Annotated in this window: 208 protein-coding genes, 2 tRNA genes, 6 pseudogenes and 1 riboswitch (2 of these 217 cut by a window edge); of the genes and pseudogenes, 85 read left to right on the top strand and 131 right to left on the bottom strand. The window is 62.3% G+C overall.

Annotated features, from left to right (window positions below; translation table 11 throughout):
• Positions 1-303: the 5' end (the start) of a peptidoglycan-binding protein gene (locus FGD77_RS10430; RefSeq protein ID WP_255009271.1), read on the bottom strand. 1,008 nt of this gene lie to the left of the window's left edge; the window shows 303 of its 1,311 coding nt (coding positions 1-303); the start codon lies at positions 301-303; its stop codon lies off the left edge, out of view.
• Between the two features lie 104 nt (positions 304-407).
• Between FGD77_RS10430 and lipB the strand changes: the two genes are divergently transcribed.
• Positions 408-1,100, top strand: coding sequence for a lipoyl(octanoyl) transferase LipB (lipB, locus tag FGD77_RS10425; protein ID WP_255009268.1), 693 nt, complete (start codon positions 408-410; stop codon positions 1,098-1,100).
• A 152-nt stretch (positions 1,101-1,252) separates the two neighbouring features.
• Here the strand turns inward: lipB and FGD77_RS10420 are convergent, their stop codons facing one another.
• Positions 1,253-1,654, bottom strand: a complete 402-nt coding sequence (locus tag FGD77_RS10420) for a hypothetical protein (protein WP_255009266.1) — start codon at positions 1,652-1,654, stop codon at positions 1,253-1,255.
• Between the two features lie 384 nt (positions 1,655-2,038).
• On the opposite strand from FGD77_RS10420, the gene ctaD reads away from it, so the two are divergent.
• On the top strand, positions 2,039-3,712 hold the full coding sequence (ctaD, locus tag FGD77_RS10415; RefSeq protein WP_255009264.1) for a cytochrome c oxidase subunit I: 1,674 nt from the start codon (positions 2,039-2,041) through the stop codon (positions 3,710-3,712).
• Positions 3,713-3,813: 101 nt separating this feature from the next.
• Here the strand turns inward: ctaD and FGD77_RS10410 are convergent, their stop codons facing one another.
• From FGD77_RS10410 to FGD77_RS10385, 6 genes are all read right to left on the bottom strand, one after another.
• Complete coding sequence (locus tag FGD77_RS10410) at positions 3,814-4,860, bottom strand: hypothetical protein (RefSeq protein WP_255009262.1); 1,047 nt, start codon at positions 4,858-4,860, stop codon at positions 3,814-3,816.
• Positions 4,861-5,118: a phage integrase N-terminal SAM-like domain-containing protein gene (locus FGD77_RS10405; RefSeq protein ID WP_255009260.1), complete on the bottom strand. Its 258-nt coding sequence runs from the start codon at positions 5,116-5,118 to the stop codon at positions 4,861-4,863.
• A gap of 378 nt (positions 5,119-5,496) precedes the next feature.
• Entirely contained in the window at positions 5,497-6,642 is a 1,146-nt protein-coding gene (locus FGD77_RS10400) for a Hint domain-containing protein (protein WP_255009258.1), read from the bottom strand.
• A gap of 345 nt (positions 6,643-6,987) precedes the next feature.
• The gene (locus FGD77_RS10395; RefSeq protein ID WP_255009256.1) at positions 6,988-7,359 is read right to left on the bottom strand and encodes a cupin domain-containing protein; all 372 of its coding nucleotides are present in this window, start codon (positions 7,357-7,359) and stop codon (positions 6,988-6,990) included.
• Positions 7,356-8,222, bottom strand: coding sequence for a DUF1989 domain-containing protein (locus tag FGD77_RS10390; protein WP_255009254.1), 867 nt, complete (start codon positions 8,220-8,222; stop codon positions 7,356-7,358). Before FGD77_RS10390 ends, FGD77_RS10395 begins: the two co-directional genes overlap by 4 nt.
• Positions 8,223-8,258: 36 nt before the next feature.
• Positions 8,259-8,465, bottom strand: coding sequence for a hypothetical protein (locus FGD77_RS10385; protein ID WP_255014176.1), 207 nt, complete (start codon positions 8,463-8,465; stop codon positions 8,259-8,261).
• 239 nt (positions 8,466-8,704) lie between these two features.
• Here FGD77_RS10385 and FGD77_RS10380 point away from each other — a divergent pair, with 239 nt between their 5' ends.
• From FGD77_RS10380 to FGD77_RS10355, 6 genes are all read left to right on the top strand, one after another.
• Positions 8,705-9,751 (top strand): rod shape-determining protein, encoded by a 1,047-nt coding sequence (locus FGD77_RS10380; protein ID WP_303626369.1) that lies wholly within the window; start codon positions 8,705-8,707, stop codon positions 9,749-9,751.
• Between the two features lie 104 nt (positions 9,752-9,855).
• On the top strand, positions 9,856-10,788 hold the full coding sequence (gene mreC / locus FGD77_RS10375) for a rod shape-determining protein MreC (RefSeq protein ID WP_255009251.1): 933 nt from the start codon (positions 9,856-9,858) through the stop codon (positions 10,786-10,788).
• On the top strand, positions 10,781-11,326 hold the full coding sequence (locus FGD77_RS10370; RefSeq protein ID WP_255009249.1) for a rod shape-determining protein MreD: 546 nt from the start codon (positions 10,781-10,783) through the stop codon (positions 11,324-11,326). The genes mreC and FGD77_RS10370 overlap by 8 nt, the downstream gene beginning before the upstream one ends.
• Positions 11,323-13,263: a penicillin-binding protein 2 gene (mrdA, locus tag FGD77_RS10365; RefSeq protein ID WP_255009247.1), complete on the top strand. Its 1,941-nt coding sequence runs from the start codon at positions 11,323-11,325 to the stop codon at positions 13,261-13,263. Before FGD77_RS10370 ends, mrdA begins: the two co-directional genes overlap by 4 nt.
• Entirely contained in the window at positions 13,260-14,399 is a 1,140-nt protein-coding gene (gene rodA / locus FGD77_RS10360; RefSeq protein ID WP_255009245.1) for a rod shape-determining protein RodA, read from the top strand. The genes mrdA and rodA overlap by 4 nt, the downstream gene beginning before the upstream one ends.
• A gap of 3 nt (positions 14,400-14,402) precedes the next feature.
• Positions 14,403-15,338 (top strand): glyoxylate/hydroxypyruvate reductase A, encoded by a 936-nt coding sequence (locus FGD77_RS10355; RefSeq protein WP_255009242.1) that lies wholly within the window; start codon positions 14,403-14,405, stop codon positions 15,336-15,338.
• A gap of 30 nt (positions 15,339-15,368) precedes the next feature.
• Here the strand turns inward: FGD77_RS10355 and FGD77_RS10350 are convergent, their stop codons facing one another.
• The gene (locus tag FGD77_RS10350; RefSeq protein WP_255009240.1) at positions 15,369-16,154 is read right to left on the bottom strand and encodes an SseB family protein; all 786 of its coding nucleotides are present in this window, start codon (positions 16,152-16,154) and stop codon (positions 15,369-15,371) included.
• Positions 16,147-16,737 carry a uracil-DNA glycosylase family protein gene (locus tag FGD77_RS10345; protein ID WP_255009239.1) on the bottom strand — a complete coding sequence of 197 codons (591 nt, stop codon included), beginning with the start codon at positions 16,735-16,737 and terminating at the stop codon, positions 16,147-16,149. The genes FGD77_RS10350 and FGD77_RS10345 overlap by 8 nt, the downstream gene beginning before the upstream one ends.
• A gap of 244 nt (positions 16,738-16,981) precedes the next feature.
• Between FGD77_RS10345 and FGD77_RS10340 the strand changes: the two genes are divergently transcribed.
• From FGD77_RS10340 to FGD77_RS10325, 4 genes are all read left to right on the top strand, one after another.
• A complete protein-coding gene (locus tag FGD77_RS10340; RefSeq protein WP_255009228.1) occupies positions 16,982-17,641 on the top strand; it encodes an ABC transporter ATP-binding protein in 660 nt (219 codons plus the stop codon).
• Positions 17,619-19,271, top strand: coding sequence for a capsule biosynthesis protein (locus tag FGD77_RS10335; RefSeq protein WP_255009225.1), 1,653 nt, complete (start codon positions 17,619-17,621; stop codon positions 19,269-19,271). Before FGD77_RS10340 ends, FGD77_RS10335 begins: the two co-directional genes overlap by 23 nt.
• A 111-nt stretch (positions 19,272-19,382) precedes the next feature.
• A complete protein-coding gene (locus FGD77_RS10330) occupies positions 19,383-20,879 on the top strand; it encodes a phosphomannomutase/phosphoglucomutase (RefSeq protein WP_255009222.1) in 1,497 nt (498 codons plus the stop codon).
• A gap of 96 nt (positions 20,880-20,975) precedes the next feature.
• Complete coding sequence (locus tag FGD77_RS10325; RefSeq protein WP_255009219.1) at positions 20,976-22,502, top strand: ATP-dependent RecD-like DNA helicase; 1,527 nt, start codon at positions 20,976-20,978, stop codon at positions 22,500-22,502.
• An 86-nt stretch (positions 22,503-22,588) separates the two neighbouring features.
• Here FGD77_RS10325 and FGD77_RS10320 read toward each other — a convergent pair whose 3' ends face one another.
• The 6 genes from FGD77_RS10320 to FGD77_RS10295 all read right to left on the bottom strand — a co-directional run bounded on the left by FGD77_RS10320 (position 22,589) and on the right by FGD77_RS10295 (position 27,481).
• Complete coding sequence (locus tag FGD77_RS10320; RefSeq protein WP_255009217.1) at positions 22,589-23,350, bottom strand: TIGR02186 family protein; 762 nt, start codon at positions 23,348-23,350, stop codon at positions 22,589-22,591.
• Positions 23,347-24,264 carry a sulfite exporter TauE/SafE family protein gene (locus FGD77_RS10315; RefSeq protein ID WP_255009215.1) on the bottom strand — a complete coding sequence of 306 codons (918 nt, stop codon included), beginning with the start codon at positions 24,262-24,264 and terminating at the stop codon, positions 23,347-23,349. Before FGD77_RS10315 ends, FGD77_RS10320 begins: the two co-directional genes overlap by 4 nt.
• 202 nt (positions 24,265-24,466) lie before the next feature.
• Positions 24,467-24,889 (bottom strand): GNAT family N-acetyltransferase, encoded by a 423-nt coding sequence (locus FGD77_RS10310; protein ID WP_255009212.1) that lies wholly within the window; start codon positions 24,887-24,889, stop codon positions 24,467-24,469.
• Positions 24,876-25,469 carry a tRNA (adenosine(37)-N6)-threonylcarbamoyltransferase complex dimerization subunit type 1 TsaB gene (gene tsaB, locus FGD77_RS10305; protein ID WP_255009210.1) on the bottom strand — a complete coding sequence of 198 codons (594 nt, stop codon included), beginning with the start codon at positions 25,467-25,469 and terminating at the stop codon, positions 24,876-24,878. Before tsaB ends, FGD77_RS10310 begins: the two co-directional genes overlap by 14 nt.
• Complete coding sequence (locus FGD77_RS10300; RefSeq protein ID WP_255009201.1) at positions 25,459-26,022, bottom strand: NifU family protein; 564 nt, start codon at positions 26,020-26,022, stop codon at positions 25,459-25,461. The genes tsaB and FGD77_RS10300 overlap by 11 nt, the downstream gene beginning before the upstream one ends.
• Positions 26,023-26,122: 100 nt before the next feature.
• Positions 26,123-27,481, bottom strand: a complete 1,359-nt coding sequence (locus FGD77_RS10295; RefSeq protein WP_255009198.1) for a formimidoylglutamate deiminase — start codon at positions 27,479-27,481, stop codon at positions 26,123-26,125.
• An 87-nt stretch (positions 27,482-27,568) separates the two neighbouring features.
• Between FGD77_RS10295 and hutI the strand changes: the two genes are divergently transcribed.
• From hutI to hutU, 4 genes are read left to right on the top strand one after another with little or no spacing between them, the layout of a single operon-like run.
• Positions 27,569-28,780, top strand: coding sequence for an imidazolonepropionase (hutI, locus tag FGD77_RS10290; protein WP_255009196.1), 1,212 nt, complete (start codon positions 27,569-27,571; stop codon positions 28,778-28,780).
• Positions 28,777-30,315 carry a histidine ammonia-lyase gene (gene hutH / locus FGD77_RS10285; RefSeq protein WP_255009194.1) on the top strand — a complete coding sequence of 513 codons (1,539 nt, stop codon included), beginning with the start codon at positions 28,777-28,779 and terminating at the stop codon, positions 30,313-30,315. Before hutI ends, hutH begins: the two co-directional genes overlap by 4 nt.
• Positions 30,312-31,124: an N-formylglutamate deformylase gene (hutG, locus tag FGD77_RS10280; RefSeq protein WP_255009192.1), complete on the top strand. Its 813-nt coding sequence runs from the start codon at positions 30,312-30,314 to the stop codon at positions 31,122-31,124. The genes hutH and hutG overlap by 4 nt, the downstream gene beginning before the upstream one ends.
• Complete coding sequence (hutU, locus tag FGD77_RS10275) at positions 31,121-32,788, top strand: urocanate hydratase (RefSeq protein ID WP_255009190.1); 1,668 nt, start codon at positions 31,121-31,123, stop codon at positions 32,786-32,788. Before hutG ends, hutU begins: the two co-directional genes overlap by 4 nt.
• Positions 32,789-32,936: 148 nt before the next feature.
• On the opposite strand, the gene FGD77_RS10270 is transcribed toward hutU, so the two are convergent.
• The 8 genes from FGD77_RS10270 to FGD77_RS10235 all read right to left on the bottom strand — a co-directional run bounded on the left by FGD77_RS10270 (position 32,937) and on the right by FGD77_RS10235 (position 39,724).
• Entirely contained in the window at positions 32,937-33,392 is a 456-nt protein-coding gene (locus FGD77_RS10270; protein WP_255009188.1) for a universal stress protein, read from the bottom strand.
• Between the two features lie 70 nt (positions 33,393-33,462).
• The gene (locus FGD77_RS10265) at positions 33,463-35,475 is read right to left on the bottom strand and encodes a M3 family metallopeptidase (RefSeq protein WP_255009187.1); all 2,013 of its coding nucleotides are present in this window, start codon (positions 35,473-35,475) and stop codon (positions 33,463-33,465) included.
• Positions 35,472-36,518: a molybdopterin-synthase adenylyltransferase MoeB gene (locus tag FGD77_RS10260; RefSeq protein ID WP_255009186.1), complete on the bottom strand. Its 1,047-nt coding sequence runs from the start codon at positions 36,516-36,518 to the stop codon at positions 35,472-35,474. The genes FGD77_RS10265 and FGD77_RS10260 overlap by 4 nt, the downstream gene beginning before the upstream one ends.
• Entirely contained in the window at positions 36,518-36,973 is a 456-nt protein-coding gene (dut, locus tag FGD77_RS10255) for a dUTP diphosphatase (RefSeq protein ID WP_255009185.1), read from the bottom strand. The genes FGD77_RS10260 and dut overlap by 1 nt, the downstream gene beginning before the upstream one ends.
• 91 nt (positions 36,974-37,064) lie before the next feature.
• The gene (locus FGD77_RS10250) at positions 37,065-38,099 is read right to left on the bottom strand and encodes a MaoC family dehydratase (RefSeq protein WP_255009184.1); all 1,035 of its coding nucleotides are present in this window, start codon (positions 38,097-38,099) and stop codon (positions 37,065-37,067) included.
• Positions 38,100-38,101: 2 nt separating this feature from the next.
• The gene (locus FGD77_RS10245) at positions 38,102-38,305 is read right to left on the bottom strand and encodes a DUF1737 domain-containing protein (RefSeq protein ID WP_255009183.1); all 204 of its coding nucleotides are present in this window, start codon (positions 38,303-38,305) and stop codon (positions 38,102-38,104) included.
• 7 nt (positions 38,306-38,312) lie between these two features.
• On the bottom strand, positions 38,313-38,858 hold the full coding sequence (locus tag FGD77_RS10240; protein WP_255014174.1) for an NnrU family protein: 546 nt from the start codon (positions 38,856-38,858) through the stop codon (positions 38,313-38,315).
• Between the two features lie 5 nt (positions 38,859-38,863).
• Positions 38,864-39,724: a CoA ester lyase gene (locus tag FGD77_RS10235; protein ID WP_255009182.1), complete on the bottom strand. Its 861-nt coding sequence runs from the start codon at positions 39,722-39,724 to the stop codon at positions 38,864-38,866.
• Between the two features lie 207 nt (positions 39,725-39,931).
• Here FGD77_RS10235 and mdh point away from each other — a divergent pair, with 207 nt between their 5' ends.
• A complete protein-coding gene (mdh, locus tag FGD77_RS10230; protein ID WP_255009180.1) occupies positions 39,932-40,894 on the top strand; it encodes a malate dehydrogenase in 963 nt (320 codons plus the stop codon).
• A gap of 94 nt (positions 40,895-40,988) precedes the next feature.
• Here the strand turns inward: mdh and FGD77_RS10225 are convergent, their stop codons facing one another.
• Positions 40,989-42,020 carry a glycosyltransferase family 2 protein gene (locus FGD77_RS10225; protein ID WP_255009178.1) on the bottom strand — a complete coding sequence of 344 codons (1,032 nt, stop codon included), beginning with the start codon at positions 42,018-42,020 and terminating at the stop codon, positions 40,989-40,991.
• 221 nt (positions 42,021-42,241) lie between these two features.
• On the opposite strand from FGD77_RS10225, the gene sucC reads away from it, so the two are divergent.
• From sucC to lpdA, 7 genes are all read left to right on the top strand, one after another.
• A complete protein-coding gene (gene sucC / locus FGD77_RS10220) occupies positions 42,242-43,435 on the top strand; it encodes an ADP-forming succinate--CoA ligase subunit beta (RefSeq protein ID WP_255009176.1) in 1,194 nt (397 codons plus the stop codon).
• 76 nt (positions 43,436-43,511) lie between these two features.
• A complete protein-coding gene (gene sucD / locus FGD77_RS10215) occupies positions 43,512-44,393 on the top strand; it encodes a succinate--CoA ligase subunit alpha (RefSeq protein WP_255009173.1) in 882 nt (293 codons plus the stop codon).
• A gap of 126 nt (positions 44,394-44,519) precedes the next feature.
• On the top strand, positions 44,520-47,480 hold the full coding sequence (locus FGD77_RS10210; RefSeq protein WP_255009171.1) for a 2-oxoglutarate dehydrogenase E1 component: 2,961 nt from the start codon (positions 44,520-44,522) through the stop codon (positions 47,478-47,480).
• Between the two features lie 3 nt (positions 47,481-47,483).
• Positions 47,484-49,025 (top strand): 2-oxoglutarate dehydrogenase complex dihydrolipoyllysine-residue succinyltransferase, encoded by a 1,542-nt coding sequence (odhB, locus tag FGD77_RS10205; RefSeq protein ID WP_255009168.1) that lies wholly within the window; start codon positions 47,484-47,486, stop codon positions 49,023-49,025.
• Between the two features lie 4 nt (positions 49,026-49,029).
• Entirely contained in the window at positions 49,030-49,635 is a 606-nt protein-coding gene (locus tag FGD77_RS10200) for a hypothetical protein (protein ID WP_255009166.1), read from the top strand.
• The gene (locus FGD77_RS10195; protein WP_255009164.1) at positions 49,632-50,042 is read left to right on the top strand and encodes an MAPEG family protein; all 411 of its coding nucleotides are present in this window, start codon (positions 49,632-49,634) and stop codon (positions 50,040-50,042) included. The genes FGD77_RS10200 and FGD77_RS10195 overlap by 4 nt, the downstream gene beginning before the upstream one ends.
• 120 nt (positions 50,043-50,162) lie before the next feature.
• A complete protein-coding gene (gene lpdA, locus FGD77_RS10190; RefSeq protein ID WP_255009162.1) occupies positions 50,163-51,551 on the top strand; it encodes a dihydrolipoyl dehydrogenase in 1,389 nt (462 codons plus the stop codon).
• Positions 51,552-51,679: 128 nt separating this feature from the next.
• Here lpdA and FGD77_RS10185 read toward each other — a convergent pair whose 3' ends face one another.
• Genes FGD77_RS10185 through FGD77_RS10175 form a run of 3 tightly spaced genes read right to left on the bottom strand, consistent with a single transcriptional unit; the run spans position 51,680 to position 53,984 of the window.
• Entirely contained in the window at positions 51,680-52,408 is a 729-nt protein-coding gene (locus FGD77_RS10185) for a 1-acyl-sn-glycerol-3-phosphate acyltransferase (protein WP_255009160.1), read from the bottom strand.
• A complete protein-coding gene (locus FGD77_RS10180) occupies positions 52,405-53,310 on the bottom strand; it encodes an FtsX-like permease family protein (RefSeq protein WP_255009158.1) in 906 nt (301 codons plus the stop codon). Before FGD77_RS10180 ends, FGD77_RS10185 begins: the two co-directional genes overlap by 4 nt.
• On the bottom strand, positions 53,307-53,984 hold the full coding sequence (locus tag FGD77_RS10175) for an ATP-binding cassette domain-containing protein (RefSeq protein ID WP_255009154.1): 678 nt from the start codon (positions 53,982-53,984) through the stop codon (positions 53,307-53,309). Before FGD77_RS10175 ends, FGD77_RS10180 begins: the two co-directional genes overlap by 4 nt.
• A gap of 160 nt (positions 53,985-54,144) precedes the next feature.
• Here FGD77_RS10175 and FGD77_RS10170 point away from each other — a divergent pair, with 160 nt between their 5' ends.
• Positions 54,145-54,993 carry a zinc-ribbon domain-containing protein gene (locus FGD77_RS10170; RefSeq protein WP_255009152.1) on the top strand — a complete coding sequence of 283 codons (849 nt, stop codon included), beginning with the start codon at positions 54,145-54,147 and terminating at the stop codon, positions 54,991-54,993.
• A gap of 25 nt (positions 54,994-55,018) precedes the next feature.
• Here FGD77_RS10170 and FGD77_RS10165 read toward each other — a convergent pair whose 3' ends face one another.
• From FGD77_RS10165 to argH, 4 genes are all read right to left on the bottom strand, one after another.
• The gene (locus FGD77_RS10165; protein WP_255009150.1) at positions 55,019-57,604 is read right to left on the bottom strand and encodes a TIGR02302 family protein; all 2,586 of its coding nucleotides are present in this window, start codon (positions 57,602-57,604) and stop codon (positions 55,019-55,021) included.
• Positions 57,605-57,635: 31 nt separating this feature from the next.
• Entirely contained in the window at positions 57,636-58,901 is a 1,266-nt protein-coding gene (gene lysA / locus FGD77_RS10160) for a diaminopimelate decarboxylase (RefSeq protein WP_255009148.1), read from the bottom strand.
• A 176-nt stretch (positions 58,902-59,077) separates the two neighbouring features.
• On the bottom strand, positions 59,078-59,257 hold the full coding sequence (locus tag FGD77_RS10155) for a hypothetical protein (RefSeq protein WP_255009146.1): 180 nt from the start codon (positions 59,255-59,257) through the stop codon (positions 59,078-59,080).
• Positions 59,254-60,645, bottom strand: coding sequence for an argininosuccinate lyase (gene argH / locus FGD77_RS10150; protein WP_255009145.1), 1,392 nt, complete (start codon positions 60,643-60,645; stop codon positions 59,254-59,256). Before argH ends, FGD77_RS10155 begins: the two co-directional genes overlap by 4 nt.
• Before the next feature lie 22 nt (positions 60,646-60,667).
• Here argH and FGD77_RS10145 point away from each other — a divergent pair, with 22 nt between their 5' ends.
• Together FGD77_RS10145 and FGD77_RS10140 are read left to right on the top strand one after the other, a co-directional pair.
• Positions 60,668-61,279, top strand: a complete 612-nt coding sequence (locus tag FGD77_RS10145) for a TlpA disulfide reductase family protein (protein ID WP_255009144.1) — start codon at positions 60,668-60,670, stop codon at positions 61,277-61,279.
• Between the two features lie 83 nt (positions 61,280-61,362).
• Positions 61,363-62,526, top strand: coding sequence for an alpha-hydroxy acid oxidase (locus tag FGD77_RS10140; protein ID WP_255009143.1), 1,164 nt, complete (start codon positions 61,363-61,365; stop codon positions 62,524-62,526).
• 325 nt (positions 62,527-62,851) lie between these two features.
• Here the strand turns inward: FGD77_RS10140 and FGD77_RS10135 are convergent.
• Together FGD77_RS10135 and FGD77_RS10130 are read right to left on the bottom strand one after the other, a co-directional pair.
• Positions 62,852-62,935, bottom strand: a tRNA-Leu gene (locus FGD77_RS10135).
• A 555-nt stretch (positions 62,936-63,490) separates the two neighbouring features.
• Positions 63,491-64,285 (bottom strand): annotated as a pseudogene (locus FGD77_RS10130) (NAD(P)H-hydrate dehydratase); the annotation flags it as partial.
• A gap of 627 nt (positions 64,286-64,912) precedes the next feature.
• Here FGD77_RS10130 and FGD77_RS10125 point away from each other — a divergent pair.
• The 10 genes from FGD77_RS10125 to FGD77_RS10080 all read left to right on the top strand — a co-directional run bounded on the left by FGD77_RS10125 (position 64,913) and on the right by FGD77_RS10080 (position 77,178).
• A complete protein-coding gene (locus FGD77_RS10125) occupies positions 64,913-67,219 on the top strand; it encodes a cache domain-containing protein (protein ID WP_255009141.1) in 2,307 nt (768 codons plus the stop codon).
• Positions 67,220-67,432: 213 nt separating this feature from the next.
• Positions 67,433-68,062, top strand: coding sequence for a response regulator transcription factor (locus FGD77_RS10120; protein WP_255009139.1), 630 nt, complete (start codon positions 67,433-67,435; stop codon positions 68,060-68,062).
• Between the two features lie 652 nt (positions 68,063-68,714).
• Entirely contained in the window at positions 68,715-69,053 is a 339-nt protein-coding gene (locus tag FGD77_RS10115) for a P-II family nitrogen regulator (RefSeq protein ID WP_108692430.1), read from the top strand.
• 29 nt (positions 69,054-69,082) lie between these two features.
• Positions 69,083-70,489: a type I glutamate--ammonia ligase gene (gene glnA / locus FGD77_RS10110; RefSeq protein WP_255009138.1), complete on the top strand. Its 1,407-nt coding sequence runs from the start codon at positions 69,083-69,085 to the stop codon at positions 70,487-70,489.
• 171 nt (positions 70,490-70,660) lie between these two features.
• A complete protein-coding gene (gene dddP / locus FGD77_RS10105) occupies positions 70,661-72,001 on the top strand; it encodes a dimethylsulfonioproprionate lyase DddP (RefSeq protein ID WP_255009137.1) in 1,341 nt (446 codons plus the stop codon).
• A gap of 96 nt (positions 72,002-72,097) precedes the next feature.
• On the top strand, positions 72,098-73,309 hold the full coding sequence (locus FGD77_RS10100; protein ID WP_255009136.1) for a bifunctional alpha/beta hydrolase/OsmC family protein: 1,212 nt from the start codon (positions 72,098-72,100) through the stop codon (positions 73,307-73,309).
• A 71-nt stretch (positions 73,310-73,380) separates the two neighbouring features.
• Entirely contained in the window at positions 73,381-74,685 is a 1,305-nt protein-coding gene (gene purB, locus FGD77_RS10095; RefSeq protein ID WP_255009135.1) for an adenylosuccinate lyase, read from the top strand.
• A gap of 77 nt (positions 74,686-74,762) precedes the next feature.
• On the top strand, positions 74,763-74,921 hold the full coding sequence (locus FGD77_RS10090; protein ID WP_255009133.1) for an adenylosuccinate lyase: 159 nt from the start codon (positions 74,763-74,765) through the stop codon (positions 74,919-74,921).
• Positions 74,922-75,013: 92 nt separating this feature from the next.
• Entirely contained in the window at positions 75,014-76,093 is a 1,080-nt protein-coding gene (locus tag FGD77_RS10085; RefSeq protein ID WP_255009131.1) for a flagellar motor switch protein FliG, read from the top strand.
• A gap of 122 nt (positions 76,094-76,215) precedes the next feature.
• Positions 76,216-77,178: a lysophospholipid acyltransferase family protein gene (locus tag FGD77_RS10080; protein WP_255009128.1), complete on the top strand. Its 963-nt coding sequence runs from the start codon at positions 76,216-76,218 to the stop codon at positions 77,176-77,178.
• Here FGD77_RS10080 and FGD77_RS10075 read toward each other — a convergent pair.
• Positions 77,170-77,880, bottom strand: coding sequence for a thioredoxin family protein (locus FGD77_RS10075; protein WP_255009125.1), 711 nt, complete (start codon positions 77,878-77,880; stop codon positions 77,170-77,172). The two genes, FGD77_RS10080 and FGD77_RS10075, sit on opposite strands and share 9 nt — an antisense overlap.
• Before the next feature lie 319 nt (positions 77,881-78,199).
• Between FGD77_RS10075 and acnA the strand changes: the two genes are divergently transcribed.
• Positions 78,200-80,980, top strand: a complete 2,781-nt coding sequence (gene acnA, locus FGD77_RS10070; protein ID WP_255009123.1) for an aconitate hydratase AcnA — start codon at positions 78,200-78,202, stop codon at positions 80,978-80,980.
• Between the two features lie 66 nt (positions 80,981-81,046).
• Here acnA and FGD77_RS10065 read toward each other — a convergent pair whose 3' ends face one another.
• The 11 genes from FGD77_RS10065 to FGD77_RS10015 form a co-directional block, all read right to left on the bottom strand.
• On the bottom strand, positions 81,047-81,586 hold the full coding sequence (locus FGD77_RS10065; RefSeq protein WP_255009121.1) for a DsbE family thiol:disulfide interchange protein: 540 nt from the start codon (positions 81,584-81,586) through the stop codon (positions 81,047-81,049).
• Positions 81,579-81,734: a heme exporter protein CcmD gene (gene ccmD, locus FGD77_RS10060; RefSeq protein ID WP_369682717.1), complete on the bottom strand. Its 156-nt coding sequence runs from the start codon at positions 81,732-81,734 to the stop codon at positions 81,579-81,581. The genes FGD77_RS10065 and ccmD overlap by 8 nt, the downstream gene beginning before the upstream one ends.
• Positions 81,734-82,465 (bottom strand): heme ABC transporter permease, encoded by a 732-nt coding sequence (locus FGD77_RS10055; RefSeq protein ID WP_255009115.1) that lies wholly within the window; start codon positions 82,463-82,465, stop codon positions 81,734-81,736. Before FGD77_RS10055 ends, ccmD begins: the two co-directional genes overlap by 1 nt.
• A 21-nt stretch (positions 82,466-82,486) precedes the next feature.
• Positions 82,487-83,143, bottom strand: a complete 657-nt coding sequence (gene ccmB / locus FGD77_RS10050; protein WP_255009113.1) for a heme exporter protein CcmB — start codon at positions 83,141-83,143, stop codon at positions 82,487-82,489.
• The gene (ccmA, locus tag FGD77_RS10045; RefSeq protein ID WP_255009112.1) at positions 83,140-83,757 is read right to left on the bottom strand and encodes a heme ABC exporter ATP-binding protein CcmA; all 618 of its coding nucleotides are present in this window, start codon (positions 83,755-83,757) and stop codon (positions 83,140-83,142) included. Before ccmA ends, ccmB begins: the two co-directional genes overlap by 4 nt.
• Positions 83,758-83,805: 48 nt before the next feature.
• Positions 83,806-84,159 carry an Mth938-like domain-containing protein gene (locus tag FGD77_RS10040; protein ID WP_255009111.1) on the bottom strand — a complete coding sequence of 118 codons (354 nt, stop codon included), beginning with the start codon at positions 84,157-84,159 and terminating at the stop codon, positions 83,806-83,808.
• Positions 84,160-84,182: 23 nt separating this feature from the next.
• Positions 84,183-84,935: a sulfite exporter TauE/SafE family protein gene (locus FGD77_RS10035; RefSeq protein WP_255009110.1), complete on the bottom strand. Its 753-nt coding sequence runs from the start codon at positions 84,933-84,935 to the stop codon at positions 84,183-84,185.
• The gene (gene secD, locus FGD77_RS10030) at positions 84,928-87,561 is read right to left on the bottom strand and encodes a protein translocase subunit SecD (protein ID WP_255009108.1); all 2,634 of its coding nucleotides are present in this window, start codon (positions 87,559-87,561) and stop codon (positions 84,928-84,930) included. The genes FGD77_RS10035 and secD overlap by 8 nt, the downstream gene beginning before the upstream one ends.
• A 51-nt stretch (positions 87,562-87,612) precedes the next feature.
• Positions 87,613-87,915: a preprotein translocase subunit YajC gene (gene yajC, locus FGD77_RS10025; protein ID WP_255009105.1), complete on the bottom strand. Its 303-nt coding sequence runs from the start codon at positions 87,913-87,915 to the stop codon at positions 87,613-87,615.
• 234 nt (positions 87,916-88,149) lie between these two features.
• Complete coding sequence (locus tag FGD77_RS10020) at positions 88,150-88,956, bottom strand: carbon-nitrogen hydrolase family protein (RefSeq protein ID WP_255009102.1); 807 nt, start codon at positions 88,954-88,956, stop codon at positions 88,150-88,152.
• A gap of 11 nt (positions 88,957-88,967) precedes the next feature.
• A complete protein-coding gene (locus FGD77_RS10015) occupies positions 88,968-90,008 on the bottom strand; it encodes an alcohol dehydrogenase catalytic domain-containing protein (RefSeq protein WP_255009099.1) in 1,041 nt (346 codons plus the stop codon).
• Between the two features lie 167 nt (positions 90,009-90,175).
• On the opposite strand from FGD77_RS10015, the gene speB reads away from it, so the two are divergent.
• The 18 genes and pseudogenes from speB (at position 90,176) to FGD77_RS09925 (ending at position 104,553) form a co-directional block, all read left to right on the top strand.
• Positions 90,176-91,129, top strand: coding sequence for an agmatinase (speB, locus tag FGD77_RS10010; RefSeq protein ID WP_255009097.1), 954 nt, complete (start codon positions 90,176-90,178; stop codon positions 91,127-91,129).
• A 26-nt stretch (positions 91,130-91,155) separates the two neighbouring features.
• Complete coding sequence (locus tag FGD77_RS10005) at positions 91,156-92,235, top strand: PotD/PotF family extracellular solute-binding protein (protein ID WP_255009095.1); 1,080 nt, start codon at positions 91,156-91,158, stop codon at positions 92,233-92,235.
• Positions 92,236-92,291: 56 nt separating this feature from the next.
• Positions 92,292-93,350 carry an ABC transporter ATP-binding protein gene (locus FGD77_RS10000; protein ID WP_255009091.1) on the top strand — a complete coding sequence of 353 codons (1,059 nt, stop codon included), beginning with the start codon at positions 92,292-92,294 and terminating at the stop codon, positions 93,348-93,350.
• A gap of 10 nt (positions 93,351-93,360) precedes the next feature.
• On the top strand, positions 93,361-94,203 hold the full coding sequence (locus FGD77_RS09995) for an ABC transporter permease (protein ID WP_255009088.1): 843 nt from the start codon (positions 93,361-93,363) through the stop codon (positions 94,201-94,203).
• Complete coding sequence (locus FGD77_RS09990) at positions 94,200-94,988, top strand: ABC transporter permease (protein WP_255009086.1); 789 nt, start codon at positions 94,200-94,202, stop codon at positions 94,986-94,988. Before FGD77_RS09995 ends, FGD77_RS09990 begins: the two co-directional genes overlap by 4 nt.
• An 82-nt stretch (positions 94,989-95,070) precedes the next feature.
• A complete protein-coding gene (locus FGD77_RS09985) occupies positions 95,071-95,814 on the top strand; it encodes an amino acid ABC transporter ATP-binding protein (protein ID WP_255009083.1) in 744 nt (247 codons plus the stop codon).
• Positions 95,811-96,602: an amino acid ABC transporter permease gene (locus tag FGD77_RS09980; RefSeq protein ID WP_255009081.1), complete on the top strand. Its 792-nt coding sequence runs from the start codon at positions 95,811-95,813 to the stop codon at positions 96,600-96,602. The genes FGD77_RS09985 and FGD77_RS09980 overlap by 4 nt, the downstream gene beginning before the upstream one ends.
• Positions 96,603-96,626: 24 nt before the next feature.
• Positions 96,627-97,463: a transporter substrate-binding domain-containing protein gene (locus FGD77_RS09975; protein ID WP_255009079.1), complete on the top strand. Its 837-nt coding sequence runs from the start codon at positions 96,627-96,629 to the stop codon at positions 97,461-97,463.
• 2 nt (positions 97,464-97,465) lie between these two features.
• The gene (locus tag FGD77_RS09970; protein WP_255009074.1) at positions 97,466-98,347 is read left to right on the top strand and encodes an amino acid ABC transporter permease; all 882 of its coding nucleotides are present in this window, start codon (positions 97,466-97,468) and stop codon (positions 98,345-98,347) included.
• A gap of 209 nt (positions 98,348-98,556) precedes the next feature.
• A tRNA-Thr gene (locus FGD77_RS09965) sits at positions 98,557-98,632 on the top strand.
• Positions 98,633-98,820: 188 nt separating this feature from the next.
• Entirely contained in the window at positions 98,821-99,162 is a 342-nt protein-coding gene (locus FGD77_RS09960) for a transposase (RefSeq protein ID WP_255009073.1), read from the top strand.
• An 11-nt stretch (positions 99,163-99,173) separates the two neighbouring features.
• A complete protein-coding gene (tnpB, locus tag FGD77_RS09955; RefSeq protein WP_255014173.1) occupies positions 99,174-99,479 on the top strand; it encodes an IS66 family insertion sequence element accessory protein TnpB in 306 nt (101 codons plus the stop codon).
• A gap of 215 nt (positions 99,480-99,694) precedes the next feature.
• A pseudogene (locus FGD77_RS09950) lies at positions 99,695-99,823 on the top strand (transposase domain-containing protein); the annotation flags it as partial.
• A 510-nt stretch (positions 99,824-100,333) separates the two neighbouring features.
• A complete protein-coding gene (locus FGD77_RS09945; RefSeq protein ID WP_255009072.1) occupies positions 100,334-100,534 on the top strand; it encodes an Lrp/AsnC family transcriptional regulator in 201 nt (66 codons plus the stop codon).
• A 225-nt stretch (positions 100,535-100,759) separates the two neighbouring features.
• Positions 100,760-101,609, top strand: a pseudogene (locus FGD77_RS09940) (glycine cleavage T C-terminal barrel domain-containing protein); the annotation flags it as partial.
• A gap of 29 nt (positions 101,610-101,638) precedes the next feature.
• Positions 101,639-102,088, top strand: coding sequence for an OsmC family protein (locus tag FGD77_RS09935; protein WP_255014172.1), 450 nt, complete (start codon positions 101,639-101,641; stop codon positions 102,086-102,088).
• A gap of 22 nt (positions 102,089-102,110) precedes the next feature.
• Positions 102,111-102,911 (top strand): enoyl-CoA hydratase, encoded by an 801-nt coding sequence (locus FGD77_RS09930; protein ID WP_255009070.1) that lies wholly within the window; start codon positions 102,111-102,113, stop codon positions 102,909-102,911.
• Positions 102,912-102,915: 4 nt separating this feature from the next.
• Entirely contained in the window at positions 102,916-104,553 is a 1,638-nt protein-coding gene (locus tag FGD77_RS09925) for an acyl-CoA synthetase (RefSeq protein WP_255009068.1), read from the top strand.
• Positions 104,554-104,682: 129 nt separating this feature from the next.
• Here FGD77_RS09925 and FGD77_RS09920 read toward each other — a convergent pair whose 3' ends face one another.
• Genes FGD77_RS09920 through FGD77_RS09900 form a run of 5 tightly spaced genes read right to left on the bottom strand, consistent with a single transcriptional unit; the run spans position 104,683 to position 108,172 of the window.
• Positions 104,683-105,645 (bottom strand): HesA/MoeB/ThiF family protein, encoded by a 963-nt coding sequence (locus tag FGD77_RS09920; protein WP_255009066.1) that lies wholly within the window; start codon positions 105,643-105,645, stop codon positions 104,683-104,685.
• Positions 105,642-106,244 (bottom strand): thiamine phosphate synthase, encoded by a 603-nt coding sequence (locus tag FGD77_RS09915; protein ID WP_255009065.1) that lies wholly within the window; start codon positions 106,242-106,244, stop codon positions 105,642-105,644. Before FGD77_RS09915 ends, FGD77_RS09920 begins: the two co-directional genes overlap by 4 nt.
• On the bottom strand, positions 106,241-107,002 hold the full coding sequence (locus FGD77_RS09910) for a thiazole synthase (RefSeq protein ID WP_255009064.1): 762 nt from the start codon (positions 107,000-107,002) through the stop codon (positions 106,241-106,243). Before FGD77_RS09910 ends, FGD77_RS09915 begins: the two co-directional genes overlap by 4 nt.
• Before the next feature lie 2 nt (positions 107,003-107,004).
• Entirely contained in the window at positions 107,005-107,202 is a 198-nt protein-coding gene (gene thiS / locus FGD77_RS09905) for a sulfur carrier protein ThiS (RefSeq protein WP_255009063.1), read from the bottom strand.
• Complete coding sequence (locus FGD77_RS09900) at positions 107,192-108,172, bottom strand: FAD-dependent oxidoreductase (protein ID WP_255009062.1); 981 nt, start codon at positions 108,170-108,172, stop codon at positions 107,192-107,194. Before FGD77_RS09900 ends, thiS begins: the two co-directional genes overlap by 11 nt.
• 165 nt (positions 108,173-108,337) lie before the next feature.
• Positions 108,338-108,436, bottom strand: a riboswitch (TPP riboswitch).
• Positions 108,437-108,773: 337 nt separating this feature from the next.
• Here FGD77_RS09900 and FGD77_RS09895 point away from each other — a divergent pair.
• The gene (locus FGD77_RS09895) at positions 108,774-109,382 is read left to right on the top strand and encodes a GntR family transcriptional regulator (protein WP_255009061.1); all 609 of its coding nucleotides are present in this window, start codon (positions 108,774-108,776) and stop codon (positions 109,380-109,382) included.
• 102 nt (positions 109,383-109,484) lie between these two features.
• On the opposite strand, the gene FGD77_RS09890 is transcribed toward FGD77_RS09895, so the two are convergent.
• The 10 genes and pseudogenes from FGD77_RS09890 to FGD77_RS09845 all read right to left on the bottom strand — a co-directional run bounded on the left by FGD77_RS09890 (position 109,485) and on the right by FGD77_RS09845 (position 120,210).
• Positions 109,485-110,255 (bottom strand): methyltransferase domain-containing protein, encoded by a 771-nt coding sequence (locus FGD77_RS09890; protein ID WP_255009060.1) that lies wholly within the window; start codon positions 110,253-110,255, stop codon positions 109,485-109,487.
• The gene (locus FGD77_RS09885) at positions 110,252-110,872 is read right to left on the bottom strand and encodes a pimeloyl-ACP methyl esterase BioG family protein (RefSeq protein WP_255009058.1); all 621 of its coding nucleotides are present in this window, start codon (positions 110,870-110,872) and stop codon (positions 110,252-110,254) included. The genes FGD77_RS09890 and FGD77_RS09885 overlap by 4 nt, the downstream gene beginning before the upstream one ends.
• On the bottom strand, positions 110,869-112,155 hold the full coding sequence (gene bioA, locus FGD77_RS09880; protein WP_255009056.1) for an adenosylmethionine--8-amino-7-oxononanoate transaminase: 1,287 nt from the start codon (positions 112,153-112,155) through the stop codon (positions 110,869-110,871). Before bioA ends, FGD77_RS09885 begins: the two co-directional genes overlap by 4 nt.
• Positions 112,152-112,772 (bottom strand): dethiobiotin synthase, encoded by a 621-nt coding sequence (gene bioD / locus FGD77_RS09875; protein ID WP_255009054.1) that lies wholly within the window; start codon positions 112,770-112,772, stop codon positions 112,152-112,154. The genes bioA and bioD overlap by 4 nt, the downstream gene beginning before the upstream one ends.
• Positions 112,769-113,899 carry an 8-amino-7-oxononanoate synthase gene (locus tag FGD77_RS09870; RefSeq protein ID WP_255009052.1) on the bottom strand — a complete coding sequence of 377 codons (1,131 nt, stop codon included), beginning with the start codon at positions 113,897-113,899 and terminating at the stop codon, positions 112,769-112,771. Before FGD77_RS09870 ends, bioD begins: the two co-directional genes overlap by 4 nt.
• Positions 113,896-114,876 (bottom strand): biotin synthase BioB, encoded by a 981-nt coding sequence (bioB, locus tag FGD77_RS09865; protein WP_255009050.1) that lies wholly within the window; start codon positions 114,874-114,876, stop codon positions 113,896-113,898. The genes FGD77_RS09870 and bioB overlap by 4 nt, the downstream gene beginning before the upstream one ends.
• A 245-nt stretch (positions 114,877-115,121) precedes the next feature.
• The gene (gene nadC / locus FGD77_RS09860; protein ID WP_255014171.1) at positions 115,122-115,985 is read right to left on the bottom strand and encodes a carboxylating nicotinate-nucleotide diphosphorylase; all 864 of its coding nucleotides are present in this window, start codon (positions 115,983-115,985) and stop codon (positions 115,122-115,124) included.
• A complete protein-coding gene (locus FGD77_RS09855; RefSeq protein WP_255009048.1) occupies positions 115,985-117,550 on the bottom strand; it encodes an L-aspartate oxidase in 1,566 nt (521 codons plus the stop codon). Before FGD77_RS09855 ends, nadC begins: the two co-directional genes overlap by 1 nt.
• A 13-nt stretch (positions 117,551-117,563) precedes the next feature.
• Complete coding sequence (nadA, locus tag FGD77_RS09850) at positions 117,564-118,613, bottom strand: quinolinate synthase NadA (protein WP_255009046.1); 1,050 nt, start codon at positions 118,611-118,613, stop codon at positions 117,564-117,566.
• Positions 118,614-118,982: 369 nt separating this feature from the next.
• Positions 118,983-120,210: pseudogene (locus FGD77_RS09845) on the bottom strand (IS256 family transposase).
• Positions 120,211-120,601: 391 nt separating this feature from the next.
• Here FGD77_RS09845 and FGD77_RS09840 point away from each other — a divergent pair.
• From FGD77_RS09840 to FGD77_RS09830, 3 genes are all read left to right on the top strand, one after another.
• The gene (locus FGD77_RS09840) at positions 120,602-121,780 is read left to right on the top strand and encodes a BCCT family transporter (protein ID WP_255009043.1); all 1,179 of its coding nucleotides are present in this window, start codon (positions 120,602-120,604) and stop codon (positions 121,778-121,780) included.
• 155 nt (positions 121,781-121,935) lie between these two features.
• Entirely contained in the window at positions 121,936-123,408 is a 1,473-nt protein-coding gene (betB, locus tag FGD77_RS09835; protein ID WP_255009042.1) for a betaine-aldehyde dehydrogenase, read from the top strand.
• A 147-nt stretch (positions 123,409-123,555) separates the two neighbouring features.
• The gene (locus tag FGD77_RS09830) at positions 123,556-124,611 is read left to right on the top strand and encodes an HAD family hydrolase (RefSeq protein WP_255009040.1); all 1,056 of its coding nucleotides are present in this window, start codon (positions 123,556-123,558) and stop codon (positions 124,609-124,611) included.
• A 607-nt stretch (positions 124,612-125,218) separates the two neighbouring features.
• Here the strand turns inward: FGD77_RS09830 and FGD77_RS09825 are convergent.
• Genes FGD77_RS09825 through FGD77_RS09810 form a run of 4 tightly spaced genes read right to left on the bottom strand, consistent with a single transcriptional unit; the run spans position 125,219 to position 129,025 of the window.
• A complete protein-coding gene (locus FGD77_RS09825; protein ID WP_255009039.1) occupies positions 125,219-126,247 on the bottom strand; it encodes an iron chelate uptake ABC transporter family permease subunit in 1,029 nt (342 codons plus the stop codon).
• Positions 126,244-127,242, bottom strand: a complete 999-nt coding sequence (locus FGD77_RS09820) for an iron ABC transporter permease (RefSeq protein WP_255009038.1) — start codon at positions 127,240-127,242, stop codon at positions 126,244-126,246. Before FGD77_RS09820 ends, FGD77_RS09825 begins: the two co-directional genes overlap by 4 nt.
• Complete coding sequence (gene fepB / locus FGD77_RS09815; RefSeq protein ID WP_255009037.1) at positions 127,239-128,168, bottom strand: Fe2+-enterobactin ABC transporter substrate-binding protein; 930 nt, start codon at positions 128,166-128,168, stop codon at positions 127,239-127,241. The genes FGD77_RS09820 and fepB overlap by 4 nt, the downstream gene beginning before the upstream one ends.
• On the bottom strand, positions 128,165-129,025 hold the full coding sequence (locus FGD77_RS09810) for a siderophore-interacting protein (RefSeq protein ID WP_255009036.1): 861 nt from the start codon (positions 129,023-129,025) through the stop codon (positions 128,165-128,167). Before FGD77_RS09810 ends, fepB begins: the two co-directional genes overlap by 4 nt.
• Before the next feature lie 165 nt (positions 129,026-129,190).
• On the opposite strand from FGD77_RS09810, the gene FGD77_RS09805 reads away from it, so the two are divergent.
• Positions 129,191-130,021 (top strand): ABC transporter ATP-binding protein, encoded by an 831-nt coding sequence (locus FGD77_RS09805; RefSeq protein WP_255009035.1) that lies wholly within the window; start codon positions 129,191-129,193, stop codon positions 130,019-130,021.
• A 221-nt stretch (positions 130,022-130,242) separates the two neighbouring features.
• Entirely contained in the window at positions 130,243-132,318 is a 2,076-nt protein-coding gene (locus tag FGD77_RS09800; protein ID WP_255009034.1) for a TonB-dependent receptor, read from the top strand.
• 638 nt (positions 132,319-132,956) lie between these two features.
• Here the strand turns inward: FGD77_RS09800 and FGD77_RS09795 are convergent.
• The 8 genes and pseudogenes from FGD77_RS09795 to FGD77_RS09760 form a co-directional block, all read right to left on the bottom strand.
• Positions 132,957-134,753 carry an ABC transporter ATP-binding protein gene (locus FGD77_RS09795; RefSeq protein WP_255009033.1) on the bottom strand — a complete coding sequence of 599 codons (1,797 nt, stop codon included), beginning with the start codon at positions 134,751-134,753 and terminating at the stop codon, positions 132,957-132,959.
• Positions 134,750-136,486, bottom strand: a complete 1,737-nt coding sequence (locus FGD77_RS09790) for an ABC transporter ATP-binding protein (protein ID WP_255009031.1) — start codon at positions 136,484-136,486, stop codon at positions 134,750-134,752. The genes FGD77_RS09795 and FGD77_RS09790 overlap by 4 nt, the downstream gene beginning before the upstream one ends.
• Positions 136,487-137,164: 678 nt before the next feature.
• Positions 137,165-137,584, bottom strand: a complete 420-nt coding sequence (locus FGD77_RS09785; protein WP_255009029.1) for a universal stress protein — start codon at positions 137,582-137,584, stop codon at positions 137,165-137,167.
• Between the two features lie 366 nt (positions 137,585-137,950).
• Positions 137,951-139,477: a BCCT family transporter gene (locus FGD77_RS09780; protein ID WP_255009026.1), complete on the bottom strand. Its 1,527-nt coding sequence runs from the start codon at positions 139,475-139,477 to the stop codon at positions 137,951-137,953.
• 106 nt (positions 139,478-139,583) lie between these two features.
• Entirely contained in the window at positions 139,584-140,741 is a 1,158-nt protein-coding gene (locus FGD77_RS09775) for an extracellular solute-binding protein (RefSeq protein ID WP_255009024.1), read from the bottom strand.
• Between the two features lie 934 nt (positions 140,742-141,675).
• Positions 141,676-142,303 (bottom strand): annotated as a pseudogene (locus FGD77_RS09770) (IS30 family transposase).
• A 634-nt stretch (positions 142,304-142,937) separates the two neighbouring features.
• Positions 142,938-143,531: an SMC-Scp complex subunit ScpB gene (locus FGD77_RS09765; protein WP_255009022.1), complete on the bottom strand. Its 594-nt coding sequence runs from the start codon at positions 143,529-143,531 to the stop codon at positions 142,938-142,940.
• Entirely contained in the window at positions 143,531-144,481 is a 951-nt protein-coding gene (locus FGD77_RS09760; protein WP_255009011.1) for a DUF1403 family protein, read from the bottom strand. The genes FGD77_RS09765 and FGD77_RS09760 overlap by 1 nt, the downstream gene beginning before the upstream one ends.
• 140 nt (positions 144,482-144,621) lie before the next feature.
• On the opposite strand from FGD77_RS09760, the gene FGD77_RS09755 reads away from it, so the two are divergent.
• The gene (locus FGD77_RS09755) at positions 144,622-144,957 is read left to right on the top strand and encodes a hypothetical protein (RefSeq protein ID WP_255009009.1); all 336 of its coding nucleotides are present in this window, start codon (positions 144,622-144,624) and stop codon (positions 144,955-144,957) included.
• 651 nt (positions 144,958-145,608) lie between these two features.
• Here FGD77_RS09755 and FGD77_RS09750 read toward each other — a convergent pair.
• From FGD77_RS09750 to FGD77_RS09740, 3 genes are read right to left on the bottom strand one after another with little or no spacing between them, the layout of a single operon-like run.
• A complete protein-coding gene (locus FGD77_RS09750) occupies positions 145,609-147,093 on the bottom strand; it encodes a heme biosynthesis protein HemY (protein WP_255009007.1) in 1,485 nt (494 codons plus the stop codon).
• Between the two features lie 21 nt (positions 147,094-147,114).
• Entirely contained in the window at positions 147,115-148,719 is a 1,605-nt protein-coding gene (locus FGD77_RS09745; protein WP_255009005.1) for a hypothetical protein, read from the bottom strand.
• Between the two features lie 47 nt (positions 148,720-148,766).
• The gene (locus FGD77_RS09740; protein ID WP_255009004.1) at positions 148,767-149,498 is read right to left on the bottom strand and encodes a uroporphyrinogen-III synthase; all 732 of its coding nucleotides are present in this window, start codon (positions 149,496-149,498) and stop codon (positions 148,767-148,769) included.
• A gap of 87 nt (positions 149,499-149,585) precedes the next feature.
• Here FGD77_RS09740 and tsaD point away from each other — a divergent pair, with 87 nt between their 5' ends.
• The 4 genes from tsaD to FGD77_RS09720 all read left to right on the top strand — a co-directional run bounded on the left by tsaD (position 149,586) and on the right by FGD77_RS09720 (position 152,162).
• Positions 149,586-150,674: a tRNA (adenosine(37)-N6)-threonylcarbamoyltransferase complex transferase subunit TsaD gene (gene tsaD / locus FGD77_RS09735; protein WP_255009001.1), complete on the top strand. Its 1,089-nt coding sequence runs from the start codon at positions 149,586-149,588 to the stop codon at positions 150,672-150,674.
• 81 nt (positions 150,675-150,755) lie between these two features.
• Positions 150,756-151,025 (top strand): YciI family protein, encoded by a 270-nt coding sequence (locus tag FGD77_RS09730; RefSeq protein ID WP_255008998.1) that lies wholly within the window; start codon positions 150,756-150,758, stop codon positions 151,023-151,025.
• 5 nt (positions 151,026-151,030) lie between these two features.
• A complete protein-coding gene (locus FGD77_RS09725) occupies positions 151,031-151,453 on the top strand; it encodes an EVE domain-containing protein (RefSeq protein WP_255008996.1) in 423 nt (140 codons plus the stop codon).
• A gap of 181 nt (positions 151,454-151,634) precedes the next feature.
• Positions 151,635-152,162 carry a hypothetical protein gene (locus FGD77_RS09720; protein WP_255008994.1) on the top strand — a complete coding sequence of 176 codons (528 nt, stop codon included), beginning with the start codon at positions 151,635-151,637 and terminating at the stop codon, positions 152,160-152,162.
• 333 nt (positions 152,163-152,495) lie between these two features.
• Here FGD77_RS09720 and FGD77_RS09715 read toward each other — a convergent pair whose 3' ends face one another.
• A complete protein-coding gene (locus FGD77_RS09715) occupies positions 152,496-152,984 on the bottom strand; it encodes a lytic transglycosylase domain-containing protein (RefSeq protein ID WP_255008992.1) in 489 nt (162 codons plus the stop codon).
• Between the two features lie 279 nt (positions 152,985-153,263).
• The gene (locus tag FGD77_RS09710; protein ID WP_255008990.1) at positions 153,264-153,917 is read right to left on the bottom strand and encodes a peroxiredoxin; all 654 of its coding nucleotides are present in this window, start codon (positions 153,915-153,917) and stop codon (positions 153,264-153,266) included.
• 211 nt (positions 153,918-154,128) lie between these two features.
• Between FGD77_RS09710 and FGD77_RS09705 the strand changes: the two genes are divergently transcribed.
• Together FGD77_RS09705 and FGD77_RS09700 are read left to right on the top strand one after the other, a co-directional pair.
• Complete coding sequence (locus FGD77_RS09705) at positions 154,129-155,571, top strand: aldehyde dehydrogenase family protein (RefSeq protein WP_255008987.1); 1,443 nt, start codon at positions 154,129-154,131, stop codon at positions 155,569-155,571.
• A 185-nt stretch (positions 155,572-155,756) separates the two neighbouring features.
• On the top strand, positions 155,757-156,803 hold the full coding sequence (locus FGD77_RS09700) for a serine/threonine protein kinase (RefSeq protein ID WP_255008985.1): 1,047 nt from the start codon (positions 155,757-155,759) through the stop codon (positions 156,801-156,803).
• On the opposite strand, the gene FGD77_RS09695 is transcribed toward FGD77_RS09700, so the two are convergent.
• The 6 genes from FGD77_RS09695 to FGD77_RS09670 all read right to left on the bottom strand — a co-directional run bounded on the left by FGD77_RS09695 (position 156,800) and on the right by FGD77_RS09670 (position 164,147).
• Entirely contained in the window at positions 156,800-157,441 is a 642-nt protein-coding gene (locus FGD77_RS09695) for a pseudouridine synthase (RefSeq protein WP_255008982.1), read from the bottom strand. The genes FGD77_RS09700 and FGD77_RS09695 overlap by 4 nt on opposite strands.
• Before the next feature lie 102 nt (positions 157,442-157,543).
• Positions 157,544-159,994 carry an FAD-dependent oxidoreductase gene (locus FGD77_RS09690; protein ID WP_255014170.1) on the bottom strand — a complete coding sequence of 817 codons (2,451 nt, stop codon included), beginning with the start codon at positions 159,992-159,994 and terminating at the stop codon, positions 157,544-157,546.
• 121 nt (positions 159,995-160,115) lie between these two features.
• Entirely contained in the window at positions 160,116-160,571 is a 456-nt protein-coding gene (locus FGD77_RS09685; RefSeq protein ID WP_255008971.1) for a pyridoxamine 5'-phosphate oxidase family protein, read from the bottom strand.
• The gene (locus FGD77_RS09680; protein ID WP_255008968.1) at positions 160,571-163,012 is read right to left on the bottom strand and encodes an FAD-dependent oxidoreductase; all 2,442 of its coding nucleotides are present in this window, start codon (positions 163,010-163,012) and stop codon (positions 160,571-160,573) included. Before FGD77_RS09680 ends, FGD77_RS09685 begins: the two co-directional genes overlap by 1 nt.
• Positions 163,013-163,034: 22 nt before the next feature.
• On the bottom strand, positions 163,035-163,607 hold the full coding sequence (locus FGD77_RS09675; protein WP_255008967.1) for a cupin domain-containing protein: 573 nt from the start codon (positions 163,605-163,607) through the stop codon (positions 163,035-163,037).
• 87 nt (positions 163,608-163,694) lie between these two features.
• Complete coding sequence (locus tag FGD77_RS09670; RefSeq protein ID WP_255008965.1) at positions 163,695-164,147, bottom strand: GAF domain-containing protein; 453 nt, start codon at positions 164,145-164,147, stop codon at positions 163,695-163,697.
• 154 nt (positions 164,148-164,301) lie between these two features.
• On the opposite strand from FGD77_RS09670, the gene FGD77_RS09665 reads away from it, so the two are divergent.
• From FGD77_RS09665 to FGD77_RS09655, 3 genes are all read left to right on the top strand, one after another.
• Positions 164,302-164,640 (top strand): STAS domain-containing protein, encoded by a 339-nt coding sequence (locus FGD77_RS09665; RefSeq protein WP_255008963.1) that lies wholly within the window; start codon positions 164,302-164,304, stop codon positions 164,638-164,640.
• Entirely contained in the window at positions 164,637-165,137 is a 501-nt protein-coding gene (locus FGD77_RS09660) for an ATP-binding protein (RefSeq protein WP_255008961.1), read from the top strand. The genes FGD77_RS09665 and FGD77_RS09660 overlap by 4 nt, the downstream gene beginning before the upstream one ends.
• A gap of 422 nt (positions 165,138-165,559) precedes the next feature.
• A complete protein-coding gene (locus FGD77_RS09655; RefSeq protein WP_255008958.1) occupies positions 165,560-167,137 on the top strand; it encodes a gamma-glutamyltransferase family protein in 1,578 nt (525 codons plus the stop codon).
• A gap of 153 nt (positions 167,138-167,290) precedes the next feature.
• Here FGD77_RS09655 and hspQ read toward each other — a convergent pair whose 3' ends face one another.
• On the bottom strand, positions 167,291-167,617 hold the full coding sequence (gene hspQ, locus FGD77_RS09650; RefSeq protein ID WP_255008956.1) for a heat shock protein HspQ: 327 nt from the start codon (positions 167,615-167,617) through the stop codon (positions 167,291-167,293).
• A gap of 284 nt (positions 167,618-167,901) precedes the next feature.
• Here hspQ and FGD77_RS09645 point away from each other — a divergent pair, with 284 nt between their 5' ends.
• Positions 167,902-168,492 (top strand): lytic transglycosylase, encoded by a 591-nt coding sequence (locus FGD77_RS09645; RefSeq protein WP_255008954.1) that lies wholly within the window; start codon positions 167,902-167,904, stop codon positions 168,490-168,492.
• Positions 168,493-168,527: 35 nt separating this feature from the next.
• On the opposite strand, the gene FGD77_RS09640 is transcribed toward FGD77_RS09645, so the two are convergent.
• The 3 genes from FGD77_RS09640 to FGD77_RS09630 all read right to left on the bottom strand — a co-directional run bounded on the left by FGD77_RS09640 (position 168,528) and on the right by FGD77_RS09630 (position 174,089).
• Complete coding sequence (locus FGD77_RS09640) at positions 168,528-169,139, bottom strand: outer membrane lipoprotein carrier protein LolA (RefSeq protein WP_255008952.1); 612 nt, start codon at positions 169,137-169,139, stop codon at positions 168,528-168,530.
• Between the two features lie 276 nt (positions 169,140-169,415).
• Entirely contained in the window at positions 169,416-172,370 is a 2,955-nt protein-coding gene (locus FGD77_RS09635; protein WP_255008950.1) for a DNA translocase FtsK, read from the bottom strand.
• 390 nt (positions 172,371-172,760) lie between these two features.
• A complete protein-coding gene (locus tag FGD77_RS09630; protein ID WP_255014169.1) occupies positions 172,761-174,089 on the bottom strand; it encodes an amidase in 1,329 nt (442 codons plus the stop codon).
• Positions 174,090-174,144: 55 nt separating this feature from the next.
• Here FGD77_RS09630 and FGD77_RS09625 point away from each other — a divergent pair, with 55 nt between their 5' ends.
• Complete coding sequence (locus FGD77_RS09625) at positions 174,145-175,398, top strand: UbiH/UbiF/VisC/COQ6 family ubiquinone biosynthesis hydroxylase (protein ID WP_255008942.1); 1,254 nt, start codon at positions 174,145-174,147, stop codon at positions 175,396-175,398.
• A 6-nt stretch (positions 175,399-175,404) separates the two neighbouring features.
• Here the strand turns inward: FGD77_RS09625 and FGD77_RS09620 are convergent, their stop codons facing one another.
• The 17 genes from FGD77_RS09620 to FGD77_RS09540 all read right to left on the bottom strand — a co-directional run bounded on the left by FGD77_RS09620 (position 175,405) and on the right by FGD77_RS09540 (position 194,240).
• Complete coding sequence (locus tag FGD77_RS09620; protein WP_255008939.1) at positions 175,405-175,851, bottom strand: molybdenum cofactor biosynthesis protein MoaE; 447 nt, start codon at positions 175,849-175,851, stop codon at positions 175,405-175,407.
• A gap of 4 nt (positions 175,852-175,855) precedes the next feature.
• Positions 175,856-176,101, bottom strand: coding sequence for a molybdopterin converting factor subunit 1 (moaD, locus tag FGD77_RS09615; RefSeq protein WP_255008937.1), 246 nt, complete (start codon positions 176,099-176,101; stop codon positions 175,856-175,858).
• The gene (gene pgsA, locus FGD77_RS09610; RefSeq protein WP_255008935.1) at positions 176,101-176,685 is read right to left on the bottom strand and encodes a CDP-diacylglycerol--glycerol-3-phosphate 3-phosphatidyltransferase; all 585 of its coding nucleotides are present in this window, start codon (positions 176,683-176,685) and stop codon (positions 176,101-176,103) included. Before pgsA ends, moaD begins: the two co-directional genes overlap by 1 nt.
• A gap of 107 nt (positions 176,686-176,792) precedes the next feature.
• On the bottom strand, positions 176,793-178,664 hold the full coding sequence (uvrC, locus tag FGD77_RS09605; protein WP_255008932.1) for an excinuclease ABC subunit UvrC: 1,872 nt from the start codon (positions 178,662-178,664) through the stop codon (positions 176,793-176,795).
• 302 nt (positions 178,665-178,966) lie between these two features.
• A complete protein-coding gene (locus FGD77_RS09600; RefSeq protein WP_255008930.1) occupies positions 178,967-179,746 on the bottom strand; it encodes an SDR family oxidoreductase in 780 nt (259 codons plus the stop codon).
• Positions 179,747-179,767: 21 nt separating this feature from the next.
• Positions 179,768-180,715, bottom strand: coding sequence for a calcium/sodium antiporter (locus FGD77_RS09595; RefSeq protein WP_255008928.1), 948 nt, complete (start codon positions 180,713-180,715; stop codon positions 179,768-179,770).
• Between the two features lie 171 nt (positions 180,716-180,886).
• Complete coding sequence (locus tag FGD77_RS09590; protein ID WP_255008927.1) at positions 180,887-181,699, bottom strand: S49 family peptidase; 813 nt, start codon at positions 181,697-181,699, stop codon at positions 180,887-180,889.
• Between the two features lie 97 nt (positions 181,700-181,796).
• The gene (locus tag FGD77_RS09585; RefSeq protein WP_255008926.1) at positions 181,797-182,558 is read right to left on the bottom strand and encodes an ABC transporter permease; all 762 of its coding nucleotides are present in this window, start codon (positions 182,556-182,558) and stop codon (positions 181,797-181,799) included.
• The gene (locus tag FGD77_RS09580) at positions 182,555-183,484 is read right to left on the bottom strand and encodes an ABC transporter ATP-binding protein (RefSeq protein WP_255008925.1); all 930 of its coding nucleotides are present in this window, start codon (positions 183,482-183,484) and stop codon (positions 182,555-182,557) included. Before FGD77_RS09580 ends, FGD77_RS09585 begins: the two co-directional genes overlap by 4 nt.
• Before the next feature lie 245 nt (positions 183,485-183,729).
• Positions 183,730-184,233, bottom strand: a complete 504-nt coding sequence (locus tag FGD77_RS09575; protein WP_255008924.1) for a CoxG family protein — start codon at positions 184,231-184,233, stop codon at positions 183,730-183,732.
• A 167-nt stretch (positions 184,234-184,400) separates the two neighbouring features.
• Positions 184,401-188,606 (bottom strand): translocation/assembly module TamB domain-containing protein, encoded by a 4,206-nt coding sequence (locus tag FGD77_RS22440; RefSeq protein ID WP_255008922.1) that lies wholly within the window; start codon positions 188,604-188,606, stop codon positions 184,401-184,403.
• Between the two features lie 11 nt (positions 188,607-188,617).
• On the bottom strand, positions 188,618-190,435 hold the full coding sequence (locus tag FGD77_RS09565; protein ID WP_255008910.1) for a BamA/TamA family outer membrane protein: 1,818 nt from the start codon (positions 190,433-190,435) through the stop codon (positions 188,618-188,620).
• A 175-nt stretch (positions 190,436-190,610) separates the two neighbouring features.
• Entirely contained in the window at positions 190,611-190,802 is a 192-nt protein-coding gene (locus FGD77_RS09560; protein ID WP_255008908.1) for a Trm112 family protein, read from the bottom strand.
• Positions 190,799-191,443, bottom strand: a complete 645-nt coding sequence (locus FGD77_RS09555; RefSeq protein WP_255008906.1) for an LON peptidase substrate-binding domain-containing protein — start codon at positions 191,441-191,443, stop codon at positions 190,799-190,801. Before FGD77_RS09555 ends, FGD77_RS09560 begins: the two co-directional genes overlap by 4 nt.
• A gap of 49 nt (positions 191,444-191,492) precedes the next feature.
• Positions 191,493-192,410 (bottom strand): co-chaperone YbbN, encoded by a 918-nt coding sequence (locus tag FGD77_RS09550; RefSeq protein WP_255008905.1) that lies wholly within the window; start codon positions 192,408-192,410, stop codon positions 191,493-191,495.
• Positions 192,411-192,563: 153 nt separating this feature from the next.
• Positions 192,564-193,352 carry an exodeoxyribonuclease III gene (locus tag FGD77_RS09545; protein ID WP_255008904.1) on the bottom strand — a complete coding sequence of 263 codons (789 nt, stop codon included), beginning with the start codon at positions 193,350-193,352 and terminating at the stop codon, positions 192,564-192,566.
• 201 nt (positions 193,353-193,553) lie between these two features.
• A complete protein-coding gene (locus FGD77_RS09540) occupies positions 193,554-194,240 on the bottom strand; it encodes a response regulator transcription factor (protein ID WP_255008903.1) in 687 nt (228 codons plus the stop codon).
• A gap of 176 nt (positions 194,241-194,416) precedes the next feature.
• Here FGD77_RS09540 and ribA point away from each other — a divergent pair, with 176 nt between their 5' ends.
• Positions 194,417-195,520 (top strand): GTP cyclohydrolase II, encoded by a 1,104-nt coding sequence (ribA, locus tag FGD77_RS09535; protein ID WP_255008902.1) that lies wholly within the window; start codon positions 194,417-194,419, stop codon positions 195,518-195,520.
• A 95-nt stretch (positions 195,521-195,615) separates the two neighbouring features.
• Here ribA and FGD77_RS09530 read toward each other — a convergent pair whose 3' ends face one another.
• From FGD77_RS09530 to FGD77_RS09520, 3 genes are all read right to left on the bottom strand, one after another.
• On the bottom strand, positions 195,616-196,350 hold the full coding sequence (locus tag FGD77_RS09530) for a glutamine amidotransferase (protein ID WP_255008901.1): 735 nt from the start codon (positions 196,348-196,350) through the stop codon (positions 195,616-195,618).
• A complete protein-coding gene (gene polA, locus FGD77_RS09525; protein ID WP_255008900.1) occupies positions 196,347-199,142 on the bottom strand; it encodes a DNA polymerase I in 2,796 nt (931 codons plus the stop codon). Before polA ends, FGD77_RS09530 begins: the two co-directional genes overlap by 4 nt.
• A gap of 84 nt (positions 199,143-199,226) precedes the next feature.
• Complete coding sequence (locus tag FGD77_RS09520; RefSeq protein WP_255008899.1) at positions 199,227-199,406, bottom strand: zinc-finger domain-containing protein; 180 nt, start codon at positions 199,404-199,406, stop codon at positions 199,227-199,229.
• Positions 199,407-199,481: 75 nt separating this feature from the next.
• Here FGD77_RS09520 and FGD77_RS09515 point away from each other — a divergent pair, with 75 nt between their 5' ends.
• On the top strand, positions 199,482-200,411 hold the full coding sequence (locus tag FGD77_RS09515; protein ID WP_255008898.1) for an ABC transporter ATP-binding protein: 930 nt from the start codon (positions 199,482-199,484) through the stop codon (positions 200,409-200,411).
• Positions 200,412-201,251: 840 nt separating this feature from the next.
• Here the strand turns inward: FGD77_RS09515 and FGD77_RS09510 are convergent.
• From FGD77_RS09510 to ubiA, 8 genes are all read right to left on the bottom strand, one after another.
• Positions 201,252-202,346: a flagellar basal body P-ring protein FlgI gene (locus FGD77_RS09510; protein WP_255014168.1), complete on the bottom strand. Its 1,095-nt coding sequence runs from the start codon at positions 202,344-202,346 to the stop codon at positions 201,252-201,254.
• 17 nt (positions 202,347-202,363) lie between these two features.
• A complete protein-coding gene (locus FGD77_RS09505; protein ID WP_255008896.1) occupies positions 202,364-203,371 on the bottom strand; it encodes a flagellin in 1,008 nt (335 codons plus the stop codon).
• A 3-nt stretch (positions 203,372-203,374) separates the two neighbouring features.
• A complete protein-coding gene (gene flgK, locus FGD77_RS09500; RefSeq protein ID WP_255008894.1) occupies positions 203,375-204,820 on the bottom strand; it encodes a flagellar hook-associated protein FlgK in 1,446 nt (481 codons plus the stop codon).
• Positions 204,821-204,883: 63 nt separating this feature from the next.
• Positions 204,884-206,188, bottom strand: a complete 1,305-nt coding sequence (locus FGD77_RS09495; protein WP_255008892.1) for a flagellar hook protein FlgE — start codon at positions 206,186-206,188, stop codon at positions 204,884-204,886.
• Positions 206,189-206,325: 137 nt separating this feature from the next.
• On the bottom strand, positions 206,326-207,165 hold the full coding sequence (locus FGD77_RS09490) for a flagellar motor protein MotB (RefSeq protein WP_255008890.1): 840 nt from the start codon (positions 207,163-207,165) through the stop codon (positions 206,326-206,328).
• Between the two features lie 177 nt (positions 207,166-207,342).
• Positions 207,343-207,663, bottom strand: coding sequence for a hypothetical protein (locus tag FGD77_RS09485; RefSeq protein ID WP_255008887.1), 321 nt, complete (start codon positions 207,661-207,663; stop codon positions 207,343-207,345).
• Complete coding sequence (locus FGD77_RS09480) at positions 207,650-209,569, bottom strand: OmpA family protein (protein ID WP_255008885.1); 1,920 nt, start codon at positions 209,567-209,569, stop codon at positions 207,650-207,652. Before FGD77_RS09480 ends, FGD77_RS09485 begins: the two co-directional genes overlap by 14 nt.
• A 62-nt stretch (positions 209,570-209,631) precedes the next feature.
• Positions 209,632-210,594 carry a 4-hydroxybenzoate octaprenyltransferase gene (gene ubiA, locus FGD77_RS09475; protein ID WP_255008884.1) on the bottom strand — a complete coding sequence of 321 codons (963 nt, stop codon included), beginning with the start codon at positions 210,592-210,594 and terminating at the stop codon, positions 209,632-209,634.
• 12 nt (positions 210,595-210,606) lie between these two features.
• Here ubiA and FGD77_RS09470 point away from each other — a divergent pair, with 12 nt between their 5' ends.
• The 3 genes from FGD77_RS09470 to FGD77_RS09460 all read left to right on the top strand — a co-directional run bounded on the left by FGD77_RS09470 (position 210,607) and on the right by FGD77_RS09460 (position 213,313).
• Positions 210,607-211,347 carry a 16S rRNA (uracil(1498)-N(3))-methyltransferase gene (locus tag FGD77_RS09470; protein WP_255008881.1) on the top strand — a complete coding sequence of 247 codons (741 nt, stop codon included), beginning with the start codon at positions 210,607-210,609 and terminating at the stop codon, positions 211,345-211,347.
• Positions 211,344-211,871: a hypothetical protein gene (locus tag FGD77_RS09465; RefSeq protein ID WP_255008879.1), complete on the top strand. Its 528-nt coding sequence runs from the start codon at positions 211,344-211,346 to the stop codon at positions 211,869-211,871. Before FGD77_RS09470 ends, FGD77_RS09465 begins: the two co-directional genes overlap by 4 nt.
• A gap of 71 nt (positions 211,872-211,942) precedes the next feature.
• Positions 211,943-213,313 carry a glutamate--cysteine ligase gene (locus tag FGD77_RS09460; RefSeq protein WP_255008877.1) on the top strand — a complete coding sequence of 457 codons (1,371 nt, stop codon included), beginning with the start codon at positions 211,943-211,945 and terminating at the stop codon, positions 213,311-213,313.
• A 183-nt stretch (positions 213,314-213,496) separates the two neighbouring features.
• On the opposite strand, the gene FGD77_RS09455 is transcribed toward FGD77_RS09460, so the two are convergent.
• The 8 genes from FGD77_RS09455 to FGD77_RS09420 form a co-directional block, all read right to left on the bottom strand.
• Positions 213,497-214,432, bottom strand: a complete 936-nt coding sequence (locus FGD77_RS09455; protein ID WP_255008875.1) for a flavin reductase family protein — start codon at positions 214,430-214,432, stop codon at positions 213,497-213,499.
• 92 nt (positions 214,433-214,524) lie between these two features.
• Positions 214,525-216,168, bottom strand: coding sequence for a serine hydrolase (locus tag FGD77_RS09450; protein WP_255008873.1), 1,644 nt, complete (start codon positions 216,166-216,168; stop codon positions 214,525-214,527).
• Positions 216,169-216,659: 491 nt separating this feature from the next.
• The gene (locus FGD77_RS09445) at positions 216,660-216,908 is read right to left on the bottom strand and encodes an NnrT protein (protein ID WP_255008871.1); all 249 of its coding nucleotides are present in this window, start codon (positions 216,906-216,908) and stop codon (positions 216,660-216,662) included.
• Positions 216,905-217,081, bottom strand: a complete 177-nt coding sequence (locus tag FGD77_RS09440) for a hypothetical protein (RefSeq protein WP_255008869.1) — start codon at positions 217,079-217,081, stop codon at positions 216,905-216,907. The genes FGD77_RS09445 and FGD77_RS09440 overlap by 4 nt, the downstream gene beginning before the upstream one ends.
• A 1-nt stretch (position 217,082) precedes the next feature.
• Complete coding sequence (locus FGD77_RS09435; protein WP_255008868.1) at positions 217,083-218,981, bottom strand: VWA domain-containing protein; 1,899 nt, start codon at positions 218,979-218,981, stop codon at positions 217,083-217,085.
• Positions 218,982-218,987: 6 nt separating this feature from the next.
• On the bottom strand, positions 218,988-219,788 hold the full coding sequence (locus FGD77_RS09430; RefSeq protein WP_303626364.1) for a CbbQ/NirQ/NorQ/GpvN family protein: 801 nt from the start codon (positions 219,786-219,788) through the stop codon (positions 218,988-218,990).
• Between the two features lie 2 nt (positions 219,789-219,790).
• Positions 219,791-221,161 carry a cbb3-type cytochrome c oxidase subunit I gene (locus FGD77_RS09425; RefSeq protein WP_255008867.1) on the bottom strand — a complete coding sequence of 457 codons (1,371 nt, stop codon included), beginning with the start codon at positions 221,159-221,161 and terminating at the stop codon, positions 219,791-219,793.
• Between the two features lie 85 nt (positions 221,162-221,246).
• A complete protein-coding gene (locus FGD77_RS09420; protein ID WP_255008863.1) occupies positions 221,247-221,699 on the bottom strand; it encodes a cytochrome c in 453 nt (150 codons plus the stop codon).
• A gap of 155 nt (positions 221,700-221,854) precedes the next feature.
• On the opposite strand from FGD77_RS09420, the gene FGD77_RS09415 reads away from it, so the two are divergent.
• Positions 221,855-222,088: a DUF1858 domain-containing protein gene (locus tag FGD77_RS09415; protein WP_369682716.1), complete on the top strand. Its 234-nt coding sequence runs from the start codon at positions 221,855-221,857 to the stop codon at positions 222,086-222,088.
• Here FGD77_RS09415 and FGD77_RS09410 read toward each other — a convergent pair.
• Positions 222,057-222,758 (bottom strand): Crp/Fnr family transcriptional regulator, encoded by a 702-nt coding sequence (locus FGD77_RS09410; protein ID WP_255008862.1) that lies wholly within the window; start codon positions 222,756-222,758, stop codon positions 222,057-222,059. The two genes, FGD77_RS09415 and FGD77_RS09410, sit on opposite strands and share 32 nt — an antisense overlap.
• Positions 222,759-222,939: 181 nt before the next feature.
• On the opposite strand from FGD77_RS09410, the gene FGD77_RS09405 reads away from it, so the two are divergent.
• The 3 genes from FGD77_RS09405 (at position 222,940) to FGD77_RS09395 (ending at position 225,455) form a co-directional block, all read left to right on the top strand.
• Positions 222,940-223,374: a pseudoazurin gene (locus FGD77_RS09405; RefSeq protein ID WP_255008861.1), complete on the top strand. Its 435-nt coding sequence runs from the start codon at positions 222,940-222,942 to the stop codon at positions 223,372-223,374.
• Between the two features lie 72 nt (positions 223,375-223,446).
• Positions 223,447-224,664, top strand: coding sequence for a copper-containing nitrite reductase (gene nirK / locus FGD77_RS09400; protein WP_255008860.1), 1,218 nt, complete (start codon positions 223,447-223,449; stop codon positions 224,662-224,664).
• Between the two features lie 32 nt (positions 224,665-224,696).
• On the top strand, positions 224,697-225,455 hold the full coding sequence (locus FGD77_RS09395) for an SUMF1/EgtB/PvdO family nonheme iron enzyme (protein ID WP_255008859.1): 759 nt from the start codon (positions 224,697-224,699) through the stop codon (positions 225,453-225,455).
• 1 nt (position 225,456) lies between these two features.
• On the opposite strand, the gene FGD77_RS09390 is transcribed toward FGD77_RS09395, so the two are convergent.
• From FGD77_RS09390 to FGD77_RS09375, 4 genes are read right to left on the bottom strand one after another with little or no spacing between them, the layout of a single operon-like run.
• Complete coding sequence (locus tag FGD77_RS09390) at positions 225,457-226,131, bottom strand: NnrU family protein (RefSeq protein ID WP_369682715.1); 675 nt, start codon at positions 226,129-226,131, stop codon at positions 225,457-225,459.
• Positions 226,128-227,327, bottom strand: coding sequence for an NnrS family protein (locus tag FGD77_RS09385; RefSeq protein ID WP_255008858.1), 1,200 nt, complete (start codon positions 227,325-227,327; stop codon positions 226,128-226,130). Before FGD77_RS09385 ends, FGD77_RS09390 begins: the two co-directional genes overlap by 4 nt.
• A 48-nt stretch (positions 227,328-227,375) precedes the next feature.
• Positions 227,376-227,831, bottom strand: coding sequence for a group III truncated hemoglobin (locus FGD77_RS09380; RefSeq protein ID WP_255008857.1), 456 nt, complete (start codon positions 227,829-227,831; stop codon positions 227,376-227,378).
• Positions 227,828-227,983 carry a hypothetical protein gene (locus FGD77_RS09375; protein ID WP_255008855.1) on the bottom strand — a complete coding sequence of 52 codons (156 nt, stop codon included), beginning with the start codon at positions 227,981-227,983 and terminating at the stop codon, positions 227,828-227,830. Before FGD77_RS09375 ends, FGD77_RS09380 begins: the two co-directional genes overlap by 4 nt.
• Positions 227,984-228,061: 78 nt before the next feature.
• On the opposite strand from FGD77_RS09375, the gene FGD77_RS09370 reads away from it, so the two are divergent.
• A complete protein-coding gene (locus FGD77_RS09370) occupies positions 228,062-228,490 on the top strand; it encodes an Rrf2 family transcriptional regulator (RefSeq protein WP_255008853.1) in 429 nt (142 codons plus the stop codon).
• Between the two features lie 29 nt (positions 228,491-228,519).
• Here the strand turns inward: FGD77_RS09370 and FGD77_RS09365 are convergent, their stop codons facing one another.
• Together FGD77_RS09365 and FGD77_RS09360 are read right to left on the bottom strand one after the other, a co-directional pair.
• Complete coding sequence (locus tag FGD77_RS09365; RefSeq protein WP_255008851.1) at positions 228,520-228,639, bottom strand: putative transporter small subunit; 120 nt, start codon at positions 228,637-228,639, stop codon at positions 228,520-228,522.
• 31 nt (positions 228,640-228,670) lie between these two features.
• On the bottom strand, positions 228,671-230,344 hold the full coding sequence (locus FGD77_RS09360; protein ID WP_255008849.1) for a sodium:solute symporter family protein: 1,674 nt from the start codon (positions 230,342-230,344) through the stop codon (positions 228,671-228,673).
• Positions 230,345-230,581: 237 nt separating this feature from the next.
• On the opposite strand from FGD77_RS09360, the pseudogene FGD77_RS09355 reads away from it, so the two are divergent.
• Positions 230,582-230,686 (top strand): annotated as a pseudogene (locus tag FGD77_RS09355) (transposase); its annotated part runs 115 nt beyond the window's last position; the annotation flags it as partial.

Genomic DNA, 230,686 nt, shown 5'->3' with positions numbered 1-230,686 from the left:
CGCACTGCGCGTATTGCGCCCGCGTACCCCATCCGGCGTACCAGCGGGAAAGCCGAAATAGTTGAGCGAGGTCTGCTCCTCGCGCACCTGCTGGCGTTCAACCGAATTGACCGGGGCGCGATAGGTCTTGCGCGGGGCAGCCCGCGTTGTCGTCGTGCGTCTGCGCTCACGCGACTTGGCACTTTCGTTCACGATAATCCCGCTCACCGCACCACCGACGAGCCCCCCCACCAAACCATCGGCGAAATCCGCTACCGCGCGCGTACCCGGCATTACGACCATGCTGGCCGCTACGGCGCTCATGACAAATCGCTTTGTAAACATCCTTCATCTCCCCTAATCAGGTGCAGCCACCTTTTTATCCATTATAGCACAATTCTCTCCTCACCTTTGCACAGAGTCGAGCCTTGCCCCTCACACTACCCTTCGAAATTGATGAAAACGGCGTTGAATGGCACTGCTCAGAGGGGCTATCGCCCTATTTATCCGCTATTGCGGCGATGGAAGAGCGGGTGGACCGAATCGCCTCGGGCGACGCCTCCGAGGCGATCTGGCTGCTGGAGCATCCGCCGCTGTATACCGCCGGCACCTCGGCGCGGCCCGAGGATCTGACCGATCCGCACCGCTTTCCGGTGCATGAGGCGCGGCGCGGGGGGCAGTATACCTATCACGGTCCGGGACAGCGTGTCGTTTATGTCATGCTGGATGTAGGGCGGCGCGGGCGTGATGTGCGCGCCTTCGTGCAGCAGCTCGAGGCGTGGGTGATCGCGGTGCTGGGCGACTTCAACGTGACCGGCGAACTGCGCGACGGCCGCGTGGGTGTTTGGGTTCAGCGTCACGACAAGCCGTTGACGCCAGCGGGCCTGCCGCCCGAGGAAAAGATCGCAGCCATCGGGATTCGACTGCGCAAATGGATCAGCTTTCACGGCATCTCGATCAACGTCGAGCCGGATCTGGAGCATTTCAGCGGCATCGTGCCCTGCGGTCTTGCCGAACATGGCGTGACCAGTCTGGTCGATCTGGGCCTGCCCGTCATGATGACGGATGTGGACGTCGCGCTGCGCCGTCGCTTTGACGAAGTATTCCAGAGCGCCGGATAATGCCGCGCCATCCCGAATAGACCCCGTCGCTAAAAACTGGCCCGCGATCCCGTGCCGGGATCGCGGGCCTTAACGCTTTGACCGTTTAGCCACCACTCAGAAGGGACGGGAACGGTGGATATCGGCCGTGGCAGCGCTAGAGTGGGACTGGATCATTCGGTCCTTGCAGCATCGTCGCCGGGATGACGCGCGTCTTTAACCAGCAACTCGTCGCCGTTGCTGCAGTGCTCCATCACCGCCGCGACCATCTCGTCGCCGCGCGCCATGTCCTGCTGACCTTCCTGGCCCGAGTCACTGTTGGCCTCAACCGTGTCGCTGGTGCTCATCTCGACGTCGACCCCTTCTTCGGTGCCGTCTGCGCCTCTGGCTTCGTCATGGGCCTGATCAAGGCCGCCATCGGGCCCTTGCATCATTGCGGCCTCCATCTGACCGTCAGCGTCGAGCGCATTGAAATCGCCGCATGTCATATCGTCCTGCGCAAAGGCCGCAGTCGACATAACGGTGCTCACACCCAGAATCGCGGTGGCGGCGGTCAGTTTGCGAAAATTAATCATGTATTCCTCCAACTAAAAGACACCCTCCTGCGTAGCGCAAGTTTATAGCGTCGTTCGGGGCATCAACACGACGCTACGACGATTGGTTCCCGGCAGTCTATTTTTTTCTCACCTCTTGCCCCCAGCCGACCCTCATGTGCAGTACCATAGCCTTGTCCGGTCTGAACGCATCGCCTCCCGGTCGGCGCGGCGCTCCATCTGTTTCGTGCAGCGCGCGCGTGCCTGTTTGTGCAGAGCGCAAGGGGGATGTGACAAATTATTTTGGCCAGACCGCACTCTGACATTGCCCGAAGGTGGTTGGCAGACTAAAACGCAGGATTAGACATCCCGTGTGCGCGCAGACCTGCGACAGGCGCATGGACCCATACCAGCAGGAGGCGCCCAATGGCAGATGCAGCCATTCATGGCCACGACCACCACGACGAACGAGGGTTCTTTACCCGGTGGTTCATGTCCACGAACCACAAGGATATCGGTATCCTTTATCTGATCGTGTCGGCATTTGTCGGCCTGATCTCGGTCCTTTTCACCGTCTACATGCGGTTGGAGCTTATGGAGCCGGGCGTTCAGTACATGTGCCTCGAAGGCGCACGTTTCATCGCCGACAGCACCGCCGCCTGCACGCCAAACGGGCATCTGTGGAACGTGATGATCACGTATCACGGTGTCCTTATGATGTTCTTCGTGGTGATTCCCGCGCTTTTTGGCGGGTTTGGCAACTACATCATGCCGCTTCAGATTGGCGCGCCGGACATGGCGTTCCCGCGGATGAACAACCTGTCGTTCTGGCTGTATGTGGCCGGTACATCGCTGGGTGTCGCATCGCTGCTGTCGCCGGGTGGGAACGGGCAGACCGGATCGGGAATCGGATGGGTGCTCTATCCGCCGCTGTCGACCAGCGAGATGGGCATTTCCACTGACCTCGCGATCTTTGCCGTTCACGTGTCGGGCGCCAGTTCGATCCTGGGGGCGATCAACATGATCACGACTTTCCTGAACATGCGCGCGCCGGGCATGACCCTGTTCAAGGTTCCGCTGTTCGCGTGGTCTATCTTTGTCACCGCATGGATGATCCTGCTGGCGCTGCCGGTTCTGGCGGGCGCTATCACGATGCTGCTGACCGACCGGAACTTTGGCACGACGTTCTTCGATCCGGCGGGCGGGGGCGATCCGATCCTCTACCAGCACATCCTGTGGTTCTTTGGCCACCCCGAGGTGTACATCATCATCCTGCCCGGCTTCGGCATCATCAGCCACGTCATCGCCACGTTCAGCCGCAAGCCGATCTTCGGCTACCTGCCGATGGTCTGGGCGTTGATCGCCATTGGCGCGCTGGGCTTTGTCGTCTGGGCGCACCACATGTACACCGTGGGTATGTCGTTGACGCAGCAGAGCTACTTCATGCTGGCGACAATGGTGATCGCCGTGCCCACGGGGGTGAAGGTGTTCAGCTGGATCGCGACGATGTGGGGCGGCTCGATCGAGTTCAAGACGCCGATGCTCTGGGCGTTCGGGTTCCTGTTCCTGTTCACCGTGGGCGGTGTGACCGGCGTGGTGCTGGCACAGGCCGGCATCGACCGTGCCTATCACGACACCTACTACGTCGTGGCGCATTTCCACTACGTGATGAGCCTTGGCGCCGTCTTTGCCATCTTTGCGGGGATCTACTTCTACTTCCCCAAGATGACCGGCAAGATGTATCCCGAATGGGCGGGCAAGCTGCACTTCTACGCGATGTTCATCGGGGCCAACCTGACATTCTTCCCGCAGCACTTCCTGGGCCGTCAGGGCATGCCGCGCCGCTATATCGACTACCCCGAGGCGTTCGCGCCGTGGAACTGGTGGTCGTCCATGGGTGCGTTCCTGTCCTTCGCCAGCTTCGTGTTCTTCTTCGGCATCATGGCCTGGTCGCTGCTGCGCGGCCGCCCCAGCCCACAGGCGAACCCGTGGAACGAATATGCGGACACGCTGGAATGGACCCTGCCCAGCCCCCCGCCCGAACACACGTTCGAGCAGCTTCCCAAGCGCGAAGACTGGGACAAGGGCCACGCGCACTAAGGCGCCGGATGATGTGAAATAGAGGAACGGCCCCGGAGTGATCCGGAGCCATTCCGAGTTGTAGGACACGGGCGACAGGAAACTGTCGCCCGTTTTCCGTTTCAGCCCGTCATCGACCCTGAAGTTTTACCCACATCGGCGTGCCGTGGAACAGCCAGGGTTGGTAGAGAAATCCTGGCGAGGTCGGGCAGGTGAGGACGGTCGTCCCATCGGCGGTCTCGCTTCTTCTGGTTGGCTCCGGCCGAGGCTTCCGCCTCCTTGGCACTGTTCGCTTCCTGCCCCGAGCGCTTCGGTTGCGACGGCTGATGGACACCCATCCGCATCGCCGGCGTAGTCCGGACGACTTTGTTGGCGCGCCTCTTCGGCACAAGGATCGTCTTGTCTGTCCCCGGAACCACGAGGCGTCTCAGCTGCTCGCCATTCTCTGCCAGATCCGCAGCATCCTCCGCAGCAGCTGTCGTTGGGCCTTCCGGAGTTGATGCTTCTGCCTCCAGAGGCGTTCTTCTGTAGGGCCTCCAGTCGAAGACGTTGTAATGCACGCGCCATATGTTCATCAGGGCGATCAGGACACGCGGATTGTAGGCGGCGCCGTTGATGTATGTGGCACCCACACGAGAGCTGCGGCCACCCGCACGCTGGATGATACTGACGCGCTCGCGGGTGGCGTTCATGAAGGTGGAAGTTGGCTGACTCGTTGCGTGGATGATCCTGCGGCTGATGGCAGCGCGGAGATCTGGGTCGTCGATGCCGAATCGTCGATAGGCGGCACGATAGCGCGGCGACAGGATCGGGAAGCCCACGGTCTTGTCGATCTCGTTGGCAGTCTGGATGGAGCTATTGACCCACAAGCGCGGGAATGCGGCCGAGGCAAGGTTCGGCCCCACCAACGAGCTTTTCGAGTGGTCGTTCGGGTCGGTGCGGTAGGCAGGACTCAGGTTCGCGGAAGTCCAGTTCTGTAGTTCTTCCCAAGGCGCCAGGTGGGGATGCATCTTGCGCCAATCCGCGAGGCTCTCGGAAAACTCCGCCTGCTTCTCCCGGATACGGTCGATCGGTGCATCCTTCTTGAACCCGATGACTGCCCGTTCGAACCTGTCCGCGAGGATCTCCTCGCGGAAGATGATCTCCTTTTTGCTCAGCACCAGTGGCACCTATACGGGCTCTTTCAGGCTGAAGATCCCGGCTACAAGATCGTGCCGTCGTAACGTCACACGGAACAGGAATTTGACCCCGGTCATGGTCTGATTGCGCGTGCAGGTACTGGTGCCGGTCTCAACAAGATGCCGTTGAAAATCCCGCACATCATCCGGTGTCGCGGTCTCCGGTGACCGACCCAACCAAGCCGCAAACCGCTTGCAGACGCGCAGGTGGCTGGTCTGTGATGCGGGCCCAAGCGTGCGCGCTGTCATGTCCGCGATCATGCGAGCGCGGGGGGCATCGGTGTCGATTGTTGAATGTTGATCGGAATGTCCTCTGTCAATCGAGGCAAAAACACCTCGATCAACAGCACACACCCAACATCTCAAAACGCGAAACAAATCCCAGCTCAGCGCAACGCAACAAACAGACGCCCTATCGCGGAGCGAGTTAGTGCAAGAGCCCAAGTTACCGAAATTCTGCAACGCCACGAAAGACTGCTATCTCGAAAGAGCCAAAAACCTTCAACACCTGCTTGGGTTTTGAACGGGCTTATTGGCGGCGTTAAGCGAGGTCCTTTGCGCCCGTCAAAAACAAGCGCAATAGTCCAAGCTTACGCCTAGCCGGTTAACTTTGAAGCGGGGGCTGCCTTACTGCACGCCCTGCAACAGAGATTTACGATTGCTTTGGTGCCGCTGGGCCAGCTTTGTCATCAGCTTGCCTCTCTGCGGGATGTACCGCGCCGGGATAGGCTCGTAATCCTGGGCAAGCACATGTGGGAACAGCGTGGTGATTTCCTCATATGCCTCAAGGCTGAGCGATTTAAGGGCCTCGGACCCGGTGAACAGGCTCTCGGATGGCGCGCCATTGGCAATAATGATCTCGTGACGGTCAAACAGGATGTGAAAATATTCCACCTCGGTTGCGTCTTCAACGATATCGACCCCATCAAGCGCCAGCAGTTTTTTGGCCGGGACCAGCACTTCACTACGGTCAAACATGCGCGTGGCGATGGCGGAGCGTATCAACATCCGGTGTTGCGGAGAGACTGTGAGGTCTTGCGTTGGCGCGTTGGGCCCCATTGCGCCCGCTTTGATCCGGATAGGTAGTAGCTTAGGGTGCATTTTCAGATCAATTGCATCGATCTTGCGTGACCCTATCCAGCGAATTTCCTGATACCCGTTATCCATCGTCATCACACGATCCCCAGCGGAGAGGTCCTCAACCGCAACATAGCCTTCGCGTGTCGCGATCTGGGTTCCGCGCGTGAAGCAGACAAACGCGCCCCCATCAATCGAACGATTGGGGGTAAGCCCAAAATAGTTCCCTGAATCAAAGCTATCCAGACGAATGGACTGAATATTAAGATTATCAAAAGCGGTGCCAACATTCGTAATAACGGCCCCGTTTTCAAGTTGGGCAAAGGGGATTCTCGTCGTAAAAGTACTCCCATCTCCAAGAGTGACAGTTACATTCCAGGTGAATGCAGAGTCGATATTTGAAGTCGTGCTCCCGCTTCCAGGATTGTAGGTAAAGCTGTCTGCACCAAGCGGGTTTGTGGGTCTGTTTACAAAATCGTTTTCTTCGAGGCGGTCAGTTCGACCCTCCCTAACGGTATCGTTTTGAGTGATGTTCAACAGTTGCATATTTGAGTTGTCAAACACAGTCCCTGGCGTGAAACCGGGTACGGTTTGATTTTCATTGAAGCCATTATTCGGGTTCGAGGAAGAGCTTTCGACCGGGTCGAAATCTGCAAAAACCCCGAGATAAAACTGGTTCACATTATATGTTGGCATAGCGCAAAAATCCTAATTTTTATTAAAAGTACTGACGATTCATCCTCGCCGCAAGCCTCGAGAAACCGACAGTCGCCAGGGCCTTTCTGCACCTCAGGAAATGCAGAGTTGCTGACAAGAAAGGCACTCACGCCGTGTCCAAAGCTATAATTCCTGCTCTAGGACAGCTTCCTAAAACCACCGTTTGTTGAACGGCAGGTCTTCTGAAGACAGTCGTGAGCGCAAATGCAGCAAACGGCAACTAGGTCCCGCATGGCTGGCATCTGGCATCGCGGATGATAATCACCATGGCTGCGTATTTGGTGGTCCGCCTTAGCTCAGTCGATTCGCTTGGGCGAAATGCCCCTAATACCCAGCTGCCTTCCACCCCAAAAACACTTTCGTCACTTCTTCGGACACATCCCACGTCACGCGGCTGCCGTCGCGCACGAACAGGCTGTCGCCCACCGCCAGATCGCGCACCTCACCGGTCGCATGGTCGGTCAGGCGGCAACGGCCCGCGAGGATTGTCATCAGTTCGTCCCCCTGCTCGGTGCACTCGAACGCGCCGGGCGTGCAGCGCCAGATGCCGAACCGGGTGGGATGGCCCGGCCCACCGGCATCAAGGCGGCCATAGGTGCGCGGCGTACCGCGCCGGATCACGTAATCGCTGGCCGGACCCACCAGCGGCCATTCCTCCAGCGGGCCGACATCGGCACCGGGGGCATAGCCGATCATCCTGCGCGCCCCGCGACCGGGCCGCGCCCGTGGGTGCGGTCATAGCCATTCAGCGCCGGGCTGCCCCAACCCTTCAGCGCGCCGGGGGTGGGGGCGAACACCTCGACCAGAAGGGGATAACACGCGGCTACGTCGCTGGAATGCTGGGTCGAACAATCGCCACCGGGACAGGCTGACAGCGCGCCGATCAGGTCGATTTCGGCGAAAAACTCCAGATAATCACCGGGGCGAACGGGGCTGGCCTTCATGAAATACTGGCCGGTGGCGCGGGTAAAGCCGGTACACATGAACACGTTCAGCACGTCATGCACATGACGTTCGGCCTCGTGCAGCGGCAGTCCCGTCTCATCGGCCAGCGCGCGGATCAGGTTGGAATGGCAGCAGTGATGATACTGCCCACCCGCCAGCAGATTGCCGGTATAGGGATCGCAGCGCGTACCGATCACGTCATGCACCGATCCGCCAAAGCTGTCGAAGCCATACCAGCGCAGCGTATCGTCGGTAATCGTCGCCATCGGGCGCAGGCTGGGCAGGCTGGACCACATCCGCTCGCCCCGCGTGATATGCGTGCCATGCAGCGCGCGCGTCTTGCCGGAATAGAACCGCTCGGTCAGGTCGGCGGCGTTCCACAGGTTCAGATCACCCACCTGTGGCCCATCCACAGACGTGATGCGAAAGAACTGGCCCGCCTCCACCCGAAAAGAGGCGGCATCGCGCGGCGCAACCTGCACCTCGGTCACCTTGACCGCACCGGCCCGCGCCGAATCGTATAACGCCAGATCGGGCTGTGGCAGCGTGTCGTTGGGATAGCAGATAACCGGTGGTACGGCCCTGCGGGCGGCGGCATCCTGGGGTTCGATCATCTGGGCCTCGCGTGCAGAAAATACGGTTCCGCGCCACTAAAGCGCTTTGTCATCTGCCTTGCAATCCTTTGGCGGCTTGCCATCGGTGGTGTGGGTCAGCGCACCACAGGCCATACAGCGATAGGCCCGCCCGTTGCCCGCATCCAGCGTGCGATCTTCGCGCCAGCGGCAGTTGCGCGTCTTGCGATCCGAGAAGATCAGCACAAGGACGAAGGCCACAATCAGCCCGACCACGATCACCATCACGTGTCCCCCTCATTATCCGCCGGACAAGCGCTCCGGTTAGCTCTACAACACATCACGCCTGCGCCTGTTCCTCTGCCCTATTCCCCCTGCAAATTACCGGGCCAAACCGGCGATTTGATGCTTATATCGCCAAAACAGCCCCTTTAACCGCATCGGGGGCGTCTCTATAAGGGCGTCAACCAGCCGACCAGAGTCGTCGGCACCCTTTTGCACCCAAAGACAGGACGCCGCCCTAAATGTCCATATTGAGCAGAATTCCGGGGATGTTTACCTCGGACATGGCCATCGACCTTGGAACAGCGAATACGCTGGTCTACGTCAAGGGCCGCGGCATCATCCTGTCAGAGCCGTCGGTCGTGGCCTACCACGTCAAGGACGGCGTGCGAAAGGTGCTGGCCGTGGGCGAAGATGCCAAGCTGATGCTGGGCCGCACCCCCGGCAGCATCGAGGCGATCCGCCCGATGCGCGAAGGCGTCATCGCCGATTTCGACACCGCCGAGGCGATGATCAAGCATTTCATCCGCAAGGTTCACAAGCGCACCACATTTTCCAAGCCCAAGATCATCGTCTGCGTCCCCCATGGCGCGACGCCGGTTGAAAAACGCGCCATTCGCCAGTCGGTTCTGTCGGCAGGCGCGCGGCGCGCGGGTCTGATCGCGGAACCGATCGCGGCCGCAATCGGCGCGGGCATGCCGATCACCGATCCCACCGGCAACATGGTGGTCGATATCGGCGGCGGCACGACCGAGGTCGCCGTGCTGTCGCTCGGCGATATCGTCTATGCCCGGTCCGTGCGCGTCGGGGGCGACCGGATGGACCAGGCAATCATCAACTACCTGCGCCGCCAGCAGAACCTGTTGATCGGCGAGGCCACCGCCGAGCGGATCAAGACCAGCATCGGCACCGCCCGCATGCCCGATGACGGGCGCGGTGAAACCATGAAGATCCGCGGCCGCGACCTGCTGAACGGCGTGCCCAAGGAAACCGAGATCAGCCAGGCACAGATCGCCGAGGCGCTGTCCGAGCCAGTCCAGCAGATCTGCGAGGCCGTGATGGCCGCACTCGAGGCGACGCCGCCGGACCTTGCTGCCGATATTGTCGACCGGGGCGTCATGCTGACCGGTGGCGGCGCGCTTTTGGGTGATCTGGACCTTGCGCTGCGCGAGCAGACCGGCCTAGCCGTCAGCATTGCGGACCAGTGCCTGAATTGCGTGGCCCTTGGCACCGGCAAGGCGCTGGAATTCGAAAAACAGCTGCGCCATGCCATAGATTACGACAGCTGACAGCCGCCTACCGTCAAGCGACGGCTGCGCGATTGTGGCATGCGCCGCGCGCTGCGCCGCGTTATGCTGGCGGCGTCTTTAACCCTTTGCAAGGGAATCCCCACTTGGCGAAGGATCGCAAACAGAACGACGACTATGCCGCCCCGCTCAAGCGGCTGCTACTGGGTGTGCTGATCGTCTGCCTTCTGGGCCTTTTCCTGCTGTGGCGCATCGACAGCCCGCGGGTCGAACGATTCCGCGCCGCCGTGATCGACAAGGTGGTGCCAAATCTCGACTGGGCGATGGCGCCGGTGACGGGCACCGTCAACCTGCTGCATGACTTCCAGAGCTATCATCGCATTTACCAGCAAAACCAAGAGCTTCGCCGAGAACTACAGCGCATGCAATCGTGGAAGGAGGCCGCCCTGCAACTGGAGCAGGAGAATGCGCGCCTGCTGGATCTGAACAATGTGCGGCTGGACCCGCGCCTGACCTATGTCACCGGCGTCGTCAGCGCCGATAGCGGATCGCCCTTTCGTCAGTCAGTTCTGTTGAACGTGGGCATGCGCGACGGCATCGTCGATGGTTGGGCGGCGATGGACGGGCTGGGTCTGGTGGGGCGGATTTCCGGCGTCGGGGAAAATTCGGCGCGCGTGATCCTGCTGACCGACACCTCCAGCCGCATCCCCGTCACCGTACAGCCTTCGGGCCAGCGCGCGTTGATTCTAGGCGATAACACCGTCGCGCCGCCGATCGATTTTCTGGAAGATGCCGGCAAGGTGCGCCCCGGCGACCGCGTCATCACCTCGGGCGATGGCGGGGTGTTTCCAGCCGGGCTGCTGGTCGGCAGGGTTGCGGCAGACCCCGGCGGGCGCCTGCGCCTGCGCCTTGCTGCCGATTACGAGCGGCTGGAATTTCTGCGCGTGCTGCGCGATCATGCCACCCCGCGCATCGACACTCCCGGCGACCTGATCGCCCCGCCCGGCGGGCCGCACAGCCTGCTGCCGCCGATGGAAACGCCGCAACCGGCCCAAACGGGCGGGGCCGCCGATGGCTGATCGCTCGCGCCTGAGACTGTGGACGATGCGCGCCCTCTTTGCCACGCTGTGTCTGGCTGTGATCTTCTGGCGCATCCTGCCGCTCAGCACCGTGCCGCGCGGCTGGGCGGGGCCTGACCTGATTGCCGCGCTCAGCTTTACCTGGGTGCTGCGGCGGCCGGACTACGCGCCCGCGCTGCTGATTGGCGTGATCGCGCTGCTGGCGGATCTGATGTTTCAGCGCCCGCCGGGCCTGTGGGCTGCGCTGGTCGTGCTGGGCTGCGAGGCGCTGAAATCACGTGGGCCGGGCCTGCGTGACCGCGCGTTCGGGGCAGAATGGCTGGCTGTTGCGATGGTCATCGGGGGGATCATGCTGGGCTATCGGCTGACCCTCGCCATTTTGATGGTGCCACAGGCGCCGCTTGGCCTCAGCCTGATGCAAATGGCGATGACAGTCCTATGTTATCCCTTGGTGGTCATGGCGTCCGCGCTGATCATCGGCGTGCGCAAGGCAAAGCCCGGCGAATCTGTCGCCGACAGCAGGAGGTTCGGCACATGAAACGCCAGACGCGCGACAGCGTGCTCAGCCAGAAACGCATCACCCGGCGCGGTCTGATCCTGGGCGCCGGGCAGGCCGGGTTTCTGGGCCTGCTGGCGTGGCGGATGCGGCACCTTCAGGTCGATCAGGCCGATCAGTTCCGCCTGCTGGCCGAGGAAAACCGGATCAAGATCCGGCTGATCCCGCCTGCACGCGGGCAGATATTCGACCGAAACGGGCTGGTCGTGGCCGAAAACGTGCCCAGCTACCGCATCATACTGGAGCGCGAAGAAGCCGGCGACGTCGAGGATACCATCGCGCGCCTCGGCCAGTTGATCGCGCTGGACCCCGAGGAACTGGAACGCGCCCGCGAGGAAATGCGCCGGTCGCGCATCCACCCCGTCACCATCGCCGACCGCATCAGCTGGGAGGAACTGAGCCGCGTCGCCGTCAACGCCCCCGCCCTGCCCGGCGTGCGCCCCGAGGTCGGCCTGTCGCGCCGCTATCCGATGGATCAGGAATACGCCCATGTTCTGGGCTATGTCGGCCCGGTCAGCGACTATGATCTGGAAAAGATCGACGCGCCCGACCAGTTGCTGCTGATCCCGCGGTTCCAGATCGGCAAGATCGGGCTGGAGGCCCGGCGCGAGGACATGCTGCGCGGCAAGGCCGGCACCAAGCGGATCGAACAGAACGCGGCCGGCCGTGTCATGCGCGAGCTGGACCGGCGCGAAGGCGAGGCCGGCAAGGACATCCAGATCACCACCGACAGCAACCTGCAATCCTACATCCATGCGCGGCTGGAGGGCGAAAGCGCCGCCGCCGTCGTGATGGATTGCGAGTCGGGCGATATTCTGGCCACCGTGTCGACCCCCGGTTTTGACAGCAACCTGTTCGTGCGCGGCATTTCCGTGGCGAATTACAAGGCGCTGCTGGACAACAAATATCGCCCCCTGCCGAACAAGGCCGTGCAGGGTGTCTATCCGCCCGGCTCGACCTTCAAGATGGTGACGGCCCTCGCCGCACTGGAGGACGGCAAGGCGACGGCGGACGACACCGTCTATTGCCCCGGCCATCTGGAGGTCGCGGGGCGCCGGTTTCACTGCTGGAAACGTGCGGGCCACGGCAATGTCGATCTCAACCGCGCCCTGCGCGAAAGCTGTGACGTCTATTTTTACGAAATGGCCGTGCGCACAGGCATCGAACGGATCAGCGCAATGGCGCGCCGTCTGGGGCTGGGCATCGAGCACGATCTGCCCATGACAGGCGTGGCCGAGGGGCTGATCCCGACCAAGGGCTGGAAACGCGCGGCGCGCGGTGCCGAATGGGTGATCGGCGACAGCGTGAACTCGTCCATCGGACAGGGTTTCGTTCTGACCTCGCCGCTGCAACTGGCGGTGATGACTGCGCGCCTCGCCACCGGACGCGCTGTGATTCCGCGCCTGATCAAATCCATTGACGGCGTCGAGGCGCCCACCGGCCACGGCGAGGATCTGGGCCTGAACCAGAATAACCTGCGCAACATCCGGCGCGCCATGTATAGCGTGTCAAACAACAAACGCGGCACCGCCTATCGCAGCCGCATCGTCGCCGAGGGCATGGAGATGGCGGGCAAGACCGGCACCAGCCAGGTCCGCAACATCACCGCGGCCGAGCGCGCCCAGGGCGTGCGCCGCAACGAGGATCTGCCATGGGAGCGGCGCGACCACGCATTGTTCGTCGACTACGCGCCTGCGGTTAACCCAAAGGTCGCCGTCGCGGTAGTGGTTGAACATGGCGGTGGCGGATCGTCCGTGGCGGCGCCGATTGCGCGGGACGTGACGCTACAGGCGCTCTACAAGGGCGACCCGCCGCTTGAGGCGTATCCAACGGCTGATCGTGGCCGCATCCGCACCCAGCAGGAACGCCTGCGCGACGCCCGCCCCCACCACGGGCAACCCCCGAGCGACCGCGCATGAGCTATCTGGAATACTCGGTCAAAAGCGTGCCGACAGGCCTGCGCAAGATCCTCTATATCAACTGGCCACTGGCGGTACTGCTGACGGCCGTGGCCTGCGTGGGGTTTCTCATGCTCTATTCGGTGGCGGGCGGATCGGCCCAGCCGTGGATGGACCCGCAGATGAAACGCTTTGGCGTCGGCTTTGCGTTGATGCTGGCGGTGGCGATGGTGCCGATCTGGTTCTGGCGCAACATCGCGGGGCTGGCCTATGTTATATCGTTGGCCCTGCTGGTCGCGGTCGAGCTGTTCGGCACCGTCGGCATGGGCGCGCAGCGCTGGATCGACCTGGGGTTCATGCGCCTGCAACCGTCCGAACTGATGAAAATCACCCTCGTGATGGCGCTGGCCGCCTATTACGACTGGCTGCCGATGCAGAAAACGTCGCGCCCGCTATGGGTGCTGATCCCTGTCATCATGATCATGGTGCCGGTCTATCTGGTGCTGATACAACCGGACCTTGGCACGTCGATCCTGCTGATCACCGCAGGGGGCGGAATCATGTTTCTGGCCGGGGTCCACTGGGCCTATTTCGCTGCCGTCATTGCCGCCGGGATCGGTCTGGTCACAGCCGTGTTCCAAAGCCGCGGCACCGATTGGCAATTGCTGGCCAATTACCAGTTTCGCCGGATCGATACCTTTCTGGACCCCAGCCAGGACCCGCTTGGCGCGGGCTATCACATCACCCAGTCCAAGATCGCGCTGGGATCGGGCGGCTGGACGGGGCGCGGGTTCATGCAAGGCACGCAATCGCGGCTGAACTTCCTGCCGGAAAAGCATACCGACTTCATCTTTACCACGCTGGCCGAGGAATTCGGCTTTGTCGGGGCGATTTCGCTGCTGGGACTGTACGCGCTGATCATCGTGTTCTGCATCAGCACCGCGATGACCAATCGCGACCGGTTTTCATCCCTGCTGACGCTGGGCATCGCGGCGACGTTCTTCCTGTTCTTCGCGGTGAACATGTCGATGGTGATGGGCCTTGCGCCTGTCGTGGGGGTGCCGCTGCCTCTGGTCAGTTACGGCGGCTCTGCCATGTTGATCCTCATGCTGGGTTTCGGCATGGTTCAAAGCGCACATGTCCACAAGCCGAGGTAATCCATGACCATCAACATCCTGTTCGCAGCCAAGGCGAACCGCTGGCCCCAGTATGAGGCGCCTTTGACCAAGGCGCTGAACGCGGCCGGAGTGAGCGGTTTCAACCTGTCCACCGACATCGCGCCGCAGGATGTGGATTACATCGTGCTGGCACCCAACGGCCCGGTGCAGGATTTCGCGCCCTACACCCGCTGCAAAGCCGTGCTGAACCTCTGGGCCGGGGTCGAGGATGTGGTCAGCAACCCGACCCTGACGCAGCCTCTGGCGCGCATGGTGGACCACGGCCTGACGCAGGGCATGGTGGAATGGGTCACGGCGCATGTGCTGCGCCATCACTTGGGCATCGATGCGCATATCAATGGTCAGGACGGTGTCTGGCGTGTGGACACCCCGCCGTTGGCCGAGGACCGGCCCGTCACGATTCTGGGCCTCGGTGCGCTGGGGACGGCCTGCGCCCGGGCGCTTGTATCGCTTGGCTTTGATGTGACGGGCTGGAGCCGCTCGCCCAAGGATGTGCCAGGCGTGCGCTGTCTGAACGGCGACGCGGGGCTGCGCGCGGCGCTGGAGTCCGCGCAGATTTTGGTGCTGCTACTGCCCAAGACACCCGAAACCGAAGATCTGGTGAACGCCCAGCGGCTGGCGCAATTGCCCAAGGGCGCCTTTATCGTCAACCCCGGACGCGGGCCGCTGATCGACGATTCCGCCCTGCTGGAGGCGCTTGATTCCGGGCATATCGCGCACGCAACGCTGGACGTGTTCCGGGTAGAGCCGCTGCCGCCCGACCATCCCTATTGGGCGCATCCCTCCGTGACGGTGACCCCGCATGCCGCATCCGACACGCGCGAGGGGACGGCGGCGCAGGTCATCGCCGAAAACATCCGCCGCAGCCAAGCGGGCGAGCCGCTGCTGCATCTGGTGGATCGCGATCTGGGGTACTGAGCGAGCGTTGCATTTCGACCGGTTTGCGTCCTACCGCAGCTTCGGCGGCTTTTCGGGGTCCGACCCGGGTGCCGCCCTCGGCTCTGGCGCCTCGCCCTGTGGCAGATCGAACCGCAGGCCGACACGCTCGATCCGCTCGGCCAACACGCTGCCCGGCGCGGCAAAGCCGACATCAAGCGTGCCTGCCTCGACCCCTGAAAAGGTCAGCGCCTCGGACACCGCGCGTGTCAATGCCGCCTCGGCCCGCGGCACAGCGCCGATGAACACCAGCAGATGCCCCGCCTCGCCGCCTAAATAGCGCGTCCCGGCCAGGCAGGCATGACTGGCCAGCCCCCCGGCGCGCGCCAGCTTGGCATCCAGCGCGGTCAGGACCGGTTGCGGCACATTGCCCGGCGGCGTCAGCGCGTCGGGGCGCGCGCCACCCTCGGCGGCGCCGCCCTGCCCCAGCGTCTCGTGCAGCCAGCCCAGCGCCTCGGGCGGCAGCAGGATCGACGAGGGCGCAACGCCCAGATTGAGGCCCAGCCCGGCCCCCGCGCCTGCCAGCATCCCTGCCAGAATACGGCCCGGCACCGCGGCATAGGGCGCGGCGGCGCCGGTGAACTCAGCCAGCCGATCCTCGGTATCGAAGGCCAGCGCATGGGGCACGCCGTCGACGTCATATGTCTGCGGGGTGATGTCGTCGCCCGCGGCCTCGGCTGTCAGCAGCAGGAACAGCTGGGTATCGGCCAGCGCGTGGTAAAACCCCAGACGCGCGGCGCCATCCTCGGCCCAGGCCTCCATCACGGCATGCGTGCGGTCCAGTTCGGTCTCAGCCATCCTGCATCACCTCTGCTACACGGGCACGAAGCGCGGGCAGAACCTGCGCCTCGAACCACGGATTTTTCCTGATCCAACCGGTATTGCGCCAGGACGGATGCGGCAAGGCAAAAACCTCGGGCGCGTAATCGCGCCAGTTCGCAACCGTCCGGGTCATGCTGCCGCGCACGCCCAAATGATAGCGATGCGCATGGGCGCCCACCAGCACGCGCAGGCGGATGGGCGCGAGGTCGGCCATCACCGCATTATGCCACGTCTCGCGGCAAATGGCGGGCGGGGGCAGGTCACTGCCCTTGGCATCATAGCCCGGGAAACAGAACGCCATCGGCACGATCGCCACACGGGACCGGTCATAGAACGCAAGCGTGTCCAGCCCCAGCCAGTCGCGGAGCCGCGCGCCCGACGCATCGTCGAATGGCACGCCCGAGTCATGCACCCGTGCGCCCGGCGCCTGCCCCGCAATCAGCAGGCGCGCCCCCGGCGCGAACCACGCCACCGGGCGCGGCCTGTGCGTGGTGGCCGTCGCGGCAAAACGACCGGCGCACAGGCGGCATTGGCTGATACGGGTGGCAAGATCGGACATACAGGGCAGATAGGGCCGCCAGCGTCAAAATGCCAACTTTGGAACGCGACAATGGCGTCTGGCGCGTCACTGCTTCAAGATGCGGTGAAAAACAGCTACAACATGCACGAATAATTTACAGCTTCGGCGTAATTTTGCGTTGTGCCCCTGTCTATAGTGGCGCCTAGTCCGCATAATGCGGGTCACATCGCCACCCCAAAGGGCCCCGTAACCAATGGGCCGCAGCGCAGTTTTCGGAGAGCGCATGCTCGAGTTCGACAACGTCAGCAAGTCCTTCTGGACGGGCACCCAGCGCAAGGTAATCCTGGAAAAGGTCTCTTTTCGGGTCGAAGTCGGTCGCTCCATCGGTATTCTGGCGCCGAACGGGACGGGCAAGACGACGGTGATCAACATGATGGCTGGGCTGGAAAAACCCGACGAGGGCGAAATCCGGCGCAGTTGTCGCATCAGCTTCCCCTTGGGGTTCATGGGCGGTGTCATCACCAAGGTGTCCGCGATGGAAAACAGCCGCTATATTGCGCGGCTCTACGGCCTCGATCCCGACTATGTCGAGGCGTTCTGCCGCTGGATGTGCAATCTGGGCGAATATTTCGACCAGCCGCTGGGCACCTACAGCGCCGGAATGAAGTCACGCTTTACCTTCGCGTTGATGCTGGCGCTGGATTTTGACATCTACCTGATCGATGAGGGCATGCCCAGTTCGACCGATGTTGAATTCAACCGCAAGGCCGGCGAAATACTGCGCGAGCGGCTGGAGACGACGACCGTCATTATTGTGTCCCATTCGCCCGCTACGCTTGAGAAATTCGCCACCTCCGCCGCAGTGCTGATGGGTGGCCAGCTTTATATGTTCGACACCTTGGAAGAGGCAAAACAGCTTTATGACTACGAAACCCAAGGCTAGAAAATTCCGCATCCGCCGCGCCGCCGACGCCGATGAGCACGCGAATGTCCGGCAGGGTGCGGCGCCCTCGGGTGATGTGCGCCCGACTGATGGGCCGCACACACCCGAGCCACAGCAACAGGGCGATGCCCCGCGCAGCGACGCGGCCAGCAGCACGCGCGAACCGGGCACGTCGCAAAACATCGACGATATCCGCAATGAAGGCCTGACAGGTCGGCAGCTACGCATCGCGCGGCGCGTGGCACACAAGCACGGTCTGGCGCCGACCTCGGATTTCGACGCCGTGCGTCTTTTGCGCGCCAAGGGAATCGACCCGTTCCATCGCGCCTCGATCCTGGATCTCGTGACGACCGACAAAACCGAGACCGACATTGGCGCTCTGGTCCCGGCAAAGGAGCAGGGCACAGACACCCCGCGCGTGCAACTGCCCCAGACGATATCGCCGCAAACCACCCTGCCCTCATCCCAGCTGAGCCCGGCGGACCGGCGCAGCGAAGAAATCATGCGGATTCAGCGCGATATCGGGAAACGCCGTCGCCGCAAGCTTCTGCTGCTGCTGACGCGGCTGGCCGCCTTTGTTTTCCTGCCGACACTGCTGGCAGGTTATTATTACTACGCCGTCGCGACACCGATGTATGCGACCAAATCCGAATTTCTGATCCTGTCCGCCGATGGTGGCGGCGGCGGTGGTATGGGCGGTTTCAAGTTGCCCAGCCAGTTTGCCACGGGTCAGGACGCGGTCGCGACCCAATCCTATCTGCTGTCCAAGGACGCGATGCTGCGGCTGGACCGCGACGTCGGTTTTCGTGATCATTTCAGCCAGCCATGGATCGACCCGATCCAGCGCCTGAAACCCGATGCCAGCAACGAAAAAGCCTACAAAGTGTACAAAAAGTACATGAAGATCGGCTACGATCCCACCGAGGGCGTCCTGCGCATGGAGATATCGAGCGCCGATCCCGAGGTCAGCGCCGAATTCTCACGCAAGCTGATCACCTATGCCGAGGAACGCGTCGACGACCTGTCCAGGCGCAAGCGCGAGGATGCCGTCGAATCCTCGACCACCAGTCTGGCTGAGGCCAAGGAAGAACGGCGCGAGGCGCAGCGCAAGCTGGTCACGATGCAGGAGGGCACCGTGCTGGACCCCGAAGGCGAGATTGCAAATATCCGCTCGCTCATCGGCAATGTCGAATTGCAGCTTCAGGAAAAACAGCTGGCGCTGAACACACAGATGAACAACGCGCGCCCCAACAACGCCAAGGTCGAGGCGCTGACCAGCGAAATCCTGGTCCTCCAGCGCGAACAGATCAAGCAACGCGCGCGCCTGACCGACGCCGCCGAGGGCAGCGCATCGCTGGCGTCGCAGACCGCCGACATCCAGATGGCGCAGGCCGATCTGCTGACAGCAGACATGGTACTCCAAGCCGCGCTGGAGGCGCAGCGGATGACCGCGAGCGAGGCCAACAAGCAGGTCCGATACCTGACGGTCAGCGTCAATCCCGTCGCGTCGCAGGATGCATCCTATCCCCGCGCGTTCGAGAATACGATTTTAGCATTCCTCGTCTTCGCCGGCATTTACCTGATGATATCGCTGACCGCGTCGATCCTGCGCGAACAGGTCTCTTCTTGAATTGAGTTTCCGCGCATAATCTGGCATCGCCAGTGGTGCAGTTCAATTTCACCCTCGGGCAGGCCATCTGCCCGGGACCGCCGTAGTTATTTCATGAAGTGAGATCCGCCCGTGACCAAACCCGCGCCGACCGTTACACCGAACACTTGGGAATTCCTGCGTGATGCGATGATCGCGCCCACGGGGTTTCGTGAATATGACGCGCGGTGGAAATACCCCGAGGAAATCAACCTGCCCGGCATGACGGCACTGGGCCTCGGACTTGGTACGCAGATGATTGCGCGCGGGATCGATCCGGTGATCGCGGTCGGCAACGACTATCGCGACTATTCGCTGACGATCAAGAACGCGCTGATGCTGGGCCTGATGCAGGCCGGGATCAAGGTGCTGGATATCGGCCCGGCCCTTAGCCCCATGGCCTATTTCGCACAGTTTCATCTGGATGCGCCTGCTGTGGCGATGGTCACCGCCTCGCATAACCCGAACGGCTGGACCGGCGTCAAGATGGGATTCGAGCGGCCCCTGACCCACGGCCCCGACGAGATGGGCGAGCTAAAGGAAATCGTGCTGGAGGGTCGTGGCCAGCCCCGCCCCGGCGGCAGCTACGAATTCATCGAGGGCGTGCGCGAGGCGTACCTGGACGATCTGGTCGGCGATTTCAAAATGACGCGTCCGCTCAAGGTGGTCTGCGCCACCGGCAACGGCACCGCGTCCGCCTTCGCGCCCGACCTGTTCGCGCGCATGGGGGTCGAGGTGGTCCCCTCCCATAACGAGCTGGACTATACTTTCCCGCACTACAACCCGAACCCCGAAGCAATGGAAATGCTGCACGACATGGCCGATAGCGTACGCGCGTCCGGCGCCGATTTCGCGCTGGGCTTTGACGGTGACGGCGACCGCTGCGGCGTGGTCGACAACGAGGGCGAGGAGATTTTCGCCGACAAGATGGGCGTCATCATGGCCCGCGATTTCGCGCGTCTCTATCCCGGCAGCACCTTTGTCGCTGACGTGAAATCCACCGGACTATTCGCCTCCGACCCCGAATTGCAGGCCCACGGCGCCAAGGCCGACTACTGGAAAACCGGCCACAGCCACATGAAGCGCCGCGTCAAGGAAATCGGCGCATTGGCGGGGTTCGAGAAATCCGGCCACTACTTCCTGGCCGAACCCATCGGGCGCGGCTATGATTGCGGCCTGCGCGTGGCCGTCGAGATCTGCAAGCTGATGGACCGCAACTCGGACAAATCCATGGCCGACCTGCGCCGTGCCCTTCCGGTCACCTATGCGACCCCCACCATGTCACCCTACTGCGCCGATCTTGAGAAATACGATGTCCTGGAGCGTCTGGTTGCCAAGCTGGTCGCACATCACGAGGCCGGAAAACCGCTGGCAGGCCGCAAGATCGCGCAGGTCGTTACCGTCAACGGTGCGCGCGTGATCCTTGACAACGGAAGCTGGGGGCTGGTGCGCGCCTCCTCCAACACGCCCAATCTGGTGGTTGTCTGCGAGAGCAGCGAGAGCGATGCTGAAATGCGTGCGATCTTCGCGGATATCGACGCGGTCATCCGCACCGAACCATCGGTCGGCGATTACGATCAGACGATCTGAATGCAGGCGGGCCGGGCGGGCAGATACGCCGGGCGCGCTACCCTTCGAACGCGTCTTTCGCTGGCACCCCTCGCCCCCCGCCTATAGTGTCCGGCCATGACAGAAACCGCCCTCACATACTCCCCCGATCAGGCCGAAGCGCATGACCGCATCACTGCGGCGCTCCGCGCCGTCGGCGTCGATCTGGACAATGGCATCACCACCCCCCCGCGCGAGGGCGGCACCAGCGTCATGGCCGTGATCGGCAAGGCCGGATCGGGCAAAACGTTGCTGCTGGCCGCGCTCTACCGCGCGCTGGAGGAGGCGGGCGTCGACATCGTGTCGGGCGACTACGAGGGCAAGAAGCGCAAGGACGGCCGCACGCTTGCCATTCTCGCCCCCACGAACAAGGCCGCCTCGGTCCTGCGCATGCACGGCGTTCCGGCAACCACGATCCACCGTATCCTTTATACCCCGGTCTATGACCCCCAGTATGAGAAGATCGCCGAATGGCTGGCGGGCAATGGCGAGCGCCCTGAGATAGAAGAACTGTCGGAAACCGCGCTCGACCGCGCCTTCGCGTTCTATCAGACGAACAAATCCATCCCCGGCGCGCTGGCCGCCGCGGGCCTGAAGGGCAGCGATTTCATTACCGGATGGAAGCGCCGGGACGAGCCGCTGGATATCGGATTTGTCGACGAGGCCAGCATGCTGGACACCCGCCAGATGGACGACCTCAAGGAGATTTTCCCGACCCTCCTGCTGTTCGGCGACCCTGCGCAGCTGGCCCCCGTCAACAGCACCGGCGGCATGGTGTTCGAGACCCTGCCAGAGCCGTCAAAACTGATCCTGCACCGCATCCACCGCCAGGACGCTGACAACCCTATCCTCGATCTGGCGCACGCGCTGGCCGATCCGGCCCTCGAATTCCACGATTTCGAAAAAATGATAGAAGACGCTGCAAAACGCGACGACCGTGTGCAATGGGCGCAGCGCGTGCAGGTCGATCTGATGGCCCGCAGCCCTGTTCTGGTTTGGCGCAACGCGACGCGCATCCGCCTGATCAACGCCTTTCGCTCCGTCCACGGCGCCCCCGAAGATGCCCTGCTGGAAGGCGAGCCGCTGATCTGCGACGGGATCGAGCTGCCGCTAAAACATCGTAAAAAGCGCCTCGACCTCGAGGCACGCGGCCTCATCAAGGGCGCGCAGGTCGTCTATCTGGGACCGGGCCGCAAACCCGGCTTTTCGCGCCTGCACGTCATGGGCGCCGAAGATCCACAAATCAGCGCCGCCAGCATCGTGAAGATCGAAAAACCGGGCGAGGAAGAGCCGTTCATCCCCTTCGCCGCAAACATGGGCGCCACCTTCCTGCACGGCGCAGCCGTCACCATCCACAAGGCGCAAGGCAGCCAATGGAACGACGTGCAAGTCTTCGCCCCCGACCTATACGCCGCCGCCCGGATGGGGCGGAGCGAAGCAGGCCAGCCGCTGTGGAAACGCCTCGCTTACGTCGCAATCACCCGCGCCGAAGAGCGCCTGCACTGGGTTGTGCGCAACCGGTTGTCAAAACCCGAACACAGCCTGCGCGTGGATGACCTGCGTACCAAACCCGTCCCCCTGACGCTGGAAACAAGCGAGGGATAGCCCCTCCACTTCCCTTTCTTCTTGCCGAAAATATCCCCGCCGGAGGCTCCGCCCGTTCCACATGCGCTACAGCGCCAGGCGTCGCACTACCCGCGCCGCAACAGCCGGAACGCTTCGGACGCGCCCCAACCGGCGGCAATCGCGATAGCCAGTGACATCAACCCATAGACCACCGCATCTTCGCGCGACAGCTCGAACAACCACCGCTCCATGCCAACCTTTCGCACATCGATGATGGTCTCGTATTGCGAGACTACATTACTATTTCGGGTCAGGAAAATACGCGTGACATAGGCGCCCTCGGTCAGGTTCGACGGCAGGTCGACTGACGTGCGGAACAGCGTTTGCTCGGACAGCTCGACCGCACCCTCGCGGATCTGATAGGCACCGCTGCGGGTGCGGATACGGATCACCGCATCGGTAAAATCCTGCGCGTTCTGCACCGTACTGGGCGCTCCGACAGACCGGATCGCACGCGGGATCGAGATTTTATGGCGTAGATCCTCGACCTGGCTCAGCACTTGCGCCCACGGTCCGCTGGTTGCCACCGCATAGAAGCTTGGGGCGCTGTCGACCTCGACCGCATCCACGTTGACCCAGATGCCAAATCGGCGCTCCTTGCGGCGCACGTCCAGCGGCTGGCTGGGACCGGCAATGGTGACCACGACCCCCAATTCATCCGCCGGGATCGCCACCTCGCGCTTGATCGCCCCGAACAGCAGGATCTGCGATCCGCTGAATGTGGTGTCGATGGACACGCTGTTCTGGCTCAGACCCAGCACCACCTCCTCGGCCCGCGTCGGCAGCGCGGCGAGCAGCAACAGCGCGATGGCCAACCGCGTTTTCATGGCGTGCCTGCCGCGCTGATCGAATATACCTCACGCGGCTCGATCAGCAGATCCAGGCCCAGTTTGAAGCAAACCGCCAGCACCAGAATAGCCAACAGGATGCGCAGCTGCTCGGCTTTCATGCGGCTGCCGATCCGCGTGCCGAACTGCGCCCCGACGACGCCGCCCACCAGCAACAGGACGGCCAGAACCACATCGACGATCTGGCTGCTGACCGCGTGCAGCATGGTGGTGAACGCCGCGACAAAGATGATCTGAAACAGCGACGTTCCGATCACCACCTTGGTCGGCATGCCCAGCAGATAGATCATCGCCGGCACCATGATGAACCCGCCGCCGACCCCCATGATCGCCGCCAGAACGCCTACGGCAACCCCGACCAGAAGTGGCGGGATGACGCTGATATAAAGACCCGAGGTGCGAAACCGCATCTTCAGCGGCAGCTTCTGGATCCAGGTGTGTTTCTTGCGCTTTGTCGCCACCTTGCCGCCCCGCGCACGGCGGATGGCGCGCAGGCTTTCAAAGAACATCAGCGCACCGATGATCCCCAGAAATACCACGTAGAACAGCGTGACCAGCAGATCGACCTGGCCCAATGCCTTGAGATAATTGAACAGCATGACGCCCAGCGCGGCGCCGAACAGGCCACCGATCAACAGGACGGTGCCCATCCTCAAATCCACCGCGCGGCGTCGGAAATGCGACAGCACCGCCGAAAAGGACGACGCGACAATCTGGTTCGCGCCCGTCGCCACGGCAACAGCCGGGGGGATGCCGATAAAGAACAGCAGCGGCGTCATCAGGAACCCGCCGCCAACGCCGAACATACCCGAAAGCACCCCGACCAGCCCGCCCAGGCCCAGCAACAGGAAGGCGTTGACCGACACTTCGGCGATGGGAAGATAAATCTGCATCACCTTTGGTAGCCCCCAATCCGGCGCCTTGGCAAGCGCCCCAAGGTGGCAAAGGCCCGGTCTGCAGCACTTTTGCACGGGATACGCGCCGCGTTAACCCAATGTGGGCAGTTTCCACGCGGCAAGGCCCGGCAGAAATGGCGCGATCCCCCTTTGAGGTCACATCCAGCGTCAGGCGCGCGCACCGGTCGGGCATTGCGGATCAGCCGTGCAGCGCCTTCTCCATCAGAAGGGCGTCGACGCGGGCGCCATCGATGCGCGCATAATACCCGGCGCGCTGCCCCGTCGGGACATAGCCCGCGCGGGCATAAAGCGCGCGCGCGGCGGTGTTATCCGCCGCCACTTCCAGAAAATGCCGTGCCGCACCGCGCGCGGCCACGTCCCCCTCAACCGCAGCCAGTAACGCGGCAGCCACACCTTGCCTGCGATGGTTCGGATCGGTCGCCAGCGTCAGCAGTTCTGCCTCATCCGCGATCACCCGCGACAGCGCAAAACCGTGCGGCCCCGCGCAAAGGCATGTCAAAGGAGAGGCCAGAAGATCCGCGAACTCATCCGCGCGCCACCCCCGACCCTGCCCGGCAAAGGCGCGGCCGTGCAGGCGCGCCAGATCCTCAGCCGCGCTCATCAAGCATCACCGGAGGCGCATCGCGCGCCGGTGCCGCATCCGCCGCGCGCAGATAAAGCGGCGCAGGTGCGGGGCCGGGCGGTGCGACGGCAGCCAGCCGTGCAATGCGGCAGGCCATTTCACCCGAAGCGGGTAAATAGCGCAGCGGCGCGCCCATGGCCTCGGCCTCGGCCATCGGCATCAGCGCCTGCGCGCCACCCGGCGCCTGCACATAGACATGGTCGCGCGGGGCTGGAATGGCTGCGACATGGGCCGCTTCCTCGTCCAGCGATATCGTTTGAAAGCCGGTGATGCCGATCGCCGGTATCTCCAGCGCCAAGGCCAATCCGCGCGCCGCGGACACGCCGATGCGGATGCCGGTGAAATTCCCCGGCCCGACGCCGACGCCGATCCGTGCCAGATCGCCCCAGACAATCCCGGCCTCGGCCAGCACCTCCTCCAGCAGTGGCATCAGGCGTTCTGCCTGACCGCGCGTCATCTCTTCGCCGCGCATCGCCACCACGCGGGTGCCGCACAGCAAAGCGGCCGCGCAATGCGCGGCCGATGTATCAAAGCCAAGGATATAAGCGTCAGACACCAACCGGGCGCACCTCGGTCACTTCGGGGATATAGTGGCGCAGCAGATTCTCGATTCCCATCTTCAGCGTGATGGTCGAGGACGGGCAACCGGCGCAGGCACCCTGCATGTGCAGATAGACGATGCCGCGATCAAACCCGTGAAAGGTGATGTCGCCGCCATCCTGCGCCACGGCGGGGCGCACGCGAGTGTCCAGCAATTCCTTGATCTGGTTGACGATCTCGCCGTCTTCACCGGTGTGCTCGGAATGGCCCGACGGTGCAGTTCCGCCGTCTTTCATGACCGGCAGCCCCGACTGGAAATGTTCCATGATCGCCCCCAGCAGTGCGGGTTTGATATGGTCCCATTCGGTTCCGTCGGCTTTGGTGACGGTTACGAAGTCGCTGCCAAAGAACACGCCCGTGACGCCATCAACCGCAAAGATGCGCGTAGCCAGCGGCGACGCGCCCGCATTCTCGGCCGACGGAAAATCGGCGGTACCTGCGGGCAGGACAGTCTGGCCCGGCAGGAATTTCAGTGTCGCCGGGTTCGGCGTGGATTCGGTCTGAATGAACATGGGACACCCCTGTATTGACTGATACAGCATATGCGCCCCGCCGAGGCCGGAGTCAAGGTTTGGAACCATTCTAAACTGCGCCCGTGCCATTTTGTGCGACTCAGAGCGCCGCCATCAAGCTTTGCATTGCAGACCGGTAGCCATCTACGATCTGGTCGCGCCGGATATGGCGGCCACCCTTGACCGAATGACGGCCCGCTGACCAGACATCGGTCACGACTCTATCCTTGGCGGCAAACGCCAGCCCATCCAGCAGTTGATGGGTTTGCAGGGCGCACAGGGCCGGGTCCGTGCTGTCGATCGCGACCAGATCGGCCAGCTGGCCCACGGCGATAGTGCCCGCCTTGCGCCCCAAGGCCTGCGCACCGCCGCATGCGGCACCCGTATACAATGCCTCGCCCACCGATCCCTCGCCGACGACCATCACGTTGCGGGCAAAGTCCCGCAGGCGTTGGGAATATTCCAGCGTGCGCAGTTCTTCCGTCAGCGAGATCAGCACGTTGGAGTCCGAGCCGATACCGAATGCGCCGCCCGCTTCCAGATAGGACGGGCCGTTGAATGGGCCATCGCCCAGGTTGGCCTCGGTGATCGGGCACAGCCCCGCAACCGCCCCGGATTTGGCCATGTCGCGCGTCTCGCCCAGTGTCATGTGTGTTGCATGAATCAGGCACCAATCGGGGGTGACGTTCACATTTTCCAGCAGCCATTCGACAGGACGCGCGCCCAGCCAGGCCGAGATGTCGGCGACTTCCTTGGGCTGTTCGGCGATGTGAATATGGGTCGGGCCGCTGGCATGGGCGCCCAGCACCGCCGACAGATCGCCCGGCGACGTCGCTCGCAAAGAGTGCGGCGCGATGCCGACGCGGCAATCCGCTGGCAGCTCGCCAACAGCCATCTCGGCGCGGACAACCAGATCGTTGAAACGGTCCACCGAATTGCCGAACCGCGCCTGCCCGGGCTGAAGCGCAACCTGCCCTGCGCCGCCATATGTATAGAGAACCGGCAGATGCGTCAGGCCGATGCCCGTGGTTGCGGCAGCGGCGGCGATCCGTGACGACAACTCGCCCAGATCATCGTAGGGCGCCCCGTCCGGCTGGTGGTGGATATAGTGAAACTCGCCCACGCTGGCATAGCCCCCCTCTTGCATTTCAAGGAAGACGAAAGCAGCAATGGCCTCGATATGCCCGGGCGTCAGATGCGCGGTAAAGCGGTACATTAGATCCCGCCACGTCCAGAAGCTGTCTTTGCCCGCCATGCGATACTCGGTCATCCCAGCCATCGCGCGCTGAAAGCTGTGGCTGTGCAGATTGGCGAGCGCAGGCAGCAACGTATCGACGAGCGTATCGCCGGGCTGCGGCATCCGGCCTGATTCGACGGCGGTGATTGCCCCCGAACTGACGGTCAGACGAACGTTCTGCGCCCATCCGGTCGATAACATGGCTTGCTTTGCGAAAATCATTTGACGGCCTTTCGTATCTTTATGTATAGACATATAGATCATTTATGCGCGCTATAAAAGTGAAACCTAAGCTATCGGGGGCCAGATATGACAGCCAGCAGCAAGCTTTACGTTGATTTGACCGTCGCGACGATGACCGCATCCCAGACCGCCTATGGCCTGGTCGAGAATGCCGCGATCGTCACGACGGAGGATCAGATCGCATGGGTCGGGCCGCTGGCCGATCTGCCCGCCGGACACGCGAGTCTGACGCGCGAGGGCCTGGGCGGGCGGCTGGTCACGCCGGGCCTGATCGATTGCCACACTCATGTCGTGCATGGCGGCGATCGCGCCGTCGAATTCGAAATGCGCCTGAACGGGGCAAGCTACGAAGAGGTCGCGCGCGCAGGCGGTGGCATCGTGTCGACCGTGACCGCGACCCGCGAGGCCAGCGTCGATGACTTGATCGCCAGCGCGCTGCCCCGCGTCGATGCGCTGCTGGCCGAGGGCGTCACGGTTCTGGAGGTCAAATCGGGCTATGGCCTCGACCGCGAAACCGAACTGCGCATGCTGCGCGCCGCCCGTGCGCTGGATCAGCATCGCCCCGTGCGGGTCGTGACCAGCTTCCTTGGCGCGCATGCCGTGCCGGTCGAATATCTGGGCAGCCCGGACGCCTATATTGACGACATGTGCATTCCCACGCTTCGCGCCGCCCATGCCGAAGGGCTGGTCGATGCCGTAGACGGTTTCTGCGAGGGGATCGCATTTCTGCCGGATCAGATTGCCCGTGTTTTTGACGTGGCCAGGGAACTGGGCCTGCCGCTGAAACTGCATGCCGAGCAGCTGTCGAACCTTGGCGGCGCCAAGCTGGCCGCGTCCTACGGGGCAATGTCGGCGGATCATATCGAATATCTGGACGAGGATGGCGTCATCGCGATGGCACAGGCCGGAACCGTGGCGGTTGTCCTGCCCGGCGCCTTCTACACATTGCGCGAAACGCAGGCGCCGCCGATCGCCGCGCTGCGCAAACATGGCGTGCCGATGGCACTGGCCAGCGATTGCAACCCCGGCTCCTCGCCCATGACATCGCTTTTGCTGACGATGAACATGGCCTGCACGCTGTTCCGCATGACGCCCGAGGAGGCGCTGACCGGCGTCACGCGTCACGCCGCGGCCGCCCTCGGTCTGACCGATTGCGGCCAGATCGCAACCGGGATGCGCGCCGATCTGGCGGTGTGGGATATCAAACACCCTGCCGAGCTGGCCTATCGCATCGGCTTCAACCCCCTTCACACCCGCATTTTCGGAGGCAACTCGTGACCACACTCACCCTGACGCCTGGCGCTGTCACACTGGATCATCTTGCCACGGTCTACTGGGACGAGGCCTCCGTGCGTCTTGACCCGGCCTGCCGCCCCGATATCGAGCGCGCGCATGCCTGTATCGCGCGGGCCGTGGCCGGAACCGATGCCGTCTACGGTGTGAACACGGGTTTCGGCAAGCTGGCCAGCGTTCAGATCGCGTCCGAGGATACCGCAACCCTGCAGCGCAACCTGATCCTGTCGCATTGCTGCGGCGTCGGGCCTGCGATTCCGCGCCGCCATGCGCGGCTGCTGATGGCGCTCAAACTGCTGAGTCTGGGGCGCGGTGCATCCGGCGTGCGCCTCGAGGTGGTCGACCTGATCGAAGCAATGCTGGACAAGGGCGTGACGCCCGTCATCCCGGCGCAAGGGTCGGTCGGTGCGTCCGGCGATCTGGCGCCGCTGGCGCATATGGCCGCTGCGATGATGGGCCATGGCGAGGCTGAATTTGGCGGCAAGGTGATGCCGGGCGCCGACGCGCTGGCCGCCGCCGGGCTGACCCCGGTGGAACTGGGCCCGAAAGAAGGGCTGGCGCTGATCAACGGCACGCAGTTTTCCACCGCGTTTGCGCTGGCGGGCCTGTTCGGCGCGTGGCGCGGTGCGCATTCCGCGCTGGTCACATCGGCGCTGTCCACGGATGCAATCATGGGCTCGACCGCGCCGCTTCAGCCGGAAATTCACGAATTGCGCGGCCACGCGGGCCAGATCGAGGCGGGCGAGACCATGCGCGCGCTGCTGGACGGCTCGGAAATCCGCGAAAGCCACGTTGACGGCGATGCCCGCGTGCAGGACCCCTATTGCATCCGCTGCCAGCCGCAGGTGACGGGCGCGGCGATGGACGTGCTGCGCATGGCCGCCCGCACGCTGGAGATCGAGGCCAACGCCGCCACCGACAACCCGCTGGTTCTGGTCGGCGCCGATCTGATTGTCTCGGGCGGGAATTTCCATGCCGAGCCGGTCGGCTTTGCCGCCGATATGATCGCGCTGGCCGTGGCGGAAATCGGGGCAATCGCGCAGCGCCGGATCGCGCTGATCGTCGATCCGGTGCTCAGCTTCAACCTGCCGCCGTTCCTGACGCCGAAGCCCGGCCTTAATTCAGGCTACATGATCGCCGAGGTGACGACCGCCGCCCTGATGAGCGAGAACAAGCATCTGGCGAACCCCTGCGTCACCGACAGCACGCCCACATCCGCCAATCAGGAGGATCACGTCAGCATGGCCGCCCACGGCGCCCGGCGCCTTGGGCAAATGCTGGAAAACCTCAACCGTATTCTGGGGGTTGAGCTGCTCTGCGCCGCGCAGGGCATTGATTTCCGCGCGCCGCTGGCAACAAGCGAGCCGCTGCAGCGCGTCGTGGCGCGCGTGCGCGAGAGTGTAGAAACATTGGGAGACGATCGTTACATGGCACCTGATCTTGAACTGGCCGCAACTTTGATTGAAAGCGGCGCAATTGCAGATGTTGCAGGCATTTCCATGCCGGAGCTGCGCACATGACCCCGGTAGAGCTGCACCGCGGAGACAGCCCCATCGTCCTGGGCCTGCCCCATACCGGCACCTATGTGCCTGAAAATGTCCTGGCCGATCTGAACGATCGCGGGCGCGGTCTGGACGATACCGATTGGTATCTTCACAAACTGTATGGAGACCTTCTGCCCGGGGTGACGACGGTGCGTGCGACGTTCCACAGGTATGTCATTGACGCCAATCGCGACCCATCGGGCGCATCGCTCTATCCGGGGCAGAACACCACTGGTCTGGTCCCGCTGACGGACTTTGAAGGTCGCGACATCTGGGACAAAGTGCCAGACGCCGATGAAATTGAAGCGCGCCGTGTCGCCTATCACGCACCATATCACGCCACGATGCGCGCAGAAATGGATCGCGTGCGCGCACTGCACGGAATTGCAATCCACTATGATTGCCATTCGATCCGGTCGCAGATTCCGTTCCTGTTCGAAGGCACGTTGCCCGATTTCAACATCGGGACGGATTACGGCGTAACCTGCGATCCCTCTATCGAGGCCGCGGTGACTCAGATTTGCGAAAACGCGGATAACTACAGCACTGTAGTCAACGGACGCTTCAGAGGTGGCTGGACCACGCGTCACTACAGCCAGCCTGAGCAAGGATTCCATACAATTCAAATGGAGCTGGCTCAGTCAACCTATCTCACAGTCGAAGCGGCGCCGTGGCCCTACGATACCGACAAGGCCGACCGCCTGCGCGTCCATCTGCGTGATATTCTGACCAAACTGGCCGATCTGGCCCTCACTTCAACTCCGGCCCTTGGAGGCAAACCATGAGCGATCCCCGCAAGAACACCCGCGACATCTATCCCGCGACCGGCAGTGACATCTCCGCCAAAAGCTGGATGACCGAAGCGCCGATGCGGATGCTGATGAACAACCTGCATCCCGATGTTGCCGAAAACCCGCATGAACTGGTCGTCTATGGCGGAATCGGCCGCGCGGCACGGACATGGAAGGACTTCGACACCATCGTCGCCAGCCTCAAGGATCTGGAAGAAGACCAGACGCTGCTGGTGCAATCGGGCAAGCCCGTCGGCGTGTTTCAGACCCACAAGGACGCGCCGCGCGTGCTGATCGCCAACAGCAATCTGGTGCCGCATTGGGCGACATGGGACCATTTCAACGAGCTGGATAAGAAGGGCCTGGCGATGTACGGCCAGATGACCGCCGGGTCGTGGATCTACATCGGTTCTCAGGGCATCGTGCAGGGCACCTACGAGACGTTTCAAGAGGCCGGGCGCCAGCATTACGATGGCGACCTGACTGGCAAATGGGTACTGACCGGCGGTCTTGGCGGCATGGGCGGCGCGCAGCCTTTGGCAGCCGTGATGGCCGGGGCCTGCTGCCTTGCCGTGGAATGCAACCCTGACAGCATCGATTTCCGCCTGCGCACGAAATATGTCGACGAGCGCGCCGATACGCTGGACGAGGCGCTGGAGATGATCGACCGCTGGACCAAAGCGGGCGAGGCGAAATCGGTCGGCCTTCTGGGCAACGCCGCCGATGTGTTCCCCGAACTGGTCAGACGCGGCGTGCGCCCCGATATCGTCACCGACCAGACCTCGGCCCACGATCCGGTCAACGGCTATCTGCCGCAGGGCTGGACCATGGGCGAATGGAGGGAAAAACGCGAAAGCGATCCCAAGGCAGTGGAAAAGGCCGCGCGCGCATCGATGAAGGTGCAGGTCAAGGCGATGGTGGATTTCCATGCCGCTGGCATCCCGACCGTCGATTACGGCAACAACATCCGGCAGATGGCGCTGGAAGAGGGGCTGGAAAACGCCTTCGATTTCCCCGGCTTCGTGCCTGCCTATATCCGCCCGCTGTTCTGCCGCGGTATCGGCCCGTTCCGCTGGGCCGCGCTGTCGGGCGATCCCGAAGACATCTACAAGACCGACGCCAAGGTCAAAGAGATCCTGTCCGAGGACACGCATCTGCACAACTGGCTGGACATGGCGCGCGAGCGGATTTCGTTCCAGGGCCTGCCCGCCCGCATCTGCTGGGTCGGTCTGGGCGTGCGTGACAAGCTGGGCTTGGCCTTCAACGAAATGGTGCGCAATGGCGAACTGAGCGCGCCCATCGTCATTGGCCGCGACCATCTGGATTCAGGCTCTGTCGCGTCGCCGAACCGCGAAACCGAGGCGATGATGGACGGCTCGGACGCGGTGTCGGACTGGCCGCTGCTGAACGCGCTGCTGAACACCGCGTCGGGCGCGACATGGGTATCGCTGCACCACGGCGGCGGCGTCGGCATGGGCTTTAGCCAGCATTCCGGCATGGTGATCTGCTGTGACGGCAGCGAGGACGCAGACCGCCGCATCGCCCGTGTTTTGTGGAATGACCCCGCCACGGGCGTCATGCGCCACGCCGATGCCGGATACGACATCGCCAAGGAGTGCGCCCGTGAAAACGGGCTGAACCTGCCGGGCATTCTGTAAGTTTTGCATCGCCCCGGCCCATGCCCAACGGCGACGCGCGAAGGCCGAAAACGACCGCCGCTGATCCTGCTAGGCCAGCGGCGGTTTTCAATCCTGGGGAACGGCAGAGACCGATCCGATCACGCCCCCGAACGCGGTCTGACTCGCGTCAGGTAATCATCTCCAGCCGCTCCTTGCTCAGATCGCCGGGCACGATGGTGATGGGGATGGGCAGGCTGCCCGCCGTGCGGCTGAGCTGGCTGACCAGCGGGCCCGGCCCAGCCCGGTCTACCGCTGCGCCCAGCACCAGCACGCCCACATCCGGATCTTCGGCGATCTGGGCGATGATCTCGGCGACAGGTTCGCCCTCGCGGATGACCAGCTCGGGGTCCACGCCCTGTTTATCGCGCATCCACTTGGCAAAAACCTCGAAATGCGCCTCGATCCGCTCGCGCTGTTCTTCGCGCATGATGTCGCCGACACCGATCCAGTGGTTGAAATCTTCGGGCGGTATGATCGACAGAATCGCCACCCCGCCTTGGGTATGGGCGGCGCGCATGGCGGCAAAGCGCATGGCATTCAGGCATTCGCGGCTGTCGTCCAAAACCACCATGAATTTACGCATCACACCCTCCCCTGGGACCAGACGACAATGCCACCGCCCGCCCCCCCGTGCAAGTTCGCGTTGCCGGGCATCATGCGTCCAGCCCCCGCCCCTTCAGCAGCGCCTCGACGCCCGGCAATTTCCCGCGGAACGCCAGATACAGCGCCTCGGCATCAGCCGATCCGCCGCGCGACAGGATATGCTCCTCCAGCGCGCGGGCGCGCTCTGGATCGAATGCACCGCCCGCCTCCTCAAACGACGCGAAGGCGTCGGCATCCATCACCTCGGACCACATGTAGCTGTAATAGCCCGAGCTGTACCCGTCGCCGGCGAACACATGCGCAAATTGCGGCACCGCATGGCGCATCGTGATCGCCGCTGGCATGTCGATTTCCGCCAGCACGTCGGCCTGCCGTAGCATTGGGTCGGCAGGCGGCGGGCCATCGTGAAAGCTGAGATCGACCAACGCGGACGCCACATATTCCACCGTCTGGAACCCCATATCGAAGGTCGCGGCATCCAGCACCTTTTGCAGAAAATTCTGCGGCATCGCCTCGCCCGTGTCGGCGTGGGTGGCAAATTCGCCCAGCACCTCGGGGACCTCCAGCCAATGCTCGAACAACTGGCTGGGCAGTTCCACGAAATCGCGCGCGACCGATGTGCCACTGACGCTTTCGTAGGTTACGTCCGACAGCATCTGGTGCAATGCATGGCCAAATTCGTGGAACAGCGTGCGCGCGTCGTCATAGCTCAGCAGCGCGGGATCGCCCTTGGCAAAGTTGCACACATTGATGACAACCGGCCCCTGTTTCTCGGGGAATTTCGCCTGCCCGCGCATCGCACTGCACCACGCGCCCGACCGTTTGGGGGCGCGCGCGAAATAATCGCCGATGAAGACGGCGATATGCGCGCCGTCGCGCGTCACCTCCCAAGCCCTGCAATCGGGATGGTAGAGCGGGATTTGCACCGGCTTGAACTCCAGCCCGAACAAGCGGTTCGCGCAGGCGAACGCCGCCTCGATCATGCGGTCCAGCTGCAGGTAGGGCTTCAGCTCGGACTCATCCAGATCATGCTCGGCCTGCCTGCGTTTCTCCGCATAATACCGCCAATCCCACGGCGCCAGATCGGCATTGACGCCATCGGCGCGCATCATTTCGGTCAGGACCTTCGCGTCGCGATCCGCCTGTGCCTTGGCCGGCGTCCAGACCTGCATCAAAAGGTTGCGCACGGCGTCCGGCGTCTTGGCCATCTCCGTTTCCAGCTTGAAGTCAGCAAAGCTGTCATAACCCAGCAGCTTTGCGCGCTCGTCGCGCAGCGCCAGCGTTTCAGCCGCAATTCCGCGGTTATCCGTCTCGCCGCCATTGGCCCCCCGGGCGGTCCACGCGTCAAACGCCCGCTTGCGCAGATCGCGGCGCGGCGAGAATTGCAGGAACGGCACGATCAGCGACCGCGACAAGGTGATGATTGGCCTCTGCAAACCCTGCTCGCTGCCCGCCGCGCGCGCATTGCGGATCAGGAAATCGGGCAATCCCTCCAGATCCGCCTCGGCCAGTTCCATATACCAGTCGGCCTCGTCAGCCAGCAGGTTCTGGGTAAACGCCGTGCCCAGTTCAGCCAGCCGCGCCATAATCGCCTGCATCCGCGCCTCGGCCGCGCCGCTCAACGCGGCGCCGTGACGCATGAAACTGCGATGGGTCAGCATCAGCACGCGCGCCTGCTCCTCGCTCAGACCCAGCGCCTCGCGCTGCTCCCAAAGCACCCCGATGCGGGCGAAAAGCGGCTTTTGTGCATACAGCCACGACGAATACGCCGCCAGCTTGGGCGCAAAGTCACGTTGCAGCGCTTGGCGCACCGGATTACTATCGGCCCCGGCAACGGTGAAAAAGACGCTCAGCACCTTGTCCAGCGCCTTGCCCGATGCCTCCAGCGCCTCGATTGTGTTGGCAAATGTCGGTGCCTCGGGCGTTTTCGCAATCGCCAAAATCTCGGCGCGGGCCAGCGTCAGGGCTGTCTCCAGCGCGGGGGCGAAATCGGCGTCATCGATGCGGTCGAACGGGGCGACGGCAAAGGGGGTATCCCATGCGCCCAGAAGCGGATTGGTCATGTGACCTCCTTGGTGCCGCAGACCGAACAATCGTCGCGGCGTTTGATATCTATGCGGCGCGCATCCGAATAGAGTGCGTCATAGATCAGCAGCGTCCCGCGCAGCGTCGCGCCCGCGCCGGTAATCAGCTTGATCGCTTCGCCCGCCATCATCGCGCCGATGACGCCCGGCAGCGGCCCCATCACGCCCGCCTCTGCGCAGGACGGCGCCAACCCCTCGGCCGGAATGTCGGGGAAAATGCAGGCATAGCAGGGCGCACCACTGGCGGGATCGAACACGCTCAACTGCCCCTCCCATTGGGTCAGCGCGCCCGAAATCAGCGGCTTTCCGGTGGCGACGGCAGTGCGGTTCACCAGATGGCGGGTGGCAAAATTATCGGTGCCATCTAGGATTATGTCATATTCGGCAAACAGATCGGCAGCGATGTCTTCTGTCAGGCGGCGCGCGTAGGGGCGCATGTCGACATGCGGGTTCAGCGCGCGCACGGCGGCGGCGGCGGAATGAACCTTGGGCGTGCCGATATCCGCGTCGCGGTGGATCACCTGCCGTTGAAGGTTCGACAGGTCGACGACGTCGTCGTCGATCACGCCGATGGTGCCGACACCCGCCGCGCCCAGATAGCTCATCACCGGCGATCCCAGACCGCCCGCGCCAATCACCAGAACGCGGGCATTTTTCAGCGCCTTCTGCCCCGGCCCGCCAACCTCGCGCAGAATGATATGCCGCGCATAGCGTTCCAGTTCGGCATCCGAAAAGGCGCCGCTGCGCGCGACCGGCGCCTCGCCTGCCCCGGCCCGCGCACGCACCCGGCGCAACCCGGCACGATAGAGCAGCACCAACGCCGCAAACCCGCCCAGCAGCAGCCAAGGCGCCGCACTACCGCCAGTCGCAACCCGCAAGGGCGAGGCTACAGGCTGCACCAGATGCAACAGCACGACGCCGACCCACAAGCATCCGATCATCCCCCAGCGCATCCGCCCGGCCGTACCCAATAGCGCCCCCAAACCCCAAAGCGCGCCAGCAAGGATGAAAACCAGCAGCATCAGCCGACCCCGGTCGAACCAAAGCCGCCCGTGCCGCGCGCGGTGTCCGCCAGCGCCTCGGCCAGCGCGAATTCCGCCACGACAACCGGCGCCACGACCATCTGCGCAATCCGCGCGCCATGCGCAACCTCGAACGGCGCGGCGCCCTGATTGATCAAAATCACGCCCAGCGGCCCTCGATAGTCGCTGTCGATCGTGCCCGGTGCATTCGCCAACGTCACACCATGTCTCAGCGCCAGCCCCGACCGTGGCCTGATCTGCACCTCATACCCCTCGGGAATCGCCAGCCGCAGCCCCGTCGGGACCAGCGCCCGCGCGCCCGGCGCCAGAACCACACCCGCGCCACCGGGAAAATTCGCGCGCAGATCCGCCCCGGCCGCGCCGCTGCTGGCATAGACGGGCAGGCCCAGATTGCGGTCCGCGCCATCGTCCCAGCACAGCGTTACCGTCACCATACGCCTGCCCTTTCAATGTTCCCAAAATACTCAAAATCCCCGGCCCGCCACACGCGACAGGGATCAAAGCATAGCGCCCCCGCGCCCGATGTCACATCGGCACCAGCGCCCAATAGTCGAGGTCTAGCAGAACATCCGGCAGATACCGGCCATCCTCCCCCTTCAACGCGCCTGCCGTGCCGCCCTTGGTCGCCACCAGCCGCAGGCGCAGCGCACCGACGCCCGGCGCGGCGGTCTCGGCGCGGTCCAGAACCTCGCTCCAGGCGCGCACCGTGTCGCCGGAATGACACGGGTTGGCATGCGCGCCGCCATTGAGCCCGGCAATGATCTGCGCATTCGCCAGCCCGTTGAAGCTGAGCGCGCGCGCCATCGAGATGACATGCCCGCCATAGATCAGCCGCCCGCCATCGCGCGCCGTCGAATCGAAATGCACCTTGGCGGTGTTCTGCCACAGGCGGGTGGCCAGCATATGCTCGGCCTCTTCAATCGTGACGCCATCGACATGGTCGATCACCTCGCCCACGGCATAGTCGCCCCAGCGATGCGGCTCGCCGGCCAGCGTGAAATCATAGTTCGTGAAATCCAGTCCGTCCGGAATGACCAGTTGATCGGCCGCCAGCGCGGGCGCCAGATCGGGGATCACCGTTTCGGGCGCGGGCGCGTCCGTGTCGCGCTTTTTGACCATCACCCAGCGCACATAATCCAGCACCACCTCGCTGTGCTGGTTGAATCCCTTCGTGCGCACCCAGACGACGCCGGATTTGCCGTTCGAATTCTGCTTCAGCCCGATCACCTCGGACACCGAACGCAGCGTATCGCCCGCATGGACCGGGCGCAGCCAGCGCCCCTCGGCATAGCCCAGATTGGCCAGCGCGTTCAGCGAGATGTCCGGCACCGTCTTGCCGAACACGACATGGAAGGCTGCCAGATCGTCCAGCGGCGCGCCATCCAGCCCGCAGGACCGCGCGAATTCATCCGACGAATACAGCGCATGGCGCGCCGGATACAGCGCATGATACAGCGCCCGCTCGCCGCCCGATACGGTGCGCGGCACGGCATGTTCGATCACTTGCCCGACCGAGTAATCCTCAAAGAAGCGGCCCGGATTTGTCTTGGTCTTCGTCATGTCTACTGCTCGCCCAGTTTCGTGTCAGGGGTGTAGACGCCAGGCGCGTCCTTGGTCACGGCCTGGCCGCAGCGCATCACGCCGTTGGCCGCATCAAAGCCTTGAGTCGGGCTGCCATACAGCTCCCAGCCCTTGTTCAGCGCGTCCGTCACCTTGTGGCAGAAGGCCGATGTGTCGTCGGCGCTGAGAAAGCGATACAGTTTCATGACATCCTCATCCAAATACGGGGTAGCCCAGCGCGTTGTGCACAAATGCGATCACGGCATAGAGCACCACACTGGCCACAACTGCAATCACCTCCTTGCGCCGCGGCGCGGCAGGCGGCTTGGTCCAGTCGGGTTCGGCGCGGTTGATCACGATCATCTCGGCAACCGCCCAGGCCAGCAGCCCGCCAAAGAGGATGAAGGACGCGACATCGCCGTTCACCAGCAGATGTGCCAGCGCCCAGACCTTGACGCCCGCCAGCATTGGGTGACGCATCTTGCGCGCCAGCGCGGTTTTCATACCCGCAGCGGCGAACAGGTAGATCGACAGCAGCATGAGCAGATTGTTGATGCCCACCGTCGCCGGCTGACGGCCCCAGAAGTAGGCGCCATCGGACATGCGATAGCCGATGACCATCAGGACCACTCCGGCCAGCAGAACCAGCGTGATCGGCCCGCGCGCCTTGGCACCCATCCCCGCGCGCGCATCCGGCGCCGCGCGTTTAAAGAAATGCCCGGCGCACCACAGCGCGAGGCCCAGTATCAGAATGGCAATGCCCATCATGCGTCCTCCATTTCGGCCAGCACCTGTGCCTTGGCCAGTATCCTGCGCGCGGCGACCACGTGCAGGTTTTCCACGATCGTGCCGTCGACCACGGCCACCCCTTCGCCCGAGGCCTGACTGGACTCATGCGCCGCGATCTGGCGGCGGGCAAGGTCAATCTCGGACGCGGTCGGCGCAAAGGCCCGGTTCGCCCCCTCGATCTGCGCAGGGTGGATCAGCGTCTTGCCGTCAAAACCCAGATCGCGGCCCTGCTCGCATTCCGCCATCAGACCGTCGCCGTCGCGGAACCGGTTGTAAACTCCGTCGATGGCGACAACGCGCGCCGCGCGGGCAGCCATGACGATGGTTTGCAGCGCCATCATCAGCGGCAGGCGGTCGGTGCGGGTACGGGTGCCCAGATCCTTGGTCAGATCATTGGTGCCGGTCACCATCCCGGTCACGCGCCCATGCGCCGCGATATCGCGGGCATTGAACACGCTGACCGGCGTTTCCATCATCACCCAGATCGGCATGGTATCGGGCAGCAGATCGGCCAGATTGTCGACGTCGGACCGGGTGTTCACCTTGGGCAGCAGGATCGCATCTGCGCCCGCATCCTTCAGCGCACGCACGTCCTCCAGCCCCCATTCGGTCATCAAGGCGTTGATGCGCACGATCTTGGCCCGGCGCCCGTATCCACCATCCTTGAGCGCCTGCACCAGCGTGCCACGCGCGGCGGTCTTGGCATCGGGCGCGACCGCGTCCTCCAGATCAAAGATGATCGCATCGCAGGGCAGATCACGCGCCTTTTGCAACGCGCGCTCTTTCGAGGCCGGGATATAAAGGACGGACCTGTAAGGGCGGGTGGCAGAGTCCATGGATCTCTCCTGCTCGGGCTGCAATATTACTGCGCAGGGATGCCATTTTCCAGCGCATTGGTTCAAGGCTTTTCTCGCCGCAGCGCAGAATGACCAGGCGCTTGCAGGCCGCACCCGACCACCTGCGCAACGCAGAACCCTTGCGCGCGGGGCCAAATAGGACTACCTCAACGGCGGAAATTCTTTGCCAATCGGAGGTAACAACCCATGGCCAGACCCAAGATCGCACTGATCGGCGCCGGACAGATCGGCGGCACGCTTGCCCATCTCGCCGCCATCAAGGAACTGGGCGATATCACCCTGTTCGACATCTCCGAAGGCACCCCCGAGGGCAAGGCGCTGGATATCGCCGAATCCGGCCCTGCCGAGGGTTTTGATGCCACGCTGAAGGGCACGCAGTCCTACGCCGATATCGCGGGTGCGGATGTGTGCATCGTCACCGCCGGCGTTCCGCGCAAACCGGGGATGAGCCGCGACGACCTGCTGGGCATCAACCTCAAGGTCATGAAATCGGTTGGCGAGGGCATTGCCAAGCATGCGCCGAACGCGTTCGTCATCTGCATCACCAACCCGCTGGATGCGATGGTCTGGGCGTTGCGCGAATTTTCCGGCCTGCCGCATGAAAAGGTCTGTGGCATGGCGGGCGTTCTGGATTCGGCACGCTTCCGCCACTTCCTCAGCCTGGAATTCGGCGTATCGATGCGCGACGTGTCGGCCTTTGTGCTGGGCGGTCATGGCGACACGATGGTGCCGCTGGTGCGCTACTCTACCGTCGCAGGCATCCCCCTGCCCGACCTGATCGACATGGGCTGGACCACGCAGGACAAACTGGACGCGATCGTCCAGCGCACCCGCGACGGCGGCGCCGAGATCGTCGGCCTGCTGAAAACAGGCAGCGCATTCTACGCGCCCGCAACCAGCGCCATCGAGATGGCCGAAGCGTACTTGAAGGACCAGAAACGCGTCCTGCCCTGCGCCGCGCATGTCGACGGTGCCTATGGCCTGAACGGTTTCTACGTCGGCGTGCCGACCGTGATCGGTGCGGGCGGCATCGAGAAGGTCATCGAGATCAAGATGAACAAGGACGAACAGGCGATGTTCGATAAATCGGTCAGCGCCGTCAAAGGTCTGGTCGAGGCGTGCAAGGGCATCGACGGGTCGCTGGCCTAAGCCTCTGCGGTTCAGAAATAACCGAAGGCCCCGGCATTGCGACCGGGGCCTTTTTCTTGCGAAACGCAGCCGTACCAATCGGGCAAAGCGGTGCTTACGGCAGACCCTTGGTGCGTTCCGGCAATCTGCGGCGTAGCTCTGCATTGAACGCCTCAACGCTGAAATCAGGCAGGTTTCCCAACACGTCCCCCAACACGGGCGTCGGATTGAACGGTGTCTCGTACAGCAATCCGAATGCGCGCAGGCGGGCCTGCTGCTGGGGTCCGATCTCCTTCAACTCCGCATGTAGCGCCTCATAGCCACCGGGCGTGGCGGCGACGCTTGCGGCCCGATCAATCTGCGCCTGCCGGTGCGCCGCGACGTTGAAATCGGCCGGATCGTATTCGGTATAGCGCCGCAGCTTGGTCAGCCATTGCAGGCGTGTCAGCCCGTCAAAATGCAACAGCCGCGCGGCGGTGCTGCGAAACCGTTCCGCCCGCGTGCGCCCCTTGCCGCGAAACGCCCAGTGGATGCCAAGCCGATAATCCCCGTCCCGCGGCACCGCGCATTTGCCTGCCGAATGGCCCAGCACTCCGAAATCCAGAAAGTCGACATGGTCGCCATAAATCACCCTGTCGGTGTCGATTCCGTCACCGCGCCGTATCAGCGACCGGGTACAGGTCCGAAAGACGCCCTCCCATATCGACGTCTGTGGGCCGGGCAGGTACATGCGCTCGGCCACCGGGAAATACAGTTCGCACTCCAGCTCGCGGACAGCGGCCATTTCAGCGCCCAAGGGACGGTCCTGCACCAGAAATTCATCGGCATCCAGATGCACCAGCCAATCCACACCGCAGCGCTTCAACGCATGATTGGCGTTCAGCGCCTGACGCCGCCGATGGGTGGGCGGGCGCCGCCCGGCCGGGGCAGCGCGGCGCCAGTGCGCGTCATCGCAGCGCACCGCGCAAACACCGGGGATGGCCTCCAGCAGCGGCAGAACAGGGTCGTCCGGGTCATCCAGATACACATGCACCTCCGCCGCGCCAGTGCCGATATGCCAGCCAACATTCGCCAGCAGCAATTGCGCCGGTTCGTGCGCTGTCAGCACAATGCCCCAGCTGGCCGGTGGCAGATTATCGTTGGACATGACGGCTCCTGCGTCTGTTGGACGGGGTTCGGGCACAGTAGCCACCCCTCGATTCCCTGCAACGACAAAGGCGGGTGATTTTGTGATCACACGATTGAAGCCTGTGATCACAAAGCTCTGAATTTTGCCCCTTATCCGGCAAGAATGGCAAAAAACCGTTTAATCCCCGCAAAGCGTTATATGTATATCAGAACCGACCACAGAAAAACGGGACAGCTTCCATGAACATCCACGAGTATCAGGCCAAGGCGCTGCTGCGCTCCTACGGGGCGCCCGTGTCGGACGGCCGCGTCGTTCTGCGCGCAGAAGAGGCCAAGACAGCCGCCAGCGAAATGGACGGCCCCCTCTGGGTGGTCAAGGCGCAGATCCACGCCGGCGGGCGCGGCAAGGGCACCTTCAAGGAATCCGGCGCAGGCGAGGCCGGCGGCGTGCGTCTGGCCAAATCCGTCGAAGAGGCCGCGAATGAGGCCAAGCGCATGCTGGGCCGCACGCTGGTCACCAAACAGACCGGCCCGGCGGGCAAGCAAGTGAACCGCATCTATATCGAGGACGGCGCAGGCATCCAGACCGAGATGTATCTGGCCCTTCTGGTGGATCGCCAGACCAGCCGCGTCAGCTTTGTCGCGTCGACCGAGGGCGGCATGGATATCGAAGAGGTCGCGGAAAACACGCCCGAAAAAATCCTCAGTCTGTCTGTCGATCCGGCGACCGGCTATCAGGCGTTTCACGGGCGCCGCATCGCCTTCAACCTCGGGCTGGAGGGCGCGCAGGTCAAGCAATGCGTCGCGCTGATGGGCACGCTTTATAAGATGTTCATCGAGAACGACATGGAGATGCTGGAAATCAACCCGCTGATCGTGACCGACAAGGGCGATCTGCGCTGCCTCGATGCCAAGATGAGCTTTGACGGCAACGCCATGTATCGCCACCGCGACATTGCCGAGCTGCGCGACACGACCGAGGAGAACGCCAAGGAACTGGAAGCGTCCAAATACGATCTGAACTACATCGCGCTGGACGGCGAAATCGGCTGCATGGTCAACGGTGCGGGCCTTGCCATGGCGACGATGGACATCATCAAGCTGTACGGCGCCGAGCCCGCCAACTTCCTTGACGTGGGCGGCGGGGCAACCAAGGAAAAAGTGACCGAGGCGTTCAAGATCATCACTTCCGATCCGCAGGTCAAAGGCATTCTGGTCAACATCTTCGGCGGGATCATGCGCTGCGATGTGATTGCCGATGGGGTTGTGGCGGCTGTGAAAGAGGTCGGCCTGAAAGTGCCGCTGGTCGTGCGCCTGGAGGGCACGAATGTCGAGCAGGGCAAGGAGATCATCAACAATTCCGGGCTGGATGTAATTGCTGCGGACGATCTGAAGGATGGCGCGCAGAAGATCGTGAAGGCCGTCAAAGGTTGAATTCAGGGCGGGCTGCGGTCCGCATGCCCAAATGATACATGGCAGGCCCAAGCCTGCCCCGAAGAAGGAGCCACCAATGGCAATCCTCGTAGACGAAAACACCCGCGTCATCTGCCAAGGCCTCACCGGCTCGCAGGGAACGTTCCACACCGAACAGGCCATCGCCTACGGCACGAAAATGGTCGGCGGCGTGACCCCCGGCAAGGGCGGGCAGACGCATCTGGACCTGCCGGTCTACAACTCGGTGCATGAGGCGCGGCACGAGACGCAGGCGAATGCGTCGGTGATCTATGTCCCGCCCCCCTTTGCCGCCGATTCAATCCTCGAGGCGATCGACGCCGAGATGGAGCTGATCGTGTGCATCACCGAGGGTATCCCGGTGCTGGACATGATGCGCGTGCAGCGCGCGCTGCAAGGGTCGAAATCCACGCTGATCGGGCCGAACTGTCCCGGCGTCATCACCCCGGATGCCTGCAAGATCGGCATCATGCCCGGCCACATTCACCAGCGCGGATCCTGCGGTGTCGTCAGCCGCTCGGGCACATTGACCTACGAGGCGGTCAAGCAGACGTCGGACGTCGGCCTTGGCCAGTCCACCTGCGTCGGCATCGGCGGCGACCCGATCAAGGGGACCGAACATATCGACGTGCTGGAATGGTTCCTGGCCGATGACGAAACGCAGTCGATCATCATGATCGGCGAAATCGGCGGCAGCGCCGAGGAAGAGGCCGCTCAGTTCCTCGCCGACGAGAAGAAGGCGGGCCGCTGGAAGCCGACCGCAGGCTTCATCGCCGGGCGCACCGCCCCTCCGGGCCGCCGCATGGGCCACGCGGGCGCCATCGTCGCCGGTGGCAAGGGCGGCGCGGATGACAAGATCGAGGCGATGCGCAGCGCCGGCATCGTCGTCGCCGAAAGCCCGGCAGGTCTGGGCGAGGCCGTGCTTGAGGCGATTGGGTAAAACATTGCGGCCCCCCGCGCATATCCCCTGGGCGGGCGACAGCCCGTCCCTACCGGGCCAAGGCCGACAGCCGCCGACCTTGGCCCGCGTTTCAGTATCTTGCCCCACTTCGCCTGAGGTAATCCAATGACCGACCAATCCACGAATGACCAGTTCCACGCCTCCAGCTTCATGCAGGGGCACAATGCGGAATATCTGGAACAGCTGTATGCGCGCTATGCGAACGATCCGAACGCAGTCGACGAGGCGTGGCAGACGTTTTTTGACCAGATGGGCGACGATGGCGCCGACGTCACAGCCGAGGCCGCAGGCCCGTCATGGGCGCGCGCCGATTGGCCGCCCATGCCGCAGGACGATCTGACCGCCGCGCTGACGGGCCAATACCCGACCGAGCCGGAGGCAGCGGAAGTCGGCAAGAAGCTGACCGAAAAGGCGCGTGAAAAGGGGATCGAGGTCAAAGACGAGGCGATCCAGCGCGCTGTGCTGGATTCGGTCCGCGCGCTGATGCTGATCCGCGCCTATCGAATCCGCGGCCATCTGATCGCCGATCTCGACCCGCTGGGCCTGCGCGAGCAGCCCTTCCGCCCCGAGCTGGACCCGAAAAGCTACGGCTTTACCAGCGATGACATGAAGCGCCCGATCTTCATCGACAATGTGCTGGGCCTGCAAATCGCCACCATCCGCGAGATTCTGGCCATCGTCATGCGCACCTATTGCGGCACGTTTGCACTGCAATACATGCATATCTCGGACCCAGAGCAGGCCGGCTGGCTGAAGGAACGGATCGAGGGGTATGACAAGGAAATCACCTTCACCCGCGAAGGCCGCAAGGCGATCCTGAACAAGATGGTCGAGGCCGAAGGCTTTGAGAAATACCTGCACGTCAAATACATGGGCACCAAACGCTTTGGCCTAGATGGTGGCGAATCGCTGATCCCGGCGATGGAGCAGATCATCAAGCGGGGCGGCTCTCTGGGTGTTGAGGAAATCGTCATCGGCATGCCCCACCGGGGCCGCCTGTCGGTGCTGGCCAACGTGATGGGCAAGCCCTATCGCGCCATCTTCAACGAATTTCAGGGCGGCAGTTTCAAGCCCGAGGACGTGGACGGCTCGGGCGACGTGAAATATCACCTCGGCGCCAGTTCCGACCGCGAATTTGACGGCAACGAGGTCCATCTGTCGCTGACCGCGAACCCCAGCCATCTGGAGGCGGTGAACCCCGTCGTTCTGGGCAAGGTCCGCGCCAAGCAGGACCAGTCCAACGACGCCGACCGCACCAAGGTGTTGCCGATCCTGCTGCACGGCGATGCGGCCTTTGCCGGTCAGGGTGTGGTTGCCGAATGCTTTGGCCTGTCGGGTCTGAAAGGGCACAAGACGGGCGGCACGATGCACATCGTGGTGAACAACCAGATCGGTTTTACCACCGCGCCGCATTTCAGCCGCTCCAGCCCCTACCCCACCGACATCGCGCTGATGGTCGAGGCGCCGATCTTCCACGTCAACGGCGACGATCCCGAGGCCGTGGTGCACGCCGCCCGCGTGGCGACGGAGTACCGCCAGAAATTCCACAAGGATGTGGTGCTGGACATCATCTGCTATCGCCGCTTCGGTCATAACGAGGGCGACGAGCCCATGTTCACCAACCCGGTGATGTACAAGAAGATCAAGCAGCAAAAAACCACCCTGACCCTATACACCGAACGTCTGGTCAAGGACGGGCTTATCCCCGAGGGCGAGATCGAGGATATGAAGCAGGCCTTTCAGTCCTACCTTGCCGATGAATTCGAGGCCGGAACCAACTACAAGCCAAACAAAGCCGATTGGCTGGACGGCAAATGGGCGCATTTGGACCGCAAGCTGGAGGATTACCAGCGCGGCCAGACCGCCATCAGGGAAGAAACGTTCCAACAGATCGGCACGGCGCTATGTCGCGCGCCGGACGGCTTTCCGATCCACAAGACGGTGCAGCGTATTCTGGACGCCAAGGCGAAGATGTTCGAAACCGGCACCGGCTTTGACTGGGCCACGGGCGAGGCGCTGGCCTTCGGCTCGCTTCTGACCGAGGGCTTCCCGGTGCGCCTGTCTGGTCAGGACAGCGCGCGCGGCACGTTCAGCCAGCGACACTCCGCCCTCATCAATCAAGACGACGAGGAACGGTATTACCCCCTCAACAACATCCGCGAAGGGCAGGCCCGCTACGAGGTCATCGATTCGATGCTGTCCGAATATGCGGTGCTGGGGTTCGAATATGGCTATACGCTGTCCGAACCCAACGCGCTGACCCTGTGGGAGGCGCAGTTCGGCGATTTCGCCAACGGCGCGCAGATCATGTTCGATCAGTTCATCTCCTCGGGCGAAAGCAAGTGGCTGCGCATGTCCGGCCTTGTCTGCCTTCTGCCGCATGGCTACGAGGGGCAAGGGCCGGAACACTCATCCGCACGGCTGGAGCGGTTCCTGACCATGTGCGGGCAGGACAACTGGATCATCGCCAACTGCACGACCCCGGCGAACTATTTCCACATTCTGCGCCGCCAGCTGCACCGGACCTACCGCAAACCGCTGATCCTGATGACGCCGAAATCGCTCCTGCGCCACAAGCTGGCCGTGTCCAAGGCCGAGGATTTCACCATTGGATCCAGCTTTCACAGGGTGCTATGGGATGACGCGCAATACGGGAGTTCCGATACTGAACTGGTCGCGGATGATCAGATCAAGCGCGTGGTCATGTGCTCGGGCAAGGTCTACTTTGATCTGCTGGAGGAACGCGACAAGCGTGGCATCAATGACGTCTATCTCATGCGGTACGAGCAATTCTATCCCTTCCCTGCGCAATCGTCGGTCAAGGAACTGGAGCGATTCAAGCAGGCCGAGATGGTCTGGTGCCAGGAAGAGCCGAAAAACCAGGGCGCCTGGTCGTTCATCGAACCGAACATCGAATGGGTCCTGACCCGCATCAACGCCCGACAAAAGCGCCCCGAATACGCGGGCCGCGCCGCTGCGGCATCACCCGCCACCGGTCTTGCCAGCCAGCACAAAGCACAACAAAAAGCGCTGATTGACGACGCGCTGACGATCAAAGGAAACTAAGCCATGAGCACCGAAGTACGCGTTCCCACGCTGGGCGAATCCGTCAGCGAAGCCACCGTCGCCACATGGTTCAAAAAACCCGGCGACAAGGTCGAAGCCGACGAAATGCTGTGCGAGCTCGAGACGGACAAGGTCACCGTCGAGGTTCCCAGCCCCGCCGCCGGCACGATGGGCGACATCGTCGCCGCCGAGGGCGAGACGGTGGGCGTTGACGCCCTTCTGGCCACGATTCAGGAAGGTTCGGGCGAGAAACCCGCCGCCAAACCGTCCGAAAAGCCCGCTGAGAAACCTGCCGAGAAATCTTCGGACAAGGACCCTGCCTCTATCGACGTGATGGTCCCCACCTTGGGCGAATCCGTCAGCGAGGCCACCGTCAGCACATGGTTCAAGAAACCCGGCGACAGCGTCTCCCAGGATGAGATGCTCTGCGAGTTGGAGACCGACAAGGTCTCGGTCGAGGTGCCCGCCCCCGCCGGCGGCATACTGTCCGAAATCCTCGCAAACGAGGGCGACACCGTGCAGGCCGGCGGCAAGCTGGCGGTGCTAAGCGGATCTGCCGATGGGTCGGTCGAGCCGTCCGCGCTCCCATCAGGTGAAAGCGAGGGCAAAGACGCAGGCGAAACCGCGTCCAAGCCGGGCAAGGATGTCGAGGCGGCCCCCTCCGCCAAGAAGGCCATGGCCGAGGCGGGCCTCTCTCCCGATCAGGTGACGGGCACTGGCAAGGATGGCCGCATCATGAAGGAAGACGTGGCCAAAGCCGCCCAAGGCGGCAGTGCCAAACCCGCCCAAAGCAGCGCCCCTGCCCCAGCGCCGACCCCGCGCGCCGCCTCCTCTGCCGATGACGCCGACCGCGAGGAACGGGTCAAGATGACCCGCCTGCGCCAGACCATCGCCCGCCGCCTCAAGGACAGCCAGAACACCGCCGCCATGCTGACCACCTATAACGAGGTCGACATGACCGAGGTGATGGCCCTGCGCAGCGAATACAAAGAGGCGTTTCAAAAGAAACACGGCGTGAAACTGGGCTTCATGTCCTTCTTCACCAAGGCCTGCGTGCATGCCCTGAACGAGGTGCCCGAGGTCAACGCCGAGATCGACGGCACCGACATCGTCTACAAGAAATTCGTGCATATGGGCATCGCCGCGGGCACCCCGACGGGCCTCGTCGTGCCGGTGATCCGCGACGTGGACGCGATGAGCTTTGCGCAGATCGAAAAGGCCATCGCCGAAAAGGGCGCCAAGGCGCGCGACGGCAAGCTGACAATGGACGAAATGCAGGGCGGCACCTTCACCATCTCCAACGGCGGCGTCTACGGCTCGCTGCTGTCCTCACCCATCCTGAACCCGCCACAATCGGGCATCCTCGGCATGCACAAGATCCAGGACCGCCCCATGGCGATCAAGGGCGAGGTCAAGATCCGCCCGATGATGTATCTTGCGCTTAGCTACGACCACCGGATCGTGGACGGGAAAGGGGCGGTGACGTTCCTCGTGCGGGTGAAAGAGGCGCTGGAGGATCCGCGACGGTTGTTGATGGACTTGTGAAGAAATGTTCCTCCTTGAGGCATCAAGAAGCTGGTCCAGAGATTTCAACCGTTTTTTGATTGGAGCCTTGGCCCTATACTTTCTTGGATTTATGGGTGCGCTTCCGTTTTTGAATTTTGATCGGGTGAGTGTCGAGATCGATCAAGTGACCGCACCTTTCGCAATGGGTCTGATAGCTTTTTTCTTAGGCAGCTCCTTGCTGGGTACCTTAATCGTTCCATTCGGGCAAATCTTCTTTGACTCTGAAATCGTGGGTGAAGTCAAAAACCTTGAGCGAGCAAAACATGTAGGTTCGTCGCAGAATTCACTCTTGATCGAAGTGTATCGAGACACTCAGGCGCAGGCTGAGCTGGCGAAGGGTATTCGAGGACTAGTTTTCTTCTGTTTCTCAGTTTCAGCATTACACCTCATCTACAGTTTTTCGTCTTCGTTCGGAGCTACTAAAATCAGCACTGAACCTTCTATAAAATTTTCAAATCTTTCGACTCAAATCCTTGGCGCGGCGGTGGGCCTTCTTATTGGGGAGTGGATAAAGCGCTCTGTGCAAATTTCGTTGAAGCGCATCGACGAAATGTTCGAATTAGACGCAGAGGATGCCAAAAAACCATGACCCCCGAACTCATCGCCCTCACCCTCGCCGCCCTCCTCCAAGTGGTCCAATTCGCCCTCATGGCGATCCCCGCCAATCTCGAACTCGGCCCGGCCAAGACGATGTCAGCCCGCGACCCGGACCAGATCGGCGGCCCGATAGAATCCCAACTCAGCCATGGCACCGCCCGCCTTGCCCGCGCCCTGAGCAACCACTTTGAGGGCCTGATCCTCTTCACCATCGCCTGCACCGTCGTCACGATCTCGGGCCAATCCACCGCGCTCACCGCCGCATGTGCATACATCTACCTCGCCGCGCGCATCGCCTATGTCCCGGCCTATTATTTCGGCCTCACACCATGGCGTTCCCTCATCTGGGCCGTCGGTTTCGGCGCCACCACGCTCATGCTGCTGGCGGCCCTCTTCTGACCTTTCAATGTTCCAAAAATACTCACATCGGGACACATGCAAATACCACTCCGGTTGACGCTCCGGGCATTTCCCTGTCTGCTTGGCCCCAACCGCACCTGACCCAAAGGAAACACACCAATGGCCAGTTATGATGTCATCATTATCGGCTCCGGCCCCGGCGGGTATGTCGCCGCCATCCGCTGCGCGCAGCTGGGCCTGAAAACCGCCTGCGTCGAAGGGCGCGAGACGCTGGGCGGCACCTGCCTGAATGTCGGCTGCATCCCGTCCAAGGCGCTGTTGCATGCCTCGCATATGCTGCACGAGGCCGAGCATAACTTTGCCGCGATGGGCCTCAAGGGCAAGTCGCCTTCGGTCGACTGGAAACAGATGCAGGCCTACAAGCAGGACACGATCGACACCAACACCAAGGGGATCGAATTCCTGTTCAAGAAAAACAAGATAGACTGGATCAAGGGTTGGGCCTCCATCCCCGAAGCAGGCAAGGTACAGGTCGGCGACGACACGCATGAAGCGAAAAACATCATCATCGCATCGGGGTCCGTTCCGTCCGACCTCAAGGGCGTCGAGGTGGACGAGGAAACCGTCGTGTCCTCGACCGGCGCGCTGACATTGGGCAAAATCCCCAAGAGAATGGTCGTGATCGGCGCAGGCGTCATCGGGCTGGAAATGGGCAGCGTCTATGCCCGGCTCGGCGCTGAAGTGACGGTTGTCGAATATCTTGACGCAATCACACCGGGCATGGACGCCGAGGTGCAAAAGACCTTCCAGCGAATCCTGAAAAAGCAGGGCCTGAAATTCGTGATGGGCGCCGCCGTGCAGTCCTGCGAAGTCAAGAATGGCAAGGCGACGGTGAAATACATCCTGCGCAAAAAGGAAACCGAGGCCGAGATCGAGGCCGAGATCGTCCTTCTCGCAACCGGCCGCAGCCCCTATACCGATGGGCTGGGGCTAACCGATCTGGGTGTCGAGATCTCTGATCGCGGCCAGATCAAGACGGACGACCACTGGCAAACCAACGTCAAGGGCATCTACGCCATCGGCGACGCCATCGACGGCCCCATGCTGGCCCACAAGGCCGAGGACGAGGGCATGGCCTGCGCCGAGGTTCTGGCGGGCAAGCATGGGCATGTCAATTACGGCGTTATCCCCGGCGTGATCTATACCCACCCCGAAGTGGCGAGCGTCGGCGCGACCGAGGACGCCCTGAAAGAGGCCGGGCGGAACTACAAGGTGGGCAAGTTCAGCTTCATGGGCAATGGCCGCGCCAAGGCGAATTTCGCCGCCGATGGTTTTGTGAAAATCCTCGCCGACAAGGAAACCGACCGTATTCTGGGCTGCCATATCATTGGCCCCTCAGCGGGTGATCTGATTCACGAGGTCTGCGTCGCGATGGAATTCGGCGCGTCTGCGCAGGATCTGGCGCTGACCTGCCACGCGCATCCGACCTACTCCGAGGCCGTGCGCGAGGCGGCGCTTGCCTGCGGCGACGGGGCCATTCACGCCTGAGGACGCACAATATCCCTGCCGGGCGGCGCGCTGCCCGGCAGGCGGCTACCAATTCGGATGTTGTTTGCGGATCGCCAGCTCGGCGTCATATTTTACCGCATCAATCGCGAGCCCCCCGACATATCCCGTCATTGCGGAAACCCGGCCTCCTGCATCAGCGCATCTGACGCGCGCTCGACATCGCGCTCCATCCGGGCCATGAACTCGGCCCGTCTCAGGCCGGACTCGATGACGGGCAGGAATTCGACCACCGCCAGACCGGGTTTGCGCAGAATACTGTGGCGCGGCCAGAAAACACCGACATTAGTTGCCACCGGCACGCAATCCTGCCCCAGCGCCGCATAGATCGCCCCGGTGCCTATCTTGTACGGCGCCTCTACGCCCGGCGCCACGCGGGTGCCTTGCGGATAGATGATCAGCTGGCCGGGATGCTGCGCACCGCGCGCGACATCGCCCACCATCTTTTTGATCGCTGCGCCCCTCTTGCCCCGATCGACGGGGATACAGCCCATGCGCAGGGCGTATTGGCCCAGAACGGGCGTCCACAGCAGCTCGCGCTTCATGATGAACTTGCCCGCCGGAACAGCGCCAAAGATCAGGATGATGTCGAGAAACGATTGATGCTTGGCCGCGATCATCACCGCGCCCACAGGCGGCGTGCCGCGGATTTCAGTACGCAGCCCCACCATCCAGGCCGCGCTCCACCGGACCCATGCGCAGAACACCTTGCTTGCGGCGCGCGCAGCCTTGGCGCTGAACAGTGCAAAGGGCAGGAACACGATGCCCATCACCGCCATCGCCAGATACATCTGCACGATGAACAACAGCGACCGGACCCATTGAACTGCCATCTTCATGGCATGTTCCCCAAGGTGCGCTGCGCCGCCGCGCGCGTGGCGAAATAGGCGACGCCGCCTGACAGCAGCGGGATCATCAGCGGCAGGATCCAGTGCCAGCCGTGAAAGCCCAGCCCGGTCAAAAAGCCGCCCCCCACCTCGGTGCTTGGCAGCAGCAGAACGGCGAGGCAGCCCAGCACCATGCCCACCGCCGCGCCGCTCAGACCGCGCAGGGTGAACCGCCGCACAAAGGCCTGCGCGATATAGTCATCGCGCGCACCGACAAGGCGCAGCACGCCGATAACCTGCGCATTGGCCGCCAGCGACGCATTGGCTGCCAGCGTGATCATGGCCGCCACCGTGCCGGCAATCAGCAGCAGCGACAGCCAGCCCAGCAGGCGCAGGCGCGAGGCTGCGCGCACCAGTGGTTCGCGCCAGCGGGTGTGATCATCCAGCACCGCGCCGGGCACCTCGGCAGCGAGGCGCAGGCGCAGCCCGGCAGAATCGTAGCCATCGCCGCTCTCGATAATCTCGATCAGTTGGGGGATCGGCAGGCTGTCAATCGGCAGGTCGGGGCCGAACCACGGCTCCAGCAATGCGCGCTGCTCATCGCCGTCCAGCGCGCGGGCGGTGGTGATGCCGGGCGTCGTTTGCAGCACCTTCAGCGCCGCCTCGGTCTGCGCGACCATCTGCCCCTCGGGCGCCGATATCCGCAAGGTCGAGCTGCGCGCCAGCGCGTCTCCCCAGCGATCGGCCAGCCGTCCGGTCGCCAGCGATAACGCCAGTGCAAAGACCGCCAGAAACGCCATCGCGCCGGCCGCGAACAGGGTAAGCCATGCGGTGAATCCCGTCGGCGGCACCACACGATCAGCGCCGGGATTCCCGGCCAGAAAGCTGCGCAACGGGTCCAGATCCAGCTTCACAGATCTACCCCCGCCAATTGTAGCCGCCGGTTGGAAATACGCAGCACGCGGGCCTGAACCTGAGTTTTGGCCGCGCGGATCAGGGCCAGATCGTGGGTGGCGATCACGACCGTCTTGCCCATGCGGTTCAGTTCGAACAAGAGGCGCATCAGGCGCTGTGACATTTCCCAATCGACATTGCCGGTAGGTTCATCCGCCAGGATCACATCGGGCGACATGATGATCGCGCGCGCAAGTGCGGCGCGCTGCCGCTCGCCGCCCGACAGCTCGGGTGGGCGGGCATTCGCGCGCTGCGTCAGGCCGACCCATCCGATCAGCTCGCGCAGGTTCGCATCCTCGACCAGCATGTCACGGTCCGACACCAACAGCGGCAGGGCGATGTTTTCGGCCACGGTAAGATGGTTCAGAAACTGGCAATCCTGATGTACGACCCCGACCCGCCGCCGCACCAGCGCGATGTCATCGCGGGTCAGCGCGCGCATATCGGCATCGAACACCCGCACATGTCCGGCGGTGGGCACCAGCGCACCGTATAGCAGCTTCAGCAACGTTGTCTTGCCCGCGCCAGACGGCCCGGTCAGGAAATGAAACGACCCCGGCGACAGCTGCAGCGAAATATCGCTGAGCAACTCGCCGCCCCCGTAGGAATAGGCCACATTTTCCAGATCGATCACCAGACGCCCCTTATGCCCGTTTGATCCCTAAATGCCCCACTGTCTGGTGCGTTGCAATCGCGGGGCGCAAATCCTTTGCTCTTTTCCGCCATCCCTTTAAGCCCTAGGGTGATCGCAATCAGGACGAACCCCGCCCAAGGGGATAGGAACAGGTGCGACTATGAGGCTGACTTGCCCGAATTGCGGGGCGCAATACGAAGTGCCCGGCGATGTGATCCCGCAGACGGGGCGCGACGTTCAATGCTCCAATTGCAGCAATACGTGGTTTCAGGCCCATGGCGATGAGCCCGCGCCGGGGGATGATGTCGGTACCGCGCAAAAAGCAGCGCAGCCAGCGTCAGACGCGCCGCCATCCGGTGCACCTGTCGACACGCCCGAACAGACATCCGGCCCGACAGACCCGACCGCGCGGCCCGGCAGGCGCGAGATTGATCCCGCCGTCGCCAGCGTTCTGCGCGAAGAGGCCCAGCGCGAAAAACGCGCCCGCGCCGCCGCGCAGGGCGGGCTGGAAACGCAGCCCGACCTGGGGCTGGAAGAGACCAGCGACGAGGATCGCCGCAGCGAGGTGCGCGCGCGCGTGGCCAGTCTGCGCGGCGAGGACAGCAGTCTACCCAAAACCCGCGACCCCGCGCCGCAGGACATTGACCCGACATCGCGCCGCAGCCTTTTCCCCGATATAGAAGAGATCAACTCGTCCCTTGCGCCCGGCGGCGATAGGGCAGAGGCGGATCATCGCGCCTACGCTTTGCCAGCGCCGGACGGGCGTACCAGGTTCCGGCGCGGGTTTCTGGCGGCCGTGCTGATCGCAGTCGCCGCGCTGCTGATCTATGTCTTTGCGCCGCAACTGGCGGATATGCTGCCTGCGCTACGCGGTGTACTGGGCGATTATGTCAATTGGATCGACGGGCTGCGCCAATGGCTGGACGGACAGATTGCGGCGCTGATGCTGTGGCTGGACGGCATGGCATCCACCGCCCCTGCGCCGACCGGCGACAGCGCGCCTGACTGAGGCGCGCAAGGCGGCGCAGGTCGCGTCAGAACAGGTCCAGTAGGCGCCGCAGATAATCACGCTCGACCTGCGGGCGGGCGCCCTCGCCCGAACGGCGGCGCAATTCGTCCAGCAACTCGCGCGCGCGGCGATAGACATCCTCGCCCTGTAGCAGATCGCCCTCGGTTCCGGCGCGGTCGCCCTGCCCGGCAAGGCGCCCCAGCGGATCGGACTGCTGAGCGCCAGTGGCGCCGCCTGCCTGCCCCTGCCCGCCCTGCCGGGTGCTGTTTTCCTCGGCCATCGCCCTGCCCAGATCGCGCATACCGTCGCGCAGCGCATCCATCGCCTCGGCCTGTCGGTCGATCGCGCCCGCCATGTCGCCGCTGCGCAGCGCATCTTCGGCACCGTCCATCGCGTCGCCAGCGCGGTCCAGCGCCTCGCGCGCGCTATCTGCTGCCGCGCCGCTGCCCGGTAGGGTGCCGCGCTGGCGCTCCAATTCCTGACGCAGGGCCTGCTGGCGGTCGGCCAACCCCTCTGGCTGGCCATCTTCGCCGGGTTGAGCGCCTTCACCGCTGCCGCTCGGGTCTTCGTCGCTCTGTCCCTCACGGCTCTGGCCGCGCCCTTGACCGCCACTGCGGCCCTCATTGCCCTGACTTTCGCCAGCGCCGGAGCCGGGGTTGAACTGCTCCTGCAAGTCACGAAACGCCTGATCCGACAGCCCCTGCTGCTGGCGCAGCGTGTCGGCCAGCCCCTCCATCGCCTGACCGCCGGGGCTACCCTCGCCGTCGCCGCCCTGCCCTTCGGTGACGCGCAGGTTTTCCATCATCTCCTGAAACTGGCGCAACGCCTCTTCGGCCTCGGCCATCCGGCCCTGGCGCATCAGATCCTCGATGCGATCCATCATGTCCTGCAAATCCTGCTGGCTCAGCGTGGCGCTGTTCTGATCGCCCGGATCGGGCTGATCGGCGCCGTCCTCCCGCTGGGCCTGCTGGGTTTTCTGGCGCAGGTAATCATCGGTGGCATCGCGTAATTCCTGCATCAGGCGCGCGACTTCATCTTCGCTGGCGCCGTTGCGCATCGCCTCGCTCAGCCGTTCCTGCGCCTCGCGCATCCGTTCCAGCGCATCGGCGATATCGCCATCCTCCAGCGCTACGGCCAGATCCCACAGCGCCTGCGCAAGCGTGTCCCGCGTATCGCCGGGGATGGTGTCATTTTCGGTCGCCGCCTCCAGCCGCCGCAGAATCGTGCGCAGCTTCAGGTAATCGGCCATGTCGCGAAACAGCCCCTCGCCCGGCTGATAAGTAATCGCGCGCAAGACCTGCGCGACGCGCGGCGCATTTGCGGCGGTCCACAGCAGATCGCGCCGCTGCTCGATCACCGCAGCAGCCATCGGATCAAAGAACCGGCGCGCCGGCAGATCCATCGCCAAGGGCGCACTGGTGCCAGTCTGATCCGCCGCATCGCGCACGTCGAGCGTCACAGTCACCGGCATATGCGCCCATGGATGCTGCGTCAGGTTGTCGACCAGCGTTTCGGTAAAATCGGCGCGGTTCCCGGTGATCGGCATCGGCAGGTCCAACACGATGGGATCGCGCGGTTCGGGTTCGGGCGTCAGCCCATAACGGCGGTCGACGTCCTCCAGCACAAGGCGGAACGTCGCGGTCCCCCCCGTCACGCCATAATCGTCCTGCGCCGAGAAAGGCTGACTCATCTGGCCGTCAAAGGTGGTCTTGGCCCCGTCCGCAGTCAGCGTGGCAGTGGGCGGCGCATCTGGAATGGCACGGATATCCCACTTGCGCCCGCCGGGGCCATCGATGGCCAGCGTGCCATCCTGCATCACGTCAAAGCCCTGCTCGGCGTCCGTCGCGGCGCCAATCCCCTCGGTACGGGCCGATACGGTCTCGGCCAGCGCCAGTGCGCCGACCTCGCCGTAAAACCGCAGGGTGACGTGGCTGCCGACCGGGACGTCCAGCCGCGCGCCCTGCTGATCGGCCAGATAGAGGCTGGGCAGCCCGGTATAGGCCGGTGGTTCGATCCAGCCCTCCCATGTGGGGCCGCCTACCAGCGACGCACTACCGCCCTGCGCCAGCTGCGTCGCCGACGTCACCCGCCAGACCGATCCGAACAAGAGCGCCACGACCAACCCCAATAGCGCGATGTAGCGCAGCCCGAACGGATCCAGCCGCGCGATGCGCAGATCGGGGCGAGGTGCACGGGCCGCGCGGGCGGCCTGTTCCATCCGCGTTCGGTGCGCATCCCACAGCGCCTCGGACGCGGCATCACCGCGCCCTATGGCCTGCGCATCACCCAGCGCCTGCAAGGGGCGGCCCGGCAGCGCCGCATCCAACCGCGCCAGCGCCTCGCCCCGACGCGGCCAGCGAAATCGCGCCAACCCGACGACCAGCAGCGCAGCAGCGCCCAGCGCGGCGGCGATCAAAATGCCCGCCGCCAATTCGAACATGACACTATCGTGCAGCCCCAACATCAGCGCCGCCGCCAGCGCCGCCAGCAACGTCCACAACGGCCAGAACGCGCGCACCAGCCGTTCGGCCAGCAACCCCGCCCATGTCAGGGTCAGCGGCAGCCTCAGCCGCGCCTTCAGCGGGCTTGTCTGATTGGGACGCTGGGCCATGAACCTCTCCGGAAACCGGCCCTGCCGCGCGCTAGAGCCATTCTGGAATGGTATCGCGATTTATCATTTCGTCAAAGGTCGGTCGCGCCCGGATCACGGCGAAGTCCTGCCCATTGACCAGCACCTCGGGGATCAGCGGGCGGGTGTTGTATTCGCTCGCCATCACGGCGCCATACGCGCCTGCGCTGCGGAACGCGACCAGATCGCCGGCCTTGAGGCTGGGCATCATGCGCTGGCGCGCAAATGTGTCGCCGCTTTCGCAGACCGGGCCGACGATGTCATAGGGGCGCTGCTCGGCGCCCGGCTCGGGCTCCACCACCGGGACGATATCATGCCAGGCGTCATACATGGCGGGTCGGATCAGATCGTTCATCGCGCCGTCCAGAATCAGAAAATCGCGCCCCTCGCCCGATTTGACATAGATGATCTCGCTCACCATCAGGCCGGCATTGCCCACGATCAGGCGCCCCGGTTCGATCTCGATCTCGCACTCCAGATGGCCCAGCGTGTCCTTGATCATCGCGCCATACTGGCTGGGCAGCGGCGGCGCCTCGTTCCCGCGCGTGTAGGGAATGCCAAGGCCACCACCCAGATCCAGCCGCCTTATGTCATGGCCATCGGCGCGCAGGATTTCGGTCAGCTCGGCGACCTTCTGATAGGCCAGGCGAAACGGCTCCAGATCGGTCAGCTGGCTGCCGATATGGACGTCGATCCCGATCACCTCCAGCCCGGGCAGGCGCGCGGCATGGGCGTAGACCGCGCGCGCGCGGGCAATCGGGATGCCGAACTTGTTCTCGGATTTGCCGGTGGCGATCTTGGCATGGGTCTTGGCGTCCACGTCGGGGTTCACCCGCACGGTGATCGGCGCGCGCAGGCCCAGACCGACGGCCACATCGCTCAGCGCCTGCATCTCGGGCTCGCTCTCGACGTTGAACTGGCGAATGCCGCCCTCCAGCGCCAGACGCATTTCATCGCGGGTCTTGCCGACGCCGGAAAAAACAATCCGCTCACCCGGCACGCCTGCGGCCTTGGCGCGCATATACTCGCCGCCCGACACCACATCCATTCCGGCGCCCAGCCGCGCAAGCGTCTTGAGAATGGCGATGTTGCTGGCCGCTTTCATCGCGTAGCAAACCAGATGATCCATCCCGGCGAGCGCCTCGTTGAACAGGCTGTAGTGCCGCTCCAGCGTGGCGGTGGAATAAACGTAGAACGGCGTGCCCACGGCTGCCGCAATCTCGGCGACCGGCACGTCCTCGGCGTGCAGTACGCCATCCTTGTACAGAAAATGATCCACGCGATACGTCCTTACCCGAACTTATGTTTTTTCTTGGGAAAAATACCCAAATCTGCCCTCACCCCTTGCGCAGACGCTGACCGGGGCGAAACGACGGGCAGGAATGGCAATCAGGCGCAGGAAATATGCCACCCTCTGGAGGATCCCCCAGACGGCCAATGCCGAACAGACATATCTCACAGCGTGGCGCCCGTGTGCACGCTTACGGTGCCACCGATCCACTCATCCGGCTCCGGCTTGGGCGAGGCGTTTCTGGCCGGGGCCAATACGCTGTCCTTCGCGGGTTGGACCGGCGCGCCATCAACACCGCAGGCCGTCAGCGCGATCAGCGCCGCCAAAGCAACCAAATACCTCATGCTAGAACCTCCTGCCAGCGCGTCACCTGCGCGCGCACCTGTTGCGGCGCCGTGCCGCCATAGCTGACCCGGCTGGCGACCGAATTATGCACGCCCAGCACGCCAAACACATCCTCGGTAATGGCGCCGTGGACGCCCTGCATGTCCCCCAGCGTCAGATCGGGCAGATCGCAGCCCTTCTTCTCGGCCAATGCCACCAGCGAGCCGGTCACATGATGCGCCTCGCGAAAGGGCATGCCCAGCACGCGCACCAGCCAATCGGCAAGGTCGGTCGCGGTGGAAAACCCGGTGGCGGCCGCAGCCTCCAGAACGTCACGATTGGCGCTCATGTCGCGCACCATGCCCTCCATCGCGGCCAGCGCCAGCATCAGGTTGTCAGCGGCGTCGAACACCTGCTCCTTGTCTTCCTGCATATCCTTGGAATAGGCCAGCGGCAGGCCCTTCATCACCAGCGTCAGCGCGACATTGGCGCCGAAGATCCGCCCGATCTTGGCGCGGATCAGCTCGGCTGCGTCAGGGTTCTTCTTCTGCGGCATGATCGATGATCCGGTCGAGAACCTGTCGCTGAGCGCGACAAACCGAAACTGCGCCGAGGACCAGATCACCAGCTCTTCTGCCATGCGCGACAGGTGCATCGCGCAAATGCTGGCCGCGCCCAGAAACTCCAGCGCGAAATCGCGATCGCTGACCGCGTCCAGCGAATTCGCAGCGGGCCGGTCAAAGCCCAGCGCCCGCGCCGTCATATCACGGTCGATGGGAAAGGACGTGCCGGCCAGCGCTGCCGCACCCAAGGGGCATTCGTTCATCCGCGCGCGGGCATCACGTACGCGAGAAAGGTCACGCGCGAACATTTCGACATATGCCATCATGTGATGCCCCCACGTCACCGGCTGCGCCACTTGCAGATGGGTAAATCCCGGCATGACCCAATCGGCGCCCGCCCCGGCCTGTGCGACCAAAGCGCGCATCAGCGCCAGCAGCGCGCCCTCGGTCGCGTCCAGCTGATCGCGCACCCACAGCTTGAAATCGGTCGCGACCTGATCGTTGCGCGACCGGCCCGTGTGCAAACGTCCGGCAGGTTCGCCGATAACCTCTTTCAGGCGCGCCTCCACATTCATGTGGATGTCTTCGAGCGCTGCGGAAAATGCGAATGTGCCGCCCTCGATTTCTGCCAGAACGCCGTCCAGCCCTTCCTTCATCGCATCTGCATCACTATCTGTAACGATGCCCGTGGCTGCCAGCATGGCGGCATGGGCCTTCGATCCGGCGATGTCCTGGGCCGCCATCCGCTTGTCGAACCCGATCGAGGCGTTTATCGCCTCCATGATCGCATCGGGCCCGGCGGCGAAACGGCCGCCCCACATCTGGTTCGAAGTCTTGTCTGCCATGCCTTGCCCCTCTGGAGGAAAAATGCGCCTGTCACGTTCCGCTCTGCTTTATCCCGCCCTCGGCCTCGGTGCAATCGCGGTGGGTTTGGCCATCGCCTTTGGCGGCTCGGAGGTCGCACGCGCCGACGCGCCTGCACGCGACTACTCCGCGCTGGCCGCCGAACTGGACGGCGACATGAAGAAGCTGACCTTTCACAGCGCCCCCAAGGCGGTGTCGACCTCGACCTTCACCACCCAGGATGGCGGCACGGCCACGCTGGCCGATTTCGAGGGCAAATATGTGCTGCTGAATTTCTGGGCGACATGGTGCGCGCCCTGCCGCAAGGAAATGCCGATGCTGTCCGAATTGCAGACCGAATTCGGCGGGGATGACTTCGAGGTGCTGACACTTGCCACAGGCCGCAACCCGGTGCCCGCCATCGAGGGTTTCTTTGACGAGATCGGCGTAACCAACCTGCCCACCCACCGCGATCCGGGGCAAAAAGTCGCGCGCGACATGGGCGTTCTGGGCCTGCCGATCACCGTCATCATCGACCCCGAGGGGCGCGAGGTGGCCCGGATGCAGGGCGATGCCCATTGGAGCAGCGACAGCGCCAAGGCGATGATCGCGGGCCTGATCCAGCCGGCCGAGTAGCGCGCAGTGTTTCGGCACGGCCCATTGCAGGCCGGGCACCCCAACGGCTAAAACCGCCGTGTAGCTGCACAGCGGAGGCCCTCATGCCCGTCATCACAAACATTCAGGATCTGCACCGCATCTATCGGCGCCGCGTGCCGCGCATGTTCTACGACTACGCCGAATCGGGCAGCTGGACCGAACAGACCTTTCGCGCCAACAGCAGCGATTTCAACGACATCCTGCTGCGCCAGCGCGTCGCCGTCAACATGGCCGACCGCTCGACCGCCAGCCAGATGATCGGGCAGGACGTGGCGATGCCCGTGGCATTGGCGCCCGTCGGCCTGACTGGCATGCAATGCGCCGATGGCGAGATCAAGGCCGCCCGCGCCGCCGAAAAATTCGGCGTGCCATATACGCTGTCAACCATGTCCATCTGCTCGATCGAGGATGTGGCCGAGCATACGGAAAAGCCATTTTGGCTACAGGTCTATACGCTGAAGGACGATGATTTCATGCAACGCCTGTTCGACCGTGCGAAGGCGGCGAAATGCTCGGCTGCGGTCATCACGGTCGATCTGCAAATGCTGGGCCAGCGGCACAAGGACATCAAGAACGGCCTGTCGGCCCCGCCCAAGCTGACCGTGCGCAGCATCGCCAACATGGCGACCAAGGTGCAATGGGGCCTTGGAATGCTGGGCACGAAACGGCGGTTTTTTGGCAATATCGTCGGCCACGCGCATGGCGTGAGCAGCCCCAGCGATCTGACCTCATGGACGAACGAGGCGTTCGATGCCTCGCTGGACTGGGACCGCATCCGGCAGTTTCGCCGCATGTGGGACGGCCCGCTGATCATCAAGGGCATCATCGATCCGCGCGACGCACTGGAGGCGCTGAATGTCGGCGCCGATGCCATCGTGGTCTCCAACCACGGCGGGCGGCAGCTGGACGGCGCGCTCAGCTCGATCCGCGCACTACCGGCCATCATGGACGCGGTCGGCGGCAAGATCGAGGTGCATCTGGACAGCGGCATCCGCTCGGGTCAGGACGTGCTGAAGGCGCTGGCGATGGGGGCGACCGGCACCTATATCGGGCGCGCCTATATCTACGGGCTGGGCGCCATGGGCGAGGCTGGCGTGACCCGCGCGCTCGACGTCATCCACAAGGAGCTGGACGTATCGATGGCCTTCTGCGGGCATCGCGACATTCGGGGCGTGGACCGTGATATCCTGATGATCCCCAAGGATTTTTCGGACCGCTGGCAATAGGCCGATCGCACGGCGGCGTGTAACGCAACCGCGCCGCCCCCTGCCTTATTCAACGGTGAAGCGGGTATCTACTGTCGCGTGTCCAGTACACGCAGCGCGCCGTATCACTTTGCGTCCCGGTCTCTGTCGAAAGTGGACGCAATGCACGACAGTTTCCGGTCAGTCGCGCCTATGTGACCTGCTGGAAAATTGATTTCAGGGGTGCATCAAAGCGCGCGCAACAGCGGCGCGAACGAAACAAGGACGAAACAGAAAAGAGCAAAACTTCTATCTCCGCTCAGGATCGAACTGATAAGAATCCCAAAAATAATAAATAAAATCAAAATGGTGCGGGTGAAGGGACTCGAACCCCCACGCCAAAGGCGCCAGAACCTAAATCTGGTGCGTCTACCAGTTCCGCCACACCCGCACTGCTCCGCGCAGCCATCAGCCTAGCGGTGCCAGCCCCTCCTACCGCAGCACAAGTGCCGATGCGAGAGGGAAAATGGTCGCCCAGGCGTCCGCCCCGCAAAAAAGGGGCGCCAAACGGAGTGTTGAGGGTGTTGCGCCAAATTACGAGCAGATAAAAGCACGCACATGCGAAACCCGACGCGCGACATCGCTTGCGATCAAACCCTGATGGCCCTTCGCAGCCCGCTGAAATGCTATCCGCCAGCGTCATTCGGACGCTTGACGGTGAAATGTCGGGCGTGCACCTTTGGCCGGGGGATTGCATCATCTCAGGAGGCTTCGGCATTGCGTTACCCTGGTCGATGCATCGCCATCGGTTGCGCTACCGCCCAGGATTCAGCATATCCTCATTCGGCAGATTCCAATGCCGACGCAGGCCATGACGCCGCATGAATTAAGTTTCGAGTCTCGCAAGGTCATCATGCTGGGGCGGCAAAGTTGGCCACGGCAACGGCGCATCGCGCACAGGCCCTGGCCGCCTGAGCGCTCCCTCCACCAATGCCTTTCGCAGCGATCAGACCCCCAAGCCGACCATGATGGCCGGCAGCGCTTCGGGCAGATCTTCGGCGATCAGGCCGGGGCCGATATGTCGCGCGCATGCTGCGTGCAGGCAGACAGCCAACTGCGCGGCGTCCATCGGCGTAAGGCCGCGCGCCATCAGCCCTGCTATGAACCCGGCCAGCACGTCCCCGGCCCCGGCCGTCGCCAACCACGGCGTCGCAGCGTCGCCGCGCGCCGCATGTATGGCGCAGCTGCCGTCCGGCCCGGCAATCACCGTATCCGCGCCCTTGAGCAGCACGGTACACCCCGCCCGCCGGGCCGCCGCGCGGACAGCATCAGCGCGGCGGCCGCCCTCTGCCGGACCCCAGCGGCGCACCAGATCGGGAAAGAGCCGGGCGAATTCGCCCTCGTGCGGCGTCAACACGCAAGCCGGGTGCAGGAATTTGAAAAGGGCCGCATCCCTGCCCAGCGCCGTCAGGGCATCTGCATCCAGCACGGTGGGACGCGCGCCGCCCAGCGCGGATGCCGCCAGCGCCGCTGCGCTGTCCACTCCCATGCCCGGCCCGAGGCACAGCGCCCCGATACGTGCGTCCTGCAACGCGGCCTCCAGCGCCTCCGCATCCGCGATCCGCGTCAGCATGATGGCGGTGATGTGCATCGCCACCTCCATCTGTGCAGCAGGTGGCACGCCCAGCGTGACCAGCCCGGCGCCGATCCTCAGCGCCCCGCGCGCCGCGAGCCGCGCCGCGCCGGTCTGCCCGGCGCCACCTGACAACACCAACAGGTGACCGTGGTCATATTTGTGGCCATCGGGCATTTTGCGCAGCGCGGTGATGCCATCTGATGTCATCGTGATCTGGCGTGGCTCTGAGAGCATCTGTGCCTCCGGCGGGAACCTTGAGTGGAAAGTAGATCTTAGCACATTGATTTTCAATGTTTTTTAGATCTCCCTCGATGTGTCACACACGAATGCCGGGATTTGTGGCGCGTTCACCGTATTTGAAGGCTTGCCGTCGCAATTATGATGAAGGCTTTGAAGCTCCGGTCAGTCTTGCATGACCACATTGCTACCTCCTGCTTTCGGTTCGCCGAAGTAGTCTTCGATCAAGTGCCGCCATTTGTAGGCTTCTTGTCGAACTCGGTTGGGGACCTCCGGTTGGATTTTGGTCGCGCACCATCAGGTCATTGCGCAGCCAATGCCGACGGCTTCCTCCTTCCCAGGTTTGCGGAGATTAGGTGCGTCGCGCGCCAAGGTCTGCAATTCGAACAAAATGGCCATTCGCTGTTGGCATTGCCCGTTAGGTAGAATTGCCTATATCACCCGAAGACGCTGTTAAATACCATGAGTTGACGCCACAAATGGGTCCGTGACCAATAACACGGCCGCCATCGCGTGGGTGATCTTGCAATCAGCCTTTGGGGATGGAATGACGATATGAAAACGTCCTTGGGTCTTGTGCTGGCGCTTTGCCTCGCGGGCCTTCAGTTCCTCGCAATTATCGTCGTTGTATCGTCGTCCTATCTATCGTCAGAACGCGTCTTGCTTGACCATGCGCGCAGCTTGCTGAGGGACGTGGGCATCAACACAATTGTGCATTCCCAAGGTTTTCTCGATCCTGCGCAAGGAGCTGCAGAACTGGCGGCGCGTCTTGCTGAAAATAGAATTGTTGCCAGCGAGAACAGGCAGCTTCTTGAGAAGCTTCTTTTTCAGCAGCTACAGATAGCACCGCAATTGGCCGGGCTTTATTTTGGCGACCGGGAGGGAAACTTTGTATACGTAATGCGCAGCGAGGAAATTGCGCCATTTCGCTCCAAGATCGTCACGCGCAATGCGGACGGTCACAGAACGGAGTTTGTCTGGAGGGCGGACGACTTCACGATTGTGGATAGTCGCACGGATCCCAACGATACTTTCGACCCGAGAGAACGCCCTTGGTATCAGGAAGCCAAGCAGCAAAACGGTATGATTTGGACGGACCCTTACATATTCTTTAGCTCTCAAATGCCTGGAATAACGATCGCCGCGCCAGTCGTGGGGACCAGTGGTCAGGTGCAGGGCGTGATCGGCGTCGACATCGAGATCAGTGCTATTTCCGACTTTCTATCCACCCTAAAGATCGGCGAAAATGGCACGGCGCTGATCGTGAACAAAAATGGCGACGTCATTGCTCACCCTAAACCAGAATTACTGAAAGCGGCAAATCCAGACGGCACCTTTCGGTTACCCGGCATCGATGAAGTCGATGACGCTATTGCCCGCGAGGCATTCGGGAATCCTTCCAAGATGGAGTTTGTGCCCGTCGACACCGAAACTTACGCTGAGTTCACCTACGAAGGTGCTGATTTTGTCTCGACCATCATGCCGATCATGAGCGCTGAACTACCGTGGACAATTGCTGTATACGCGCCAAAGATGGACTTCATCGGTACTATTATTGAAAATAGGACGCGCGATATTTGGATTGCAGTTCTCGTCGCCATATTGACCGGAGTTGTGGGGCTGATGCTCGCGAACTACATCACCAAGCCAGTTCGGGCATTTGCTGTACGCGCAGCGCTGATTTCACAAGGTGAGATTGCCCCATCCGCACCAAGCCCCAAAACCTACAAAGAGCTTGAACGCGCCAACGAGACACTTGTAAGCGAGATTCTGCAACGAAAGAAATCGGAGCGGGAATACGGACAAACATTTAATCTATCGTCTCGCGGGATGGTGCAGATCTCGCCGGATACAGGCCAGTTCACGCGCGCAAATGCAAAGTTTTCTGATATCGTAGGCTATTCAATCAATGAGATTTTGCAAATGACGGAAGCCGACCTGTCACATCCCGGTGATCCGATGGTTTTCCCGAACTTCACCAGTGACAATCTGGAGAATGGCGGTTCAAGTATTGAAAAGCGCTGCATCCGAAAGGACGGCGAAACGATCTGGATTAAAGTGAACGCAATCATGATCCGCGACAATGACGGTAAGCCGCTTCACGCGGTGGCGACGATTGATGACGTCACGCAAAGCAAAATTACCGAGGCTCAGATCAACAAGCTTAATAGGGATCTCTCGCATCTTGCGCGTGGCGAGCTGTTGGGCCGGATGGCTGCTGGCCTTGCCCACGAGTTGAATCAACCTCTTACAGCGATTACTCAGAATGCCGATGCTGCCATTCTCACGGCAACCAGTGGATCAGAGCACAAAGGCGAACTGGTGCGGATCCTGAATGATCTGGATCAACAGGCCCACCGTGCTGCAGACATCGTCAAGGCTCTGCGTGGTTTTGCGCGAAAAGGCGAAGAATGGAAAGCCCCGTTCGATCTGACCGAGCTGATTGGGCAGACCCTGCTGCTGGTTTTGCCAGAAGCAACAGAGCATGATGTTCGAATTTCGGTCGCGGCCGATGATCTGCCACAGGTCTATGGCATCCGGGTCCAGGTCGCCCAGGTCATTGTCAACCTGCTTCGCAACGCGATTGAGGCCATCATAAGCAGCGGAGTCAACAAGAAGACCATCAACGTGAGCGCGTCTGTCGAAGGCGATTTCGTGAAGGTCTGCATCGAAGATAGCGGACCTGGAGTTGACCCACAGCTTGGACTTTTTGCACAGTTTGAAACCACCAAAAACACCGGCATGGGTCTGGGGCTATCGATATGCCGCTCAATCATCGAAGCTGGCGGCGGACGGATTTGGTATGAAGCGAGTGACGATCTCGGCGCTCGTTTCCAGTTTACGATCCCGACGACAGCATGATGGCGCACGGCACATTTCATAGTATCAAGGCAAGCGTCGACTGTGTGGCCGTGCGCGGGCAACCGCTAGGCAATTTTCCCAACCCGGGGGCTCCTTGCCCCCACCTCCAGCACATCACAATTGTTTCTTTCCTACAAAACCCGCGTAAGAGAGTCGGTGCAAATACCACCTGTCGCGATGCGTTGAGCTCTCAAGATAAAGGGAACTGTTTTGATGCCCGAAACTGAACCGACGGTCTATATCATTGATGATGACGGCGATATTCGCTCGTCCCTATCGCGCGCCTTGACCAAGCGTGGGTTTGACGTGCTGGCATTTGCGTCTGCCAAGGATTTTCTGGACGCGCATGATTCCAGTATTTCGGGGTGTATCATCCTGGACTATGGGATGCCGGAAATGACCGGGCTAGAACTTCAGAAAAAACTTATCGCCGATGGTTTTACCATACCAATGATCTTTATCACAGGCCATGGCGGCGTGCCGGAGTCAGTTCAAGCCATGAAAGCCGGAGCCATAGATTTCCTTGAGAAACCTTTTCGAACTGAAATACTTGTTAAACATATCAGATTGGCGCTGGAAACTGCCGCAGCAACGAGCGAAAGCCGTGAGAAAGCGCGGCAGGCGCGGATCAAGTTGGAAACCCTCACGTCTCGCGAAACAGAAATCGTGGCAATGATCGTTTCCAATCCGTCCAATACCACCAGCAAGGAGATCGCCCGCGCCCTAGATATAAGTCCGCGAACGGTGGATCATCACCGCGCCCGCATTTTGGAAAAAATGCAAATAAAATCCATTGTTGAACTCGTGGATCTCGCCGTCGTTTCCAAAACCTTTACAAGTTAGCGTCCACCTTCTGAGATAGGCAAATCTACCTAGGCAATGCTACGAGTATATTTTACCGATGGGATCAGGTAGATTGTCCAAATCGTCTTATCGCCCCAATACGCGATGTATTTTGGACGATGAGTAAAGGTGTATTTTAGCTGACGAGTAAGGCTGTTTGCGATTGCCATTTCACAATGAAGGGCCGAAGGTTTGGTTCGGCGAAGATACGTTTAGAAAAAAGTAATCTAATGCTTGTTGGTGTGTCGCTTGCGCAGAGCGGCACGCCAGCAAGTGACTCTGCGAATACAGCAAATTTCCGGTTCTGTCCTTTTGCCTCTGGCGGATTCCGCCCACTGGCAAAAAAGGGCTGCAACGTCAGGGCGTACGCGCTTCGCGTGATGCGGCAAAATTTGCAGTGGCGGGGATAGTTGGGGCAAGAAGAAAAGCTATCATGCCTTTTATCGCCCCGGCGTCCTGCGGATTTGCGAGGACCGCGCAGCGGTGGCTCGGGGCGCTGCTCTGCTCATTTGGCAGGCTTGGCGCTTAAATTTTAGGCACCGCAGATTTATTTTCATATCCTGCCCCCGGCCCCGCGTCCTGCCGGATTGAGCAATGCGAACAATCGTGGTTTGACACGGCTCAAGATCACGCGCGCCAAGGAGCCATGGGTATGAAAAAGATCGAAGCGATCATCAAACCGTTCAAGCTGGACGAGGTAAAGGAGGCCCTTCAAGACGCCGGGATCCAAGGCCTGAGCGTCATCGAGGTCAAGGGATTCGGCCGCCAGAAAGGCCATACCGAACTGTATCGCGGCGCCGAATATGTCGTCGATTTCCTGCCCAAGGTAAAAATCGAGGTGGTGCTGGATGACGATCAGGTCGACGGCGCCATCGAGGCCATCATTGACGCCGCCAAGACCGACAAGATCGGCGACGGCAAGATTTTCGTCAGCCCGGTCGAACAGGCCATCCGCATCCGCACCGGTGAGTCCGGCTCGGACGCGCTGTAACAGACACCAATCCAAGGGAAATTCACACCATGAGCGCATCTGACCTGCTGAGCACCATCAAGGATGAGGGCGTCGAATATGTCGACATCCGCTTTACCGATCCGCGCGGCACCTTGCAGCACGTGACCATCGCGGTCGACCTGGTCGACGAGGATTTCATCGAGGAAGGCTTCATGTTCGACGGTTCTTCCATCGCCGGCTGGAAGTCGATCGAAGCCTCGGACATGAAGCTGATGATGGACACCGATACCGCCTATATCGATCCGTTCTATGCCGAAAAAACGCTGTGCGTGCATTGCTCGGTGGTCGAGCCGGACACGGGCGAACCCTACGACCGCGACCCGCGCGGCACCGCCGAAAAGGCCGAGGCCTATCTGAAATCGTCGGGCATTGGCGACGTGGCCTATATGGGGCCGGAGGCCGAGTTCTTCTTGTTCGACGACGTGCGGTTCTCCAACACCATCAACAAGGTGTCCTACCAGGTCGACGCGCAGGACGGCTCGTGGAATTCGGATACCGAATACGAGATGGGCAACATGGGCCACCGCCCCGGCCTGAAGGGCGGGTATTTCCCGGTGAACCCAACCGACGACGCACATGACATCCGCAGCGAAATGCTGTCGACGATGAAGCGCCTCGGCATGAAGGTGGACAAGCATCACCACGAAGTCGGCAGCTGCCAGCATGAGCTGGGCCTGATCTTTGGCACGCTGACGACGCAGGCCGACGAGATCATGAAATACAAATATGTGATCCACAACGTCGCGCAGGCCTATGGCAAGTCGGCAACATTCATGCCCAAGCCCATCTTCGGCGACAACGGCAGTGGCATGCATGTCAACATGTCAATCTGGAAGGACGGCAAGCCGTTGTTCGCAGGCGACAAATACGCCGACCTCAGCCAGGAGGCGCTGTGGTTCATCGGCGGCATCCTGAAGCATGCCAAATCGCTGAACGGCTTCACCAACCCCACGACCAACAGTTACAAGCGGCTGGTCCCCGGTTTCGAGGCGCCCGTTCTGCTGGCCTATTCGGCGCGCAACCGGTCGGGCTGCGTGCGTATTCCGTGGACCGAATCGCCCAAGGCGAAGCGGGTCGAGGCGCGTTTTCCCGATCCGGCGGCAAACCCCTATCTGTGCTTCTCGGCGCTGCTGATGGCCGGCCTTGACGGGATCAAGAACAAGATCGATCCCGGCGAAGCCATGGACAAGAACCTGTATGATCTGCCCGCCGAAGAGCTGAAGGGCATCCCCACAGTCTGCGGCAGCCTGCGCGAAGCCATCGAAGCACTGCAGGCCGATCACGACTATCTTCTGGCCGGTGACGTCTTCACCAAAAGCCAGATCGAGGGCTACGTCGCGTTGAAACTGGCCGAGGCGCTGAAATACGACCAGACGCCGCATCCGGTGGAATTCCAGATGTACTACAGCTGCTGATTGCAGCGACCAGGAGCGAATTGAGAGCGGGCGGAAACGTCCGCTCTTTTTCGTGGGCTGGGCACTCACTCTGCTCTTCATGTGCAAAACCGTCATGCATGTCGCAAACGGAAACGACAGAATTTAGCTGCTCCGCCACGCTGCCCCCAACCACAGCGCCGGAGCAGCCCAATGAACACGCATTACCGCGACACCCGCAAGATCGATCCCACCCGCGGCGCCACGCTGGGCGACAACACCCCGAACGATGCGGACAGGGTCGAAATCGGGCCGACGCGGCTGGCTTACGGCGAGTGGGCCGCGGCGGGGCTGGATCTGCCTGATTTACAGGAAATGCGGCGGTATCGGTGGGAGCGGCTGACGCGATTCATCAATGATCGCGGGTATGCGGGGCTGCTGGTGTTCGACCCGCTGAACATCCGATACGCCACCGACAGCACCAACATGCAGTTGTGGAACACGCATAACCCGTTCCGCGCCGTGCTGCTGTGTGCCGATGGCTACATGGTGATCTGGGACTATAAAAATTCCCCATTCCTCAGCGAGTTCAATCCGCTCGTGCGCGAGCAGCGCAGCGGCGCGGACCTGTTTTATTTCGACCGGGGCGACAAGGTGGACGTGGCCGCCGATGTTTTCTCGAACGAGGTGCGCCTTCTCTTGGCTGAACATGCCCCCGGCAACAACCGGCTGGCCGTGGACAAGATCATGCTGCACGGCTTGCGCGCGCTGGAGGCGCAAGGGCTGGACATCCTGCCCGGCGAGGAACTGACCGAGAAGTGCCGCGCCGTCAAAGGCCCGGACGAAATCCGTGCCATGCGCTGCGCGTCCCATGCCTGCGAGGTTGCAGTAAAGGCGATGGAGGACGCCGCCCGCGTCGGCGTGCCCGGCGGCGACATGTCCGAAGATGACATCTGGGCCGTCCTGCACGCCGAAAACATCCGCCGCGGCGGCGAGTGGATCGAAACCCGCCTGCTGACCTCCGGGCCGCGCACGAACCCGTGGTTTCAGGAATGTGGCGGGCGGCTGGTACAGAATAACGAGATTGTGGCGTTCGATACCGATCTGATCGGCAGCTACGGCATCTGCGTCGATATCAGCCGCACATGGTGGATCGGCGACGCGAAACCACGCCCCGACATGATCTATGCCATGCAGCACGGCATCGAGCATATTCAGCGCAATATGGAGCTGCTGCGCCCCGGCATCACCGTGCCGGAAATCACCGAACGCGCGCACCGGCTGGATGCCCAGTATCAACGTGGCAAATATGGCTGCCTCATGCACGGCGTTGGCCTGTGCGATGAATGGCCGCTGGTCGCCTATCACGATCAGGCCGTACCGGGGGCGTTCGACTATCCGCTGGAGCCCGGCATGACGCTGTGCGTCGAGGCGCTGATCAGCCCCGAGGGGGGCGATTTTTCGATCAAGCTGGAGGATCAGGTGCTGATCACCGAAGGCGGGTATGAGAACCTGACGACCTATCCGTTCGATCCGGCGCTGACGGGGGCATAGTGCTGACGTCACCTTGCCGTGACAAGTGATGCCGAAGGGGTGCAACCTGCGCACGACGTGCCTATTCTCGGGTTTCAGCACGAGAGGACCGCGCCCATGCCAACCGAACGCCTGACATTCACCGGACACGGCGGCACCGATCTGGCCGCACGGCTGGATCTGCCCGAAGGGCCGCATCTGGCCACCGCCCTCTTTGCCCATTGCTTTACCTGCTCCAAGGATATCCCGGCCGCCCGTCGCATCGCCGCGCGGTTGGCGGGGGCGGGTATCGCCGTGCTGCGTTTTGATTTCACCGGGCTGGGCCATTCCGAGGGCGAGTTCGAGAACACCACATTCACCAGCAATGTCGAGGATCTGGAACTGGCCGCAAAGGCGCTGGAGGCGCGCGGCATGGCGCCCAGCCTGCTGATCGGGCATTCCTTGGGCGGTGCGGCAGTGCTGCGCGTGGCGCGACGGCTGCCATCGGTGCGCGCGGTTGCCACCATTGGCGCGCCCTTCGATCCGGGCCATGTGACGCATAACTTTGCTGGCGCGCTGGACGAGATCGCCGCGGATGGGTCCGCCGAGGTCAATCTGGGCGGGCGCGCCGTGCGCATCGGCCGCGCCTTTGTCGAGGACGTGAAGGCCGAGGCGTTGGCGCCCGAGATTGCGCAGCTCAAACGCGCCCTTCTGGTGATGCACGCCCCGCGCGACGAAGTCGTTGGCATCGAAAATGCCGCCGCGATCTTCGGCGCCGCAAAGCACCCCAAGAGCTTTGTCACCCTATGCGACGCGGACCACCTGATCACCCGATCCGAAGATGCCGAATATGTCGCCGAGGTCATTGCCGCCTGGGCGACGCGGTATCTGGACCTCAGCCCGCCCGCGCCGCCCCCGGGCGCGCCCGAAGGCATCGTGCGCGTGTCCGAGGCGGACCCGGACGGGTTCTTGCAGGACATCAACTCCGGTCCGCGCCACCATGCCGTCGCCGACGAACCGCTGGCCTATGGCGGCACCGATCGCGGCATGTCGCCCTATGGGTTTCTGTCGGCAGGCCTTGGCGCCTGCACGTCGATGACGATCCGCATGTATGCACGGCGCAAGGGCTGGCCACTGGACCATGTGCGCGTCGATGTCTGCCACGACAAGGTCCACGCGCAGGACGCCGACACCCCCAGCCCGGCCAAGGTTGATCAGTTCACGCGCGTCATCTACCTGGACGGCGACCTCACCAGCGATCAGCGCGAACGCCTGCTGGAAATCGCCGACAAATGTCCGGTGCACCGCACGCTGGAGGCCACGTCGCATATCCTTACCAAGGCTGGCTAAGCCGCCCGGCTTGGCATCGGGCGTCGCGCGGGATAAACCCCGCGCAACCGCATAAACCAGAGGCCTCGCAAATGATTCCCCGTTATTCCCGCCCCGAAATGGTCGCCATCTGGTCGCCGCAGACAAAATTCCGCATCTGGTACGAGATCGAGGCCCATGCCTGCGACGCCATGGCCGATCTGGGCGTCATCCCGCGCGAGAATGCCGAGGCTGTCTGGAAGGCAAAGGACGTGGAATTCGACATCGCGCGCATCGACGAAATCGAGGCCGTGACCAAGCATGACGTCATCGCCTTTCTCACCCATCTGGCCGAGCATGTCGGCAGCGACGCCGCGCGTTTCGTGCATCAGGGAATGACGTCGTCGGACGTGCTGGACACCTGCTTCAACGTGCAGCTGGTGCGCGCCAGCGACATCCTGATCGACGATATGAAGGCGCTGCTGGCCGCCCTGAAACGCCGCGCTTACGAGCATAAGGATACAGTCCGCATCGGGCGCAGCCACGGCATCCATGCCGAGCCGACGACGATGGGCCTGACCTTCGCGCGCTTTTACGCGGAAATGGACCGCAACCTGAACCGCCTCGAAAAGGCCCGCTACGAAATCGCCACCGGCGCGATTTCCGGTGCCGTCGGCACCTTCGCCAATATCGACCCCGCGGTCGAGGAACATGTCTGCAAGCAACTGGGGCTAGAGCCCGAGCCGATCAGCACGCAGGTCATCCCGCGCGACCGTCACGCCGCGTTCTTTGCCGCGCTGGGCGTCGTCGCCAGCAGCATCGAGAACATCTCGGTCGAGATCCGGCACATGCAGCGCACCGAAGTGCTGGAGGCCGAGGAATTCTTCAGCGCCGGGCAAAAGGGATCGTCCGCGATGCCGCACAAGCGCAACCCGGTGCTGAGCGAAAACCTGACCGGCCTCGCCCGCCTTGTGCGGATGGCGGTGGTTCCGGCGATGGAAAACGTGGCCCTCTGGCACGAGCGCGACATCTCGCATTCCTCGGTCGAGCGCAACATTGGCCCCGATACCACGATCACGCTGGATTTCGCGCTGGCTCGCCTGACCGGTCTGGTGGACAAGCTGGTAATTTACCCTGACAACATGCTGGCCAACATGCATAAATTCCGCGGCCTGGTGATGTCGCAGCGCGTTCTTCTGGCCCTGACGCAGGCTGGCGTCAGCCGCGAGGATTCCTATAAACTGGTCCAGCGCAACGCGATGAAAGTCTGGGAAGAGGGCAAGGATTTCAAAACCGAACTGCTGGCTGACGCGGACGTGCTGAAGGCCCTGACAGCCGAACAGATCGAGGAGAAATTCGATCTGGGCTATCATACCAAGCATGTCGACACGATCTTTGCCCGCGTCTTTGGCGATTGATGGTCTGAAAAAGTGATTAGGCGGGGGTGGCCCTTCGGGGTTACCTTCACGTCACCTTTTCACAAGGAGACCTCGCAATGAAAATCCTGACCATCGCTGTCCTGCTGACGCTGGCGCCCACCCTGTCGCTTGCCATGGGGTGCGGTCACGGCAAGAAGAACGTGCAGGCCATGACCTGCGCGGCTGGCACGACCTACGATGCTGACGCAAAGACGTGCATGCCGATCAGCAGCTAAAGCGCAAAAGATCGCGCGCTGCGTTCGCGCTTTAGACATTTCTTCACTCTTGCGGGCTTATGATCGTCTAAACGCCCGGAACGAGGGATGGAATGAGCCAACCAACACCGCTTGCCCGCATCACGCCGCAGGCGCCGCCCCCCCTTGCCGCAACAGCTGCCCGCCTCACGCGCAAGCAGAAGGCGGCGATCATTGTACGCTTCCTGATAAACGAGGGCGCGGAGGTGTCGTTGTCTGATCTGCCCGACACCCTCCAAGGCACCCTGACCACGCAAATGGGGTCGATGCGATATGTCGACCGCGCCACGCTGGTATCCGTCGTCGACGAATTCGCGGCCGAGCTAGAGGGGATGGGCCTGACGTTTCCGCACGGGGTTGCCGGGGCGCTGACCGCGCTTGACGGTCGGATCAGCCCGCAAACCGCCGCGCGCCTGCGCAAGGAGGCCGGCGTGCGCCAGTTCGGCGATCCGTGGGAGCAGGTCCGCGCTGCCGACCTTGATGATCTGGTGCCCATCGTGCTGGCCGAAAGCACCGAGGTCGCCGCCGTCATGCTGTCCAAGCTGGACGTGCCGCGCGCCGCCGACTTGCTCAGCCGACTGCCCGGCGAAAAGGCGCGCCGCGTTACATTCGCCGTCTCGCAAACCAGCGCCGTGACGCCCGGCGCCGTGGACCGGATCGGCCTGTCGCTGGCGGCGCAGTTGAACGACATGCCGGAAACCGCCTTTGCCGATGGGCCGGCAAACCGCATAGGGGCAATCCTGAATTCAACCCCATCGGCCCTGCGCGATGACGTTCTGACAGGTCTGGACGCCGAAGATCAGAAATTTGCAGCTCAGGTGCGGCGCGCTATCTTTACCTTTGCTCACGTATCTGCCCGCGTGAACCCAATCGACGTGCCAAAGGTCACGCGCGAAGTGGACAGGGCGGTGCTGATCACTGCCTTGACAGGCGCGTCTGCCGGCGATCTGGCCGACGTGGCCGAGTTCCTTCTGGACAACATGTCGCGCCGCATGGCTGACGGGCTACGCGAGGAAATGCAGGAGTTGGGACGGGTCAAACCCAAGGATGGCGAGGAGGCAATGACGCAGGTCGTCAACGCCGTCCGCCGCCTGGCGGCCTCCGGCGAGATCACCCTGATCCAACCCGACGAAGACGAAGACGCCGATGAGTAGATGATCGCGGCAAACGCGCCACGGGCCCATCGCCAGTGCTATACGCGCCCTGGCGTGCGGCTTGTGATCGCGGCGCACGCGCTTTATGTCTGCTGGCTCATGACAACCCGGCGGTGTTATCTATGACCAACAAGAAGGATCCTGTCGTCGCACGCGTTGGCGAATATCTGGTCAATGTGGTGCTGCGCGGACTTCTCGGCTTGGCTGGTCTGTTGCCGTATCGCTGGCGGATACCGGCCCTTGGCTGGATAACCGCCCGTATCGTTGCCCCTCTTGCGGGCTATACCGGACGCGTGCGCGAAAATCTGGAACTTGTCCTGCCCGACCTTCCCAAGTCAGAAGTGCGCCGCCTGATGCGCGCCGTTCCCGACAATGCCGGGCGCAACATGATGGAAATGTACTCTGCCGACGAATTCTCTGCCCGCGCCCGCCATTCGCCCGTCAGTGGTCCCGGTTTACCCGCAATCGAACAGGCGCGCGCTGACGGGCGGCCGATCATCTTTGTCACCGGCCATCTGGGCAGTTTCAATGCCGCGCGGGTGGCCATGTTGCAGCGGGGTTTTGAGATGGGCGGCTTCTATCGCCCGATGAAGAACCGCTATTTCAACGCCCATTACGCCGAGGCGATGGGCGCACTCAGCCAGCCGATGTTCGAGCAGGGTCGGCGGGGTATGATCCAGATGACAAAGCACCTGCGCGGGGGGGGCGTTCTGGCCATTCTGACCGATCTCAATGTTCATGGCGGCGTGCCGCTCGATTTCTTTGGCCAGCCAGCGTTGACGTCGCTGATCACCGCCGAGCTGGCCCTGAAATTTGACGCCCCTCTGGTTCCGGTCTGGGGCATCCGGCGCGACAACGGTCTGGACTTCGACATTCATGTCGAAGAGCCGATCCCCCATGGCGATCCGGTCGAAATGACCCGCGACTTCAATGCCCGGCTTGAAGTGCAGGTGCGCAGGCACATGGACCAATGGTTCTGGATTCATCGACGGTGGAAGGACGGGACCGGTGACATGGCCGACCTTGGCGCGGCCCGCATCGCAGCCCGGCCCGACGGCCCGCCACAGGACAGATCGCTACCGTAGCAGCGCCGCGGCCTCGACCGCGCCAAAGCCCGGCCGCTGCAGGATGATGACGACGGGCGCATCCCCGTCGGCCTGCACGCGCAGCGACAGTGGCTGCGCAGGATCCCAGCGGCCCAACTCCTGAAGGTCCGTTACGATATTTGCATAGGCGTAGACATGCCCCGCATTCTCGCCACTGTTGATTGCGACGTCCTGGCGCGGGATGAAACGGGCCATCTGGACCACCAATGGCTGACCGCCGACCGCGAGCGCCCGCGCCGTGATGTTGATCTGCCCCTTCTCGCGTCGCACGTCCAGCGCCACGGTCTGCGGCGCGGCGCGGTGGCGCGCGATCAGAGCGTTCACATCTTGCGGACGGTTGCCGACCACATCGTCGCTGCCATTGATGATCATCTGCGGAGTGTAGACCATACGGCGCCCTGCCGCATCGGCATACCCATACTGGCGCTTTGTGTACGCGGGTTTGCCGAACACATCTTTGAAGATATAGTCCCAATAATCCACGTGCAGCGCCAGCGCGATCACATCATCACGCGCGGCCAATTCATGCATGAACGCATCGGCCGGCGGGCAGGACGAACACCCCTGCGAGGTAAAGAGTTCGACCAGAACCGGCTGAGCGCCCCGTGAATCACCCTGTGAATCGGCCCATGTCGGCGCGGACAGGATCGCAGTGATCATCGCAAAAAAGGCTGTGCGCATCAAAACCACTCCACTTGCCACTTGGGATGGTCTGAACGTAGGCAGGCGCGTCCTGAAACACCAATCAAGGTTTCGTCAGTGATCACGGGGTACAAAGCGCCCATATTTCGGTGTGCGATAGTATACAAAAGCGCGCTTGGCCCTTGATAGCCGATTTGAAATGCGTCAGAAGTAGGAAAACAACGATATGGCGCGCTGTCCGCATATTCAGACAGGGCGCCAAGGAATGCGATTGCAACGAATGGTCTGACTGAAACGTTTACCCATGATATCGTAGCCGCACCCCTGCATAACGCCAGTGACCCGAAAGGACAGCCAGATGCCAATCAATGTGGGACATGATTCCGCCAAGACACGCAAGACGTTGAAATCCGGTGACCAAACGGTCGCCTTTTACTCAGTCAAAGCCGCCGAAGAGGCCGGTCTTGGGGATTTCAGCCGCCTTCCTGCCGCGCTCAAGGTGGTGCTGGAGAACATGCTGCGCTTTGAGGATGACAAGACTGTCACCTTGGATGACATCAGGGCATTTTCGGAATGGGCGGAGAAAGGCGGAAAAAATCCGCGCGAAATCGCCTATCGTCCGGCGCGCGTTTTGATGCAGGACTTCACAGGCGTTCCGGCCGTCGTCGATCTGGCCGCGATGCGCGACGGGATTGTCGCCCTGGGCGGCAAGGCACAGCAGATCAATCCGCTGAACCCCGTCGATCTGGTGATCGACCACTCGGTGATGATCGATGAATTCGGCAATCCACGCGCGTTTCAGATGAACGTTGACCGCGAATACGAACGCAACATGGAGCGGTACCAATTCCTGAAATGGGGTCAGGGCGCATTCAACAACTTCCGCGTCGTCCCGCCCGGCACCGGCATCTGCCATCAGGTGAACCTGGAATATCTGGCCCAGACCGTCTGGACCGACGCCGACCAGAATGGCGAAGAAGTCGCCTATCCCGATACGCTCGTCGGCACCGACAGCCACACGACGATGGTCAACGGCGTCGCCGTCCTCGGCTGGGGCGTCGGCGGGATCGAGGCAGAGGCGGCCATGCTGGGCCAGCCCATTTCGATGCTGATCCCCGAGGTCGTCGGGTTCGAACTGACCGGAAGGATGACCGAGGGCACGACCGGCACGGACCTCGTGCTGAAAGTGGTCGAGATGCTGCGCGAAAAGGGCGTGGTGAGCAAATTCGTCGAGTTCTACGGCGAAGGTCTGGATAACCTGCCGCTGGCCGACCGCGCGACCATCGCCAACATGGCGCCGGAATACGGCGCGACCTGCGGGTTTTTCCCGATCGATTCCGAAACGCTGCGCTACCTGACCAACACCGGTCGCGACAAGGATCGCATCGCCCTGGTCGAAGCCTACGCCAAGGAAAACGGCCTCTGGCGGGATGAAAACTACGCGCCAATCTACACCGATACGCTGCATCTGGATATGGGCACCATCGTTCCGGCGATCTCTGGCCCCAAGCGTCCGCAGGATTACATCGCGCTCGACCGCGCGGCGGTGGCCTTTCACGACTACATCAAAGGTCAGCGCAGTGCCGAAAAGGCCCCCGAAAAGCAGAAGGATCGTTGGGAAAGCGAAGGCGGCCCGACCGCGCCGTGTGACATTCCCGGGGATGCGGGCCATCATCGCCGCGGCGTTGTGGACAGCGTCAACGGCGACGATCCTTATGAGTTGCATGACGGCAGCATCGTGATCGCATCGATCACCTCCTGCACAAACACCTCGAACCCCTATGTAATGATCGGCGCGGGCCTGGTCGCGCGCAAGGCACGTGAGCTGGGCCTGAACCGCAAGCCCTGGGTGAAGACCAGCCTTGCCCCCGGCAGTCAGGTGGTCAGCGAATACCTGGAAGCTGCCGGATTGCAGGAGGATCTGGACGCCATCGGCTTCAACCTTGTTGGCTATGGCTGCACCACTTGTATCGGCAACTCGGGCCCGCTGGAGCCTGCGATCTCGAAGACAATCGCCGAGAACGACCTGATCGGCGTCTCTGTGCTGTCGGGCAACCGCAACTTCGAGGGCCGGATCAGCCCCGATGTCCGGGCCAACTATCTGGCCAGCCCGCCGCTGGTCGTCGCCTACGCGCTGATCGGCGACATGAATGTAGACATCGCCAGCGCCCCGCTGGGGCAGGACAAGGACGGCAATGACGTCTATCTGAAGGACATCTGGCCCAGCAGCGCCGAGATCAACGCGCTGGTCGAGAAAACCGTCACCCGCGAGGCGTTTCAGTCGAAATATGCCGACGTCTTCAAGGGTGACGACAAATGGCAGGCGGTCGAAACCTCCGAGGGCGAGACCTATGACTGGCCGCCGGAATCGACCTACGTCCAGAACCCGCCCTACTTCCAAAACATGCCCAAGGATCCGGGCAGGATTGAAGATATCGAAGGTGCGCGCATTCTCGCCCTTTTGGGTGACATGGTGACGACCGACCACATCAGCCCGGCCGGCAGCTTCAAGGAAAGCACCCCTGCGGGCCAGTACCTGCGCGATCGCCAGGTCCCGGTGCGCGAGTTCAACTCCTACGGGTCGCGGCGCGGCAACCACGAAGTGATGATGCGCGGCACCTTCGCCAATATCCGCATCCGCAACGAGATGCTGGACAATGTCGAAGGCGGTTACACCGTCGGCCCCGATGGCGAGCAGATGTCGATCTTTGACGCGGCCATGGCCCATGAAAAGAACGGCACGCCGCTGGTCATCTTTGCGGGTGTGCAATACGGCGCCGGTTCCTCGCGCGACTGGGCGGCCAAGGGGACGGCTCTCTTGGGCGTGCGCGCGGTCATCGCCGAGGATTTCGAGCGCATCCACCGCTCCAACCTGGTCGGAATGGGCGTCGTCCCGTTCGAATTCACGGGCGGCGACACCCGCAAATCGCTGGGTTTGACAGGCAAGGAAAGCGTGACGATCAAGGGCCTTGGCCAAATCAAACCGCAAGCTGAAATGCCCTGCACGATCACGATGGAGGACGGCACCACGAAGGAAATCACCCTCAAGTGCAGGATCGATACCGCGATCGAGATCGAGTATGTCGAAAACGGCGGCGTGCTGAACTATGTGCTGCGCGATCTGGCGAAATCCGTCTGACCCACGCTGCGTAGTGTCGCGGCACTGAAATGAGAAACGCCCGCGGCCTTGGCCAGCGGGCGTTTTTTATCTGCTCAGTGCCTTGTCCAATGCGGGGCGAAAACGTTGCTCGTAATCGCTGCCGACCAGCGGTCCGGCAAAGCGGAAAAGGACCGTGCCGTCACCATCCACGATGAACGTCTCGGGCGGCGCGGTCACACCCCAGTCGATGGCGCTGCTACCCTTGGGATCGAACCCGAGAGCAAAGAACGGGTCGCCTTCGTCTTGCAGATAGCTATTCGCCTGCCCGGCATCATCCTTGAAGTTCACGCCCGCGACGCGCAGACCTTCGGCGCTCAACGCTTCCAGCTGCGGATGCTCGGCCCGGCAGGGCGGGCACCAGCTGGCCCAGAAATTGACGATGGTGATGTCACCACTGCGCAGATCGGCATCGGTCAGCAGCGTTCGCCCCTCAAGCGGCTTGTCCGGCACCGCCGGTGCGGGCTGGCCGATGAACACCGACGGCAATGCCCCCGGATCGCCGCGTTGCATGCCAACGTAGAACAGCCCCGCCAGACAGGCAAAGATCACCGGCGGCGCGATCATAAAAGGTGAAACCCTAGCCATTGCGCCGCATCCTTTGCTCAAGCACTGCCAGTTCGTGCCGCATCCGGCGTGCGCGCATCAGGCTGAGCGCGCACAGCGCGGCAAGGATCGCGACCGAAATCCCGTAGGATGACAGCACGGCGAAAGCGTATTTTCCCAGTTCGGGCATCATCCCATCCTTTCGCGGGCCAGCAACGCCCGCATGCGCCGCGCCCTGATCTCCGTTTGCGTGCGCAAAAGGACCAGCGCCACGAACAGCAGCACAAACCCGGCGATGCACACCAATAGCGGCAGGTAGAACACGTCGTCGACGTTCTCCTGCTTGTCCAGACTCAGCGAGGCGCCCTGATGCAGGCCCTGATTCCAGAACAGCACCGCATAGCGGCTGAGCAAGGCGAACACCGACCCGACGAGGCACAGGACCGATGTCAGATCGGCGGCGGTATCGTCATTTTCGATCGCGGCCCACAGGGCAATGTAGCCCAGATAGAACAGCAGCAGGATCAGGAACGACGTCAGGCGCGGATCCCAGACCCACCACGTGCCCCAGATCGGCTGACCCCAGAGCGCGCCGGTCACCAGCGCGATCACCGTCATCACCGCGCCGACGGGCGCGGCGGCGCGGGCGGCCAAGGCGCTGACATGGTGGCGCCGCACGATCCAGATCAGCGACGCGACCAGCATCATCAGCCACGCGTTGATTGCCATCAGGGCGGCGGGGACGTGCAGGTAGATGATCTTGACACTGGCGCCCTGACGGTAATCCTCGGGGGTGAAGAAAAACCCCCAGACAAGGCCCAGAACAAGGCAGATCAACGCCAGCGCACCGATCCACGGCAGGACACGGTCCGACGTGGCGATGAACTTGCGCGGATTGGCGTATTCCCAGAGCGAGGCCATGATTGTCCCTTGAAGATGTGTTTAGCGCAGGTTGACCCTTACTACCGCAGCCGAGGCGAAGGGCAAGAGCGCGATAGTGCCGCAGGTGATGCCGGCCAGCATTGCCAGCGGCGCGGTGTAATCCAGCCCCTCGGCCCCGCGCCGTGCCGCCTCGGCGCCAAAGATCAGCGTCGGCACATAGAGCGGCAGCACCAGCAGCGACAGCAGCAGACCGCCGCGCTTGACCCCCACGGTCAGCGCCGCGCCGAAAGTGCCGATGACGCTGAGGGCCGGCGTGCCAACCGCGAGGGACAGCAGCAGCGGTGCGTATCCGGGGGGCGGCAGGGTCAGCAGAACCGCAAGAAACGGCGCGGCCAACACCAGCGGCAGGCCCGTCGTCAGCCAATGCGCCAGTGCCTTGAGGCTGACCAGCGCCTCCAGCGGCAGCGGGGCCGTCGCCAAAAGGTCGAGCGAGCCATCCTCGTAATCCAGCGCAAAAACCCGGTCCAGCGACAAAAGACACGCCAGCAGCGCGCCCAGCCACAGGATGCCCGGTGCGATGACACGGTGCAGGTCGGCGCGCGGGCCGACCGCGAAAGGCACCAGAACCACGACGATCAGGAAAAACGCAAGGCCAAGGCCAAACCCGCCCCCTGCCCGCATGGCAAGGCGCAGATCGCGGATCAGGACCGCCCTCACAAAAATGCCTCGTCAAAGCTGTCCAGCGCGGCGGCGCGCGCCCTGAACGGGGTGAGTTCCAGCGTTGCGGCCTCATCCAGGCCGAGATCGATATGCGTGGCCATGATCGCCGATCCCCCGGCGCCCAGATGGGTGCGCACGGCGCTTGCGAATAGTGCGGTGGCCTGTGCGTCCAGCGATACCGTCGGTTCGTCCAGCAGCCACACGCTGCGGCGCGCAACGATCAAACGCGCAAGGCCAAGGCGCCGTTTTTGCCCCGCCGACAGCGCCCCTGCGGGGCGGTCTGCCAGCCCCTCCAACTGATAGGTGGCCATTGCGGCGCGCACGTCACCGCCACCGAAGATATCGGACCAGAACGACAGATTTTCATAGGCGCTCAGCGCGCTTTTGATACCATCGGCATGGCCGGCGTAGACCAGTGTTTCGGGCGGCGCCTCGACGTGGCCGCGCAGGGGTGGTTGCAACCCGGCCAAAGTGCGCAGCAGCGTCGTCTTGCCCGCGCCGTTCGGCCCGCGCAGGATCAGCGCGCGGCCGGGGGCGAGCGTAAAACTCAGCCCCTCCAGCACGGCAATGCCGCCGCGCGAGACGCTTAGGTTATGGGCGGATAGCGACATGCGCAACGCTTAGCGCAAACCGCGCAAGGGGGGAAGCGGCACCGTTCGTCACACTGCCAGAACGGCCGCCGCGACGCGGCGGCCCTCGGACAGCAGCACATTATAGGTGCGACAGGCCGCGGGCGAGCTCATGGTTTCTACCCCCAGCCCCGCCGCCTCCAGCGCGCTGCGCAGTGACGCGGGGATATGCGCGATTTCGGCGCCCGTGCCGACAAAGAGGACATCAATGTCGCCCACCAGATCCAAGAGAGGCTGCGAATCGTCGAACCCGCCCCAGCCGCGCGCGCCAGATTCCGTGACCAGCGCCGCGCCTTTGATGACGGTGCCACCGACGCGGAAAAAACCGGGGCCGTAGCCGTCAATCGGGGTGGCCTCGGCAAAGGTGACTTCGTTCAACTGCATGTCTGCACTCCTTTTGCTGTGGATCACGTCCAGATCGGCAGGCCGGTGGCCACCGCCAGCGCGATGACTGTCAGCGCCGCGCGGCGATACAGACGCTCGTGCGCGGGATGAAACAGGGCCTGACCGGCCATCATACTAAGGAAGTAGGGCACGGCCAGCACCGCGCCCAGCCACAGGATCGAAATATCGGCCAGGCCGCGCAGCAGCAGATTGGCCGCGATCACCACATCCAGCGCGCCAAGGAACAGGATCGTGTTGGCGCGCACCGTTTGCGCCGCCCGTCCGCCAGCGAGGTAGAACAGCACCACGACCGGCCCGGTCAGCCCGGTCATGCCACCCAGAAACCCGGCGGCGGCGCCGATAGCCAGCACCATGGGCAGGGTAATGCTGCGCTTGAAATGCCAGCCTGACATCAGCGCGATCAGTGTGCCGCCGGCAAAGATGGCGACGATCCAGCGCACGACGACCGCGTCCAGCGCCTCCATCACCATCAGGCCCAGGGGAACAGTGGGCAACGCGGCAAGAACCAGCAGGCCCACCTGCCTGCGATCCGCATGGTTCCATGCGCGCGGCACCAGTGCCGCGATGCTGGCCACCTCGACCAATGCGATGATCGCGATGACATGGACCGGGGGCAGGAACATCCCCGCGACCGGCACGAAGATCAGGGCCGAGCCAAAGCCGGTGAACCCGCGCACAACCCCCGCCACAGCGAGCGTCGCGGCCAGCCACCAGACCCCCGGCAGCGCCAGTGCCGCCAGTAGGGCGTCAGGCATCGACGTTGGCGAACTGGTTCCCCGCATTGGAATCGGGCTTGGTCCAGTCGCGCTTCACCCCCATCCACAGCAGGCAGGTCGAAGCGACGAAGATCGAACTGTACGTCCCCACGACGATGCCCCACATCATGGCAAAGACAAAGCCACGAATGACATCCCCGCCCAGGAAGTAGAGCGCCAGAAGCGCCAGCATCGTGGTAAAGGACGTCATGATCGTGCGGCTGAGAGTTTCGTTGATCGACATGTTCAAAACCTCGGCCAACGGCATCGTTTTGTACTTGCGCAGGTTTTCCCTGACGCGGTCGAATACGATGACGGTATCGTTCAGCGAATAGCCCACGATGGTCAAAAGCGCCGCGATAGTCGCCAGATCGAACTGCAACTGCACCTCGGAGAAGACGCCGATGGTCAGGATCACGTCATGCACCAGCGCGACGACCGCCCCGACCGCAAACTGCCATTCGAACCGCAGCCAGATGTAGATCAACACCGCCGCCATGGCGAGAAGCACCGCGATGGCCGCCGTCGTGATCAGTTCGCCAGACACTTTTGGCCCGACGCTTTCGACCGATTTGAACTGGATATCCGGCACGACCACTTGCAACGCGGCCTCGACGGCGGCGATGATTTCAGGTGTCACCGCTTCGGCATCGTCCTGCGCCTGTATCCGGATCATCGCCACGTTTTCATCTGGTCCAAAGGTGGGGTCGAACACTTCGGTGATGCTGATATCGCCCAGCCCCAGATCCTGCATCGCGCCGCGATAGTCGCCGATGTCGACGACCTGCGCGCTTTGGGTGCGGATGGTCGTGCCGCCCTTGAAGTCGATGCCGAAATTCAGACCCTGCGCAAAGAAAGAAAAGCACGCCACGGCAATCAGCAGCACCGAAACGCCGATGGACAGCTTCCAGCGGCGAAAGAAATTGACGCTTGTATGCTGCTTGACCAGCTTCAGATAGCGGCCCTGCAACACGGTTTTGGGGCGTTTGCGCTCGAACCACATGATGGTGATCAGGCGGGTGACGAAGATGGCGGTGAAGACCGAGGTCAGAATACCAAGCCCCAGCGTGATCGCGAATCCGCGCACCGGACCGCTGCCCATCGCAAAAAGGATGATCGCGGTGATCAGCGTGGTGATGTTAGCGTCCACAATCGCGCTCAGCGCCTTTTCATAGCCCCGCTCGATCGCGCGGGCGGCGCCCTTGGCCGTCTTCATTTCCTCGCGGATACGCTCGAAAATCAGAACGTTGGCGTCCACCGCCATGCCAATGGTCAGCACGATGCCCGCAATACCCGGCAGCGTCAGCGTGGCGCCGATCAGGCTGAGCAGGCCAAACACCATGGCCACATTGACGATCAGCGCGATATTGGCGAAGAGGCCGAACAGGCCGTAGCTGGCAAACATGAACACCAGCACCAGCGCGAAGGCGACCATGCTGGCCACCTTGCCGGCTTCGATGCTGTCGGCGCCCAGTTCCGGGCCAACCGTGCGCTCTTCGAGGAATTCAAGGCCCGCAGGCAGCGCGCCGGCCCGCAAGAGGACGGCCAGATTGGTGCTTTCCTCAACGTTGAAATTGCCGGTGATGATGCCCGATCCGCCGGGAATATGGCTCTGAATCGTGGGGGCGCTGATCACCTCATTGTCCAGAACGATGGCGAACGGGCTGCCGATATTGGCCGCTGTATAGTCGCCGAATGCGCGCGCGCCGGTGGGGTTGAAGCGGAACGAAACGGCGGGCCGCCCGTTCTGGTCAAAATCGGGCTGGGCATCGACCAACTCGTCCCCTGTGACGACCGGCGCACGTTCGAGCACGTAGAAAACGCCCTCTTCATTGAGGGAGGGCAGAACCTCATTGCCCGCACCGGCGCGCTCGTCGGCGGAGGAGGCGCGGCCAACCACGGGTTGGAATGTCAACTGGGCGGTGGTGCCGATGATGTCCTTCAACTCGGTCGCGCTGCCAATGCCGGGAACCTGAATCAGGATGCGATCGCTGCCCTGACGCTGGATCGTCGGCTCGCGCGTGCCGACCTCGTCGATGCGGCGACGGATGATTTCCAGCGACTGGCGCACTGTGCGCTCGTCGGTCGCGCGTTGTTCGGCCTCGGACAGGCGCACGACAATGCTGCCGTCGCGTGCCGTCACTTCGATGTCGTTGGCACCCGCGCCGGTCAGGCTAGCGACTGGGCTGGCAAGGGCGCGCACCAGTTCGGCCGCGCGCGCCGCCTGTTCGGGGCGCTGGTTCAGGCGCACTACCAGTTCGGGGCCGTCCGTCGGCTCCAGCCGGATCGTGCCGACCTCATCACGCTTGTCGCGCAGAAGATCGCGCACCGCGGGCCACATGCCCTCGATCCGGGACTGATAGACATCCGCGACCTTGACCTCGGCCAGCAGATGCGCACCGCCGCGCAGATCAAGACCCAGATTGACCAGACCGCTGGGCATCCAGTTTGGCCACGCGTCCAGCGCGTCCTGCACCTGCGCGGGATCGGCGCCCATCTCGACGGCCTTGACCGCGTCGTTATGCGCCTCGACCCGTCCGTAAAAGCCGTTTGGCAGAGCCAGAAGAACGCCCAAGGCGACGACAGCCCAGATACAAATACGTTTCCACAGATCGATCTGAAGCATGTCGGCGCCTTTTGTGCAGTGCTGGCGTTATATCGGCCCTTGGGCCCGGGATCAGGCCTTGGGCGCGTCGGCCGCTGGCTCGGTCTTTGAGACGACCTGTGCGACGGTCGACTTGACGACGCGCACTTTGATGTTCGCGGCCAGCTCGACCTCGATCTCGTCGTCGTCCTTGACCTTGGACACCTTGCCGATCAGGCCGCCCTGCGTGATCACCTGATCGCCGCGGCGCAGGTTTTCCACCATGGCGCGGTGCGTCTTCAGCTTGCGCTGCTGGGGACGGATCAGAAGGAAATACATGATCGCAAAGATCAGAATGAGGGGAATGAACTGCGCGAACGCGGATCCGCCTTCCATGTGGGATACTCCTGTTGACGGCGGGGGGATCCCCGCGAATTTTGCGGAACCTATGGGCGTGCAGCCCTATTTGCAAGGCGCGAAAATGCGTGCAACGCAGCGAGGCCGGTATGGGGCGCCTGCGTTTTATGAATCAGGCTGACCAATAGTGACGTATTCGCGGGCTTGCCTATCCGGGCTGGGACACGCGCGGATCCCGCAAACCGCGCGCAGGGCGGCATCTTAGGGCACCGCCTACGCCGTGCTGGCCTGGATCAGGCGCTGACGCTGCGCATCCTTCAGATAGGGATTCCCTGCGCGCGACCGGGCATAGTCACCGGGGCGCAGATCGGCATAGATCAGAGCATCGCCGCCCTCACCCGCCGCCGCCAGCACGCTGCCATCAGGCGCGACAATGGACGACAGCCCCTGATAGGTGAAATCGCCCTCGCTGTCCGCATTATCCGCATAGGCCACGAAAATCTGGTTTTCGAAGGCGCGAACGGGAATGATGTGGCGCGCGATGAATTCGGCAGGCGCGCCGTTGGGCAGGGCGGTCGGGACCGCCACCAGATCGGCGCCCGCCAGCGCGAGGCGGCGCACGTTCTCGGGAAATTCCACGTCATAGCAGATGAGGCAGCCCACCTTCAGCCCCGCGATCTCTGCGATAACGGTCGTGGGACCGGCGGCAGTGAAGTGGCGTTTCTCATAGGGTCCGTACAGGCACCCCTTGCGATAAATCACAGGCGCGTCCGGCCCGGCGGCGTCGATCATCACGGCGCTGATATAGCGGGTATCGCCCGCCGCCTCGGGAAATCCGGCGATGACGCCGATGCCATGCCGGGCGGCCGCCACGCCCAGCGCGCGCACCCATGCGCCATCCGCCGTCTGCGCCTCGCGGTTGAATGCAGGCCCTCGCCCATAGCCCGACAGCGCCAGTTCGGGCGCAATCAACAGTCTGGCCCCCTTGCCCGCAGCCTCTTGCATGGCGTCGACGATCCGGGCAAGCCGATGATCGGGGTCGATGGCGGCAGACATCTGGAAAACGGCGATCCTGGTCATGGTGGTCCCTTTCAGCGTGCGAAATCAATGCACAGCCGCCCGGCCACCTCGCCCGCCTTCAGCGCATCCAGCGCGGCGTTCACATCGTCCAGCGCGATGGGCTGCACCTCTACCTTCAGCGGGTGCGCGGCGGCAAAGGCCAGAAAATCGGACAGCTCCTGACGGCTGCCCACGGAAGAGCCGAACACGCGGTGCCCGCCGTCGATCAGCCACATCATCGACAGCGGCATCGGATCATGAACCATGGCAATGGCGACGATATCGCTCATCGGATTGGCCGCAGCCTCGATCGTGTCCCAGATCACCGGGCTGGGCGCGAAATTGAGCGTGACGTCGGCGCCGCCTGCCTCCTTGATCGCCGCGCCCGCGCCCGCGCCCGCCGGAACGGTCACGTCGGCACCCAGCCGTTTCGCCGTCTCCAACTTGGCCGGATCGCGGTCCACCACAATGACACGCGCGCCGCGCGTCTTGGCGATGAGGATGGCATATTGGCCCAGCCCACCAGCGCCGAGGATCAACACGTTCGTGCCCCCCTCGACCTTGGTCTTGCGCAGCGCCGACCATGCGGTCAGTCCGGCACAGAGCAACGGCGCCCCGTGCAGCGGGTCAATCCCGTCCGGGATTTCGACGGCGAAATCAGCCGGACACAGCGCATATTCGGCAAAGGCACCGTGTTTCTGCACGCCGCGCGCGGTGTTGTCCGGGCACAGCACCTCGTGCCCGGTCCGGCAAGGTTTGCAGGTCAGGCAGGTGTCATAAATCCACGGCAGACCAATGCGCGTGCCGATGGCCGGAGCGTTTCTGGTGCCGGGGCCGACCTGCACGACACGGCCGATTCCCTCGTGGCCCAGGATCAGGGGATAAAATTCATCGGGCAGGTTTTCCTGCCCGTCGCGCAGATGCAGGTCGGAATGGCAGACGCCGCATGTCTCCAGCCGCACCAGAACCTGCCCGGCGCCGGGGGTGGGTGTCGCCACCTCGCGAATCTCCAGTGCGGCACCGGGGGCGGGGCAAATGGCGGCCTTCATCGTCAGGGGGAGCGTATCGGTCATGGCGGTTTTCCTTTGGCAGGGCCGGTTCATCCTCATGCTATGCGCTGGACAGGCAGAGCGAAAGTGGTGGATTGCAACGATAAAAATCAGCGCCCGCATATACATCTCCGGCGCACAATGCCTTAGACTGCGCGCTTCACGCCCATCACGGCCAGAGGGAATCACCCATGAGCAACGCGAACCAGTTCAACCAACCGCTGGGCGGCAATGACATGCCGCGCTTTGGCGGCGGTGGCACAATGATGCGCCTGCCCCAGCAGCCCACAGCCGAAGGGCTGGATGCGTGCTTTGTCGGCATCCCGATGGATATCGGCACGTCCAACCGCACCGGCACGCGCCACGGTCCCCGCGCCATCCGCGCCGAAAGCGCGATGATGCGCCCCTACAACATGGCCACCGGCGCCGGTCCGTTCGCGAAAATGCAGGTGGCCGATATCGGCGATGTGGCGATCAACACGTTTGATCTGAAAAAGACGGTGGATATCATCACCGCCGCCTATGACGAGGTCTTGAAACATGATGTCGTGCCGCTGACGCTGGGCGGCGATCATACGCTGACCTACCCGGTCCTGCGCAGCATCGTTAAAAAACACGGGCCTGTCGCCCTGATCCATATCGACGCCCATTCCGACACCAATGACGAGATGTTCGGCGAAAAGATCGCCCACGGCACCCCCTTTCGCCGCGCGGTCGAGGATGGATTGCTGCTGAACGACAAGGTATTCCAGATCGGCCTGCGCGGCACAGGCTACGCGCCCGGCGATTTCGACTGGGGCCGCGAGCAGGGCTTTACCGTGGTGCAGGCGGAGGAATGCTGGCACAAATCCATGACGCCCCTGATGGCGCAGATCCGCAGCCAGATCGGCGATACCCCCTGCTATCTGACCTACGATATCGACAGTCTGGACCCCTCCATCGCGCCGGGCACCGGTACGATGGAAATCGGCGGGCTGACCACCATTCAGGCGCTGGAAATCGTGCGGGGATGCAAGGGTCTGAACCTTGTCGGCGGGGATCTGGTCGAGGTTTCGCCGCAATACGACACCAGCGGCGCCACCGCGATGATCGGCGCGAATCTGCTGTATGAAATGCTCTGCGTCCTGCCACGCGTCTGGGCCTGATATAAAAAACCAAGGGAGAGACTGAAATGACCAACCACCTGACACGCCGCCGCTTTCTGGGCACGGCTGCCGCAACCGGGGCCGCCACGCTGGCCGCACCGTCTATCCTGCGCGCCGCCGACGGCCCGTTGCGCGTGGGCACCTATGGCGGCTTTTTCGAAGAAAGCTTCAGCAAGCATATCTACCCCGGCTTTACCGAGGCGACGGGGATCGAGGTCGAATCCCTCGCCGTTCCCACAGGCGAAACCTGGCTGGTGCAGATCAAGAACGCCGCCCGCGCGAAAACCGCGCCTGCCGATGTCGGCCTGATGGCCGGCACGCCGCGCCGCGAAGGCGCCAAGCAGAAGGTGTTCAAGACGATCGACGCCGCGAACATCCCCAACCTCGCCAACCTCAATGACCGGTTCAAGGACAGCTACGGCGACGGCGGCCTGTACGGTGTCGGCGGCGTGTCGTGGTACATTACGCTGTGCACAAACTCCGACGTGATCCCCGAGGCGCCAACCAGCTGGACCGCCCTGTGGGACAGCCAGTACGAGGATCAGATCGGCCTTCTGGGCCTTGCCACCAACTCCTTCCTGCTGGAGGTGACGGCGACGACGTTCTTCGACGGCACCGATATTCTGGCGACGAAAGAGGGCATCGAGCAGGTTTTTAACAAGCTGTCCGAGGTCGTCCCCAACGTGCGCCTTTGGTACAAGGACGAGGGCAGCTTCCAGCAGGCCCTGCAACAGGGCGAAATCCCGATGGGCCAGTATTATCACGACGTCGCCGGGCTGGCGGCTGCCGATGGTTTCCCCGTGGTGTCGACCTTCCCCAAGGAAGGCGGCATACTGGACAGTGGCTATTGGGTCGTGCCGGAATTCGCGGACGCCGACGCAAAGACAGCCGAATTCCTGAACTACATGTGCAAGCCCGAAACGCAGGCGACACTGGCGCGCAATCTCGGCACCGCGCCGGTGATCGACCCGTCGCTGACTGACCTATCGGCCGAGGAACTGGCCGCAGTTTCCAGCAATATCGAGCCTATCGTGCCCCGCTATGAGATGTATGGTGAGCATGGCGATTTCATCTCGGACCGCTGGAACCAGATGATCGCGGGCTAAGGCCAATTCTGGCCCGTCCCACCCGGGACGGGCCGCCGCAAGACAAGGATACATGAATGACAGGCCTGATCATCGACGGCGTCACCAAGAAATTCGGCACCATTACCGCCGTCGAGAACGTCAACCTGACCTTCACCGAGGGCGAGATGATCTGCTTTCTCGGGCCGTCCGGCTGCGGCAAGACGACCCTTTTGCGGATGATCGCAGGGTTGGAAGAGCCGACGACAGGCAGCATTTCCATGAACGGGCGCGACCTGACGCAAGTGCCGGTACACCAGCGCGAAATCGGCATGGTGTTTCAATCCTTTGCCCTTTTCCCCCATCTGACGGTGGGCGAAAATATCACATACTCCATGCGCATCCGTGGCCATTCCCGGTCCGAGCGCGAGGATCGGGCGCGCGAACTGCTGGACATGATGCACCTGCCCGGCATGGCGGATCGCCGCATTTCCCAGCTATCGGGCGGTCAGCGCCAGAGGGTCGCCATCGCCCGCGCGCTGGCACTGAACCCGCAGATTTTTCTGCTGGACGAGCCGATGTCGGCGCTGGATGCCAACCTGCGCGAGGCGATGCAGATCGAATTGCGCAAATTGCAGCAGGATCTGGGCATTACCACCGTCGTCGTCACCCATGACCAGACCGAGGCGATGACGATGGCCGACACGATCGTCGTCATGGGCAAGGCCAAGGTGCTGCAAGCGGGCACGCCGATGCAGATCTACAAATCGCCCACCAACCGCTTTGTCGCCGATTTCATCGGCACGTCGAACCTGCTGCCCGCCCGCATGACCGGCGCGGATACGGCTCAGGTAGGCGATGCGGTGCTGCATATCGGCACCAACGCCCAAGGGTTCACTGCTGGCGACGAGGTGGTTCTGATGACCCGTCCCGAAGCTGTTTTCGTGCGCTCCGCCAGCGACGCCACCCCGCCGAACGCGGTCGAGGGCCGCGTCACTTTCGTGCGCGACATCGGCGCGACCATCGAGATCCTTGTCGATTGCGACGGGCACGAGGTGATTTCGGTCCTCACGCCCAAGGACTGGCCGGACGTCAAGATCGGGCAGGAGGTCCATGTCGAAATGCCAAAGGACGCGTGTAGCGTTCTGGCGCCATAGGGGGGACCGGATGCGCAATTCATCACTGTCCCGCTACGTCGCGCTGATCCCATCCTCGGTGATGATCGGCGTTTTCTTTGCCATCCCGTTCGCGCTGATCCTGATGGTCAGCGTGTCCAGCCCCGCCGATGATGCAGATTTCCGGCTGGGGTTCGATCTGCAACATTTCCAGCGTTTCGCAACGTGGTTCTATATCGAACGCGCCCTATTCTCGGCGGGCCTCTGCGCGCTGATCGCGGCGATCAGCATGGCCATCGCGTTCCCGTTCACCTACTTCCTGACGACGTTCAAACGCCGCGCGCAGGATCTGTGGCTGATCTATATCCTTGCGCAATTGTCGCTGTCCGAGGTGCTGATCGCCTTTAGCTGGCAGATCCTGCTGTCGCGCACATCGGGCGTCGGCAACATCCTGGAGATGCTCGGCATTGTCGAACGCTCTTTCTCCATGGCGCCCTCCGCCGGGGCGGTGATCGCGGCGCTGGTCTACCTCACCGTGCCGTTTTCAGTGCTGCTGCTGTTTCCGGCACTCAGCCGCATGGACCGCAGCCTGCTGGAGGCCGCGCGCACGCTGGGCGCCTCGCCCGTCCGTACATTTTTCACCGTGGTCATTCCGGTGACGCGCCCTGCCATCATTTCCGGCGCCGTGACGGTGTTCGTGCTGACATTGGGCGCGATCATCGTGCCGCAGGTGCTGGGCCGACCGCAGCATTGGACGCTGTCGGTGCTGATCACCGATCAGGCGATCTTCAACTTCAACATGCCCTTCGCCTCGGCGCTGGCGGTGGTGCTGCTGGCGCTGAGCGCCAGCGTCATCGCGCTGGTGTCGTGGCTGGGCCGGAGGGCGGAGGCATGATAACCGCACTGCGCCGCATCTACATGGCCCTCTTCGCGCTGTACCTGATCGGGCCGATCATCGTCATTACGGCGGTATCGTTCAACGCGCAGAAATTCCTGGCCTTTCCGCCGCGCGGCTTTTCGCTGCGCTGGTATGCAGCGATTTTCGTCGAGGCGGACTGGTTCGCCGCTTTGATGAATTCGCTGACCATCGCGCTGGCCTCGGCGTTGCTGTCGACAGCCATCGCGGTGCCGGTGGCCTATGCCGCATGGCGCTACGGGCTGCGCTATGCCCGCGCGCTGTTCGCGCTGGGAATTGCGCCGTTCATCCTGCCGCCGGTCATCATGGCGCTGGCGTTTTTGCTGTTCTTTTCCAGCGTGGGCGTCAACGGGCTGATGGCAAACGTCATCATCGCGCATGCGATCTTCCTGCTGGCGCTGCCTCTGGTGACGATCTCGCTGGGGTTGGAGAGTATCGACAAGGCGCTGATCGAGGCCGCGCAGACCATGGGTGCGTCTGGCTGGACGGTGTTCCGCACCGTGATCGTTCCCATCGCCGCCCCCTTCGCGCTGGCCGGGTTCGCCTTTTGCTTCGTGCTCAGCCTGAACGAATACATCATCGCCCTGATGACCGTCGGGTTCACGGTCGAAACGCTGCCGGTCAAGATCTTCAACGCGCTGCGCTATGGCTACACCCCGGTGATCGCGTCGATTGCGGTGCTGTTCCTGCTGGTGAATATTACCGTCTTTTCGCTGATTGCACGGTTCAGCAATCTGGCGCGCATATTGGGCGCGATGGACTGAACGCGACATGTTTCGCCCCATGGCTGTTGTCTCGGGGCAGAACGCTCTATCTGTCCCGGACCGGGGTAGGGACAATATCACCATGACGCAGCAGCCCGTCATCGAGGCGCATCATATCGGCAAGCAGTTCAACGGCTTTCAGGCGCTCAGCGATGTCAGCCTGACCGTCAACCTTGGCGAGCGTGTCGTTGTCTGCGGCCCTTCGGGGTCGGGCAAATCGACGCTGATCCGCTGCTTTAACGGGCTTGAGACGCATGACAGCGGCACGCTGACGGTTGACGGGCGCGAGATGTCGGCAGACGCGCCGCATATCCGCCAGCTGCGGCAGGATGTCGGCATGGTGTTTCAACAGTTCAACCTGTTTCCGCATCTGACGGTGCTGGAGAACCTGACCATCGGCCCGCGCAAGGTGCGCGGCCTGCCCCGCGCCAGGGCCGAGGCCCTGGCGCGCAAGTATCTGGAGCGCGTGCGCATCCCCGAGCAGGCAGACAAGCGCCCCGACCAGCTGTCAGGCGGACAGCAGCAGCGCGTCGCCATCGCCCGCGCGCTGTGCATGGAGCCGCGCGTGATGCTGTTTGACGAACCGACATCGGCGCTGGACCCCGAAATGATCGGCGAGGTGCTGGACGTCATGATCGATCTGGCTGAGAGCGGTATGACAATGGTTGTCGTCACGCATGAGATGGGGTTCGCGCGCAAGGTGGCCGACCGCATGGTGTTCATGGAGTCGGGCCGCATCGTCGAGGTTTCGCCGCCGGACATCTTCTTCAGCACCCCCCAAACCGACCGCGCGAAACTGTTCCTTAATCAGATCCTCGGACATTGAGACGCCTGCGCCGCATCCTGAACGTGCCGGTGGTTGCCGTCGCGCTCTATGGGGCGATCATGGCAGGGATCGTCTGGGCCTCCTATGCGGGCGCGCAGAAAATGGGCTATAACTGGCAATGGTACCGCGTGCCGAAATACATCTACACGCTGACCGATGACGGATTTCAGCCGGGCGAGATCCTGATCGGGCTATGGGCGTCGATCCGGCTGTCGGCGGCGGCCTTCGTGCTGGCCACGCTGTTGGGCGCGGCGGTCGCGATCCTGCGCATGTCGGGGCTGATCGTCGGCAAGGGCGTGTCCGTGATCTATCTGGAACTGATCCGCAACATCCCGCTTCTGGTGCTGCTTTACCTGTTTTACTACGTCCTCGGCCCGATCTTTGGTCTGACCCGGTGGAGCGCGGCGATCCTGACGCTGGCGGTGTTCCATTCGGCGCTGATTTCCGAGATTTTCCGCGCCGGCATCAACTCGGTCGCAAGCGGCCAGTGGGAGGCGGCAGATGCCATAGGCATGTCGCGCGCGCAGGCGCTGCGCTATATCATCATCCCGCAATCGGTGCGCTTCATGCTGCCGCCCCTGACCGGTGAGGCAGTGCACCTGATCAAATCCTCGGCCATCGTCAGCGTGATCGCGGTGGCCGAGCTGACCACCGTGGGCCGCAATATCATCGCGGACACTTACATGAGTTTTGAGATCTGGTTTACAGTTGCCGCCGTATACCTTGCACTGACCCTCGTCCTGTCCTTCGGCGTCTCGGCGCTGGAGCGGCGGTTCAATCCCAACTGATACGGATTTCAGGAGATTTCCCATATGTCGACCACCCGTAGAAAGGCCCTGCTGCTGGGCCTGGCCTTCGCCGCGACCACCAGCACAATCCAACCCGCGCTGGCGCAATCGGCAACGCAATCGCTGGCCCGCGAATCCGTGATCGAGACGATCAAGCAGGACGGCGTCCTGCGCGTCGGCCTGTCAGTGTTCGCGCCGTGGTCCATGCGCGACAAGAACGGCGAACTGATCGGGTTCGAACTGGACGTGGGCCGCGCGCTGGCCGTGGATATGGGCGTCGACGTCGAATTCATCCCGACCGCGTGGGATGGCATCATCCCGCAGTTGGTGTCGGGCAATTTCGACGTCATCATTTCCGGCATGTCGATCACCCCCGAGCGGAACCTGACGGTGAATTTCAGTGACCCCTACGCGTTTTCGGGCCAGACTATTCTGGCGAACAAGCCTATGACCGACGGGCTTGCGCTGGAGGAGTACAACACCCCCGATATCATTTTCTCGGCGCGGCGCGGCGCCACCCCCGCCACGGTGATCGCCACGCTGTTCCCCGAGGCGCAGCTGCTGCTGTTTGACGAGGAAGCCGCCGCCGTTCAGGAGGTGCTGAACGGCAACGCCCACGCCACCATGTTCGCCGAACCGGCACCGTCCATCGAGGCGCGCCGTTACCCCGAGAAGCTGCACGTGCCGTTCGATCGGACGTTCCTTGCCACCGGCGAAGGGTTCGCGCTGCGCAAGGGCGATCCCGATGCGCTGAATTTCTTCAACAACTGGATCGCCGCGCGCACGGCCTCGGGCTGGCTGAAAGAACGGAACGATTATTGGTTCAAGGGCGACGACTGGCAGTCTGAAGTCGCTGAATAAAAATGCCTCGCGCGCCCTCGATCTTGCGAAACCTGCGCTGGCCCGACCTGCTGATCCTCGCCGTTCTGGCGGCGGGGATCGGCTATGTCGCGCTGACCATTGAGGGCACGCTCAGCTATGAATGGCGCTGGCACCTGATCCCCGATTACATCCTGCGCTGGCGCGAAGACCGGGGCGAGTGGTTCGCCAACCTGTTGCTTCAGGGGCTGTTCACGACGATCCGCATCAGCATCTATGCCAGCGTTCTGGCGCTGGTGCTGGGCACCCTGCTGGGCATCGCGCGCTGCGCGCAGAACCTGACGGTGCGACTGCTGGCGCGCACCTACATGGAGCTTTTACGCAATATCCCGCCCGTCGTCATCATCTTCATCTTTTTCTTTTTCCTGTCCCAACAGCTGATCGACGCGCTGGACCTGAACTCTTGGGCGCGGGGCATCGCCCGCGGCGATAACGCTGGTACCTGGGAATTCTTTTTCGGCGACATGCGCCGCTTTCCGTCGCTGATCTCGGGCGTCATCGTCCTGGCCCTGTTTGAGAGCGCCTTTGTCGGTGAAATCGTGCGCGCCGGCATCCAGTCCACCCCCAGGGGCCAGCGCGAGGCCGCGCGCGCCATCGGCATGGGTCCGCTTCAGGAAATGCGGTACATCATCCTGCCGCAGGCGATGCGCAAGGTGACGCCCCCCATGGCAAACCAGTTCATCAGCCTGATCAAGGACAGCTCCATCATCTCGCTGATTTCGGTTCAGGATCTCACCTACAAAACAGTCGAACTGGTCGCCTCGACCCGGCTGATCTTCGAAGCTTGGATCACCACCGCCGCGCTCTATTTCCTGCTGTGTTTCGGGCTGTCCCTACTGTTCAGGTGGCTGGAACGCAGGCTGTAAATTTACCAAGATCAGCATCACAAACTCCCTGCCGTGCAAAGCCATCGGCTCTTTCGGGATAAAGTTGTGCTGCTGATAGGCGTCATTTTCCATTCACCACCAATCCGAAAGAACAGCTTCAGCCGTTCCTGTTGATCCCACCAGATCCGGCTGGTCTTGCAACATCCTGTTGACCTATGAAACCTTGCGATTTAGGACATGATGCCAGCGCCGCACTAGCTCAGCTGGTAGAGCATCGCATTCGTAATGCGGAGGTCAGGGGTTCGAATCCCTTGTGCGGCACCATTTCCAGCTGCGTGTCAGTCACACCATCCCCTTTTCGGGATTCACAGCATCCTCTTTCCGCTGGGTGAGACTCTTCGCGATGATGGTCCGTAATCACTCCGTTGGCACTGCCTGCCTGACGCCGGGGCTTTGATCTAAGACACGTGTTTAACGACGTCCTTAGCGACGTATCTTATGCGGGGTCTGCGATGCGCGGCGAAACTCTTGGGGTCAAGCGACGGCGCTTCTGGCGCGACGAGGACAAGCTCAAGATTGTCATGGCGGTGGGCATCGGCGGCGTGACGGTCACGCGGCAACAAATTTATGCCTGGCGGCAGGATCTCAAGAAGAAGGGCCTGTGGTCGCCCAATGCCGGGGTGTTGTTTTTTCCTTTAGATATACCGGTCGCGGTGACGCAGCCCACAGTCGCTGAAACTCCGACACCGAGTGCGATTGAATTGCGCTTACGGTGCGGCCGCTGTCTGCATTTTGATCGCACAATAGACCCGACCGCGCTGACATCCTTGATCCGTGCGGTGGAAGCCGCATGATCGGCCCTTAACTGGCCTGTGGGGTTACGGATATGAGGAAAGGGATCGCTGGATTGGCGGCACTTGCCCAGGATGTGCTGCGGCAAAAGTCCGCCAGTGGCGCAGTGTTTGCATTCCGGGGGCGACGCGGGGATCGGATCATGCTGCTCTATTGGGATAGCCAAGGGTTTTGCCCTTATTACAAAGTCCTCGAGCCGGGATCATTTCCGTGGCCGAGCGCCAAGGACGGGGCGATGCGAACGACCTCAGCACAGCTTGCGATGCTCTGGACCCCTCTCGGCAAATTGCTTCGCAATCGGCTGCCGACCAGCAAGTGAGCGACTGGTGGCGCCCGGACTGGGGCGCCGCCCGCGCGCGTGGGGTGATTTTACATCCGGGTTTACGTTAATTATATGGTTCTTGAGCCTGATTTTTGGTCGCCAGGCGCGTGTCAAAACCTGCCACAAACCTGCCCCCTCTCGCGCATCCAAGCATGCGCTGCCGGGCAGCGGATGATCGCGGCGTTGCAGGCAGAGGACGCCAAGCTGAACACCTCGACCCACAGACCTACCTCGCTAAGGTTCTCGCACGCATACATGATCACAAAATCAACAGGCCTGATGAATTGCTACCGTGGACCTGGGCGCCGCGGGTCTCCGCAACCGACAGTCAAGCCGCATAAGCTGCGGTATCAATGAAGCGAATACGATGTTCCGTCGGATCAGTGAGTCAGGGTTCGACCTGAGAAGGAAATTTCTCATCCGCAGCGATGCGTCATCAGGCAGGCCACGGTATTTGCCACTGTGCTGGAAGTGCGTCGATGAAGCCTGGGGTCTCCCCGTAGTTCGACCGGGAAATCATTCGCGAAGCGCGGCGACCACTTCCACCGCATCCGCATCAACCCTTCAGGAAAGCAGACTTGCGCAGCAACTATGCCCCCCGTGAAACCGGCAAAGAGCTGACTTTCAGAATACACAATTGCAGCAGCCGTGCTGACATCATCACATAAGACGTGGGTTGGCCACAGCGCCCTGCTGGAGCTTGGGCCGACGGGGTGCCGACGCGGATGCGGTGGAAGTGGTCGCAAAATTGATCACCGGCTCGGGATTTGCGCACCAAGATTGCTTTCGGGGGCAAGCAGCGGCTCGCTTTGTCCATGGTACCGATGAGACGCAATTAAAGTTTCGTACGAATGAAAAGGGTTGGCCTTGATGCGACGGATATTCGTATCCTCAGCGCAGTTCAGCAGCATGGCCCACTAAGCAAAACCAAGCTGGCCGAGATCGCCAATATCTCTGCGACACCTTGCCGGGCCCGTCTGGACAAATTGAAGGCCGCTGGTTTCATTCGGGGCTATCATGCCGAACGCGGAATTGATCGATACATGACATAAATCATGACCCGCAGCATCAAGAGCGCCCGGCCTAACCTTGCAAAGCAGGTAGCAAGGCGCGCCCAAACGGGCTGAGTGACGTCGCAAAATGGTCTGTTCAGTCTTGGAACGGCCTTTTTTCAGTCCGCCGTCATTCGGTATCCCAGGGTAGCAACAGGGCAATGTTCACCCCCCGCGACCGGTCCGGCTGCCGACTAACAAGGGCGAAAATCATGACGCAGGCAGATGGCAGTCGGACAGTGTAAATTCATCCTGATCACCAATGCAACGGGCGGTATTCTGAATGACCCGGTCCTGCTGCGATTGGCGGAAAACCACTTCTGGATTTCGCTCGCAGACGGCGATGTCCTGCTTTGGGCGCAGGGCGTGGCCGTACATTCCGGCCTTGATGTCACAAACCGCGAGCCGGATGTGCCGCCGTTGCAATTGCAGGGCCCCAAAACGGGCGAGATCATGCAGGCGCTGTTCGGTGGCGGCATCATGGATCTACGCTGTTACTGGCCGCGCGAGGTTGAACTTGACGGCATTGCGCTCATCGTGTCGCGCACCGGCTGGTCCAGCGAACTGGGCTATGAGATCTACCTGCGCGACGGATCGCGCGGCGACGAACTGTGGGAAAAGATCATGGCAGCGGGGGAGCCTTTTGGCCTGAAACCCGGCCACACGTCTTCGATCCGTCGCATCGAAGGCGGCATGCTGTCCTATCATGCCGATGCGGATATCAACACGACCCCCTACGAACTTGGTTTTGACCGACTCGTGAACCCTGATATGGAGGCCGATTTTAGCAGCAAGGGGTGAGCCGCAAACAGGTCGGCTTGATCATCGACGGCGCTGCTTTGACGGGGCCAAACACGACTTTCTGAGACAGAACCAAGGGTGAGGCCGCCATCGGCAAGGTCACCTCTGCTGTCTATTCGCCGCGCCTGGAGCAAAACATCGCCCTGGCCATGGTGTCGGTGGAGGGCGCGGTGATCGGCATGAAAGCCGACGTCATGACCAATTCAGCCCGCGCCGCGCCACCGTCACGGAGCGTCCGTTCTACGATCCCCGAAAGGCAATCGCCGCCGCATAAGCGCCACGGCCAAAACAGGGACCTGCCAAATAGCCGACCTATCGATCAAACTGCACTGGCAGCGCGCAGAACCCGCGCTGCACACGGGCCAGTACTCGAACGTACATTCCATGCAGTACAATGACAGCTATGATGTCCAGGTGGACGCCGCCCCGGATTGGGGCGGTGATCCCGCCAATGCCAATCCCGAACAGGCCCTCGCAGCGGCCCTGTCCAGCTGTCACATGATGACGTTTCTTGCGCTGGCTGCCAAAGCCGGTTGGCCCTTGGCCAACTATCACGATCATGGCGTCGCCCATCTGGGCGCGAACCCCAAGGGTCAGATGTCGGTGACCCGCATTGACCTGCATTCGGTGGTGCGGTTTGATGCAGTCTTTGCCATCAACGCGACCGAGCTGGAAAAGATGCAGAACCGCGCGCATCGCTATTGCTTTATCGCCGACACGCTTTCTGACAATGTGGAAATCAACGTTCTGTAAACTCCAAAGAAGGATGTGACCCTTGCAAAATGGCAATATTCTGCTGCGTGATCTGGATGACGACGGCATCTTGCGTCTGACCTTGAATGACATCGGGCGGCGCAATGCACTGTCCGAAGCGATGCTGGCAGAGCTGGACGCCGCCTTTGCCGACGCCGGGTCTGACGCAGCGGTGCGCGTTATCATTCTGGCAGCAAACGGACCGGCCTTTTGTGCGGGCCACAACCTGAAGGAAATGACCGCCGGACGGGCGGGCCCTGATGGTGGAAGGGCCTATTTCACAAAGGTTATGGCGCAGTGTTCCGGCGTCATGCAGGGGATCGTGAATTGCCCCAAACCCGTCATTGCCGAGATCACGGGGGTAGCGACGGCCGCGGGCTGTCAGCTGGTGGCCAGTTGCGATCTGGCCATTGCGGCGGACACGGCGCAATTCAGTACGCCGGGTGTTCATATCGGCCTGTTCTGCTCTACCCCGATGGTGGCCCTGTCGCGTAACGTGGCGGGCAAGCACGCGATGGAAATGCTGCTGACCGGCGACATGACATCGGCGGGCCGCGCAGCAGAAATCGGGCTGATCAACCGGGCCGTCGCCCCGGAGTTGCTGCAAGATGCCACGATGGAGATGGCCCGCAAGATCGCGTCCAAATCCAGCATGACCCTCGCCATCGGAAAGCGTGCATTTTATGTGCAACGCGAGATGAGCCTGCCTGAGGCCTATGATTTCGCCTCCGGCGTGATGGTCGAAAACATGCTCGCCCGGGATGCCGAAGAGGGCATCGGCGCCTTCATCGAAAAACGTGCGCCCCGGTGGCAGGACGCCTGAGCCGATGGAAACGAACCCATACAACACAGATCTGGACCGCAATCCTGCGAATTATCAGCCCCTTACGCCGCTCACCTTTCTGGACCGTGCCGCCAGTGTTTTTCCCGACCACATCGCAATTGTCCATGGCGCTCTGCGGCGCAACTATGCCGCGTTCTACAGGCGGTCGCGGCAACTGGCCTCGGCCTTGGCTCAGCACGACATCGGACGTGGCGATACGGTATCGGCCCTGTTGGCGAACACGCCTGCGATGCTGGAGTGCCACTACGGCGTGCCGATGTGCGGCGGCGTCCTGCATTCGGTCAACACCCGTCTGGACGCTTCCATAATCGCGTTTCAGCTGGACCACGCGACGTCCAAGATTGTGATCGTCGACCGCGAGTTCATGCCCCTGATGCAAGAGGCGCTGGCGCTCGCTTCGGTGAAACCGGTTTTGATCCAATACGATGACCCGGAGTTTACCGGTCCACAAATACATGTCGAAGCAACCGATTACGAGGCATTCCTGTCCGGCGGAGATCCGGATTTCGCCTGGCTGATGCCCGAGGACGAGTGGGACGCGATCTCGATCAACTACACGTCCGGCACGACCGGCAACCCCAAGGGCGTGGTATCGCATCATCGGGGGGCTTACCTGCTGGCGCAGGGAAATGCGTTGGTCTCCTCAATGCAAAAACACGCGGTCTATCTGTGGACCTTGCCGATGTTTCATTGCAACGGCTGGTGTTTCCCGTGGACGATGTCCGCTGTCATCGGCACTCATGTTTGCCTGAGGCAAGTACGCGCCGAGCAGATCTGGAATGCGATGGCCGACGAGGCCGTGACACATCTTTGCGGGGCTCCCATCGTCATGTCGCTGATGATTTCGGCGCCGGATGCCGTCAAACGCGATCTCGATCACACCGTGCAGTTCTTCACAGCCGCGGCCCCCCCGCCCGAAACGCTGTTGGCGGACATGAAAACCGCGGGCTTTGACGTGACCCATCTTTATGGGCTGACCGAAACATACGGCCCTTCGGTAGCAAATGACTGGCATGACGCCTGGTCCGATCTGCCCCCGACCCAGCAGGCCGTGCTCAAATCCCGTCAGGGTGTGCGCTATCTGCCGCTGGAGCAGCTAGACGTTCTGGACCCTGAGACGATGACCCCTGTACCGAGAGACGGCAAAACCATGGGTGAGGTCATGTTTCGCGGAAATGTTGTGATGAAGGGCTATTTTCGCAACGCCGAGGCAACGCAGCAGGTATTCGAAGGTGGCTGGTTCCACTCTGGCGATCTGGGCGTCATACATCCCGATGGCTACATCCAGCTAAAGGACAGGGCCAAGGACATCATCATCTCGGGCGGGGAAAATATTTCCTCTCTCGAAGTCGAGGAAGCGCTGTACCGGCACCCGGCGGTCGGCGTTGCCGCTGTCGTTGCAATGCCGCATGACAAGTGGGGCGAAACGCCCTGTGCCTTTATCGAGCTTGCCGCCGGTCAGCATGCGGATGCCGAAATGCTTCGGCTGTGGTGTCGCGAGCATCTTGCGCCATTCAAGGTTCCGGGCCGGTTCATCTTCATGCCCATTCCAAGAACGTCGACCGGAAAGATTCAAAAATTCCTCCTGCGTGACCAAGCAAGGGAAATTGCGGCAAGCTGATTTTATCACGCTCTGCCAGCCCTCCGGGTGGTGTGAAATTGCACGCTTTGACATTCGCGGACCGGCGGGAGGCCGGTGGTTTATCGCCAACCGGTGGAAGATCGAAGATTGAAGGGGGCCGTGCCTGTCCTATGCGTCGGTCACGCTCAGCAGGACGATTTCGCCGGGCCAGCGGGTCCGCAAGGTCTGGGCGCCGTTATGCGCGCGCAGGCCCGTGCGGCAGGCAAGGACGATGCGCCTGATTTCGGGGGCGATGCGGATACCGGTGAGGGCATCGGCGGACAGGTGCAGCGCATCGGGGCGGAACGGGGCCGGGGCTTCGGTGCGCAGATCAATGACCAGATCGCCGGTGCAAATCGCAGAGGCCGCGATGAAGGGTAAATCGGCCACAGGTTCGGGCGCGTCGTCAAAGCGGAATTCAGCCATCCGCCAGCGCTCGGCATCGAAAATCATCATCTGCCCCAGCGGCGTGGGCGACAGGCCCAAAAGCACAGAGAGCGCCATCTGCGCCTGCAACGCCCCCATCATGGCGACGACCGGCCCGAGGACGCCGGCAGTGGCGCAGGTGGGCGCCGAGATCGGCAGATCGGGAAAGATCGCCCGCAAGGAGGGTGCGTTGCCGCAGACCCCTGCGACATAGCCCTGCAAACCCAGCGCCGATGCGGTAATCAGCGGCTTGCCCGCCGCGCGGCAGGCGTCCGAAAGGGTGAGGCTCGCGGCAAAAGTATCGGCGCAATCGAGCACCAGATCGGCGGCGGCAACGCGGTCCGGCGCGATGTCGGGGTCGAGCCACGCCACCTGTGCGCAAACCTGAGTATCGGGATTGAGGCTGCGGATCGCCTCTGCCGCTGCCTGCACTTTGGGCCGACCGATATCCGCCATGCGATACAGCGGCTGACGATGCAGGTTGCCTTCTTCGACGTGATCACCGTCGATCAGCGTCAGCATGCCGACGCCCGCGCCCGCCAGATACTGCATGACCGGCACCCCAAGCCCGCCGGCGCCGACCACCAGAACATGCGCGGACTGTAGCCGCGCCTGCCCTTCGGTGCCGACCTGCGGCAGGATCATTTGACGTGCGTAACGGCTCATCCACAGGTCTCCAGCCACGCGCGCATCCGCATGTCGGGGTCGGCGTGCAGCGTGATGTCGGTGACTGCCGCCACCAGATCGGCGTCGGCGGCAAAGACACCCGGCGCACGCGCGACCGAAAGGCCGCCGATGGCGCAAACAGGCACATCACCGCATAGGCGCTTCCATTCGGTCACGCAATCAAGCCCCTGTTCGCGCCACTTCATCTGTTTCAGGATCGTCGGATAAACAGGGCCAAGCGCGATATAGTCGGGCGCAAGCGCCAGCGCACGATCAAGCTCGCTGTGGTCATGGGTTGAGAGTCCGAGGCGTATGCCGACGCGGCGAATAACCTTGATATCCGCGGTGTCGAGGTCTTCCTGACCCAGGTGCAGCCAATCGGCGCCCTCTTCAAGGGCGATCTGCCAATGGTCGTTGATCACCAACGCGGCGCCATGTTTGCGTGTCAGCGCCAGCGCACGGCGGATTTCCTCACGCAGCGCGGGTTCAGGTGTGTCCTTGACGCGCAGTTGCACCAGACGCACCCCCACGGCCATGGCCCGCGCGATCCAATCGGCGCTATCGAAAATCGGGTAGAAACGGGGCAGCTTCGCCGTCATAGCCATGCCTTTCCGATCAGAGGAGTCGATGGAACAGCCATGTCGCGTGCTGGCATCGGGCCGGAGGTGGCCGTGAGTTTGCCCGCCTCTGCGGCAAGCGCGAAGGCGCGCGCCATGGCGGCGGGATCGTCGGCCTGCGCCACGGCGGTATTCAGCAGAACCGCGTCATAGCCCATCTCCATGGCCTGCGCCGCGTGGCTGGGCAGGCCCAGACCCGCATCAACCACCAATGCCAGATCAGGAAAGGCAGCGCGAAGGTTGCGTAGCCCATAAGGATTGGCCAGCCCCAGCCCCGAGCCGATCGGCGCCCCCCAAGGCATCAACACCCGGCAGCCTGCCTCGACCAGTCGCGCGGCGATCACCTGATCTTCGGTCATATAGGGAAAGACCTTGAAACCAGCCGCGCAGAGGGCTTCGGCAGCCTCGACCAATTCAAACGGGTCGGGCTGAAGCGTGTCGTCATGGCCGATCACCTCCAGTTTGATCCAGTCGGTCTCGAAATATTCGCGGGCCATATGGGCGGTTGTAATCGCTTCGCGGGCGCTGTGGCATCCGGCGGTATTGGGCAGAAGATGCACGCCAAGCGAGCGCACCAAATCCCAGAACGCTTGCCCCGCGCCCTGCTCACGACGCAGGGAAACGGTGGCGACCGCCGCGCGCGAGTCGCGAAACGCGGCCTCCAACACCGCAGGCGAGGGGTATTGCGAGGTGCCCAGCATCAGCGGGTTGTCCAGCGTGACACCATAAAAATCGCGCATCCTCAGCCCCCCTGCATCGCGGTCAACACTTCCAGCCGGTCGCCAGCCGACAAGGGCGTGTTTGGCCGCTGCGAGACGGGGACAAAGCGACCGTTCAGCGCGGTCGCCACGCGGGCCTCACCCCAGCCCAGTTGCTCCAGCGCCGCAGCCAGATTGGCGGCGTCGATCTTGTGCGCGGCGCCGTTGACATCAATCATCATGGAAAAGATCCCCCTTCTCCGAGGTTGCGATAAAACCCGCCGCCTGGCGCGCCAGTGCGGGCGCCATTAGATAACCGTGGCGGTATAATCCGTTGAGATGCAGCACGCGGCCGCGCTGGATGATGCGCGGCACGTTGTCGGGAAAAGCAGGCCGCAGATCAGCCCCAAATTCAACGATTTCCGCCTCGCCAAAGCGCGGGTCAAGCGCATAGGCCGCAGACAGAAGCTCCAGCGCCGAACGTGCCGTGACCGGGCCGCGCGCGGCGCTTTCGATCTGGGTGGCGCCCAGCATGAACAGCCCGTCGCCGCGCGGAACGATGTAGAGCGGATGGCGCGTGTGCAGCAGGCGCACCGGGCGCGTCAGTTCGATTTCCGGGGCGCGCAGCAGCACCATTTCACCACGCACGGCCCGTAAATTCAGCAAATCTGCCTGCGCTGCGAACCCGCGGCAGTCGATGACGATGCCGGGCAGATCGCCGGGCTTGGCCTCGACGCGCTGCACCGTAACGTCTTCTGCGGCCAGACCCGCCGTGAGGTCTGCCAACGCGCGCCGCGGGACAAGATGCGCCTCATCCGCAAAGAACAGCCCGCGTCTATGCCGACCGGCCAGATGCGGTTCCAGCGCGGCGATTTCATCGGCCGTCACCGTGCGATGGCCGCTGGTGCGGCTGGCGAAACGCCCAAGGTCGGCGCGGTCCCGATCAAGCGCAAGCACCAGCGTGCCGTTGCTCTGCACCTCGGTGACTTCGGCCCAATGCGCGGCGGCACCGGCCCCATGGATCACCACGGCAGGTTCGGCCACTGCGCCCTCGCAATCGGGCGCCAACATACCGCCCGCCCACCACGAGCAGCCATGCGGCCCCGGCGGGCCGTGGCGGTCAAATAGCTGCGGTCGAATGCCATGCGCCAACAAGGCGCGCGCGGCCCAAAGCCCGGCCACCCCGGCGCCGAGAATGGTAACCTCAGTCAATGCGCCAAACCTCGTGGAAGTGATGCACTACCCGGTGGACCTGCCCGATGGCCAGCACATCCACCGCCGCTGTGCGGCCCCGCGACGCTCAATGCCTGAAATGTCATCAAGACCCCTAGTGTTGCAGCGGGTCGCGGACAGACGGTGTGCGGGAGCGGCAGCCAGAACTGCAATTTCACCGTTCCCTCCGCCGGTATGGCCCGGATCAGGTTCGATGGGTTAGCTTTCGCCTCTCAGCCGATACCGGCACCCCAACGGTTGAAGCTGCAAACTATTTCTCTGATAATATTCTGTCAACGGCGGAGTGAGAATTCGCCAGTTGACGGTGTTTTTCTAGCGTATCGTTTGTCACAAACAGGCTCGGCTATCTGTCAACGGCACTCACGAAGTCAAAACGCACCCCGCTCCGCCGCCTACGCGCCGCGCGGCAAAGGGCCGGATCACAGTCAGATTGACGGGGTCAGGTTCCAGATTTCCGTCTGCGATCCAGTAGGGCCTATCGCCACCTGCAACGTCCGGACTCGACGCATTTATTCACCTTCTACAGGCCACCAAATTCCTGTAGTTGGGAAGATGCAGCCACAATATTTTGAATATATCCGTGAATATTCCCCACAGCAAAAAATCAGACCAGATCGCACGTGTATTGACAATGAAAATTGTCCGGGGAGAATTTCGGCCGGGCGAAAAGCTTGGCCAAGACCAAATTGCGCGTGAATTTGGCGTCAGCCATGTGACCGTGCGCGAAGCCTTGTTGCATTTGTCAGCACAAGGCCTTGCCACCAGCCTGCCGCGCCGGGGCATGTGCGTGGCGCCGCTGGACAGGAACACGGTGGATGAGCTGCGGCTGATGCGTCGTGCGTTGGAACCCGTGGCTCTCTTGCAATCGGTGCCGAAACTGACCGCTGCGCAAATTTCCAAGGCTGAGACGGTTCAGGCGCAATGCGATGCGGCAGAGACCGCTTTTGCGTGGGAAGAAGCCAATCGCATGTTCCACATGGCCATCATCGCAGGGTGCAACATGCCGCGCCTGACAGAAGAGATCAACAATCTGCAACTGCTCCATGCGCGCCACTTCTTTGCCAAATATGCCGACCGCTGGAAGCCGCGCTCGGAGCCTGACCACCATGCTATCATCGCGGCGATACACGACCGGGACGCCCCGAGGGCGGACGCGATCCTGCGGCGCCATCTGACAAGATTGAGCTAAAGCACTTTGCGTTTTTTCCGAACCCGGGAAAAGGTCCGTGCCTCTTCAGTGTTGCGGGCATTTTGGCATCAAATCTGTAACCCGGATTGTGTGCAAAACGCTTCAGGCGTCCTTGTGCGCGATAATCCAGATCGGATGATAGGTGAGCGGCACGCCTCCGGGGGCGCCAAACGCTTCGATATATCGCGCGCTAAAACGCGCGAGGGTTGCGCGGGTCCAGGTGTTCGCCGCAACCGCATTCACACCGGTTTGCTGGAGATGCCTGAGTACGTCTATGGGGCTGTCAAACCAAAGCTGCCGCCGGTCCTGCCCCACATCCGCAATTTCGAACCTGCCCGCGCCTGCCGTTTGCACAGCACCCGCCAGCGCCTCTGGCAAACATAGACCGGGCGCCTGTGCAGTAGATCCAAGGGCACGCAATTCGTTGAACTGCGCAGGTCCGAAGCCCGAAAAAGCCAGCCAACCACCCGGCGCCAGAGTTTGAGCCGCCTTGCGCAACAGCGCTTCGGGGGCATCCATCCATTGAAGGGTCGATGCCGAGGCGATCAGATGCGGGGCCTTGGGCCAGATAACGCTGCGGATATCGCCCTCCAAAAAATCCGCGCCGACCGACTCCGCCAGATGGCACGCATTCGGCACCAGATCGTTCACTGTCAGCGATGCGATGGAAAACCGGTTCAGCAATGCATGGGTCAAATGCCCGGTGCCGCAGCCGATCTCAAAGGCACTTTGAAAGGGTTTGGACAGGGACAGATCCGCAAGCCGCTGTGCAAGCGCATCTGCGATACGGGCCTGTTCGCTGGCGCCCTCATGGTAGCTCTGAAAACTGCGGGTGAAGCTGCGTTTGGCGCGATCAGCGATACAGGCATTCATGCGAACCAGTCCTGCCAGTTTTGACCAGCTGCAAAGGGTTGATGCGCAGCGCGCAGGCGCCGGACAGCGCAGGATTGCGCCTGCCACGCGGCCTGCTGCGCGCGCGTCGGGATGATCCGGTCGTGCTGTGAGATCCAGATCCGGTCAAATTCGGTCTGCGGGGCACCGCCCCGTTGCGCAATGGCCCGAAGCTCGGCCTGCGCCGCCGCCACATCAATGCGCGGGATCGGCCCGGCATGGCCGACCCGGCAACAGAACCGGGCAAAACTGGCCGCGCTCAGCCCATGCGCCGTTGCCGCGATGGTTTCGGGCGCGATGCCGTGGGTTTCATCCGCCGGGCAGAGCGTTCCGTTGACCGCCACCAGCCGCTGAAGCCGCAGCGTGTGGGCCGACAGCCAATGCGCCGCGGCGGCGACGCCAAAGGAATAGGCCAAAAGGCGGATGCCATCATATTGTGACACCTCGCGCAGCGGATCATCGAGCGCCCTGTAATCGTCCACGACCAGCACATCCCCGGCGCCTATCAGCCCCGCAAATGGCACCGCCCCCAGCCCCCAGCCGCCGAACACCAGCGTCAGCTGCTGCCCGCCGTTGCGCGCCAGCCAATGCCGCCTCATGGCGCACCCCGCGCCAGCGCCACCATGGCCGAGGTGACGCGGCTCAGCTCATCAGGGCTGATGATATAGGGCGGCATGCAATAGATATTGCGCGCGAAGGGGCGCAGCCAGACGCCGGTTTCGGGTGCCAGACTGTGGGCGATACGCGGGTCAACCGTATCGTGCATCTCGATCACGCCGATGGCGCCAAGCACCCGCACATCGGCAACGCCCGCGAGGCCGCGCGCGGCCTCCAGTTCAGCGCGCAACTGCGCCTCGATATCGCCCACCTGCCGCTGCCAGCCTTGATCTTCGAGCAGACCAAGGCTCGCGACCCCGGCGACGCAGGCCAGCGGGTTGGCCATATAGGTCGGTCCATGCATGAAAACACCCGCCGCGCTTTCCCCGATTCCGCGCGCGACGGTTTCATTGGCCACGGCTGCCGCAAACGAGATATGCCCGCCAGTCAAAGCCTTGCCAAGGCAGAGGATATCCGGCACGACCCCGGCATGGTCCATCGCAAAAAGCCGTCCGGTGCGGCCAAAGCCGGTGGCGATCTCGTCAAGGATCAGCAGCACGTCATGGGCATCACACAGCGCCCGCGCCCCGCGCAGCCAGCCCGGATGGTAAAAATACATTCCGCCGGCGCCCTGTACGACCGGCTCGACAATCAGCGCCGCGATTTGGCGCCCCTTATCGCGCAGCAGACACTCCAACGCAGCAAGCCCGTTGGCCGCAGGATCCTGAGGCCAGACATCGTCGATCCGGATCGGCGGGCGGGGAATGAAATGCTGGATCGACAACGCCCCGCGAAACAGCCCGTGCATGCCATTTTCCGGATCACACACGCTCATCGCCTTCCAAGTGTCGCCATGATAGCCGCCCCGGGTCGTGGCAAATTCGACCTTGCCATCATGGCCCCGGGCCATCTGGTACTGCACCGCCATCTTCATCGCGACCTCGACCGAGACCGAGCCGCTATCGCAATAAAATATGCGGTTCAGCCCGTCCGGGAGCAGCGCGACAAGTTTTCGGCCCAGCTCAATGGCGGGCGTATGGGTCAGGCCCCCGAACATCACGTGGGGCATCGTATCGATCTGCTGTTTCATCGCAGTGGTGATCGCGGGGTGACGGTGACCATGGATCGCGCACCACCATGATGACATGGCGTCGATCATGCGGGTGCCGTCCGAACATGTCAGCCAGACGCCCTCGGCGCCCGTGACCAGATGCATCGGACCCGGATCTGCGACATTCGTGTAGGGGTGCCACAGGTGCTGCGCGTCAAAATCAAGAGGGGTCATAGAGCGCTCCGGATGGCGTCGAGGTCGATGTCCTGAAAGGCGTGTGCAAGGGTCTCATGCGTTAGGTCGGCCAGCGGCCCGAGCCGCCCCAGATGCCGCACCTGACACATCTCGGCGATGGTCTGCTCCACCTCCGGTTCAGCGGCGCCGACGAAGGCAACCCCCAGCACGCGGCACCCCGCACCGCGCAGGGCCATGAGCGACAGCGCAGCATGATTGATCGTGCCAAGCTGCGTGCGGGCAACCAGAATGACCGGGGCGTTCCAGCCGGCAAAAAGTTCGAGAAAGAAAACCCTGCGATTCAGCGGCACCATGACGCCGCCTGCCCCCTCGACCACAAGCGGGCCGTCCACCTGCGGCAAACACAGCTGGGCAAGGTCGATTTCGATGTCCATATCCTCGGCCGCAAGATGCGGCGAGGCCGGGCGCCGCAGCCGATAGGTCTCGGGCAGGACCGGGCGCTGCGATAGTGCTGCGACGATCTGACTGTCCGTCGCCTCTTCGAGGCCCGATTGCACCGGTTTCCAATAGCTCGCCCCGAGGGCAGCGGTCAGACCGGCCGCAAAGACGGTCTTGCCGACGCCGGTGTCGGTTCCCGTGATGACAATCGGCGTCATGCGACCTCTCTTTGTTGATCGGCAATGGCCATGAAAAGCGCGGTGACTTGGGCGTGGTCGATATTGCCGGTGATCGAAATCCGCAGCCGGGATGTGCCGCGCGGCACAGTGGGAGGGCGGATGCCCCGCACGTCAAAGCCCATGTTTTGCAGGGTCTTGGCGCGCATCATTGTGGGCTGGTCCGCGCCGATCACAACGGGGATGATCTGGCTATGCAGGGCGCCCACGACACCAAGCCTGCGGGCCTCTGCATGGGCATGTGCCACACGCTGCCCAGCCTCTAGGATCAGATCGGGGTGCGATTGCAGCGCGCGCAGCGCCGCCCGGACCAGCGCGGCATTCAGCGGCGAGGGGGCTGTCGCAAAGACAAAGGGACGGGCGCGATTAATGAGCATGTCGATCATCACCTTTGCACCGCAGATCAGCCCCCCAGCGACACCCAGCGCCTTGCCGCAGGTGTGCAGCGTCAGCACCTGCGCATCCAGCCGATCCGCCAGCCCACGACCTTCTGCGCCAAAGACCCCGGTGGCGTGGGCCTCATCGACCACCAGCACCGCGCCCTCTTCGCGGGCCATCTGCGCAAGGTCTGCAAGGGGCGCAACGTCGCCCTCCATGGAATAGACGCTCTCGACCGCGATCCAGACCTGTCCGCGCCCCCCCTCACCGCGCCACTGTGCCAGACTCCGCATGGCCGCGCCGATGTCATTATGGGGAAAGGCGCGCGTTGCCGCCCGGCCCAGCCGCATTCCTTCTATGGCGCTGGCATGGATAAGCGCGTCATGCAGAATCAGGTCCTGAGCGGCAGGCAGGCTGGCAAAGATCGCTTGGTTTGCCTGAAACCCGCCGCCCATGAACAGCGCTGCCTGAGTGCCAAAGAATGCCGCTGCCTCGGCCTCAACCGCCTCATGTTCGGGGTGGTTCCCGCGCAGCAGGCGCGATCCACCCGCCCCGACAGGAACGCCCCGCGCCAAGGCCTCCTGCGCGGCATCCGCCAGCAGGGTCGAGCCGGCCAGCCCAAGGTAGTCGTTGGAGGCGAAATCCAGCCCGGTCTGGGGCGCAAGCGCGCGCAGGCGATGGCGGGACGCCAAGGCGTCAAGCGCCCCGCCGATCCGGGCCTGCGTGGTCATTGTGCGGCCTGCACGCTGCTGTGACCTTCGGCCTCCTCGGGCTGTATGCCCAGTTTGGCCAAAAGCGCCATGTCGCTGTTCTCTTCGGGGTTCTCTGCGGTCAGCAGCGTGTCGCCCACAAAGATCGAATTCGCCCCGGCAAAGAAACACATCGCCTGCATTTCGGTGCTCATCTCGCTGCGACCGGCGGAAAGGCGGACATAGGATTGCGTCATCATGATCCGGGCGACCGCGATGATGCGGATAAAGTCGATCGGATCGACCGGGGCTGCATCGGCCAGCGGCGTGTCCTGCTGGGGCATCAACATGTTGATCGGCACCGACCCCGGCGGCGACGGCAGATTGGCAAGTGTGACCAGCATGTCCAGCCGGTCGTCAATGCCCTCGCCCATGCCCAGAATCCCGCCCGAGCAAACCTTGATACCCGCCTCATGGACCCGGTTCAGCGTATCGATCCGATCAGCAAAGCCGCGGGTTGTAATGACCTCCGGGTAAAAGCGTTCGGACGTGTCGATATTGTGATTGTAATAGTCCAGCCCGGCGTCGCGCAATTGCACGACCTGCGTGTCATCCAGCATCCCGAGCGTCATGCAGGTCTCCATGCCCAGCGCCTTTACCCCTTCGACCATGGCCACAAGCGCATCCATGTCCCGCGCCTTGGGTTCGCGCCATGCAGCCCCCATGCAGAATCTGGTAGCCCCCGCATCACGGGCCTTGCGGGCCTGGCTCAGGGCGCGCTCCACCTCGATGAGTTTCGAGGCCGAAAGCTGGGAACCATTGCGCGCCGATTGCGAGCAATAGGCACAGTCCTCGGCGCAGCCCCCGGTCTTGATCGACAGGAGTCGGGACATCTGAATCCGGTTTGGATCAAAATGCGCGCGATGGACGGTCTGCGCCCGGTAGAGCAAGTCCATGAACGGCAGATCATATAGGTTTTTTGCGGTCTCGCGGGTCCAGACAGTTTTTGCGTCGGCCATTCTATCGATAACTTTCATCTTTGGTTCGCTGGTTAAATTTATTATCGATAAAGTATTTCGACGCAACATCTCTCGCGCTTTCTTGCAAAAATACCTTTTGTGCGCAGCATCAGACATCCGGTCCACGCCAGCGCCCACACGTTCACCGTGACGCCCGTGAGCGGCGATTGCGCTGAATGGATCCGGACGCTATTTGTAATTTTTAATGCGTAAGATCCGCGCGTTGCATCGCAACCGATGCATATCTACGGGCGGCGCTCTTGAAAATCCAACCCCAGATCAATGGTCCGGGCGGAATGGGTCAGGGCACCGGACGAGATATAGTCAACGCCCGTTGCCGCGACTTCCGCGATCCGATTCAGCTGCATATTTCCCGATGCTTCGAGGGCAATCGTGCCCTTGGTCATGGCGACGGCCTCTGTGAGGGTGGCTGTGTCCATATTATCAAGCAGGACAACATCAGCGCCGCCTTCGTCCAGCACCTCGGCCAGTTGGTCCAGACGATCCACTTCGATCTCGACCCGAATCATGTGCGAGGCGCGCTGCTTGACTGACCGAAGGGCCGGGCGGACGCCGCCGACTGCGGCGATGTGGTTATCCTTGATAAGAATAGCATCAGAGAGCGAAAAGCGATGATTGAACCCGCCGCCGTGCAGCACCGCCTGCTTTTCCACCAACCGTAAGCCCGGCGTGGTCTTGCGGGTGCAGGTAATCCGGGTTCGTGTTCCCCTGGTTTCCGCAACAAAGGCCGCTGTCAGCGTGGCAATGCCCGCCAATCGACCGGCGAAATTCAGCGCCACTCGTTCTGCCGACAGGATGGACGCGGCAGAGCCAGTGATTTCCATCAGCACATCCCCTTGGGAAATCGAGCGCCCGTCCGGTTTCAGGCATCGGATATCCAGCGACCGGTCGATCAGCCGGAATGCGATTTCGGCGACCTGCATACCCGATACGACACCGTCCTCCCGCGCGCGCAACTGGGCGGTATATATGGTGTCGGCAGGGATTACAGTGCGCGTTGTGAGGTCGCCGTACGTGCCCAGATCTTCCATTAGCGCCGCGCGGACCACAGGCTCCAGAATCATTTCGGGCAGGGGTGGGAAGGTCATCATAGTGCGGCCTCTATCGTATTGCGCAGGGCGATTGCATCGGCGAACATCTGGCGGCTGCGACGCGCCGTGTCCGAGGGTGCGGGAAAATCCCGTCGATAATGGGCGCCACGGCTTTCTTCGCGCAGTAACGCGGCGGCGGCGATCATGGTCGCACAGGCGGTCATGTTGCGCAGGCCGGTACAGTCGGGCTGCGCCGCCTCGATCCGGGCTATGGTGCGAAGCGCCCGCTTCAATCCATCTGCATCCCGCACGACGCCTACACCGCTGGTCATCGCATTGCGCAATTGCTGCACCAAACCCGGATCAGGTGGCGTGCCCGCCGGCAGGTCGGGCAGCGTCACCACGGCAACGTCGGACAAAGGAATATCCAACGCGACATCAATGCTCTGTGCGCAGCGGCGTGCATAAACCAACGCTTCGAGTAGACCGTTGGAGGCAAGCCGGTTTGCCCCGTGCAGCCCCGTTGAGGATGCTTCGCCGCAAACCCACAGATTGCCAAGGCTGGCACGACTCCCATCGTCAGTTTCGATACCGCCCATGTGATAATGCGCGGCGGCGGCGACGGGGATCATCTGGACCGCGGCGTCAATACCAGCCCGCGCGCAAGCCTGAGCGACTGCGGGAAAATCAGTCAGCACCCGGCCCCCCAGGGCCGCACGCGTATCCAACATGGGGCGCAAGCCCGCCTGCGTTTGAGCATAGATCGCCCGCGCCACGACATCACGTGGCGCAAGTTCCGCATCGGCATGAATCGGCAGCATGAACCGGTCGCCGTTGCTGTTGACCAGATGTGCGCCCGCACCGCGCAGGGCCTCTGTCGCCAGCGGCGCGGGATCCTCTCCGCAATCAATCGCGGTGGGGTGAAACTGAACAAATTCCGCATCGGCAATCGCGGCACCGGCACGGGCGGCCATACCGATCACCTGCCCCCGAATACGCGGCGGGTTGGTAGTCAGCGCAAACAACCCGCCCGACCCGCCACCAGCCACGAGATATGCCGCCCCCCTAAGCATCACCGCAGGGGAGCCTTCGGGGCGAGACAACTCGACCTCGACGCCGATAACGTCACCATCGCGCGTGTCCAGCCCGACGGCCACCACCCCCTCCAGGGCCTGGACCGAGGGGGTCGCGCGCACCTGTGCGATCAACGCTCGCATGATTTCCGCTCCGGCCTGATCGCCGCGCACCCGGACAACACGGGCAAAACTATGCGCCGCCTCACGGGACATGATGTAATCCCCATTCGCCGCGCGATCAAACGGCGTGCCCAATTCGGTCAGCCTGAGAATGTGCGCCTTGGCCTCTGCGGTCACGGCAGTCGCGACATCGCCATCCACGGTCCCCGCCCCGGCGCGTACCGTGTCGCGGGCATGCATTTGGGCACTGTCGGCAGCGTCCATAGCCGCGGCGACGCCGCCCTGCGCCCATGCAGAGCTGGCCCCTCCCCCCAAGGCTTCGGGTGAGATGATCAGCACCGGTCGCGGTGACAGCATCAGCGCCGCGTAAAGCGCGCCCAAACCTGCGCCTATGATGACGATTCTGTCAGTTTCAATTTCAAACATCGCCGGGGCTACGTCAGCTCGCAAACTTGCGCGACAGGTCTATCATTCTCTCGACGGCGATCCGTGCCTTGGCCGCAACCTGGGGTTCTACCTCGACAGCACCGCTCATCGAGTGCAGGGCCCACAACACCTTTTCCAGCGTGATTTTCTTCATGTAAGGGCACATGTTGCACGGCCCTACGAATTCGACCTCCGGCAGTTCATCCGCAATGTTCGAGGCCATGGAACACTCTGTCACCAGCATCGCCTTTCGCGGTTTTTCCCGGTGGACATAGTCCAGAATGCCACTGGTCGAGCCAGAAAAATCCGCCTCTGCCACCACTTCGGGCGTGCATTCGGGATGCGTGATAATCTGCGTGCCGGGATTCCATTCGCGGAAATCCTGAATGTCCTTGGCTGTATAGCGTTCATGCACGATACACGAGCCTTCCCACCAGACGACACGTTTGCCCGGCACCTCTTTGGCGACGTTCTGCGCCAGATATTTGTCCGGCGTCATGATCACTGTGTCGCCGTCCATCGCCGCAACGATTTGTGCGGCATTGGACGAGGTGCAGCAGATGTCAGACGCGGCTTTGACCTCGGCTGTGGTGTTCACATAGGTCACAACAGGCGCGCCCGGATACCTTGCCCGCATTTCTGCCACGCCTTCGGCGGTGATGCTTTCGGCCAGCGAACAGCCCGCTTCCATATCCGGGATCAGCACCGTCTTGGGCGGGTTCAGGATCTTCGAGGTTTCCGCCATGAAGTGTACGCCGCACTGCACAATCACGTCGGCGTCCACCTCGGTTGCCTTGATTGCGAGCTGTAGGCTATCGCCGACAAAATCCGCGATGCCGTGAAAGATTTCCGGGGTCATGTAATTATGCGCCAGAATGACCGCGTTGCGCTTTTTCTTGAGCGCGTTGATTGCAGCTACATAAGGCGCGTAGATTGCCCAATCCGGGGGCGCCACGACACGCTCCATCCGGGCGTAGATATCGTGCATCTCGGCGGCAAGCTCCGGTGAAGGCGACAGCGCATAATGAGATGCAAGTTCGCGCTCACGTATAGTGTCACGCATCGATTTACTCCTTGGCCAGCCAGATCGGTCGGGATTGCTATAGGGTGACCTCCCCTTTTCAGCACCCTGCATCGTGGGACACGATGTCAGCGGTGCGAAACGCTAGTTGAAGGCGTACCGATGAGCAATAAGATATCTGAGTCAGGTGCTCTGCCAAAACTACCGTGGTTCTGATGCGATAACAGTATCGGGGTCTGATATCATGTATGGATTGGCCCGTGAGGCTCACTGCTGGCGCGGCACAATCCCTTCAAACATCATCGCTGTTCGAATAAGAGCATTCTGTTGGCGGTGCCGCTGCATGGTGGTGTCTCGAATCTGGTGGAAATTCCCCGGCGGCGTTCTCCGAGTATGGGGATTTGGGCCTGATCAGGCCGCGAGGTCAAGGCTGATCGGGGCGATGGGCTGAGCCAGCGTTTCCCAACCGTCCACTTTCCGCATCTGGATCTGGCCCGATGCCATCAGCGCCCAGAGCAGCATCGGCACGGTTTCGGCGCAGGGCAGCACGGTTTGGGTTTTGATGCGGCGGCGGAACTCCTCGTTCAGGCGCTCGATGGCGTTTGTCGTGCGGGCTGATTTCCACTGCGGCGGGTCCAGCCGGGTGAAGGTGAACAGCCGGTCTCCGGCCTCTTCCAGGCTGTCCGCCACCGCGCGGCATTTCAACCGCCATTTGCGCAGGAACGCCTTGCGGCGCTTGTCGATTTCAGCCGCATTTTCGGCATAGATCATGTCGCGATAATCCTCGGTCAACTCGTCCTGCATGCGTTTCGGGGCGTGGCCGAGAAGATTGCGATGCTTGTGAACCGTGCAGCGCTGGATCGGCAGGTCCTCTCCCCAGAGCGCGACAAGAGCGGCCTCAAGACCGGGAGCGCCGTCGACAATGACAAACTCCGGTCGCTTCAGGCCGCGCGCGTCGAGATCGCCGAGAAACTCGGCCCAGGCAGCCTTGCTTTCACCGCCCATATTCATAATCGAGAGCAGCACCTTCTGCCCGTCCCGGCGTATGCCGATAGCCGCCAGCACCGAGATGTTGGTGGCTTTCTTGTCAATGCGCGTCTTGATCACCGTGCCGTCGAGGATCAGCCGGACGATGTCCTCATTGGCCAGGTTGCGCGCCACCCAGGCATCCCAGTCGACCTTCACCTTGCGCCAGGCCCGGCTGACCACATCCTTGCTCACCGCGCCTTCGAATAGCCCATACAGCGCCCGTTTCACGCGCCGCGTGTTGGTGCCTGCCAGGTAGACCGAGGCAATCAGCGCTTCAGCCTTCTTGGTCAGCCGCTGATAACGCGGCAGCGCCTTCGAGCGCCATTCCGTGGTCTTGCCGGTCTCATCGACGGCGCGGGCACGCGGCACGCTTATCGTCTCCGGTCCCAAACGTGCCAATCAACTGACGCTCCCGGTGGCCGTGCCGGTAGCCCGTGGGTTTGTCGGTGCTGCGGTCATAGCGGCAGCGCCCCAGAAACGCCTCCAATTCCTCTTCGAAAACCGCCTCGATCGTGGCGCGGATATTTTCTCGAAGGCGATCCTCGATCGGATCATGGCCCGTTTCATTGGACAGTAGCGAAAGCGTGGCAGTGTCGGTATTGTTCTTCATGGCGTGATCTCCCTGGCGGTGTCAGCCGCCGGTTGGGTGGGTTCAAGTCACCCGGAGATTACGCCACCTTCGAATTTCTACCACCTTCGCGACACGACCCGCTGCATTGGCGATATCCGCTCTTGTACAGGGATGTGCTGGACCTGCTGGCTGAGCGCCGCATGCGCGGCAGCGTCACATCGCCCCTTCTGCGGCCAGGCAAAACCGACGCAACAGAACCGCCAAGTGTCGTGCCTAAGAAAAGCCCATAGAACAAATGTGCTAAGAATTCTACAAGCGTGCAAAAGGGCTGCTGACGGAGACCGTCAGGAAGCGTGGATAACCGCACTAGCCAATTGGGAGGAACTATATGGCGGCTTTACTATCAATAATAATCTCATTCGGGATTATAATGGCACTTGCGCTTGTGGCGTTTTGCGTCGTCAAATGGTGGAACTTACGGGTTATCGGCGTCACGCCCGTGCCGCTTTTCACCTTCATCGCCATTTTGTTCACATCGGGGCTTGATGTGGGTCTCATCATGTTCCCGCTTGGCGAATTTCCAACCTATGCTGACACCGCCAACGCCGGGGATTACGGATTTACGAACCCGCTGGCGATTGAATTCGGGTTTTGGGGCTTTCTGATCTGGAGCTTCTACTTCCTGACCAGCTTCTATTTTTGTGTCATTGAGCCACGGGTCAAGTTTTTTGAAATTCCGTTCGTAAAAATTCTGAACAACATCGTCATCATCGGGACCTGCGCTTTTACGGCCAGCCTCTTTTTGGTCTATCTGCCGTTCTACATTCCTGAGGTAGGTGACGGCGAGACAGTGATCACCACGTTCTATGTGATTGTATTCTGCGTCATCCTGGCGGCCACATATTCCAGCACGGACATAAAATTTGTCAAAGTCCTAAGCGTGGGTTCAACGTACATGTTTCTTGCGTTGATCGTCTTCATGTGGCTGTTCGGCGGAATGGGCTTTGGCGCGATGGCTTCAAACCTGAGCGACCTGGCAACAGGATACTTCGGGAACATTCACAAGTTCGCGTCTCCGATCAACGACTACCATGAGTTCTACCTGTTCTGGTGGTTTGCCTGGTCGATCATGATTGGTCAGTTTACGTCTCGTTTTGTTGGCGGTTTGCGGACACAGCACCTGTTGCTGGCGCTGCTGGTGATCCCGTCTATCCCGCTCGCGATCTGGTTTTCGGTGCTGTATTTCTATTACACCAACGGAATCGACACGACTGGCATCTTGAACATTGCGATGGTCATCGTCGGTGTCACCTTTGTCATCAACTCTCTTGACAGTCTGATCCGGCTTTATTCCGACAACCTTTCACTGACAACTGACCGGTTCGGCAAGGCAGGCTATGTCGCCGGCAACGTCGCCGTTCTGTTCGGCCTCACGCTGGCCTTCCAAAGCCAGTGGCTGCAAATCCAGTGGATTGGTGCTGTTGTTGTCGGCATCTATCTGGCCTGTATCGCTTATATTGTGCTGATGAAGCGGAGGGAGGTTGCCTCCATCGAAGGATCTCCTGAGGAAAACAGCCTCGATTTCGCGAAGATCGAAAGTATTCACTGATCTTAACTTGCCTGCTCCCGCTGGTTCCGGTGGCGGGGGCAGGCACCCAAATTCAGATATCACAGAAGATCGCAGTATTTCCCCCGGCCTGCACCCTGCGCAAAGTTGCGCAGCGCAACGCGATCACGACCTCAAATCCAATGGAGTAAACATCAATGTCCCTATCGCTCACCCCGCAAGGATCGCATTTCGTTGACGGCGCGTATGTTGAGGATGCCGACGGAGCTGTCATCGACGTGATCTTTCCGGCGACGGGGGAACAGATGGCCAAGCTGCATTCGGCAACGACTGCCATCGTCGAAGCAGCCGTGGAAAGTGCGCAACGGGCGCAGCGTATATGGGCGGCAGTCTCACCACTGGAACGCGGGCGCGTTCTGCAGCGGGCGGCGCAATTGATCCGTGAGAACAACGAAGCCCTGTCAGAGCTGGAAACCTATGACACTGGCAAACCCATTCAGGAAACCCTGGTGGCGGATGCGACATCGGGCGCCGACAGTCTGGAGTTTTTTGGCGGCATGATAGCGGCCGATAGCGGCCAGTATATCCCCCTCGGCGGCGGAGATTTCGCCCTGACCAAACGCGAACCTCTTGGCGTTTGCCTGGGGATTGGTGCGTGGAACTACCCCACGCAAATTGCGTGCTGGAAGGCGGCCCCCGCATTGGCGGGAGGGAACGCGATGATATTCAAACCCTCCGAAACAACTCCGCTTTGCGCCCTGAAAATCGCCGAGATTTTTATAGAGGCCGGTGCGCCAAAGGGGCTGTTCAATGTGGTCCAGGGCTACGGAGATGTCGGGGCAATGCTTGTCAATCATCCCGGCATTGAAAAGGTGTCGCTGACAGGATCCGTGCCGACCGGCCGCAAGGTCGCGGGCGCGGCGGCGGCAGCGTTGAAACACATCACCATGGAATTGGGCGGCAAATCTCCGATACTTGTCTTTGAAGATGCCGATATTGAAAGCGCCATAGGCGCGGCGATGTTGGGGAATTTCTATTCCTCCGGCCAGATATGTTCGAATGGCACACGCGTGTTCGTGCATGAGGCAATTCATGACCGGTTTGTCGCCCGCCTGACCGAACGCACCGAAAGCATCCTCATCGGTGATCCGCGTAATCCCGATGTGCAATATGGTCCCATGGTCACCAAAGCACAGATGCAGATCGCATTGGATTATATTGAGATCGGCAAGGCAGAAGGGGCTACATTGCAAACCGGAGGCGTGCGCGTTTCACCCAGCGATGCGCCGGACGGGTTCTTTGTCAGCCCCGCCGTTTTCATCGGTGTCACCGATGACATGCGAATCGCCCGCGAAGAGATTTTCGGCCCCGTTATGAGTGTGTTGAAATTTGCCAGCGAAGATGAGGTCGTCGCACGCGCCAATGCCACCGAATTTGGCCTTGCCGCCGGCATTTTCACCCAGGACATAACGCGGGCACACCGTGTCATCGACCGACTGGAGGCTGGCACATGTTGGATCAACACTTACAATCAGACGCCGGTTCAGATGCCTTTTGGTGGCGTCAAGGCCTCGGGCTTTGGCCGCGAAAATTCGGCCGCCGCGCTTGATCACTACACACAGCTGAAATCAGTCTATGTGGCCGCGGGTCCTGTCGACAGCCCCTACTGATGCATCAGGGCCCTACGTATAGAGTTCGGGTTGGGGCCTTTCGACCTGAAAGCTATGTTTCCTGACAAATTTTCACTTTTGTGTCACGCTGCCAAGGAAGCGCATGGAGACCTCGGAGCTATTCAACTGAAAAAGGGATAACACCACATGAAAATTAGAAACCTGATCGGGGCCACTGGTCTGGCCGCTTGTTTCGCTTTTACAGCGTCCGCGACAGAGCTGCTGACTTGGCCCGCAGATGCGGCAGAGAAGCTGAATGCGCTGATCGACGCCAACGCAAATTCCGGGGCCTATGCCGTTTTTGACATGGATAACACCATGTATCATTACGATCTGACCGAGTCCCTCCTGCCATTCCTGGAGATGAAAGGCGTCCTGACCCGCGAAACGCTTGATCCTTCGCTTGTCGTGATCCCTTTCAAGGATACAGCGGACCACAAAGAAAGCCTGAACAGCTACTACTACCGTTTGTGCGAAGTCGATGACATGGTCTGTTACCCTTGGGTCGCGCAGAGCTTCTCCGGTCTCACCGTGGGGGAGCTGGAAGGTTATGTGGACGAGCTGATGGCTTATGACGGTGAAATCCCGATCACCTATTATGACGGCGATGAGGTTGTCGAAGGCACAGTCAACCGGCCGGAAATTTACCAGGGACAGGTCGAGCTGGTGAACCGCCTGATGGAAAATGGCATCGAAGTGTACATCATTTCTGCCGCGAACGAAGAAGCTGTCCGCGCCGTCGCCTCGGATCCTCAGTATGGTTATAATATCAAACCAGAAAATGTCCTGGGGGTTTCGATGCTTTTGAAAGACCCGGAAACCGGCGAAGTAACCACGTCACGCAAGCAGATACGTGAGGGCAATTATGATGAGCAAGGGAATAAAAACCTGGTTGTGACACCCTACCTGTGGACGCCCACCACATGGATGTCCGGCAAGGCCGGCGCCATATTGGAGTATCTGGACCAGTGGAAAAAGCCGATCATCGTAGCCGGTGACACTCCCGCAAATGACAGTTTCATGCTGTTTCATTCCACAGATGTTGTGAATGGCGGCGTGCGAATCTGGGTCGACCGCAAAGATAAATACATGGTGCAGATCGAAGAAATGTGGACCAAATATGCGGCAGAGCAGACAGCCCTTGGGCAAGACCCGACAGCCGACAAAAACTGGATTGTCGTGAAAGACGAAGAAATTCAGTAACGAATTGAAGCGGAGATGACGGCAACGCCGCCTGACCGGGCCTCAAATAATTAGGGCCTGTCAGTCGGTTCTGCTGCGTTGAGGCCCGTAAAGGTAATGCACGGCCCCTGATGATATGCGATTGGCCTACAGGATCACATCCAGCCGCTCGTTCCTTTGTCGCCGTCATCGTTTCCCGCCGGATGTGATCGCCCGGACGGTCCGGCTGTGGGTTAAGAAATTCGGTCATGGGTACACAGCCGATATCCGCTGCAGATCGCGGGCCAGTATAATGGCAAGTGACCGTTCGACGAGGTCGTGATCACGACGCCGGGTAGAAACACTGCAAGTTTTGCTTCAGCCTTTGACGCCCACGGTATGCTTGATGCTCTTCTGTCTATGGCGGATGCCGCAGACCCAGCGGCCCCAAAAGGCGCCGGGCCAGATCGCGTATGAAATCATGCAGGCGAACCCGGCGTCCACCTTTTATCGCGCAGTCCAAGACCGACCCGGGCAACAGCCCCCAATGCGCGTCGGCATGATGCCCGGTTAAGGGTAACAGAGCCCCGTCCCTACGTGGCGGCAAATGATCCACGGCAGTGCAGCGGCGCATCGGGGCGGGGCCGGGTTAGCGCTGCCGGGTCATCACGGCAAGCAGGTACAGCCCCCCAAGAAACCCCGTTGTCAGTCCCACTGGCAAGACAAGCCCGAAGGGCACTGCCTGGCTTAGCAAATCTGCAGCCATCAAAAGGGCGGCGCCGGTGGTCGCAGCCGAAATCAATGGAACCTCGGGCGATGCTGTCAACCGGCGCGCAATCTGTGGAGCGGCGAGGGCGATAAATGCGATGGGTCCTGTCGCGGCTGTACCGATCGAACTCAACCCGACCGCCACGAGCACCAGCACCACGCGCGTCCGGGCGATCGGAATGCCAAGCTGACGGGCCATGTCTTCGCCCATTTCCAGGACCGCCAGCCGCCGGGCCATCCCCCAGACCGGCGGTGCAAAAAGCGCCAACCCCACGGCGACCGTGGTGACGTGTGCCCAGTTGCGGGCGTTAAGCGAGCCGGCCAGCCAGACCTGTGCCGCCATCACAATGTCGATCTGACCCATGGTTAGCAGCAATGTGTTTGCCCCTGCCAAAAACGCCCCCGCGCCAATGCCGACGAGAACCAGGCGGTAGCCGCCACCGCTTGACCCGCGTCGGGCCAATAGCAGCACGACAAGCGCCGTCAGCATTCCCGAACCGACGGCGGCAGCAGCGGTGCGTAGTGGATCAAGACTGCCGAGGACGATCTGCATCACCGCCCCCGTTGCGGCGCCAGTGGTAAAGCCGATGACGTCCGGTGACCCCAGCGGATTGCGCGACAGCGATTGGAACACGGCCCCCGCAATTCCAAGCGCAGCCCCCACACCTGCCGCTGTCAAAACGCGGGGTAGGCGCACGCGTGTCAGGATGCGTGTGGCCATCGGGTCACTTTCGCCGGTCAGCGCCACGATGATCTGTCCGAATGTCAGCGGCAATTTTCCGGTCGCCAGTAGCAATAGCGCCAGCCCCAAGGCCGCAGCCAGCAGTGCACACCCGGCGGCGAGTGACCTTGGCCGCCACAACATGCTGATACGGCCGACGCGGAACAGGGACCGCCCTTTCAGTTTCATACGCGCGCCAAACGGAAACGTCGCACGACGTGGATGAAGAACGGCCCCCCCAGAAGCGCGGCGACAATGCCCGCAGCGACTTCGCTAGGCGCTACCACCACGCGGGCAAGTATATCTGACAACAAAAGAAGCAGGGCACCGATCAGCCCGGCAAGTGGCAGTGCCCGAACGCTTCCGGGACCGACAAAGGCGCGCGCGGCATGCGGCGCCACCAGCCCGATAAAGGCGATTGGCCCCGCTGCCGCCGTGGCCCCTCCCGCAAGGACCATCACTGCAAAACACGCCAGCGCCCATATGCGGCGCGGACTAAGGCCCAGCACACGGCCAAGATCCTGCCCCAAAGCCAACGCATCCAGCGCGGGGGCCAGCATTGCGGCAAGCCCCCCCCCGACCAGCAACACAACGAGCATGATCAGGCTGACCTCCATGCCGCGCCCCTCAAGCGCTCCAGCGCCCCAGTTGCGAAAAATGTCCAGCACTCCCAAGCCGGAATTCAGAATCAGCAGGCCGGACGCTGCGCCAAGCGCCACCGAAAGCCCTGCCCCGGCGAGCACCAGGCGTACAGGGTCGGTGCCGCTTTCATGCGCCCGACCAAGCACAAAAACGGCCACCCCCGCCAGCCCTGCACCGAGGATGCCGAACCAGATATATTGCGTGATCCCCGTCAGGTTAAAGGCCATGGCGCCGATCACCACTGCCAGCGCAGCGCCCGAGTTGACCCCCAGCAAGCCCGGTTCGGCAAGCGGGTTGCGTGTCACAGCTTGCATCAGCGCACCGGCAAGCCCCAGTGACGCACCCGCAGCAACAGCAAGCAACGTGCGTGGAAGGCGTAATTCCCGCACGACGAGATGCAGATCGTTGAACCCGTCATAGGCGGTGAATGCGCGAATTACCTCAGCAAGCGGTACAGGGCGCGAGCCGATTGCGAGGCTCGCCATGAGCAGTATTGCGAGCACTGGCAGCGCAGCAAGGGTGATGCGCCGCGTCGGACTCATTTGGCAAGTTGCGCAGCGACGGTGTCAATCATCGCGAGTCCGGAATAGTAGTCAATCCGGAACGACGTTGGCCCCAGCACGTAAACCCGACCTTCCCGCACGGCCGACACATTTGCCAAAACCGGGTCAGCCATGAAAGTTGCGACGTCTTCGTCGTCGGCGGCCAGTAGAAATACGCTGTCACCAGTGATCGCCGCAGGCAGGTTTTCGTGCGAGATGAAGTCAAATTCGCGGGATTGTTGCACCGCGCCTGCTAGCTCGGCAGGGATGCCGGTGACGGTGAAACCCATCTCGGCCAACACCCGCGCATGGGCACTAATGGGTTTGCTGACCCCATAAGATCCGAAAAAATTATAGGAGACGATGCTTACGCTGCCTTCGGGATGCCGAATTTTATCTGCTGTGGCATGAGCCGCCAGCCTGAAGTCCTGCGTGATCTTTTCGGCTTGTGCCTCATGGCCGGTGGCGCGGCCCAGTTTTGCCGCGATCTGCTCCCACGAGTTTACCCCGTAGTTCAAGGTGATGACCGGATAGCCCAAAGCTTCTATTTCACCGACGAAGGGTAGCACGCTATCCCCGCCGGTCTCGGACACCACAACCAGATCCGGGTCGGCAATCATCAATGCCTCGATATCAAAGTTGAAATCACGATAGAGTGGCTCGACTCCGCGTTCATGCGCTGTTTCGGCCCATTGATTGAAGAAGCCGGAGTCATCTGACAATTGCCCTGCGACCGCCGAGGCGGTCGCCAATAGCGGCGCGTCGATGGCCAGCAACGTGCCGGTGAGGCTGGGCGACGTTGACACGATCCGCTGCGGCGGCGCATCGAGAGTCAGCGTGCCGGTGGCGTGATCAATCTGGCGAGGCCAGCTTTCTTCTGCCACCAGCGGGGTCGCGAGAAGGAGCAATGGCAAAAGGAGTTTCATACCGCTTCTTCGCTGTCCATAATTTGCTCCAAGCGCAGCCCCTGTGCACGCCCCTTTTCGTAATTGGCAAGACGCTCCCGGTCGAGCTCCGAGCTGGACGCGCCATACTTCCAGTAGCCAACGACCTGCAGCGCGTCGCGCGCAATCTTCAGACCGCGAAAATGCTTGCGCAGATCGCGCATTTCCGTGCGCTCACCCGCTGCCCAGATCGTCCATTCCTGCGGATCCTCCAGCGCCCTGGCCGCCTTGAAAAGGCGACGGGTGGTGCCAGCCGGTTCCTCTTTGGTGCGGCGTAACAAGGTCATATCAACGCCACTGACCTTGGGCAGGCTGTCGAACGCGGCCTCATCATCCGTGTCCACCCAGACAGCGCCGGCAATCCCATCAGGCCAAGAAGACAAGATCGCATGAATAGCGGGAATAGCGGTGTCATCCGCAAAGAGCGCGGCGCGCTTGCCGTCGGTGAAAGGCGGAACAAAATGCGGTCGCGGCCCCGTCAACCAGGCCCGATCACCGACGCGTGTGTTTTCCAGCCAACGCATCGCAGGGCTGTCATCTTCATGCATGACAAAGTCGATTTCCACCAGTTTGCGCGCAGCGTCGAAGCTTCGGACCGTGTAAACCCGCGTAATCGGGCGCGCAGCCTCGGGGCTTTCAACCTCGATCCGCAACGCCAGGTTGGGTTTCGTCCATTGTTCCGGGTCGGAATCGATAAGCCGCCCGGTTAGCCGCGTAATTGACGGGGAAGGCCGGGCAAGCTTGTGTACCTCCATCTGTACCTGCGTCATATCGCGCTGGTGGTCATCTTCGTTGAGGATGCCGGATGGGTCTTCAACACGGTTTGCTTCTTGGGTCATGCTAGCCTTCTCAGCCGGGTTGCCCCGGTCGGTTTGGGAAATTGTCGGCTGGCTCCGTGTCAGCGGTGCGTGGCGCAGCTTCCAGAGTGGCTCCGACCATATTGCAGAGCGCGGTGCGCGATGCAATACACGAGAGAAATTGTCATGAATTTGCAGGATGCCTCCATGAGCAGCCGTTTGCGCGCCGAAAATGTGACCCTGCGATACGAGGCGCGCGTGATTTCGCGCGATCTTTCGCTGGCCGTGCCTGACGGTGCTTTCACCGCAATCGTCGGCCCCAACGCCTGTGGCAAATCCACGCTATTGCGGGCGCTTGCCAGGCTGCTTTCGCCGGAGCGGGGTCAAGTGGTGTTGGACGGCAAGGCGATAAGCCAGATGCCGTCGCGAGAGGTGGCGCGACTGTTGGGATTGCTGCCCCAGCAACCCATTGCGCCAGATGGAATCACTGTGGCGGATCTGGTGGCACGCGGGCGGTTTCCGCATCAAAGCTTTCTGAGGCAATGGTCCCCCCAAGATCAAGAAGCCGTCGCGAAAGCGCTGGCCGTCACCGGCACGGCGGACCTAGCCGAACGCCCCCTTGCAGATCTGTCCGGAGGGCAGCGGCAGCGGGTATGGATTGCCATGGCGCTGGCTCAGGAAACGCCGATCCTGCTGCTGGACGAACCAACGACCTTTCTTGATATTGTTCACCAGGTTGACCTGCTTGAGATGTTGGCCCGCCTTAACGCTGGCGGGCGCACCATTGTCGTGGTGCTGCACGAGTTGAACCTTGCCTTTCGCTACGCTGATCATGTGGTGGCCATGCGCGATGGTGCCGTTGTCGCCGAAGGCCCGCCGTCTGACATCGTGTCAGAAACCCTCATGCGCGAGGTGTTCGACCTGTCTGCACTGGTGATGCCCGACCCGATGACCGGGCGGCCCATGGTGATTCCCCGCGGCAAGTTCGAGGCCCACCAAACACCCAATACGGCCCAAGCCGACCCGAATGCGACGTAGCGGACAGAGAGGCAGCCGTGATGCGAGGGAGGGGCAAAATGCCCGCGTGTTAGGCGCTGATATGGCGCGCCCGTAAATGCACACATGCCCGAAACAGCGCTTCTGCGCCCCGTTCTCAGATTGACATAACCAGGACGATATGCAAGGAGCGGGCCAATATATCTGCCAGCGAACGGGTGACCCACGCCAGCCAAGGAATATCACAATTCTTGGGGGACACCATGAACCGCACCGCACACGCGCGCCTGATGCGCGGTACCAGCCTTCTGACCATCGCCATCTGCGCCACGCCATCCTTCGCGCAAGAGCAGACCGCGCTGTCTTACAATCTGGGCACGCTGACCTTGAAAGGCGAAAAGGTCGAGCGCGATCTGATGGATACCGCATCCTCGGTCTCGCTTTATACTGCGGAGGATATCAACGACGACGCGCCCGGAAATCCCGACGTGCAGGCGGTTATCGCGGGCACGCCCAATGTGTTTTATCCGGAAAACGTTAGTGCACCGATCATTCGGGGCAACAACTCCGAGGGGCCGCATACCGGCGCAAACGCCTTCTTCGGCGGCACTGTCCCCCGCGCGACGATCAACCTTGACGGCCAGTACCTGGATTACAACGCCTTCTACTTTGGCGCGACCTCTGCCTGGGATGTCGAAAGCATCGAGGTTTTCCGAGGCCCGCAAACCACGTCGCAGGGCGCCAATGCCATTGGCGGCGCCATCGTGGTGAATACCAACGACCCGATATTCGAACGCGAAGGCGCCTATCGTCTCGAATTTGGCGACTACGACCAAAACCGCGCGTCCCTGATGCTCAACACTCCGCTGTGGCAGGATTTCGCGATGCGTGTCGCATTGGACTACAGCGCCCGAGATACGTTCATCAACTATAACGGTGCGGCCTTCATTCAGAACGAAATCGGCCAGAACTTTGAAACAATCAATGGCCGCGCCAAACTGCTCTGGGCACCGTCCGAGATTGCAGGGCTTGAGGTTATGCTGACCTATAGCCGCACCGACAGCACCAGCCCCAGTTCGGAAGGCGCGGCGCCGCCCTATGATGATCTGGATTCGAGCACGATGTTCATGCCCGGCTGGCATCAGGTTTCCGACACGGTAATTTTGGACGCGAACTATAACATGGGCGGCATGACGCTGGCCAATAAATTGCAGTGGACGGGCTCTGATATCGATCGCCGCGTCGGCGTTGCGGCGGCAGGTGACGCTGACATCCAGCGTGACAATTGGAGCAACGAAACCACACTCACCTTCGGCACACCCGACGACGTGCTAAGCGGCTTTGCCGGGCTCTATTACGCCCACACCAATCAAGATGACAGGCTCAACCAAGGCGGGATTTCCACCTTTGACGACACTAAGAAAAACCTCGGTATATACGGGGAAATCAGCTGGCGCTTTGCCCCGGACTGGACCCTGACAGGCGGATTACGCTATCAGCGCGACGAAATCACCCGCACCGGCGTTGTCTCGCCGGTCTTTGCCGACAGCGACCTCAACTACGGGGAAACGTTCGACGCGGTCCTGCCGAAAATCTCGCTGGCCTATGAGGTCAATCCAAACTGGACCGTGGGTGGTCTGGTGTCGAAAGGATACAATCCCGGCGGTGTATCGCTGGATTTCGTCTCTTCCCGGGACTGGGAGGAATACAAAGACGAAACCGTCTGGAACTACGAACTTTTCACCCGGGCCAGCCTGCTGGAGGACCGGTTGCTGCTGACCAGCAACTTGTTCTATGCGCGTTACAAAGACTACCAGTATAACATCATGCAGACTGTGGGCGGGACCACATATATTCACACCATCAACGCGGACGAGGCAGAGGCCTGGGGCCTCGAGATGGCGGTGGATTGGCAGGCGACCAATACATTGCAGCTGAACGCGGGCCTTGGGCTTCTTGCGACCGAAATTACGGGTTTCCCCGCCGCGACAAGCTTTGAGGGGAACGAGTTCGCCCGCGCACCCGGTGCGACACTGACGCTTGGCGCCAGTTGGGACATCACAGATCGCTTCAACCTTGGCGGGCAGGTGCGCTTCGTTGACGGATACTACTCGGACACAGCCAATAGCGCCGCGTACAAGGTCGGCGATTATACGCTTGTGGACATGCGCATGAGCTATGCAATCAAAGATGGGTTTGAGTTTTATGGCTTCGTCAACAACATCTTTGATGAACGCGCGCCCGTGTTGAAACAGGCTGCTCGCGGCACCGTTCCATTCACACAAGCCAGCATGACATCGCCGCGCATGATCGGGATCGGTATCCAAGGGAATTTCTGATCTCGTAGACATAGCGCATGGGGGGCCGTTTTCGCCCCCCCCCCCCAATCTTATGAAAATGGACAGGCCCGTGAATCGACACGTGTAAGATACGGCGGCTCGCGGACCATCGGGTTTGGCGATGATTGCTTCTCCCGGAGGGCGTCGTGAGGCGCTTCCCGAAGTCTGACCGCCGCGACAAACACCCTTAAAGGGATCGAAGCGCGTCCGCGAAGTATCTGCCCCAGAATGCTTCCTTTCATTCCAACGAAAAGATCGCACCATCAAACTCGGGGACGAAACACCCAGGCGAGAAACCCTTTTTTTTGCATCGCCCCCCTAGGGTGCAGATTGGAACAGGAAAATACCTGACTATAATACTAAATTATACCTTGAAGGCCATCGATCACTCTGACATGCTTCGGCCAGGCAGCAACGCCCCACGCGGGCCCGTTCTGGCCACGCGTCCATGACGCGACGGCGATGAACTAGCAAAACCGCGCACGCGGTCGGACGATTGTCGTGATGCTGCACGACCTTAGTCAGGCTTGTCGTCATGGCCGAGGGCAAATCGTGGCCGAGGGCGCCCCCGTTGCTGCAACGTGTCTTTGGGCTTGATGTGATCATCATGGATGACCCCATCAGCCACGCGCCGCCGATCAACTGGCCACAGACCATTTTTTAATCGCACCCTGCGCGGCCCACATCCGGGCGTAGCGTCCCCCTTTGGCCAGCAGCTCTGCGTGCTTTCCGGCCTGCGCCAATGCGCCCTGTTCGACCACAAGGATCTGGTCCGCGCCAAAGATTGTGGACAGCCGGTGCGCAATCACGATCACCGTTTTGCGGGCCACCAGCGCATCAAGCGCGCGTTGAACCGCCAGCTCGCTTTCGGTATCCAACGCCGCAGTCGGTTCGTCTAAAATGATGATAGGCGCATCCTTAAGCAGGGCACGCGCGATTGAAATCCGCTGCCGCTCGCCGCCCGATAGCCGCCCGCCGATTTCACCCAATGGGGTCTGCCAGCCCTGCGGCAGCCGTTCGATGAAATCCAGACATTGCGCGGCCTTGGCGGCCGCGAGGACCTCGTCATCGCTGGCTTCAGGGCGACCCAAACGGATGTTCGCAAGAACCGTGTCATTGAACAAATAGACATCCTGAAACACAACGGAAATCAGGCTGTTGATACGGTCCGCCGGGATTTGGCGCAGATCAACGCCACCGATCGCCACCGCGCCTTGCTGCGGATCAAAATGCCGCAGAAGCAGCCGGGTCAGCGTGGTCTTACCACAGCCCGACTGCCCAACCAACGCGGTTAGCGACCGCTCGGGCAAATCGGCACTGAACGCGCAGATCGCCTGCCTGTTTGCTTGGGCATAGGTGAACCCGACGTCCTGAAACCGGATCCCGTATTCCGTAGGGACCAACGCGGGCTGGGTTTGGGACAACGGCTGCGTCGCCATCAGCGCACCGATCCGTTCAAGCGCGGCTTCCATTACCTCTAACATCGCGGTGTATAGGATGAATGTCGAAAGGGGTTCGGACAGCCGAACCACAATCACAAAGATCGCGCCAAGCGTGGCGGCATGCAGGCTTCCTGCGACCACAAGCCATACCCCGATACCCAACACCACGACCAGACCCAGTTCCACAACGCTTGCGACGATGATGTTCGGCTTGGCGCCCTTGCGATGGCCAAAGGCCTGTATCGATTCCAGCTTGTGAAAAGTCTGCGAAAGCCGCTCTGCCTTTTCGCCGGCGCGCCCAGCGGCGCGCAGAATCGCAAGACCTTGCGTGTATTCCAACACATCGGCGCTGGCCTCTTGGTGCGCTTGGCCCAAAATCCGTTTACCGCGCCCCAACGCGGGCCTGCGCCAGCGATAAAGCGGAACGATGGCCGGAAAGATCAACAGCAGCAACACCCCCAGTCGCCAGTCAAACAGCACAATCCCCAGCGCCGCGCATAGTGGCGTCACGATCGCCGTGAACACCAAATTTAGCACAGTCAGCGCATAAAGCAGGTTCTCGTCGACATTGCCCAACACCATCGAATTCAGTTCACCGGCACGTTTGTTTTGCAGTTGCTCCAGTGGAATTTCACGCAGCTTTGCACCTAACTGTCCGCGCAAGCGCCACGTCGCGCGCACCATGCGCCCATCGAAATCAAACCCTTGGGCGAACCAGCGCAACGCCGATGCGGCCCCCATGAGGGCGATCATGACACCAAACCAAACCAGCGCACGGCCCAGGTCAGGGTCCGTCGCGGCAGCGGTAAACAGTGGTGCAATAGCGGCCAGGCCAAACCCCTGAAGGGCGGCGGCGGCAATCAGCCCTGCCAGCGATCGGCGCAGCCCGGGCGCGGCTTGCGGCCCGACGCTTGCGGCAAGCTGGCGAAAGGTCGTGACAAAAGAACTCGCGCTTGTATTGCGCGGCGGTACATTCGTGGCTTTCTGCATCATTTCACCATCCCGTGCGCGGTCGCATCTGGGGTTCGTGCACCGCCCAGTGACCAGTTTTGCGCCTGTTCATAATTGTTCCAAAGGCGCGCGTAGACCCCGCCCTGCGCGACCAAATCGTCATGGACGCCACGTTCGGCAATCTGCCCGCGATCGAAAACCAAAATCTGATCCGCATCACGAATCGTCGCCAAACGATGGGCCACCATGATGACGGTGCGCCCACACATCAGTTCAGAAAGCGCCGCAATCAACTCGGCTTCGTTTTCCGGATCAGCAAAGGCCGTCGCCTCGTCAAGGACCAGAATTGGGCGGCTTTGCAACAACGCACGCGCAATCGCGATCCGTTGACGTTGGCCACCCGACAAGAAAACACCGCGTTCACCTACTGGTGTCTCGTATCCCTGCGGCAAGTCGCGAATGAACCCATCCGCTTGCGCAGCGGTCGCTGCGGCGATCACTTCGGCATCGCTCGCCTGGGGTTTGCCGATCCGAATATTCGCCGCGATTGTGTCAGCAAATAAAAAACTTTCCTGAAACACAAAGGCGACGTGTTCCATCAATTGGTTCGGGCTCATGTCCCGAATATCGTGCCCCCCCAATGAAATAGCCCCCGCAGTCACATCCCAAAACCGCGGGACCAAACGGGCGACGGTCGTTTTGCCTGCGCCTGAAGGGCCAACGAGCGCGGTAACGCTGCCCTCTGCGACCGAGAAACTGATATTGCGCAGCGCGGGGTCCAAATCAGAACCATACGAAAACGTCACATTTTCAAACCGCAACGCTGGCGCATCCGGGTCCAGCATTGGAGGCGTGTGCAATTCTGCCTGTGCGCCCTGTCCCAGTTCGGGGGCGTTCATTACCTCTTCGATGCGCGCTACGCTTAGGGCGACTTTCTCGATCATGTGGCGCAGCATCATCATTGGCATCATCGCCTCGGCCATGCCGGTGCAAATCAACAGCACACCCAGCCAGCGGGACACAGACAGATCACCCATCGACGTCAACCAAAGCCCCATCCCCAACACAAGCGTCAGCGTCGGCATCGGGCTTAGCACCAACCACGAGAACCGCGCCGGAAATCCGGCGGCGCGGTACCAATCCAACATTACCGTTAGATAGCCGTCCAAAGCATCTTGATACCGCCCAAAGCTCATCTTGCCGCTGTCAAAGTTGCGCACGACCGGCATTGCCTGAACGTATTCCACCACCGCGGCGCTGACTTTTTCGCGCGCGGCATTGTATTTGCGCACCATGTCGCGACGCCGCCGTTGTGCTCCGCTCAGGATACCGTACCCCAACCCCAAAACCACCAGCGTCACCAGCGCCAGCCGCCAATCCAGCGCGACCAGCAGCGCCAGCGTGACCACCGGCGTCACGTAGGCACGTGCATAAAGCGGCGTACTGTCCGCCACAAAGACATGCAGTGCCTTCACATCGTCATGGATCACCTTGGCCAGCGCGCCAGCACCCTGTGTTTCAACATACCCAAGAGACACCCGCGCCAGACGTTCGGCCAAGCCGGTGCGCAAAACCCGCTCTAACCGGAAAGCCGCATAATGCGCCTGATTAAACGCGCCGAGCCGGGCAACATAGGCAGCCACGGTGCAGATCGCGGCGCCCGCAAACCAAAGCCAAGGCACCGTATTCGGATCCGCAACAAGGCGCTGAACAACCATCATCAGTTGTAACATAACTGCCAGCCCGAACACCGCCGAACCGGCCGAAATCGCCATGGCAAGCTTAATCTGTGCCTGAACGGGTTTCAGTATCCGCCAAGGCGAAGCACGTTTTTTCCGCGGGGTCGAAACAAAATTTTCAGGGGTCTTTGTCTTTACGTGCGGGTCGGCCTTGCACACCGCCTGTGAGCTTACCTCATCGATCGCCATTGCCTGCCTCTTCATGCTTTATGCGGTCTGTTGGCTAGGCTTTCGGCAGTGCCGCAGCGGCATGGCTGATCGAGGCGGACGTTAACAACCGCACGGTCCAACTACAAGCACCCGGTTCGCGTTCTGTTGCGTTAACGGCGTCAGGGTTCTGATATTATGTATAGATTGGTCTGTGCGGCTCTCTGATGACGCGGCATCCAGTGGCATGTGGACGAAACCTGCGTTCGCGGGAACGGCCGCTGGTGTTATCTGTCGCGCGGTTGTGCGGCAGCGTCTCATTGCCCATTCTGCGGACACGCAAACCTAAAGCGTTCCGCCTTAAACTTGAGGCACTCATTTAAGGCGAAATGCTTTAACGCAACAGAACCAACCGACACGGACGCAATCCACGCGCCGTCGATGTAGAATTTGCCCAACATGTTCCATGCTGGCCTCCCTCTGGCGTAACGCCTTGCCGCAAGGGGCTGGGCAGGACAGGCCTATGCGGTCTTGCCGGATCTGTGCAGGGCAACGCCGGCAGAGACCCTAGCGGACCACCAGAACCGGAACCGGGCTATGGCTGACCACTTCGGAGGTCTGGCTGCCCAGCAGCAGGCGGCTGAGGCCGCGGCGCCCGTGCGAGGCCATGACGATCAGATCGCATTTCAGCGTTATCGCCGCATCGACGATCGCCTCGGCGGGGGTATCGTCAACGCCCTGATGCACCTGGATTTCGACGCCGTGCCGCTGGGCGGCGGTCTGGGCGACCGTCAGGGCGCTTTCGGCATGCTCGCGCTGCGCGTCGTTCCAGGAATCGAAGGTTGCCGCGCTTTGCAGGGGGTAGGGCTGGCTGACGGTGATGACCGTGACCTTGCTGGCGTTTTCCTTGGCCAGGCCCAGACCATGTTCGACGCCCCTCATGGCCAGTTCGGATCCGTCGGTGGAAATCAGGATGTGCTTGTACATTGTGGTTCTCCTTGTGGTGTCAGGATGCGCTGACATACGTCGGCGGCGGACCCGGTTTTTCGCGCTGGCTTTGGCGTACGCGTCTGAACAGGTTTCGGCGCATCCAGACCGCCGATATACGAATATATTCTACCACCGATCAGCCCCACAAAGAAGTAGAGCGTGGCCGGGGTAGGACACGTGCCGATATATCAGCGGCGGGCCTCGTACGTGATCGAAGGCAACCAAACATGCACCAAAGCGCAAAAAAGGGAACGGTTGAAACCGTTCCCTTTTGATCCGACCGGCATTTGCCGGTGGTGGTTCAGGTCGTATTGGGCGGAGCTATCCGCCCAATACCATGGTTCCGATTGTGGCGAGATCGCCTTAGCGGTTGAGGAACTCCATAGCGTATTTGTCCTCAACATCCGGTACCGGGTGATCTTCGTGAAGGGATTTCACGATTCCGTAGATCATCAACAGAATGATCACGGCGATAGGCAATCCGGCCACGATCGACGCGGTTTGCAGGGCGCTCAGGCCACCTGCCAGCATGAGCACACCGGCCACGATGCCCGACGTCAGGCCCCAGAAGATCCGGAACTTCACCGGCGGGTTTTCATCGCCCATCGACAGCATCGTACACATCACCAGCGTGCCCGAATCCGACGACGTAACAAACCACGAAATCAAGAGAACCGTGATCAGTACAGTGATCGGATAGGTGAGCCAAGTATAGCCAAACCCCTGGACCGTTGCGAAGACGCCGGATGCATAGTCATTGTTGACCGCATCCACGACTCCGGCCTGATAGAACAGGTCCACCCCGGCGGCAGCACCGCCAAAGACCCCCATCCACAGCGTCACCACCGAGGTCGGGATCAGCAGAACGCAAAAGCAGAACTGCCGGATGGTGCGGCCTTTGGAAACACGCGCGATGAACAGTCCCACAAACGGGCACCATGCAATCCACCAGCCCCAGTAGAAGAGCGTCCACCAGCCCTGCCATTGCACTTCAGGATCGCCATTGATCCAGAAACCCATCGGGATAACGTTCCAGATGTAGTCACCGAAACCTGAAATGGTGAGGCCCAGCAGGAATGCTGTTGGCCCCAGGATGATGAAAAGCACCAGCAGGCCCATAGATGCCATGACATTGACCTCGGACAGGATGCGCACACCCTTGCCCACACCGGATGCCGCTGACGCGGTCCCCAGACAGGTGATGATCGCCACAAGGATCAGCTGATTGGTCTGCGTATTTGTCATCCAGCCGAGATTCTCGAGGCCCGCGGCAATCGGGGTAACACCCAGACCCAATGACGTGGCCAGACCGAAGATCGTGCCGAAGACACCGATGAGATCCACCAGATGCCCCAAGGGGCCATAGATGCGCTCTTTCAGCACCGGGTACAGCGCCGTGCGCAAGGTCAGCGGCAGGTCGCGGCGATACGAGAAATAGGCCAGACTCAGCCCCACCAGCACATAGAGACCCCAGCCGTGGAACCCCCAGTGGAAGTTAGTGACAGCCACCGCCGAAATCGCGGCATCCACGCTGCCCGCTGCCGCGCCCGAACGCTCCATGAACGGGCTGCCCTGAATGTGGGTCATCGGCTCGGCGACGCCCCAGTAGATCAGGCCCGATCCCAAACCCGCGCTGAAAAGCATGCAGATCCACGAGAAGGTGGAGAAATCGGGCTCGTCATCGTCCTTGCCCAGCTTTACATCGCCGAACCGGCTGATCATCAGCCAGATGACAAAGAAAAGCGCGGCATTGACCACCAGCACATAGAACCAGTCCATGGTGCCGATAATAAAATTCTTGCCCGATGCAAATACCTCGGAAGACCGCTCCACATCCATGATGGTAAAGGCGACAAAACCTATGATCATGAGCATCGACAAGATGCCCATCAGAGGGTTCATTCCCTTGAATAACCCCGAACTGGCAACCAGATTATCTGGTTTATTAGATGATTCTTCACTCATTTTTTGTTACCCCTTTTATCCTGTTGGCGGCTCAACGAACCGTTCCCGCCGGACCCTGTCGCGCCCCGGCTGACATCCAGATGTCGAACTTTTCCTCCAATCGGGAATGGTTTTCGGCCCACCACCCGGCGTCTGACAGGATATGTATCTTGTCTTCATAGGCTGGTCCGTTCGGGATCTGGTTCAGCGATTCATCAGACAGTAACGCCAGCGACGATTTTCGCGTCGGGCCGTTTGGCAGATAGGACACCATCTCGGCCAGGGCTTCGGTGCTGCTGGCATAACGGATGAAATCCATCGCCTCTTCCTTGAAACGGCTGCCCTTGGGAATGCCGAACAGGTCTACTTCCACCACACGGCCATCCATGATCACGGTGAAGTCTGCGCCCTCTTCCATTGATGCCGTCATCCCGGTTGTGGCCCAGATCATCGACATTGCAACTTCGCCCGCGTTCAGCATCCGCACCGGCTCGCGGCCCGCTTGCCAGAGTTGCAAGCCCGCGCGGATCGTTTCCATTTTCTTGAACGCGCGCTCCACCCCTTCGGGTGTTTCCAGCGTTGGATAGACGTCCTCGCGCGGCACACCGTCGGCCATAAGCGCCCATTCCATGATCACCGTCGGATCATCACGGATCGCACGCGCGCCGGGGTAGGTGTCCACGTCAAAGAAATCCGCGATGCTGGTCGGCGGATTTTCCTGAAAGTCCGGGTTGCTGTAGGCAAAGGCCGTTGCCCAGACGATCACACCCACACCGCATTCGTTCAGCGCGCCTTCAACGAAATCATCGCTGGCCGCGCTGCCGTCCTTGCCATCAGGCAAATTGATATCCGAAAGATCTTCCAGCAGCCCCTCCTTGCAGGCCCGCAGGCTATCGGCCTGGGTAAGGTCAACCACGTCCCAGATCACATTAGCGCTTTCCACCTGATCGCGAATTTCATCGATGCCACCATTGTAGCGCGCAACATTGACGCGAGTGTTGGCCTCGCTTTCATACGGGCGCACAAAACCCAGCATCTGGCTGCGCATGTAAGGGCCTGTCCACGACGTGAAGGTTATTTCATTCTTATTGATCGCCGTCCCGGTCTCGGTCGTGCTTTGCGCTGAAACAGCTATGGGCAGGGCAGCCAGCATCAGCCCGGCAAAGGACATCCTGCGTCGGCTAAGCACCGTCTTCCATGAAAATCTCATATTATTCCTCCCCTATTTCAGGCGCTCGGTCGCCTATTTGAGTCGCGCACGCGGCAGTCCCGCAGCAGTCGGTCTTAGGAGTTCGTCAAACTTCAACTAACCTGACGTTAACCACGAAGCAGCTTGACTTGGGTGGTCGAAGCCCCGGTACTGTAAATCGACACAAATGCCCGAAAACCGACATTCACCTCACTTTTTAGCGCGGCCCGGCACGATTCCGGGCACCCAAAATGCGCGGGCAACCGCAGATCGAAAAAATGCCGTCATCGGATTCAGGATGGATCAGGTCGGCCTGAGGGCTGCTATCAAGGGGTGTTGATGGCTTCAATGCGCTGTTGGTTTTTGGAATATATGTCGCAAAGATTCACAAACAGACACCGACGCATTTGCCGCAAATACACGCCTTTTCGTTGAGCCCAAGTTCTGAGAAGCCCAGCTATCGTGATCACAACTGACGGTGCCGGATCTGCAAGAAGATACTGCACCGATATGCGGCGATTGGTCGGACGGAGCCCAAGGCAGTCACCCATCATTGCTCAAGCGGGAGGATATATCGCGCATTTGACAACGAGGGTTTCCGGCCTGCATGCTCCAACTTGATTACGTGCGCTGAGAAAGGCCATGAGTCCTGCATTGCTTAGAACATCAGACCGAAGTGAATCTGCTAATGTCCTGAGCGGTCTGACACTTGGGTCAGGTTCCACATTGCTTGAGGCCTGTCTCAGGCGCTGCGACGAAGACGGAAGACCAGCCTATTTGGAGTCAACAAACCCAGCAAATTTGTCGCTGCATAAACGTTATGGTTTCAAAGAAATGGGCCTGATCAAAGCCGACCAGGCGCCCCCCTGTTTCCTATGTTTCGAGCCGCCCAATAGCGATTGTTCAAACGACAGCTTTGTCGCAGCGGGTTCAAAGGATCGCGGCAACACACTGTTCAAACTTCTCTGGCTGGTGTCTGATATTGCAAGGTCTTTCTGGGCCGCTCGTTGAGTTGCCTTGCGATGGCGCTCAGTTTGGTTTGACTAAAGCCTGATATATCAATGCCTTCGGGAACGTATTGCCGAAGAAGACGGTTGGTGTTTTCGTTGCTTCCTCTCTGCCACGGCGACTGTGGATCGCAAAAATGGACGTCGATATTGGTCGCCATTGTGAACTTACGGCGCCCTGCCATCTCTGACCCGCGGCCCCATGTCGGCGACCGATACAGGTCCTTGGGCAGCTTGCGCGCCTGATTAATAAGGGCGGTGATGACGCTTTGCCGCCCACTTTTCCTGCGAACCTCTCGGCTGATTGTCGAAGGCGACCGTTTAACGGTTCGCGTGATGGAGCGAAGCGAGTGTTTGGTCACGAGGCCTCGGGAAATCTCCTCGCGTTCAATCAACCTCAAGGCGAAACGGGATCGGCGGCCGGATGCGTCCTGTCCGTGCCAGATACGGGGAGACCGACGACGAGGCGCGATCAAAGCTACGCCTGATCGGACTCAGCAACTCTCCCCGCTGCCACCGATCCCACATTTCACACTTCTGTTTATCGGTGTAAAATGCGCGCTGAAGATACTTCATGCTGGACACTCCATCTTTCTCAATAGCCAAAGTAAAGCGGCCACCCGTTGAACTCACACGCCGAGATGCCAACGCTGCGATAAGTCCCAGTATTGTAGCTGACACTGGGCGCCAACAACTTCAAATCGCATCACACTCGGTCTCGCCGAACGTCTCTCGATACCCGCCCGTCAGGACGGTCTCAGCTAGATCATTCCCTATGATCATGTGATCCACGAAAGGCTTCTGCGCCGCGCACGCTCTGTCGATGAATCTTGATTTCTTGCCCAGAATTTCAGTTTGCGAGAGCGTCAGAAGCCTGATGTCCTCCATCCGACCGGCGAGGGAATCCGCCACCCTCGGTATTGTCATAAGGCTGGCCGATATAGTGAGCGGAATTCTTCCCGGGGTCTTTTCATCATCCGACCCATCCTGATCGCCGGTACAAGATCGGAGTCACGATCCAAGCCCCGGACAAAGCCGACCCGGTCATCAACTGCTGACCTGACGGCAGATGTCGCGCACACGCAGGCGCATCTGGCCGGTGAGCACTGTGAAACAGTACTAGGTTGACCAGATCAGATGATACCGATGGTCAAACACGCAATGCTTGCCGGTGTCATATTGCATGATCGTATCCTCCGGGGCGTGGATACTAAAAGCACAGACCTGATAGATCGTGTTCAGACAGGTCTCGCAACGTCTGCAGATCAAACGTCACCAAGAACTCATCCGTAGTCACAAACGTATGCGGCGCACCCGGTCGCGGGCTTTTCGGTCCATTGCCAATCAGTCCCTTGTAGCGCAGCCGACCGAGCAGATCGCGGTTGATCTCCTTGCCAAAGATGTCTGCCAGCCCGGCCCTGTCAATCGGCTGGTGGTGGGCGATGGCACAAAGCACCGCCATCTCCTCTTCCGAGAAGTTGTGCTGTTGCTCCACAACGTCAGCCGATTTTCGGATCGCCGTTGCGTAATGTGACCGCGTCCGGAACATCCAAGCACCCGCAACGGGAACGATCTCATAAGGCTTGGCTTTCAAATCGGCCTGAATGTCTTTGATGAGCAGATCAATGTTCGCACCCTGCCCCACGACCAGTTGTAACGCCTCGCGCCCCACCGGTTTGCTGCTGGCAAAGATCACCGCCTCGATGCGGTTCATCCATTCGCGCCAGCGCAGTTCTGCTGGCAGTTCGTCCAGTTCGCGATCCAGCACCTCCAGGTCTTCGTCTTGTTTGCGCGCCACCACCATTACGCCACTCCATAGAACCGGAAGGTCGCCCGACCAGTAAGTTCGCGGATGACGCCAAGCCCGATCAGACGTTCGCACAGCCGCCGCGCAGAGCGGGATGTCATGGGCGTTTTTGACCCGCTTATCGTCGGCGACAACATAGTAGATGGCAGGACCGCGTCTTCTGTCAGGAAGAGGCTGATGGCCTCGTCCGCCCCCTTAGACCGCAGCCTTGGGGCAACATCGCGAAGCCGGGCTGCGCGCCGCGCCAGATCATGCGCCAATCGGACAGCATCCTGCGCGGCGTCCGCGATAGCGGCGTGACACGTGGGTCCAATATCCCCCCCTTCGCTGGCGGCGCGCAAGATCTTGCGATTCACATGCAAACCGAACAGCGGCAGCGGTCGCGCCCAGCCAAGCGACCCGGCCAGAACGATGTCGGCGCAAAGGAGGCCGACTGCTTCCTGCCGCGGGAAGGTTCGAGCGATCCTGGTCATGATCGAAACGGATTTCGCGACCGGGTTGCCCTGCATATTTTCGGTCTGATCAACCCAGTTCGGGAGGTGCTCTTGGATGTCTTCCGACATCAAATCCTGCAATCGCCCTTGCCATCCGGCATGTTGGAGAGAGATCGCCGTGCCCAGGCGCCAGAACGCCAGCATATCGCCATCAGGGCCCATCGCATCCCCGGGGAGGGTGAGAAGATAGGCATCGCGCAGCTCGGCCCCCGTCACCCGCCTGCCCTCGATCTTGCTGCCGTTGACGGCGGCGCGCAGCGCCATCCGGCTCCTGAGAAGATCGACCGGCACGCCACGGCCCGGGTCGCAGAGCAATACGTGCAGCAGCGAAAGCGACGCTCCGCTGGAAAACGCAGCGTCTTCACGGCAGTCTGGCGTCGGTCGGTCGAAGATCCAGGACGGCAGGATCGGGTTTGGGAGTGCGTCAGGATCATGTTCAGGCAGCTGGGTCATGCAAGTCAACCTATCCCATAACGGCGCTTTATGCTATTGGACAGGTAGAAAACCGCCTCGCCTCGCGAGATCCTTGTACGTCCAATAATCTGAATTATCGGAGGCAAAGGGATACTCTTTGGAATGGCTCAAAAAATGGAATGGCTCAAAAAATCACCGGAAAAATTCGAGAAATCATCCTCGGATGCAATCTGTGCGGCCCTCCCCTGCGAAAGCAGCTGAGAGATGTCGCCCGGCTGATCAAGGTGCAACAAACCTGCCCAACATCGATCTTGATGAACCACACCGCAAAAGCAGTGACCCGTCGCCCATGTCTGTCCCCGCGATGGTCGCAGGCTCCGGGAACGCTCGACCGGTTGGTCGACACCGCCCGCGGCTACGCACGCCAGGCCACGGCGGAAAATACCAGTCTCGCCTACAAGACGGGCTGGACGCCTTTCAAAAGCTGGTGCCGCCGCCGCCCCTGCCCCGTCTGAGGAGCTGATTGGCCTTTGTGTTGCCAACGGCACCTACATCCCATCTTCGAAAGCCTTCGGCCCGCGCAAACGACGGTTCGAAGCATCCCCAAAGATGGTGCCAAAACTATCGCCCTTTTCTGAATCATCCGGCGTCGAAGCTGAGGGCTGCGCTGCTTTCACAGTCGGATGCGCCGCTTACCATCACAGGCCAACACCCTGTGATCGTGTCGACGTCTGGATTGAAACCATGATAGACCCGCAGATAGTCAATATACTGCTTCAAACCTGGTCAAACGTAATCTCTAGGCCCTAGGGGTCACGTGAAGGCGGATCTGAGGTTGATGTGTTCTTGCTCTCTGCACTGCGAGCGTGAGCGAGCTCTTTCACTTACCTGATACCAAGTGCGGCTACCTTCCCCAGCGTCTTCGCAGAGGTTTTTTCAGTCGGCTTGAAGCTCTTGATAAGCTTGCGATCGGTCTTCCGATTGCGCGCCTGCTCTCCTGTCTTGCAAGGGGTGTGATATGCAAGATGCAAAACAATCGAAACGCGGTTGAAAGGCCGGAACTTTATCAGATCAATACGAATGACGTGCTTTACCGGCTGTGCGTCAGCGACCTCTGGCGGGCGCTTCGCTGGCGGCGCTATCGCACCGCCAGCGAAGCGCCAAGTCTATTTTTCAGCCTTGGCCTCGCCTGCTGCGCCATCAATTTCAGGTGGGCTTGGGTCGATGATTTCGGCATCGACAACGCGGGCGACGTCCCGGGCGCTTTGATCATTCAGGTCGCCCATTATCAAGGGCAGCATCTGGACCCCGGTGGGCGAGATGACATCGCCCTGAGGGGGCGTTTTCCACGCCAGCGTGTCGAAAGCGCCGCAATTCTCGCAGGCGGGCGCCCATTCGCCGTGGATATGCTGACAATTGTTGCAGATCCACTGGGGGCCGCGCGGGGCGGCGATTGCGCGGGCCAGCCAGCCCTTGACCACGCGGTCGGGGGCGCCCTCGCCCCGCTCGATCGCGGCCATGATGGTCAGAACACGGGCGTCGGGATCTTTTTCCACCAGATCGCCCAGCGCGCGGCGCGCGGTGGGGAAATCTTCGGCGGCGAGGTTCAGCTCGGCCTCGACCAGTTTCGTTTCGCGGTGATCCGGGCGCGCGGTGAACAGCTTGGCAAAACGTTTCAGGCGCTGCTGCGGCGTCTCATCCGGCGCGATGGCGGCGAAGACGGCGGCCAGGTCGGGATGCGGCTGCTGGTCCCACGCCTTGCGAATGACGCGGGCGGCGTAGCGCGGCGCCCCTTGGGCGATATAGCTGCGCGCGGCCATGACGGCAGCCGGGATCAGGTGAGGCGACAGGCGGTTCGCCTGAATCGACGCCTCGCGCGCTTCGACGGTCTTGCCCTCGACGGCGATGTCGCGCGCCTCGGACAGGGCCAGAACGGCGTCGCGGCGTTTGTGTACGTCGCGGGGAATGTTGCCAAATTTAAGCTTGGCGTTGAGAGTCGTGCGCGCGCCGGCCCAATCCTCCTGGCCGGTTTGCAATTTCAGCAGCGTGTCCTGAATTTCGGCATGCGCCGGCTTCAGGCCAAAGGCCGTCTGCGCCAGTTTCAGCGCCGTGTCGGTATCGCCATCGGCCAGTTTCTGACGCAGGATGCCGCGCACCCCGACAAAACGGGTGCTGTCATCCTTTAACAGGCGTTTGTAGACTTCTTCGGCCTTGGCGCGATTGCCCGCCATTTCGGCGGCCTGCGCGGTTACGAGGTTGGTCAGCGCCGGTTTCTTCAGGTAACGCTCGGCGCGGGCGGCGCGGGCCATGGCCACATCCCCCTCGCCCGATGCGAGGGCCAGCATGCCTTCGGACAGGGCGCGATAGCCTTTTTCCTGCCGGTTGCGGTCGAAATAACGCGAAATCGCGGTTTCATCGCCGTTAATGAATTTCAGCACCGCGATCAGCAATGCCGCCAGCCGCATCAACAGCCACAGGCCGAGGATGATGATCGCCAGCCCCAGAACCGCCTTGAGCGGCGTCAGGTTCAGCTCGACCCCGGCCATGACGATACGCACACCGCCATCCAGTTCCAGCAGATAGGACGCGCCGAACGTCACCAGAACCACGAGGACCAGGAAAACGACGATCTTGATGATTGACCACAGCATTTAAGGCGTGCCCTTTCGGTTTCAGTTCAATTTCGCGGCAAGCGCGTCGTAGGCGGCAATAGCCTGCATCCGGGTGCGGACGTTTTCCGCCCACTCTGACAGCGCGTTGCGGGCGGGGTCGGGTAGCGCCTCGACCTCGGTCAGGGCGGCTTGCAGGTTGCCCTGACGCAGATCATCCTCGGCGCGCGACAGCACCGCATCGGTGCCCGGCCCCTCGCGCCGCTCCAGCGATCGTGCGCCCAACTGACCGGACATGAAGGACCAGAAGCTGTCGCTGCCCTCCTCGGTACCGGATTTGCGCGCCTTGGCCAGCGCGGCGCGGGCGGCGGGGGCAAAGGACTGCTGCAATGCGCTTTGGGTTGGCACGCCAGCCTCGGCCACGTCCTGAAGCGCATCGGGCGCGGACATACCGGCCCGCTCCAGATCGCCCAGCGCGGGTGCAAAAGGCGTGCCAGTATCCAGTGCGGTGCTGATGCGCGTCAGCGCGGCACGGCGCAGATCCTGCTGGGCCGATGCACGGGCGGCATCGTCGCGCTGATCCGCGTCGGAGACGAGGCGCGCGACCTGATCGCCCTGCGCCTTGAGCGTGCGGCGCAGTTCATTCAACTGTGCCGTCGAAACGCCCTCGCCGTCCGCGCCGGACGGCTGTGCCTCGATATCAGCCAGGCGGGCGGTCAGGGCGCTGACCTTATTGGAAAGGTCAGAGATTTGCGTCACCATATCGGCCTGTCCGGCCTCGATCCCGCTGGTGTCAGGCGCGCCGGGGAGTGCATCAATGCGTGCGTCCAGCGCGGTGAGCCGGTCCGATTGCTCGGCCAGTTTGGCCGCGACATCATCGGTCGCCGTGCTGTTGGGCGACATGATACCCATCTGCGGAAGGACATAATACGCCGCGCCAAACCCGATCGCCGCAGCGCACACACCGCCGAGAAACAAGGCAATGAATCCGCCCTTGCGCGCCTTTTGCTGGGGTACCGTTGGTGGAGGTGTCTTTGAAGGTGCCGCCCGGGCAGACGCTGTCGTCGCTGTGCCTGCTGTCGCCGACGTGTCACCGGCAGGCTTTGCCGCCGTCGGTTTGGTGCCCGGACCTGTCGAGGATTTGTCATTCGTTCCGGCGCTTGCCCCGGTGGTCGTGGTCGTCTTGGTTTCTGCCGGTGTTGCTGTCGCTTTCTTTGCGTCAGCCACCTTGGCCATCGCCGCGTCGATGCCCTTGGGATCAGGGCCGCTGAAAGGACCCGGAGCCATAGCGGTCACCGATTTCGCGCCGCTGGCTGGAATCGAGGTGCGCGTCGGCTCCGGGCTCTGGTTCTTTTCGCCGACGGACTTGTCACTTGCGGGCTTGTCACTGGCAGGCTTGTCGCTTGAGGCCGTGCCCCTCGCGCCGGACGCCGATGCGTCCGGGCTGGCCGTGGCAGGTCCGCTGGTTTTGGAAGCATCGGCAGTTTGAGCGCCTGTCGTCTTGGCAGCGGCGCCCTTGGCCGGGCTGCGCGCGCCTTCAACAGGTTTTTCGACGGGTTTTTCGACGTCGGTGGGCGTCGGAGCCTTGGATTGACCGTCGGAACTGGCGGCTTTGCCGCGCGGTGCCGCAGTGCTTTTGCGTCCTGAAGGTGCCTTTTTTTCTGCCACGTCAGCCGTCCCTTCCGAATCTGCCCAATGTTCTGAACCTGATAACCTTACTGTGCACGCATTGTTCCCTCAAGGCGATAGGCCTCGGCCAGCGCATCGGGCCACGCCCGCACCATACCGACGGCGTCAGGTTGACCCGCCACGATACAGGCTTGTGCCGCGCCCTTTGGCACACGGTCTGCTGCTGCGCGGCTGATTGCAAGGATAACCAGCGGCGCGGTGACCTGTATGCCTTCCAGCAGGGCGGCGGCACTGCGCGGAGAAAACACCGGCGCGATCACCGGCGCCGTGCCGGTCAGGCAGGCCCGCGCGGCATCGCTCAGCGGCAGGGGCCGCTGCGCATACAGCACTGCTTCACTTGCCACGATCCCGGCAGCGGTCAACGCGCCCGCGACATCCGCCGCCGCATGGGTGCCGCGCAGGTGCAGCATCGGCCCCGTCGCGCCATCCGCCGCAATGCGCGCCAGCAGGTCGCGCGCATCCCCGGCGCAGGAGATGGCGTGCATGCCGGCCTCTTGCGCCGCCTGCGCGGTGGTGTCGCCAACGGCATAGGCCGGAATATCGCGCCGCGCGCTCAACTGGGCAAAGCGGAAAACGCCGTGCTGCGAGGTAAAGATCAGCCAGCGCACCCCCTCCAGATCCGGCAAACTGCCCTGCGGTTCGATCGCAAGAACCGGCGAGCGGACCAGTGGCAGATCGCCACCCGGCAGATCGCGCAGCGCGGCGATGAAACGACTGGCACCGGGTTCAGGCCGGGTGATGAGGATCGTTGGGGGCAAGGTGAGGCCGCTCCGCTGCTTGTGGGATTGCCCTGCAAGTGATACTTGCCCCATCGCGCGCACGCAACGGGCGGAACGATTGGCGACATGACGGGCGATACCCTGACCATACTGGGACTGGAAAGCAGCTGTGACGACACGGCGGCCGCAATCGTGCGCGTGGGCGGCGATGCCCCGGCGCAGATCTTGGCCCAGACGGTGCAGGGACAGGGGCAGTTGCACGCGGCCTATGGCGGCGTGGTGCCTGAAATCGCCGCGCGCGCCCATGCGGAAAAGCTGGACCTGTGCGTGGCCGAGGTTCTGCGCGCCAGCGGGCTGCGCCTGCGCGACATGGATGCCATCGCCGTCACCGCCGGACCGGGCCTGATCGGCGGCGTCATGTCCGGCGTGATGTGCGCCAAGGGGCTGGCGGCGGGCGCAGGCCTGCCGCTGATCGGGGTGAACCACCTGGCCGGCCACGCGCTGACGCCGCGCCTGACCGACGGCGCGCCCTACCCCTATCTGATGCTGCTGGTGTCTGGCGGTCACTGCCAGTTCCTGCGTGTGGACGGCGCGCAGCAGTTCACCCGCCTTGGCGGCACCATCGACGATGCGCCGGGCGAGGCGTTTGACAAAACCGCACGCCTGCTGGGCCTGGCGCAACCCGGCGGCCCGGCGGTCGAGGTCGAGGCAAGGTCCGGCGATCCCGCGCGCCACGCCTTTCCCCGCCCCCTGCTGGACCGGCCCGGCTGCGACATGTCGTTTTCGGGGCTGAAAACCGCGCTGCTGCGCACCCGCGATACCGTGATGCAGCCGCAGGGCGGGCTGACCCCGCAGGACCGCGCCGATCTGTGCGCCGGGTTTCAGGCCGCCGTGCGCGACGTTCTGGCCGAGAAGACCCGCCGCGCGCTGGCTGCCAACCCCGATCTGCGGCTGCTGGCCGTGGCGGGCGGCGTTGCGGCCAATCAGGCAATCCGGGACGCACTGATGCAGGTCGCCGAAGATTCAGGCGCGCTGTTCCTTGCGCCGCCCCTCGCGCTGTGTACCGATAACGCCGCGATGATCGCCTATGCCGGGGCCGAGCTGTTCCGTCTGGGCCGTCGCGATGACATGACGCTGGCGGCGCGACCGCGCTGGCCACTGGATGCCACCAGCCCGGCGATGCTGGGGTCCGGGCGCAAGGGCGCCAAGGCGTAGCGCGGACAAAAATTGCGCACAGCGCCCCGGCGCTGTAGGTTGTGGGCACGACCATGCCCAGATCGCACGACAGGAGCCACCATGCTGATCGCCCTTATCGGCCGGGACAAACCCGGCGCACTGCAAATCCGTATCGACAACCGCGATGCCCATTTCGACTATCTGAAGTCGTCGGGAGTGGTCACGCAGGCCGGTCCATTGCTGGATGCAGAGGGGCAGATGTGCGGCTCGCTCGTGGTGCTGGATGTCGCCGACATGACGGCCGCCGAAGGCTGGGCCGCGATGGACCCCTACGGCAAGGCCGGGCTGTTCGAGACCGTCGAACTGATCCATTGGAACAAGGTGATCTGAGGGCCATGCGCTATTGGTTGTTCAAATCCGAGCCATCTGCCTGGGGCTGGCAGGATCAGGTCGAGCGCGGCGATTCGGGCGAGCAATGGGATGGCGTGCGCAATTATCAGGCCCGCAATTTCATGCGCGAGATGGCGCTTGGCGATCGCGGGTTCTTCTATCACAGTCAGGATGAAAAGGCGGTCGTCGGCCTTGTCGAGGTGTGCGCCGAGGCGCATCCCGACAGCACGACGGACGACCCGCGCTGGGACTGCGTCGACATCCGCGCGCTGGCGCCTGTGCCGGTGCCTGTGACGTTGGAGGCCATAAAGGCCGATCCGCGCCTTGCCGATATGGCGCTGGTGCGCCAGCCGCGCCTGTCGGTGCAGCCCGTCGCGCCCGAGGCATGGAACATCATCTGCCAGCTGGGCCGCACGGAGGGCTGGTAAAAGGCTTGCCGTTGGGGAACCTTTCACGAGGCGCGCTGTTAAAGCGTTTGATCCTAAACTTGAGACACTCACTTGAGGCGAAATGTTTTAGGCTATTGATGAATCGCGCAATACTTGACTCGCGCAGGTATACCGCACTGTAATTGCGGACGCGTTCCACAATGAAACCGGAGAAACCTACATGATCAAGCTGACCCCCGCCGTGACGGCCATCGCCCTTGCCTGTGCCGCACCTTTGGCTGCTGCAGCGCAGGATAACCTGCCCACGCACGGCGACACCATCTCCGAGTTCCGCACCGCCGGGGCATGGAATATCCGCAAGAATGAAACGCGCGAGAACTGCTTTGCATCCTACGAGAGCGATTCAGGCGCGATCGTTCAGTTCGGTTTTGCCGAGGGTGAAACCGCCGGTTATCTGGGACTGTTTTCACCAAACGCCACCGATGTACCGGCCACTCAGGAAATTGCCATACTGGCCAATGGCAACCTTTATGTCGGCGAAGCGACGGGCATGGGCCCCAGCGTCACGGACGGATACTCGGGTGGCTATATTCTGGTCAACAACCCGGAATTCGCAAAGGATATCGAGATGGGTCAGGAACTGGTCGCGTTTCCCGAAACGCCCAATTCGTACATCATCGACATGCGCGGTGCCAAGAACGCCGTTTATGAGGTGCGCAAATGCACGACCGAGCTGCAATCGAAGTAAGCCTGGACTGTCCTGACAAACCTATGGAGGCCCCGTTTGCGGGGCCTCTGGCGTTTATGGGTTACGTCATCATGTAGGGTTCTGGTCTGGACCGGGGTGAAATTTAACGGAGGGTTCCAGTCCATAGAACCGAAACCCTCCGCCACCCCACGTGCTCCCAATGCACCACACGTGTCTCTGGATAAAGTCCCGGCCATCCTGGCCCGATAGATCGACACTACCGCGGCATCGCCCACCGTTCAAACGCCAAGTATCGCGCATTTACCTCAAACCCGCGCGATGGGCTCCGAACGGGGGATGATGCGCCCGCCACCTGCAACAGCGCCGCGCCGCCTAGCGGCAGTGCCGGGCGATCTCGCGCTGCTGCAGCCCTGTCTCGACCAGCAGGCAACGGTTTTTAGCCTCGTAATAATAGCCCTTGGCGTACCACATCACGGCCTTGTCCAGATTGCCATCCGATACCAGCCATGCGCCGCGCAGGTATTTGACGGCAAAGTGCAGGTTGGTTTCGGCGTCCAGCAGATCGCTGTTGCGTCCGGCAAATCCCATGCCCCGCGCAGTGGCGGGCAGGATCTGCATCATGCCGAAATAGGGACCGTTGCGCGCGGCGGGGCGATAATCGCTCTCGCGCTGAATGACCTTATGCACCAGCGGACGGGGCACCTGATAATGGTCGGCGTATTTGTTCACCAGCTGGCGGATCTGCGGCGTCTCGCCAGGATAGAGCGGCATGGTCGATCTGGTCGAAACGGTCGTAGGCTGGGTGCCGGCACAGGCCGCTGTGAACAGCAGCGAGGCAGCGATAATAGCGCGAAGGATCATGATCCTAGGTCTCTCTTAGGGAATCTGTAACGCCCTATGGGCAGATCAAAGCGGGTTTTGGCAAGGCCCTTGGCGTCGCCCTTGGCAAGATTTCGCCACTACCGGACCGCTTTGGGCGGTAGGTTGCGCAGGGGCGCGATCACACACGGGGCGCGGTTCGCGCGCTTTGCAACAGCGGAAACGCGGTCACTGTGACGCTGAAATCTCAACAAAACCAAGCGCTTGAGAAAAAGCCCCGACATCACGCCGGGGCCTTTGTAACGGCTACCACGGGTAGATTCAGCCTTTCAGCTTGGTCATCCGCAGATAGGGCAGCACGGTGTCGAAATCGCCATACTTGGCCTTGGCGTCTTCGTCGCTGACCGATGTCGGGATGACCACATCCTCACCGACCTGCCAATCGGCCGGGGTCGCGACCGTGTGCTTGGCCGCTGTTTGCAGCCCGTCCAAGGCGCGCAGCACCTCGGCAAAGTTGCGCCCGACATTCATCGGGTATGTCATCGACAGCTTCAGTTTCTTGTCGGGGCCGATGATGAACACGGCGCGCACAGTGGCGCTGTCGTTGGGGGTGCGGCCATCGGGCATATAGGCTTCGGCGGGCAGCATGTCGAACGCCTTGGACACTTCCAGCCCCTCATCGGCGATGATCGGAAAACCGGCCTTGGTGCCTGCGACCTTCTCGATGTCGCCCTTCCATTTCTTGTGCTCCTCGGCGCTGTCGACGGACACGCCGATCACCTTGGTCCCGCGCTTTTCCCATTCGTCCGACAGGCGCGCGACGGCGCCGAATTCGGTGGTGCAGACCGGTGTGAAATCCTTGGGGTGGGAAAACAGGATCGTCCAGTTATCCCCGATAAAGTCGTGAAACTGGATCTCTCCGTGGTCCGTATCGGCGGTAAAATCGGGAACGGTGTCGTTAATGCGCAATGCCATCATACTGTCCTTTCATGGTTGATGAGTGTCTTTGATCGCAAGATAAGGATCCGCGCCGGGATTTGCACCCCCTTCCCCCAAAGGCGCGGCGCAGCACCACCTGCCCGTCTTGCAGCCCGCCTGCGCGGCGACTATGTCTGGATCAAAGCTGCGGGCAAGGCACCGAACGATCCTGGTCCCGGCGGATGCATTGAAAAAAGGGAGACACGACATGATCGAGAAACGTCAGTTCTACATCAACGGCAACTGGTCAGACCCGGCGCAGGAGCGCGATCACAACGTCATCAACCCCTCGACCGAGGAACCGTGCGCAATCATCACGCTGGGCTGCGACGGCGACGTTGACGCCGCAGTCTCCGCCGCCAAATCCGCGTTCCCGGACTGGATGAACACCCCCCCGGCCGAGCGCATCGCGCTGGTCGAAAAGCTGGCCGAAGTGTACGAGGCCCGCGCCGAGGATATGGCGCAGGCCATCAGCCTTGAGATGGGCGCGCCCATCGAACTGGCGCGCGAGCAGCAGACAGCCGCGGGCGCAGGCCATATCGCCGCCTTTATCGCCGCGGCCAAGGAATTCGATTTTGAGCATCAGCACGACCCGAACACCCCCGGCAGCTATATCCGCAACGAGCCGATCGGCGTCGCCGCGCTGATCACGCCGTGGAACTGGCCGATGAATCAGGTCACGCTCAAGGTCGTCGCCGCTGCTGTCGCGGGCTGCACCATGGTGCTGAAACCGTCCGAGGAATCGCCCCTGTCGGCGATGGTCTTTGCCGAAATGATGGACGAGGCCGGGTTTCCCCCCGGCGTGTTCAACCTGATCAACGGCGATGGCCCCGGCGTCGGCACGCTGCTGACCGAACATCCCGATGTCGACATGATCAGCTTCACCGGGTCGTCCCGCGCGGGCAAGCTGATTTCCAAGGCCGCCGCCGATACGCTGAAACGCGTCAGCCTGGAGCTGGGCGGCAAGGGCGCGAACCTGGTGTTTGCAGATGCCGATGCGGACGCGGTCGAGCGCGGCGTGCGCCACTGCATGAACAACTCGGGCCAGTCGTGCAACGCGCCGACCCGCATGATCGTGCAGCGCGAAATTTATGATCAGGCGGTCGAAACGGCGGCCAAGGTCGCCAATTCGATCAGGGTCGGCCCGGCCAGCGAGGACGGCGATCACATCGGCCCCGTCGTGAACGAGGTCCAGTTCGACAAGATTCAGGACCTGATCCAGAAGGGTATCGATGAGGGCGCGCGCCTTGTTGCCGGCGGCACCGGTCGCCCCGATGGGCTGAACCGTGGTTTCTACGTGCAGCCGACCGTCTTTGCGGATGTGAACAACGCCATGATTGTCGCCCGCGAGGAAATTTTTGGCCCGGTCCTGTCGATCATCCCCTTCGACGACGAAGAGGACGGCATCTACATCGCCAACAACACGCCTTATGGCCTGACCGACTACGTCCAGACGCAGGATCCGGCCCGCGCCGCCCGCGTCGCTCGCGCCCTGCGTGCCGGCATGGTCGAGGTCAACGGCCAGAGCCGCGGCATGGGCGCCCCCTTTGGCGGGATGAAGCAGTCGGGCAATGGCCGTGAGGGTGGCCCTTGGGGTATCGAGGACTTCATCGAGGTCAAATCGATCTCGGGCTACGACCCCGCCGCCTGATCGGCACCTGGGGCAATGCCCGCGCATTGCTGAAAAATTGCGGCGCGGCCAGAGTAATCTGGCCCGCTGCGCACGAAGGCTGGCCCGCCAAACTCCGGCGCCACGCCCCCGACACCTGCCGGCCAGATTGCCCGCGCCTGAAACCGCCCTAGGCGCCGCACGCAAAACCCGGTAGGACCAATCCCATGACCCTGCCTGACCCCATCGCCACAGCCCCATTCGTGCCGGAAACGGTCCACAAGCGCGACATCTTCTCCGAGACGATTTCGGGCCGTCTGGACGGCGTGCCCGATTTCCCCGTCGTCCTGCGCAAGCTGGACACCGTGCCCTTCTATGCGCGCCCCCTCGCCTGGGCACTGGCGCGCAAGGAAATCCGCGGCCTGCGCGCCGTTCAGGGGATTGAGGGCTGCCCGGCGCTGGTGCGGGTCGATCGCACCGGCCTGCTGCGCAGCTGGACCAGCGGCACCCCGCTGCAACTGGCCAAACCGGCCGATCCGGCATGGTATCGCGACGCCAAACGCCTGTTGCGCGAAATGCGCCGCGTCGGCGTGACGCATAACGACATCGCTAAACCGCAGAACTGGCTGATGACGCCGGATGGCCGCGCCGCAGTGATCGACTTTCAGCTGGCATCGGTCCACCGCCGACGCGGGCGCCTGTTCCGCGTCATGGCACGCGAGGATCTGCGCCACCTGCTGAAACAAAAACGTGCCTACGCACCCCACCTGCTGACCCCGTCGGAACGCAACATGCTGGCGCAAAAGGCGCTGCCCTCGCGCATCTGGATGGCCACCGGCAAGCGCGCGTATAATTTCATCACCCGCCGCCTGATGAACTGGTCCGACGGCGAAGGCACCGAGGACCGCGTCGACCGCGACGGCCCCGCCCTGACAGCCGCACTGATGGCCCATCCGCAGGTGGCGGGCGTCGCGCTCAGCACCTATGCACTGCCGGCCAAGGGCGTCGGCCTCTATGCCTTCGTCGAAACGTCCCTGGAGGCCCAGACACTCGCCACGCTCGCCCCCTCGCCGCGCCCCGAGATCATCCAGCCCGTGGCCCGCCTGCCGCGCCACACCGACGGCACACCGCGCATGGATGCCCTGCACCTCGTCGCCGCCAACCGGCTGGACGAACTGACCCTGCTGCAACAGGGCGATCCGCAGCTGGCAGAGGCGCTAAAGCCCATCATCGCGAACCGCCAGAACCTGACCGACCGCGTCTTGAAACGCTAGAACGGCGCCTTGGCGCGAAACGACAGGCCCCGCCCGCTTTCGGGATGATTGATGCGCAGTTCTTCGGCATGCAGCATCATCCGCGCAAACGCCGGATCAGGCGCATACAGGGGATCGCCCAGTATCGGATGCCCCAGCGCCAGCATATGCACGCGCAACTGATGCGTGCGCCCGCTCCTCGGCCACAGCCGAACGCGGCTTTCATCCTCGCCCACCTTCAAAACTCGGTAATCCGTCAACGACGGCTTGCCCGTGTCATGGCAGACCATCTGGCGCGGCCGGTTCGGCCAATCCACGATCAGCGGCAGATCGACAGCCCCCACCTTCGGCTCCAGCCGCCCCGCGACGCGCGCCACATAGGTCTTGCGCGCGCGCCGCTCCTCGAATTCCTTCGACAGGAACCGCTGCGCATGCGCGGTCAGGGCAAACACCATCACCCCGGATGTGTCCCGATCCAGCCGATGCACCAGCAGCGCCGTGGGAAACGCGGCCTGCACCCGGCTCAGCAGGCAATCGGCCAGATGCGCGCCCTTGCCGGGCACCGAAAGCAGCCCGTCAGGCTTTGCGACGGCCAACACCTCGTAATCCTCATGAAGCACGGTTAGCGGCACGTCGGGGGGGATGTATTCAGATTGCATGCCCCGCCTTACAGCGTCACCACCGAACGGTCCAGAAGCACCGCCTGACTTTCAATGTTCCCAAAATACTCATGACACCGCCGCCGCACGCACCGCGCGCAGTTAGGCCTTGGCGCGGGCGCCGCTGGGATCATACATCGGCCGCAGGCTGGCCTCGGCCGACACACGCGTGCCGGCGATGTCGACCTCATAGCCGGACGCCAGCACATCCACCGCGCTTTCGCCCTTGCACGGCACATAGCCCATGCCGATCGCGCCGCCCAAGTGATGGCCATACGCGCCCGAACTGAGATGTCCCACAATCTGCCCGTCCCGCAGAACCGGCTCGTTATGATAGAGCAGCGGTTCGGGGTCAGTCAGGCGGAATTGCACCATGCGCGCCTCCAGCCCCGCATCCTTCTTGCGCAGCACCGCGTCGCGCCCGATGAAATCGGGTTTGCCCGTCTTGACGGCAAAGCCCAACCCCGCCTCCAGCACATGATCCTCGCAGGTGATATCATGCCCGAAATGGCGAAAGCCCTTTTCGATCCGGCAGGTGTCCATCGCATGCATACCGCACAGCTTCAGCCCATGCGCCTGCCCGGCCCCATGCAGCACTTCAAACGCATGGCCGGCCATGTCGGCGCTGACGTAGATTTCCCAGCCCAGCTCGCCCACATAGCTCACGCGGTGGACGCGGGCCATTCCCATGCCCAGTTCGATCTCCTGCGCCGTACCAAAGGGATTGGTGTCGTTGGTGAAATCACCCGGCGACACCGCCTGCATCACGTCGCGCGCTTTGGGCCCCATGACGGCCAAAACGCCCTCGCCCGCTGTCACGTCGGTAATCACGACCTGATAGTCGCCCTTCAGCCGCTCCATCCGTGTCTGGTCGGCCAGCCGGGTAGAGGCGGGGGTGACGACCAGATACGCCGTCTCGGACAGGCGGGTGACGGTCACGTCCGCCTCGATCCCGCCGCGCGAATTCAGGAATTGCGTATAGACGATGCGCCCCACCGGCACCGAAAAATCGCCGGCGCCGATATAGTTCAGGAACGCCTCGGAATCCGGCCCTTCGACGCGCAGCTTGCCAAACGAGGACATGTCGTACATGCCCACGCCAGTGCGGATTGCCTGATGTTCGGCGGCGGCGTTTTCAAACCAGTTCTGCCGCTTCCAGCTGTAGCGATACTCTCTCTCCTGCTCTGGCTGCGCAAACCAGTTGGCCCGTTCCCAGCCTGCGGCCTCGCCCATCACCGCGCCCTGCTCCAGCAATTGCGCGTGAAACGGCGTGCGCCTTATACCGCGTGCCGTCGCCTTCTGACGGTAGGGAAAGTGGTCGGCGTAAAGCAGGCCCAGCGTTTCCTTGGAGCGCTCGAACAGATATGTCTTGTTGCCCTGAAAGGGCTGCATGCGCGCGATATCCACATCACCCAGATCAAACGGCTTTTCGCCGCTGTCCATCCACTGGCTCAGCGCATGGCCCGCCCCGCCAGCCGACTGGATACCGATGGAGTTAAAGCCAGCCGCGACCCAGACGTTATCCATCTCGGGCGCAAGGCCCAGATGATAGGCATCGTCGGGGGTAAAACTCTCCGGCCCGTTGAAGAACGTGTGTATCCCTGCGGTCGCCAGCATCGGCAGGCGGTTGCAGGCGGCTTCCAGAATTGGTTCGAAATGGTCGAAATCCTCGGGCAGCTGGTCGAACTCGAACGTGTCGGGGATGCCGTTCATGCCCCAGGGTTTTGACACAGGCTCGAAGGCGCCGACCAGCATCTTTCCGGCGTCCTCCTTGTAATAGGTGCATTCATCCGGCACGCGCAGGACCGGCATTTGCGTCAGGCCCTCGACCGGCTCGGTCACGATGTAGAAATGCTCGCAGGCGTGCAGCGGGATGTTGGTGCCGGCCATGCGGCCCACTTCGTGGCCCCACATGCCGGCGCAGTTGACGATCATCTCGGCCTCGATATGGCCGCTTTCCTTGCCATCGTCACTGGCCCAGTCGACGCCGGTGACACGGCGGCCCGCCTTGGTCATGCCCGTCACGCGCACGCGTTCCTGCACGCGGGCGCCGCGCTGCCGGGCGCCCTTGGCCAGTGCCAACGCAATATTGGCCGGATCCGCCTGCCCATCGGTCGGCAGCCAGACGCCGCCGGTGACGCTGTCGAGGTTCAGATGGGGATAGCGTTCCTTGACCTCGGCCGGGGACAGCTCTTCGACGGGAACGCCAAAGGCGCGCGCCATGGCGGCCGAGCGATACATCTCCTCCAGCCGCTCAGCCGTCAGCGCGGCCGACACCGATCCAACCTGCCGCAGCCCCGTGGCGACGCCCGTTTCGGCCTCCAGCCCCGCGTACAGCTCGGCTGTGTAGCGCGCCAGCTTGGTCATATTGCTGGAGGCACGCAACTGGCCGATCAGCCCTGCGGCGTGCCAAGTGGTGCCGGATGTCAGCTGCTTGCGCTCCAGCAGGACCACGTCGCTCCAACCGAGTTTTGCCAGATGGTAAGCGACCGAACAGCCGACGACGCCACCGCCGATGATGACCACGCGGGCCGATGTGGGCAGATTCATGATGCAGGCTCCTTGGCGCTACGATTTCAAACGATGGTGTGACCGGCGGCGCGCAACCGCGCGGCCGGGTCGGTGATATGGGCGGTGCCGATCGCGCAACAGCCATCCAGAAGCGTGATCTCCGTCACGGATATATCTCGGCGAACTTGGCCTTGTATGCGGCAATCATGTCCTCTTCGGTCGCGCCGTCGTCATAGGGCGGGGTCGTCATTTCGCTGGCCGCCTCAATATCGATCAGGACCAGATCGGTGATCCGGTCCGCCAGATCGCCCCATTGGGCCTGCCAGAGGCCGATCAGCGCGATGAATTCCGACGTCCCTTCCTCCGCGATACGGGCAGGACCGCGCAGGCGCAGGCCCTTGCGCTTCCACTGGTCGATAAAATTGACCTCGGCGTAGGGCGTGTGGCGCAGGTTGGCCAGCGTGCCGGGCGAGCGGATGTTGCCAAAGCCGACGGTCAGATGGTCCAGCACCAGAAACGTGCCCTTGGGGCTGAGGGACGGCTGGCCGCCCGGTGTGATCGTGGCGACAAACCCAAGTGGAAAGGTGGCGATCAGATCTTGGTCAGATTGGGTCAGCATCAGGCGCGTATCCTTTTGTTCTCAGGATCCCAAAGCGGCGCGTCCGGCTGGACCGTGGCCGTGAAACGCTCGCCATAGATCTCGACCTCCAGTTCGGTGCCGGGCACGGCCAGATCGGCGCGGATCATGCCCAGCGCGATCGAGGCATTCACACGGTAGCCCCACGCACCGCTGGTCGTCTCGCCCACCACGTCGCCACCATGCCAGAGTGTCGACATATAGGGCGCGTCCGCCTCGCCCGCGTCCACGATCAGCGTGACAAAGCGTTTGGCGCTGCCCTGCTGCCGCTCGTTCATCAGCGCGGCCTTGCCGGGGAAGTCCTGCGGCTTGTCCAGCTTGACAAAGCGGTCCAGACCGCCCTCCAGCATCGAATAATCGGTGCTGAGGTCACCCTTCCACGCGCGATAGCCCTTTTCGATGCGCAAGGAATTCAGCGCATACATGCCAAACGGTTTGGCTCCCGCCTCCAGAATGGCACGGTAGATATCGGGCATATCCTCGTTGGCGGCATGCACCTCCCAGCCCAGTTCCCCGGCGAATGAAACGCGGATCAGGAACGCCTTCTGCCCCGCTACCACGCAATGCTGATGGCTGAGCCATGGCAAGGTCAGGTCCGCATCGGTCAGCGGGCCAAGGATCGCGCGGCTCTCTGGCCCGGTGACAATCAGCGCTGACCGCTCGGTCGTGGTTTCCTCGACGCTCACACCGTTTGGCACATTGCGGCGGATCAAATCGCCATCATGCCATTGTGCGGTGGCCGCGGTGATCAGGATGAAACTGTCCTCGGCCAGACGGATGCAGGACAGTTCGGTCAGGATGCGGCCACGGGCGTCGGCCACATAGACCAGATTGATCCGCCCCACCTTGGGCAGCGCGCCGGTAACAAAGCCGCGCAGCCATTCATCGGCACCGGTGCCCCGCACCCAGAACCGCGAAAATCCGGGCAGGTCCAGCACGCCGCAATGATCGCGGACTGCCGCGCATTCCTCGGCGATGCGCGGCGACCACGGACCCGCGCGGTTCCATGTCTGGGTCCCTTCTTCGCTGGTATCGTCGCCGGGATGAGCAAACCAGTTCGCCCGCTCCCAGCCGTTATAGGCGCCCATCACGCCGCCCTGCTCGCGCACGATATCGTCGTTCGGTCCCAGCTTCTGGTCGCGCCCGGCAGGCCATTCATGCCACGGGAAATGCATGGCGTATTCATGGCCATACACCTCCTGCCCCTTGGCAATGCAGTAGTCGCTGTCGGTGTAGTCCGTGTAGCGGCGCGGGTCGACGGCCCACATGTCCCACTCGGTCGCGCCCTCAACGATCCACTCGGCCAGCACCTTGCCCGCGCCGCCCGCCTGGCTGATGCCGAAGGTGAACACGCACGCCTCGAACGCGTTCGGCACGCCCGGCATCGGGCCAAGCAGCGGCAGGCCGTCAGGCGCATAGGGGATCGGGCCGTTGATGACCTTGTTAATACCCACCTGCCCCAGCAGAGGCACGCGCGCCATTGCGTCCTCGATGTACCACTCCAGCCGCTCCAGATCGTCGGGGTAGAGCTGAAAGCTGAAATCCTCGGGGAATGGGTCTTCGGGCGTGATCCAGTGCGCCTTGCAGTTCCGCTCGTAAGGGCCGAGGTTCAGGCCGGTTTTCTCCTGCCGCAGGTAGTAGGAGCTGTCGACATCGCGCATCAGCGGCAGTTTGCCATGCGCGGCAGTGTATTCGGCAATCTCGGGAATCTCATCGGTCAACAGATACTGATGGCTCATCACCATCATCGGCACGGTGCGCCCGCCATAGGGCTTGAACCATTCGCCGACCTTCTGTGCGTAATACCCTGCCGCATTCACCACGAATTCACAGCGGATATCGCCCTTGTGAGTGTGCACCACCCACTCATCGCCGTCGCGCGTCACGCCAGTCGCGGGGCAGAACCGCTCAATCCGCGCGCCCAGATCGCGCGCGCCCTTGGCCAGCGCCTGAGTCAGCTGGCTGGGGTCGATATCGCCGTCGCTGGGATCGAACAGAACGCCCTTCAGGTCATGCGTCTCCATGAAGGGATAGCGCTGTTTAGCCTCGTCCGGCGACAGCATCTGCATGTCCATGCCCTGATAGCGCCCCATGCCGCAGGCGCGCTGAAACTCCTGCACGCGCTCGTCGCTATGGCCCAGCCGGATCGACCCGGTGACGTGGTAGTTCATCGGGTAATCCACGGCGTCGGACAGCCCGCGATACAGCTCGGTCGAGTAACGCTGCATGTTCATGATCGCCCACGACGTCGAAAACGTCGGGCAGTTCCCGGCCGCGTGCCATGTGCTGCCGGCGGTCAGCTCGTTCTTTTCCAGCAGGACGCAGTCGGTCCAGCCCGCCTTGGCCAGATGATAGAGGCCCGAGGCGCCCACCGCGCCGCCACCGATGATGACCACGCGGGCCGTGCTGGGAAATGTGCTCATCTGCTGCGTCTCCTTGCTGTGCTCAATAAACCGGCGGCGCGATCACCCAGATCGCGACGGCGGGAATGTCATAGGGATTGTGCCAATCGAACGGCTCGCCCCGGATGCGAAAACTGTCGCCGGCACCCACGGCAAAGCGGCGGCCCGCGATCGTCAGATCCAGACGACCAGACAGCATATATCCCACCTCCTGCGTCGGGCGGGTATGCGGCCCGGCCGCGCGCGCGCCGGGTTGGAAGGTGGAGTGTACCATCTCGAAATCGTCGGTCAGATCGGGCGACACCAGTTCTTCGGTCAGGCCGGGTTTGCCTGCCCCGATGGGGCGGCGGGCATTGCGACGCACGATATACCCGGCCTCGTCCTTTGGCGCACCCGAATGGGCGAAAAGCAGCGACAATGGAACATCAAGCGCCGCTGCGATGCCGCGCAGGTCGGCCACGGACGGCTCCGACAGGTCACGCTCGACCTGGCTCAGCCAGCCAACGGACCGACCCAGCCGCTGCACCAGATCGGCCAGCGTCACGCCTCGCGCCTTTCGCAGGGCGCGAAGATCGGCGCCCAAGGTGCGCTGAGAGGCAGGCAGGGGAAGGGACACGCGGGACGCCTTGTGAAAATATTACCTAGATTTTCACGCTGCGCCGGGGCGATGAAAAAAGCAACAAAAATTTCACGCGCCCTCCGCTCAGCCCCCGAAGGTCTGGCGCAACAGACCCGTCAGCCCGTCGACATCGGCGCTGTCAAAGGCGCCTGGCTGATCGCTGTCGATGTCCAGCACCCCGATCAGCGTGCCATCAGCGCTGCGCACCGGCAGGACGACCTCGGACCGGGTGGAACTGGCGCAGGCGATATGCCCCTCGAACGCGTCCACATCGTCCACCAACTGCACCTGCCCCGTGCGCGCCGCAGCGCCGCAGACCCCGCGCGAAAATGGGATGAACAGGCAGCCATGCCCGCCCTGATACGGCCCGATTCGCAACACTTCGGGTTGCGTCACACGGTAAAAACCCGTCCAGTCGAATCGGTCGTCGGCATGGTGCAATTCGCAAACCATAGTGGCCATCAGCGCGATCACGTCCTGTTCGCCACCGGTCAGGGCGGCGAGTGTTTTCGCCTTTTCATCATAGTCGATTCGCATGGCGATCCTGTCCTTCTTCACCTCATGGCTTCCGGAAATCACAGTCAGATGGCCCGGGCAAGCACGTGGCGCGCTCTTTTTCAGGATGCGCACACCTATTGGTAAGGTTTACCACCTAACCTGACGCCACACGGTATAACTGAGCGGAGCGCAGATGGACCTCGAAAGCAGCCAGCACGGCCCCTATCACCTGATCAAGGTAAATGCCCCGCGAATCGATGCCGCACATGCGATCGCATTCAAGGATACGATACGCGCGATGACCGCCGGGGGCACTGATAACGTTGTACTTGACCTCGGGCAGGTGCGATTCATCGATTCCAGCGGTCTGGGCGCGATTGTCGCGGCGCTCAAGCTGATGGGCCCCCACAGACGTCTGGATCTGGCCTGCCTGACGCCGGACGTGGCCAAGGTGTTCCGCCTGACGCGCATGGATTCGATCTTTGCCATCCACGCATCGCTGGAGGACCTGACATCACGGCAAGCTGGATGACCGACCGGACCCGGCGCACAGCCGCCACCACGACCGCAAACCATGCACCCTGTCCGCGGCGAAAGATCTTCCACGTTCGGGCGACCGAGCGTGCCATATCGGCTGGTCTGGCGGACATGCGCAGTTTTCTTGAGGCCAGCGGATTGGACGCGGACGCCTGTGGCACTGCAGAAATCGTACTGGCAGAAGCGCTGAACAACATTGCCGAACACGCCTTTGCCATGACGACGGCCGGTACGATCAGCGTCACCTTGGCGCCGGGCCAACGTACCCTGACAGCCCAGATCGTCGATACCGGCGCCGCCCTGCCCGGCCTGGGCCCTCCCGCCGGACAGTTGCCCCCGTTTGGCGCAACGACCAGTTCTCTGCCGGAGGGCGGGTTTGGCTGGTTCCTGATCCAGACGCTGACAGAATGCCTGCGCTACAAACGCCACGACGAGCAGAATCATCTCTGCCTGCGGTTCGCGTTTTCCAGTTCTGCCCCCGAGAAGGTCTGATCCTCAGGAATAGCCGCAGGCGGCCCTTGAACACCTATTCCCGGTACAATCGGACCCGCTCAGCCAAGTTAACTGCACCGCGATATGACCGGCGCATCTTCTGCACCCGGTCTGGCGATACCCTCTGTGCAACTGCCAACATGCTTGAAATTGCGCGTGCCTCCAACTTGCCCTGATCTTTTCTCATTACGGACAGACTAAGCCGTCATACCCATGCCTGTAGCTGCAACAGCTTCCCTCGGCGCCGCGTTTAACAGCCCCCACCCCGTGCGCGGCGTCGAGGATTTCAAGACTCTCCGCAGATGGCTTTCGCAGAATTCACGACCGTCAAAGCGGATTCTATCAGCCCTGACGCCAGGTTGTATTTCCACCGCACTCAAACAGCCTTAGGGTTTCGCAATGTTCATGCGAAAGGGGCTATGATGCGCGATTTCCACCTACCGGGCCGCTCGCCTGTTCTGACGACGAACGGCATGTGCGCCACATCCCACCCCTTGGCCGCAAAGACCGCCATCGACATTTTGGAGCGGGGCGGAAACGCGATGGACGCGGCCATCGTCGGCGCCGTCTTACTGGGTATTTGCGAGCCGCAGATGACCGGAATCGGCGGCGATTGCTTTGTCCTGTGGAGCGAGGGCGGCAGCAACAATGTGCACGCCTTCAACGGGTCGGGGCGCGCGCCTGCCGCTGCGGATGCCGCCGGGTTGCGCAATGCGGGCCACTCTGCCGTACCGCTCTACACCGCCGACGCCGTCACGATACCGGGCGCCATCGATGCATTCTGCCATCTCAGCGACCGGCATGGTCGGCTGGGGCTGGACGCCGTGCTGGCGCCTGCCATCCACTACGCAGACGCGGGCATTCCGGTGGCACCGCGCGTGGCCGCCGATTGGGCCACGACGGCGCATGTGCTCAAGGATCACGCCCTTGATCATTACCTGCCCGGCGGAAAGCCCCCGAAAACCGGCACAATTTTCCGCGCGCCCGGCCAGGCCGACGTGCTGCGCGCCATCGCGGCCAAGGGCCGCGATGCCTTTTACGAGGGCGAGATTGCGGACGACATGCTGGCCGCGCTGGCGGCGGCGGGCGGCGTTCATACGACCGCCGATTTCGCCGTGCATCGCGGCGATCCGGCGCGCCCCATCAGTGGCAGCTATCGCGACCGTGAGTTACTCGAACATCCGCCAAACGGACAGGGTGCAACGGCGATCCTGATGCTGAACATTCTGGCGCAGTTCGACATTGCCGCGATGGACCCGCTGGGCGCCGAGCGCGCGCATCTGGAGGCAGAAGCGACCAAGCTGGCCTATGATACGCGCAATCGCATCATCGCCGATCCGGATCACACCACGCGCACTGAATTCATGCTGAGCCATGACACCGCCCGCACCCTTGCCGCCATGATCGACCCCAAACGCGCCCTCGGCCCTGCCGCGCCGCTGACCGAGGCGATGCACCGCGACACCGTTTATATCACCACGGTCGACCGCGACCGCATGGCCGTGTCGCTGATCTATTCGATCTTTCATGGCTTTGGGTCCGGGATCGCCTCCGAAAAATATGGCATCCTCATGCAGAACCGCGGCGCCGGGTTCACCTTGGCCGAAGGGCACCCGAATGAGCTGAGCGGTGGCAAGCGCCCGTTTCACACCATCATTCCGGGAATGTTGCGTGAGGGCGGGCGCGTGTCGATGCCCTTTGGCGTGATGGGCGGCGCATACCAGCCCTGTGGTCACGCGCGGTTCGTCTCGAACCTGACCGATTTCGGTATGGACCCGCAGACTGCCATCGACACGCCCCGCTGCTATGCCGCCGAGGGCAAGCTGCAGGTCGAGCGTGGATATTCAGAAACCGTGCGCACGACGCTGGCGGATCTGGGCCACGATGTCACCATCCCGGACGCGGCGATCGGCGGCGCGCAGGCGATTGCAATCAGGCCCGATGGCGTGCTGGAGGGCGCGTCGGACCCACGCAAGGACGGCTGCGCCTTGGGGTACTGAATTTGGGGGCACTCGGCCGCGCCAACTGACCTGCGGAGTATTAAGCGTTTCGCGAAAAATCTGAATCACTGCTTTTTCGCGGAACGCACGCGACATGAGAGCGTTGCACGCGTTTCGCCTCAAGTGAGTGCCACAAGTTTAAGGCGAAACGCTTTAGTTCAGATGAAAATGCAGGGGGTATTGCCCGTCTTCGAACGGGCCGAACAGGTCGTCGATATCGGGATGTTCCACCGGCTCGCCTGAATAGTCGGCGATCAGGTTCTGTTCGCTGACATATGCGACGTAATAGCTTTGATCATTTTCGGCCAAAAGATGGTAGTATGGCTGATCCTTGACCGGGCGGCTTTCCTCGGGGATGGCCGCATACCATTCTTCCGTGTTGGCAAATTCCGGGTCCACGTCAAAAACCACACCGCGAAACGGATGTTTCTTATGACGGACAACTTGGCCCAGATGATATTTCGCACACGATTTCAGCATATAATGCAGCCTCTATTATGTGAGGTTAAATGTTTCAAGTGGGCTTTGTCCAATGATGATCACGCGCAATTTTGGAAACAATCTGTGATAAATGCGACGACAGACTCTTCAGGCCGCCGTCGCATTGGTGCCTGACATCGCGGCAGCCCTCATCGGTGCCAAGCCGCCACTTCGGGCAGGTCCGTAAATTCGTGATTTCCCATTTGGCAAAAATTGGGTAGACTGACTGGAAAACAAAAACGGAGGCAGCGCAGACTGCCCCGATAACGAGAGCAGAGGCAGTAATGAGCAGACAGCTTCGCGCGGTCCTTTTGATGTTATTCGTCGCAGCCTGCGGGCGCAGCGGCGGCTATGGCGAATCCCCCAGTCAGATGGAGGATGCCTGCGCAATCCTAAAGGAACGACCGCAATATTCCCGTGCCTTTCGCGCCACCGAGCGGCGCTGGGGCGTTCCAACCCATGTCCAGATGGCTACCATCTATCAGGAAAGCAAATTCGTCAGCGATGCGCGTACCCCATACCGCTATGCGCTGGGCGTGATCCCGATGGGGCGGCAAAGTTCGGCCTTTGGGTATAGTCAGGCGTTGGACGGCACATGGGACGAATATGTCGCGCAGTCCGGATCGCGCCGCGCCCGGCGCGACAATATCCATGATGCGACCGATTTCATGGGCTGGTACATGTCCAAGTCGCGCGACGAACTGGGCATCCAGATGTATGACGCGCGCAATCACTATCTGGCCTATCACGAGGGCCGCACCGGATTTCGCCGCGGCAGCTATAACAACAAGGCTTGGCTGGTGCGCGTCGCCGGCACGGTCGAAGCGCGCGCCGCCACCTATCAGGCGCAGTTGCGCCGCTGCGGTCGCGGCTGAAAATCGGGCGCCGCCCCCGGGGGGGGCGGCCCGCCTCAGCGGTTGTTCCGCTTGATGGCGCCAAGGCCCGGAATGACAAAGCTGTCTTTGCCAATACGTACGCCGGTATCCAGATCGCCCAGAATGACGGTTGTCCGGCTGCCGCCGCTGTCATTGATGACCCATTGCCGCAGTTCTGTCGGCGCGGCGGTAAAGACCAGATCGATACTGCCATACTCGGGATGCTCGGGATCCTGTGCGCGCACGGTCGTCGTCTTGCCGTCGCTTGAATGGCCAGTAACCATACGAGCCCGTGTCAGATCGACGTTGCGCGCCAGAATGATCGACAGCGGTGTTCGGTTCAGCGGGTAGCCTTGCGGGCCGTCATTCGATTTGCCATCGATGATGCCGACCGTGTCGCCATTCGAGACGACCAGCATGTCTTCGGGCGGCTGATATTCAAAACGCACGCGGCCCGGCCGTTTGATCAGGATACGACCCTGGCTGATGGTGCCGTCATCATTGATCTGCGTAAATGCGCCACTGGCCGTCTCAAAGCTGTTCAGGTAGCGCGATATTTCGCCCAGGCCCAGCTTTTCTGCGGCGGCAGGCAAGGCCATGCAAAGGCAGGCGGCGGTCGCCGTCATGGCGGCGGTGATATATCTCATGGATCGAACTCTCCTCGAATCGGGCGGGCGATGGGGCGGCTGAAATGCCTTGCACCTTCATGCCGATGTCGCCGCTGATATGCGATAACAACCGCGCGTGTGCCTCATATCGGCAGATTGGCCCCGGTTATCAAGGGCACAGCCCGCCTGGACCGGCCCGCCCGGCATCAAAATGCCTCAATGTACGGCAGTCACGCGACTGATCGCCCAAACGGGCACCGGCCCCGCAAGCGGGGCCGGGTATCGGTATATAGATATTCAGAAACGCTGCCCGGCTTATCGTTCGGGGACCAGAATTTCGCGCTTGCCCACGTGGTTCGCGGCGGACACGACGCCCTCATCCTCCATCTGCTCGACCAGACGCGCGGCCTTGTTGTAGCCGATGGCCAGCTTGCGCTGGATGTAGGAGGTCGAACATTTGCGGTCGGTGATCGCGATCTGCACGGCCTGATCATATAGCGCATCTTCGCCTTCCGATCCGGTCGACAGGCCCAGCACCGCGTCGATATTGCTGGCCTTGTCCTCATCCGGGCCTTCCAGCACGCTGCCGACATATTCGGGCGGACCGTAAGCCTTGAGATCGTTCACCACCTCCTCGACTTCCTCATCTGAAACAAAGGGGCCGTGGCAGCGCGTGATCTTGGCACCGCCGGCCATGTACAGCATGTCGCCCATGCCCAGCAATTGCTCGGCGCCCATTTCGCCCAGAATCGTGCGGCTGTCGATCTTGGACGTCACCTGAAAGCTGATGCGCGTCGGGAAGTTCGCCTTGATCGTGCCGGTGATGACATCGACCGACGGGCGCTGCGTGGCCATGATGATATGAATACCCGAGGCGCGCGCCATCTGTGCAAGGCGCTGGATGCAAGCCTCGATCTCCTTGCCGGCGACCATCATCAGGTCGGCCATCTCGTCGACGATGACGACGATATAGGGCATCTTTTCGGGGGCAAACTGCTCGGTCTCGAACACCGGTTCGCCGGTGTCGTCGTCAAATCCGGTTTGCACGGTGCGGCTGAACATCTCGTTCTTGCTCAGGGCGTCTGCCACGCGGCCGTTATACCCGTCGATGTTGCGAACGCCCATCTTGGACATCTTGCGGTAGCGCTCTTCCATCTCGGCCACGGTCCATTTCAGGGCCACGACCGCCTTTTTGGGGTCTGTCACAACGGGGCTCAGCAGGTGGGGAATGCCGTCATAGACGCTGAGTTCCAGCATCTTGGGGTCGATCATGATCATCCGGCAGTCTTCGGGCGTCAGCTTGTACAGAAGGCTGAGAATCATGGTGTTGATCGCCACGGACTTGCCCGAGCCGGTCGTGCCCGCAATCAGAAGGTGGGGCATCTTGGCCAGGTTGACGACCATAGGATCGCCGCCGATATCCTTGCCCAGTGCCAGCGGCAGCTTGTGATTGCCGTCCCCGAAATCGCGGGTCGACAGGATCTCGCGCAAGCTGACCATTTCGCGGTTGTCATTGGGCAGCTCGATCCCGATCACGGTGCGGCCCGGCACGGTCGAGACGCGCGCCGACAGTGCCGACATGGACCGCGCGATATCGTCCGACAGCCCGATCACCCGGCTCGCCTTGAGACCCGGAGCCGGCTCCAGCTCGTACATGGTCACGACGGGGCCGGGGCGCACCGATACGATCTCGCCCTTGACGCCGTAATCGTCCAAGACGACCTCCAGCATGCGCGCGTTTTCCTCCAGCGCCTCGTCGCTCAGGTGGTAGCGGGTGATGGTGTCAGGACTGGACAGCAGGCTGAGGGGGGGCAGCTCGTACTGGGTGCTGCTGTTTTCCTCGAATTGCAATGCGGGCTGTGCCTCGGCGGCGGCGCGCACCGAGGGGGCGACAGCCTTGCGCTGCGTGTGCTGCACGACCTTCTTCGCCTCGGGCACGGGCGCGACGCGGGCGGCGGGCGGCGGCGGTGCCGTATCATCCAGAATGACGGCCTCATCCTCATCAAAGGACTCTGCGTCAAAAGCAGCTTCCGATTCAGGGTGCGGCGCGGGCGCCGACATGCGTGGGGCGGACGTGATTTCCAGCGCAGATGCGGCGGCGCGCGGCGCGCTCAGCGGCGGCTCGGGCGGAAGGGTCGCAGCAGGCGGGGCGGTCAGCGGCGGTTCGTCCGGCAGACGCGCAGCGCGCGCGGTGTCCAGCAACAGCGGTGCCGGTCCACGACGAACACCGCCCAGAGCGCCAGAGGTTACCGGCATGTTTGCGATTGGTCCCTTTCGCACGCGCGATTTGATGATATCGGCGATCTTTTCCTTGATGCGGTCCTCGCCCGGCATGGGACGGTCAGCCGCCGTCGCCTGCGTCTCGACCCACTCGGCTTCGGGCAGCGGTTCGGGCTTGCGCATCAGCGACGGCATCCGACCCAGCAGGCCGGTCGACGTTTTTTCCACAGCGCGCGCCGGGGTCTGCAGAACCGGCGCGTCGGCCTCGTCATATACCTTGGCATGGGCGCTGCGGCCCACACGCGGCTGAGCGAATTCCATGTCCGGCTCGCTCGCCTCGATCCGGCGGTCACTGCGCCGCGCCTGCGCATTGCGCGCGGCAATGGCGGCGCCCGATGCGCCGCGCGTGGCCAGCGCGACCAGCGTGGAATAGGCCATGATGCAGCCCAACAACGCCAGCTTGATACCGTGCACCATCTCGGAGCGTTCAAAACCCATGACGAAAGCGCCCAGTGTCAGCATGCCGATACCCAGCACCAGCGACAGCAGTTTCAGCCCGATCGACGCGCCGATCGGCAGCACACCCAAAATCGCGCCCAGAACCGTATCGCCAAAAATACCGCCCAGACCAAAGCTGTGGCTGGCATACCATTCGGCCCCCGGCGTCAGCGACGCAGCATATAGCGACAGGACGGCGATCCAGATCGGCGCAAAGATGAGGCGCGCCATCGCCCGCTCCTGCCCCTTGTGCAACACAAAGCGGATGCCCCATGCGGCCAGCACCGCCGCAATGCCCCAGCCGCCCCAGCCCACAACCATGAACAAGGTTGCAGCAATCGTCGCGCCGGTCTGGCCCAGCCAGTTCTGCACAGGCGTATCGACCGCAGACAGCCAGCTGGGATCTTCGGCGCTGTAGGACGCAAACATCATGGTGGCCAGCACAGCCAAACCCATAAGGGCCAGACCCAGCAATTCCTTGCCGCGTTTCTCGATGGCCTGCGCCATGTTGCTGTCCAGCAGAGGATCGCGCCCGCGTGTCTGATATGCCATTATTTCCCTCGTCCTTACCGTGCCCATCGGCAGCGCGATGCGCCCGCCTGCCGCGGCAGGACCACATATGCGGTCCCAATCCGGCTGATTGCTTCATATCCCTGAGGGGCCTGTGTTTCGATAGCAGAGCATCGCGCTGCGGCGCGTGATCGGTCGCTTGGACGCACCACACCAGACACCGCAAAAGTCGGAAACCGCTCGGATACCATCGAAATATTGCCTCAGGTCGGGATCGTTATCGCCCCGTATCCGCCAAAACTACCCTTTGCCCGCCGGTGCGTCCAGCAAAACCATTCCGACCAACCGGCGATTGTGGCATTTTTGGCAGACCGGCCAATATCATAGCCGCTCCCGGGCTTTTTCTTGGTAAAAATACCCAAGCCCGGCGTCTCAGCGCAGCGCCGCCTCCGCTGCCTTGGCGATACGCAGCAGTCGGTCCTCGCCCATCGCCTGCCCGCACAGCATGATACCGCAACTGGGTACGCCCGTTGGCAGGGTGATCGCGGCAAGACCCATCAGGTTGCCGACGCGGGTATTGCGCAGTGTCAGAAGGTTTTCGGTAACATAGTAGTCGCCATCCTCCAGCAGACGCTGCGCGTTGGGTGGCAGGTTGGGCGCCGTCGGCATCAACACCGCGTCATAGCCTGCCATGCGTTGCGCCCAAACCGCGCGCAGACTGTCCAGCCGCTGCCATGCCGCCACGAATTCGGGCGCGCTGAACGACTGTCCGCCGCGAAACCGGTCGCGGATCGGGCCGAACATCAGGTCCGGATCTGCCTCGATCACCTTGCCCCACGTGCCATATGCCTCGCCTGAGAACAGCACAGCCGCCAGGCTCATCGCCTCGTCCACCTCAGGGGCCGTTACAGGGGTGATCGTCGCGCCTGCCGCTTTCAATCGTTCGCTGGCCGCATCATAGGCGCGTGCCGGCGCCTCCCGCAGATCGTCCATTACTGCGCTTTGCAGCGCGGCAAAGCGCATGCCGCGCAGGGACGCCCCGCGCAGATCGGGCGCACGGCGCGCCTCCAGAACGGCCAGCAGCAGCGCGGCATCCTCGACGCTCCGGGCAAGCGGCCCGACTGTGTCGAATCGCGCGGCCAGCGGGACGGAGCCACCTACAGGCACCCGCCCGGCCGTTGTTTTCAGCCCCACCAGATCGTTCCAGGCCGCAGGTACCCGCACGGATCCGCCGGTATCGCTGCCGATGGACCCTGCCGCCAAACCATGCGCGATGCTGGCCGCCGACCCGCTGGACGATCCGCCGGCCACGGCATCTGCATCATTGATGCAGGGCGGCGTCGCTGTCATCGGGTTCAGGCCGAGGCCGGAAAATGCCAGCTCGCTCATATGCGTCTTGCCCAGGCACACCATGCCGGCGGCGGTCGCGCGGCGCAGCACTTCGGCGTCCCGGTCCGGCACGCGGCCCTGCAGCAGCCGACTTCCTACCTCGGTCGCAGTGCCGGCACTGTCGAACAGATCCTTCCAGCTGATCGGTACGCCGTCCAGCGGCCCGCGCCGCTGGCCCGCCTTGGCGCGGGCCGCTGCGGCAGCAGCCTCGGCGCGGGCACGGTCGCAAGTGACGGCCGAATAGATGCGCGGCCCAGCCGGGTGCGCGTCGATAGCGTCCAGATAGGTTTCAGTCAGAGACACCACATCAATCTCGCCCGCGGCAATACCGCGGCCCAGATCCGCCACGCCCATTTTCAGCCAGTCTTGCATCATCCGCCCTCGCCCATACGCTGCAATCACGCTGACACTAGCGGCGCGTTGGCGCATGGACAATCCGGCAATCCCCGCCATATTGAGCGGCATGAAACATGACAGCGATATCGTGATCGTCGGCGGCGGTCTGAATGGCCCCGCCCTGGCTCTGGCCCTGGCGCAATCGGGGCTGAGCGTGACCATCGTCGACGCCTTGCCCGAACCTGTGCGCAAAAACGCCGCCTTTGACGGGCGCGCCTACGCGCTGGCGCTGGCGTCGGTGCGCCTGCTGCGCGCCATCGGACTCTGGGACACCATTGCTGCCCAGACCCAGCCGATGCTGGAGATCAAGGTTAGCGACGGGCGCGCGGGCGACGGGCCGCTGTCGCCATTTCTCCTGCATTTCGAACACGCCGAGCTGGAGGAAGGCCCGATGGGCCATATGTGCGAGGACCGCGTCCTGCGCCCTGCCCTGCTGGACGCGATGAAGAAAACATCGGGAATCACGCAGATTTCCGGCGATGCCGTCACCACGCAAACGATAGAGGCGGGCGGCACCCAGCTGACGCTGGCCTCGGGCAAACTGCTGCGCACGCGGCTGATTGTCGGCGCGGATGGGCGCAATTCAGGCACGGGCGCGCGGGCCGGGATCCGGCGCACCGGCTGGGGCTATGGGCAGACGGCGCTGGTCTGCGCCATCGCGCATGACCGCCCGCATCATGGCATTGCGCATCAGTTTTTCATGCCGCCCGGCCCGCTGGCCATTCTGCCGCTGCCCGGGAATGTGTCGTCCATCGTCTGGAGCGAAAGCGACAAAACCGCCGCCGAATTCGCGGCGCTCAGCGACACCGATTTCCTGCATGTGCTGCGCCCCCGCTTTGGCGATTTTCTGGGCGAGATTTCCCTGACCGGCAAACGCTATACCTACCCGCTGGGCCTGACCGTCGCGAACAGCTTTGTCGCGCCGCGCGTGGCGTTGGTCGGGGACGCGGCGCATGGGATGCACCCGATTGCAGGCCAGGGCCTGAACGCCGGGCTGCGCGACGTCGCCGCACTGTGCCAAGTTCTGGGGGAGGCCCGCAGCCGGGGCGAGGATCTGGCGGCGCCGGATGTTCTGGAACGGTATCAGCGCTGGCGTCGTTTCGACGTTGCCGCGCTGGCAATGACGACAGATTTCAGCAATCGGTTGTTTTCGAACGATAACCCATTGCTGCGTGCGGTGCGGGATATCGGCATGGGTGCGATCAACGCAGCCCCTCCCCTGCGCCGCGCCCTGATGCGCGAGGCGGCGGGGCTGACCGGCGATCTGCCTGATCTGATGCGCTGAAAAGCGCTACTTGCGCCAGGTATCCAGCGCGTCCTCATCCTCGGTCCGGGCAGCAACCCAGCCCGTGGTGCCCTCGGTCGCCTCTTTTTTCCAGAACGGCGCACGGGATTTCAGATAATCCATCAAAAACATCGCCGCCTCAAACGCGTCCTTGCGATGGCGCGAGGCGGTAGCGACCATCATGATCATGTCGTCCGGTCCCAGCCGCCCGTGGCGGTGGATGATCAGGCTGCCCCCCAGATCCCAGCGCGTATGCGCATCTTCGGCGATACTGTGCAGGGCCTTTTCCGTCATGCCCGGGTAATGCTCGATCCGCATGTGATCCAACGTACCGTCCAGATCGCGCACGATACCGGCAAAGGTGACGACAGCCCCCATTCCCGTCTGGCGCGCGGCAAAATCATTCGCCTCGGCGCCGTAATCGAATGGCGCCTCCTGTACGCGGATATCCACCCGCTCAGCCACCGGTCATGGGCGGGAAAAACGCCACTTCGCGCACGCCTGCCAGAGACGTGTCAAAATCCGCCAGTTCCTGATCGACGGCCACGCGCAGGGCGCTTATATCGGCAAAGGCCGCGTCATACCGCGCCTCGCGCGCGCGCAATTCGCCGACCAGATCGCGCACCGTGGCGGCGCCCGTCTGAACCGTCTCGCGCGGCAGTCCGATCCGCTCGCGCACCCATGCGAAATAAAGAACGTCCATCAGCGATCATCCTTCAGATACGGCAGCGATTTCAGCAGGTAATCGATGCCCGATATCAGCGTGAGAACCGCCGCCAGCCACAACAGCCACAGCCCGGCATACCATGTGTAGTGCAGGCCGGCCAATTTCCAGCCAAGCCCCTCGAACACGCCCTGCGCAAACAGCGTGGCAATGGCGACCATCTGCGCGGTTGTCTTCCACTTGGCCAGCTTCGTCACCTTGAGCGTCCCGGCGGTGTCTCCCAGAAATTCGCGCAGTCCCGACACGAACACTTCGCGGAACAGGATCACGGTTGCGGGCAGAACCAGCCAAGGCGACATTGTCGAATATCCGACAATGACCATCAGCGCGATCACGACCATCGCCTTGTCGGCGATAGGATCCAGCATCGCGCCCAGCCGCGTTTCCTGCTTCCAGGATCGGGCGAGGTAGCCGTCGAACCAATCGGTGACCGCCGCCGAAACGAACAGGATCAATGCGAACCAGTCGGCATATGGGCGCGTGAAATACAAGAACATGACCGCCACGCCGGGCGCGGCCAGTAGGCGCAGTAACGTCAGGATATTCGGCACGGTCCATGTCATAGGCCCATGTCTACCCCGCAATGCGAGGCTGCGAAAGCCCCACAATACCGCGGCGACTGACGATTTCCCGTAGGAAAACAACCGCGAACGCATTCCCGTTGTGAATCTCAGCCCTTCTCATGAAAATAGTCGTAAACCTTCTGCGCCAACCCTTCGGAGACACCATCCACCGCCTTGAGGTCGGCCAGATTGGCGCGGCTGACGGCCTTGGCGCTGCCGAAATGCGCCAGCAATGCGCGCTTGCGCGCCGCGCCCACGCCCGGCACATCGTCCAGAGGGGTTGCGCTCACCGCCTTGGATCGCTTGGCCCGGTGGGTGCCGATGGCGAAACGGTGCGCCTCGTCCCGCAGGCGCTGAATGAAATACAGCACAGGATCGTTGCGCGGCAGGGCGATGGGGCGCTGGCCGGTGCGATGGAATTCCTCCTTGCCCAGATCACGGTCGATCCCCTTGGCGACGCCGACCATCGGGATCTCGCTCACGCCCATGGCGTTCATGATGCCGCGCACGGCGCTGACCTGCCCAGCCCCGCCATCGATCAGCAAGAGATCGGGCCAAGTGCCCTTGGTCCGGTCAGGGTCCTCCTTCAACAAACGTTTGAAGCGACGCTCCAGCACCTCTTTCATCATGCCGAAATCGTCGCCGGGGGTCAGGTCATCGCCGCGTATGTTAAACTTGCGGTATTGGTTTTTCATCATCCCCTCGGGGCCCGCGACGATCATCGCACCCACGGCATGCGCCCCCTGAATGTGGCTGTTGTCGTAGACCTCGATCCGCTGGGGCGCAGCGCCCAGATCAAAGGCATCCGCGACGCCGCGCAGCAGGCGGGCCTGTGTCGCGCTCTCGGCCATTTTGCGCGCCAGGCTTTCGCGCGCATTGCGCAAGGCGCTCTCGACCAGTTCGGCCTTTTCGCCGCGCTGCGGAACGATCAGCGTCACCTTGCGCCCCAGCTTGCCGGTCAGGGCCTCGGCCATCAGGTCGGGGTTCTCGATCTCGTTCGACAGGATCAGCTGACGGGGCGGCTCCTTGGTATCGTAGAACTGGCCGATGAACGCCTCCAGCACTTCGGGCACTTCGACGTCGACGCCGACGCGGGGGTAGAAATCACGGTTGCCCCAATTCTGCCCACCCCGGATAAAGAAAACCTGAACGCAGGCCTGCCCATTTTCCAGATGCAGGGCGATAATGTCGGCCTCGTCCACGCTGCGCGGGTTGATCCCTTGGGCGGTCTGCACCTGCGTCATCGCCTTGATCCGGTCGCGCAGGGCGGCGGCGCGCTCGAACTCCATCGCCTCGGATGCCTCGGCCATCTGGCCTGCCAGCTTCTCCTGTATCTCGGTGGATTTGCCGCTGAGATATCGCTCGGCGTCGCCGACCTGCGCCTTGTAGTCATCCTTCGAGATATAGCCCACGCAGGGCGCCGTGCAGCGCTTGATCTGATATTGCAGACAAGGACGCGTGCGCGCCTCGAAAACCGAATCCGTGCAGTTGCGCAGTTGAAACACCCGTTGTAGTTGCGCCAGCGTGCGATTGACCGCCCCGGCGCTGGCGAAGGGGCCGTAATAGGCGCCCTTCTCGCGTTTGGCGCCGCGATGCTTCTTGATCATCGGATAGTCGTGCGTCTTCGTCACGAGGATATTGGGAAAGGATTTGTCGTCGCGCAGCAGCACGTTGTATTTCGGCTTCAGCTGCTTGATCAGGTTTTGCTCCAGCAGCAGCGCTTCTGTCTCGGTCGCCGTGGTCAGAAACATCATCGACGCAGTCGCGTCAATCATCCGCATGATGCGGCCCGTATGCCCCGTGGGCCGCGCATAGCTGGACACCCGCGCCCTGAGATTGCGCGCCTTGCCGACATAGAGCACCCGCGCCTGCGCATCGAGCATGCGGTAAACACCGGGCGAGCCGTCCAGCGTGCGCAGGTAGGACTGGATCACCTTGTGACCGGTCGGAGCGGGTGTTTGCGGGGTTTGATCAGTCATGGGTCTATAGATATGATTCTGTTGGCTGGCTGCAATCTTGCCGCGGCCGAGACAAGGGGAATCCTGTCCCCGTTTTCTGTGGATAAGTCTGCGGGTAACTTTGCGCCATCTGCAATTTTCTCTTGTTCACAGCAGACTTCCCCGGTTTGCCTATTTTTTAGGCACATACACAACGGCCTGGAATCATTACATTATTTTTATGCCGCACTGCAATATATTGATATCATTGGAGTCTTTGTAACGGTTTCGTGAAAACCCCTCGCCCGGTGCAGAACTTTCGTCGGGCAGTGCAACTTAAAGGTCTACTCGACCCCCAGAACATCCGGAGTCTGCCAGCACAGATGTTGCCCGCCATCGACGCAGATCAACTGCCCGGTGACGGCGGGGGCGTTCAGAAGATACGCCAGCGCGCCGGTAATATCGCTCACATTCGCGCCCCGCTTCAGCACCGTGGCGGCGCGCTGTGCGGCAAAATGCGCCGCGCTCTGGCGGGTGGCGCGCAGGGTGGGGCCGGGACCAATGCCATTGACGCGCACGCGCGGCGCCAGCGCCTGCGCCGCTGTCTGAGTGAGTGCCCAGAGGCCCATCTTGGCCAGCGTGTATGTCATGAATTCGGGCGTCAGCTTCTGCACGCGCTGGTCGATCATGTTTATCACGAGGCCCTGCGCCAAAGGCTCGCCATGCGCGTCCTTCACCGGGTCCGGCACCTGCGCGGCCAATTCCTGCATCAGAACGAATGGCGCGCGCAGGTTCGATTCGAAATGATCATCCCAAGTGTTACGCGTGGCGCTTTGCAGCGTGTCGTACTCGAATATCGAGGCAGAATTGATCAGAACCGTCATCGGCCCGCCCAGCGCGGATGCGGCGGCCGGGATCAGCGGCGTCACCTCGGCCTCTTGCAGCAGATCGGCTCTCAGGGCCACAGCGTTGCGGCCCATCTTGCGAATTTCCGCAACGGCCGCTTTCGCGCCCTCGCCCGAGCTGTGGTAGTGGACGGCAACGTCATGCCCCTGCCGGGCCAGTTCCAGCGCCATCGCACGGCCCAGCCGATTGCCCGCACCTGTTACCAATGCCCGTCCCATGCGCGGCCTCCTGCTTGGGGGTCAGATCAATACGATGGTGACATAGGCCAGATACGCGGCGGTCAAGAGCACCCCCCAAACCCGGCCGATATCGGCCTTGAAGAACACGAACGGAACAAGGATCAGCGAGGCGGCCAGCATGACCCACAGATCGAACGTCAGAAATTCAGGATCGACCGGAATCGGCCCGACCAGGGATGCGACGCCGATAATCCCCAAAAGATTGAACATGTTGGATCCAATGACGTTGCCCAGCGCAACATCCGCCTGTTTGCGCAGCGCGGCCATGACGGTGGTCGCCAGTTCCGGCAGGGACGTGCCCAGCGCGACCAATGTCAGGCCGATCACGGCGTCGCTGACGCCAAATCGGATGGCGATGATCGACGCGTTGTCGATCAGGATATCCGCGCCCAGCGGCAACCCGACAAGGCCCAGCACCAAAAACAGAATGATCTGCCACCATGGCATGTTTGGGTCGGCGCCCTCGACCTCTTCTGCGGGGTTTGCGCGCTCGGCCCGGCGGTGATTGCGTGCATCCCGCGCCAGGATTGCCATGACGACCGCGAGCCCCGCCAGAAGGACCAGCCCCGACCAGAACGTAAAGATGCCAACGAACGCCAGAGCGACGAACAAAATGCTGGCGATCAGCATGAAAATATAGGTTTTACGCGTATCGCAGCTACTGGTGTGCAGGACCGACAGGATCGCCGGCATCCCCAGCACCAACAGCACGTTTGCCGTATTTGACCCCACCACATTGCCCAGCGCCAGCCCCGGCTTGTCCAGCAGGATCGCGTTGATCGAAACCAGCAACTCGGGCGCTGATGTGCCAAAAGCAACCACTGTCAGGCTGACGATCAGCGCAGGAATTCCGACGCGCAGGCTGAGGTTGACCGCCCCCTTGACCAGCGCATCGCCGGCCAGCAGCAGGATCACCAGGCCCAGCCCCGCAAGTAACCAGACGCTCATTTACCTATACCCTTCTGGCAGGAGCAGGGCCCTTTGCCGATCTTGAATTTTCCGCATCGCGGGCATTTCGCGGACGACAGACGCTTTTGCCCCGGAAACCGGAAGCGCCCGAACATTGCCAGCACGGCCATCGCGGCCAGAAAGAGAACGACGATCTTGACGATCACAGCGTCACAGCCCGAACCGCGCGTACTGCGCGCGGGCCTCGACGGCGGTCATCGCATCCTCGGCCATGGTGGCGCCAAAGCGTGACAGCAGACCCTTCTTGCGCCCATAGGTCAGCAGGCGGACATCCTTGCCGTACAGTTCTTGCAGCTTGGGCATCATATGCGCCTCGCCATCGACCAGCCCCAGCTTGACCGCGCGGCGGCCCAGCCAGAATTCACCGGTGAACAGCGCCGGATTGTCGGCCAACGCCGCGCCGCGCCGTTCCTTGACATAGGCGATGAAACCGCTGTGCATGTCCTCAAGGATATGTTTCAGCCGCTCGACATCCTCTTCCTTCTGCGGCAGGAACGGGTCCAGCGTCGATTTGGACTTGCCCGAGGTATGAACCCGCCGCTCGATCCCCTGCCGGGCAAGGAAAACAGGCAGGCCGAAGCCAGACGAAATCACACCGATGGACCCGACGATCGAGCCGAAATCGACCCAGATGTCATCTGCCGACGCAGCCAGCCAATAACCGCCCGATGCGGCCACATCCTCGACAAAGGCGTGAACCGCGACGCCCTTTTCATCCGCCAGCCGACGGATACGCGACGCGATCAGCGACGATTGCACAGGCGAGCCACCGGGCGAGTTGATCAGCAGCGCGACGGCCTTGGGCTTGCCCCTCTTGAACGCCTTTTCGAGGATCGGCGCGAGCGCCTCGTCGTTCAGGGCCATGCGGCCAGTGCCGATGGTGCCGCTCAGACGCACGACCGCGACGCGCGGGGTGCTCTTGGTGAACGGCAGGCGGGATTTGAGCGTGGACCATTTTATCATGTTTGCGATGTATAATCCAAAGGCCTGCGAAACAAGGCGGCAGTACACGGGCGCTGCGCCTTAGTGCAAAAATATCGGGGCCTGCGGCGCCCAAAGCTCATGATTTGATCCGGTATCCGGTCTTGAAGATCCACCAGACGACCCCCATGCAGATGCCGGTGAATGCCGCAATGGCCAGAAGCGACCAGCCGACGCCGACATCGGCGGTGCCGAAGAATGACCAGCGAAACCCCGACACGAGGTACACGACCGGGTTGAACAGCGCCACGGTCTGCCAGTTTTCGGGTAGCATCGAAATGGAATAGAACGCGCCGCCAAGGAAGATCAGCGGCGTGATGACCAAGAGCGGGATCAGTTGCAACTGCTGAAAGTTCTCCGCCCAGATTCCGATGATGAATCCGAACAGGCTAAAGCTGATGCAGGTCAGCAACAGGAACGCCAGCATCGCCCATGGGTGCATGATCTGGATGTCCACGAAAAACCCGGCCGTCACCAAAATCACAATCCCGATCAGCAGAGATTTCGTCGCCGCTGCCCCGACATAGCCCAGAACAATTTCCAGAAAGTTGACTGGCGCCGACAGCAGTTCGAATATCGTTCCGATGAATTTCGGGAAGTAGATTCCGAAGGACGCGTTGCTGATCGCCTGCGTCATCACGCTGAGCATGATGAGACCGGGCACGATGAACGCGCCATAGCTGATGCCCTCGACCTGGTCGATGCGGCTGCCGATGGCGGCGCCGAACACCACGAAATAGAGCGAGGTCGAGATGACAGGTGACAGCAGGCTTTCCATCAAGGTGCGGAAAAATCTTTTCATCTCGTACAGATAGATTGCCCATATCGCTGGCAGGTTCATGCCTCGCCCTCCTTGATCAGCCCGACGAAAATCTCTTCGAGGCTGCTTTGCTTGGTGTGGATGTCGCGTAGCGCCAGCCCCTCGGCGGCCAGCGATTGCAACAGGCGCGTGATGCCCGTCCGCTCGCCGCCTGTGTCATACGTGTAGTTGAGGGATGCGCCGTCGCCCGACAGCGTCACGTCATACTGCGCCAGCGCCTTTGGCACTGTCTCCAGCGGCTCCATCAGGTCGATGCGCAGGGTTTTCTGCCCCATGCGCGCCATCAGATCGGCCTTGGGTTCAACCAATAGGATCTGGCCCTTGTTGATGACGGCGATGCGGTCGGCAATCGCCTCGGCCTCTTCGATGTAATGCGTGGTCAGGATGATGGTCACGCCGGATTTGCGCAGATCTTCGACGATTTGCCACATATCGCGGCGTAGCTCGACATCGACACCGGCGGTCGGTTCGTCCAGGAACAGAACGCGCGGTTCGTGGCACAGCGCCTTGGCGATCAGGACGCGGCGCTTCATCCCGCCCGACAATTCGCGGATGCGCGATGCGCGTTTGTCCCACAGGCTGAGCTGGCGCAGGATCTTTTCGATCAGCGCGTCGTCGCGGGTCTTGCCGAACAGGCCGCGCGAAAAGCGCACCGTGTTGATGACCTTCTCGAACGGCTCCAGCGCAATTTCCTGCGGCACAAGCCCGATCATCGCGCGCGCCTTGCGATAGCCTGTGACCACGTCATGCCCGCCCACCGTCGCGCGCCCGCTGGAGGGCGTGACGATACCGCACAGCGCCGAGATCAGCGTCGTCTTGCCCGCGCCGTTGGGGCCGAGCAGTGCGATGATCTCGCCCTCTTCGATCTTAAGCGACACGTCCTTGAGCGCGACGTGCCCACCGTCATAGACCTTGCCCATATTCTGCACGTCAACGATCGCCGCCATTCCGTGACCTCCTGCCATCCTGATTGCGCGGAACCTAACGTAATCGGCCGCCATGGCAATCGGAATGGGCGCGCCGCCCTTGCGGGGCCATCCGGCGCGGCTATGCTGCGCCGGGCAAAGAGGTATCCAGAATGGGCGATCCAATCATCATCGTCGGTGCAGGGGGGGGGACCAGTTGGGCGCGCGCGAACGGACCGAAGAAGAGGTGGCCATGTCTCGACCGATGGCGCGTATGGCGGCCCAGCTTAGCTGATAAGCTTTTTCAGCCAGCCCTTTTTCTCGGCTTCGGGGGCCTCATCCGCCTCTTTCGGCCCTTCGATCACCTCTTCGAGCCGGGTAAAGAACTGGTCGGCCATCTTCTTGGCAAAACCATCCACGATACGGCTGCCCAATTGTGCCAGCTTGCCGCCCACCTTGGCCTGGACATCGTAGCTGAGCCGGGTGATGCCATCCGCCTCGTCCAGCCGCACATTGGCGGCGCCCTTGGCAAAGCCTGCCGCGCCGCCCTTGCCCTCGCCGGTGAGGGTCAGCGCGGCGCCCTCGACCACGTTCGAAACGGTGACGGTCCCGCGGAACGTTGCCTTGACCGGGCCGACCTTTTGGGTGACGACCGCCTCGAACCCGTCCTCGGGGGTGCCTGTCACCTCGGAGGCGCCGGGCACACATTCCTTCAGTACCTCAGGATTGAGGAGTGCGGCCCAGACGATGGCCTTGTCTGCCGAAATCTCGCGCGTATCGCTCATCTGCATGAGGCGTCCTCCCTAAATCGTTTCAGGGCAGGTTAGCGCAAGGCTTGCGCTGCGCAAAGAGTGCAAAATGAGGTTCGGGCTATGAGCGCGGCCTGTCCAGACGCCCGAGTTTAAGGTGAAGCCGACGGGCGCGCGCCTGCGCGCTCTCCAATCTCCAAGGTGCCCGTTCAATAATCTTTCTCAAAGAACACACCCAGACCGCTGTTGCCATCGGCGCCAAAGCTGCCCTTGGCCTTCAGCCGCTTGTTGATCTGAAGATTCAGGTTGATCTGCGTCTGGCCATCTGAATCGACCTCGACCTCGGAATAAATATTTTCAGACAGGTACTTGCCCGCCTTCACCTCGGTCGTGCCGTCCTCGCCTGTTGTCACGTCGAGGTTGTCCAGACCAACGCCCTTGCGCAGCTTGCCCACCACGCCGCCGCCGCCCTTGCCGGCCAACGATGCCACAGCCGAGGCCAGCTGAATCGCCTGAAAGGCCGAAATCTGGCTGAGGTCGCGCCCGAAGATCAGCTGCGATACGACCTGATCCTCCGGCAGTTCCGGCTGCGACGTAAAGGTAATCTCGGGTTCGTTCGCGGGGCCGTCAATACCGATGAGGATCTGCACATCGCCGCTGGTGGTCTGTGCGACTAGGTGCAGGAACGGCACAAAACTGCCCTGCATGCGCAGGTATCCCTCGGTCAGGTCCAACCGTTTGCCCAGAATATCAAGCCGCCCGCGCAGCAGGTCGAACTGCCCCTCGGGGATCACCTGCGCAGTGCTGCCGCGCAGGCGCAGCGCGCCGCCCAATTCGGCGTCGAGGCCACGGCCCCGGATGAATATGCGTGCTGGCGCGTTCACCCGCACATCCAGCCCGTAGACAGGCCCACCGTTGCCGTTGCCGGTGCCCGGCCCGCCCTCACCACCGCTGCTCAGCATGTCGGCGAATGCCCGGGTGCGGCGCACGGCGGCAGGCTCATTGATATGCTGGAGTCCCGGCAAATCGACGCCTGCGGTCAGGGAGCCGCTGGGAATTTGCACGTTAACCTCGCCAAGATTGATCGCACCGGCGATGTTCGCGCCGCCCGTCGCCGGACCGTTGAACGTGATGCGCCCGTTCGCCGTCGTCGCGTAAAGCCCCGGATCGGTTACGCCGACCTCCTGAAGCTCCACCGCCAGATCCGCCTGAAACGGCGCGCTCAGGCCGATGCGCCCGTTCGCCGCCAACCGCCCACCGGTATTGACCCCTGCGCTCGCGTCGATCTGCGCGGCGCCGCCGGTCAGGCGAACACTGGCATTGATGCCCTGCAGCGCCAGCTTGATCTTGGGCAGCGCCAGCCCGGCGCCGTTCGTTGTGACAGTTCCCGTCACGGATGAGATCGCGGGCGGGCCGTTCACCGCCAGATCGAAATTGGCGATGCCCGACAGGCGGCGCGGACTGATAAAGACATCCGCCAGCGCCAGCGGCACCTTGCCCTGCGCGTCCAGGTTCAGATTGCCGTCATTGCCGATCCGGCCTGTCACCTTGGCCGCGATGCCCGCGGGGCCGGTCGCGTCGGTGTCGATGATATAGCCCGACCCGTCGCCGCGGACCGTGCCCTTGGCCGTTCCAGGCCCCTGAATGCCCGGCGCCAACAGCCCGACATTGGCCAGCCGCACGTCGAACTGCGCCGCAGCGCCTCCGTCGGTTCCGACCGTTCCGGATACAGCGGCAGTTACCTGCGGTGTGTTCAGATCAGCGCCGCTGATGACCAGCGTGCCGTCGGGCTTGCGCGCCACATCAGCCTTCAGCGACGAGCGGCCACGCAGCAGGCTGTCCACCTGCGCGATGCCGATGGCGATGTTGTTGCCGGTGACGTCAACGTTGGCCTCGGCGGCGCCATTGGCCGCCATAAACCCGCTGGCCGTTGCGTCGATCTGCGCCGTTTGCACCCGACCGGCGCGCAGGCTAACCCCACCATCCGCGCTGCGCAGCGCCTCGACATGGGCACTGGATTTGCCGCGCAGCAGGCGGTCGACCTGCGCGATACCGATGTTCAGATCGCTGCCGGTCACATCGGCAGTTACCTCGCCCGCCCCATCTGCGGCGTAGAACCCTTGCACTGTGGCATTGATCTGCGGTGTCGTCAGCACGCCCTTGCTCAGCGTCAGCGCGCCATCGGCGCTGCGCTGCGCGTCGATGCGGGCGCTGGATGACCCGCGCAGGATCCGGTCCGCCGCGTCGATACCGACCGACAGATCCTGGCCGGTCATCTGAACCTCGACCTGCCCGCTGAGATCGGCAGCATTTCCGCGCGCTTCAACCAGCACGCTGGCCGCACCGCCCAGATCGCGGCCCGCGATATCCGAGTAGCGCGAGAAATCGCTTGCGGCAATTGTGGCGGAACCCTCGAAAAGGCCCGGCTTGCCCCCGACCACATCAACCGTTCCATCTGCCGTCAGAACCGCCTCGCCGGGGCCGGATGCGCCCGCACGGATGGTCCAGACATTGCCGGCCTGATCGGCGTCCACCCTCAGCTTGGCCGGTCCTGTCAGGCCCGGCGCAATCAATGCCGCGTCATTCAGCGCCAGTGCCAGATCAGCGGTGGAGCCGTCGGATTTCCACGCGACACTGGCCGTCAGATCAGTCGCGGGCGAGGTCACGCGCAACTGATCCACGAACGTGCCGTCCTTGCCACGCCGCGCGTCCAGTTTCAGGACCGTACGTCCCGTCAGTAGCGGGTCCAACCGGGGCTGGCCGACAGCCAGATCCTGCGCCGTACCGCGAACCGAAACCTCCAAGGCGCCGTCCATCGGGGTTGTCACCGCATCGATCTGTACGTCGGCCGCCCCTTGCAGATCGGTGCCAGAAAGGCCCGCAAAACGCGCCAGATCAGCCGCCTTCAGCGCGACGGATGCTGACAGGCGCGGCGCCATGGGTTTTGCCAGGCCGGTGACTTCGGCATTGCCATCAATGCTGAAATCCTGCCCGTTCAGCGCCAGCGTGGTCAGGCGAAACGGGGCGCCCTGCGTCCAGTCAAAAACGATATCACCGCTCAGCGCATCGCCCAGCGCCGCCTTCAGATCCGGGTCGCTCAGCGCGAGGCCGGTCGCTGAAAGATCCAGCGCGCCATCCACTTGGCCCGGCCCATTTCCATCGCCCTGCACCAGCGTGCCGCCGCCCTTGATCTGGGCGGCCTCCAGTGTCAAATCGTCCCGCACCAACCCCTGGCCATCCAGCGACAGGCGCCATGCGTCGCCCTTGGCGCGGTCATAAGTCAGCGCCAGTTGGGCACCCTCCAGCGTCGTCTTCGGCCCACTCAGCGGCAACAGCACCGGCGCGCCATCCTGCGAGGCGATGCGCCCGGTCAAATCAAAGCTGCGCGGCCAATTGTCCGCGTCCAGCTCTAAACTGCCGTCCAGCACCAGTGCCGCCGATTTCAACGACAACGTGTCAATTCCAAGCCCCCCATCCGCAGGCTTGGACCCGCGCACCACAAGCGCGATGTCGCGGCCAAAGAAAGCGCGGTATTCAGGCGCAAAGACCGGTGCGATATCGCCGCCGATGTCGGCGGAAAATGTCAGCGGTGCGGGTGCATCCGGCGTCTCGGGGTTCGGCGCGGGGGATTGCACCGCAACGGTACCGCCGATACGCCGCTCGCCATCGGTGTCCAGACCGATCTGGGCGGTAAAGTCATCCAGCGGGGCGTCGCCCGCAACCGTCAGTTTCAGCGAGGGCGCGCCGGGGATACCCATCAGCGTCGAGGCCAATCCGCCCTCGTCCTCGGTCACGGTCAGGTCGACTCCCAGCCGGTGATCGGCGTTGGAATAGCTGACATCCAGCACGACCTTATCCCCGTCCCTGTCCAGCCGGATGACGTTCAGCTTGGCACTGCCAACGCCATCATCCAGTTGCAGCGATCCATCCAGCGACAGGCTGACCTCTTCACCCAACAGCGGCGCACCCAGCACGATTTTTTCTGCCGCGATCTCGTCCACATTCACGGCGACAGGCAGATCGGGCAGGGAAAATCCCTTGGCCTCGGCATCGGGAATGTCGATGCCTTCCTGCGGTTTGGGCAGGCGCGGCACCAGGATTTCGCCCGCCGTCAGCTTGGCCACCTGCAAGCGCCCGCGCAGCAGCGCAAGGCGGCTCCAGTTCAGCGTGACATCCTTGAGAGTCAGCCACACGCCATCCTCGTCCGCGATGGTCAGCAATTTCAGCGATGCCTCACTGGACAGCGCGCCGGCAAAGCCTTCGATATGCACCGTCCGGCCTTCGGTCGACAGGTTATCTTCGATAAAACCTTGCAGCAGCCCGCGATCATCCTGAGCAGCGGCGCCATACGGCAGGGCCAACAGCAGCACCAAAACGGCGATCTGCGCGAAACGGGCGGTCATTGTCTTGGTCACAGACTGGATCCTCAAAACGCTTGTCCGATGCCGATATATAGTTGCACGCCGTCGCCGGTGCTGCCTGTCACTGGCAGACCCACGTCCACACGAATGGGCCCGATCCCCGTTGCATAGCGAATGCCAAGGCCCGCACCGCTCTGCCAGCGGCCACTGCCGTCGTAAACGCTTTCGGCGCCGATATAACCCACGTCGAAGAACGCCACCGGATCGAAGTTGCCGGCCAGATCCACCCGCAGTTCGGCAGACGCCCCGACAAAGCTGCGCCCGCCCGTGATGCCTGTCCCCTGCGGCACGCCCAGCGATTGGTAGGGCTGGCCGCGCACGGTATCGCCGCCACCTGAATAAAACAGGAATTCCTGCGGCGTGTCCGCCAGGCTGGCGCCCAGAATACTGCCAAACTGTAACCGCCCGGCCAGCGTGAACATCCCGCCTTCGTCCAGTTGGTAATAGGTCCGACCATCCAGATAGACCCGCCCGCCCGAATCGCTGCCATTCAGTGACACAAACGGCATCACATCGGCCTGCGCATAGAACCCGCGCGCCGGGTCCAGCGGTACGTCGCGGCTGTCATACGTCGCCTTGACAGGTAGCAGCAGGTGAAAAAATTCCCGGCTGCCCAGCGAATCCTGTTCGTCGGAATACCGCAGGGCCAGCCCCGCCTCCAAGGTCAGCTGCTCGGTCACGATTCTGCTAAAACCAAAGCCCAGCGTGGCCTGATCCGACAGGTAGTTCGGCTCATCCTCGCGGGCGATCTTGCCAAAGATGAACAGCGTCGTGTCGGCGCCAAAAGTCGCCGGACGCTCGTACCGGGCGCCCAGTTCGTAATCGATGCCGCCCTCAAAGCCGCCTGTCTGGCTACCGATACCGCCGACCCCCACGTCAAAACGCAGCCGTTCGGCACCGCCCAGAAGGTTACGGTGCAGCCAGAATGCCGACAGGCCCACCCCCTCGGTGCTGTTGATCTCGGCGCCAAAGCCGAAGCGGCGCGGTTTCTCATCCGCGATGTTCATCTCGATATCCATGACGTCGCCAGCGCGCAGATCTTCTGCCTCGGTCAGCGATACCGATTTGAATGCACCGGTGCGGCGCAGACGCTTGGCGGATGTCTCCAACGCGTCGGGCGAAAACCGCTCGCCCGTTGGCAGCCCGGCGATCTGTTGTAAACGCGCGGGACGCACGGCACTGTCGGTGGTCTGCCGCAATTCACCAAAGCGCACAACCGGCCCGGGCCGCAGCGCCAGATCCGCGGCGAGGGTGGCGCTTTTGTGATCGGCGACAATGGATTGATCGGCCAACTCGGCCTTGGCCCGGCCCACCTCGCGCCAGCCCTCGATGCCAGCGTCGACAGCCTTGCCCACAATGGGCGCACGGGCACGCTGGCCTGTGGCAAATCCCTCGGGCAGTTCGGTGCCCGGTGCAATGGGGTCAATTCGCGTCGCGCCAAAGGTGAAGGGGCGCCCCGGATCGACGCGAATGGCCACATCGCGTACGCCTTCGATATCGGCAAAGGGTGACAGCGATCCGGCCTCTCGCCCATCAACGAAGATGTTGATGACGCCGCTATAATAACCCCTTTCATAAAGAACACTCAGCAACTTGGCATAGTCGGCATTTGCGGCGGCGATGATATCCTGCGCACCCGTGCGGCCGTCCTGACTCGCTGCCTCGACCAAGGATGCGCTTTTGAGCGCTTCGGCCAGCTTCTTGTCGCCACCCACAACCTCAAAACGGACACCATCAAGGGCGCCGACACCAGTTGCAAACAACGTGACAACGGCGATAGCCAAGGATTTCGGTAGACGCGACACATCTGTTCTGAACTTCACGCACGCATCCTTTTGTATCCCTGCATTCCCGCCCGCCACCTTAGCAGCACAGGGCGCCCTGACGGCGCACCTTACTGTAATACGCCTGCGGTCTCCAGCAAGTTCCCATATACGCCCCTGCGTTTGCGACGACAAAGGTGTGGCCTCAACGCCACCGGGGCTGCCAATGCGCGCCTCAATCCAGTTCGCGCCCCTCGCTGATCAGCAGGATCGGAATGCCCGCCCTGATCGGAAAGGCCAAACCGGCCGAGCGGCTGATCAGTTCCCGAGCCGCCGCATCATACTCCAGTCGCTGGTGGGTCTGCGGGCAAATCAGCGCCTCCAGCATACGCCTGTCAAATTCGGGACCGCCTTCTTTCGCACTCATTGCAACACTCCTTCGCTGTCACCGCCGCGCATGGAAAATTCGATCAGCGTCATCAGGGTCTCGCGCCGCGTGCTCAGCGAGGGCGCCTCCAGCAGCGCCTGCTTGTCCTCCGGCTCGAATCCCAGCAGCATCGACAGCGAATTTATCAGCAACTCGTCATCGGCCTCTTTCAGACTGTCCCAATCGGTCTGCAAATCCTGCGCATCAAAATACTGCGCCAGGGTCGCCAGAAACGCAACGCGGTCAAAGCTGGGATCATCCTCGCCCGGGCCGCGATCGCGTTCAAACCCGGACCACGATATGCGCGCGCGCCTGTAGGGGGTGAATCCCTCCACCTCCTCGATCACGCGAAACCGCGACATGCCTGCCAGCGTCACCATGTAGCGCCCGTCCTCCGTCTCGGAAAACTGAGTGACCCGCCCGGCGCAGCCTATCGTCTGAAGCCCGTGCCCGGCCCGGCCCGGCACCTTGTTGGGCTGAACCATTCCGATCAGACGTTGAGGCGTTTTCAGCGCGTCGTCCAGCATCGCCAGATAGCGCGGCTCGAACAGATGCAGGGGCATCCGGGCGCGCGGCAGCAGCAGCGCACCCGTCAGCGGAAAGATCGGAATAAGATCTGGAAGATCGGCCTTGAGCGTCATGCAGATGTATCTAGCCCTGCCACAGCTGTCGGCAACTCCAAGCGGTTCCTCAAACGAAAATCATCGAACTCAGCTTGCGCCGACCGCGCGTCGCCACAGGGTCGTTCGGCTTCAGCGCGTCGAAAATGGTGAAGAGCTGCGCCTTGGCTGCTCCCTCGTTCCATTCGGGATCACGGCGGAACAACTCCAGCAGGTGATCGACCGCCTCTTCGCTGCGTCCACCGGCGGCCAACGCCAGCGCCAAATCATAGCGGGCCTGATTGTCCGCCGGATTCGCCGCGACTGCCGCCTCCAGTTCGGCGATGGGGCCTGCCCCCTCGGCTTGCCGCGCCAGCGACAGCTGGGCATGCGCCGCGTCGATTTCGGGCGCGCTGCTGATTTCAGCAGGCGCACCGTTCAGGATGGCTTCGGCCTGATCCAGCTCGCCCAAGGCGATGTGCGCGCGCGCCATCCCGCCGAATGCGGCGGCATTCCCCGGATCCTCGGCCAGAATCGCGGCAAAGGTCTGCGCGGCGCCCGCGGCGTCGCCTTCGTCCAACATTTCGTCGGCAGCCACGATCGCCTCGCCAAATCCCGCATCCTCTTCGGCGGCAGCCCCGCCAGCAGCGGCAACCACCCGCCCGACAAAGGCATCCAGTTCGGACGGCGGTACAGCGCCCTGAAATCCGTCGATGGGCTGGCCCTGCCAGAATGCATAAACGGTCGGGAGCGATTGCACCTGCAACTGCCCGGCAATGGCCTGATTCTCATCCACATTGACCTTGGCCATACGCACGGCACCGCCCGCCTTGGTCACGGCCGCCTCCAGTGCGGGACCAAGCGTCTTGCACGGGCCGCACCACGGCGCCCAGAAGTCGACGATGACAGGCACCGTCTGCGACATCTCGACCACTTCGGCCATGAAATCGGCCTCGGCCACGTCCTTGATCAGATCTTTCGCGGGGGTCCCGCCACCTAGCTCTATCATATCGTCTCGCCTCGTTCGCTGAATTACGCGTCAGCAGTTACATGGCCCAGCGTTGCCCGCCTTGCAAGGGCAAGCCCCCCACCGTCGCGCCGCCCGCACTTTCAATGTTCTACAAATACTCCGGGGGTCCGGGGGCAGCGCCCCCGGCCGCGCTCATAAATCGAATGTGGCAAAAACAGGCGCGTGATCGCTGGGCTTTTCCCAACCCCGCGCCGCGCGCAGAACGCGGCTGGAATGGGCCGCAGTCGCGATATCACCCGTCGCCCAGACATGATCCAGCCGCCGCCCCTTGTCGGCGGCATCCCAATCCCTGGCCCGGTAAGACCACCAGCTATACAGCTGCCCCTCCGGAATATCGGCGCGCGTGACATCAGCCCAGCCGCCGGCCTCCATCGCGTTTTCCAGATGCTCGACCTCAATTGGCGTATGGCTGACAACCTTCAGCAGCTGCTTGTGGCTCCACACATCATCCTCGCGCGGTGCAATGTTCAGATCGCCCACGAGGATCGATCGTTCAGGCCGCTCGGCCCGGAACCAGTCGCGCATCTCGGTCAGGTAATCCAACTTCTGCCCGAACTTGTCGTTCACCGTGCGGTCCGGCACATCGCCGCCTGCGGGGACATAGAAATTGTGGATGATCGTGCCGTCCTCCAGCTGCCCCGCGACGTGGCGCGCGTGGCCCAATGCCGCGAAATCCTGATCTCCGACATCCGTGATCGGCAGCTTTGACAGGATGGCGACGCCGTTATACCCCTTTTGCCCGCGCGCGATCATGTGGGTATAGCCGAGTGCCGCGAAATCCTCGACGGGGATCAGATCGACCGGGCTTTTGCATTCCTGAAGACACAGGATATCGGGCGCCTCTTCCTCCAGCAGCTTGCAGACCAGCGGCGCGCGCAGCCGGACCGAGTTGATATTCCATGTGGCAAGCGTAAAGGACATATGGGCGTCTCCGGGGGTCAGGTAAGGACGCCCCGGCATCTATCACGCGGCATCCCGGCGTACCAGCCGACGCCAAAAACAGACCCCGGCAAATGCCGGGGCCAGTCCAACAGGGAGGTGCATATATAACCGCATATGCGAACGGATATCGTGGCCCGGTGATGGACCTGAGCGGGCGAGGCGCCACACAAAAAACGGCCCTTACGACAGCAGGCGATAGCCCCCGCTTTCGGTCACCAGAAGGCGCGCGTTCGACGGGTCTGGCTCGATCTTCTGGCGCAGGCGATAGATATGCGTTTCCAGCGTGTGGGTGGTCACGCCGGCGTTATATCCCCAGACCTCGTGCAGCAGCTCGTCGCGGGCCACGACGCCATCGGTGGCACGGTAGAGATACTTGAGGATATTCGTCTCTTTCTCGGTCAGGCGCACCTTGCGGTCGCCTTCTGCGATCAGCATCTTGAGCGCCGGCTTGAAGGTATATGGCCCCAGTTGGAACACCGCGTCCTCGGACTGCTCATGCTGGCGCAGCTGCGCACGGATCCGGGCCAGAAGAACGGGAAACTTGAACGGCTTGGTCACGTAGTCATTGGCGCCCGCATCAAGGCCCAGAATGGTGTCGGCGTCGCCGTCATGGCCGGTCAGCATCAGGATCGGGCTTTTGACGCCCTGCTTGCGCATCAGGCGGCACAATTCGCGCCCGTCGGTGTCAGGCAGGCCGACATCGAGGATGATCAGATCATAGTTCGCATCCTTGGCATGCGTCATCGCCTCGGCGCCGTTGCCGGCCTCGAACACGTCGAAATCCTCGGTCATCACCAGTTGCTCGCCCAGCGCCTCGCGCAGATCCTCGTCGTCATCCACCAGCAGTATTTTCTTCAGCTGTGCCATATCGTGCCCTCCGTTTGCCTTGCAGCGCAGATGCGCATTGCCTGCCCCAAGGGCAAGGAATGCAACAACCTTATCACGGGCTAGTGTTGCGGCTGCACCTTTTGTTTCAATCCCGCGCGAAAGCGACTAGACCGAAGGTGACCCCGGCACCGGACCCCATGCAAGCGCGACCGCAGATGAGCCTTAGACCCGACATAACCCACCTTCTGGGCCGCGCCCGCGGCGATCTGGCCATGGGCCTGCCCGTCGCGCTGCGCGGCGTCGACGGCGGCGCGCTGATCGCAGCAGCCGAGACGCTGGACGCCGCGCGCCTCGTCGACCTGCGCGCGCTGGCGACCGGTAGAGATGCGGAAATGACTCTGGCCGTCACCGCACGCCGTGCCGAAACGCTGAAGGCGCGCGCCTATGATGGCGATCTGGCCCGTATCCTGCTGCCGCAGGACGCGGATCGCGCCTGGATCGCAGCCACCGCCAGCCCCGAGGACGATCTGAAAAGCCCGATGAAAGGCCCCTTTCGCACCGAGCGCGGCGGCGATGCGGGGCTGCACCGCCTTGCCCTGCGTCTGGTCAAGGCGGCGCGCCTTTTGCCCGCCGCGTTGGTCCTGCCGCTCGGCGACGCCGCCCGGTATGCCGCCGATGCCGGCCTGACGATCCTGCCCGCCGAAGCGGCAGACGCCGCCATGCGCCTGTCCAGCCCGCCCCATCCTGTCGTCAGCGCCCGCGTCCCGATGGAGGCCAGTCATGCAGGCCGCGTCCACGTCTTTCGCCCCGAAGACGGCAGCGAAGAGCATTACGCGATCGAAATCGGTCGGCCGGACCGCGACGCGCCGGTCCTGACGCGCCTCCACTCTGCCTGCTTTACCGGTGACGTTCTGGGCAGCCTCAAATGCGATTGCGGCCCGCAGCTGCGCGCCGCGCTGGCCCAGATGGGTACCGAAGGCGCGGGCGTGCTGCTCTACCTGAACCAGGAGGGGCGCGGCATCGGTCTGGCCAACAAGATGCGCGCCTATGCCCTTCAGGATCAGGGCTTCGATACGGTCGAGGCGAACCACCGCCTCGGTTTTGAGGACGACGAACGCGATTTTCGCATCGGCGCCGGCATATTGTCACGGATGGGGTTTTCTGCCGTGCGCCTGATGACCAACAATCCGGCCAAGATCGACATGATGACACGCTGCGGCATTGATGTGTCCGAACGGGTGCCGCTGATGGTGGGGCAGACCGCGCAGAACAAGGGCTATCTGGCCACCAAAGCGCGCAAATCAGGCCATCTGCTATAGGCGCGACCGCGCTGCAATGGGTCTTTAGACCAAGAAAAAGCACCATGGTTTTTGCTTGGTCTAAAGACCCAGATTCCTACACTTGCGTATGCGGATCAGCTGTAGCGCTGGACAAAATTGCGCAGGATGCGCTCGGGTGCATGTACATCCGCAGCGCGGCACATGGTGATCAGATCCTCTGCGGTTTCGGGCGGGAAATAGCCGTGATGCTTGTAGATCTCGATCCGCTCTTCGAAAACGCGCGCGTCCGCCTCGGGATGAAACTGCGTGGCGTAGACGTTGCTGCGATAGCGCATCATCTGAAACGGACAACTGGGCGCCGCGACCAGATGCGCGCAGCCCGTCGGCAGCTCTTCCAGCGCCTCCTTGTGGCCGACAAAGGCGCCAAAGCGATCCGGTACGCCAGCCAGCAGCGGATCGGCGCGACCCGCCTCCGTCAGGATGCAGTCGGCAACGCCGACAGGCTCGCCATACTGGTCTTTGCCGACTGCGGCGCTCAGATGCTTGCCCAGGATACCGATGCCGTAGCAGCACCCAAGAAAGGGAATGTCGCCCTCGGCGATGCGTGGCATCAGCGACATGACAGCGGCCTCGATCCGGGCGTGTTCGTCGCTTTTCTTATCCGGCGCATCACTGACGCAGCCGGGGCCACCGCCGACGATCACCCCTGCATAATCGGCGGGATCGAGCGCCTCGGGCAGCTCGTCGCGTTCCAGCCGGATACGGTGGGCACGCGTTTTCTCCAGCCCGCCCTTCTTCAGAAACGCGGCATATTCGGCGTCCGAGGCGTCAGCCTCGGGGCGAAGCTGCAAGATGAGGAACCGTTTCAATGCGCCTTGGCCCAGTTGGCGCCCTGCCCTGCCTCGACAGTCAGGGGCACCGACAGCTTGACCACCGGCTCGGCCGCGCCCTCCATCACGTCGCGGGCCGCCGTGATGACGGCGTCCACAGCGCCCTCCTCGACCTCAAAGAGAAGTTCGTCATGCACTTGCAACAGCATCTTGCAGGGCAGTCCCGCAATCGCATCCGGCATGCGAATCATGGCGCGTCGGATGACGTCGGCGGCGGTACCCTGGATGGGCGCGTTGATCGCGGCGCGCTTGGCAAACCCTGAACGCGGCCCTTTGGCGGCGATTTCTGGCGTGTGTATTCTGCGGCCAAAAAGCGTCTGGACGAAGCCATGCTCTTTGGCGAAGGCGACCGTGTCGTCCATATAGGCGCGGATGCCGGGAAACCGCTCGAAATAGCGGTCGATGAAGCCCTGCGCCTCGCTGCGGGGGATGCGCAGATTGCGCGCAAGGCCGAAGCCGGAGATGCCGTAGATCACGCCGAAATTGATCGCCTTGGCCTGACGGCGGATGTCCGGTGTCATATCCTCCATCGCCACGCCGAACATCTCGGAGGCGGTCATCGCGTGAATGTCCTGCCCGTCGCGAAACGCCTGCTTCAGCGCCTCAATATCGGCCACATGCGCCAGAATCCGCAGCTCGATCTGGCTGTAATCGAGGCTGACCAGAACCTTGCCCTCGGGCGCGACAAACGCCTCGCGAATGCGCCGGCCCTCTTCGCTGCGCACAGGGATATTTTGCAGGTTCGGATCGCTCGAGGCCAACCGCCCCGTGCTGGCCCCCGCCTGCATATAGGACGTATGCACGCGGCCCGTATCGGGATCGATATGATCCTGAAGCGCGTCTGTATAGGTCGATTTCAGCTTGGATATCTGGCGCCAGTCCAGCACGCGGGCGGGCAGCTCATGCTCGGTCGCCAGATCCTCCAGCACGTCGGCGCCGGTGGCGTAGGCACCCGTCTTGCCACGTTTGCCACCCTCCAGCGACATCTCGTCAAACAAGATCTCGCCCAGCTGCTTGGGCGACCCCACGTTGAATTTACGGCCCGCAAGCTGGTGAATCTCCTCCTCCAGCGCGGCCATCTTCTGCGCAAAGGCGCCCGACATACGGCTGAGCGTATCGCGGTCCACCTTGATCCCGCTGCGCTCCATATGCGCCAGCACCGGGACCAAGGGACGCTCCAGCGTCTCGTAAACACGGGTCACCTGCGCGACGTGCAGCTGCGGCTTCAACACCGCCCAGAGCCGCAGGGTGATATCCGCATCCTCGGCGGCGTATTTGACGGCGTCCTCCACCGGCACACGGTCAAAGGTGATGGCCGATTTGCCGCCGCCCAGCAGCGTCTTGATCGGGATCGGCGTGTGATTCAGATACCGCTCGCTCAGCGCGTCCATGCCGTGACCGTGAAGGCCCGCATGTAGCGCGTAGGAGATCAGCATCGTGTCGTCGAATGGGGCGATCTCGATGCCCCGCCGCGCCAAGATCTTGGCGTCATACTTCATGTTCTGGCCGATCTTGAGGATACTCGGATCCTCAAGCACCGGCTTCAAGGCGGCAATCGCGTCCTCGGCAGGCATCTGCCCCTCGGCCAGCGCAGCGCCACCGAAAAGATCGCCTTCCCCCTCGCCCTTATGCGCCAGCGGGATGTAGCAGGCATGCCCCGGCTCGATACACAGCGATATGCCGACCAGTTCGGCCTGCATTTCGTTGAGCGAAGTCGTCTCTGTGTCCACCGCGACATAGCCGCGCGCGCGGATGCGGTCGATCCAAGGCTGAAGCGCCGCCATATCCTGAACATGCTCATAGGTCGCGACATCGAAACCCGGCATCTTGGGCGCGTCCGCATCCGGCGCGTCCTGCGGCGTGTCGTCGATCTCAGGCGGCTCGGCGTGCATCGCGTCGGCAATGCGCTTGGTCAGGGTGCGAAACTCCATCTCGGCCAGAAACCCCAGCAACACATCGGGGTCAGGATCGCGCACTTCCAGATCGTCCAGCCCGAAATCAAGGGGCATTGCGCAATCCAGCTGCACAAGTTGGCGCGACAGGCGGATCTGGTCAGCGTGGTCGATCAGCGTCTGACGCCGCTTTGGCTGCTTGATCTCGCTCGCCCGCGCCAGCAGCGTATCCAGATCGCCATATTCGTTGATCAGCAGTGCCGCCGTTTTGATCCCGATGCCCGGCGCGCCGGGCACGTTATCCACCGAATCCCCGGCCAGCGCCTGAACATCGACCACACGATCCGGCCCAACGCCGAACTTCTCTTCGACGCCCTCGACATCGATCCGGCGGTTCTTCATCGCGTCCAGCATTTCGACGCCGCCGCCGACCAGCTGCATCATATCCTTGTCCGAACTGATGATCGTCACGCGTCCGCCTGCATCGCGCGCCTGCATCGACAGCGTGGCGATGATGTCATCGGCCTCATACCCCTCGACCTCCTTGCAGGCGATATTGAACGCCTCGGTCGCGCGCCGCGTCAGCGGAATCTGGGGGCGCAGATCCTCGGGCATCGCCTCGCGGTTGGCCTTGTATTCGGGGAACAGATCATTGCGGAACGTGTGGCTGCCCTTGTCGAAAATCACCGCCACATGCGTCGGTGCATCAGGCCCGTTATTGCCCTCGACATAGCGTTGCAGCATGTTGCAAAATCCCGACACCGCCCCGATGGGCAGCCCGTCGGATTTACGCATCAGCGGCGGCAGCGCGTGATACGCACGAAATATAAAGGCCGAGCCGTCGATCAGATGCAGATGGCACCCTTTTCCGAATGACATGGGATTGCCTCCTGACACGGTTCAGCGTTTTTCTTGGGCCAAATACCCAAATCCCGCCGGCGCCGCCAGCGGAAGCGGCAAGGTCTAGACCTTGCCTTCAAAATCGCGGTGGATCATCCTGCAATCACAATAACCGCACTCGACCCAGCCACGATCCTGCGGAATTTGCAGCCAGACACGCGGATGGCCCAGACCCGGCCCGCTGCCGTCACAGCAAATGCGATAGTCATCAACGATCCGGATTTCGGGCGCTTTGGTCACCATCTGGGCGTTTCCTTTTGCAGGCATCTCGATTACCTCACGTTTATGATGGAATGACAAGGCAGGGGCAAGGGGACCATGGCGGCCAATGCAATCGAGATTCGCGACCTGCGCAAGACCTACGCAGGAAGCCGCGGCGCCCCCGAAAAAGAGGCGCTGAAAGGCGTCGATCTGGACATTCCGGCCGGTTCGGTCTTTGGCCTGCTCGGCCCAAACGGCGCGGGCAAATCGACGCTGATCAACATTCTGGCCGGGCTGGTGCTGAAAACCAGCGGCAAGGTCAAAATCTGGGGTTTTGATCAGGACGTGAACCCGCGTCAAAGCCGGGCCGCTATCGGTGTCATGCCCCAAGAGCTGAACCTTGATCCCTTCTTCACCCCGCGTGCGGCGCTTGAGGTCCAGGCCGGGCTGTATGGCGTGCCGAAATCCCAGCGCCGCAGCGATGAGATCCTCAGCCTTGTCGGCCTCGAGGACAAGGCAAGCGCCTATGCGCGCACGCTATCGGGCGGGATGCGCCGCCGCCTTCTGTTGGCCAAGGCGCTGGTCCACCGCCCCCATGTTCTGGTTCTGGACGAGCCGACGGCAGGCGTCGACATCGAACTGCGCCAGATGCTGTGGGAAAACGTGCGCCAACTGAACGCCCAGGGCATGACGATCATCCTGACGACACATTACTTGGAAGAGGCCCAGGAGATGTGCGACCAGATCGCCATCATCAACCACGGCGAGGTCGTCGCACGCGACAGCACGTCGAACCTGTTGGCCCGGCTGGACACGCGCAGCATGATCATCGTGCCGGAGGGCGAGGTTACGGCCCTGCCCAAAAAGACCGGCATCGACGTCACCCGCCGTGAGGGCGGCGCGCTGGCGCTCAACTACAGCGCCGGGCAAATCAGCGCCGAAGATGTGCTGGAAGCCGTGCGCGATGCAGGCATCCGCATCCGCGACGTGCGGACCGAACAGGCCGATCTTCAGGATGTGTTCCTGGAACTGACGCGCAGCCGCTAAGCGCCGCGAGGCCATGCAAACCTCGCCATATCGCCCATATCGATTGAGGTCACGCCTGCTGTCCCTGACATGGCGCAGCCGCAAAGCCCGATTCAGGCGCCAGCGCTACGCCTCTGGCTTTTCCATGCGAAATAGAAAATGCCCGCGCGGCTCATCCATCTACGCGCCGCTGTCCTCACCTTGCGATACGGGACATGATATAGCGTCGAAAAGGTGTATCTCCCCGCCTGAGCGGCATCGACGAATTCGATAGCCTATGTCGGCCGCGCAACGGTCCTGCGGCGGCCACACGAACAGGCACGGCATCCCTGCCACCCTTCATGTCGAGAGCGACATTCAGAAAAGAATTGCGGTTTTGGCGGCGCTTCGGGGCCGCAGCGTCGGCGCGCATCGCCTTGGTCATGGAATTGGGAATCGTAGCGAGCGCGTAATCTCGGGCAGCGTCAACCAGCGCCCTGGGATACCAAGACCTCGCAGGTGGGGATGCCCGCAAGGACGGGCAACAACCTCCTCGTCACGCACAATATTCGACCAATCGCACCAAGAATTTAAAAAAGGGGAAAGGCACAGTGCTAACGGACGTTCCTGATCGAGAAAACCTTGTGAAACCGATTCAGACAGGGGCCGGCACCTCCTGCAACTGCCCAAGCCCTTCCAATTCTCCTTGTAAGCTCTTGAACATCAAGCGCTATACTATTTCATTCAACACAAATCACACCGTTTCACTCTACGGAGCACCGGACACCTTGCTCCGCTGAGCAATAGTACCGATCCCTCGCTGGCTTCACGTCAAGGGGTGCGCTTGGAGGGACAATGACGGCCAGTCACCGACAAAGACCATTAACGCACCACAAACTCGGCGTGCAGCGCTCCGGCGGCCTTGATACTTTTCAAGATGTCGATCATGTCCCGCGGCGCGACTCCCAGCGCGTTCAGGCCGGCCACGACTTCGGACAGGGTGGTGCCTGGCGGCACCTCTGCCAGGCCGATACCCGGCTCTTCCTCAATGTCGACATTCGTACGCGGAACGACCATCGTCTCTCCCTCGGCAAAAGGATTGGGCTGCACGACGATCGGCGCCTCCTGTACGCGCAGGGTCAGATTGCCTTGGGAAACCGCGATGCGACTGATCCGCACATCCTGCCCCATGACGATGGTGCCTGATCGCTGATCGACGACAACCCGCGCCTTTTGTTCCGGTTCGACCAGAAGATTCTCGATCCGGGCCAGGGCGTGGGCCGGTGATGTCATGCGCGTTCGTGCGATATCCAGACGCACGGTGCCGCTGTCCAACATGATTGCGACGGCACGGCCAAAACTTCCGTTGATGACGGATTCGATGCGCACGGCGGTCGTGAAATCGGGCTCCCGCAGGGCGAGACGCAGCGAGTCCAGCGAGTCGAGCTCAAATGCGATCTCCCTTTCGACGCGTGCGCCGGCCGGAATCGTCCCCGATGTCGGAACCCCCTGAACCACGGTCGCCGCATCGCCCTTGGCGGCGGCCCCGCCGGCGATGATTGTCCCCTGTGACACCGCATAAATCTGACCGTCGGCTGCGTTCAAAGGCGTCATGACGAGGGTACCGCCGAGCAGGCTATCAGCATCCCCGATTGCCGACACCGTTACATCAATCTGCCCCCCGGCCCGTGCAAAGGGCGGAAGGGTGGCCGTGACCAGGACAGCGGCGACGTTCTTCGGGCGGAACTGCTCGCCGGCGACGTTGACGCCCAGCCGTTCGAGTATGTTCGACATGATTTCTTCGGTAAAAGGCGCGTTTCTGAGCCCATCTCCGGTTCCGTTCAAACCAACCACCAGACCATACCCGATCAGGTCGTTTCCCCGCACGCCGTCGAATTCGACAAGGTCCTTGATCCGGATCTGGGTCGCCGAGGCAAAACCGGCGCCCAGCAGGCTTATCGCCAAGGCCCCCAATATGAGACGATAAAGATATATCAAAGGAAATTCACCAGGTTCAGGCGCGATGTTCGCGCGGTGAGCGTATAAATCGTTTCAAGCTGAAGCTGAGCCTGCTCAAGCGCCGTCGCCGTCTCGAATGGATCGACAGACATCAGTTCGTTTCGCACCATGGACAGACTTGTTCTTTCGGCACCAATGCGCGCGACGGACTGGTCGATCCGGGCTTCGGCGACGCCGAGGTCCGATCTGATCCGACTCACCCCGTCGACAGTCGACAGCATTGAATTGCCGGCCTTTTGCAGCAAAGACGACCGTTCGCCATGGTTCAAAGATAGAGAAGATTCACCCGCCAATGCAGCCATGACCGTATCCTTCAGCACAGCTTTCAAAGCGTCGTCATCGGCCCGGATCGACAGCTGCACCGATTCGCCGCCCCCTAACTGAAACGCAGAGAAATTCTGGTCCCCGCCAACGTAGACCTCCGTGTCAAAGCCGCCGCCGGGCGTGTCAAAAAATGCGTCAAGCGCGGCGATAACGGACGCCGCATCGCCCGCCGGGGACACTGCGGCAAGAACGGCGTTCATCATATCGGCGCCGCTGATCAGCGGCGCGTTATCCAAACCGGTTCCACCGAAAACGGGCCGCCCCGCAACGCCAGTGTTCAAGGCCGCAACCATGCTGTCCAGACCGCCACGCGCTGTCGCCGCCGCAGCAGCAAGAGCCGGGCCGTCCATCCCATTTCCAGCCAACATGGCCGTACCGGAAATGTCAGTCACTTGCTTCTGAACCATATCAAGCACGGATTGCATCGCCCCCGCCTGAACCGATGCCTCGGTCGCCGCCGTTTTAAAGGCTGAGTTAAGGGTGATTTGATGCTCCACATCGGCCAGATGACCAAAGCTGGCATTCAGGCTGCGTGTCACATCAGATGTCCTGCCAGTGGACAGTTCTTGGGTCAGCTGACCAATCCGCGATTGCAGATTGGCACTGTGCCGCCGCGTGTTCATGTATTGCGCAAGATCGCCTATCGCGTGAAAGCTCATGAATCAGATCCTCAGAAGGGTTTGCATCATCTCGTCCAGCGTACTGATCATGCGCGCATTGGCGCCGTAAGCCTGCTCAATCAGCAATAATCTCTGTGTTTCGGCGTCAGAATTGACCCCATCACCCAGAAGACGCATCTGCAATTCGGACTGACGGACGGCGGCAAAGCTGGTTGTACGATCCTCCGCCTGGGCCGATTGGGCCAGATGCGATACCAAACGGTTCACATGCTGGGCCGCGGTGCCTGCGCCCGCGCCAGCAGGGCCAGACACCAGTAGATTTCGAGATGACAGCACTTCTGACATCGCCCCCAGAAGGGTGGCATCGCCGGTCGCCCCCGGTGCTGCTGCCCCCAGACCATCGCGCAGGCGCCAGACCTCGTTGTCGGCGCGCACGTCCACCAGATTGTTCAGATCCATGCGACCGGCGATACCGATTTCATCCGCCGCGTCAAAGGCCGCTCCCTGATCAGTAAACAATCCTGCAGCGCCGGGCGCGCGCGTCGCATCAAATGACGGGTCCTGGAATCGTTCAATGACATCCCTCGCCACAGCGTCGATCTGGCTTTGTGCGTCAATCGCCAGCGTATCGCGTATCTCGAACAGCGCTGACAGGCGCCCACCGCCAATCGGGCTACCGGGTCCGCCGGGCGTGACATCCTGACCCTCAATGGAAATACCCGACAACAGCCCGCCTTCCAGCGTCATATGTGGCACGACAACGTTGCTGCGCGTGAACTCCAGTCCAACAGCCGATCCGTCGACCAATAGCGCGCCGCGCGGCGTCATCAGGGCGACAGCGCCGTCCCCGCGGGGAACCTCGCGGACCGGGATAAGGTCAGCGATCCGGTCGACCACCACTTGGCGATGATCCAGCAACCCCGAACTGTCGCCGCCGCCGCGCTGCGCGGCCTGTATCTGCACGTTAAGGTCGCGGACCTGCGCAAGATCGACGTTCAGGCTTCGCACGGCGGTCGAAATGCTCTCTTCCGAGGCCATCCTTTGATCCTGAATTGCAGAGGAGGCCGCATTGAACCCTTGGGTCAGCTCCGCCGCACGCAACGATACCGCCTGCAATCGATCATTCGCGTCCGGACGGCTTGCCGCCGAGACGAGCGCCGCCTCAAGTGCGGCAATGCGCGCCGACAACGATCCGGGCTGGTCCGGTGTGCCGACAACCGACTGAACCGACTTCAGGAATTCCGCGCGGGTTTCGCTGTGCGACAGGGCACCATCGGCCATGCGTCGCTCCGACAGCACCCCCGCATCCACATGACGTGAAATACCCACCACGCGCACGCCGCCGTGGCGGTCCTGGCTCAGCGTTATATCGCGGCGGCCGTACCCGTCCGTCTGAATGTTCGCCAAGTTTGACGATACAACGCTGGCGGCGCGGGCGTTAGCGGTCAAACCGCTCAGCGCACTGGACAAGGCAGAGGTGATGCTCATCTGGGTGCCTTTCGGTCAAGGTGGAGCGCGGGCATGGTGCTGCCCGCCTGGGGCGCCGTTAGATCAGCGCTTGATGTTGGTGGTTTCCTGCAACATCTCGTCGACGGTCTGGATGACCTTGGCGTTGGAGGAATAGGCGCGCTGCGTCTGGATCATGTCGGTCAACTCGCCAGCGACGTCGGTCGCGCTTTCCTGACGCGCGAAGGCGACGACGTCGCCGGTCGGTCCGTCGCCCGCATCCCACAGGAAGAATGCTCCGCTGTCCGGGGATGGCGTGTAGGTCTGCTGATCCAGCGACACCATCCCGTTCGGATTGGGGAGGTCAACCAGCGGCACCTGATAGATGATCCGCGTAACCCCTGTGTCAAAGGAGGCGTGAACAAAGCCGTTTTCATCAACCTCGGCCGACATCATGTTGCCGACGGGCGAGCCGTTCTTGGAAACCGGCAGCGGGGCAAACGTGCTGCCCAATTGGGTCAGCCCGTCCGCTGCGCCCAACGCGCCGATGCTCACCTCCATCGGGCCACCCGCGACATTGACGATGACCGACCCGGTGGCAGCATCATATGTTCCGCCAACGGCACCGGTGGCTACATTCAGTAAGGTGCCACCAGACGTCCGGCCATCATCGAAGGAGAGCGTATACTCACCGATAATTGCGCCGGCCTGCGCCGAATCCGTCAGCGTCATCGTCCATTCGTTGGAATTGCCGGCCCCCGGAACGGTCGGGGTGAAGTCCACCTGCACATTTTCGGATTTGCCCAGATTGTCAAAATATTCGACCTTCAGCTGCTGCGGCGTGCCGTCCGAACCCGCGTTGGTATCCGTTGCAGGCAGATTCAGGCCCAGATTTATGGCTGTCGTCGGCTCGCCAATCAGTTGATTCGTATTGATCTGAACCGGCTCCAGCCCATCGGCTGTATCGCGGGGGAAATTGGGGATCGTCCCATCGGAATTTGCAGGCCACCCCATCAGAACAAGGCCACTATCCGTCTTGAGAAAACCATCGGCATCCGTGCGGAACGATCCGGTGGTCGTCAGCAGCATCTGGCTGCCCCCGTTCCCGGCCTCTATCTGGCTGGCGCGCGTGACGGGCAGCATACCGCGGCCACGCACGGCCAGATCGGTGGGGTTCGACGTCGTGATCAACGATCCGCCCTGATCAATCAGCCGCTGGGTCATGGACCGCACACCGCCGGCCGAATAACTTCCGCCGTTGCCACTGATCACCATGGACTGAAAATCGGTTTCAACCCGTTTATAGCCATAGGTCGCCGAGTTCGCGATATTGTCGGAAATGGCTGCAAGGCGCGTCGCATTGGCGCTGAGCGCCGCCACACCGGCATTTAGCGAAGAAGAGATTGTCATTGATACGCCTTTCTGCTGCATCGACTGTCATCAGGCACCAGACATACGCCCGGTCCTTTAACATCGCGCTAACAGATAAAATCCAATGTAAATCCGATCTTTGCCAGCGGCGCGTGGCACAGACCGGGCGACACCCGTCAAATACCCTTGCGCAAATAGATGACTTCCAAGCGATTATTCCGCACGGCCATCGGGTCATCCACCGCGGGATCGCGGTCGGCATGACCAGTTACGCGGCTTATGCGGCCCGGATCCAGCCCGCTGCCGGACAGCATGATACGCATCCGCTGGGCGCGGGCCGTCGATAGATCCCAGACCGGGTTGTTCTTGAGAATGATCGGCGCGGCGCGGATATGCCCTTCGACAGCGACACTATTCGTCACCAGATTCGACATATCGCCCAGCATGGCCGCCAACTGAACCAGCACCTCCGTAGGCTGATCCTGGCCCTGCTCGAACAGTCCGGCATCTGCAACGTCGAACAATTCGATCAGCAGGCCCTCGTCCGTGACGCGCGTGATTATATGCCGCTGCAGCTTGGGCGAAATCGTGCTTTCGCCGTTGGTGCCGCGCAGCGCGCTGTCGATCGCCTGCCTGAGCTTCTGCAGATCCTGATCTGCCTGCGAATCGATGCCGGTTTCGCCACGTGCCTGCCGCAATTCTGTTGCATGGCGGCGGGACGCGCCAGTGCCGTCATTGGACAATATGTCTTCGGCATAGACGCTTTCGCCGCCAAAATTCCCTTCGCCACCGCCCGAGATACGGCTGATCGGCACTGTCGGGCTGAAATAATCAGCCAGACCCTTGCGTTGTTTTTCCGTTGTCGCGTTCAACAGCCACATCAACAGGAAGAAGGCCATCATCGCAGTGACAAAATCCGCATAGGCGACCTTCCAGGCACCCCCATGATGACCGCCGGCAGCGATTACCTTCTTTCTCTTGATGATGACCGGCGCCGCGTTGCCTAGCGCGCTCATCTCCACCACCTTTTCAACTCACCCGATGAAAGGGGTAGCAGATCAGGCGTTACGGCCGTGTTAACACTTCAATTTGTAGGGGTTTTGGCACTGCGGTGACGAACGTGCCCCATAGCGCTTCCTCTCCTTCCTGAGAAGGAATCGCACCATCAAACCGTGGGATCAAACGCCTTTGGTCTACCCCGCCCGCTCGATATGGGCGCGCAGTTGCTCGGCGTCCTGACGGGCCTCACGCAGGCCGTCCATGGTCGCGCTCAGTTCGGCTTCGGTCTGGCTCAGCTGATTGGTCAGCTCGGCCTCGCGCTGTTGCAGATAGGTGATGGCCTGATCGCGGGTCTCTTCGGCCTCGTGCAGCTCCTGCGCCATGCGGTCCAGCTCGCCCACATCGGACGACGACACGCGGATAAAGCGATGCACCAGCCAGTTGGCAAACCAGCCCAGCGCGAAGGCAACGAATAGGATGATCGCCGTGACGATGATGAATTCAGTCCTGTTCAACTGGCACGCCCTCTGTCCCCTCGTCCTCTGCCGTGCCTTCCTGCCCCTCTTGCTCGAGGCTTTCAAGCCCCGATCCGTCCGAATCCGGTGCAGGTTCGGGTGCGGTGGCCTGCTTGAATTCGATCCGGCGGTTGGCCTCGCGGCCCTCTTCGGTGTCGTTTCCGGCGATGGGTTGGCTTTCGCCATAGCCCTTGGCGTTATAGTTTGACGTCAGCACGCGCCGGGCGCGCAGCGCGTCCAGAACGGCATTGGCGCGTTTCTGGCTCAGTTCCTCGTTCATCGTCTCGCGGCCCTGGCTATCGGTATGTCCGCCAATTTCGATCTGGATCTCACCGCATTTGCTCAGAACATCGGCGATGTCATTCATGATCGACGCGCCGTTCTCGTCGAAATTGGGCGAACCCGGCTCGAAATTGATCTTGCGGGTTTCCTGAATGGTGGCGATCTGGGCGATGCATTCCTCGGGGGTGGGCAAACCTGCGATCGGGTCCAGCGCCACCTTGTAGGTGACGTCGATATCGAATTGCGCCCCCTCGCCCAATTTGGCGGCCAAAAGACCGGCAATCTGCGCGCTCGCATCCTTGCGGCCGGTCAGGCCGGTGATTGTCAGGGTGTCCGGTCTGATAACGACGGCACCATTGGCAAGGAAGCCCAGCGCCTCCAGCCCGGTCAGAACCCGCACCGGCCAGTCCAGCGGCAGCCCGTCGACCACCCGCGCCTTGGTATGAACGCTGCCAGACCGGAACCGCGCCTTGGCAAAGCTGTCGACCGTCTCGCGCAGACGCTGGCTACCGACTCTGCCGCGCAACTCCACCACCCCATCGGGCGACAGGCTGGCGACGAATTCGGGAATCGTCGGCGCGCCTTCGACATCAGGCGGCGGCAATACGGAATGCAGGGCAAAGACATCGGGCAGGTCGCTTTCCAGCCCGCCGACGATGTCGTCAAACCGGCCCTCGGGCGTGCCTTGGGCCGCGATCAGGGAAATGTCGGCATCGGCAAATGTCACGCTGCCGCCGCCCAGCTCGGCCACTGCGCCGATGGCCAGCGCGGCGGCCCGGCCCCATGCGGGCGTCGGCACGCCCAGGCCGATTGTGCACTCGGCCGCGCCCTCCAGCCCGGCCGCGCGCGCGGCGGCAAGGATCATGCGCTGCGCCTCGGGCGTATCCACGGAACAGGCGTCAAACCGCGCGGCGCCATCCTCGATCAGGAACCTGAGCGTGAACGGCGTGATGACAGGACGCGGCGCCGACACATCCAGCGAAATCCGCAGACCGGTCGGCACCCGCCGATTCAGCGTTTCCTCCAGCTCGCGCTTTTCCTCGGGGCTGTCGGCCATCGTGGTGATCGCCACGCGCCCCGCCTCGACTGAAATCTTGGCGCGCGGCAGCTGGTTCAGCGCGCGCATGGCATAGTCGATGGCCACATCCCACGTATCCGCTACCGGATAGTCTGCCGATTCCAGCAGATCGATCACGTCGCCGTCGCCCGCAGCACGCGTCATCTGCTCCAGCAGGGCATCGCGATCCATCGCAGCCGGGACCAGCCCGATCAGGGATATGCCGCTGTCATTGCGCAAAATCTCGATCGAAAAGCGGGGCGGCGCGATGTCGGCGGTATCCTCAACCAGCATCTGATCGATCACGCGGGTAGCATCCACGACGCGCCCTGCGACGGACAGCGCGGTAAACCTCTTGGCTTCGGTCGGGGCGGTTCCGGCCAGAAACACCTGCAACCCATCGGCGTCGACCTCGGCCCAGGTCATGCCTTCCTTGTCCAGCTCGCTGCGGACCGAACTGCGCGCGTTATCCTCGATCCCGGTCGCCGCAAACCCGGCGGCGACAAGGCACAGCATCGCTGCCATGAGGAACGTTCCGGCAATGGCAAAGATGACAGAAAGGCGCATTTTGGGGGGCCAGTTATTGTTAAGGGTCAGGTTTGTTTATGCCCCCAGCCCCCCAAGTTCAATCACACCAACAGCGCGATGGCGAAAAACGGCAGAGGCAGCAGGCCGGCATTACGGTTGGACCGGAACAGCACCAGCAGCGCCCCGGTATCTTGCAAATTCAGCCGCGTCAGTTGCCACAATAGATGCAGGCTCAGCGCCCAGGGCCCCAGCAGCGCGATCAGCAGCGCCATGGAATCGTCGCCACCCATGGCCAGAATTACCGCTGCCGTCATCAAAACGACCGTGGCGACAAGGAACCAGCGCAGCCATTGCGGCGATTGGTCGCCAAACAGCCGCGCGGTCGATTTCACCCCGATCAGCGCGTCATCCTCGGCGTCCTGATGGGCATAGATCGTGTCATAGAACAGCGTCCACGCAATCCCTGCCAGATACAGCACCACGGCAGGCCATTCCAGCCGCCCGGTATGCGCCGTCCACGCCAGCAGCGCGCCCCAGTTGAACGCAATCCCCAGAAAGACCTGCGGCCACCACGTAAACCGCTTGGCAAAGGGGTAGATCGCCACCGGCGCCAGCGCGAGGATGCCCAGCGCAATCGCCATGCCCGGAAAGGTCAGCAAAATCCCGAACGCCACCAGCGCCTGCGCCACCAGCCACGCCAGCGCGCCCTTCACGCTGACCTGCCCCGACGGGATGGGCCGCGACGCGGTGCGCGCAACGCTGCCGTCGATATGGCGGTCGGTGATGTCGTTCCACGTACAGCCCGCGCCGCGCATCAAAAACGCGCCCGCACCGCAGGACGCGAAGATCCACAGATCGAACCACCGCGCCTGCCCGTCATGCAGCATCGCCAGCAGCAGCCCCCACCAGCAGGGCAGCAGCAGCAGCCACGTCCCGATAGGCCGGTCCGCGCGGGACAGCCGCAGATAGGGCCGCCATTTGGCGGGGGCATACCGATCCACCCAGTTGCCCGTCGCCGCGTCGGCGACGATGCCGGCCTCTGGTCTCTGCCCTGCGCCGCTCATATGATGCCCGCCATGAAAAACGTCCCGAATACCGCCAAGATCAGATTGTATGTAGAGCAGCCCTTGGGTCCGGGGCAAACGGTTCCTCTGTCGCAGCCGCAGGCGCATTACCTGTTTGGGGTGATGCGGCAGGGGATCGGCGCGCAGGTGCTGCTGTTCAACGGCCATGACGGCGAATGGCTGGCCGAGGTGGCCCACGCGACCAAGAAGGCCGGCACGCTGGCCTGCCTTTCGCAGACGCGTCCCTTGCAACTGCCACCCGACCTGTGGCTGCTGTTTGCGCCGATCAAGAAGGCGCGCACCGATTTCATCGTTGAAAAGGCGGCCGAAATGGGCGCCGCACGCATCTGCCCGGTGCAGACCGATTTCACCAATTCCGAACGTATCCGGCAGGACCGGCTGCAAGCGCACGCGGTCGAGGCCGCCGAGCAATGCGGCGGCACCTATGTGCCGCCGGTGGACGATCTACAAAAGCTGGGCGCGCTGCTGGACGGCTGGGATCCCGCCCGCCGGATCCTGTTCTGCGACGAGGCGCTGGCAGACGGCCCGGGTACCGCGGCACTGGCGCAGGGCTCGGGCCCATGGGCGATCCTGATCGGCCCCGAAGGCGGCTTTTCCGCGCCCGAGCGCGCGCGCCTTGCTGCGCTACCCTGCGCCCACGCGACCCGCCTTGGCCCGCGCATTCTGCGCGCCGATACGGCGGCTGTCGCGGCACTGACGCTGTGGCAGGCCCGGCTGGGGGATTGGCGATGAGCTTTATGCGGTCCGAGGCCGCAGCGGCTCTGACACGCTGGCAGGGCGCCCTGATCAGCCTCGCCGTGTTGGCGCTGGGCCTGCTGATCGCATGGCGCAGCTTTGGGATAACATTCTGGCTGGGCGTGTTCATCACGCTGGCAGGCGCCATATCGCTGGTCGCCGCCCTGCAACGCATGCGCTTTGCCGCCGGGGCGGGCGGCCCCGGTGTGGTAGACATCGACGAGGGCGCCATCGGCTATTTCGGCCCTTTGGGCGGCGGTGTCATCGCGCGCTCGGAAATGACTTCGCTGGCGCTGGACCGCACCGGCAAGCCCGCGCACTGGGCGCTGAGCCAGCCCGGTCAACCCGATGTGATGATCCCGCTGACGGCCAGCGGCGCCGACGCGCTGTTCGATGTCTTTGCCGCGCTGCCGGGCATGCGGACCGAACAGATGCTTGCCGAAATGCGCCGCACGGCGCCGGGGCGCATCCTGCTGTGGCAAAAACCGGGCACCAAACCGGCCCATCTGCGCCTGACCTGACATCTTTCGCGGGTTGACAGCCCCCTGCCCCCGCGCCACCTACTGAAAATCAACCTAGCGGAGGCCAAGCCATGTCCATTCCCCAATCCGGCGGCGGGCCGATCGAGCATCACAGCCAGCTGGCCGAATATCTCGAAGACGGCAACAAGCCCAAAGCGGATTGGCGCATCGGCACCGAGCACGAGAAATTCGGCTATTGCAAGGACACGCACAAGCCCATCCCCTATCACGGGACGCGCAGCGTTCTGGCGGTGCTTGAGGGCCTGCGCGACGCCCACGGCTGGTCCCCCGTCACCGAGGATGGCAACCTGATCGGGCTGGAAAAGGACGGCGCGAACGTGTCGCTCGAACCCGGCGGCCAGTTGGAACTGTCGGGCGCCCCGCTGGAGACGATCCACGGCACCTGCGACGAGGTCAACGTGCATCTGCGCGAGGTCAAGGATGTGGCGGACCGCGTCGGCGTCGGCTTTATCGGGCTGGGCGCCGCGCCCGAGTGGCTGCATGACGACATGCCCCTGATGCCCAAGGGCCGCTACAAGCTGATGGACAGCTACATGCAAAAGGTCGGCACGATGGGCCGCGTCATGATGCGGCGCACCTGCACCGTGCAGGTGAACCTCGATTTCGCGTCCGAGGCCGACATGGTCAAGAAATTCCGCGTGGCGCTGGCGTTACAGCCCGTCGCGACGGCGCTGTTTGCCAACTCGCCCTTCTTCGAGGGCAAGCCGAACGGCCACAAATCATGGCGCGCCCGCGTCTGGCGCGATCTGGACGCGGCCCGCACCGGCATGCTGCCTTTCGTGTTCGAGGATGGCATGGGGTTCGAACGCTATGTCGACTATGCGCTGGATGTGCCGATGTATTTTGTCTACCGCGATGGCAAATATATCGACGCTCTGGGCATGTCGTTCCGTGATTTCATGCGCGGCGAACTGCCCGCGCTACCCGGCGAGGTTGCCACGCTGTCGGACTGGGCCGATCACCTGACGACGATCTTTCCCGAGGCGCGGATCAAGAAATTCATGGAAATGCGCGGCGCAGATGGTGGCCCGTGGCGGCGCCTGTGCGCGCTGCCGGCTTTCTGGACCGGCATCATGTATGATTCCAGCAGCTTGGACGCCGCCTGGGATCTGGTCAAGGACTGGACGGCCGAGCAACGCGAGACGCTGCGCGTCGCGGCCAGTGTCGACGCTTTGCAGGCACGCGTCGACGGCATCGACATGCACGATCTGGCGGCTCGCGTGCTGGACATCTCCGAGGCGGGTCTGCGCGCGCGCGCGCGCCCCGGCGCCGAGGGACTGATCCCGGATGAGACACATTTCCTGAACGCCCTGCGCGAGAGCATCGAAACGGGTCAGACCCCGGCGGATGAATTACTGGCGCGCTACAATGGCGACTGGGATGGCGATCTGAGCCTGATCTACAGCGAATTTTCTTACTGAGGTCCAGAGCGTTTCGCCTTAAACTTGAGGTACTCAGTTACGGTGAAACGCATGCAACGCTCATATGTTGCGCTGCGTTTCGCGAAAAGCTGCGCGTCAGGCTTTTCGCGAACGCTTTAAAGAAGCAGACGGGTCGCAGGCCCCAGCCTTTTAGGGAAAAAGGCTGGGAAAGTACCCCCGGCATCACCCCTTGGGTGCGTTGCGCTGCGGTACCGGGTAGATTGTGCCGCGCTCGGCGTCGCCCTGATAGACACCGAACTGCCCGTGGCGATATTCCTGCGCATATTGCGCCAGTGTCGCGCGCTCTGCCGGGCTGGCCACATCGTCCAGTGGAATGTCATCAAGGGCGCAGTAGAACATTCCATCAGGCGCATCGCCCGATACAGTGCCGTGGTAAACGATGACATGGCGGCCCACTGTCGGATCTTCATACACCGCATATAGATGGTCGAGCTGCGCGTTCAGCCCGTGCGCGGCCAGGTTAGCCGTCAGACCCGCCAGCGACGTGGCGGCGGGCGGGGCCGCCGGAATGCAGACGCCGCCATTCTCGCCCCGCCGCAGCAACACGTCGCCGCCCCTTTCGATGATCGCGCCGATGCAGGCGGCGCCGCACTGCGCGGCCATGCCTGTCAGCTTGTCCTCCAGCCCGATCGAGAAATAACTGCCCCGGTGATACCCCAGCGGCGGCGCGTCCCGGGTCTGTGTCTCCAGCACCTCGCCGATCAGGATCACGTGATCGCCGGCATCCACCAGCCGGTGCTGCGCACAGACCAGCGTTGCCAGCGAATCGGGCAGCAGCGGCACGCCGTGCGCGCCCTCGGTCCAACCCGTTTGCTCAAACTTGTCAGCCGCGTGCGAGGCAAAGAGGTTTGATATACCCTTTTGATCCTCGCACAGGATGTTGATGCCAAAATGCGGCGCCGCACGGAAGGCAGGCGCGCTGTGAGCGGTATGCGCAATGCACACCAGCACCAGCGGTGGGTCCAGCGACACTGAGCTGAACGAATTGGCGGTAAAGCCGCGCGGCGCGCCGCCCGCCTCGCGTGTTGTCACCACGGTGACGCCTGTGGCGAAGCGGCCAAAGACGTCTCGCAGGGCGCGCTTTTTTTCTTCTGACATGGAGGCTCCGGGGCAGTCGCAGGGTTTGCCCGACCCAATATAACCCGACAGCGCGCGATGGACACCCGCGAAAGGCGCGGCGCGCGCCGTATTCAGCGGCGCGCGGCGATCGTACGTCCGTCCGCGGCGATCAGGATCAGCGCGCCTGTCTCATCGATGATAAAGCGTTCGATCTTGGGCAGCAGATCGAGAATACGCTGCTCCTGCAACATCAGCGCCTCGGGGCAGGCCATCATTGTGACGCCGACAGGGGCGATGGTGATGGCATCATCCTCGGCCTCATAACTGCCGATCAGGCGGTTGCAGGTCGCACTGCCCGATAGCGACCCATCTGCCGTGAAACGCAGCGTGGCTTGGCTGTAATCGATCACACCCATACCTTCGACATCCTCGATCCGCCAATCGCGGCCTACCAGTGGCAGATCATCATTCGCCATCAGATACTGCGCCACCGCGCGGTAGGCTGGCAGCGACGCGGGATCGCTGGCCGTATTCGCCGCCACCGGGTGCGAGCCGAAGCGCGCGATCACCATGTCGGCCACAGGGTCGATCCAAAGGGTCTGGCCGTGCGCGCCGCGCGCCGCATAGGCGCCGTGATCATCGCCCGATACCCACCACATCGACCGATAGCTCCACCCCGGCAGCAGATCATACCCCGCCCTGGCAAAGACATCCTTGTCGCCGCCCTGCGCAATTGCCGTCACCACGCCTTCGGGCACGATCTGTTCGCCGCCTGCCCGGCCACCCTCCAGCATCATCTGGCCCAGCCGCGCCATATCGCGCAACGTCGCGCTGAAACCGCCGCCCGCGAAAGGCGTGCCGATGGAATCGAGCGTATAAAAAGCCTCGCGTTGCGTGCCGAGGCGGGACCAGATCCGGTCTGACAAAAGATCGGACACGGACGTGCCGGAGGCGCGCGCAATCAACCAGCCCAGCGTATCGGCGTTGATCATGCGATCGCCGAACGCCTCGCCATGCTCGCCGTTTTTCTGCACCGTCTGAAGAAACTCGAAATAGCTGCGCGGGCCCTCGTATCCTTCGGGCTTGGGCAGGGGGCTGCCGGCCTCGGCATAGGTCCAGACGTCGGCGTCCGGATCGGAATACTCCTCGGAATAGTCCAGCGCGGTGGTCATATCCATCACCTGCCGTACCGTGGCATCGCCAAAGCCGCTACTTTCCAGTTCGGGAATCAGATCGACGACGCGCGCGGTATCGTCCAGCGTGCCCTCGGCCACCAGCATCTCGGCCAGAAGGCCGGTCAGCGATTGGGTCACAGCCATCGCGCCATGCAGCGTGTTCTTGCTCAGACAGCCGTCGTAGCGCTCATAGACGACGCGGCCATGGTGCAGCACGATCACGCCGTCAGTATAGTTCGCGTCGAACGCAGCGTCCCATGTCATGACATCGCCGCCCCCCAGCGGCGTGAACGTCACCCCCCCAAGCGCGGGTTTGATAGCTTCGGGCAAGACGCGCACGCCGTCGATGCCATTGTCCACGGCGACGGTCGGCATCAACTGACGAAAATTGCAAACGCTCCAGCGCAGTTTGGGAAAGGCGAAATAATCGGGGTCGGACAGGCGTATCACCTTGTCCACGGGTGCAGGAAAACCCTGCATCCAGCCCAGATCTGCCGGGTCCGTCGCCTGCGCCGATCCCGGTGCATCCAGCTCTTGTGCCAAAGCTGCGCCGCTGCACCCCAAGGCTGCGACCAATGCCATGCCGATCATGCGCTTCATGCGTCTTTCCTTTTCGTTACCGTCTTGCCCCGGCGGGATTTGCACCCCTGACAGGTGCGATGCAATCGCGCGAGCCTTCCCACTGCGCAGCGGAATCGGCGGCATCCTGCCGACTGCATCCATGAAACGGCAGGGCGGGAAGGGCAAGGCCGTTCTACCGCGTGGCGACAGGAAAGGCCTGTCTCATGCGCAAATCTAACGAAACATTTATGGCGGACCGTGCTGTCGCGTTGACCGCGCCGCACCTGCGCCCCTTTCCGACCGGGCCAAGACGGGTGCTGCACAGCATCAGCGCGATCATCGTCGCGCATCGTTTTTGCCCTGCCCGCCACCGACGGTCCGCCGACCGACCCACTGAGGAAAGCCGCGGCGGCCCATCCCGGCCTGACCGGCATCGCGCCGCAGAAAACCGGGCCGGGCGGCAGCGTGACGCGCAATGTCACGCTCGCCGAGATCAAATGGTTGCCCGTCGGGTGGCTACTGCAAGCGGCCTAACCGGCGGCGTCCGCCTCGGCATCGGCGCGGTCCATGAGCGCGCGGATATGGCGCGCGAACGCCCATGTCGCCGGCACGCCCAGCAGCGCGCCGCCGATCAGCGACGCCCGCGGCGAGATCACGGCCAGATCCAGCCATGACGCGATAAGCCCCGCAAAATAGAGGTTGATGGCCATCGCGCCTGCCCCGAACGGGTACAGCACCAGCGTCATCGCCCCCACGCCCCAGCCGTGCCGCGTCGTCATCGGCGGCGCACCAGCATATGCACCGCCAAAAGCGAGGCCAGCAGCGCAACCGACGCGGCAAAGAACCACCATTCGGCGGTTGCCGATTGCGGCTGCGGTATGGGCCGCTGGAACGCTTCGGCCAACGCACCGGTGGGAAGGAAAAGGGCCAGTAGGGCGATCAGTCGATACATGTCAGGTCTCCTGCGTCAGGGTTCGGTAGATATCGGGCAGCACGCGGGTCAGGCGCTCGGGGCGCGGCAGCAGATGGAAACCGCCGCGCCCGAAGATGCGGGCGAACCAGTCCTGCCCGTCCGCGTCGATGACGATGCCATGCACCGCGTGCCCGGCGCGGCGCGCCTCGGCGACGGCCATGTGGCTGTCTTCGATGCCGTGCGTGCCCTCGTAATGGTCCAGATCGTTCGGTTTGCCGTCCGTCAGCACGATCAGCAGCTTGCGCGCCGCCGTTTCCTCGGCCAACTGCGCACTGACATGGCGGATGGCGGCGCCCAGACGGGTGTAGTGCCCCGGCTTCAGCGCGCAGATATTATCGGTGACCTCGCGGCTCATCTTCTGATCGAACCGTTTGCAGCGCGTCAGGAACACCCGGTCGCGCCTGAGCGACGAAAACCCCCAGATGCCCAGCCTGTCACCCGCCGCGTCGATGCCACCCGCGAGCGCGGCCAGCGCATCGCGCGCCACGTCGATCACGCTGGTATCGCCCACGACAGATTCGGTCGAGCGGGACGTATCGATCAAGAATGCCACCGTCAGATCGCGCGCGGTCTGGCGCGAGGATTGGAAAACCCGGTCGTCGCAGCGCCCGGTCGCGCGCAGGTCGATCTGCGCGGCGATGGCGGCGTCCAGATCCAGTTCGGACCCGTCTATCTGGCGCGGTTGCAGGATGCGGCGGGGGCGCAGCACTTCGAACTGGCGGCGCACCTCCTCGGTCCGTTTTGCGTTGGGGACAAAAGCATTGGCCGGGTCAGGCACCGCCTCCGCCTCCAGCACGCGGCAGTGGTCGGGCATATAGCTGCGCGAGCGGTGGTTCCATTCGGGATAGGTGACGGGCGCGGACAGCCTTTCATGATCGGCGTCCGCCGGGGACAGGTCCAGATGCAGGCGCAGCCGCGTCGCGGCGCGCCGGTCATTCTTGGACAGGGTGATCTCGTCCTGATCGTCGGCCGCCTTCTGCGCGTTCTCGTCGTCATCATCGTGAATGGACCGGTTCAGGTTCATCGATTCGACCCATGACAGGATCGCCTCGAACCGGTGCAGGATAAAGCTGTCCTTGCGGTTGGCCTGCTCGCGGTCGCGGCGCACGCCCAGCTTGCGCTTGGTCATCTGCGCGGCGTCGGGCACTTCGCCCGGTGCGTCGGCGTGGTCGTCGGCAGCAGCGCCCTGCCCCGCGGCGGTGAAATCCAGCCAGATCGGCACGGGGGCGAATGTCATGTGGCCGCGTGCCCCCTCTGGCGCGTCCAGATCAGGCAGATCGCCGCCAGCCAGCCCGGCGCGCAGGGCCTGCTCAACTGCCTTTTCAGCGTCAGGCAAATGGGTGCGCGGGCGCGTGGCAAGGATATGCGCCACCATTTCGCCATGGCGTTCGCGCAGGCCCGGACAGGTGGCCAGCACGCGCTGGCCTGCCGCGACATTCGCGCCGATCATGGCCAGATCGCGCGCGGCCCCGTCCAGATCGCCGGCGGCAAGCGCCGCATCACTGGCAAGCGCTGCCATTGCGACCAGCCAGAAATACGCAGCACGATTCAGTGCATGGGACGCAAAAACGTCGATCACCGGCGGCAGGCGCAGGCGCTCGCCGTCAAAGGCGGCAAGGTGGATCTTGTCCCGCTCTGTCGCCAGCTTGCGCACATGGGGGCGGCGATGATGCGCGACGATGGCCGCAGCCTCGCACATCTCCACCCCCGGCGGGCCGCCCAGGGCGCGAAACATCATGGTCAGGCTGGGGCGAATTGCATCCAGTGACGCCGCCTGATCGGGATAGGATGGCGCGGCGCCGATCCCCACGGCGTAATCGTGCCAGAGATTTCCGACCGCCTCTTCGGGGTCCATCAGGTCGAGGGGATGCAGTGCCATTCTGTCCTATCCGTAGACTGTCGCGACCAGATCGCGTAGCGCGGTCTGCACGTCGTCGTCATCGGTCAGCGGCTCGATCACCGCCGCCTCCAGCGCCTTTTCCACGCCCATGCCGCCAGCCATCAACGTGGCTGCGTAGATCAGCAGGCGGGTCGATACACCCTCTTCCAGATCCATGCCCGACAGGTTGCGGATATGCCCGCCCAGCCGTACCAGCGGCGCGACTCGGCCCTGCTCCAGTCCGCTTTCCTCGGCGATGACGGCGATCTCGGTCTCGGGGTCCGGGAAGCCGAAAGTGATGGCCAGGAACCGCTGGCGCGTCGATGGCTTCATCCGTTTCAGCACGTTCTGATAGCCGGGGTTGTAGCTGGCGATCAGCATGAAACCGGGCGGGGCTGTCAGTTCCTCCCCGGTGCGGTCGATCATCAGGGTACGGCGGTTGTCGGTCAGCGGGTGCAGAACCACGGCCACGTCCTTGCGCGCCTCGACCACCTCGTCGAGGTAGCAGATCGCGCCTTCGCGCACCGCGCGGGTCAGCGGGCCGTCGACCCACTCGGTTTCCCCGCCACGCAGCAGATAGCGCCCGATCAGATCGGCCGCCGTCAGGTCGTCATGGCAGGCCACGGTATAAAGCCGCCGACCCGACCTTGCCGCCATATGCTCGACAAAGCGGGTTTTTCCGCAGCCGGTCGGCCCCTTCAGAAGAAGGGGCAGACCGTTTTCATGAGCCGCGTCGAACAGGGCGCATTCATTGCCCGTTTCGGCGTAGTAGGGCGCGCGCATCGGCGCGCCTGCATGGGCGTTCATTGTCATTCTCCCGGCAGCGGGTCGGATTTGGCCGGGGCCGCATTGCCCGTACCCGGTGCCACCACTTCGCGGCGGCGGACCACAAAGATCGAGTAGATGAACAGCAGCGCACCCGCAGCAACCGCCGTGCCCGAGATGAAGCGCATGATGAAGAACAGCCCCAACTCATCCTGGACTTCCATAAAGTAATTGCCCAGTACCCGTTGCATATGCGTCTGGATGACGCCTGCGAAGGTCAGCGTAAAGGTCATGAACGCCATGCCCCCGGTCATCAGCCAGAAAGAGGCCATGTTCAGCACCTGATTGTAGGGCTCGCGCCCCTTCAGAAGCGGCATGGCATAGCTGATGATCGCCAGGTTGATCGCCACATAAGCACCGTAAAAGGCAAGATGCCCGTGCGCTGCGGTGATCTGCGTGCCGTGGCTGTAGAAGTTCACGCCATGCATGTTGTGCAGCACACCCCAGACACCCGCGCCAAAGAAGGCAACCGTGGCAGACCCCAGCGACCACAGAAGCGCGGCCTTGTTGGGGTGGTTGCGGCGCCCTTTCCAGACCATGATGAAGGCGAAGGACATCATCATGAAGAAGGGAATGATCTCCAGCGCGCCAAAGATGCTGCCGACCCACTGCCAGTAACCCGGCAGACCAATCCAGAAGTAATGGTGCCCCGTACCGAGGATCCCGGTGAACAGCGCGGTGGCGACGATGACATAAAGCCATTTTTCGATCACTTCGCGGTCCACGCCCGTCAGCTTGAGCAGCAGGAAGGCGAGGATGGAGGCCATCACCAATTCCCACGTGCCTTCGACCCACAGGTGAACGACGAACCACCAGTACATCTTGTCCAGGCTCAGGTTTTCGGGGTTGATAAAGGCAAAGATCCACAGCAGCGACAACAGCCACAGACCCATCAGCAGTACGCCGGTAATCGCCGTCTTGCGCCCTGCCAGCACCGTCATCGAGATGTTGATCAGGAATATGACGGCCGCCACGAGAATGCCGAACTTCACCCAGAGCGGTTGCTCCAGGAATTCCCGCCCTTCATGGATACCGACAAGATAGCCCGCGACCGCGCCCAACGTGCCGATCATCATCAGCGCAAGCTGGATATAGGCCAGCTTGGTCGACCATATCTCGCGCTCCGATTCCTCGGGGATCATGAAATAGGCGGCGCCGAAGAAACCCAGCAGCAGCCAGACGATCAGCGCGTTGGTATGAATCATGCGGACGATGTGAAACGGGAATGTCTCGGCCAGGAAATTGGGCTGGACATAGATCCACCCAATGGTCAGCCCGCCCAGCACCTGCACGGCGAACAATGCCATCGCGCAGATGAAATAGGCATAGGCGATCTGTTGAGATTTATACTTCATGTGTTTGCTCCTTGGAGCGTTTTGCCAGATTTCTCTGTCCGAAATTCCTGCAAAACGCGTGCACCTTTCAGATGTCGCGGGCGCGTTAGCCGGCATCGTTGGGCGGCCAGCCCTGTGTGTCGGTCTGGTCGGCCCAGCGAAGGAATTCCGCCAGTCCGCGCTTGTCCTCTTCGGTCATCTCGAAATGGGGCATCTGGCGGCGGCCTTCGATGCCGCTGGGCTGTGCCTCGATCCAGGCGTCCAGGATCTCATAGGCGCCTTCGGGATCGTCGATGACGCCCCAGCGCGTCGTGACGTTGCCCAGCTCGGGGGCGAAATACGCGCCCTCGCCATGCAGCGTATGACAGTTGATGCAACTGTTTTCCTCCCACACGGCCTTGCCGTGGGCGACAGCCTCGGTCAGAGGCATCCCTGCGGTTGATTTGGTCACGACATATCGGTGGCTTTGCACGACCATCGCAAGAAAGACGATGACGAAAAATATTGATCCGCCATAGAAAATGTTGCGTGCCCGCGACTTTGTCAGGAATTCGGCCATGCGCGGGCCTCCCCTTATGGTTGCAGTCAACGGCAACCTACCTCTGGTTGCACTATGCGGCAACCTACGGAATGCCGACCAGAACGAGTTTGCGCAAAGGCAAAGTTTGGGGCGAATGTCCGTGGCACTCTGGCTTGGATCACAGGAGGGGAGGAATGATGTGTACACAGCAGCAAGACAGTCTGGACCGCACCTTGTCAGAGATAATGTCGACGTGGCCCCAGACCGTGCCGGTTTTTCTGCGCCACGGCATGCATTGCATCGGCTGCCAGATTGGCCCATTTCATACCATCGCGGACGCCTGCGCCGAATACCATCTGGACGAGGCTGATTTCCGCCGCGAACTGCAATGCGCGATCAATGCCTCGCCGCGGGTTCGGCCAGATTAACCAGCTGATGAGGCTGGCACACCAGAATGTGCTTGCGCCTGCTTGCGACGATGCCGCGCTTTTCCCACGCGCTCATCAGGCGACTGACCGTATGCAGGGTGGTGCCGGTCATGTCGGACAGATCCTGCCGGGTGATGGGAAAATCCACCTCGATGCCGGTTTCGGTCCGGCGCCCCATCTGATTGATCAGGCGCAGTAGGGCATTTGCCACGCGCTGCTCGACTTGCTGAGTCGCCATCTGCACGACCTGGTCGTGCATCTGCTTCATCCGCGCGCCGACTGTACGATAGGCGGCGGCCGAAAACCCCGGATAGCTGGCGGTGAAATCGGGCCATTGCCGCTGCGGCCAGGACAGCACGATCGTGTCCGACGCCGCGACCGCACTGGCCGGAAAATGCGTATGACCCAGCGCAAGCGCGATCCCGAACAACTGCCCTGACGGAATATGCAGCACCGTCACATGTTCGCCCTCGGGCGTGACGCGTCCGACGCGGATATACCCATCAAGCAACAGGTAGAATCTGGCCGCCTCGGCGCCCTCGTGAAACACGGTGTCGCCGGCATCAAAGCGATGCGTCGTCGCCTTGTCCAGAATATCGCGTATCTGCGAGCGCTCCAGCCCCGTGAAAGGATCCAGATGGGTCAGCAGGCTTTCATCAAGTTTATGCACGGCAATCCAATCTCCTGATCCGATCCGGTGATACCCGTCTCTCATCAGGAATCCGAGGGGTGATTTGCACGCGAGTACCCCGACGTGAAAATCCGGGCCGAAGTTTGTGCTGGGTCAAGGTCGCCGCGCCCCCACAGGTCTAAGTACAGGGCAAGCCAACCAGCAATCAAAAGGAAATAAAATGTTGAACAAGACAACCACGACACTCGCAGCCGCCGCAATGATGCTTTCGGGCGCGGCCTGGGCCGAAACATTCGAGGTGCAGATGCTGAACAAGGGCGAGGCCGGCACGATGGTGTTCGAACCCGCATTCGTCCAGATCGCACCCGGCGACACGGTCAAATTCGTCGCGACGGACAAGAGCCACAATGCCGAAAGCATTGACGGCATGATCCCCGAGGGCGCCGAAGGCTTCAAAGGCAAGATCAACGAAGAGATCGAAGTGACTCTGGATACCGAAGGGCTCTACGCGGTCAAATGCCTGCCCCACTATGCGATGGGCATGGTAATGACGATCGCCGTCGGCGAAGGCGTCGAGATGCCCGAGGGATACCTTGAAGGGCGTCTGCCGAAAAATGCCAAGGAACGCTTTGAAGAGCAACTCAGCAATCTCTGAGAATCGGCGCACGCGGACCAGCCAGATCTGGCTGGCCCGCCCCCGCCGCAGCAATTGAGTATGGAGTGAGACATGAAGAATTCTGACCAGGACACACCACAATCACCGGGCCGCCGCAATATTCTGCGCGGCACTGCATTGGCCGGCGCCGCAGCGCTGACAGGCGGTATCGCCACAGCGGCCACCGTGCGCCGCCCGATGGCCCCTCCGCGCATTGAAATGCCCGGCGGCGAAGTGATCCGCGTGCAGCAAAGACAGATGGACGCCGCCGAACCGGTCGACCTTTCCGGCTATGAGCGCGTCCAGCAAAAGATGGTCCGCCCGCCTTTCGCCCCCAAGCACGATCAGGTCGCCCAAGGCGATCCCAAGATCGTCGAGGTCGAACTGGTCGTCAGCGAGCGCCTGATGGTGATCGACGAGGACAGCGGCGCCTCGATCTGGGCGATGACCTATAACGGGTCGGTCCCCGGACCGCTGATCATCGTCCACGAGGGCGATTATGTCGAACTGACGCTGAAAAGCCTTGGACGCAACCAGCTGGAGCATAACATCGACTTTCACGCATCGACCGGCGCACTGGGCGGCGGTGGTCTGACCCATATCTATCCGGGCGAGGAATGCGTGCTGCGCTGGAAAGCGACCAAACCGGGCTGCTTCACCTACCACTGCGCCCCCGGCGGCGCGATGATCCCCTACCACGTCTGCCACGGCATGAACGGCGCCGTCATGGTGCTGCCCCGCGACGGGCTGAAGGACCGCGACGGAAATGCGCTGACCTACGACGATATCGCCTATCTGGGCGAGCAGGACTACTACCTGCCCCGCAACCAGGACGGCACCTACAAGACCTACGCCAATGCCGGCGATGACTACGCCGACTCGCTGGAGGCCATGCGCAGCCTGACGCCGACACATGTGGTGTTCAACGGGTCCGTAGGCGCGCTGACCGGCGCCAAGGCCCTGCGGTCGAAAGTGGGCGATACCGTGCTGATGGTCCACAACCAGGCCAACCGCGACAGCCGACCCCACCTGATCGGCGGGCACGGCAACTTTGTCTGGGAAAGCTCGTTCAGCGATCCGCCATTGACCGGGATGGAGACATGGTTCGTCCGCGGCGGCAGCGCGGTGGCGGCGATGTACACCTTCGAGCAGCCGGGCGTCTATGCCTACGTCAACCACAACCTGATCGAGGCTGCGATCCTTGGCGCAACCGCCCACTTCGTGGTGGACGGCGAATGGGACAACGCCCTGATGGAGCAGGTGGTCGCGCCACAGATGATCCAGACCTGACACCCGGCACATAACAGAAGGGCCACACCGCCATGAAACGCCAGCGCTTTGCAAAGATTGCCATATCGACAGCAGCCTTGGCCGTGGCGGTCTTGGCCCTTGTTGGGGGGGCCGCGTGGGTGACACGCGGCCCCTCCCCGCATCCGCACGCGGCATCCAACCCCCACCTGATACCCGACATGGTCGGCCCCATCGGCGAAGGCGCGTCAATCTGGGTACAGCGCCACGAGGTCACGATTGCCGAATTCAACGCCTGCCATGACGCGGGCGGCTGCGCATTGTGGCTGGTCGCGCGCCCTGATCAGGATCCGGCCAATACGCCGGCCACCGGCCTCAGCTATCCTGACACGCAGCAATATGTTACCTGGCTGAACGGGGCCACTGGCCTCGATTTTCGCCTGCCGCGTGTCTCTGAATGGCAGGCGATGGCCGAAACCGTCATTCCCGATGAACCCGATCCGATCTTTACCGATCCCGCGCTCAGTTGGGCGTCGGCCTACTTGATCGAGGCCGATCTGCCGCGCGCCCTGCGGCCCTCGGGGAGCTTCTCGACCACTGCCGACGGGATTGCCGATCTGGACGGATCGGTCTGGGAATGGACCGACGATTGCTATGCCGGAACCAGCGCTCCGTCCCGGCCGGACCGCTGCCCGGCCTTTTACGTGGCGGGCGTGCATGTCGCGGCGATGTCCTATCTGGAGCGTGACCCGGCGCGCGGCGGTTGCGCCGTGGGTGCCCCGCCCGCCCATCTGGGCATGCGGCTGGTGTCGGACAGCGCGCCGACCTCGTAGCTCACGGCAGGGGCGACACGCCCAGCACGACGGGATGCAGCCAGAGCAGCGCCGCATAGAGCAGTATCGCCATCCCCCAACGCAACGCCGCGCCGGTCCATGAGGCCGGGCGCGGCAGCATCGACGTGCTGGCGATACGCTGGCACAGCGCCTGCCACCGCTCGGGCCCCATCTCGCGCCGCGTGCGCCGGTCAACGATGCGCATCCCCGCAAGGGCGAAAAACGCGAAGACTCCGAACAGGATCACATGCGCCAGATCGCCATTTGGCACCAGGTGCGCCCCCGCCCACAGCGCCGCTGCCACCAACAGCGGATGCCGCGTCCAGCGCAGGATACCGGGATGGTCCGGATCAAACCCATCATTGTTCGCCCCGCCAAAGGACAGTGGATTGGGCCGCCCCGCCGCAAGGCACACCAGCACACAGGCGGCGCCCATCGCCACCAGCGGCACCCAGTTCTGCCATGCGGCGCGCGGCCAGAGGGCAACATAGGGCGCGGTGGCAGCAGCCGCGATCAGCCAGGCCAACACCGCCATCGACAGCACGGAATAGCCAAGGGTAAAGCCGCGCTGGCCCAGCGCGGCGACCAGACGCGCCCGCACCGGCGGCCGCAGCGGTATGCGATGGCTAAGAAAGAACGCAGCAAAGGCCGCACCAAAACCGATCCAGCCCATCATGCCTTGCCCGGTTTGGCCGTCAGCAGTATCGGGCCGTAGAGCACGGCAAACCCGCCAAACGCGCCGATCCAGAAAATCGCCGCCAACTCCAGCAGTGGCAGGCCGGGCCACAGATCCGCCACCAGCCGCGCCAGAACCGACAGCGCCAGCAGAACATACAGCGCGACCGTCCCCGGCCCCGCATGCAGCGCCCGCCCGGTATGGCCCAGCGTGGCGCGCGTCATCACCGCCAGCGTCATCATCCCGATCGCACCGGCCATCCAGAGATGCTGCGCCGCGGCCAGCGCCAGCGCGTCAGGCCACAGCGCCGCAACCCCCAGCGCCAGCGCGCCCAAGGGCAAGAACGCGTATCCGGCATGCAGCACGACAACCAGCGGCTCGGCCCCGGTGCGCCAGCCACGCCAGCGGATAAGGCGCGCGGCATGCAGCGCGCCGATTCCCAGCATCGCAATGCCCGCCGCCCCGCCCGCCGGGCGGATCACCCACAGGCCCAGCGCCAGCAGCGTGAACACCAAAGCGGCCTTGTCAAAACGCTGCATGGGCGCGGCTGGGCGCGCAGGATCGCCCTGCGCGGCCAGCCAGTTGCGCGTGAAACTGGGCACGACACGCCCGCCGATCAGCGCGATCATCATGATGGCCGCCGCCAGCCCCAACCTCAGGCCAATGCCCTGCGCGGCAAACCGGCCTTGGGCTGCGTCCAGATGAAAGAGGCCATTCGCCAGCGCGAAGACCGCCAGCAGGATCAGCACCGGAAGATTGCGCCAGTTCCGCCCGGCCATAATCTCGCGCAGAATCATGACGCCAAGCGCAATGGGAAAGCTGAGGTCAACCGCAGCCACCACCCCCCATGGCAAGCCAACCGGCAGCGTCGTCGCAGCCCGGCCCGCCAGCCAGAGCAGCGCCAGCGCCCCCAGACGCCAGCCCGTCACAGGCAGCCGCCCGGTCCAGTTCGGCACCGCAGTCAGTAAAAACCCACCGATGATCGCGCCAAGCGTGCCGAACAGGAATTCATGCGCATGCCATGAAATCGGATCAAATCCCAGATCAATGCTCAGCACGCCTGCAAGCGTCAGGATCCACACCGCCATGGCGATGGCCGCCCACGCGGCCCCACCCAGAAAAAACGGGCGAAACCCAAAAGACAGCAGGGCAGGCCCCTGCCACCCGCGCATCTGGTCGGCTGTTCTGGTCGTCATCGCAAGAATCCTTTGGAAATTTATCCCGCCACAAGGCGGTGTTCTGCCCTAGTCGCGCAAGGCAGGCATGCCGTCCCGAGGGCCATGTTGCGGCCCCGGCTGTGGTCCGCCCAGATCGGGCACGCCAGTGCCGCCTTCCGGCGGCAGACCATAGACCAATCCACGTCCGATCCTGTGCGCCAGCGCAGACCATGCATGCGCCAGCGGTCCGGGTAATTCCTGCGCTAATACGGTTTCGAACAGCGACAGCCAAACCGGAAAATGAGCGGCGTGCACATTTCCCGCTGCTTTGTGGATCTGCATCGGGTTGCCGTCATAGCTGCGCTGAAACAGCAGGGCATTGCGCCAGAAGCGCCCGATCTTTTCCTCATGCGCGGGCCAGTCGGTGACATGCGAGGCAAAGACAGGGCCCAGCGCCGGATGGCCCCGGACGCGGTCGTAAAACTGCGTCACCACCCGGTCAATCTGCTCCTCTGTCACGGGAATGCGGGGCGGCAGCGTCATACCACGACGACCCAGACAAAGATAAGGCAGACCACCAGATAAAACAGCGTGTTGACCATCCAGCGCAACAGACCGCCATCGGCCTCGGGGTCGACCCCCATACGCTCGCAGACCTTGGTCCCCGGCCATAGAATCGCATCGGCAATTTTCATGACGCACCTTAATAGGTATTTCCAGTGCCGAATATATAGCTCTTCTTATTGCGCATTGTAAATGCTAAATATCATAACATGCAGTTGGACAAATTCACCGATTACGCGTTACGCGTGCTGATAACCTTGGCGGTCAGGACGCCCGCGCGGGTGCCGACATCCGAAATCGCAGGCATTTTCGGCCTGTCAGAGAATCACCTGTCCAAGGTCGCAACGCAGCTCGCGCGCGAAGGGTTCGTAAGTTCGGAAAGGGGTCGCAACGGCGGGCTGACGCTGGCGCGCCCGGCCGAGGAGATCACGCTGGGCGCTGTCGTGCGGGCAATGAAACGCGGCCAGCCTGTTGTCGAATGTTTTGGCCCCAACAAATCCTGCCTCATCCTGCCGGCCTGCGGGCTGCGCGCACCCTTGGCGCAGGCGCAGGAGGCGTTCTTTGCCACGCTCGACGGCTATACGCTGGCAGATGCGACGCAGGCGCGCCATACGCTGGGCAATCTTCTGAACGTCTGATCCCGGCCCTGCGCGAAACCGGTATCCCCCTAGACCAGCTTGCGACCTTCCTTCTTGGCCTGCCGCAGTTCGCGCAAGAAGGCTATCACGATGACCGCCAGCACGACTGCCGAAATGGTCGGCCAGATCAGGATGTAGAATGTCAGCATTTGCTCGTTCCTTTTCTGTTTATCAGATGCCTTAAAGCTTTTCGTCGGCAGCGCGGACCGCAGCCATGGCCGCGTCATCATCAAAGCTTGTGACGCGTTCATTGATCAGGTCAAAATCGAACTCTTCCTTGCCCATCAGGCTGACGACGACACAGATGACGGTGCTGGCGCCGTAGGCGGTCAGCGATCCCAGCAAAACGGTGTAGTCCCGCAGGAACCCGGTAAAGTAGAACGCGCAGAGCACGAACCCCGTCATCCCGACAATGAACCCGACGATGCGACCGAAGAACCCGAAGGCCATCAGCGCCAGAACCACGCCGCCGCCGATCGCCGCGACCAATTCGAAGAACCCGCCGATGAGGCCGGTGAGAGGCAGGATTTCAAACCGCACGATGGTGAACAGGATCAGACCGCCAAGCACTGCCGAGATGAACGCCGCGTTGGTCACCCTGTTCCAGTAACAGCTGGCGATGACGGGAAACACGATAGCCCCCCACAGCGCCCCCACGAAAACCAGCATCACCAGAATGTCGAGCGAGAAACTGGCAAGGATCAGACCGGCCACTGTGGCTACGATCATTGTCAGGCGCCCCAGCAGCAGCATCTTGCGCGGGTTCGGATTGCCCTTGGCCAGGTTCCGGCCGTAGATATCCGTCATCATGATCGCCGACAGCGCCGACAGGTCGGAATCTGCGGTGGATGACAGCGACCCGATCACCAGAATGAAAAACAGGGCGATCATGAAGGGCGGCAGATAGGCCGACGCCATTTGCGGGATGATGTTGTTCAGATCACCCTCATGCGGGGCCACCCCCAGAAGCAGCGCCATCAGGCCCAGCATCCCAAGGCCGATCACAATCGACCCGTAGCCAAGCGTGGCGGTGATGAAGGTGGATTTGATCAGGTCCTGACGCACCGCAAAGAGGCGCTGTGCAATCGTCTGGTTGCCAATCGCATAGGCCAGCACGGCGACGAAGAAGGGCGCGCCCTGCTCCAGAATTGCGGTGGTCGAGTAGAAGTTCGACTGTTCTGCCGTGATGCGCTCAAAACCGGCGTTCAGCACTTCGCTGCCGCCCGAGCTGAAATAGACCCATGGGATAATCACCACCGCAATCGACATCATCGCAACCACCTGTGCAAAATCCGTCAGGATCGAGGCGCGAAACCCGGACCACAGCGTATAGGACAGAACACCGATACCGGCAATCAGCACGCCCATCTGGAATGACAGGGGCGACAGCACGGACACCAGCGCGCCCGCGGCGGTAAAATTCACCATCAGGCTGATCACACTGCCCAGCAGGTTGGAGACCGCCAGAATAAGCTGGCTGCCCGACCCGTGCCGGGCATGCATGACCTCGGCCAGCGTATGGGCGTTGGGGGCAAGCTGTCTGAAGCGCAAACCGAACGGGTAGATAAAGAGGATCATCAGCGCGCCCCAGAACCCGTAATGCATCGGTCCCGACAGACCGTAGGTATAACCCGAGATCGCCGCGCCATAAAAAGACGCCGCCCATATCCATGTGGCCGTCATGCTGGCCGCAGAAATGCCGAAGCCCACCGCGCCACTGGAAACCATGAAGCCATCGACGCTCTCGTCCTTTTCATTGACATAAGTCGACATGTAGAACGTGCCGCCATAGAAAAGAACCAGGAGAATAATAACTGTTATTGTTGAAAACTGAAAGAATACCGGGTCGGTCATTTAAGCTGTCCCATGTTTTTTTGGACGCCTACCAGCCGCTTGGCAGGGACCGAAGTTGGCTGCGCATCGACTGTCAGGTTCAATATTGTGTTTTATAACAACCTACGCTTGTAGCTCATTTTGTGGCTTCTGTCTGCAAAAAAAGGAATAACCGGGACGCCCCCCGTTCGCGCACCGCAAAGGCGGCATGCACGACAGCCCTAGCATGGTGGGACCGCCTGGGCGCAAATCATCGGGATGATCAAGGAACAGGAAGCCGGGATGCCGACAGCGGAGGTTTGCCGCTGGCGTGGCCTGAGCCCGTCGACACTCTACAAGCTGAAATCGAAGTATGGCGGCATG

Source organism: Roseovarius sp. M141 (genome assembly GCF_024355225.1).
Lineage (GTDB): Bacteria > Pseudomonadota > Alphaproteobacteria > Rhodobacterales > Rhodobacteraceae > Roseovarius.
The sequence above is the reverse complement of the archived record's forward strand: the minus strand, read 5'-3'. Positions and strand labels throughout refer to the sequence as shown.

What these genes read in the sequence shown, in the direction of transcription:
- FGD77_RS09465 (WP_255008879.1), top strand. Translation starts at nt 211,344, where the DNA reads ATGAGCTTTATGCGGTCCGAGGCCGCAGCGGCTCTGACACGCTGGCAG.
- FGD77_RS10075 (WP_255009125.1), bottom strand. Translation starts at nt 77,880, where the DNA reads ATGCGCACAGCCTTTTTTGCGATGATCACTGCGATCCTGTCCGCGCCG.
- FGD77_RS09705 (WP_255008987.1), top strand. Translation starts at nt 154,129, where the DNA reads ATGATCGAGAAACGTCAGTTCTACATCAACGGCAACTGGTCAGACCCG.
- yajC (WP_255009105.1), bottom strand. Translation starts at nt 87,915, where the DNA reads ATGGAAGGCGGATCCGCGTTCGCGCAGTTCATTCCCCTCATTCTGATC.
- FGD77_RS09385 (WP_255008858.1), bottom strand. Translation starts at nt 227,327, where the DNA reads ATGACGACCAGAACAGCCGACCAGATGCGCGGGTGGCAGGGGCCTGCC.
- FGD77_RS10335 (WP_255009225.1), top strand. Translation starts at nt 17,619, where the DNA reads ATGACTACGAAACCCAAGGCTAGAAAATTCCGCATCCGCCGCGCCGCC.
- FGD77_RS09360 (WP_255008849.1), bottom strand. Translation starts at nt 230,344, where the DNA reads ATGACCGACCCGGTATTCTTTCAGTTTTCAACAATAACAGTTATTATT.
- flgK (WP_255008894.1), bottom strand. Translation starts at nt 204,820, where the DNA reads ATGAGCATCACCTCTGCCTTGTCCAGTGCGCTGAGCGGTTTGACCGCT.
- FGD77_RS10200 (WP_255009166.1), top strand. Translation starts at nt 49,030, where the DNA reads ATGTTCCTCCTTGAGGCATCAAGAAGCTGGTCCAGAGATTTCAACCGT.
- FGD77_RS09425 (WP_255008867.1), bottom strand. Translation starts at nt 221,161, where the DNA reads ATGAAGTATAAATCTCAACAGATCGCCTATGCCTATTTCATCTGCGCG.
- FGD77_RS09785 (WP_255009029.1), bottom strand. Translation starts at nt 137,584, where the DNA reads ATGTACAAGCACATCCTGATTTCCACCGACGGATCCGAACTGGCCATG.
- FGD77_RS09890 (WP_255009060.1), bottom strand. Translation starts at nt 110,255, where the DNA reads ATGAATGCCTGTATCGCTGATCGCGCCAAACGCAGCTTCACCCGCAGT.
- bioA (WP_255009056.1), bottom strand. Translation starts at nt 112,155, where the DNA reads ATGACCCCTCTTGATTTTGACGCGCAGCACCTGTGGCACCCCTACACG.
- FGD77_RS09495 (WP_255008892.1), bottom strand. Translation starts at nt 206,188, where the DNA reads ATGACAATCTCTTCTTCGCTAAATGCCGGTGTGGCGGCGCTCAGCGCC.
- FGD77_RS10015 (WP_255009099.1), bottom strand. Translation starts at nt 90,008, where the DNA reads ATGACCGATACGCTCCCCCTGACGATGAAGGCCGCCATTTGCCCCGCC.
- FGD77_RS09720 (WP_255008994.1), top strand. Translation starts at nt 151,635, where the DNA reads ATGATCAAGCTGACCCCCGCCGTGACGGCCATCGCCCTTGCCTGTGCC.
- FGD77_RS09545 (WP_255008904.1), bottom strand. Translation starts at nt 193,352, where the DNA reads ATGTCCTTTACGCTTGCCACATGGAATATCAACTCGGTCCGGCTGCGC.
- FGD77_RS10225 (WP_255009178.1), bottom strand. Translation starts at nt 42,020, where the DNA reads ATGTCCAACGATAATCTGCCACCGGCCAGCTGGGGCATTGTGCTGACA.
- FGD77_RS10400 (WP_255009258.1), bottom strand. Translation starts at nt 6,642, where the DNA reads ATGCCAACATATAATGTGAACCAGTTTTATCTCGGGGTTTTTGCAGAT.
- FGD77_RS09925 (WP_255009068.1), top strand. Translation starts at nt 102,916, where the DNA reads ATGGAAACGAACCCATACAACACAGATCTGGACCGCAATCCTGCGAAT.
- FGD77_RS10040 (WP_255009111.1), bottom strand. Translation starts at nt 84,159, where the DNA reads ATGCAGTTGAACGAAGTCACCTTTGCCGAGGCCACCCCGATTGACGGC.
- FGD77_RS10125 (WP_255009141.1), top strand. Translation starts at nt 64,913, where the DNA reads ATGAAAACGTCCTTGGGTCTTGTGCTGGCGCTTTGCCTCGCGGGCCTT.
- FGD77_RS10140 (WP_255009143.1), top strand. Translation starts at nt 61,363, where the DNA reads ATGCCCGTCATCACAAACATTCAGGATCTGCACCGCATCTATCGGCGC.
- FGD77_RS09380 (WP_255008857.1), bottom strand. Translation starts at nt 227,831, where the DNA reads ATGACGCTGCCGCCCCGCATTCCCGTGACAGAGGAGCAGATTGACCGG.
- pgsA (WP_255008935.1), bottom strand. Translation starts at nt 176,685, where the DNA reads ATGACATGGACCGTGCCGAATATCCTGACGTTACTGCGCCTACTGGCC.
- FGD77_RS09855 (WP_255009048.1), bottom strand. Translation starts at nt 117,550, where the DNA reads ATGTTTGAAATTGAAACTGACAGAATCGTCATCATAGGCGCAGGTTTG.
- FGD77_RS10210 (WP_255009171.1), top strand. Translation starts at nt 44,520, where the DNA reads ATGACCGACCAATCCACGAATGACCAGTTCCACGCCTCCAGCTTCATG.
- FGD77_RS10090 (WP_255009133.1), top strand. Translation starts at nt 74,763, where the DNA reads ATGAAAATCCTGACCATCGCTGTCCTGCTGACGCTGGCGCCCACCCTG.
- FGD77_RS09645 (WP_255008954.1), top strand. Translation starts at nt 167,902, where the DNA reads ATGAGCAGACAGCTTCGCGCGGTCCTTTTGATGTTATTCGTCGCAGCC.
- FGD77_RS09505 (WP_255008896.1), bottom strand. Translation starts at nt 203,371, where the DNA reads ATGAGCTTTCACGCGATAGGCGATCTTGCGCAATACATGAACACGCGG.
- speB (WP_255009097.1), top strand. Translation starts at nt 90,176, where the DNA reads ATGAGCAACGCGAACCAGTTCAACCAACCGCTGGGCGGCAATGACATG.
- thiS (WP_255009063.1), bottom strand. Translation starts at nt 107,202, where the DNA reads ATGATGATTGATGTCAACGGCGCCGCGCACAAGATCGACGCCGCCAAT.
- FGD77_RS09450 (WP_255008873.1), bottom strand. Translation starts at nt 216,168, where the DNA reads ATGAAGCGCATGATCGGCATGGCATTGGTCGCAGCCTTGGGGTGCAGC.
- FGD77_RS10005 (WP_255009095.1), top strand. Translation starts at nt 91,156, where the DNA reads ATGACCAACCACCTGACACGCCGCCGCTTTCTGGGCACGGCTGCCGCA.
- argH (WP_255009145.1), bottom strand. Translation starts at nt 60,645, where the DNA reads ATGGCAGACAAGACTTCGAACCAGATGTGGGGCGGCCGTTTCGCCGCC.
- FGD77_RS09390 (WP_369682715.1), bottom strand. Translation starts at nt 226,131, where the DNA reads ATGATGGGCTGGATCGGTTTTGGTGCGGCCTTTGCTGCGTTCTTTCTT.
- FGD77_RS09480 (WP_255008885.1), bottom strand. Translation starts at nt 209,569, where the DNA reads ATGCGCCTTTCTGTCATCTTTGCCATTGCCGGAACGTTCCTCATGGCA.
- FGD77_RS10270 (WP_255009188.1), bottom strand. Translation starts at nt 33,392, where the DNA reads ATGCGTAAATTCATGGTGGTTTTGGACGACAGCCGCGAATGCCTGAAT.
- FGD77_RS09700 (WP_255008985.1), top strand. Translation starts at nt 155,757, where the DNA reads ATGACCCTGCCTGACCCCATCGCCACAGCCCCATTCGTGCCGGAAACG.
- sucC (WP_255009176.1), top strand. Translation starts at nt 42,242, where the DNA reads ATGAACATCCACGAGTATCAGGCCAAGGCGCTGCTGCGCTCCTACGGG.
- FGD77_RS10065 (WP_255009121.1), bottom strand. Translation starts at nt 81,586, where the DNA reads ATGGCTAGGGTTTCACCTTTTATGATCGCGCCGCCGGTGATCTTTGCC.
- FGD77_RS09910 (WP_255009064.1), bottom strand. Translation starts at nt 107,002, where the DNA reads ATGCGCGATTTTTATGGTGTCACGCTGGACAACCCGCTGATGCTGGGC.
- tsaD (WP_255009001.1), top strand. Translation starts at nt 149,586, where the DNA reads ATGACGGGCGATACCCTGACCATACTGGGACTGGAAAGCAGCTGTGAC.
- FGD77_RS09710 (WP_255008990.1), bottom strand. Translation starts at nt 153,917, where the DNA reads ATGGCATTGCGCATTAACGACACCGTTCCCGATTTTACCGCCGATACG.
- FGD77_RS09840 (WP_255009043.1), top strand. Translation starts at nt 120,602, where the DNA reads ATGGCACTTGCGCTTGTGGCGTTTTGCGTCGTCAAATGGTGGAACTTA.
- FGD77_RS09915 (WP_255009065.1), bottom strand. Translation starts at nt 106,244, where the DNA reads ATGACGGCGAAGCTGCCCCGTTTCTACCCGATTTTCGATAGCGCCGAT.
- FGD77_RS10170 (WP_255009152.1), top strand. Translation starts at nt 54,145, where the DNA reads ATGAGGCTGACTTGCCCGAATTGCGGGGCGCAATACGAAGTGCCCGGC.
- FGD77_RS09365 (WP_255008851.1), bottom strand. Translation starts at nt 228,639, where the DNA reads ATGCTGACATTCTACATCCTGATCTGGCCGACCATTTCGGCAGTCGTG.
- FGD77_RS10390 (WP_255009254.1), bottom strand. Translation starts at nt 8,222, where the DNA reads ATGATCGAACCCCAGGATGCCGCCGCCCGCAGGGCCGTACCACCGGTT.
- FGD77_RS09555 (WP_255008906.1), bottom strand. Translation starts at nt 191,443, where the DNA reads ATGACGCTCAAGGCCGATCTTCCAGATCTTATTCCGATCTTTCCGCTG.
- FGD77_RS09810 (WP_255009036.1), bottom strand. Translation starts at nt 129,025, where the DNA reads ATGACCCAAGAAGCAAACCGTGTTGAAGACCCATCCGGCATCCTCAAC.
- FGD77_RS09825 (WP_255009039.1), bottom strand. Translation starts at nt 126,247, where the DNA reads ATGAAACTGAAAGGGCGGTCCCTGTTCCGCGTCGGCCGTATCAGCATG.
- FGD77_RS09575 (WP_255008924.1), bottom strand. Translation starts at nt 184,233, where the DNA reads ATGCAGATGAGCGATACGCGCGAGATTTCGGCAGACAAGGCCATCGTC.
- FGD77_RS10250 (WP_255009184.1), bottom strand. Translation starts at nt 38,099, where the DNA reads ATGACGAAGACCAAGACAAATCCGGGCCGCTTCTTTGAGGATTACTCG.
- ccmA (WP_255009112.1), bottom strand. Translation starts at nt 83,757, where the DNA reads ATGTCGCTATCCGCCCATAACCTAAGCGTCTCGCGCGGCGGCATTGCC.
- mdh (WP_255009180.1), top strand. Translation starts at nt 39,932, where the DNA reads ATGGCCAGACCCAAGATCGCACTGATCGGCGCCGGACAGATCGGCGGC.
- FGD77_RS10385 (WP_255014176.1), bottom strand. Translation starts at nt 8,465, where the DNA reads ATGGTGATCGTGGTCGGGCTGATTGTGGCCTTCGTCCTTGTGCTGATC.
- FGD77_RS10320 (WP_255009217.1), bottom strand. Translation starts at nt 23,350, where the DNA reads ATGAAAACGCGGTTGGCCATCGCGCTGTTGCTGCTCGCCGCGCTGCCG.
- FGD77_RS10340 (WP_255009228.1), top strand. Translation starts at nt 16,982, where the DNA reads ATGCTCGAGTTCGACAACGTCAGCAAGTCCTTCTGGACGGGCACCCAG.
- FGD77_RS10355 (WP_255009242.1), top strand. Translation starts at nt 14,403, where the DNA reads ATGACCATCAACATCCTGTTCGCAGCCAAGGCGAACCGCTGGCCCCAG.
- FGD77_RS10085 (WP_255009131.1), top strand. Translation starts at nt 75,014, where the DNA reads ATGAGCCAACCAACACCGCTTGCCCGCATCACGCCGCAGGCGCCGCCC.
- dut (WP_255009185.1), bottom strand. Translation starts at nt 36,973, where the DNA reads ATGGTGACGGTAACGCTGTGCTGGGACGATGGCGCGGACCGCAATCTG.
- FGD77_RS10055 (WP_255009115.1), bottom strand. Translation starts at nt 82,465, where the DNA reads ATGGCCTCGCTCTGGGAATACGCCAATCCGCGCAAGTTCATCGCCACG.
- FGD77_RS10120 (WP_255009139.1), top strand. Translation starts at nt 67,433, where the DNA reads ATGCCCGAAACTGAACCGACGGTCTATATCATTGATGATGACGGCGAT.
- FGD77_RS10315 (WP_255009215.1), bottom strand. Translation starts at nt 24,264, where the DNA reads ATGCAGATTTATCTTCCCATCGCCGAAGTGTCGGTCAACGCCTTCCTG.
- rodA (WP_255009245.1), top strand. Translation starts at nt 13,260, where the DNA reads ATGAGCTATCTGGAATACTCGGTCAAAAGCGTGCCGACAGGCCTGCGC.
- moaD (WP_255008937.1), bottom strand. Translation starts at nt 176,101, where the DNA reads ATGGACGTTCTTTATTTCGCATGGGTGCGCGAGCGGATCGGACTGCCG.
- FGD77_RS09580 (WP_255008925.1), bottom strand. Translation starts at nt 183,484, where the DNA reads ATGGCGGCGATCGTTGACGTGCAGAATATGGGCAAGGTCTATGACGGT.
- FGD77_RS09975 (WP_255009079.1), top strand. Translation starts at nt 96,627, where the DNA reads ATGTCGACCACCCGTAGAAAGGCCCTGCTGCTGGGCCTGGCCTTCGCC.
- FGD77_RS10260 (WP_255009186.1), bottom strand. Translation starts at nt 36,518, where the DNA reads ATGCTGCTGGTTTTCATCCTTGCTGGCGCGCTTTGGGGTTTGGGGGCG.
- FGD77_RS10155 (WP_255009146.1), bottom strand. Translation starts at nt 59,257, where the DNA reads ATGAGGTATTTGGTTGCTTTGGCGGCGCTGATCGCGCTGACGGCCTGC.
- FGD77_RS09775 (WP_255009024.1), bottom strand. Translation starts at nt 140,741, where the DNA reads ATGAGATTTTCATGGAAGACGGTGCTTAGCCGACGCAGGATGTCCTTT.
- FGD77_RS09550 (WP_255008905.1), bottom strand. Translation starts at nt 192,410, where the DNA reads ATGATAGAGCTAGGTGGCGGGACCCCCGCGAAAGATCTGATCAAGGAC.
- FGD77_RS10345 (WP_255009239.1), bottom strand. Translation starts at nt 16,737, where the DNA reads ATGTCCGATCTTGCCACCCGTATCAGCCAATGCCGCCTGTGCGCCGGT.
- FGD77_RS09685 (WP_255008971.1), bottom strand. Translation starts at nt 160,571, where the DNA reads ATGCTGACCCAATCTGACCAAGATCTGATCGCCACCTTTCCACTTGGG.
- bioB (WP_255009050.1), bottom strand. Translation starts at nt 114,876, where the DNA reads ATGGCCGACGCAAAAACTGTCTGGACCCGCGAGACCGCAAAAAACCTA.
- FGD77_RS10020 (WP_255009102.1), bottom strand. Translation starts at nt 88,956, where the DNA reads ATGACCAGGATCGCCGTTTTCCAGATGTCTGCCGCCATCGACCCCGAT.
- FGD77_RS09590 (WP_255008927.1), bottom strand. Translation starts at nt 181,699, where the DNA reads ATGATAAAATGGTCCACGCTCAAATCCCGCCTGCCGTTCACCAAGAGC.
- FGD77_RS09540 (WP_255008903.1), bottom strand. Translation starts at nt 194,240, where the DNA reads ATGGCACAGCTGAAGAAAATACTGCTGGTGGATGACGACGAGGATCTG.
- FGD77_RS09595 (WP_255008928.1), bottom strand. Translation starts at nt 180,715, where the DNA reads ATGAGCGTCTGGTTACTTGCGGGGCTGGGCCTGGTGATCCTGCTGCTG.
- FGD77_RS09985 (WP_255009083.1), top strand. Translation starts at nt 95,071, where the DNA reads ATGACGCAGCAGCCCGTCATCGAGGCGCATCATATCGGCAAGCAGTTC.
- nadC (WP_255014171.1), bottom strand. Translation starts at nt 115,985, where the DNA reads ATGACCTTCCCACCCCTGCCCGAAATGATTCTGGAGCCTGTGGTCCGC.
- FGD77_RS10370 (WP_255009249.1), top strand. Translation starts at nt 10,781, where the DNA reads ATGGCTGATCGCTCGCGCCTGAGACTGTGGACGATGCGCGCCCTCTTT.
- polA (WP_255008900.1), bottom strand. Translation starts at nt 199,142, where the DNA reads ATGTCATTCGGAAAAGGGTGCCATCTGCATCTGATCGACGGCTCGGCC.
- FGD77_RS09725 (WP_255008996.1), top strand. Translation starts at nt 151,031, where the DNA reads ATGCGCTATTGGTTGTTCAAATCCGAGCCATCTGCCTGGGGCTGGCAG.
- FGD77_RS09445 (WP_255008871.1), bottom strand. Translation starts at nt 216,908, where the DNA reads ATGACGACGCGGCACGGCTGGGGCGTGGGGGCGATGACGCTGGTGCTG.
- nirK (WP_255008860.1), top strand. Translation starts at nt 223,447, where the DNA reads ATGAAGAATTCTGACCAGGACACACCACAATCACCGGGCCGCCGCAAT.
- FGD77_RS09750 (WP_255009007.1), bottom strand. Translation starts at nt 147,093, where the DNA reads ATGCTGTGGTCAATCATCAAGATCGTCGTTTTCCTGGTCCTCGTGGTT.
- FGD77_RS10000 (WP_255009091.1), top strand. Translation starts at nt 92,292, where the DNA reads ATGACAGGCCTGATCATCGACGGCGTCACCAAGAAATTCGGCACCATT.
- FGD77_RS10405 (WP_255009260.1), bottom strand. Translation starts at nt 5,118, where the DNA reads ATGACAGCGCGCACGCTTGGGCCCGCATCACAGACCAGCCACCTGCGC.
- FGD77_RS09460 (WP_255008877.1), top strand. Translation starts at nt 211,943, where the DNA reads ATGTCCATTCCCCAATCCGGCGGCGGGCCGATCGAGCATCACAGCCAG.
- FGD77_RS09415 (WP_369682716.1), top strand. Translation starts at nt 221,855, where the DNA reads ATGATGTGTACACAGCAGCAAGACAGTCTGGACCGCACCTTGTCAGAG.
- hspQ (WP_255008956.1), bottom strand. Translation starts at nt 167,617, where the DNA reads ATGCTGAAATCGTGTGCGAAATATCATCTGGGCCAAGTTGTCCGTCAT.
- betB (WP_255009042.1), top strand. Translation starts at nt 121,936, where the DNA reads ATGTCCCTATCGCTCACCCCGCAAGGATCGCATTTCGTTGACGGCGCG.
- FGD77_RS10235 (WP_255009182.1), bottom strand. Translation starts at nt 39,724, where the DNA reads ATGGACTCTGCCACCCGCCCTTACAGGTCCGTCCTTTATATCCCGGCC.
- mrdA (WP_255009247.1), top strand. Translation starts at nt 11,323, where the DNA reads ATGAAACGCCAGACGCGCGACAGCGTGCTCAGCCAGAAACGCATCACC.
- FGD77_RS09655 (WP_255008958.1), top strand. Translation starts at nt 165,560, where the DNA reads ATGCGCGATTTCCACCTACCGGGCCGCTCGCCTGTTCTGACGACGAAC.
- FGD77_RS09600 (WP_255008930.1), bottom strand. Translation starts at nt 179,746, where the DNA reads ATGGGACGGGCATTGGTAACAGGTGCGGGCAATCGGCTGGGCCGTGCG.
- FGD77_RS09695 (WP_255008982.1), bottom strand. Translation starts at nt 157,441, where the DNA reads ATGCAATCTGAATACATCCCCCCCGACGTGCCGCTAACCGTGCTTCAT.
- FGD77_RS10195 (WP_255009164.1), top strand. Translation starts at nt 49,632, where the DNA reads ATGACCCCCGAACTCATCGCCCTCACCCTCGCCGCCCTCCTCCAAGTG.
- FGD77_RS09455 (WP_255008875.1), bottom strand. Translation starts at nt 214,432, where the DNA reads ATGTCAGAAGAAAAAAAGCGCGCCCTGCGAGACGTCTTTGGCCGCTTC.
- FGD77_RS09635 (WP_255008950.1), bottom strand. Translation starts at nt 172,370, where the DNA reads ATGGCATATCAGACACGCGGGCGCGATCCTCTGCTGGACAGCAACATG.
- FGD77_RS09405 (WP_255008861.1), top strand. Translation starts at nt 222,940, where the DNA reads ATGTTGAACAAGACAACCACGACACTCGCAGCCGCCGCAATGATGCTT.
- odhB (WP_255009168.1), top strand. Translation starts at nt 47,484, where the DNA reads ATGAGCACCGAAGTACGCGTTCCCACGCTGGGCGAATCCGTCAGCGAA.
- hutG (WP_255009192.1), top strand. Translation starts at nt 30,312, where the DNA reads ATGACCCCGGTAGAGCTGCACCGCGGAGACAGCCCCATCGTCCTGGGC.
- FGD77_RS09640 (WP_255008952.1), bottom strand. Translation starts at nt 169,139, where the DNA reads ATGAGATATATCACCGCCGCCATGACGGCGACCGCCGCCTGCCTTTGC.
- FGD77_RS09765 (WP_255009022.1), bottom strand. Translation starts at nt 143,531, where the DNA reads ATGGTGGTGGCGCGCAAACAAGACGAAGACCTGGAGGTGCTGGATCGC.
- FGD77_RS10245 (WP_255009183.1), bottom strand. Translation starts at nt 38,305, where the DNA reads ATGAAACTGTATCGCTTTCTCAGCGCCGACGACACATCGGCCTTCTGC.
- FGD77_RS09995 (WP_255009088.1), top strand. Translation starts at nt 93,361, where the DNA reads ATGCGCAATTCATCACTGTCCCGCTACGTCGCGCTGATCCCATCCTCG.
- FGD77_RS09885 (WP_255009058.1), bottom strand. Translation starts at nt 110,872, where the DNA reads ATGAGGCGGCATTGGCTGGCGCGCAACGGCGGGCAGCAGCTGACGCTG.
- ccmD (WP_369682717.1), bottom strand. Translation starts at nt 81,734, where the DNA reads ATGCCCGAACTGGGAAAATACGCTTTCGCCGTGCTGTCATCCTACGGG.
- FGD77_RS10035 (WP_255009110.1), bottom strand. Translation starts at nt 84,935, where the DNA reads ATGCCTGACGCCCTACTGGCGGCACTGGCGCTGCCGGGGGTCTGGTGG.
- uvrC (WP_255008932.1), bottom strand. Translation starts at nt 178,664, where the DNA reads ATGACTGATCAAACCCCGCAAACACCCGCTCCGACCGGTCACAAGGTG.
- ribA (WP_255008902.1), top strand. Translation starts at nt 194,417, where the DNA reads ATGAGCCTTAGACCCGACATAACCCACCTTCTGGGCCGCGCCCGCGGC.
- FGD77_RS09440 (WP_255008869.1), bottom strand. Translation starts at nt 217,081, where the DNA reads ATGTATCGACTGATCGCCCTACTGGCCCTTTTCCTTCCCACCGGTGCG.
- FGD77_RS09670 (WP_255008965.1), bottom strand. Translation starts at nt 164,147, where the DNA reads ATGCGAATCGACTATGATGAAAAGGCGAAAACACTCGCCGCCCTGACC.
- FGD77_RS09660 (WP_255008961.1), top strand. Translation starts at nt 164,637, where the DNA reads ATGACCGACCGGACCCGGCGCACAGCCGCCACCACGACCGCAAACCAT.
- FGD77_RS09665 (WP_255008963.1), top strand. Translation starts at nt 164,302, where the DNA reads ATGGACCTCGAAAGCAGCCAGCACGGCCCCTATCACCTGATCAAGGTA.
- FGD77_RS10185 (WP_255009160.1), bottom strand. Translation starts at nt 52,408, where the DNA reads ATGAAGATGGCAGTTCAATGGGTCCGGTCGCTGTTGTTCATCGTGCAG.
- FGD77_RS10145 (WP_255009144.1), top strand. Translation starts at nt 60,668, where the DNA reads ATGCGCCTGTCACGTTCCGCTCTGCTTTATCCCGCCCTCGGCCTCGGT.
- FGD77_RS09920 (WP_255009066.1), bottom strand. Translation starts at nt 105,645, where the DNA reads ATGAGCCGTTACGCACGTCAAATGATCCTGCCGCAGGTCGGCACCGAA.
- FGD77_RS09970 (WP_255009074.1), top strand. Translation starts at nt 97,466, where the DNA reads ATGCCTCGCGCGCCCTCGATCTTGCGAAACCTGCGCTGGCCCGACCTG.
- FGD77_RS09630 (WP_255014169.1), bottom strand. Translation starts at nt 174,089, where the DNA reads ATGCAAGACTGGCTGAAAATGGGCGTGGCGGATCTGGGCCGCGGTATT.
- FGD77_RS09490 (WP_255008890.1), bottom strand. Translation starts at nt 207,165, where the DNA reads ATGAGCGCGCTAGGCAACGCGGCGCCGGTCATCATCAAGAGAAAGAAG.
- FGD77_RS10295 (WP_255009198.1), bottom strand. Translation starts at nt 27,481, where the DNA reads ATGATTTTCGCAAAGCAAGCCATGTTATCGACCGGATGGGCGCAGAAC.
- hutU (WP_255009190.1), top strand. Translation starts at nt 31,121, where the DNA reads ATGAGCGATCCCCGCAAGAACACCCGCGACATCTATCCCGCGACCGGC.
- FGD77_RS09960 (WP_255009073.1), top strand. Translation starts at nt 98,821, where the DNA reads ATGCGCGGCGAAACTCTTGGGGTCAAGCGACGGCGCTTCTGGCGCGAC.
- purB (WP_255009135.1), top strand. Translation starts at nt 73,381, where the DNA reads ATGATTCCCCGTTATTCCCGCCCCGAAATGGTCGCCATCTGGTCGCCG.
- ubiA (WP_255008884.1), bottom strand. Translation starts at nt 210,594, where the DNA reads ATGAGCGGCGCAGGGCAGAGACCAGAGGCCGGCATCGTCGCCGACGCG.
- FGD77_RS09730 (WP_255008998.1), top strand. Translation starts at nt 150,756, where the DNA reads ATGCTGATCGCCCTTATCGGCCGGGACAAACCCGGCGCACTGCAAATC.
- FGD77_RS09470 (WP_255008881.1), top strand. Translation starts at nt 210,607, where the DNA reads ATGAAAAACGTCCCGAATACCGCCAAGATCAGATTGTATGTAGAGCAG.
- FGD77_RS09435 (WP_255008868.1), bottom strand. Translation starts at nt 218,981, where the DNA reads ATGGCACTGCATCCCCTCGACCTGATGGACCCCGAAGAGGCGGTCGGA.
- FGD77_RS10325 (WP_255009219.1), top strand. Translation starts at nt 20,976, where the DNA reads ATGACAGAAACCGCCCTCACATACTCCCCCGATCAGGCCGAAGCGCAT.
- FGD77_RS10115 (WP_108692430.1), top strand. Translation starts at nt 68,715, where the DNA reads ATGAAAAAGATCGAAGCGATCATCAAACCGTTCAAGCTGGACGAGGTA.
- FGD77_RS09945 (WP_255009072.1), top strand. Translation starts at nt 100,334, where the DNA reads ATGAAAAGGGTTGGCCTTGATGCGACGGATATTCGTATCCTCAGCGCA.
- nadA (WP_255009046.1), bottom strand. Translation starts at nt 118,613, where the DNA reads ATGCGTGACACTATACGTGAGCGCGAACTTGCATCTCATTATGCGCTG.
- sucD (WP_255009173.1), top strand. Translation starts at nt 43,512, where the DNA reads ATGGCAATCCTCGTAGACGAAAACACCCGCGTCATCTGCCAAGGCCTC.
- FGD77_RS10420 (WP_255009266.1), bottom strand. Translation starts at nt 1,654, where the DNA reads ATGATTAATTTTCGCAAACTGACCGCCGCCACCGCGATTCTGGGTGTG.
- bioD (WP_255009054.1), bottom strand. Translation starts at nt 112,772, where the DNA reads ATGACGCCGATTGTCATCACGGGAACCGACACCGGCGTCGGCAAGACC.
- FGD77_RS09395 (WP_255008859.1), top strand. Translation starts at nt 224,697, where the DNA reads ATGAAACGCCAGCGCTTTGCAAAGATTGCCATATCGACAGCAGCCTTG.
- hutI (WP_255009196.1), top strand. Translation starts at nt 27,569, where the DNA reads ATGACAGCCAGCAGCAAGCTTTACGTTGATTTGACCGTCGCGACGATG.
- FGD77_RS09430 (WP_303626364.1), bottom strand. Translation starts at nt 219,788, where the DNA reads ATGAACGCCCATGCAGGCGCGCCGATGCGCGCGCCCTACTACGCCGAA.
- acnA (WP_255009123.1), top strand. Translation starts at nt 78,200, where the DNA reads ATGCCAATCAATGTGGGACATGATTCCGCCAAGACACGCAAGACGTTG.
- FGD77_RS09990 (WP_255009086.1), top strand. Translation starts at nt 94,200, where the DNA reads ATGATAACCGCACTGCGCCGCATCTACATGGCCCTCTTCGCGCTGTAC.
- FGD77_RS10350 (WP_255009240.1), bottom strand. Translation starts at nt 16,154, where the DNA reads ATGGCTGAGACCGAACTGGACCGCACGCATGCCGTGATGGAGGCCTGG.
- ctaD (WP_255009264.1), top strand. Translation starts at nt 2,039, where the DNA reads ATGGCAGATGCAGCCATTCATGGCCACGACCACCACGACGAACGAGGG.
- FGD77_RS09375 (WP_255008855.1), bottom strand. Translation starts at nt 227,983, where the DNA reads ATGAAAATTGCCGATGCGATTCTATGGCCGGGGACCAAGGTCTGCGAG.
- FGD77_RS09870 (WP_255009052.1), bottom strand. Translation starts at nt 113,899, where the DNA reads ATGACCACGCAGGCCCGGATCGGCGGGGCGCTTGACGCCTTGGCGTCC.
- FGD77_RS10100 (WP_255009136.1), top strand. Translation starts at nt 72,098, where the DNA reads ATGCCAACCGAACGCCTGACATTCACCGGACACGGCGGCACCGATCTG.
- fepB (WP_255009037.1), bottom strand. Translation starts at nt 128,168, where the DNA reads ATGAAACTCCTTTTGCCATTGCTCCTTCTCGCGACCCCGCTGGTGGCA.
- FGD77_RS10310 (WP_255009212.1), bottom strand. Translation starts at nt 24,889, where the DNA reads ATGAGCGCGGCTGAGGATCTGGCGCGCCTGCACGGCCGCGCCTTTGCC.
- glnA (WP_255009138.1), top strand. Translation starts at nt 69,083, where the DNA reads ATGAGCGCATCTGACCTGCTGAGCACCATCAAGGATGAGGGCGTCGAA.
- FGD77_RS09625 (WP_255008942.1), top strand. Translation starts at nt 174,145, where the DNA reads ATGGACAATCCGGCAATCCCCGCCATATTGAGCGGCATGAAACATGAC.
- secD (WP_255009108.1), bottom strand. Translation starts at nt 87,561, where the DNA reads ATGCTTCAGATCGATCTGTGGAAACGTATTTGTATCTGGGCTGTCGTC.
- FGD77_RS10395 (WP_255009256.1), bottom strand. Translation starts at nt 7,359, where the DNA reads ATGATCGGCTATGCCCCCGGTGCCGATGTCGGCCCGCTGGAGGAATGG.
- FGD77_RS09830 (WP_255009040.1), top strand. Translation starts at nt 123,556, where the DNA reads ATGAAAATTAGAAACCTGATCGGGGCCACTGGTCTGGCCGCTTGTTTC.
- FGD77_RS10080 (WP_255009128.1), top strand. Translation starts at nt 76,216, where the DNA reads ATGACCAACAAGAAGGATCCTGTCGTCGCACGCGTTGGCGAATATCTG.
- FGD77_RS10380 (WP_303626369.1), top strand. Translation starts at nt 8,705, where the DNA reads ATGTCCATATTGAGCAGAATTCCGGGGATGTTTACCTCGGACATGGCC.
- FGD77_RS09760 (WP_255009011.1), bottom strand. Translation starts at nt 144,481, where the DNA reads ATGACCCAGCTGCCTGAACATGATCCTGACGCACTCCCAAACCCGATC.
- FGD77_RS09560 (WP_255008908.1), bottom strand. Translation starts at nt 190,802, where the DNA reads ATGAGTGCGAAAGAAGGCGGTCCCGAATTTGACAGGCGTATGCTGGAG.
- FGD77_RS10165 (WP_255009150.1), bottom strand. Translation starts at nt 57,604, where the DNA reads ATGGCCCAGCGTCCCAATCAGACAAGCCCGCTGAAGGCGCGGCTGAGG.
- FGD77_RS09420 (WP_255008863.1), bottom strand. Translation starts at nt 221,699, where the DNA reads ATGGCCGAATTCCTGACAAAGTCGCGGGCACGCAACATTTTCTATGGC.
- FGD77_RS09800 (WP_255009034.1), top strand. Translation starts at nt 130,243, where the DNA reads ATGAACCGCACCGCACACGCGCGCCTGATGCGCGGTACCAGCCTTCTG.
- FGD77_RS09805 (WP_255009035.1), top strand. Translation starts at nt 129,191, where the DNA reads ATGAGCAGCCGTTTGCGCGCCGAAAATGTGACCCTGCGATACGAGGCG.
- FGD77_RS10265 (WP_255009187.1), bottom strand. Translation starts at nt 35,475, where the DNA reads ATGACCAATCCGCTTCTGGGCGCATGGGATACCCCCTTTGCCGTCGCC.
- FGD77_RS10300 (WP_255009201.1), bottom strand. Translation starts at nt 26,022, where the DNA reads ATGTTCATTCAGACCGAATCCACGCCGAACCCGGCGACACTGAAATTC.
- FGD77_RS09795 (WP_255009033.1), bottom strand. Translation starts at nt 134,753, where the DNA reads ATGATGCAGAAAGCCACGAATGTACCGCCGCGCAATACAAGCGCGAGT.
- FGD77_RS09370 (WP_255008853.1), top strand. Translation starts at nt 228,062, where the DNA reads ATGCAGTTGGACAAATTCACCGATTACGCGTTACGCGTGCTGATAACC.
- FGD77_RS09515 (WP_255008898.1), top strand. Translation starts at nt 199,482, where the DNA reads ATGGCGGCCAATGCAATCGAGATTCGCGACCTGCGCAAGACCTACGCA.
- FGD77_RS09820 (WP_255009038.1), bottom strand. Translation starts at nt 127,242, where the DNA reads ATGAGTCCGACGCGGCGCATCACCCTTGCTGCGCTGCCAGTGCTCGCA.
- dddP (WP_255009137.1), top strand. Translation starts at nt 70,661, where the DNA reads ATGAACACGCATTACCGCGACACCCGCAAGATCGATCCCACCCGCGGC.
- FGD77_RS09585 (WP_255008926.1), bottom strand. Translation starts at nt 182,558, where the DNA reads ATGAACCTGCCAGCGATATGGGCAATCTATCTGTACGAGATGAAAAGA.
- FGD77_RS09715 (WP_255008992.1), bottom strand. Translation starts at nt 152,984, where the DNA reads ATGATCCTTCGCGCTATTATCGCTGCCTCGCTGCTGTTCACAGCGGCC.
- FGD77_RS09790 (WP_255009031.1), bottom strand. Translation starts at nt 136,486, where the DNA reads ATGGCGATTTCGGCCGGTTCGGCGGTGTTCGGGCTGGCAGTTATGTTA.
- lpdA (WP_255009162.1), top strand. Translation starts at nt 50,163, where the DNA reads ATGGCCAGTTATGATGTCATCATTATCGGCTCCGGCCCCGGCGGGTAT.
- FGD77_RS09520 (WP_255008899.1), bottom strand. Translation starts at nt 199,406, where the DNA reads ATGGTGACCAAAGCGCCCGAAATCCGGATCGTTGATGACTATCGCATT.
- FGD77_RS09755 (WP_255009009.1), top strand. Translation starts at nt 144,622, where the DNA reads ATGGCTCAAAAAATCACCGGAAAAATTCGAGAAATCATCCTCGGATGC.
- FGD77_RS09680 (WP_255008968.1), bottom strand. Translation starts at nt 163,012, where the DNA reads ATGAGCACATTTCCCAGCACGGCCCGCGTGGTCATCATCGGTGGCGGC.
- FGD77_RS09780 (WP_255009026.1), bottom strand. Translation starts at nt 139,477, where the DNA reads ATGGGCATCTTGTCGATGCTCATGATCATAGGTTTTGTCGCCTTTACC.